This window comes from Sulfurimonas autotrophica DSM 16294, assembly GCF_000147355.1.
Lineage (GTDB): Bacteria > Campylobacterota > Campylobacteria > Campylobacterales > Sulfurimonadaceae > Sulfurimonas > Sulfurimonas autotrophica.
In genome coordinates this window covers 115344-346029 of the sequence record NC_014506.1, presented here as the reverse complement: position 1 = coordinate 346029, position 230686 = coordinate 115344, and the positions used below count along the sequence as shown (strand labels likewise).

Genomic DNA, 230686 nt, shown 5'->3' with positions numbered 1-230686 from the left:
ACAAAGCCTATAAACCCCCTAAAAAAAAGTAAAAAGGGCTTGCCTCCCGGATGCTGCATCGGTTTTTTTAAAACAGCGAGTCCGACTATAATTACACCGGCAATATTCCTAAAAAAAACAACTTCTAGCGAACTCATATTCTGGCTTGCGAGTTTGGCAAAAGCACCCATAATGGCAAATGTAAAGCTTGCAATAAGCATATATTGCACGCCCTTGTTTAAATTCTTAATTCTATTCATAAGTGAAATTATAACCACTTAAGCTCTTTTTGGGTAAATTAGCAAGAAAGGTCAAATAATGAATGAAGTTGAATTAGGTAAATTTCTCTTATCTCTCTCTTTAATCTTTGGTTTAACCTATATTTTGGGATCTTTTTTATCGCAATTAAAAATACCGACCATTCTTGCAGCACTTTTTATCGGTGTTTTTTTAAGCTATACCCCTTTTCTTTCATTTGTTGATGCCGGAACAAATTTTAAAAATACTTTTGAGTTTCTTTCCAATCTCGGCGTGTTATTTCTGCTCTTTTACATAGGTTTGCAAATTGACCTTTCTGAGATGAAAAAATCAAGTTCCGATATTGTATGGCTGACTGTTTTAAACACTATTTTACCCTTTATTTTCGGTACTGCTGCTATGCTTTTATTTGGTTATGGCTGGGCCATTGCTCTTGTTATAGGTATGACACGCATGCCGACTGCAGAAGCGGTCATTGTTCCTATTTTAGACGAATTTAAAATGATTAAGACAAGAATCGGTACGTTCATTATAGGTGCAGGTGTCCTTGATGACATCATCGAAGTTTTACTTGTAGGTATTGTCTCTATCTGGGTAAGCACTAAAACTGTCCAGCATCACGAAGGCATTACAGCTCTGGCATTGGGGATTGTTGTTTTTATGCTCGTAGCTTGGATTTTTTATATGTGGATGCATAAAGTTATGCAGTATTACAAACCAAAAAGCTTAAACACCTTGATGATTTTTTCCCTTGTTATTCTTTTTGGATTTGGAGGTTTTGCAGAGTATGTGGAACTTGGAATGGTTGTCGGTGCCATCGCAGCAGGTGTCATCATGCGGCCTATGTATGAAAGTGATGAAAAACAAGGAGAACAGCTCACTAAAATGACGCAAACATTGAGTTATGGTTTTTTTGGTATCTTATTTTTCTTTTGGATTGGCTTTAATGCAGACATCCAAGGCTTTATAAAAGAACCTCTCTTAGCCATCGTACTTTATTTAGTTGGAACACTCGGAAAACTTTTTGGTGTTTTGCTGATGGTACCTATGAAAAAAATTACCTTAAAAGAGGCTGTTATAGTTGGAGTCGGATTAGATGCCAGACTGACTACAGAAATTATTGTCGCCCAACTGCTTTTTAGTGCTTCCATTATAGACATCAAACTTTTTACGGCGCTTGTTGCCGCATCATCGTTCACCGCAATTACGGTTCCCTTACTTTTTTCACTCCTTATAAGACTTTGGCCAAAGGAAGCACGTCATGAAAGCTAATAAGAAATGGTATACAAAAAATATTCAAGATGTAATTGCACTCTTTCACACTAATATTAAGACAGGTTTAGAGAATGAAAAAGCCGAAGAGGCACTGAAAACATATGGCTACAATGAACTTAAACGCATAAATAAAACACCGTGGTATATAATATTTTTGCGTCAATTTACGGACGTTCTCATTCTTATACTGTTTGTTGCCGCTGGAATTTCAATAGCTATAGGTGAAATGGGTGACGCTATCACTATTTTAGTCATTATTGTGCTCAATGGCATTCTCGGTTTTGTTCAAGAGTATAAAGCCGAAAATGCCATTGAAGCGTTAAAGAAGATGCTCCATCCTACATGTAAAGTGTTAAGAGATGCAAAAGAGGAGATTATTGATGCAAAATTACTTGTTCCCGGTGATATAGTCCTCCTTGAAATAGGCGATAAAATTCCTGCTGATTTAAGACTCATAGAAAGTTTTAATTTAAAAGTAGATGAAGCTTCTTTGACCGGGGAATCTGAATCTGTGTCAAAGAACACACTCACTTTAGGCATAGATACCCCTCTTGCGGCAGAGTCAAATATGGCTTGGATGGGAACATCTGTTGTTAATGGCAGAGGCACAGGAATAGTCGTTGAAACGGGTATGAATACGCAATTTGGAAAAATTGCAGCAATGACACAAAACGTTGCAACAGAGCCAACTCCTTTACAGAAAAAACTGGCAACTTTGGGTAAAAAATTAGGAATATACTCTGTTGGAATTTCAGTACTTGTCTCTATAATCGGATGGCTGCTTGGAAAAGATTTACTTGAAATGTTTCTCACCGGTGTTGCTTTAGCTGTTGCCGTTGTACCAGAAGGTCTTCCGGCCGTTGTAACCATTACGCTAGCTCTGGGCATTAAAGCAATGGCAAAACAAAAAGCACTACTTAGGCGTTTGCAGGCTGCTGAAACGCTAGGGGCAGCCACAACCATTTGTACGGACAAAACAGGAACGCTTACGCAAAACCAAATGACTGTGAAAAAGATTTGGCTCGCTTCTTCTAAAGAAATTGATGTCACAGGAAGCGGGTATGATCCTGCCGGACATTTTGAATTTCATGGGAAAAAACTTGACTACAAGCATGATACAGATTTACTGATGCTTCTAAAGACCGCACTTATATGCAATCATGCAAAGGTACAAAAAAATGAATCTGATTGGGAAGCAATCGGAGAACCGACGGAAGCGGCATTAATCGTCGCCGCCTATAAAGCATGGCTTCATGATGATGACACACAAAAAACTATAAGTGAGTTTTCTTTTAATTCTATACGTAAACGCATGAGTGTTATAGTACACGATAAAGATTCTGTTGTTGCCTATGTTAAGGGAGCTCCGGAAGTTATTCTTGAGAGAAGCAGCAGTTATTTTAAAAACGGCCAAATCGTTCCTTTAGACAATCCGCACAAAAAAGAGATAAAAAATGCATATCAGACAATGGATAAGCATGGTCTGAGAACCCTCGCTATTGCTTTTAGAAAACTGCCCAGCGATACAACATTGTCCCAAGAGAGTGTTGAGAATGAACTTACACTATTAGGTATAGTCGGCATTATAGACCCGGCACATGAAGAAGTGCCTGATGCTATAGATATGGCATATACTGCTGGTATCAAAGTTATTATGATAACAGGAGACAACCCTGATACAGCACTAGCTATTGCTAATTCCATTGGTTTAAAAACCAAAAAAGCCATCACTTCCAGTAATTTATCAAAAATGAGCGATGAAAATCTACAAAAAGAGCTCAACGGAAGCGTCCTCTTTGCGAGAGCCAGACCCGAAGACAAACTTAGGATTGTAAAAATTCTCAAAAACTCTAATGAAATAGTTGCCATGACAGGAGACGGCGTCAATGATGCCCCTGCGCTTAAAGAAGCCGATATCGGCATAGCAATGGGAAAAAAAGGCACTGATGTTGCCAAAAGTGCCTCAGATATGGTGCTGAGTGATGATAATTTTGCATCTATTATTAATGCCGTGCGCCAAGGCAGACGTGAATATGACAATATCCAAAAATTTGTACTCTATCTTTTATCATCAAACAGTGGGGAAGTCATTGCAATTTTTATCAATATAGTAATAGGCGGACCGCTCATACTCATTCCTGTTCAAATTCTCTGGATGAATTTGGTAACTGACGGTATGACGGCTGTTGCACTTGGTGTTGAACCGGCTGAAAAAGGAATTATGAAACGACCTCCAAGAGCAGTAGAAGAGCCTATTTTAGACCGTTACGGCATTATAATGATTGCACTGCTTGGCAGTTATATAGGATTCGCTACCCTTTGGCTATTTCATTATTACATGGCAAAAGACCCGCAAGGAGGTGTTGTTCTTGCTCAGACTGTTGCTTTTACCGGGATTATAATCTTAGAAAAAATGAATGTGTTAAATTATCGCTCTACACGTGAACCAATGACAAAAATAGGTTTTTTTAGCAATAAATGGCTTCTGCTTGCGATTTTCTTTACAGTAAGTCTGCAGATATGCGCGGTCTATGTGCCGTTTTTACAAGACGCATTGCATACTACGGCTATGGGCTGGAAAGACTGGGGAATCATACTCCTTGTAGCAATGCCGATATTTATATTGACTGAAATATATAAATGGGTACGATTTAGATAACGAATATGATTTATAATGTCATTTACTTCTCCATAGTATAATCCTATTTATAATTATTATTAAGGATTTTTATGTCAAATATTATTTTATTTGCCTTTTTGGCAGCAGTTTTTTACTATATATTTAAAAGTTACGGTCGCTACACGGCGCAATATTCGCAAGAAGCATTTAAAGATTTCTCTGTTTCCTATGAATCTCTTAAAAACAGTGATTTAGGTCTTTTTGTAGCCCTTGTGGCCAAAGTAGCAAAAGCTGACGGACATGTAGATGCCCTTGAAGCACAGCTTGTGGGCATTATGTTTGATGACATAGCAAAGCTTTTTCCCGAGCCTCAAAAAACAAAAGATATTTTAAAACAGATTTTTAATGAAGAAAAAGATCGTCGTGATAATATAGAAGCTGTTGCTCACCAGCTAGGCGAGGCGCTCAGACGTAACAAAGCACAGCAAGAACAGTTTATGGGTTTTTTAATTCAATTGGCTTTTGCAGACGGTAAAGTAACGCAAAGCGAAGAGGATATTTTAGCCACTATTGCAGAGGCTCTAGAGTTTGACCCAAACAAATACCATGCTCTTTTTGACCAATTTGAAGCAATGATGAAAAACGTGCATCCTCAGGCAACACTCGATGATGCTTATAAAGTTTTAGGCGTAAGTAAAGATGACAACATGGACACTATCAAAAAAGCATATAGAAAACTCGTACGTCAATATCACCCTGATATTATAAAGTCACAAGGCAAAAGCGAAGAGTATATCAAAGAAGCAACTGCAAAAACACAAGAGATAAATCAAGCCTATGAGATGATAAAAAAAGCTAGAGGCTAACGTGTGAAATTTTCATTGTTATTCTTGTGGCTTTTTATGAGCCTCTCAAATGCATCGGATGCCAATTCTCTGCTTTTTCACGGCAACTGTACCACCTGTCATTTTGAAACAAAATCCGTTTCTGCTCCATCAATGATGGAGGTGCGCAAACGATATTTGAGTGCATTTCCTCAAAAAAAAGATTTTGTAAAACAGATGGCCCAATGGGTGCAACAACCGAATGAGACTACTTCAATTATGCAAGATGCCATAAACAAATATGAACTTATGCCAAATCTTGCTTTTGAAAAAGATGTTTTAGAAGATATAGCAAGTTATATATATGAAACAGATTTTAAATAAAATCTTTCTCCCAAAAAAATTCTATCCAGATATCCGCTTCATTTATCCAAAAATCCGGTTCGTAAATCGAAGTTTTTTTATAAAAAAGTGCCGATGATTTGAATTCAATAGCAGGGAAATCCTTTCTTAAATAATTCATAATAAAATTAAGTGTTTCACCGCTGTCTGCAATGTCATCAACAATGAGTACCCTTTTTGCATACTTTAAGCTGCATTCACCAAAGAGGGAGAGTTCTTCTCTTTTGCACTCTTTATCATAAAGTTCCGTTCTTATGCTTTGCACATCTCTAATGTCAAGCCCTTCTGCCATGCAATGTGCCAGTGTAAGCCCGCCTCTTGCAACAGCGACTATTGCCTCAGCTTCAAAAGTCTTAACCTCTGAAATAAGTTTACATGTATCATTTCTAAAATTTTCATAGGAATAGTAGCGTTTCAATATTTTCCTTAGTATAGGTAAAGATTTATGATAGTATACTATACGAAAGTTAAGCACAAGGTGATATGAATGCATAAAATAATTAAAAATACAGCTCTACTGATTATGGTTGCAGCAGCAATCACAGGATGCAGCAGTAAAAAAGCCGAACCAAAAAAACAAGAAGTTTACAAGCCTACCTTTACATGTAAACAAGAGGGCATAGCAGCTCCAAGATGGACATGTATTCCTGAAGTGCCGGGGTTTTATGCAGGTGTCGGTGTAGCTGAAAAAAGTGCGGCAGGAATTGCGCATATGCGTCGAGTGGCTTTAATGAACGGTCGTTCTGATTTAGCACAACAAATTGAGAGTAAAATCAAAGACAAGATGGAAGGTTTTACAAGAGCTACCGGAAACGGTTCAGCCGAAACAGTTGACAAGGTAACCACAGCCGTCACAAAACAGGTGGCAAAAGTAGATTTAAAAGATTCAAAAGCTGTTGATATGTGGAATGCTCCTTCAGGTGCAATTTATATGTTAGTCACTGTTCCCGAAGCAAATGTCAACAAAGAAGTAAAAAAAGTTTACAAGAAAACAGTAGATTCAAGTTTTAAAAATGATGATGCTCTTTGGCAGCAGTTTCAATCAAAACAGGCCTTGGAAAATTTAGATAAAGAATTTCCAACAGAATAGCAATCCTCTTAACTGCCCGTCAAACGGGTAGTTTATTCGACTTTTTCTAAAGAACAGCTACTTTATTTCTGCCACTCTCTTTTGCTTTGTAAAGAGCAGTATCTACTCTTTTATAAAGTGTTTCATACGTATCGGCTTTATGAAACTGCGCAACTCCAAAACTCATTGTAATTTGTAAATGCATATCTTGTTCATTTTGTACTTTTTTACGTAAATCTTCAGCTTTATAATAAGCCTGTTCCTGTGTTGTTTGCGGTAAAATAATCATAAATTCTTCACCACCAACTCGACATAAGATATCACTCTCGCGTAAATTTTCTAATATAAGTGCGCTATGGCTTTGTAGTACTTTGTCGCCAACATCATGCCCGTATGTATCATTTATTCTTTTAAAAAAATCTATGTCTAACATAATAAGAGAAAATACCATTTCATAACGTTCACATCGCGTAATTTCTTCAGATATTTTTCGTTCAAAATAGCGTCGGTTATATATTCCGGTCAAAGGATCGATAATACTTTGATATTCAAGTTCTAAACGATACTCCTCTTCTGTCGTTATATCCGCAAAAACAGTCACATATTCTCTTGGTTTAACTGAAACAAGTTTTCCCGTAATTTTAAAATAATAAATTTTACCTTCAATATTCATTTTCACAATATATGACTTATCTTTTTGCTTGATAACAAATTCAATCCAGTTAATACCATCCGTATTTGTTTGAAGATATCCATTTTCTTTTACAAAAAAATCACACACACAAGAATGTTTTCGCGTAAACTCCTCAAGCGAGGAATATTGTTTGAAATAATAATAAAACGACTGATTAACATCTATAATTTCTTCGCCATTCGTAATTACAAACATATTGTTTGAAGCATCGAGGATTTTTTTATAATAGCGTTTTTCACGTTGCACTTTAAAAAAGAAAAAAATGTGTATTAATCCAAATAAAAGCAATAAGACAATAATACCGATGCCTATTGATTGCCATGTAAAAGTTTTAATCTCTTTATCGGAAATCTCTGTAAGTGGCTTTAACATAAGAAAAGAACCAATTGTTTCATTTTTATAATTTTGAAGAGGATATTTTACCAGTAAATACCCTTTCTTAATATAATAATTATTGTTTTGTTTGAGAAAATGATCAATATAAATATTTTTAAAATTATTTAACAGTTTTTTAGATACATCCAGATTTGCAATATAAAATTCTCCAAGAAAATTTTTACTAAAGGGATATTCTAACTGTTTAGTGTAATATTTATTCAGTAGAACAATTGACTCTATCCCTGATTTTTTAAGTGCTCGACTAATAGAGTTAAAGTGAGTAATAACTTCAAGTTCCCCTAAAATTTTATTTTTTTCGATAATGGGAACTAGTGCTTTAATACTCAAATCATATTTGTCTGAACTTATACTCATAATAGGTGTTCTCTTTTTTGATACAAAAGAGATATCCTTGCGTTTGAGTTTTAAGTTGTCACCATAAAGAGAAGACCATGAACGAAATAATGAAATTCCGTTTACGTCAATAAGTTGCAACCAGACATTTTTAAAAACTGTATGTTCTTTGATATCTTCGCTAATAGCTTGAAAATGCTTCACATCAATGCTCTTCGTTTTGAGTATCTCTTTAATCTTATTATCGTGAGAAATAGCAATAGCAACCGCCATCATTCCCTTTTGTTTTGCATTGATAAGATCCTGAACTTTTTCACGCATATATCGTGATTCCTTAGTATACACACTTGTCTGCAAAAGTTCCTTTTGCTGCTGAATATACCACAAATACACAGATATTAAAACAAGAAACAATCCAGCTAGAGCAATAAAAACTTTATCACGAAAAATTTGCATTTTTAAGCACCTTTTTGTAAAAAGAAAATTTTAGCGTATAAAAACTTACAAAGTACTCGGTAACTTTGTGAACTTTAGCTATAATTTCAAAAATATTTTATAACTCTTCACAAGTTTACAAGGTTCACTCATGAAAAAAATCGCAATTATCGGCCGTCCAAATGTTGGAAAAAGCTCACTTTTTAATCGTTTGGTAAAAAAACGTGATGCCATTACATCTGATTTGGCAGGAACAACACGTGATGTAAAACGTAAAACGGCTCTCATAATTGACAAAGAGGCTGAACTTTTAGATACAGGCGGACTCGACAAAGGCTGTGAACTTTTTGATAAAATCAAAGAGATGTCACTTAAAGCCGCGTACAAAGCGGATATCATCCTTTTTATGGTAGACGGAAAAGGTCTTCCCGAAGAAGAAGATAAAAAACTTTTTTATGAACTTCAGGCTATGGGTAAAGATATTGCATTGGTTGTCAACAAAATTGATAATGACAAGATGAAAGAAAAACTTTGGGAATTTTATGAGTTCGGTACGGATGCAATTTTTGGTATTTCGGTAGCTCATAACAGAAACACTGTCGAACTGCTTGACTGGATTTATGACAAACTGCCTGAGAGTGACATTCTCAAAGAAGAAGACGAAAATAATGTGCAAATCGTTGAAGAAGAAAAAGAAGAACTCAGTGATGAAGAATTTTTCTCACAATACGCTGAAGATGAAGAGGATGACGGTTATATTTACTGGGATGAAGAAGAGATAGAAGATGACTCAATTTTTGCTCAAAATGACCGTATTAAAGAGTTTGATGAAAACGATATAAACCATATTAAAATTGCAATTATTGGACGTACAAATGTTGGAAAAAGTTCTCTTCTTAATGCCCTTCTTGGCGAGGAACGATCTGTTGTAAGTTCTGTTGCAGGAACAACGATTGATCCGATAGATGAGACTATTGTTTATAAAGACAAACAGCTTACTTTTGTCGACACCGCAGGGCTTCGTCGTCGAGGTAAAATAGTAGGCATTGAAAAGTTTGCTCTTATGCGCACAAAAGAGATGCTTGAAAATGCAAATATGGCACTTGTAGTGCTTGATGCAAGTGAGCCGTTTTTGGATTTGGATGAGAAAATAGCAGGACTGGTGGATCAAAACAGACTTGCATGTATAATAGTTCTCAATAAATGGGATATCGCAAAAAGAGAAGATCATGATAAAATCATTAAAGAGGTACGTGACAGGTTTAAATTTTTAGCCTATGCCCCTATTATTACTCTTTCTGCAAAGAGTCATCAACGCGTTGATAAACTCCATGACATGATTTTAGAAATAAATGAAAACTATTCACAAAGAATACCGACTTCACAGCTTAACGAAGTAGTGGAACGCGCACTTCGCCGTCACACACTGCCGAGTATGCACGGGCAGGTTATTCGTATATACTATGCAACACAGTATGAAACACGACCGCCGAAAATTGCCATTGTAATGAACAAACCAAAAGGGCTGCATTTTACTTACAGACGCTACCTCACAAATAAACTTCGTGAAGCTTTTAATTTTTCAGGAACACCATTGCTGTTTAAAGCAAAAAAACGTGGAGAAAAATAGATGAGTTATACACTTGCTTTGGTCTTTTTATTGGGCGGATTGGGCTTAACTGCCTTGGGAATATATTTTTATAGAAAATTAAAAGAAGCGGAAGCGGAAAAAAGACGATAAAGCATCGTCTTTTTTAAAAAGGTTTTAAAACCACCATTGCCACAATTACAAGCATTAAAAGTGTCGGAACTTCATTATATATTCTAAAAAACTTTCCGCTTTTTGTGCATCTGTCTTCTAAGAATTCTAGTCGGTATTTGTTAAGCGAATAAAAATAGGCTATCAGTAAAGCCACAAAAAGGAGCTTTACATGTAACCATGGAGAACTCATCCATCCGCCTAAATATATAAGCCCTGCACCACTCAGTATTGTTGCCCACATAGAGGGAACACCTATATACTTAAATAACTTCATCTCCTGAATTTTTGCTACTTTGACAAAACCTTCATTTTCAATATTTTCAGCATGATAAACAAAAAGTCTTGGGAGATAAAACAAAACTGCAAACCACGAGATAAAAGAAATTACATGAAACCACAATAACCATTCATACATTCTTTATCCTTAAAAGTTTTTTTCTACATAAATACATTCATAGTTTGAACCACCATGTTTTACATTATGAATTGTTCCAAAAATCCCTGAACGATGTTTTAGTAAAACACCAACATATGTTTCATTCAGTGCTTTATGCTTAATAAGTTTTCCAAGGTCAAAATCAAGACTAACATCCACATAATTTAAATAGTGTGAATTGTTATCATTATGAAGTTCTGCATCAATTTGTTCAATTTCTAAAATACGATTTGTATAAGAAACACCCTCACCCAAACCGAATCGAATCCTATTTTGCCAAAAATCAATATTGTAGTAAGCTTTTATGTAAATGTCTGCACCATATACATCATCTTGAATTGTTTCCTCATAATATGTCAATCCGCCTTTAAGATATAAATCTATTGGCCACTCAAATAGATCTTTTACTAAAAGATAACCTCCGTCTATATCATAAGCTTTTAAATCATCTCGATATTGTCCAAAACTTCCTGTTGCTATTTTAGCAGCAGAATATAATGTAGGTTTCCCTACAGCAACTCTCATTGAATAATTATTTTGGGCAGCAATCAGATTCAGCCCTACAAGTAATAATAGTAATAATTTCATATATTCCTTTACCTTATGCGTCTATTGGTTCTAACTCTTTGATGGAGGAACCTTTATGATCAGTCCCTTTATCATGAAGACGACGAAGGGCCTTGTTTGCACGATCAACCCCAATATCAATAGCTGCGTCCAAATCCTGGTGATGCTCACTTATTATAATTGGTGCGGTATGGGCAACATGAATTTCAAATTCAACCAATACGCCACCTTTTTCAGTAGAAAGCATACAATTTACTCTTGTAATATCCAAAGAAAACTTTTTAAATTTTTCAATGCCTTGTTCTATATGTGCCTTTTTCTCATCACGTAATGTTATATCTTTTGAACGAATTTGTACTATCATCAGAAATCCTTTAATTTAAAGCCATAAGGCTTAATTATATTTAACTATATAATAGCAAAATAAAGCTGAGATGGGTATAATACGCCTTAAAAAAATTAGGAATATTTATAATGAGAGTTTTAACCGGTATTCAGCCCTCAGGTGATTTACATATAGGAAACTATTTTGGCTCAATAAAACAGATGGTCGATGCGCAAAATAATAATGACACTTTTGCTTTTATAGCTAACTACCATGCACAGACAAGCGTTAAAGACGGCAAAAGGCTCGCTGAACTTACAATGCAGTCGGCAACAGATTTTTTAGCACTTGGTATTGATGCGCAAAAATCAATATTTTGGGTGCAGTCTGATGTCAAAGAGGTGCTAGAACTTTACTGGGTACTTTCATCTTTTACACCTATGGGGCTGCTTGAACGTGCTCACAGCTATAAGGACAAAACCGCAAAAGGAATAGCTGCAAACCATTCTCTTTTTTCTTATCCTGTATTAATGGCAGCCGATATTTTGCTCTATCAACCTGATATTGTTCCTGTTGGAAAAGACCAGATTCAACATGTTGAAATAGCAAGAGATATTGCGATAAAATTCAATAATGAATATGGAGATATTTTTAAACTGCCTGAGTATAAAATAGAAGCAAATGTCGCAACAGTTCCCGGAACTGACGGACAAAAAATGTCAAAAAGTTATAACAATACGGTCAATATATTCGGCGAAGAGAAAAAGCAGCTCAAAACGATTAAAAAAATAGTCACGGAACCCGTACCATTAGAAGAACCAAAGGAGTATGAAAACTGTAATGTTTACAATATGGCAAAACTTTTTTTAAATGAAAATGAGTGCAAAGAACTCCAAGAAAGATACAAAAGAGGCGGCGAAGGCCATGGGCACTTTAAACTTTACCTGCATGATATCATTTGGGAATATTTTAAGCCTTATAGACAAAGACGAGAATACTATGCAGCACATCAAGATGAAGTAAGAGATATTCTTAAACTCGGTGCAGCAAAAGCACAAGAAGTAGCACTGCCTATGATAGATAACATTCGAAGTTTGACAGGCATTAAATATTAGATTATTTTTAATTAATTAAGCTATAATATTATTTAATCACAATAACAGGAAGTAGCGATGCGTTTAATTTTACTCACTCTTTTTATACTTATAAACTTGGAGGCTAAATCTTTATTTAGCAATAATAATCAAGCAGACAATAGCATTTATGTCGGTGCCTTAAAAGATTTAATAATTGCAACACAAAAGACCAGAGGTTTAACGAACTCTTACCTTAATGGAAATACAGTAGCGATGCTTCTTGTTTATACAAGCAGAGATAATATGAAAAAAGCTATTGGTGTGATGGAGTCACTGCCATTGGCGGCTGATCCTGTTATAAACAAAAGAGCTACTTCTATATCCCAATCATTAATTAAACTCAACAATAAAGCTTTTTCACTAAAACCATCTGTTACATTCTCAAAATATACAGAGGAGATTGAACAAGCCTTGATGCTTGCACAAACCGTAAATAAAAGGACTTCTAAAGATTTAAATCCTTTTGGAAAAGAAGCCTCTGAAATAATGATGCAAACAATGCTGCCAATGAGTGAATATGTAGGTCAATTACGTGGTTTCGGTGCCGGATTAGCTGCTAAAGGTTCTGCAAACAAACAAGAGTTGGAAAAAATTTATGTTTTAGCTCAAAAAGTTAATAATTTAAATTCACAACTTGACAAACAAATGCAAGAACTGCAAAACAAATATCCTAACAAACTCCCATCAATTTTGACTACTTCGATATCCTCCCTCAATAATCAGGCGAAAGACTATTCCAAATATGCCTTAGACAGATTCAAAAACAACCCTAAATCAATAGATGCAGACGGATATTTCGATAGAGGGACGCAACTTATTTCTTCTATTATAAAAATATATGATGCAACAAATCAAGCCTTACTGGAAGATTCTAAAGGGTGGTTATAAAAACCACCTTTTTATCTTTGTTTATCAAGCCAGACCATAAGTCCTTTTTGGGCATGCAGTCTGTTTTGGGCTTCTGAAAATACGATATCTGCATTATCTTCGAGTAACTCTTCACTTACTTCCTGACCACGATATGCCGGCAGGCAGTGTAATAGTTTTGCATTTTTATCAGCCAGACACATCATCAGCCCATCAACCATAAACCCTTTAAAATCTTTAATACGCTGTTCTTTTTCATCTTCTTGACCCATAGAAGCCCATGTATCTGTTGTCACTATTGTAGCATCGCGCACTGCTTCTTTTGGGTCTGTCATCACTTTTATAACGGCACCGCTCTCTTTTGCCATGTCAAGTGCATCACGAAGCACAGCTTCATCGACTTCATAGCCTTTGGGTGTTGCAATACGAAGCTCAAAACCTAATTTTGCAGCAAGCATAAGCCAAGAATTTGTCATATTATTTCCATCACCAACATAAGCGACAACTGCATTCTCAGACATTCCGAATTCTATCATCGTCATATAATCAGCTAAAAGTTGTACCGGATGGTAAGAATCAGTAAGACCATTGATAACAGGTACTTTAGAGTAAGATGCAAACTCTTCTATCATTGAGTGCTCGAACGTTCGTATCATAACCATATCACACATACTAGAAATCACTCTTGCCGTATCTTTGACGGGTTCACCACGTCCTAAATGAATATCTCGATTTGAAAGGAAAAGCGCATGCCCTCCAAGTTGGAACATACCTGTTTCAAAACTGACACGCGTTCTTGTTGAACTTTTTTCAAATATCATAGCAAGCGTTTGCATTTGCAGTTCTTTCTTATAAATCCCGGCTTTTAAATCTTTTTTTATTTGTAGTCCGATATTTACAATTTCTAAAATCTCTTCTTTACTATAATCTTTGAGTGTTAAAAAATGTCTCACAATGTATCCCCACTATTTGTTTATCAGTTATTGTAATATACTTTTCTTTAAATTAGCGATTGTTGTTCAACATTTTGGCAACTTCTTTTGCATGATATGAAATGATTATGTCAGCACCCGCACGCTTAAATGCTATCATCGTCTCCATAACTACACGTTCATAATCAATTAAATCGTTCATCCCTGCAAATTTAAGCATAGCATACTCACCGCTCACGTTATACACAGCCATCGGCAGGCTTGTATTGTCTTTTATCTCTCGCACAATGTCCAAATAAGCAAGGGCCGGTTTTACCATTAAAATATCAGCGCCCTGCGCTTCATCACTAATGCTTTCTGCAATCGCTTCACGACGGTTTGCCGGGTCCATTTGATACGATGCACGGTCTCCAAAACTAGGCGTCGATTCAGCCACATCACGAAACGGACCGTAGTAACCGCTTGCAAATTTTGTAGAGTATGACATAATCGGCAGATCTTTATACCCTGCATTATCCAGTGATGTACGCACTGTTTGTATGATACCGTCCATCATCCCAGAAGGAGCTATCATATCAGCTCCTGCTTTTGCATGTACAATTGCCTGCTGTCCTGAAATCTCCAGGGTTGCATCATTATCAACCGTTTCATGCACTTCATCGATAATGCCACAATGTCCATGATCAGTATACTCGCAAAAACACAAGTCCGTCACAACAAACATATCCGGGTGTGCTTTTTTTATTTCACGTACTGCTGAAGCAATAATGCCGTGTTCACATAAAGCATCACTGCCTATAGAATCTTTTACATCAGGAATACCAAATAGAATAATAGAGTAAATACCCAGCTCTTTTAACTCTTGACACTCTTTTACAGCCACATCTATGCTCATCTGATATACACCGGGCATAGAAGCAACCTCTGTTTTAATATCTTCTCCACTGCGTACGAAAAGCGGGTAGATAAAATCATCTGTACTTACATGTGTTTCTCGCACAAGCGCACGAAGATGTTTATTTAAACGAGTTCTACGAAATCTTTGAAACATTTTTAAACCTTTTTTTTGCTATAATAATTCTTACTAAAATATTTTACCCTTTTAAAGATTAAATAATGAATATAAAAATTTCTGACATTGCAAATTTACCATCAAGATTTGGCGATTTTAAAGTACAAGCATTCAAACAAGGTCAAAAAGAGCATCTTGTCGTCTGTGCAAAAGAATTAGCCGAGGTACCAATAGTGCGCGTTCACTCCGAGTGTCTTACAGGTGATGCCATCGGCAGTTTAAAATGCGACTGCCGTGACCAGTTGGAGTATGGTCTAAAAATGGCAGATGAAACCGGCGGCATGGTAATCTATCTGAGACAAGAAGGGCGTGATATAGGGCTTTTAAACAAAATAAATGCCTATGCCCTGCAAGATAAAGGACTCAATACAATAGAGGCCAACCATCAGCTTGGTTTTGCTGCGGATGAGAGAACTTATGAAGCTGTTACCTTTATTCTCAATCATTACAATATTAAAAAAATAAAACTACTTACGAACAATCCGGACAAAATAAACTCCATCAGCGGTGTTGAAATAATTGAGCGAATTCCTATAATTATGCAAGCAAATAAACATAATGCCGGCTATCTTGATGTAAAACGTGATGAAATGGGACATCTCTTATAAAGATTAATGAAATTTTGATGCACTGAGGGCCTGAACTCTTCTTTGGCTTGCATCGAGTACTCTGAGTAAGTCTTTTGTAGCCTGTTCAAGATCCTTGTAGTATACTTTAGCCTTCTCAAGTTCTAAAGCATTAATTTTATGTATCCCAAAAATTTTAGAAAAAAGTCCCTCACCCTTTTCATGCACAAAAATAGTATGAATTTTAGCATATTGTATATGCCAAGCTTCATGTATCATATCTAGATTTTCATAAAATTGAACCCCTAAAATACTCTTCACTCTCTCTTTATCACCATAGAGCCACTGGCCAAATTCACACTTCATTTTAGAAACAGGTGTTAAATTATCAACATGTCTACCCTCAATCAAAGACTTTACTTTAGCCATTTGTTCTATATGTGCCTCTCGGGCATGTTCAATCGCATTTATTGTTTCTTGTTTGTTCATATCATTTAACCTTATAAAGTACTTTAGATTATTACATAAAATGCCTAAATTTGTACACTTTTTTAAGAAAAATCTTTATATACTTTCATCAAACTTACAGAAGGACTATACCTTGAAACACCCAGAACCAATTAATAATGAGATAAAATTAAATCCAAAAAAATATATAGTTTCAAAAACAGATCCCAAAGGGATTATTGAATACGGTAATGATTATTTTGTAGAAATCTCTGGGTACAGTGAAGCTGAACTCATTGGAAAGCCTCATAGCATTGTACGACATCCCGACATGCCAAAAGTTGTATTTAAAATGATGTGGGATAGAATCAATGAAGCGAAAAATATTATAGCCGTTGTTAAAAACCTTGCTAAAGACGGCAGCTACTATTGGGTCATCACTGAGTTTGAGCCAAAAATAGATCCTATCACAAATAAGATCATTTCACATACCGCTTTTAGAAAAGCTGCTCCGCAAAAAGCAGTAAATACGATGGCACCGATTTATGAAAAATTACTCATCATAGAAAAAGAAGGTGGTATGGAAGCAAGCGAAAAATATCTCCGAGGATTTTTTGAAGAAAAACGAATCAGTTATGATGATTTTATTGATGAACTTATAGGCAATAAAGGCTTATTCAAAATTTTCTTTACAGCTATGAAAAAAATCTTTTCATAAAAACTCTTTATTCAAATTTACATTCTATTAAATAATATTCAGATAAAATATCTTTTATAAAGGATATTTTATTGGATTTAAAAACAACACTCGCTAGTGATAAGATAGATTTACCAAATGATTTTTTTCAAAAAGTGCAAAAATATAAAGAGCATCTCTTTAAGTGGAATAAAATTCACAACCTCACAGGTGCTAAAAATGAGCAGACTTTAAATGAATTCATTTATGATGCCGTGTTTCCCGTCAGCTTTCTGCCAAAAGTAGACTCTCTTATGGATATTGGAACAGGGGCAGGCTTTCCGGGAATGATATTGGCATTTGCACTGCCTGATACAAAAATCACGCTGGTAGAACCTTTAACAAAACGGGCAAGTTTTTTACAGTTTATAAAAGCTGACTTGGGACTTGAAAATGTAAGCGTAGTGAAAAAAAGAGTTGAAGAGATGGAGCCGCAAATGTTTGACCTTATAACGTCACGCGCTGTCACTGACACAAAAATGCTTTTAAACTTAAGTAAAAACTTTCGAGATGAACATTCAAAACTACTATTTTACAAAGGTGAAAAAGTTTTTGATGAAGTTGCTGCAGATATGCATATGAAACATAAAATTATCGAAACAAAAAACAGACACTATTTACTTCTAGGAGAAGAATTATGATACTTAAAATACTTATAATCGGTGCAGTAATTACTGCCGTTTACTTTTTGTTTTTTAAAACAACCCCGGAGGCAAAAGTCTCAAAAAAAAGTGCGAAAAAAGAGTCTAAAAAACTCGATGCAGATGAAATGGTAGAGTGTGCAACCTGTGGTGTTTATGCGGAAGTTGAGGAGTGTATTCTCAGTAATGGAAAGTACTATTGTTCTCGTGAATGTCTTGCAAAGGCAAAATAATGCTCTTTTTCGGCCATAGATTTATTGAAAGTGAAAAATTTTATCATGTGTTTGATATAGACACTATTATTCAAACACCGCCCTCTTCAACCATTTACTTGGAGTTTGATGAAAAAAACCTTGATATCATCAACTACCTTAAAGACAACAAGATAGACTTTGCCCCGAAAGTAAAAAATATAACTGAGCTGATGTACGCGTCTGCTCTGGGAGCAAGCTATATACCGGTAGAACAAAAACTGGCGAAAACTGCCCAAAAAATTGCTGAAAGCTACCTTTTTGACGCAAAAATCTTAGTACATGTAGAAGATGAAGATGATATTGAAGAAATGGCACTTTTAGGCATTGACGGTGTTATTTTTGCAGAGGCTATAATTAAAATTCCTTAAACTTAAAAAAGAAGTCTTAAAAATGATTTTGATATAATCATTTAAGGAAAAAATAAATGAACCAGTATTTTAACAACAAAATCTTATATGCCATTCCCATTATATTCCTTATTGTTTTATTATTTAGAATTTCATACAGTTATCATGAGGCAAAGCGTCAAGTTTATGATTTTGCAAAAAAAGAAGCAAAGGTTTTAAATGCTCATGAGATGGCACACAGAGATTACTATCAAAATTTATTTACAAATAAAACTATACCTTTAAATGAAAAAACTCTTCCTGCCTTACCGGCCTACAGTTCTTATGCCATTTCTCAGATATTTTCAAAAAATAATATCCTGAATATACAAATACAAACTGTTTCAGACAGAGCACGAAATCCTCAAAATGCAGCTGACATAAGTGAACTCAAAGCCATAAAGTTTTTTAAAAAAAATCCAAAAGAAAAAGAGTACTTTAGCGATAAAAACAGTGAGTACTATTTATATGCTTCTGTCTTAAGAATTGAAAATAAATGTTTAACCTGTCACGCTTCAAAAAATAAAGCTCCTCTGTTTATTCAAAAAAGATATTCGAAAGCTTACGATTATAAACTTAATGAACTCAGAGGTATAATGAGCATAAAAATACCAAAAAATAAAATAAACAGTTATTTTATGTCTCACTTTTTTTATTCCATTATATATGATTTTCTTCTTTTTATTGTACTTTTTGTTATTCTCTACAACATTGTAAAAAAATCAAAAAAAATAAACAATTTTTTAGAGTATCAGATTCATCTGAAAACAGATGAGCTCAAACAAACATTAATAACCGACAATCTGACAAAACTGCCAAACAGGTTAAAACTCATTGATTATATAAAAAATTTATATAACGCTTCTTCTGTACACCTTGCTCTTATTAATATTGATGGATTTAAAGATATAAATGATTTTTACGGTCATAAAACCGGGGATAAACTGCTTAAACAAATTGCCTCAACAATTGTTAATCTGTGCAAAGATAAGAGCACTAGTGTCTATAAGTTGCCAAGTGATGAATATGCAATTTTTTCTGTTGCTGATGTTAAGGCAAGTGAGTTTATCAATAATATTCGCACATTAATTAATAAAATCCAAGAAACAAACTATTTGATCGATGGCAACTCTTTGTACATAACCGTTAGCTGTGGAGTGGCATCAAATGAGCATGGCTTAATCACAAAAGCAGATATGGCACTTCAAGTTGCCAAGGAGAATAAAAAAAGTTTAATATCATACAGTAGCTCCATTGACACGGCAGAACAGGTCAATAAAAATATCCAATGTGTGACTCTCTTAAAAAATGCAATACATAATGATCAGATTCAGCCCTATTTTCAACCAATATACAATGTTAAAACTAAAAAAATTGAAAAATACGAGGCATTAGTGCGTATTAAAACGCAAGATGGAAGGGTTATCGTTCCAAATTCTTTTTTAGATATTTCAATTAAATCAAAACTCTATCCAAATATTACAAAAGTGATGATAGAAAAATCTTTTGCATTTTTTCAAAATACAGATTATGAGTTTTCTATAAATTTATCTATAAATGATATTCTAAACAAAAGAACTATGGATTTTATCATGAAAAGTCTACATCATTACAATAATCCAAGTAAAGTTGTATTTGAAATACTTGAAAGTGATAAAATTGGCAATTATGACGACATAAAACTATTCATTCATAACGTTAAAGAACTTGGATGCAAAATTGCCTTAGATGATTTTGGAAGTGGTTATTCAAATTTTTCCCATGTTCTCGAACTGAATGTAGATTATCTTAAAATAGATGCTTCTCTTGTAAAAAATATCACCACAGATGAAAACTCAAGAAAAATAACACAGACAATCATAACGTTTGCCTCGAATATAGGTTTAAAAACAATTGCTGAATATGTTGAAAATGAAGAAGCACTAAATATTTTAGACGAAATGGGCATAGACTTTATTCAAGGCTACTTTATTGGAAAACCTGCTGCCAAGCTAGTGTAGTACTTCTCTTTTTATCTTCTCTTTTAGTGCTGTTAAAATTTCATAACTGATAGTATCTGCAAACTTCGCTATAACTCTGGCATCATCAAATATCAGCAATTTCTCTTTATTTGTAAGGAAGGAACTGTTATCCATAGAAATCCTACCGGCTATTTTAATGCCCTCAGGCGTAATATAATGATGAGAACAGCTTCTTAAAAAACCATCACCATAACCAAAATCATAGTTAGACACATTACATGTAACCGCTGTTTCAAATGCTGCGCCATAGCCTACGCATTCTCCTTTTTGGAGCCTTCTTGAAGAGAGTCGCTGTGCATAAACAGATAAAACAGGTTGCAGGTTCTTTACATGTAAAGAGCTTGGAAGTTCTAAACAACCATAAGCTGCGATGCCTACGCGTGCCATATCTTCATCAAAATCATTTGAGCGAAACAATGCAGCAGAGTTGAAAGAGTGAAACCGCAATGGAATAAAACTATATTTTTTTGCTAAAACTTGTGAGTCTTGTTTTACTCTTTTAAAGTTCTCATTTTGTAAATCAAAATATCTATTATCTTCATCCGCTGAAGAGTGATGTGTAAAAACAGCTTCGAGCTGTAAACCCTGCTGTGCACATAAAATAAAAGCCTCTTCAAGTTCATCCATCATAATACCGTTGCGGCACATGCCCGTATCAACTTTAAGTTCTACTTTTGTATTTTTTGCAAACTTTTGTATTTGGCGTATATCGTTAATGGTATATCTGATTTTTTGGCTTGCTTCTTTAGGAGTATCTGCCAAAACCAAAATATATTCAAATAAATTTTCTATCTCTTTTGCTTCTTCATTTGAACGTACGACAGCCTTTGTAATACCGTACTCTTTTGCCAGTGTCGCAATCTCAAAAAGTCCATGTCCATAGGCATTATCTTTTAAAACCAGCGCTATTTTATCTTTTGCTTTAGTTAATTTTGCAATAATGGTAAGGTTATTAAAAAAATGATTTTTATTTAATGTGATGTAAGCCATGGGAGAATTATACTACATGAAAGAGAAAAAAAGGCTAATCGCCGAATTTGAAGCACAAAGTTTTACACAGATAATCTTTCCCCATGCCGATACAGACTGGGCAGAGTATCTTGATAAAGCCCAAAAAACCTTTGTCAACATCATCAATACCATCAGAAAATATCAAAAATGTCTTGTCATAGCATATGATATAGATGAAGTAAAAGCACATTTTAAAGATGAGAATAATCTTGAATTTGTGCAATATATTACAGATGACACCTGGGCGAGAGATTGTTCTGCTCTTTCTTTAGAGCAAAATGATGGAACTGTTTTGCTGGATTTCATTTTTAACGGCTGGGGCAATAAATTTGATGCGAAAAAAGATAATGCAATGACCCACAATATTGCTCACAAATACCTTACATGTAAACTTAAAAATATCGACTTTATCCTTGAGGGCGGTGCAGTTGAGAGTAATGGCAGAGGCACAATTTTAACGACCTCAGTATGTATGCTGAATAAAAACCGTAATCCTCAGTTCAATGCAATACAAATCACACAAAAATTAAAAGCTTTTTTTCATGCCGAGCATATTTTATATTTAAACCACGGCTATCTGGCAGGTGACGACACCGACTCGCATATAGATACTCTCGCTAGATTTATAGATGAGAAAACTATTATGTATGTAAAATGTGATAACATAAATGATGAACATTATCATGAGCTAAAACTTATGGAAGAAGAGTTGCAAATGACAGCTAAAGAGCAGGATTTAGAGCTTATTTCTCTGCCGATGTGTGATGCACTATATTTTGAAGCAGAAAGACTGCCTGCAACCTATGCCAATTTTCTTTTTGTAAATGGAGCTGTTTTAGTGCCACTTTACGGTGTTTCTCAAGATAAGGAGGCTCTTCAAATTTTTAGAAATACTTTTAAGAACAGAGATGTCATAGGCATAGACTGTTCTGTACTTGTACGCCAGCACGGTTCACTGCACTGTGTGACTATGAATTTTCCTGCTAATGTTAATATTTAAGCAAGATTTTTAAATACTGAATTTTTTTCTGTAACCTTGAGTTCTTTTCGGAACCTAGGTTCCGAAGAGAAAGAACCCATACTGTAAAATTAAAAGTTATTTTCCATCCAACATAGCCATTCCGCTCATAATCAAATATGTTGCCAAAGCAAAGCCTAATGCTATTAAAATTGTCCGTTTTATCTTTTCTTTTGTACTCATAATGCAATTTTAGCAGAAAAATTAACACTTTTGTAACACTTCTTTTTGTATTATAGGTTAAATAATTTTAATTACAAAAAAGGGCAAAAAATGAAAAAAACTATTACACTCTCTTTACTCGTTTTCTCATCTTTATATGCATCAGAAATTGAGCTCGCACCAATCAATGTAGAATCTACAACTATAACAGAAGTAGCACAAAATGCACAAACTTCAGCAGATGTGGCAGCAGCACTGAGTACCTCTGTTCCAGGTATTGATATGTCACGCCGAAGCGGCATCGCCAATGATGTACTTATTCGCGGTCAAAAACGTGACAATATTTCAGTAGAAGTCGACGGTACAAAGGTATACGGAGCCTGTCCAAACAGAATGGACCCTCCTGTTTCACACATTTTAGCAAACCAGATTGATGCAATTGAGGTTATAGAAGGACCGTATGATGTAGAAAATTACGGTAACCTAAGCGGTGGACTCAAAATTTCTACGAAAAAACCTTCAAAAGATTTTCAAGGACAGGTAAATTTAGGTTTTGGTTCGTGGAATTATAAAAAATTCGGAGCAACTGCAAGCGGTGGCAATAATTTAATAAGAGTGTTAGTCACAGCTTCAACAGAGTCAAGCGACCAGTACCATGACGGAAACAGTGACACTTTGGCACAGCAGGTAAAAAAACAAGCGCCTACAGGCAATCAGTACCAAAGTCAGTATGAAGATATGCAGGCATATAAGAAAAACTCGATGATGGCAAAGGCCTTTGTCACAACTGCAAAAGATCAGGAACTACAATTAAGTGTCACGGCAAACCGCAGTGATAATATACTCTATCCAAACTCTCCAATGGATGCAATTTATGATGATTCAAATATTTACAGTGTTACTTATAATATTGATAATATTTCAGATACATATAAAAATATTAATCTGCAGTATTACTACTCTGATGTAGACCATCCAATGAGTACAGAATATAGAAAATCGGCGCTCACAGCTGCAAATAACAAAACAAACCATATGTGGACTACTATGCAGGGTGTAAAACTTAAAAATAGTTTTGACATCAACTCTTATAATCTGCTGTTTGGTTTGGACGGCAGCAGACGTACATGGAAAGGTCAGTATGTCAACAATGTTTCAGGAACAGTTTTAGGAGACAGCATCGACCATGCGCTTACAAAAAACAGTGCAGTTTTTGCAGCACTTGAAAAACAGTTTGACGCTTTACATGTAAAGATAGGAGCAAGATACGACCACTCAACAGTGAGAGATGACAACAGCGCACATCAGGCAAATACCTATAACGGACTGGGTACAAATATTTTCACAACTTATGCACTCAACAGCCAAAACAAACTCTTTTTAGGTCTCGGTCAGGCTTACCGTGTTCCAGATGGCAGAGAGTTGTACTTTTTAAAAGGGGGCCTACAAGGAACACCGACACTTAACCAAACAAAAAATCAAGAAGTAGATTTCGGGTATGAAACAGACAATGACTACTTTAAACTAAAAGTCAAAGGATTCTATTCCAAACTCAAAAATTATATTTACATCAACTCGACCAAGAGTACAAATATATTTGAAAATATAGATGCAAAAATTTATGGTGCAGAACTAAGCGGTTCTTATTATATCAATGATGATATTACACTTGATATCGGTGCTTCATATAAACGCGGGAAAAAAGACCATGCTCTTAACAGCCAGACAAATACAAATCTAGCTGACATCGCTCCCCTTCGTGCAAATGCAGCACTTAACTATGAATATGCCAACAACTCTATAGCAACTTTAGAAATGCAGGCTAGTAAACGATGGAATAATATAGATGATGACAACGGCGAACAAGTCCTTGCAGGCTGGGCGGTATTTAATGCAAAAATTAAACATGCCCTCAACAAAAAATTTGATTTTACACTCGGTGTTAACAATATGTTCAACACAACATATGCACAAAGCAATACCTACACAGATTTAACACTCGTCACCACAGGTAGTGGAGAAAAACTCCTTTTAAACGAGCCTGGTCGCTACATTTACACAAATTTAGATTTCAAATTTTAAAACCTAAAAGTCTTTAAGACTTTGGGTTACTTTTGAGCTAAAGCACTTCTTCATCAAAAAAAAGCTAAAATCACTTTATGATAAAAAGATACCCTACCAAAAAAATATTTGTCGGCGATGTAGCAGTCGGCGGTGATGCCCCTATTTCCGTGCAGTCTATGACTTACTCTGACACACATAATGTTGCAGCGACGGTTGAGCAGATAAACCGTCTTCATTTTGCAGGAGCTGACATTGTCCGTGTTGCTGTGCCTGATATGGAAGATGCACTTGCCCTTAAAGCAATAAAAGAGCAAATTTCACTGCCCCTTGTTGCAGATATTCACTTCAATTACAAACTTGCTCTTATAGCAGCCCAATCGGTTGACTGCATCCGTTTTAATCCTGGAAATATCGGCGATAAAAACAAAATAAAAGAGATTGTCAAAGCATGTCAAGAGAGAAACTTACCAATTCGCATCGGGGTAAATGCGGGTTCTCTGGAAAAAGAGTTTGATGATAAATATGGTCCGACAGCTGAAGCTATGGTTGCATCAGCTGATTATAATATTAAATTTTTGGAAGATTTAGGCTTTAGCGATATTAAAATTTCACTCAAAGCCAGTGATGTGCAAAGAACAGTAGAAGCCTACAGAATGCTGCGTCCAAAGAATATCTATCCATTTCATTTGGGCGTTACAGAAGCGGGAACGATTTTTCATGCAACGGTAAAAAGTGCTATAGGTCTTGGAACACTATTGCTTGAGGGCATCGGCGATACTATGCGCGTTTCCATCACCGGTGAACTCGAAGAAGAGATAAAAGTCGGGCGTGCCATCTTAAAAGACAGCGGTGTGGCAAAAGAAGGTCTTAATATTATTTCATGCCCGACCTGCGGAAGAATTGAGGCTGATTTAGTTACAGCAGTCGCAGAAATAGAAAAAAGAACAGCTCATATTAAAACACCGCTTGATGTCAGTGTCATGGGCTGTGTCGTCAATGCCATCGGTGAAGCAAAACATGCAGATGTCGCCATTGCTTACGGAAAAGGCAAAGGGCTTGTCATGGTAAAAGGCGAAGTTGTGGCAAACTTGGATGAAAAAGAACTTGTAGACAGGTTTGTACATGAAGTTGAAGATATGGCAGGCAAAGAGTAATGCAGGACAATCTTTACAATCTCGCTTTTGAGCGCAGTGTTTTAAGTTCCATCGTTTTTGAACCAAGTCAGTTTGATGAACTCAGTGTAGAGCTTTCAAAAGATGATTTTTATCTGCCTGCACATCAGGATATATTTCAGGCTATGCTCACACTCTTACAAAAAGACCAGCCCATAGATGAAGAATTTATAAAAAAAGAGCTCATTAAAGCAAAAAAGTTTGATGAACAGGTTTTACTTGAAATTCTCTCTGCTAATCCTATATCAAATACCAAAGCCTATGTTGATGAAATCAAAGACAAATCACTCAAACGCCATCTTTTAACACTCACGACAGAGATAAAACGCGTCACAGTCGAAGAAGAACTCCCCTCAGCTGAAGTTGTTGACATCGTAGAGAAAAAACTTTATGAGATCACACAGGACAACCAGACAAGCGACTTTAAAGACTCGCCGAAGATGACCTTCGACACGATGGAATACATCAAAGAGATGAAAGCACGAGGAAACTCCGTACTTGTCGGCGTAGATACAGGTTTTAAAGAACTCAATAAAATGACGACAGGTTTTGGAAAAGGAGACCTGGTTATCATCGCAGCTAGGCCAGCAATGGGGAAAACTTCTTTTGTGCTCAACACCGTCAATTCTTTGATACTTCAAGGCAAAGGCGTTGCTTTTTTCTCTCTTGAAATGCCGGCAGAACAGTTGATGCTGCGTCTGCTTTCTATTCAAACATCAATTCCTCTGCAAAAGCTCCGAGTTGGTGATATGAATGATGATCAGTGGTCGAACCTCAACGGGGCAATAGACAGAATGAACTCCGTAAAGCTTTTTGTGGATGATCAGGGAAGTATTAACATCAATCAACTGCGTTCAAAACTCAGAAAACTCAAGAATCAGCATCCTGAAATTGAGATAGCCGTCATTGACTACCTTCAAATCATGCAGGGTATCGGTAATCAAGACAGACACCTTCAGGTCTCAGAAATATCACGTGGGCTGAAAATGCTTGCCCGCGAGCTTGAAATGCCCATCGTCGCACTCTCTCAACTAAACCGCGGATTAGAGAGCCGTAATGATAAACGTCCTATGCTCAGCGATATTCGTGAATCCGGTTCAATCGAGCAGGATGCCGATATCATCCTTTTTGTTTATCGTGATGATGTTTACCTCTACAAGGAAGAAAAAGAGCGTGAAAAAGCTGCAAAAGCTGAGGGCAAAGAGTTTACCTCAACCTATATAGAAAAAGAGGAAGAAGATGCTGAAATCATCATAGGAAAGCAAAGAAATGGACCGACGGGACATGTGAAACTCGTTTTTCAGAAAAAGCTTACACGCTTTGTGGATGCACCAGGTTTTGCCCAAGGCGTTGAAACCGTATATGAAAATGTTGATACAAAATCTGCAAATATTGATATGCCGCAGGTAGAGATGCCTCCTATTTAAATGAAAATTTTGGAGAAAGTTTCCCTTTTTAGCTCAAAAAAAGATCTCTTTCTCTTTTTCATTTTTATTTTTACACTTCTTTCACTTTCCCTCTTCTTTGAATACTATAAATACAAAGAACTGACAAAATTTGATTCACAGCTTGTAGATGCAAAAGTTTTAAAAGAGTATGACAAAACAAAACTCACCAAAAAAGGAAAAATTAAAAGCTACAAAATTTTAAAACTGCGGAGTGATGATGGATTAGTTTTTTACACAATGGCAAGTAAAAAACTCAAAAATTTAAAAAACAAACATTTACATGTAGAGATCTGGGCAGGCAATATCAGCTTTAAAGAGTACATAAAAGGCTTTTTTGCTTTTAGTAAAATACTTAATATCTGTGATAAACCTACACTCAAACAAAAACTTGCCTCTTTTATAGATGCGCAACATGCAAACAGTGATATTGCCAAACTCTATAAAGCTTTGTTTCTTGCTCTGCCATTACCCACGTCAATGCAGACACAATTTTCCAACCTCGGTATTTCTCACCTTATAGCCATCAGCGGTTTTCATCTTGGTGTCCTTGCTGCCATTCTCTTTTTTATTATCAAATACCCTTATAAAATCTTGCAAAACAGATACTTTCCATACAGAAGCTATAAAAGAGATACTTTTATTATTATAAGCTTGGTGCTGCTTGGCTATCTGCTTTTTTTAGATTCGCCGCCTTCACTTTTGAGAGCCTTTGTTATGCTTATTGTCGGCTTTATATTGTATGACAGAGGGATACAAATCGTCTCTATGCAGACACTACTTATCACCGTGCTTTTAATTCTTGCACTCTTCCCAAAACTTGTTTTCAGCATAGGTTTCTGGCTCTCTGCCAGCGGTGTTTTTTACATTTTTTTGTTTCTTATTCACTTTAAAGAGTACAGTAAAATCAAACAATTTATTCTATTGCCTTTTTGGGTCTACCTTATGATGCTTCCATTTTCAATGGCTATATTTGGAAACTTCAGTCTTTATCATCCCCTCTCAATTCTTTGGACGACACTTTTTACACTCTTTTATCCCTTGGCTATAGCTTTACATGTAATTGGTATGGGAAATCTTTTAGATACACCGCTCCAGCATCTTCTACATGTAGATACTCATGCCATACAACACATACTCTCAAAAGGTTATCTTGTTATAGAGATTCTACTCTCACTCGCAGCTGTTTTTAGCAAAAAGGCTCTTTATCTTCTACTCGGATACACGCTGCTTCTTTTTATATATTTCGTCTATAATATGGCATAATTTCAAACCGTAGAGAAAAATAATCCACGAAACATAAATCCATAAAAACAGAAACATTAAAATTGCAAATGAGCCATACATTGTTGTATAAGACTTGTTTAAAAAGACATAGTAAATAAAAGCATTTTTACTCACACTGAAAATTATTGAGATAATAAAAGAGCTGATTGCCGAAGCTTTGGGATTTATTTTTGCATTGGCAGCAATTTGAAATATTAAAAAGAAAAGACCCCAAATAATAATATATGGTACTAAAGGCAAGATATTAAGCCCTGAAGTAAAAGAATTTGAAGCCATAAGTGCCGCGATGTAGCCTGTAATATAAAATGATACTCCAAGCGCAATAGGTGTGAGCGTTAACAGTGTCCAGTAGGTCGTTATACTCTCCCACAAGGTTCTTGATTTTGCATGAAAAATTCTGTTTGCAATATATTCAAAATTTTTGAAAAACAGAAGCGAAGAGACAAGAATTGCTATAAATCCAATAGCACCCATTTTAGAGGAGTTTTGTAAAAAACCGTTTATTTGAAACATCACCGTATCTGAATTTACCGGCATCAGATTTGAAAATATAAAGCCCTGAATCTTTTCATAATATTCTGTAAAGGTAGGCATAGAAGTTAAAATAGCCATAATGATAAGCAATAAAGGAATAATGGTAAAAATCGTGTAAAAGCTCAAACTTGCTGCAAAAAGCGTTAATTCTTTGTCAACAAAAGAGCTGACAAAAATTTTAATCTGTTTTATAACTGTTGTCAGCTTTTCATTCATAATTTACTAATCAAGACCCATTTTTGAAGGGTTTAAAATGTTGTTTGGATCGAAGGCCTTTTTAATAGATTTAAAAAGTTCCATCTCTGCATCGGTAAATGCCATTTTCATATACGGTGCTTTTGCAAGTCCTATGCCGTGTTCCCCTGAGAGTGTTCCGCCTAAATCAACAGTTGCCTGAAAAACCTCTTCTATAGCTTTATAGGCAATCTTTACCTGCTCAGGGTCACTTCCGTCAACCATAACGTTTGTATGAACATTTCCATCGCCGGTATGTCCAAAACATGGAATTTTCACATTATATTTCTTGGCAATTGCATAAAATTTCTCAAGAAGTTCCGGCAGTGCAGAACGCGGAACCGTTACATCTTCATTGAGCTTTTTACTTCCGTAAATACTCAGTGACGGTGAAGCATTACGACGGGCAAACCAAATATCAGCTGCTTCCTTTTCATCTTTTGCCACCTTAAAGTCACTGCAGCCGTTTTCACGAAATACTTTTTCGATTTGTGCAAGTTGAAAATCCAAGTCGTCTTCCATGTTCCCGTCAACATCCGTTACAAGCAGAGCACCCGCATCTACAGGCAGACCTTTATGAAAAGTCTCTTCCACCGCACGAATAGTCAAATTGTCTAAAAATTCCATTGCAACAGGAGTAACGCCGCTTGCCATAGTGTTATATACTGCTTCCATTGCATCATTAACAGTTGGAAATATTCCCATAGCCGTCTTCGTCATTTTCGGTTTTGGAATAAGCTTGAGCGTAATTTCAGTAAGCACTGCCAAAGTACCCTCACTCGCTATTAATATACCGCTAATGTTATACCCGGCTACATCTTTAATGGTTCTTTTACCAGCTTTTATAACATCGCCGCTTGGCAATACTGCACGCGTTGCCATCACATAATCTTTTGTGATGCCGTATTTTGCAGCGCGCATTCCACCGGCATTTTCACTCACATTTCCACCGATGGTAGAGTAATCCTGACTCGCAGGATCCGGCGGATAAAATAGGCCTACTTCTTCGACTTTTTTTTGCAAGTCCATATTAATAACACCCGGCTGTACAATGGCTACCATATTTTTCATATCTATCTCTAGAATTTTATTCATATGCTTTTCCATTGCCAGTACTATGCCGCCTTTACTTGGAAGGGCTCCGCCTGTAAAGCCCGAGCCTGCTCCACGCGGGACTATAACAATATGATGTTCATTACAATATTTGAGTATTTCACTCACATCTTCTTCATCTTTTGGAAAAACAACTGCATCCGGTTCAAAATGTTCTCGTGTTGCATCATATGAATAAGCAAGCAGGTGCGCTTTGTCACTGTAAATATTCTCTTCGCCGACAATATTTTTAAAATGTTGTATATGCTTTGCATCTATCATCTTATTTTCCTATTTCAAATTCAGCCAGCAAATAATGCAGTTTTGGATTACCGTTTTTTATAATCTCATAAAGCTGTTTGTTTGTTTTGTTATTTGCAACCATGAGTTCATAATAATGCGGTTCATAGCTATCGAGTCTGCTGCTGCCCGCACCCCACCATGCAGCATCTATGTTGTTAACACGTGTATAAAAAGGAAGCTTAACTTTTGCCTGTTTGAGTTTTGCATCACTAATACTTAAAATTTTAAAACTTTTTATATCAAGTGTATATACTTTTTGGTTTAAATATATGAACAACAAACCGACACTGCTTGCATCAGCCATTGCTGCAAAGTCCTCTTTTATCGGTGTCGGATGTCCACGGAATGAAAGTACCGTTGCAAATAAATCCGGATGAATCCATTGTGTTTTTACACTTTGTGCAATTTTATAATAAATCGTTTCATTGGGAGCAATAAGCAGCGAACGAGAGTAGCCAAATGCCAACTCGACCGTATCGCCAAGCTGTACTTTCCATTTTCCATGAGGCAGTGCATTGTTTTGCAGTGCGGTAAATTCACTCATTTTTATAGTCGCAATCTGTGTTTTGGCATCAAAACTCTGCACAACAGCATTTTTTAAAATAGCACTGTGTTGGGGACTAATATGATGCATTACAAAACCGCTGACGCCGACATCTATTTTATCAATCTTTATTTTTACAGTTTCATTCTCATTATCAACTGCAATAACAGGTGATTTTATAACAGCGCCAAAAACTTCCAACACAAGGATTGTGAGTAATAATAGGTATTTCATATCTCTTCTTTGTTTTTTTTATATGTGATTATATCAAACAAACCTCAGACTAAGCCAAAATTTGATAATCTTTGCAAATTATTTTTTACAGGCTTATGTTAATGATACGATTTTTCATACTTTTTTTATTCACAACATCCATTTTTGCATCCCATGTTGAGCGCTATCGCTGGAATAACGGAGAGACATATTTAGTTTTTTTACAAAATCATAATTTACCTGTAAGAGAACTTTATTACAATCTTGACAAAGACGATCAGCGACTCACAGAAGAGATGCGTTCAGGTATTCATTACCAAATTTTAAAAGACAAAAAAGAGGATATTGAACAAATTTTACTTCCTTTAAATGATGAGCTGCAAATCCATATATATATAAATAAAAAAAACTATAAATTTGAAGCCATACCAATCATCAGCACCACTAAAACAGAAGCATTTTACACTACTATTACAAGCTCTCCTAACTACAATATTTTAAAAGAGACAGGTTCAAAAAAACTTGCACAAATTTTCGTTTCAAGCTTCAAACACTCCCTTAATTTTAAAAACGATATTCGTAAAGGCGATGAACTTGTTATGATTTATGATCAAAAATATCGTCTTGGCGAACCTTTTTCTATGCCGACTTTAAAAGTTGCTATGATAGAAATGCACCATAAAAAACATTTTATTTATCTCAATGACGATGGACGCTACTATGATGAAAAAGCGCATGAAGTTGAAGGGTTTTTACTCGCTCGTCCTGTTAGAGGGGCCAGAATATCATCTTATTTTACAAAACGAAGATGGCATCCAGTACTGCACAAATGGAAAGCGCATCTGGGTGTTGATTATGCAGCAAGACGTGGAACACCAGTCATTGCTGCAGGCAGCGGAACCATAATATGGGCTTCAAGAATGGGAAGCTATGGCAACTTGATAAAAATACGCCATAATGACGGTTATGAAACACGCTATGCACACCTAAAGTCATTTCGCAAAGGCATTTACCGAGGTAAACATGTAAAAAAAGGGCAAACAATAGCCTATGTAGGCACAACAGGCCGTTCAACCGGCCCGCATCTACATTTTGAACTTAGAAAACGAGGACGTGCAATCAATCCACTCAGAGTTGTTCAGGTTACGACCAAAAAACTTAAGGGCAAAGAGAAAAAAGCATTTATAAAATTGAAGAAGAACTATGACCAAAGTATCAATCTTCATCTGAATAATAAAACAGCTTATAAAAAACGCCCTCCTTTTGAAGAGATGTCATATATACATCTTTTAGAAGAGAAAAATAATGGGTGAAATCACTTCCATTGAAGAATTAAAAAGCCCCAATTTTGTCAAACCTATAGAGATAAATTATACACAAAACGGTATGAAAAAAAAGTGGGAAGCCGTACTTTCACATGACAGTGTCGCCATCTTGCTTTATCACACGCAAAAAGATGCTTTTGTACTTGTCAAACAACTCCGTGTTACAGTGCTCAACAAGAACAAAAACAACGGCTACATGTATGAGCTATGCGCCGGTATTGTAGACAAAGAGTGTTCCATAGAACAAATTGCCAAAGAAGAGATTCTTGAAGAGTGCGGTTATGATGTTCCTGTGCAGAATTTAGAAAAAATCAGTGCTTTTTATACAAGTGTAGGTATATCGGGAACACATCAAACACTCTATTATGCACAAATTGACGAGAGCATGAAAATAGGTGAAGGCGGCGGACTTGAAGAAGAAGAAATTGAAGTGGTTTATGTTCCTTTGAGTGAAGCAAAAAAGTTTATGTTTGATGAGCGTTATCAAAAAACAACCGGTGTCTCTTTAGCTTTTTACTGGTTTTTTAATCATAAAAAGCATATTTGCATAGACTGAAAAATCATCCAAACTCTATAGGATCCATATCTACTTCTGCCAAATCAACTTTCGAAGCTTTAACAGCTTTTATGATGTCTGTACTTTTATCAGCTCTTAGTAATATCTCAAATCTGTATTTATTTGCCACTTTTTCTATGGAACATTTTTTTGCACCGACTATTTCTACACCTTTACATGTAAGGAGTTTATCATGCATTTTTCGCATCTCATCTTGTGCTTTTGCTCCCTTTTTATGGGCAAATAAAATACGGCAGAGTTTTTTATACGGCGGATACAGCTCTTGTCTGAAAAACTTCTCTTCTTCTAAAAAATCCTCATAGTTATCTATGTAGTTTTTAAAAAAATCTTCATTGAAAGTCTGCACAATAACTTTGGCATCTTTAGCTCGTCCGCTTCTACCTGCTACCTGAATCAAAGAAGAGAGTGCTTTTTCTCGTGCGCGATAATCGCTCATATTGAGCATATTATCCATACCAAGTACTACTGCCAAGGTTACACCATGATAATCATGCCCCTTGCTCAGCATCTGCGTTCCCACTAAAATGTCACTCTCTTTATCATTAAACCTCTTAAGTGCTTTTTTAAGTTTATTTGCAGTAGTTATGACGTCTCTGTCAAACTGTTCCACCCTTGCTTGGGGCAATACCTCTTGTAATATTTTTACAGCCTCAGCCGTGCCGAGTCTTGAACTTGTCAAATTTGGACTATGGCACTCCGGGCAAACCTGAGGAATTGCCTGTGTAAAATTACAGTAATGACATTTTAGTGCGCGTGAGTGTTGATGCACGCTCATACCAACACTACAAAACGCACACTTAATAGTATGTCCGCAATCCTGACACAACAAGTATTTAAAATTGGCACGTGTCGGTAAAAATACAATAGACTGCTCTTTTTTTTGCAGTACTTCTTGCAAATTCTCTGTAATCAAAGGAGACAAGCTCTCGGGACTTTTTTCATATATAAATGTTTTAAGAGAGCTGAAATGTCCGCCTTTGAGCCGTGTATGTTCAAATTTTGCATATGAGTTAAGTGATGGTGTAGCACTGCCGAGTACTACATGAACATCATAGAGTTTTCCCATATAAATGGCTAAATCTCTAGCATTGTAACGTGGACGTGAAGATGATTTATAGCTCTCATCATGCTCTTCATCGACGACAATAAGTCCTAAGTCTTTTATGGGTAAAAAAAGAGCCGAGCGTGCGCCCGCTATGATTTTTGCTTCGCCTGCGTATATTTTGGCAAGTGCTTTTTTCTTTGCCAGAGGGGTGAGTTTTGAGTGCCACATCACAAAATCATCGCCGAAATGCTCTTTGAGACGTTTGGACATCTGCGGAGTCAAAGATATCTCAGGCATTAAAAAGATGCTTGTCTTGCCCTCTTGTATTATCTGCTCAAAGTATTTCATGTAGACTTCTGTTTTGCCGCTGCCTGTATCGCCGAAGAGGAGCGCGACTTTGTGTTGTTGTAAAAATGTTAGAGCTTTTTCTTGTTTATCTGAAAGAACTATGTTGCTTTTGGGAAGTGAGGTTTTAACCTCGCCCTTTTTGCTTTCATGACGCACAGCCCAGGTTTCAACCTTACCTGTAAACGGCATCATAACAGAAAAGGCATCACCTAATGAACAAATGTAGTAAGAGGCGATAAACTTAGCCAATGCAATCTGCTTGAGTGAATAATAAAATTCACTTACTTCTAAAACCTCATTTGTTTGAAATGCCGGCTTATTACATGTAGCTATAACGACACCATCTAGTACTCGGTTTTTTACATGTACTTGTACTTTTGTGCCTATGTTTATATTTTGCAGAGAATGATAAGTAAAAGGCTCAAGAGGTGATCCTATGATAGATATATTATAGTAGTTCAATATTTATATTTAATTTATAAGTTGGTCACAAAGGGGATCTTGGTTTGCATTCAAATCAAATTTACCTGTTGCAGGATTATAGGTAAAATTACAATTCTTTCCCCCTACTTTATATACATAATGAATATAAGGTGCTGCAGCATCTGTTGTACTCCAATGTCCGTCTATCGTACCAGAAGTTACTCCATACATTAACAATTCTCTGCCTACTGTTCCGTTACCGTCAAAAAGAGTTGTGCTATTTTGGCTCAAGCCTGATATATAATTTTGATCTCCCTGAATAATATGTGCCTGCCTGTCTGTAATAATAGCAGAGCGTATGGAAGCAATATCGGCACGCCCTTTTGAAATTTGTGCATCTGTTCTTGTTGCAGCAAATTTGGGTATAGCAATAGCTGCTAAAATTCCTAAAACTACAATAACAAAAACCAATTCTATCATCGTAAAAGCGCTTTTTGATTTTTGCATAAAAATTCCTTTATTATTCTATTCATTATATAGTAACATGATTATGATTATTTACGATTGAAGTTGAAAAATATATGGAAATTATTGATATATATTCCCAAGCAGGAGCTTGAGAATAAGTTAAGTACTTTTAGTAAGTAACTTTGGCTCCGCCAAATTGATGAACAGCAATCAATCCTTTAGCAGTTGCTTTATTTTGAGCATCAGTACAATATGCTGTACCATTATCAGTACCACCCGAGGCAATAGTAACATTCCCATCAGTTGTTGTTCCAAGTGTAATTGTAAAACATTTTAATGCCCCACATGCAGCACTAGTATTATCTTCTGTGCCTGTAGCTGTAAAAGCACTTCCTGCATCTCCAATACATGTTGATAGATTTGTTAACTCACTTGATACTTTTGCATCATCCCGTGTAGCTGCAAGTTTTGGAATAGCAACTGCTGCTAAAATACCTAAAATAACGATAACGAAGATCAATTCGATCATTGTAAAACCAGCTCTTTTCATAAGAACTCCTTATTTATATAAAATTGGATTACACTAGTAATCTTATAAACTATTATGAGCCTACTTTCATTAAAGTTTGCTTAAATCACTAAATAAACTTATTTGGAATAAAAGTTGCTTTGAGTTGCTTACATGTAAACAAGGAGCATTTATGAGCATTGAAATATCTAAAACCCATGCACTTTTAGCCAAAGCGCTGGACTATCGTGCGGCACGTCAAGATATGATATCTTCAAATATCGCCAATGCGGACACACCTTATTATAAGCCTAGAGATATCAGTTTTGAAGATGCTTTGATTGCAAAGAAAAACGAACTTTATCAAGACAATGCGCATCAACTGAAGATGGCACAAACCAACTCAGGGCATTTACAACCTAAAGCACAAGCAAGCCAAATAAAACCTACACTTTACTTTAGAGACGGGCACATGGCACGTAATGACGGTAATTCTGTAGATATAGATGTGGAGACTACAGAAATGAGTAAGAACTCTATTATGTTTAATGCCATTGTCATGGCAAGTAAAAAAGATGCGGCAATCTTCAAGAGTGTTATAGATGCATCTGCAAAAGTAAACTAAGGACTAAAAAGTGAGTAATTTTTTAAACAGCTTTGACATTAGTGGGTACGGACTATCAGCACAAAGAGTACGTGTTAACACCATTTCAAGCAATATTGCAAATGCCCAAACAACCAGAACCGATGAGGGTGGACCGTACCGCCGTAGAGAAGTCGTCTTTAAAGCTATAAACTTTAATGATGTGTATAACAAAGCACTCGGTGAAAACACGCAAAGCGCAAAATATGAAGACCCTTTAAATGAAGGGGAATTTGGTAAAAAGGTAAATCCTGCTATAATGAGTGTAGTAGTTGACAAGGTTATAAGAGATGATTCAAAACCTCTTATGAAATTTGAACCCAACAACCCGGATGCGGATGCAAACGGATATGTGGCATATCCAAATATTAATCCTGTTGTAGAAATGTCCGATTTAGTAGAAGCGACACGTTCTTATCAGGCAAATGTTGCAGCATTTCAAAGCGCAAAAGATATGGCAAATTCTGCAATATCACTTTTACAATAAAGATGGAGTTATAGATTATGAGTAATATTAACAATATTTCCGGTGCATCCACAGCAGATCTTTTAAAACAAAAAAGTGCTGTAGAAAAAGGCGGAGGCGGTGAAGCTTTTGCCGAGCAGCTAAAATCAGCCATCAATGAAGTCAATGACATTCAGCAAGACAGTGAAAAAGCCATCGCAGATTTGGCAACAGGTCAGGTAAAAGACCTGCACCAGGCAGCACTTGCAATCGGCAAAGCAGAAACAAGTATGAAACTTATGCTTGAGATCAGAAACAAAGCGCTGAATGCTTATAAAGAGATTGGTAGAACGCAATTATAATCTACCTCTGCATATAATAATTTAATGGTAAACCGCAACAAAAGTAAAAAAATCCTCCTTCTCTATGTACTGATTTTTCTTGCTTTTGTGGTCTTTTTAAGTGTTATGCTTCTAACTGCCACAAAATCGCGCAATATGCCATCTTTATACACAGTAGAAAGTTCAAAAGCCCAGCGTGGCAGTATCATCAGTGCAGACGGTTTTCATATAGCTACAACCAAAAAACTCTATAAAGCAGTAGTCAACACCCGCTACATAGACCCTGATAAAAAAGAGTTGTTTATAAAACTTTTTAGTATCTACTCAGGGATGAGCCCTACGTCAATTAAAAAAAGGCTCGCTAAGCGCAGAGGTGTTGTTGTTCTGAGTTATGATGTCCCTCAAATCCAGGCACATTACTTAAAAACACTCGCTCGTGAGCTCAGACGTTTTAAAGTATTTTTGGAACTGAAAAACCCAAAAACAGGACTTCGTTCAGTCCATGGACTCAGCGTACTTGAGAGTGGTGAAAGCCGCGAGTACCCGTATGGAACACTGCTTACCCCAATCATAGGTTATCCGCATAAAATAGAAGAAGACGGCTACACATCCATCAGAGGTGTCAAAGGACTAGAAAAAAGATTTGATACAGAGCTCTCTCCTATTCAAGACGGATACAGCAGAGGAAAACGTGATGTCAACAGCTATATTATTTTAAATAAAGAGAGTTTTACCAAGCCAAAAATCAACGGTCTTGATATAAAACTCACCATTCCTGTTTCCTTTCAAATCAGAATAGAAAAAATGCTTGATGCGATGAAAAAAGAACTGCGTGCGAAAGAAGTGATGATAGCCATTATGGACTCTAAAAGAGGAGACGTTTATGCAATGGCAAGCTCAAACAGATACCTGCCAAAAGACATTAAACGCAGTGACTACTCTTCGCTCAACAGTTCAATGATAGAGTATAGTTTTGAGCCGGGGAGTGTTTTAAAACCCATAACTTTCGCATTGCTGTTAGAACATAAGCTTGTCAATCCTTATGATTTGGTGAACGGGCATAACGGGCGTTTTAAAATAGGAAGAAAAGTCATCACAGATGAACATAAATTTGACTGGCTCTCGGCTGAGAATGTTATAGTTTACTCTTCAAATGTCGGCATAGCACAACTTGCACAAAGACTCCCCGGGTATGATTTTCACAGAGGTCTCAAAAGTTTCGGTTTTTCCACTAAATCAACACCGGATTTAATTTATGAAAAGACAGGTTCCATTCCAAGTGCAAAACGGCTTGAAAATGAAATATACAAGGCAACCTGTGCTTACGGCTACGGAATTCGTGCAAATCTTATGCAGCTGCTTCGCGCTTACAGTGCTTTTAACAACAACGGTCGAATGGTAAAACCAAAACTAGTCAAGAGCTTTATAGATGAGCGCGGCAGCATAAAAGAACTCGGCTACGAAGAACCTGTTCAGGTCATAAAAAGTGCAACGGCTAAAAGAATGAATAAAATTCTACTTAAAACCGTCAATGAAGGAACTGGGAAAAAAGCCATTACAAAAGGGCTGCAAGTCGGAGGAAAAACAGGAACAGCTCATATAGTTGAAAAAGGACAGTATGTAAGTAAATACAACACCGCTTTTATGGGCTTTGCCAATGACAAAAAGCACAAATATACCATAGGTGTAATTGTAATACAGCCTAAGAAAAGCCAGTTTGCCGCCCAAACTGCCGTACCTGTCTTTAAAAAAGCTGTTGATATTATGATAGAAGAGGGATATTTAGAGCCAAATATTGTCAAGTAACCTTGTTTCGCCGACAATGACCTCGACGAGTATGATGCTGTTACCAATTTGCACTTCATCTATCACTTCAAAATCACGGCTTAGTACTTCTACATATTCTGTTTCCAATGGTGCTAAAATAGCATATATTTCCTCTTTGATTTTTTCTGTATTTAAAATATTTTTACTGATAAGTTTAGATGCTGCATATAAAGACTTTGGAATTTTCAATGCTTCTTTTCTTTGTTCTTTTGAAAGATAAACATTTCTACTGCTCAGTGCCAAACCGTCACTGTCGCGCACAATATCCACTGGTACAATTTCAACGCTCATAAAAAACTGTTTTACCATCAAACTTATAAGATTGAGCTGCTGTGCGTCTTTTTTTCCAAAGTAGGCCCTTGTAGGAGAGACAATATTGAGCAGTTTCATTACAACTCTCAAAACACCGCTGAAATGCCCCGGCCTTGTCGCTCCTTCAAGTACGTAGCCTCTTACATTGGGTGCGCAGATTTTTACTTCATCTTGACTGTATATTTCTTGTGCATTTGGAAAAAAGAGTATATCCACTCCTGCTAATTCGCATATTTTTTTATCGGCTTCATCTTTTGTTGGGTATTTGTCTAAATCTTCACCTGCCAAAAATTGCGTAGGATTGACAAAGATAGAAACCACCACCACTTCATTTTCTTCTTTGGCATGTTTTATAAGTGCAATGTGCCCTTCATGCAAAGCACCCATCGTAGGTACAAACCCCGCCGTTTTGTCAATATCTTTTAAATGTTGTTTTAACACCAAAGGATTTGATATAATCTTCATTTTAAGTCCCAATATAATATAATCGCAATTATAACAAATTTAACGCCGCTAAGTGATGGAACATGGATAATTACGAATACACAGAACTTTTAAAAAATATTGATATGAAAATGAAAAATATTACGGGTGTTGTCGAGCCGAAAAAAATTCAGACAAGACTCCAGGAGATTCAAGAACTGGAGAATGACCAGGATTTTTGGAACAACGCAGATTATGCAGCCAAAATACAAAAAGAAAAAACACAGCTGCAAAGAAAACTAGACAAATACAATACTGCAAAAAATGCTGTTGAAGATGCAAAAGAGCTTTATGATATGGCAAAAGAAGAAGATGACAGCGAATCCCTTGAGGCACTCTATGAAGATGCACCAAACCTGGAGAAACAAATTCGCGATATGGAAATCGAAGTCCTGCTAAGCGGTGAGACAGATGCTAATAATGCTATTTTATCCATTCATCCGGGTGCAGGGGGAACAGAGTCTCAAGACTGGGCGGAGATGCTGCTAAGAATGTATAAACGCTGGGCGGAAAGACGCGGTTTCAAAGTCGAAGTTTTAGATTATCAGGCGGGAGATGAAGCAGGCATTAAAGATGTTTCAGTACTTATAAAGGGTGAGAATGCCTATGGGTATCTCAAGGTTGAAAACGGCATTCACAGGCTTGTGAGAATCTCGCCCTTTGATTCCAATGCCAAACGTCATACCTCTTTTGCATCAGTTATGGTTTCTCCTGAAATTGATGATGATATTGACATTACTATAGAAGACAAAGACATACGCATAGACACCTACCGCTCAAGCGGTGCAGGCGGACAACATGTAAACAAAACTGAATCTGCAATTCGTTTGACGCACATAGAGACGGGCGTTGTCGTACAGTGCCAAAATGACAGAAGTCAGCACAAAAACAAAGCAACCGCTATGAAAATGCTCAAATCACGTTTGTATGAGCTAGAACTTGAAGAGCAAAAAGCCAAAGAAGCAGGTATCGCAAAAAGTGAAATAGGCTGGGGGCATCAAATACGCTCTTATGTTATGCAGCCCTATCAGCAGGTCAAAGATACAAGAAGTAATGAAGCTTACTCCAATGTTTCGGGCATCTTAGATGGAGATATTGACAATATGATAGAGGGTGTTTTAATAGCAATGAACCGCTCTTAACTCTCCTCTTTTTTTAAAAAGCTGAAGATTAAAAATAAAATTCCTAAAAGCATTGCAAAAATAGTGATATATTTCGCTCGTTGCTGCTGTGCGTTTGTTAACGACTTTGAGAAATGTGACATATCCGGTTTGGCTTTTTTTGCACTTTTAGAATGTCCTGCAACACTTGCTTCCATTCTTGCAACATTGGCTGCTGCTATTTCATTTTCACTCATACCCATTTTAGGTGCAGCCCAAAAATGCACAGCAAATCCGACGAGAAGCATTATTATCCCCAGTGACCTTAATATAATAATCTTATGTTTTAAAAAAAATTCCATCTTCTCTCTTTTCTTTTGCTATTTGTAAAGCAAATTATGTCAAAATCACGATATGAATCTACTTAAAGAATTTTTACTTGATGATAAATGCTCTTATCTTGAAGATAAAGAACAAACTACACACTATAAAGTAATTGACAATTGTAGTGCCAAGTCTTGTGAAAATCTTATCCAAAGAGGCTACAGACGTTTTGGCAAGATGTATTTCAGACCTATCTGTGCTACATGTAACGAATGTCAAAGTATTAAAATTGATGTAGAAAATTTTATATTTAGCAAATCTGCAAAAAGAGTAATGAACAAAGCAAAAAATATTCGTACCTTTATACGTACGCCGAGTGTTACACAAGAACATATTGATTTATTTGAGAAGTATCATCTATATATGCATGAAAAAAAGGATTGGAACTACTCAAAAACAACTCTGCAACACTACTATAACTCTTTTGTGACAGGACATGGTGATTTTGGCTATGAAGTACTTTATTATGATGAAGATAGATTAATTGCGGTAGATTTAATAGATATTTTAGAGAATGGAGTCTCTTCTATCTACTTTTATTATGACCATGATTATGCCAAGTATTCTTTAGGGAAATTATCTCTGTATCATCAGATAAAATTTGCAAAAAGTGCAAATAAAAAATGGATCTATTTGGGCTATTATGTAGAGGGCTGTCCTTCTCTCTCATATAAATCAGAGTACACTCCTTATGTCACCCTTCAAGGCAGACCAAATGAGCACGAAAAGTTTATATGGTCTTAGAGAGTTCTTTTTTCTGCTCTTGCCTAATCTCTAATTTTTTCTTTTGTACTTCTTGATTGAGTTGTTGTTCAAGTTTTTCCTGTTCAAGTTTATCATTTTTTCTGATTCTTCTAATTTTCTCTAATTCTCGTAATTTTTTACTGTTTAGCAAACTCTTTTTATACTCTTTTTTTGCTCTGAGTTTTTTGTCATTATCTAAATATTTCTGTATCAGTCCTGTTGCACTCACTTCATCGGAATGCGCAAAATAATAATCAATTATTTTATTTTTACTCTTTTTCTCATCAATAAGACCGGTATTGATTAACCGTGTAAAGAGCTTTGAATTTTCATTTTCAATTGCCAAATCCAAATTCCTTTTTGCAGATCTTACAAAAAAGTCATTTGTTTGCGAGAGTTTTCTCAACTTATTCAAATATTGCATTTTATTAGTATTTACACCCTCATCAAGTGCAAAACCCTCTTTTTTAAGCTTTTTGACATCAGCGACATACTCTTTAATCTTCTTTTTATAGACCTCATAGTCATCTATATTTTCTAGTTTTTGAATTTTATCCACATTGTTATATATAATATCGCCAAGGGTAGAGAAAGCTTTTGGATTTTGTGCATAAAGAGCAATATTTAGTAATAAAAACAGAAATATTTTGTACATTATTATAGCCTGATAAAAATTTTTATTATTATAACAGAATTTTGATTTTTAAAAGAAGAAAATGCACTCTTTCAAATGAGAGTGCATGGAGAGTAAAAGTTTATAACAAGGTTATTAACCGTTACGTTTTTTCTGAATTTCTTCAGCTACATTTCTTGGAACTTCTTCGTAATGATCAAATTCCATAGCGTAGGTAGCACGCCCTTGAGTTGCAGAACGAAGGTCAGTTGAATAACCGAACATTTCAGCAAGAGGAACGAAAGCATCAACAATTTTGTTTCCTGCTCTGTCACCCATATTGTTCACTTGTCCACGACGACGGTTAAGGTCACCGATAACATCACCCATATAATCTTCAGGAACTTCAACTTCAACTTTCATCATCGGCTCAAGTATTGCAGCGTCTGCTTTACGACAAGCTTCTTTGAATCCCATAGAAGCAGCAAGTTTAAATGCCATTTCGTTTGAATCCACATCATGGTAAGAACCGTCATAAAGTGTAACATCAACATCTTCCATTGGATATCCTGCAAGAACACCATTAGACATAGCCTCTTCACAACCTTTTTCAACAGCTGGAATATATTCTCTTGGAACAGATCCACCTTTGATTTCATTATGAAATACGAAACCTGTATCAGGCTCACCCGGTTTAACTTTCAAGAATACATGTCCAAATTGTCCACGTCCACCAGATTGTTTTGCGTATTTATATTCTTGATTTACTTCTTTTTTGATTGATTCACGGTAAGAAACCTGTGGAGCACCAACTTCTGCTTCAACTTTGAACTCACGCTTCATTCTATCAACAAGAATCTCAAGGTGTAACTCACCCATACCAGAAATAATAGTCTGACCTGTTTCATCATCAGTATGTACTCTAAATGATGGATCTTCTGCTGCTAGTTTTCCTAAAGCAATACCCATTTTTTCTTGGTCAGCTTTTGTTTTTGGCTCAACCGCAACAGAAATAACCGGCTCAGGGAAGTCCATTCTTTCTAATACAACTTTCTCAGCAGGATCACATAATGTATCACCTGTAGTCGTTGATTTAAGACCAACAACCGCACCAATTTCACCAGCGTAAATTTCTTTGATCTCTTCACGTTTGATAGCATGCATTTTTAAAATACGGCCGACACGCTCTTTTTTATCTTTTGTAGAGTTATGTACATAAGAACCTGATTCTAAAGAACCGCGGTATACACGAATAAAAGTAAGAACACCCACAAACGGGTCAGTCATAATTTTAAATGCCAATGATGCAAAAGGTCCGTTGTCAGTTGATTCAACAACAACTTCAACTTCTTCATCATCCATCATTGTTCCAGTAATCGGCGGTGCTTCTACAGGTGAAGGCAAATAATCAACAACAGCGTCAAGTAAAGTCTGAACACCTTTGTTTTTAAATGCAGTACCCGGAGTCATTGGAACAATAGCCATACCGATAGTTGCAGATTTTATAGCAGCTTTAATCTCTTCTTGTGAAATCTCTTCACCATCTAAGAATTTTTCCGCAAATTCATCATTTCCTTCAACTTCAGCTAAAGTCTCAAGCATTTTTTCTCTGTACTCATCAGAAATTTCTTGTAGTTCAGGACGAATCTCTTGCACATGGTAGTTAGAACCCATTGCAGCATCTTCATCCCATACAATTTCTTTCATCTGTACTAAGTCAACTACACCTTCGAATTTGTCTTCAGCACCGATAGGTAACTGAAAAGGCATTGGATTACCTTTAAGACGATCACGAATTTGACGCTCAACTTCATAGAAATCTGCACCAGTTCTATCCATTTTGTTAACAAAAACAATAGATGGAACTTTATAACGATTACGTTGTCTCCAAACAGTTTCTGATTGTGGTTGAACCCCACCAACAGCACAGAATACTGAAACAGCACCATCAAGTACACGCATAGAACGTTCAACTTCAATAGTAAAGTCAACGTGGCCCGGAGTATCGATGATATTTATCTGTTTTCCTTGCCATTCACAAGTTGTTGCAGCAGAAGTAATTGTAATACCACGTTCTTGCTCTTGTTCCATCCAGTCCATAGTAGCAGCACCATCATGAACCTCACCAATTTTATGCTCAACACCAGTATAGAAAAGAATTCTTTCTGTTGTTGTTGTTTTACCCGCATCAATGTGAGCAGCAATACCGATGTTTCTTACATCTTCTAATTTATGACTTCTTGGCATATGTTATCCTATTACCATCTATAATGAGCAAATGCTTTATTAGCTTCTGCCATTTTATAAGTATCTTCTTTTTTCTTAAATGCTGAACCTTTATCTGATGCAGCATCCATAAATTCATTTGCCAATCTCTCAGCCATAGTTCTTTCATTACGTTTACGAGCTGCATCAACCAACCATCTAATAGCAAGAGATTGTTGACGCACAGGGCGTACTTCTACTGGAACTTGATAAGTAGCACCACCAACACGGCGACTTTTAACCTCTATTATAGGTTTGATATTCTCAATAGCTTCATTAAATGTATCTATTCCTGATTTTTCTCCACGAGAACCAATGATATCCATTGCACTGTAGATGATTTTTTCAGCTGTAGATTTCTTACCATCTAACATGATTTTGTTTATAAATTTCGTTAAAATTTTGCTTCCATAAACTGGGTCTGGCATAATTTCACGAACGGGAGCTTTTCTTCTTCTCATTTGTAATTTTCCTTACTTCAATTTGTATTCTTCAAATTTACTCAAAATTAACCACTAAAGGTCAATCCTGTAGCTATTGAATATATAATAGGCTATATCGCTTAACTATTTCAAAACGAAACTAGTTTCGTGGGCTTTCTGCCGAAGAAAACCAAGCGTTAGCGTAGTAAAACGGGCTTTTGCTCGTTTTGCGTACTAATAAATGTTTTGGATCCTAAAAATAGGAACTATTTTTTAGGTTTCTTTGTTCCGTATTTTGATCTTGCAACAGTTCTGTTTGCAACACCAGCAGTATCAAGTGCACCACGAACAATGTGATACTTCACACCAGGTAAATCTTTAATACGACCGCCACGTACAAGTACGATTGAGTGTTCTTGAAGGTTGTGACCTTCACCACCGATATATGAAATAACTTCAAAACCTGAAGTTAATCTAACTTTAGCAACTTTTCTTAAAGCCGAGTTAGGTTTTTTAGGTGTAGTTGTGTAAACACGTGTACATACACCACGACGCTGTGGACATGAGTCAAGAGCCGGTGATTTTGATTTTTTAATCACACGTTTACGCTCTTTACGAATCAATTGATTGATTGTAGGCATACAATTCCTTTTTACTTAAATTTTTCCAGTAGAATAAAACTCACTAAAAATTTTAGAGAGTTATAGACACGAAATAATACAGAATTTGTAATTAAAGTTAGCTTATTTTAAGAATGAATTAATTTTTATAAATTAGAGTGAGAAAAAATGTTGGGGGAAAGTGAAGAGATGTTACTCTTCTTCACTTACAAATTCTAGTTCTTGATCTTTATAGATACCAGTTCCAACAGGAATAGTACGACCGATAATAACATTTTCTTTTAAGTTTTCAAGATTATCAACTTTTGCTGAAACTGCAGCTTCTGTTAATACTTTTGTCGTATCTTGGAATGATGCAGCTGAGATAATAGAGTCAGCTGAAACTGCCGCACATGTAATACCGACCAAGAATGGTTCAGCAATTGCAGGACGACCGCCAAGACGAATGATTTTTTCATTTTCTTGCGCAAATTTTACTTTAGAAACCAAATCACCTTCAATAAACTTAGTATCACCGGATTTTACAATTTTTACTTGACGTAACATCTGTGTAAAGATTACCTCAATATGTTTATCGGCAATATTAACCCCTTGAGAGCGATATACTTGCTGTACTTCAGAAACAAGATAATTATAAAGTGCTTTGACACCCATAATACGTAAAAGCTCATGTGAAGATAAGATACCGGTCGTGAGTCTCTCCCCTGCGTGAACAAAATCGCCAGGATTTACAACAGGCTCATGTGATTTATCTACAAAGTACTCTTTTACTATACCATTATCTGCGTTACTTACAATAATTCTTACTTTACCGCGTAAAGGCTTACCGAAACTCACTACACCGTCAATCTCAGAAATCAGTGCAGTAGCTTTAGGACGACGACCTTCAAAAAGCTCAGATACACGTGGAAGACCCCCTGTAATATCTGATGATTTCTGTAATGCTTTTGGTGTTTTTGCCAAGATGTCAGCAATTTTTACTTCAGCACCGTCTGCAACAAATACAGATGATTTCGGCTCAACCGCATAGCGTAAAAGCTCACCGTCTTCTGTTGCAAGTACGATTGCAGGCTTATACTCTGAAGATATGTGGTCATTAATCATAAGACGTGTTTTACCTGTCAACTCATCAAGCTGTTCACTTGCAGTTGTACCGACAATAATGTCTTCATATTTTACAACACCGTTTGCCTCAGAGATAATTGGATTAGAATATGGATCCCATTCAGCTATTACAACTGATTCATCTGATGAAGGTTTTGCAATAACTATATCTCTGTCAACGCTTTCATTATCATCTGTAACAATAACTGAACCACGCGCGATATAGTGACGAACACCCTCACGATTGTTTGCATCAATTACAGCTGCAAAAAGGCCTTTTTCTACAACTTCATACCCTGATTTTAATCCTTCAAATCTCTCTAGGTAATCACCTTTGAGCAAGAAGTACTTCACAGTACCTTCTTCTTTTGCAAGAATTTTTTTCGTAACCGGTGCACCGTCATCAACTAATAGTTCTGATGCATATGGAATACGACTCGGTACGTTCCATCCGTCTTTGATTGTTTCAACAATAGAATCTAATGATTCTACATGCTCACCGTTTTTATGCGGGAAGTAGTATTTTCCTTCAATCTGTCCGCTTACACCTGCAAGCTCATTCGGTTTTGCTATTTCCATTTTACGTAATGAATAGCGTACTGTTTCTTCATCAGATTTCACGCTTATAATCACTTCATCATGAATCGTTTGAATCTCAATAGTTCCGGCAAACGGTGCTTTTATCTTCGGCTCAACTAATAATACACCCGCATTACGACGGTTTGCAACAATGTTTTTACCTTCTTTGTTTTTATAAGTTTTCAAATTATAATAACGGATAAAACCTTCTTTTTCTGCAATTACCTGACGCTCTTGTGCAGTAGATGATGCCGTTCCACCGACGTGGAATGTTCTAAGAGTTAGCTGTGTACCAGGCTCACCGATTGACTGAGCCGCAACAATTCCGACTGCTTCACCAGGACGAACAATATGACCGGTTGCAAGGTTCACACCATAACATAAGGCACATACACCCTCTTGGCTTTTACATGTAGTCGGTGTTCTGATTACTGCTGTTTTAATACCTGATTCAGCAATTACTTTTGCAGAAACTTCATCTAAAAGTGTTCCTTCCGCATAAAGAATTTCATTTGAAATCGGGTCAATAACATCATCAGCAAGAACACGTCCGTTGAGTCTGTCTTCCAATGATTCGATCAATGTATTTTGATCCTGAATATCAGAAATTTCAATACCTTCGTGCGTATGGCAATCATGCTCAACAATTTTTACATTTTGTGCAACATCAACAAGTTTACGAGTCAAATAACCCGCATTTGCTGTTTTAAGTGCTGTATCGGCAAGACCTTTACGCGCACCGTGTGTTGAAATGAAGTACTCGATTACGTTCAGACCCTCTTTAAAGTTAGAGATAATCGGTGTTTCAATAATATCACCAGAAGGTTTTGCCATAAGACCACGCATACCTGCAAGCTGGCGAATTTGTGCTGCAGAACCACGAGCCCCGGAATCAGCCATCATATGAATAGAGTTAAATCCGTCTTTATCAGTCTGAACAAGCTGCATCATCTCTGCTGCAAGTGTATTATTTGTATCTGTCCAAACATCAATAATTTTATTGTATCTTTCTTGCTCAGTTAAAAGTCCGGCTTCAAATTGTTTTTGAATTTCAATAACTCTTGCTTTACTCTCAGCAATTTTTGCAGGTTTCATATCCGGCACACGAATATCATCAGCTGAAATTGAAACACCGGCTTCTGTCGCATGTTTGAAACCTAAATCTTTGAGACGGTCTAGGAAAGATGCTGTAACACCGATACCACCATGTTTTTGCACGTAATCAACAATTTCATTAATCACTTTTTTCTTCATAACTTTGTTCCAAAGCTCAGCCGGAACAAAATCTGGCAGGATTGCTTTAATAAGTAAACGTCCCGCAGTTGTATGAATAATACGTCCATCAACACGTGTTCTTACTTTTGCATGTAAATCAAGTGCATTATGCTCTAATGCAATTCTGATCTCATCTACATTTGCGAAAAGTTTATTAGAACCTTTAACACCGGTTTTCTCTAATGATATATAATAGATACCAAGTACCATATCCTGAGAAGGTGTCGCAATAGCTTTACCAGATGCTGGAAGTAAGATATTCATAGATGCGAGCATCAATACCTTTGCTTCAGCAATTGCTGCTGATGAAAGCGGCACGTGAACAGCCATTTGATCCCCATCGAAATCGGCATTAAATGCCGCACAAACTAACGGGTGAAGCTGAATAGCCTTACCGTCAATAAGTTTAGGGTGAAACGCTTGAATAGAAAGTTTGTGAAGTGTCGGTGCACGGTTAAGCATAATTGGATACCCGTCAACGATCTCAGCAAGACATTCCCATACTTCATTTGTTTTGTCTTCTATCATTTTTTTGGCAGCTTTAACAGTTGTTGCATACCCTTTATCTTCAAGTTTTGCAATCAAATGCGGCTTAAAGAGCTCTAGAGCCATTTTTTTAGGTAATCCACACTCATCCATTCTTAAAGATGGTCCAACAACAATTACAGAACGCCCAGAGAAGTCAACACGCTTACCAAGTAAGTTTTGACGGAAACGTCCCTGCTTCCCTTTGATAATTTCACTTAAAGATTTAAGTGGACGTTTATTTGCACCTTTAACTGCGTTTGCACGACGACCATTATCAAAAAGTGCATCAACAGACTCTTGCAACATACGCTTTTCATTTCTTACAATAATCTCAGGTGCTTCAAGCTCAACAAGACGCTTGAGACGTTGATTACGGTTAATTACACGACGATATAAATCATTTACATCAGATACAGCAAATTTACCGCCGTCAAGGCTTACAAGTGGACGTAAATCCGGTGGAAGTACTGGTAAAACAGTCAACATCATCCAAGCAGGATTGTTTCCTGAATTTAAAAATGACTCAATAACTTTTAAACGCTTATTGATTGTTTTCTTTTTCGCTTCAGATTTCGTTTCACCGATAGCTTCTTTTAAGTTCGTAAACAGATCAACCAAATCAATAGAATCAAGTAAATCACGGATTACTTCACCACCCATACGAGCTTTAAAGCCTAATTCACCAAATCTCTGAACAAGTGTACGGTACTGCTCTTCATTTAAAACATCATATTTAAGTACAGGAGTTTTTGCTTCAGCATCATAATATGCCTCACCGCCGCTCTCTACAATATATGCTTCATAATAAAGTACACGTTCTAAATCTTTCATTTTGATACCAAGGAGTGTACCGATTCTTGAAGGAAGTGAACTTACATACCAAATATGTGCTACTGGTGTTACAAGTTCAATATGCCCCATACGAGTACGGCGAACTTTTGTAGATGTTACTTCAACACCACATTTTTCACATACAACACCCTTATAACGCATCTTTTTATATTTACCGCAAAGACACTCGTAATCTCTTACAGGTCCGAATATTTTTGCACAAAACAGTCCATCACGCTCCGGCTTCAAAGTACGATAATTGATAGTTTCAGGTTTTTTAACTTCACCGTGACTCCAAGACATAACCTTTTCAGGTGATGCCAAACGGAATTGTAGTTGTTTAATATCTTTTGGTCTACACTCTTCTGTTACTTCTACTGGTACTAATTTACTCATCGTCTTCTACCTCGTCCATAATCTCTACATCAAGAGCCAATGCTTGAAGCTCTTTTGTTAATACAAATAGTGTTTCAGGAATACCAGATTCTGGTACTAACTCACCTTTTGTAAGTGCTTTATACGCACGTACACGACCATCAACATCATCTGATTTGATAGTCAACATCTCTTTTAGAACTGCTGATGCTCCATATGCTTCAAGAGCCCAGACTTCCATCTCACCAAATCTTTGTCCACCAAAGAGTGCTTTACCGCCGACCGGTTGTTGTGTAACAAGTGAATATGGTCCTGTTGAACGTGCGTGAATTTTTTCATCAACCAAGTGGTGCAGTTTCAAGATATACATGTAACCGACATTTACACGCTCTTTCATCTTCTCACCCGTTTTTCCATCATATAAAACGCGTTTACCGTCACTGTCCATTTTTGCCAGTTCATAAAGTTTTTCAAACTCTTTTGCATCTGTACCTTCAAAAATAGGTGTTGCGAATTTCACACCTTTTGACCAGTCTCTTGCATATTTTAAGAAAGTCTCATCATCCATTTCACCGATTACTTTGCTTGCATGCATCATTCCTGCTACATCTGCTATTTCAATCATTTTTGCACGAAGATCATCTATAAAATCTTTTTGTTTTGCTTCAAACTGCTCTTGAATCTGGTTTCCAAGCTCACGTCCTGCCATACCAAGGTGCATCTCCAAAATCTGACCGATATTCATACGAGAAGGTACACCAAGCGGATTCAGACACACATCAACACTACGTCCGTCTTCCATATACGGCATATCAACTTCCGGAACAATATTTGAAACGATACCTTTATTTCCGTGACGACCTGCCATTTTATCACCGACTTTGAGGTGACGTTTTGTAGCGATGTAAATTTTTACATACTTCACTACACCGTTTGGTAAGATGTCATCTTTTTCTAAAATCGTTAATTTTTCTTCATGCTCATCTCTAAAAATTCTTTTTTGCTTTTGGAAATGATTTTTCGTTTTGTTGTACTCATCCTGTATCTCTTGTGAAAAAGATTTAACAATCGCATTCATAGCAAAACGATTCACTTCTTTTAAATCATCTCCATTAATTGTGTCTCCTGCTTTATACTCAGTATCACCTATTTTAATGTCACTTTGCAATGGTTCACGAGTTAAAAGTTTTGTAACACGAAGCATCTCTTCTTTATCAATCATGATAAGTCTGTCATAATGCTCACGCTCTAAATAATCTCTCTCTTCTTTTTCAAGTTCCAATGCACGAGGATCTTTGTCATAGCCTTTTTTCGTAAATACTTTAATATCTACAACAACACCCTCCATCGACGGTGGGCAGTAGAGTGATTTATTGACAACATGTCCGGCTTTTTCACCAAAAATTGCACGTAAAAGACGCTCTTCAGGAGTTGGCTTCACTTCACCTTTTGGAGAAACTTTCCCTACTAAAATCATACCTCCACTCACAGTTGTACCGATTTTAACAATACCGCTTTCATCTAAATGAGCCAATTCATCATCACGCACATTTGGAATGTCACGAGTAATCTCTTCGACACCGTGTTTAAGTTCACGTGCTTCGACTTCTTTTTCATAAATATGTACTGAAGTAAATGCATCTTGGCGAATTAAACGCTCTGAGATAACAATCGCATCCTCAAAGTTGTATCCATTCCATGGCATAAAGGCAACCATAGCATTTACACCGAGTGCAAGTTCCCCCTGATCCATATTCGGACCATCAGCAATTATTTGACCTTTTTCTACCATTTCTCCGATTTTTACAATCGGTTTTTGTGTAAATGATGTATTTTGGTTGGTACGAAGATTTTTTTGTAATGGATAGTAATCGATAAAAATTTCTCCATCTTCTTCACCCATTACATAGATGTGTTTTCCGTCAACTTTTTCTATTTTACCTGCACGTTTTGCTTTTACACACTCCCATGCATCACGGGCAACAAGTTTTTCAATACCTGTTCCAACCATTGGAGCATTTGCACGTAAAAGAGGGACAGCCTGACGCTGCATATTTGATCCCATAAGTGCACGGTTGGCATCATCATGTTCCAAGAATGGAATAAGAGAAGCTGCCACACCGATAACCATTTGAGAAGAAAGGTCAGCATATTCACACTCTTTTGGATCTCTTAAAAGAATTTCACCATCTTGTCTTACAGCAATCAAGTCTTCAATAAACTGACCATTTTCATCAAGTTTATTTGAAGCAGCAGCAATCATTTTGCCCTCTTCCTGCGTTGCAGTCAGGTAAACAATTTCATGTGTAACTTTTCCATCTTTCATAACTTTGTATGGTGCTTCAATGAAACCATGCTCATTTACTTTTGCATACATTGCAAGTGTATTGATAAGACCGATATTTTGACCCTCTGGAGTCTCAACCGGGCATATTCTACCATAGTGAGTAGGGTGAACATCCCGCACTTCAAAGCCGGCTCTCTCTTTAACAAGACCACCTTCACCGAGTGCTGAAAGACGACGTTTGTGGGTTACCTCAGAGAGCGGATTCGTTTGATCCATAAACTGAGAAAGCTGTCCACCGGAAAAGAATTCCATAATTGTAGACGTAATCATTTTTGAGTTAATCAAATCATGCGGCATAAGCTCATTCATCGGTCCACTCATAGTAGAGAGTTTGTCACGAATCGCTTTTTGCATTTTTACAAGACCATTGTGTAACTCGTTTCCTAAAAGCTCACCGATAGAACGAATACGACGGTTACCTAAGTGATCTCTGTCATCTAAGTGCCCCTGACCGTTTTTAACTTTTATAACATATTTCACAGATTCAATAATATCTTCATGTGTTAAAACTGTTACATATTCCGGAATATTCATTCCTAACTTATGATTCATTTTCATACGACCAACCTGAGTCAAATCATATCTTTCAGGATCAAAGAAAAGTTGATTTACAAATATTTTTGCAGCCTCTTTTGTAACAGGCTCACCCGGACGCATAACTTTATATATACGAATCGCAGCTAAGTCGTTTTCATCTTCAATTTCTTCTGTTTGCTTTAAAAGTTTGAGTGAATCTGCATCAGCATTGAATGCATTGATTATAGAACTGTCAACACCTTCTGCTATATCATTTGCGATTTTAAACTCAGTGACACCAATTTCAGCCATTTTCTTTAATTTAGTCTCATCGATATGAGTCATTGTATCAAAAAGAACTTCACCGGTTTCAGGGTCAATAATCGATTCAGCAAGATATCTTTCTAAAAGTATTTCTAGTGGATATTGAACTTCTTTTACACCGTCATCTAAAAGCTTTTGTGCTTTTTTAGATGAGAGTCTTTTTCCTGAAGATACTAGTACTTTGTCATTCATATCAATCAAATCATAAGAGATACGTGACGCATAATCTTTAGGGTTGAAATCTATAGAGAACATATTATCATGTATTTTTATTGTCTGAATTGGGTAAAACAGTTTTAAAATATCTTGTTTAGAATAGCCTAAAGCACGGAACATTATTGTTACAGGCACTTTACGGCGTTTGTTAATTCTCATGTAAAGAATATCTTTAGGATCATATTCAAAATACAACCATGAACCGCGGTCTGGAATGATTTGACCAGTATAGATCAGTTTATTTCCTGCTGTAGAAGATTCTTCTTCTTTGAAAATAACACCCGGTGAGCGGTGAAGTTGATTTACAACAACACGTTCAACACCATTGATTATAAATGATGTTCTTTCTGTCATTAATGGAATATCACGAACAAATATACTTTGTTCCTTAATATCTGCTACACCAAGCTTTTCTTTTGTATTTTCATCTCTTTCCCATAAGATAAGACGAGTTTTCATTCTAAGACTTACTGCATATGTAAGCCCTCTCTCCATACACTCACGAACTGTATATTTTGGATTTGTTACTTCTGACTCAATATACTCAACAGTTAACCTGTTTTGTGCATCATGAATAGGAAATACTGATTGAAATACTTTTTCAATACCGCTTTGGCTTCTGTTTTTTGCATGTAACATCAAAAATGTGTCATATGAACTTTGTTGCAGTTGGAGTAAATTTGGTACTTCAATTTCTTGAGGAGTTTTAGAGAAGTCTACACGAAGACGGTTTCCGGAATATAAAGTGTTTAACATAGGCTACCTCGATAAGTTGTTAATTAGGGCTAAATTTAAGTATTTAGCGGATCATATCTAGACGTCTCTAGATAGATAGGGTCACTCTTACAATAAGAGATTTTTTATAGTGCTTATAAACGACATAAGGGCACTTTAGCCAAGAGAGTCTTTTCTCTTCGCTAAAGCGCCCAAAAAAAGGAGGGACAAAGCCCCCACAATTTGTTAAGTTATATTTACTTAACTTCTACTGCAGCACCAGCTTCTTCTAAAGCAGCTTTTGCTTCTTCAGCAGTTTCTTTATCTACACCCTCTTTGATTGTAGATGGTAAGCTTTCACATGCTTCTTTTGCTTCTTTTAGTCCAAGACCAGTTAAAGCACGAACAGCTTTAATAACACCGATTTTTTTCGCACCAACGTCAGTTAAGATAACATTGAATTCAGTTTGCTCAGCAGCAGCACCGCCAGCTTCACCAGCAACACCGGCAACAGCAACAGGTTGTGCAGAAACACCAAATTTTTCTTCAAATTCTTTTACAAGCTCAGAAAGCTCAAGAACAGATAAACCAGAAATAAATTCTAATACGTCTTCTTTAGTAACAGCCATAATATAGCTCCTTGTTTTTTATTAATTTTTTGTTTAGTGAAATGAATCACTATGAAATAGGGCTATTAAGCCTCTTCTTCTTTTTTTCTACGTAAAGCATCGATTCCAACTGCAAGGTTTGTAATTGGAGCCATCCAAGTAGCAGCAAGCATACCAAGAAGCTCATCACGACCAGGAAGTTTGGCGAATGCTTCAATTTTAGCTACGTTTGCAGGTTCTTTATCTAAATAACCGGCTTTAATCACGAACTTGTCATGATCTTTAGCGAAATCAGCGGCAATTTTTGCAGCATTGATGACATCATCAGACCAAATAAAAATATTTGTATCTTTGATTTCAACACCGCTCATTTCAGCATTATTCAGTGCAATTGTTGCTAAAGTATTTTTAACAACCTGAACACTTGTGTCTTTTGCACGAGCAGCTTTACGTAACTCTTCTAGTTGACTTACTGTCAAACCTTTGTAGTCACAAATAACAACTGCTGTAGTATTAGCAAATGAAGTAGTTAATTGTTCAATTACTTCAGCTTTTTTTGACTTAAGCATATATAGTTCTCCTTTCCAGACATAACTTCAAGAGGGGCGAAAGGTAACGATTAAGCTAACTGCCGACACGGCAGATACCCCCAACTATCTTTAGTCCAAGTAATTCAGATTTCCAAAACGAAAATCTTTATTGTAATATATCCATTATATCACAATAAAAATTTTCACACTCCCACAAAGGAGAGATGAAAATTATTTAATATCAGCTAATTCTATAACATCAAGTTTAACAGCAGGACTCATTGTTAAGCTCAATGCAGCATTTTTAATGTAGCGTCCCTTTGCAGATGCAGGTTTTTGCTTATTAATTGCCACAAGAAAAGTAGTTAGGTTTTCTTCAATTTGTTTCGCATCAAAACTTGCTTTACCGATACCAGCGTGGATATTACCTTTTTTATCAACCCTAAAGTTAACCTGACCGCCTTTAACATTGTTAACAGCAGTAGCAACATCTGGTGTAACTGTACCAGTTTTAGGGTTAGGCATTAAACCTTTTGGTCCTAAAATACGACCTATTTGACCAACAAGGCCCATACAATCAGGTGCTGCAACAACTACATCAAAGTTAAAGATACCTTCTTTAATTTGTGCAACTAAATCATCAGTTCCAACAATATCTGCACCGGCAGCTTTTGCTTCATCAGCTTTTGCACCTTTAGCAAATACAGCAACACGAACTGTTTTACCTGTTCCGTGAGGAAGAACGATAGCACCGCGAACCATTTGGTCAGCATGACGTGGGTCAACATTCAAGTTCATTGCAATTTCAACTGTTTCGTCAAATTTTGCACTTTTTAAATCTTTTACAGTTGCAGACGCTTCTTCTACACCGTATGATTTTGTATTATCAATTTTTTCTAATAATTGTTTATATCTTTTGCTCATTACAAATCTCCATATTAATTCTGCCACATAATTTTAAATCATTGTGGTCGATGATTGTTTTTGAAATTAGTCTTTAATTTCTATACCGATTGAACGTGCAGAACCGGCTAATGTATTAGCAGCCATATCTTTGTCATCTGTATTTAAATCTTCAATTTTTGCTTCAACAACTTCCATAAGCTGTGCACGAGTCAATGAACCTACTTTGTTTTTAAGTGGGTTATCACTTCCTTTTTTAAGGCCAGCTGCTTTCATCAATAATTCAGATGCAGGTGGTTGTTTTGTAACAAAAGAGAAACTTCTGTCATTATAAACAGTAATAACAACAGGAACTTTGAATCCCATTTTATCTTTTGTTTTTTCATTAAACGCTTTACAGAATTCCATGATGTTAACACCACGTTGTCCTAGTGCTGGTCCTACTGGTGGTGCCGGGTTAGCTTTACCAGCTTCAATTTGTAGCTTGATATAATCCATGACTTTTTTTGCCATAATCTTTCCTTTTTATGAATTTAAATTATTTTTTCGACTTGAGTGTAAGAGATATCTACAGGTGTAGCTCTTCCAAAAATCGAAACATTAAGTTTTAGAGTACCATGTTCTAAATCATACTCGTCAACAGTTGCTGTAAAGTTAGCAAAAGGTCCATCAATAATACGAACAGTTTCACCATTATCAAAAAATACTTTTGGTTTTGGTGCTGCACGGTTATTTACACGATCTAAGATAACATTAATGTCATGTTCACTTAGAGGTGTAGGAACATTACCCTCACCGATAAAACCTGAAACTTTCGGTATAGATTGAATCATATGCTGTATTTCTGTATTTAAATCTATACGAGCAAATACATATCCAGAATATAAAGATCTTTCACTTACTTTTTTCTTTCCATCTTTTACTTCTATAACATCCTCAGTCGGGACAATTACATCTGTAATATAATCTTGTAAACCATGTTCTTCTATCATATTAAAGATTGCATCTCTAACCGTTCTGTCGCTACCATAGGTCTGTATAGAGTACCATTGATGTGCCATAACTAACTCCTTAACCTAAAATTACAGACATAATAGATGACATAAGTAAATCAACCAATGCAAGAAATGCAGCCACTGCTGAGACAACGATTACAACGGCGATATATGCTTGTTTTACCTGACCTTTGGTAGGAAAGATAACTTTACTTAACTCTAATCTTGCATTACTGATAACTTTACTTAAATTCATCTATTTCTTTCCATATATTGAAATGTCATTTATTATAAATAAAGCAGATCTGCTCTACTAATAATAAATGTGTGGCAGGCGTAGAGAGGCTCGAACTCCCAACACCCGGATTTGGAATCCGGTGCTCTACCATTGGAGCTATACGCCTAAAAAAAGAGCGAAGCTTACAGCTTCATCTCTTTGTGATTTGTGTGCTCTTTACACCATTTACAGTATTTTCTTACTGAAAATTTCTCAGTGTGAGTCTTTTTGTTTTTTGTTGTGTGATAATTACGTCTTGTACATTTCTCACAACCTAAGTGAATTGCTTCTCTCATGTTAAATTACCTTTTATAGGATTTTGCATATTCGCATGAGCGAATTATGCAAGAATCTCTGCAACAACACCAGCACCAACTGTTCTACCACCTTCACGGATAGCGAACTTAGTACCTTGTTCCATTGCAATTGGGTGAATTAACTCAGCAGTAATACTTACGTTATCACCTGGCATAACCATTTCAGTACCTTCTGGTAAAGTGATTGCTCCAGTAACGTCTGTTGTACGTACATAGAATTGTGGACGATAACCATTGAAGAATGGAGTATGACGACCACCCTCATCTTTACTTAGAACATAAATTTCTGCAGTAAACTTAGTATGAGGTGTAATTGTACCTGGCTTACAAAGTACTTGACCACGTTCAACTTCATCTTTCGCAATACCACGAACTAGGATACCACAGTTATCACCAGCTTCACCCTGCTCCATTTCTTTACGGAACATTTCAACACCAGTAACAGTAGTTTTTTGTGTATCTTTGATACCAACGATTTCTACTTCTTCACCGACTTTAACTACACCACGCTCGATACGTCCAGTAACAACTGTACCACGACCAGAGATTGAGAAAACATCTTCAACAGGCATTAAGAAATCTTTGTCAGTTTCACGTACTGGTTCAGGAATGTACTCATCAACAGTATCCATAAGTGCAACAATTTTTTCAGACCATTCACCAAGAGTACCAGTTTTTGCTTCTTCAAGAGCTTTAAGAGCAGAACCTGCAGTAATTGGTGTATCATCACCTGGGAATTCATACATATCTAAAAGTTCACGAATTTCCATTTCAACTAGTTCTAATAACTCTTCATCATCAACCATATCTTCTTTATTCATGAAAACAACGATATATGGTACACCAACTTGTTTTGAAAGAAGGATATGCTCACGAGTTTGTGGCATTGGGCCATCCGCTGCAGAAACAACAAGAATAGCACCATCCATTTGTGCAGCACCGGTAATCATGTTTTTAACATAATCCGCGTGACCTGGACAATCAACGTGTGCATAGTGACGTGTATCAGTTTCGTACTCTACGTGTGAAGTAGCGATAGTAATACCACGCTCTCTTTCTTCAGGTGCGTTATCGATTGCATCATAATCCATAAATTTTGCACCATTTTTAACTGCAAGCACTGCAGTAATAGCTGCTGTTAATGTTGTTTTACCGTGATCAACGTGACCAATAGTACCAATATTAACATGGGGTTTGTTACGTTCAAACTTTTCTTTTGCCATAGTTTTCTCCTACTTTAATTGTGAATTGAAATGGAATTATACCCAAAAATCATTCAATTATTGCTTAATTAAAACATAATCTTTGCTTTTATGGAGCTCACGAGCGGATTTGAACCGCCGACCTCTTCCTTACCAAGGAAGTGCTCTACCCCTGAGCCACGAGAGCAAACGAGATTATACTAAGCAATAATTGAATAATTCTTTTTTATTTTAATATTAGTTTTTTTGTGATTAGATTACTCTATAAATTTATTTTTACAAAAATATATAGATTATATGAAGTAAGATAGAAATTATACTTCAGCTTCCAGAATCACTAGTGGAGCGGGTGAAGGGATTCGAACCCTCGACAGCCTGCTTGGAAGGCAGGAACTCTAGCCACTGAGTTACACCCGCATGTGAATGGTGGTGGGAAGAGGAGTCGAACCTCTGAACCCATAGGGAGCAGATTTACAGTCTGCCGTCGTTGGCCACTTGACTATCCCACCACGTTTACATTTTAAAATGTTTTTCTGGTCTAACACTGTTTCTAATATTCAAAATTCAATGGTGCCGACACGAGGATTTGAACCCCGGGCCTGCTGATTACAAATCAGCTGCTCTAGCCAACTGAGCTATGTCGGCATCGAATTTGAGCCAGAATTATAGTGCAAAATAAAATCAATGTCAAGGGTTTTTGCTAAAAAGTTATAAAATCACCGTCTTTTAGTATAATCGGCTTGAAATTTCCCCTGAATGCTTCTATTTCTGTGGAAATTTCTTCCAAACATGATGGTTTTATATGATTAATGTAAAGAGTAATATCATCTCTTTTTAATTTTTTTAATGCTTGAAAAAGCAGTTTTGGTGTTAAATGTTTGCTTACTTCTGCCAATGTTTGCATATTTGATGAAAAAGAGCACTCCACTACTAATGATTTTATCTGCATATCATTATTTACAGTATTGATTATATTCTCCAATGAAAATGTATCTGCAGTAATGAGGACACCTGCATTATTTACTTTATATATGTATCCGCAACTTGGTACGGTGTGGTCGGTACGAACAGGTGTCAAAGTAGTCTGTTTATCTAGATGATATTCTTCATTTAAATATAATTCACTATATTTTACAGCTATTACATCAGAGTTTTCTAAAGGGATTTTAGAAAAATCCGGCCATATAATGTCATTTAAAAAGTGTTCTTTGAGTGCTTGAATTGTTTGCGGCAGTCCTATAATATTTAATGTTTTACTTCTTTTGCAAAAATAGTTATCTATAATATAAGCAATATCTGAGATATGATCAAGATGCGAATGTGTCAAATAGATGTTCTCTATATGTAAAGAGTCTTCTGCTAAAGCATCTAAAAGGTTCCCCGCATCTATAACCGTGTGACGGTTCAACATAAATGAGGTCGTGCCGAAACCCTTCGCTTTCGTTCCGTATGCTCCCAATATTTTGATACTGTTTTTATACATTCTATACACTTTTTGCTGTTTTGAAACTATTATAGCATTTATGTAGATATAATTGCATTAATAGTTTTTACAAAGGTATATGAATAATGTTAAAAATATTATTTTCCCCATCAGAAGGAAAAAAGAGCGGTAGCGATGAAAAGCCTAAAGAGCTTTTTGGTGCGCTAGATGCCAGAAAAGAAATTTTAGACACTTACAATAATATTGTTCTTAGCGGTGATGAAGAAAAAATAAAACAGTTATTTGGTTTTAAAAAATTCAGTGAATGTCAGCCATACATCAATGATCTATACAATTCACCTTTAATGGCTGCCATACAACGATACCAGGGTGTAGCCTATGATTATTTACAATATGCCTCGCTCACTCCGAATGCACAAACATTTTTAAAAAGCAATACCTTGATATTTTCAAATCTTTATGGTCCTATACTTGGCGGCGATATCATTGCTAATTATAAAGTAAAGCAAGGCAACAGCGTTGGAGATATTTCGCCAGACAAGTTTTATAAAGAACGCTTTTCCTATCAACTTGATTTATATCTTACAGGACATGATGTTTTAGATTTGCGGGCAGGTTACTATGACAAATTTTACAAACTCTCAAAACCTTACACTACTTTGAAGTTTTTAAAAAACGGTAAAACAGTTTCACACTGGGCCAAAGCATACCGAGGCATAGTTTTGCGTGAAATTGCTAAAGCCGGTGTAAACACTTTAGAAGATTATATGAAACTAGAGATAGAAAATTTGCAGATTCATGAGATAATAGAACAAAAACTAAAAAGAGAAATAGTTTACAATATAGTAGAATAGGAGACAAACATATGAAAGACTCACAAGAGTACAAAGATAAAAAAGCATTTTTTGAAAAAATCATCACTCTCTATGGCAGAAATGTTATCGTGGAAATTTTACAGGATAAATCCATTGAAATCCACAAACTGCATCTTGCTGATTCAAACAAACCGGACGGGGCTGTCAAAAAGATTCTTCTGCTTGCAAAAGAGAGAGATATTGAAATTGTGAAGCATGATAAAGCCGCTCTTTCACGCATAAGCAAAAATGCAAAACAGGATCAAGGTGTTGCGATTGATATTATTTCAAAAACATATTTACATGTAAACATGCTAAAAGAACTTACAAAGTACAGACTTATAGCACTTGACGGTATACAAAATCCTCAAAACTTAGGAATGATTATTCGCTCATGCGCGGCCGGAAACATTGACGGCATTATACTGCCAAAGAAAAACTCGGCAAAAATCTCTCCGCTTGTTGTAAAAGCAAGTGCCGGCACACTTTTCAAACTGCCTATATATTTTTGCAATACTCTCCAAGAGGTATTAACCGAGCAACAAGAAGCAAAAATCTACACACTCTCTTCATATGCCAAAACCACTATTTATGACATTCAAGAGAGTGAAAAAACAATATATGTTTTAGGAAATGAAAACGAGGGAGTGAGTCATGAAGTCGCGAAACTATGTAATAATTCTGTCTCAATTCCTATGAACAGAGGTGTAGAATCTTTAAACGTCGCTGTGACGGCTTCACTCATTGCATTTATGACATCATAATTTCATAAGGACGTTTAATCTCTCGAACGACCTCATCGACACTCATATGACGGGATTTCCTTAAAAATTCTTTGCCGTCTAAAAAAACTAAAATGGTAGGAATGGCAAAAACACTAAAATGTGCAGCAATCTCCTGCTCAATTGAAGTGTCAATGCTTATCACTGTAAACTCTTTAAAATTTTTATCTATTGCCTCTAGTAATTTTGGTTTAAGTGCATGGCATACATTACATGTAGGTGCTGAAAAGTATAACATCACTGCCAAATTTTCTTTTATTGTCTGCTCTATATTTTTTATTGTATTCATAATAAAATTATACTGTATAATTCTCTTATGAGTTCAATTATTTTTTCAATTCTCAGTATTTATGTTTTTATTCTTATGGGGTATATATCCAAAATGAGTTTTAAAGACAAAATTGATGAGCGGACTATTACCCTCTTGAATGTCTACTTTTTACAAGTTTTTTTAACCTTTTGGGGGCTTTTACTGCATCCTGTAAATATTACACTGCTCTATGCACCCGGTATATACCTCTTTATAGTTATTTTTGTACTACTTATTTCAGCACTTTTTGCTTCAAAACTTTTTTCACAAAAAAAAGAGTATTCCATTGCTATGGTGGCATCCATTATAGGAAACACGGGTAATCTGGGCATTCCTCTAAATATAGCAATTTTTGGTGAAGCTTCTATACCTTATACAACTGTTGTCAACCTTGTAAACGTATTTGTTGTCTATACTGTAGGTGTCTACTTTTATTCCCGTGGTAATTTTAATGCAAAAACATCACTAAAAAATATTATCAAACTGCCTATACTCTGGGCTGCTGTTATTGCTATTGTTTTAAGCGTCAATCACTATACACCTTCGGATGCAGTGATGAATATGCTGATGATGGGCGCTTATGCCTCTATGACTATGCAGCTTTTCCTGTTTGGTATCTACCTGTATGATATTAAAATACGAGAGATTAATAAAAAACTTATTACCTGGGTCATGTCGCTAAAGTTTATCTTCCTGCCGCTTATCGCTTTTATTATTTTATTTAATATCAACTTAGAGCCGATGATAAAAGGTATAATATTTATAGAACTTTTAATGCCTCTTGCCGTTGCCAATGTCAACCTTGCCTCATTGTATGATTGTGAACCAAAACTTGTAACAGCACTGGTTTTCATCTCCTCTGTTCTTTTTTTAGGTGTTATTTTTTTCGCAGTAAAAATACTCTCGTATCTAGCTTAAGAAGAACAGCTCAGTTTTATATTTTTTGCACTTTGGGTGTCGGTTTTGCAAGATACTCCAGCTCTTTGTATTCATCAAAAGGGGCAAGTGCCACACTCAGCAAATCTTTTACCATTGAGAAGTCGTATTTGCCTGCTTTTTCAATAGCCTCTTGGATGAAAAACCTGATATGCTTCTCATTGTTTCTAAAGCAGAATCCTCATCAAATCTCAATCTCGCACCGCTTTTAGAGGCACTGCCTCAAACCTATGAGGGCATTGCAAACAGGCTCAGTCCCTCTATGCATGGGTGGCCGATTATTACAGAAGTAGAAAAAGCGATATCACTGATACAGCTTCCCAAACCCAAAACAAATAAATGCAAAGTCGCAAGAGAGCCCAGCCAAGAGTCAAAAGAGGTTGTACTCAAGCGAAGAAGCATACATGTAATGGATAAAGAAAAATCTATGATTACAAAAGAGCAGTTTCATACGCTCTTAAAATCAATCGACTGTTCATTAGACGGCAAAGAAAACGCCATACATCTTGCGATATTTCTCCACCGTGAGAAGAGTATACTCAGGGGCTCTACTTAGTTGACAGCAGAATTCAAACAACATCACCGTATGAAAACAGGACATAGCCATTCATAAGTATTTGTGATATAATTATCATATGAATAAAATATTAGATTTTTTAACATTGGAAAGAGGAGATGATTTTTGCAATAGAAGATATATTGTCATAAAATTTGCACTCCTCTCCAGTATCGTTTTGTTTTCTCTTTTTATTTTTATTAATCTCTTTATGCATCAATATAAGGCATCTGTAATAGATTTCATATCTGCTTTTGTTGCCATCTTCGCATATATTTATATGCAAAATTCAAAAAATATCATTTTAACTATTCGTATTGCTACATTCAACATTGTTATCTTTTTTCTTATTTTTGCTTACATCTCTCAAGCTGAACATTTTTCTTTAATATGGACTATTTTTGTCCCTATTTTTGCCATCATTACTAACGGAAAGAGAGTAGGTTTATATTTTTCACTCCTTTTTTATGCAATACTTTTCGTGCTTTCATATCATTATATTAATGTATGGGATTCCGGCCAGTGGCTTTTTACTGATTGGATGCGATTAGTCCTTGCTTCAACTGTTTTAACGCTCTGTATGTATATCTATGAGGCACTTTTAGACAAAGCACAACAAGATTTACAACGTGCTAGAGCGAAAGAACTTCAAAGAACTAAAGAACTGCACCTCCAATCAATTACCGACCAGCTTACAGGTTTGTACAACAGAAGATATTATGACAACATGATAGTAAAACTCGCTGCTTTGGCTAAAAGACAAAATCTTTGCATCACATTTTTCATTTTAGATATTGACTATTTTAAATTATATAATGACAATTATGGACATATTCAGGGTGATGAAGCTCTTATTGAAGTAGCGCAGGTACTAAAAAAGCATATACAAAGAGGAGATGATTTCGTTTTTAGGCTCGGTGGGGAAGAGTTCGCAGGAATAATTCTCTCAAAAGAGAAACAAAAGGCACAACAATGGGCATCTCAACTTACAAAAATTATAGAAGATTTAAAAATAGAGCATAGAACATCAAAAATATCTGAGTTTTTAACAGTGAGTATAGGTATTGCCACGCTCTCACATCCGCAAGAGAACAATATAGGTTTACTTTATAAAGACGCCGACAAAGCTCTGTATACTGCCAAATATAATGGCAGAAACCAAAGCCAAATCAGTCAAGAATCAAACTAATTACTTTATTTTTGAAAGTACTGCATCTACAGTAAACCCGAATTTCTCAAACAGATCTTTTGCCGGTGCAGATGCACCAAATGTATCCATACCGATGACTTCATCAGCAAAACGGTACCACTCCAATCCACGAGCCGCTTCAATAGCCACTTTTTTCGTATCTGGAATTATGATTTCATCTATGTATGCTTTATCTTGCTCTATAAATAAATCATAACAAGGCACAGAAACAACATTTGCCGGTACACCTTTTTCATTGAGTGCTTCTTTTGTTTTTAGCGCCAATTCAACTTCACTTCCTGAAGCCATAAGCGTAATTACGGCATTTTCATCACTTGCTAAAAGATATCCACCACGGTTGATTTCACCTTTTACAGGAGCAGGTACAACTGCAAGACTTTGACGAGAACATACAAAAGCAGACGGCGAGTTCTCCATTGCAAGTGCTGTTTTCCAAGCCTCTATATTTTCCGCTCCATCAGCCGGACGCCATACATAAAAGTTAGGTAATGCACGAAACTGTGATAATTGTTCAATCGGCTCATGCGTAGGACCATCTTCACCTACACCGATACTGTCATGCGTCCATATAAAGAACTGTTGAATACCAGAGAGTGCCGCAATCCTCGCTGCAGGTTTCATATAATCTGAAAAAACAAAGAATGTAGAAGTAAACGGCATCAAAGGACCATAAAGTGCCATTGCATTTGCAATAGCCGCCATAGCATGCTCACGAATACCAAAATAGATATTTTTACCCTTAGGATAAACACCCATATCATTCAGATATGTTTTATTAGACGGGCTTAAATCTGCCGAGCCTCCTATAAATCCTGGAATAGCTTTGGCGATAGCATTCAGTATTTTTCCGTTTGTATTTCTTGTTGCGTCCGCTTTTTCAAAAGCCGGCCACTGTATTCTTGAATAATCATGGTTTAAAAGAGCTTTTAGTGCTTCATTTTGTTCCATTAAAGGAGCAGTTTTAAGTGAATGAATCCATTCGCGCTCTACTAAATCACCCTCTTCTATAGCACATCTAAAACGTATCATGACATCTTGGGGAACAAAGAACTTTTTCTCAGGATCAAAACCTGCACCTCTTTTTCCATCGGCAATAACATCTTCTCCAAGTGGAGCACCATGTGCATGGTGAGAACCTTCAAGAGGACCTGCACCCTTTGCAATGATAGTATTTGCTATAATTAAAACTGGTCTGTCAGCTTTTTTCGCCTGCGTTATAGTCGCATCAATTTCAATATAATCATGTCCGTTACACTCTAACACTTCCCAGCCCTGAGCTTCAAAACGTGCACGAATATCTTCAGAAATACTCAAGTCCGTATTTCCTTCAATAGTAATACGGTTTGAATCATAAATCAAAATGAGATTGTCAAGTTTATTGTGCCCTGCAAGTGAACAGGCCTCATAACTTATACCCTCTTCCAAGTCACCGTCACCACAAAGACAATACACATGATGATCAACGAGTTTTGCAGTTTCAGAGTTTACCTGTGCACCTACAAATTTTGAGGCCATTGAAAAACCAACAGCATTGGCAACACCTTGGCCCAAAGGACCTGTTGTAATTTCTACACCTTCAGTGTGACCGTATTCCGGATGTCCCGGTGTTTTTGAATCAAGTTGACGGAACTGCTTCAAGTCTTCCATCTCCAAGCCATATCCCCAAAGGTAATAGAGTGAATATATAAGACCCGTTGCATGCCCGCCTGAAAATACAAGTCTGTCACGATTAAGCCACTGAGGGTTTTTTGGATTATGATTGAGATGTTCACTTAAAACCACTGCAACATCTGCAAGCCCCATCGGTGCACCCGGATGGCCTGAATTAGCCTTTTGCACCATATCTGCTGCTAAAAATCTTATTGTGTTTGCCATTTTTTGACGCATTTTATTAGTATCCATATTATTGTTCCTTGTGTCTATTTATATACTTCGTTAATAAAGGTGACAACTCACGCTGTAAGCTCTCATCAAAATTACACATTTCATTATTTAGCTCATCTGCTAAAATATTTGCCTCATTTGTTGCTTCTTCAAGCCCCAAAATAGTAACAAAACTGTTTTTATCTTCATCATTATTTGTCAGTTTTCCTGCCTCCTGGGAGCTTTGGGTTACATCTAAAATATCGTCTTGAATCTGAAACAACAATCCTAGCTTAATTCCAAAATCATAGAGTTTATCTGCTGCATCATCCCGTCCAACAATCAAAGCTCCCATTTTTAAAGAAGCTGCAATGAGTTTTGCCGTTTTGTTTGTATGGAGTGTTTTAATATCTTCAACGGCTAAGGGCTTATTTTCAAAATAACAGTCAATCGCCTGCCCCAAAACCATACCGTTGAGTCCACCGTTACTTGCAAGTTCACGAATGAGTTTTACTCTTGTCTCATCTGAAAAAGGAGCATTTGCCAATACTTCAAAAGAGTAGGTATTGAGTGCATCTCCGACTAAAATCGCAGTTACTTCATCGAAGCTTACATGTAAAGTAGGTTTACCACGACGCAGGGGTGAATCATCCATAGCAGGCAGGTCATCGTGGATAAGAGAATAAGTATGCAAGAACTCTACTGCCAAGGCTGCATGTCTTGCAGATTCCAGCATTAAAGGGTTATAAGCTTTAACAACACCAAGTAAAAGCGCAGGACGAAATCTTTTGCCGCCGGCTTCAAGCATATTTTGCAATGCACTCTCGTAAGTAGGGTGAATGCTTTTTGATGTTGGTAAGTTGTCTAATAAAAATTGCTCGAAGTTTTGCATTTGAAATTGTATTGTTTTTCTACTTAATATTTACAAAAAACTGAAACTTATTACGCTCAAATAAAAGTGAGGAATAATCTTTAAAATTTTCTATATAGCGGCGCAGTTCATTCTGGTTTTGGACAGCAACTCCGTTTACCTGAATCAGCTTGTCTCCAATTTTAAGCCCGTAACTTTGAAACTTTTTATTCAAAGAGCTTACATGTAAGCCCTCATCAAAATAAATGCCTTTTTGTTCTAAAAATGTATCGCTCAAAAAACCGCCGCCATATCTTTGTCTGCTTTGGACTTTAAAGGTTAGAAACTTTGCACCGCGTTTTACTTTTACTGTATGTTTTGAGCCTAGGGGACTAAAAAGAATTTTTCTCATTAATGATGCGGCATTTTTAATTTTTTTATTATCATACATTACTATACAATCTTGCACTTTAAAAGGGTTGTTTGTTATAAATGGGTCACTTGCATTTACCAACACCAATCTATTTTCATCATGCACACGTATTCCAATATCAGAATAAAGGGCTGTTTTTGTTTTGAGAAAATATTGCAGATACTCTTTTTCAATAACTCCTTTGTAGCTTACTATGGCCTCTAAAGAGCAGCAACTACTGCTAATAATAGCCGGTGCAGGAAGTTTTTGATTATATTTTCCAAAAAAATTGAGTCCTATTTGATGCTGTACTATTCTGCTTTCTTTGGCCGTCTTATCATTAAGTATAGCTGTTCCAAGCTGTAGGCGCATATTAATATCATAGGGATAGGCAAAAGGTTTTTGATCTTCTATAAGATAAAGAGATAAGAATGGGTCATATTTTAAAATTTTAGATTTTGGCTTCTTATGTGAATAAACAATGCGCTGATCATATTTTATAGGAATATAAAGAGAATTTTGTTGCATAATTTTTGCATCTTTTGCTTTTTGAACACAGGAAGTATAGCCGCCTTTGCAGGCATAAAGATTTAGAAAAAGAAGATGAAACGCTATAAATAGGCGTAACACCTATTTTAGTCCACCAAGCATGCTCATTGCACTGCTTTGTTGATTTTGTTGTACCATTTTATTTGCATCATTGATGGCACCGATAAGCAATATCTGTAGGGCTTCTTTATCTTCTAAAAGTTCATCATCAATACTTAAATCAATAACTTCACCGTTACCGTTAAGTGTAAGCTCAATCAATCCGCCGCCGCTTTTTACGCTAAAAGTTTTAGAGGCAAGTTCTTCTTGAAGTTTTGCAGCATTTTCCTGCATCCCTTCAAGCATTTTTCCCATATCGCCCAAATTACTAAACATTATTCCATCTCACAATTAAATCTCTTCGTGGATTGCGTCTATATTGTTTTCATCATTTAAAAGAACAACACGGGGCTTATAATTTTCAAGCTCCCTTTCATCATATGTTGCATACGCAACGACTATGATTTTATCGCCTTTGTGCACTTTTCTTGCAGCTGCACCATTCAAGCAGATATCACGTTTTCCGCGCTCGCCTAAAATGATATAGGTAGAAAATCGCTCACCATTATTAATGTTAAGTATTTCTACTTTCTGTCCAACTCTCATCTTTGAAGCTTCTAACAACTCTTCATCTATAGTAATTGAGCCGACATAGTTTAAATTGGCATCAGTTACTGTAGCACGATGGATTTTGCTGTACAACATTTCTATCGTCATTATTTTATCTACCCATTTGCTTTTGCATATCAGCCGGTGAAATTGGTTCATCCCACATTTCAGCATCAATAACATATTCTTCAACTACATTACCGCCGATAATATGCTCAGAAATAATTTTATCGATTTTTTCTTTTGTAAGGCCTGCATACATTGTATGTCCCGGTTCAACAAGCATTACAGGCCCTGCAGAACAACGATTCATGCAAGATGTACGAATCGGCTGTACTGTTCCCATAATTCCTTCTTGCATCAATTTTTGAGCAAGATATTGAAATAAGTCCTGCGTTGCAGGTGTAACACATGAAGGTTTTGGCATACCTGGAGGAGCAGACTGCTCACACTTGAAGATATAAAATGCCGGTTGAGGGATTCCCATAGAAATTGTCCTTAATTTTTTCGCAATTATAACAAAAATATACTCTTATTTTCTAATAAGGCGAAAGAAGTTTGGTTTTTTAAGCTGATTTGTAAGTTTTTAACTCAAATTTAATAACTCTTTAACTACCTCTCTGTCATCAAAAGCAAACTTCTCATCATAAATAACCTGATATGCTTCATCACCTTTTCCAAGTATTACAACAACCTCTTCATCTTCTTGCATATCAAGTGCCATTTGTATTGCTTTTTTTCTATTGAGCTCAACTATGATATTTGTTTTATCTTGAATACCTTCTAAAATATCATCTATGATAATCTCGGGATCTTCATGACGCGGATTATCACTTGTAACAATCACTTTTTTAGCAAGACTTGCAGCTACCCTGCCCATAATAGGACGCTTTAGTCTGTCTCTGTCTCCGCCTGCACCAAAGACAACAATGAGCTCTTTTTCTTTTAGGGCATTGAGTACCTGTTGCATACCGTCTGGCGTATGCGCAAAGTCCACTATAACATTCGGTGCCGCACAGACCTGTTCCATTCTTCCGCTGACTCCTGCAAAATTATCGACAACGTCTGCTATTTCTTCTAAGGTTTTATCTGTTATAAGGTGCGTTGCTGCTATTGCTGCCATGAGATTATAGAGGTTGAAAAAACCATGAAGAGATGCGGTAAAAGGAACAATTTCTTGAAAATGCTGGATAATACCGCTTGAACCTTCATTGAGTGAGTATGCCATCAGTCTGTATGTAGCAGGATTCTCAATACCATATGTGTAGGCATTTTTAAAATTAAATGCGGCCTTTGGTTCATCTTTATTGATGAGTTTTTTGCTTTCATCTTGAAAGAAACCATTTTTTACTGCTATATATTCTTCTATAGTTTTATGATAATCCAAATGGTCTTGCGTAATATTTGTCAAAATTTTTAATTCAAACTTCAGACCTTCAATTCTTCGTTGCACCAAGGCATGTGAACTTACTTCCATGATAAAATATTCACATCCCGCACATACTGCCTGATAAATATGTTTATAGGTATTAAGCACAGAAGGCGTCGTCAGAGTTTTACCCTCACACACTTCATCATTCATAAAAAGGCCACGCGTCCCCTGCAGAGCAGCTTTATAGCCTAAATCAAGTAAAAATGAATAGATTGCACTTGCTGTAGTAGTTTTACCGTTTGTACCAGTAATACCAATAATCTTAATTTTATTGACACCAAAAAGTTCTGCGATGTCTTCTATTTTAATAATAGAGTGCGCATTATGTTGTTTTGCATCTTCCAAATAGGCTCTGTTTTGATGTGTCAATACAAAAGCTGTTTCTTCATCACACTCCCCAGAGTTTTCTGTTACGTATTTATAAGCCTGGTCTGGTAATTCAATTTTCAATACTTTTTCCCTGTGCCAGTTTTTTCAGTAATTTTCTCAAAAGTTTATCATCGGGGTATACACTTAATGCATTTTCTAAATATGTTAATGCCATTTGTGCGAAATCATGTTCTATTAATTTGTCTAAAAAATCTAAAAAATCTTCTTTACTTGTTATAATAACTCTGGTAGAGAACATAATATTTTCAAAAGTTTCTACAAAATCCCCACCCTCTTGCAAAATTTTCTGAAAATCACTGTAAAGAATTCCTTCTTCAAATTCTAATCTGTTACGCAAAGGTTCAGCGAAAACTTCACTTAATTTTTCTAAAGAACCATCCATACCTTCAAGTATTTCACTCATAATAGAGTCAGCCTCTTCTTTATCTTCTTCTCTGAGTATTTCATAATAATCAAATAGTGCTTCGGCACCTTCTTCTCCGCTCATAGCCATTTCAGAAAGTATAACACCGTTGAAAGCCTCTTTTGAGTTAGGATAATTTTGCAAAACCTGTGCAAATTTTTCTAAAGCACTTTTGTATTCTTCTTTTGAAAAGCTCTCTTTTGCCTGTGATAATATTTTATATTTACTTATTGTACCCATATCACCTCTATAAATTGTCTATGTCGTTTTCCATGCCGGCAGGAACATTTACAACAGTGATTTCAGGATGAATATCCATTCTCAACTGTCTTTCAACTCCATACTTTAATGTACTGCCGCTACTTGCACACCCTATACATGCACCTTTTAATTGTACATACACATTGCCATTCTTCACTGTAATAAAATCTATATCTCCACCATCAAGTGCTAAAGAAGGACGTACCTTGTCTATTACATGTTTAACCGGCTCTAATAACTCTTCGTCTGAAAATGGAATCATTTCTATCCTTTTTTGTTTATAACACTTTTATTATCATAAAATATGACAAAATCGCTTAACAAGTCATAAAATTATTATGCTAACTTAAAACTAAATTTTAATCAAGACAGATGTTTTCACGCATAGCCATAATTTCTTGTACATATGATGGTTTTCTCATTCCCACGAGAATGTAATCAATTGCATCTTGCTTGCATAAAAATTCCAAAGCACACTCTTGCACTTTTTTATGACACCCTTTAAATTCTTCTTTGAGTTCAGCTCTGACACGTTTTGAACACTCATAGGCAACCATGATTCTATATTCTTGTAAAAACAGATCAACAAATCGCAACAGCTCATCCAAAGTATCCGGTTGGATATTTTGCAAAGCCTGTTTGATATGAGGAATAATTTGTGAATGTAAAAAGGTATCATATTCACCTACCCAGCCAAATTTATGTTTGTTCGTATCCATTTGTTCAATCAAATTATACAACGATTTGAGTAAATCATTATCACAAGCCTGCAGTAATTCATTAAGGTAATAATAGTACTCTTTACTCTCCGAATATTCTGCCAGTCTATACATTAAATTCTCTTTTTGTGCATTTAACGGACGGTTAGCAAGTACCCGAAGTCCCTGTTTTTTTGCCCAAGCAGCACACTTTAAACCCTCTTTCTCTACTATATTTACTGGCAGCTGCACAGTTGAGAAGCTGTGTTTTTTATTGCCTGCCTCTTGTGCAGCATTTTGTGCAAGTGTGAGTAAATCTTCATACGGTAAAAATTTCGGATCGTTTTTTGCCTTTGCAAAACTGTTTGAACTGATACCGTAAGAGTTTATGCGACCCTCTTTCACTTCCTCTTCCAAGCCTATAAACGCTTCATACAATCTTTGATACATACTATCTAGTATTTCATCTCTTTTTTTACCTTTATTCAAAGCATCCAATATAAAATACTCAGGATTATGAATTAAATAACAATCAATTTTGCTCATTTGTAGTCTCTCTAAAGAGGCATCGAGCTGTTTTTTCATAAATGAATTTGCTATAGAGTGGTAACAGCTTTGATTAAATTCCACAACATCTTCAAAAGTTTCTTCTTTGTGTGCAAGCATATTTGAGCCTTGAATATATCCGTATTTGCTTACAATTTTAATCTTATCTCTTATGGCATCAGGAAAATTACGCAATACTTTGCCTATAGCCCTCTCAGCACCGCCGTCTGTATAGTTTGTAGAGGTGTCAATTAAATCTATGCCTGCATCAACAGCTTCTTTTAATGCTTCAATATGGAGGGGATTTTCATCTGTAATTCTGTAAGTTCCGAATGCGAAAGTACTCATAATGCTATCCTGTAATGTAAAGTATTTTAGAATTGGGAATTTCTTAATCTCTCAAAAAACTTCGTTTTTTGTAGCTTTAGGGGGTTGTAGGGACTTTGGTCCCTGCACCAATAATGGATTACTCCATTATTGGTATAAATAATAATTTATACTAATTCGATAAATGCCATCGGTGTAGCATCACCACGACGAATACGAGTTCTAGTAATTCTAGTATATCCACCAGCACGATCAACGTACTTAGGTGCTAACTCATTTACTAAAGTTTTAGTTGCTTCTTTACTTTGAAGCGCAGCAAATACTGCTCTGTGCGCATTTGAGTCATTTTTACCAGCAGTTGTGATAAGTTTCTCAATATAAGAGCGAAGCTCTTTTGCTTTTACAGCAGTTGTTTCAATTTTACCATGTTCTATTAACGAAATACTAAGGTTCTTTAAAAGAGCAGCACGGTGTGCACTTGTACGACCTAGTTTACGATATCCATGACGGTGTCTCATATCTAATTCCTCTTATTACGCCTGTACGGCTTCTATTTTCTTTTTCAGTGCAGTGACTACATCATCAGCTAAATCAGCACCAACTTCAAAACCAAATTCTTGAATTTTTTCTACGATTTCATCATAAGATTTTTTTCCAAGATTTTTAACATTTTTCAAATCATTTGTACTCATAAGTACAATTTCACCGATGAGTTTAATGCTTGAGCGATCAAGACAGTTAAAACTACGTGCACTTAATCCTAAACTATCAATATTAGTTGTTAGTTTTTTCAAATCAGGTGATTCTTCAACTCTCTCAATTGTAGCAGGAGCTTTAATACTGATTTCTGAATTAAATACAGCTAACTGTGCATACATTACTTCTAAAGAGTTTCTAAATGCATCAATAGGAGAAATCTGTCCATCAGTTTTGATATTCATAATAACTCTTTCAAAGTTAGGGTTATCTTCTACCAATACATTGTCAATTTTATACGTTGCGCTTCTTACCGGAGTAAAATAAGCATCTAACGCAATATAATCATCATCAGCAACTTCTACAGCCGTATCTTCACTCGCTACATAGCCAATCCCTTGAGCAATCTTAAGTGTGAAGTTAAGTGTTGAATCTTCATTTAAAGTTGCAAGCGGAGCATCAGGTGTTACCACCTCTACTTCATCATTGCTAAGATCTGCACCTTTAATAGTACACGGTCCCGCAAAGCTGTAATTAATCTCTGCCTGTGTTGCATCATTGTTTAATTTAAAGCGAATCTCTTTAAGATTTAAGATAAAATCTGAAATATCTTCAAGCATACCACGAACTGAGTCAAACTCATGTTTAGCACCCTCGATTTTAATAGCAATTGGCGCATAACCAACCGAGCTGCTTAATAGAAAACGGCGAAGTGGATGAGCCAACGATATAGCATACCCTACTTCAAAAGGGTATGCCATGATATTTGCTTCATTATCACTTATTTGTTCTACCTCAAACTCTTGTGGAGCAAGTGGAGTAGTTTTAATCTTTTTCATATCTTTTACGCCTTTTATATTAAATTATTATTTCGAGTAAAGCTCAACGATTAAACGTTCTTCAACTGGAATAACAACTTCTTCACGCTCTGGAAGACGAGTAAAGATACCATACACTTTTTCAGCATCGATGTCTACCCATGGAGCAAGACCAGTTTGGTTTGTAAGCTCGATAGCACGAACAACTTGATTGTTAGCTTTACTAGCTTCTTTCACTTCTATTTTTTGACCCGGTTTAACACGGTAAGAAGGAATATCAAGTTTTTTACCATCAACTAAGATGTGACCATGTGTTACTAGTTGACGAGCAAATCTACGAGTAGATGCAAATCCCATTCTATAAACAACATTGTCTAATCTTTGCTCAATTAATGTAATAAGGTTTGTACCTGTATTTCCATCACGACGTTTTGCTTCAACGAATAAAGCACGGAATTGCTTTTCAGAAATACCATACATGAATTTCGCTTTTTGCTTTTCATTAAGTTGTAAACCATACTCAGAAACTTTTTTACGACGTTGGCCATGTTGACCTGGACCGTAAGGACGCTTTTCTAAAGCAGATTTTCCTGCTAAACGACGCTCACCTTTTAAGTTTAGGCTTACTCCGAATCTTCTTTCGATCTTTTCTACTGGACCTCTATATCTTGCCATCAGTAATCTCCTTAAACTCTACGACGCTTAGGCGCGCGACAACCGTTGTGTGGTAATGGTGTAACATCTTTCATAAATGTAACACGGATTCCTTCGATAGCACCGACAGCTTTCACTGCAGTTTCACGACCAGAACCAGGACCTTGAACTTTAATACCAAGTTCTTTAATACCATGTACTTGAGCTTTTGCAACTGCATCTTCAACAGCCGCTTGTGCAGCAAATGGAGTTGATTTTTTAGAACCTTTAAAACCAAGGCTTCCAGCAGAACTCCAAGCAATCATATTACCCATTTCATCTGTAATAGTTACAAGAGTATTATTAAATGATGCCGCAATATGAACAATACCACGTGATATATTCTTTTTTACTACTTTTTTTCTAACAGCTTTTCTTTTTGCCATACTATAATTCCTTACGCTGCGCCGACAGTTTTACGTTTACCCTTACGAGTACGCGCATTTGTCTTAGTTTTTTGACCACGACATGGAAGACCACGACGGTGACGTAGACCACGGTATGAACCTAAATCCATAAGTGCCTTAATATCCATTGCAACTTTTTTACGTAAATCACCCTCAACCATATGGTTTTCACGGATTTCTTTCGTAATCGCTGCTACATCTTCTTCGTTTAATTCGAAAACTCTTTTGTTATAGTCTATCCCTGTTGCGTCTAATATTTGACGAGCAGTATGAAGACCAATACCATAGATGTATGTTAATCCATACTCTATACGTTTTTTCTTAGGTAAATCTACACCAGAAATACGAGCCATGGTTATCCTTGTCTCTGTTTATGTTTAGGGTTCTTGCAGATTACTCTTACAATACCTCTTCTTTTGATAACTTTGCAGTCATCACACATCTTTTTCACTGAAGCTCTTACTTTCATCGTAAGTCCTTATTAGTCGTTGTCTTTACTGTTTTCAGGCAAAGAATTCTATTTATTCGCTTGCCAATACTTTTATCTTCTATACATTATATATTAAAGATAGAAATACTCTTCTCTTTTGTTAAAACAGTAAAGCGGATGGGAATTATACACAAATTAATGTAAAAGTATTATTAAATCTCATTTATTTAACAATTCTAACTTCTTGTGTTTCAATTCTAGATATTGCATTGAATAATCCTGTAAACACAACAAAGAAAACCATCGGATTCATAGTATGGAATGTATTATGCGTGCAGGAAAAAAGTATAAATGATATAACAAACATTAAATTTAAAATATAATACTGCTTTGTTTTAAATTTTAAACTCAATAATGAATAAAATATTGCCAATAAAATTATTAAACCTAATATACCAAGCTGTGCTGCCGTATTGATAAAAACATTATGAAAATCTCCAAATATATGCATATCTCTTGTTTTATAATGATTTTTAGCACTATAAATATTGGCATCTTTCATAACATTCCCAATACCGGTTCCTTTTATAAAATTATCTAAAAAGGTTTCTGTTCCTATTTTTATCATAACAATTCTCATACCACCCTGATCAGTATAATCTTTTTTATCGATAGCCTTATGCAAACCACTTTGTAATTGATGAATTCTAGAATTAAAATTGCTGCTAAAATTATATGCAAGTAATAGAATTGTAATGATTATAACCGTAGATAATATAATAGCCTTTATTTTGCTTTTCATAAACATGAAAAAGAGCGTAAAAAGTAAAATAACGAAGAGAAGCTGTCCTGTTCTGCCGCCATTTATAAATAAATTTATAGTCAATGTAATAAAAAATAAAATATTAAATATCTTGTACCTTAATTCTTTTGCCATAAAAAAATTTATTAATAATATAGTGCTTGTAAATGCCAAAATCACACTATAGGTGATGTGATGCATAAACGGTGTAGGAAATTCCGGGGTGGCATGCTTATATGTAAATAATTTAAAATATATACCATAAGACATTATCTCACTAATAAATACACTTGCTACAAATGCTGAAAGAACATAATTAATGTATTTTTTCTCTAATGCGGTATATATGATGGGAATCATTAAAAAATGATGATATTTTCCAATGTAATTAAGTGCGAATATTGTATCTGAAGCCCATAGAATCGAGATAACATTATAAAGAATGAAAAGCGAGATAAATATTATAAATTTACTTGATTTTAAAAGTTTAATTTTATGATTCCAATTATCTTGATATATCCATAGTAATATCATTAACACTTCTATAATATTAACAGCTGCTTTTGAGATAGGAAAACTAAAAGCATATGCAATTATAAGATAATTAATGTAAGTATTTATATCCTTTTTAAACAAATTTTTCATTTTGCTCCAATTTTTGAAAACACTACTTTAACCGTTTTAATAAGAATAACGAAGTCAGCCCATAAAGACCAGTTTTTAATATACCATACTTCCAGCTCATTTCTTTGTTTAAAAGTCAAATTATTTCTACCGCTTACTTGCCATAATCCTGTGATGCCGGGTTTGACTTTAAGTATAAAGTTTTTATCTTCTCCAAGTTTATCAGATTCATTTAGCATATAAGGACGAGGACCGACTAGGCTCATCTCACCTTTTAGTACATTGATAATCTGCGGTAATTCATCCATTGAAGTTGTTCTTAAAAGTCTGCCGATTTTTGTTACACGAGGATCATTTTTGTACTTATGATACTCTTCATAGTATTTAACTTCATCGGGGTTACTTTTTAAATAATTTTTTAGGATATCGTCCGCATTTTTATACATAGTTCTATATTTATAACATACAAAATTATTATCATCTTTGCCTAATCTATCTTGCTTAAAAAATACAGCCCCTTTGGAATCTAAGATAATAGCTAAACTAATTACAGCGTGAATAAGCAAAAAGAACGGCATTATCATCAAAGTAACAAACAGGTCAAACAGGTTTTTTATCCATATATTTATTTTTAAAAGAAGTTTATTTTCTACCTGTATCGTACTGTACCTTATATTTGAGTACTCCATAATATTTGAATTGGCAAAGTTTATATTTGTCACATAAGGTACAATATAAACCGCGGTGTTAGCCTCTAAATATTTTGTGATTTTATGATTCACTTCTTCTACACTCATTCCCTGCGAGGATATAATAACCGTATCATACTCTTTATCATCACTTTCCATACCAATATACCAATTATCACGCAGCTCTTTTTTTAAGACTTCTACCTGATTGTTATCTCCCATTACCAACACTTTTTTCTTAAAAAATGGAAATTTGTATATGATTCTTTTTTCAAATCTTTTAGCTATCGGCATGAGAAAAACTGCAAACAAAAAATAGATACTAATAAAAAGCCGTGAATAGCCAAATGATGTTTTTGTAAGTGTCAGTAGTGCTAACACGATAAAATATGCCAAAATCAAAGATTTTAGAATTTTTTTCGTCTCTTGCCAAAAATCATATTGCAGAGTATATATCTTTTCATAATACATCAGTGCAACTATAATAAATACAACAAATGCGAATTCATTCAAAGTGTATGGACTAAATTCAGCTATTCCTGAAGTCTTAATACTAGTCCTTAAAAAAATAGCTAAATAAAATATACCGATCAATAATAAAATATCAAGAAGAAGAATAAATATATTTAATAAATGTTTTTTCATAAATAAAATTATATCTACTTTATTCTTGAAGAGTATTTTATATCTAAAAATAATCTTTCATATGAATCAATAATTTTATCCCATTGGTAAAGTTTTTCTATTTTTATTAAATTATTTTCTACTTTGTGAAGATATTTCTCTTTAACTATACTATTAATAATTATTGCAACATCTTTTTTATTTTGAAAATAAAAAGCATCTTCATCTAAAATAGATTCATTAAATTCATTTTTATTTGCACATATTAATGCACTTGAACCCATAGCTTCTAAAAGTGATGGATTGGTACCGCCTACGGTATGCCCATGAAAGTAAAGATTTGAGTAATATCTTAAATTATTTAAAATATTTATATCATAAATCGCACCGGTAAAAATTATATTTAAATATTTACTAAATTTATTTGTTATATATTCACCATATGAAGTATTAATATTTCCAATAACTAAAAACTTCATATTTTTTTGAGATAAACACACTCCTTCCAAAATCATTTCTATACTATTCTCCGGTTCTATTCTTGCAATCAACATATTGTAATTAAACTGTGTTAAATTGAACTTTTTTATTACTTTGTCATCAGGATTCTTAAATACATCCGATCCATACGGTATATAAGTAGATTCAATATTATATTTTTTCTTTAGATAATTTTGAATACCAACGGAGTCGCTTACAAGATAATCACTTCTTTTCACTGCAAGAGATTCCGCCCACTTTAAAAACATTTGAACTTTCTTGGAATATTTTGTACGCTTCCATTCTAAACCGTCCATATTTGTCACAATAATAGAATCTTTTGGATGCAGCTTAAAAAATACCGAACTACTGGTATATCCCAACTGTAAGATAACATCATATTTTTCTTTTCTTGTATCTATAATTGATAAAAAATCATATATTAATTGACCTATTGTTCCAATTTTATCCTCCGGATCATATATATGTTTTATTCTTACACCATTGTAATAATCTTCTTTATAACTATGATTGTGTGAATTGTAAACAGTGACTTCATGCTTTCTTTTTACTAAAGCAACCGCTAAATGCTCGGCAAACTGTTCAAATCCTCCGTAATTATTTGGTATGCCTCTTGTTCCCAGAATTGCTATTTTCACTATTTAAGCCTCTTGATATTCAATATTACTTTGTGAAAGATAACTCTGCTTAAACTAATTTCAAAATCAAAATAACTATATTTCTTTTTAAAATTAGAAAAATGGATGAACAAGTCAATAATTTTTTGAATAAAATATTTAATTCCTTTATTTGATGAACCTAAAACATTATGTTCATGCTGCCTATAAATAGTCAAAGGTTCTTCAATATATGCATATTTTCCATATTTTACAATATTGGCTGCTATCCAATGATCATGATAAATATAGTTTAGAGGCATTGGAGACATCTTATGCAGTGCGTATTCATTTATCATGATTGTTGATCCTGTTACGACATTTAATGACAATATATCATATAAATTTTTCATAATATCTATATCTAGTTTTTCACTTTTCCACATAGAAGTAGAAATGATTTCCAAATTATTGTTAGCCACAATCAGATTTGAAAACACCATTAAAGGAAAGTTTGAATATTTTTTCTCTAGTTCAAGCATTTTATTTAAGGTATATTCAACTTTATTATCGAGCCATACATCATCCTGATCACAAAACATAAAATATTTGTACTTGTTTAATTTTTTTGCATATTCCAATAGAATACTAAAATTACTTTGTGCTCTTGTTGAAAGTAAATCATCTTCTAAAAAATAAATATTATCATAATTGTCTACATAGTCTTTTATAATTTTTATGGAATTGTCAGTTGAACCATCATCTCTGATAATAATATCAACTTTCACGCTTTGATTTGTTAAGCTCTCTATCTGCTGAGTGAGATATTTTTCGCCATTATATACTGCTAGTAAAATTACTATATTATTAAGTGTTTTTTTCATTGATAATTATCAACCTTATTGGCAAATACATTTTACTTCTTTGTTCTATGCAAATGCTTTTGAATTAAAGAAACATCATAATCAGATATTTTTTTAATAACATCCTCAAAATCCAGTATATTAATTTTTAAAGGATTATCTCTCAATAATTCCACTTTTAAAAAAGGCATTTTTGATACCAACAAAAGTTCTTTCCAATACTGATGTGTTATATTTACAGATAACGAATTTTGAAATACACTTCTGCCCTCAAAGAGAGAAATTATCTTTTTAAAAATTTTATAAAAAGTAACTCTTCTTAATTTTACAGTATATTTTTCCATAAATACCGGTTTATACTCAGCATATGAAGCTAATTTAAATCCTAATGACAAAAGTTTTGCACTAAAACCAACTTCATAAGTTTCTATAATCTTTCGCTTATTATCAAGAACTTTTACATTTTTCCAGAAGTCTGAAAAATATGAAGACAAAAGAACTGTTTTTTTACACACCAAGAAATAACTTTGTAAATGCAAAGATATTTCTTGTCCTGATGTCATACCCCAGACATCACACTGTTTATTTTTCATTGCATTAAAAACATTCTCTAGCGGATAAAAAGGTCCATATACACTATCATTGCATATTATGATTTCATCATATTTTATATAATCAAAGCTTTCTAGCCCAATTTTATAGCTCATAAAATCATATCCTATATTATCTCTAATTATTACTTTAGCACATATTCGGCTTAATAATTCTATATCTTTTTGGGTTAAATCAGCAGTTGAGACAAAAACGATATAATTAGAAATTTTACTCAATTCTTTTAAATATACATATACATATTGATCAACAACATTATCTATATCGTAATGGGCAAAAACAACTGCTCTGTTCATCTAATTCCTAATCATTTATATATTTATTAACCCTGTATTTCTATCAGCTTTTACATAATCTTTACATTTATCTACAACTTCTTGAGATAATTCAAGATTTAAAAAATCTGCTAAAGTTTGAATTAAATTTTCTTTATCCCTTAATGATCTCTCATAACTTATTAAAAGTAACGGATAATTCTTTTGTTGAATAAATTTCGTTACATTCACAAGTTCTTTAAATCTATGATTTACAACAAACTCTAATGTACTAATTATATCTTTATGAATACCGTCATTAATCTCTTTTTGTGTAATTGCCAGTGGATCTCTGTATATTATAATGCAGTACGGTTCTCTTAAAAATGAATCTATTTTATCAAAATACATCATTCCTTGAGGGTCTTTCCATCCCCAAACTTTATACTGTTCATTTTTTTTATTTATTAAATTTATTAATTTTTTCTTGACTTTCTCATGTCCCTCGCTGTGAATATTATATATATCTTCAATTGGATTGGAAGCGTGCAAAAAATCTTTATCTTCATTTGTGTCCGGATCTAAATCATCCCCCATATTGACACCCATAATTCTAAGTAGCCCTGAAACCATAGATGTTCCGCCTCGTGCTGATCCAAGAGCACAAATCGTTTTTCTCTCACTCTTTTTTGTTGCTCGGTTGATTATATTGTAACCGCTTATTTTATTTGTTTTTTTTTCAACCTTTTTTAAATGAGATGATATTAGATTAAAATCATATATATAGTCATCTTTCTTAGCCAATATCTTAATATAATCCAAATTGTTCATTTTAATGGGATTATCTCTTAGTAATTCAACTTTTATAAAAGGGAATTTGAATTTTTCAATAAGTTCTTTCCATCCAATATGAGTTACATTTATTGTATAATTAGCAATACTTGCTTTTAATCCGGCCGGTAGTGAAAGATTTTGCTTTAATAAGGTTGTACATACATCTTGTACCGCTATATAACTGCCAAGCTTAAAGTGTTTAGCGAGTAATTTACTCAGTCCAATTTCATATGCTTCTATTAATTGCGCTTTATCTTCAATAACTTTCATCTCTTTAAAAAAATCAATAAAAATATTTGACTTTATGGCCTGTTGATTAAAAACCAAAAAATAACTCTGCAAATGGTAGCTGCTATAAAAATTATCCGTTAATCCCCAAATATCATAATTTTTCTTTTGCATAGAATTAAATATTGTTTTTAAATTATATAAAGGACCGTAAACGCTGTCATTAGCTAAAATCAATGTTTTGCAATTAATACTATTTTCTATAATATAGTCTAAACCGATTTTCCATGAAGCAAAATCATAACCAATGTTTTCTCTAACTATATTAATAGAAACATATTGATTTAATTTCTCTAATTCATTCATTTTCATATCTTCACATACTGTAACAAATATAATATCAATATCTATTTTCTTTAATTCCTTAATATAGTTCACAACATAGTCGTCAATAATGTTATCTTTATCATAGTGCGCAAAAATACAAACAGAATCATTTTTAAGAGCATTGTTGACTTTAACGTATTTATATTTTGGGATAGAGACAGCATCGGAAGATTTATTACTATAATTTGACTTAGAAGTTTTTCTTCCTTCGTTCTTTCCATGTAATATATAATGCGCTAAAGGATTCACTCCTTTTTCTTTAACATCATTATATGTACTTAAATAAAAACTAGTGTCAAACTTGTCACTGGGATTTCGCCCTTCATCAGCTCCATATTTTATATAATGCCATATAGGGTCTATATCCATTGCTCTAATATCCGTATAGGTAAACAGGTAATATTTTATATCAAACAGGTCACTCTTTTTTATGGCTTTATACCATTTGATTTGTTTTAGTTTTTTTATCATTTTGTAAACCTTTTGATTCTTCTTAGTATCTTTGTGAACTTCCAGCTTCTACTGGTATAAATTAAAACTAATTCATCTTTTAAAGATTCTATTTCTTTATTCTTACTTTTGATCATTTTGTCTTTTTGAGTTAAATCCTCTTTGACTTGTATCAGCTCTTTGTCTTTTTGTGTTAAACTCTCTTTGGCCTGTGTCAGCTCTTTGTCTTTTTGGGTTAAACTCTCTTTGGCCTGTGTCAGCTCTTTGTCTTTTTGGGCTAAATTCTCTTTGACTTCTGTCAGCTCTTTATCTTTTTGAGCTATTGTTTCTTGGCTTTGTGTGAGGGTCTCTTTGGTCTGGGCAAGCTCTTTATCTTTTTGAGCTATTGTTTCTTGGCTTTGTGTGAGGGTCTCTTTGGTCTGGGCAAGCTCTTTATCTTTTTGAGCTATTGTTTCTTGGCTTTGTGTGAGGGTCTCTTTGGTTTTTTGCAGTTCCTCCAAAAAATTTATAATCTCCCTATTATAAAAAAGTTTTTGATAACTAAAAAACTCATTTCTCAGTTCATCAAACTTTTTTAAAACGCTTTTATTGTTAAAACAATCTTTTAAAGCAAGAACTTTTTGCACCATTGTAGGAATTTTACTAGATAAGTTATCTATAGAAATGTTATGGTGTTTTAAACCAGCTTCTAAAAACTTCTCTATTTCTTGTCTATTCTTTAAATATTTTTCATCCAAATCAATATTTAATGATTTAGCAATCATTTTGACAGTATCAGTAGTTTCATTTATGAGATTATCAAAATCCACAAAAACTCTTTCATATCCTCTACTCTGTTTCTCAGCAAGTAAGAAATAATACCCCCAAAGCAGCATTCCTTTTTCCATACTTATTCCATCTCTTGTATGTAAAGAGTTCGCCACTTCTACAGGGTTTCGGTATGGTAAGATCACTTTAATATCTATATGTAATTCTTCAAGTGCTTTTTTATAAACAGGAAACAAAAATGCAAGTCTAGGATCTTTTATGGCAAAAATATTACTATATTCAAACTCTTTTTTGATGATCTTTTTTAGCTCATCAATATTTTTAATATTTTCAAGTTTCTCTTCATTGTAAAAAATATCATCCCACGAACTATTACATTCAAAAAGTAGTTTTTCATTAACTTTAAAAAGTTCATTATTTTCAAAGTAACCTTTTTCATTCGCATGGTTTGCGGCCATAAGCTCACTGCCTAGATATATATCACACATATTAAGGACACCTGTCAAAGCACTTGTTCCGCTTCTATGCATTCCTAATACCAATATAGCTGTTTGTCGCATTTAATTGTTCCCTTCTTTCCATATACTTAAATTACGTTCAAGAATACTTTCTAATATATTTATTTCTTTTTTATAAATTTGATTTAATACCTTTCTCGTTTCAGTTTTCATCTTATTATATTTATTTTGAAATACAACTTGATTCTCTATTTGCAAATTTTTTGTACTTACATCTATTTCTAAAAAATCCAATATCTCATATATATACTTTTTTTGTTCTTGAACAAACTCTTCATATATAATGAACTTAAATTGTTCCTTATTGAAATATTTAAAATAATTTAATATTTGATTGGAATAAAACCCTCTTTTTAGATATGTAAAATTTACATAGTCTGAATATTCTTTCAATCTATAATTTTCATATATTAATGCCTGCTCAAAACTCAAACTTTCATGCCCTTGTGTTAAAAAGGACATATTATATTGAGAATAAGCTCTATCGACAGGATTCCTAAGAAGAACAATAAATTTAATCTTTTTATTGCCCAAAGATTCTCTAATCCTCTCTGGAGCTTCATCAAAAAAAATATAAGCAGGCGTAATCTCTCCTCTTATCTGATCTTTTTTAGCATCTTTAAAGTATTCTAAATAATAATTCATCCCTCTATTATAATTTTTAATATCATCAAAAAAATGCAATTCTTTTCTCTCAGGTAAAAAAATATCATCTATCTTTTTTAAATGTTCATAGAGCAATGTTGTACCCGATTTTTGTGCACCAATACATAAAAAATCAATCACTTCTAATCACCTCACAATTATCAATACAATTTACAGAAGATGTACATATCATTTTTTCTATATGCATAACTTTAAATGCATAAGTATCTACAATACGATGTATATGTTTTTTAAACGAACTACATCCTGCATTTAAAAAATATTCTCCTTCGTTAAATAAACATTTAAAAGAAAATTTTATCATATAGTTACCTTCAGGAACAATATCTATCCCTTGGTGCTCTCTCATAGAATACGAACCACCAGCTATGGCTACCCCCAGTGTATTTTTTATTAAAAAACCAAATCTTACATCTTCTGTCTTATTTTTTACATTAACTACATAAGAATAGATGTAGTTATATCCATGTATCAAAACATTAACCTCTCTTCCATCAAGAGTAGTGACTTTTATATCGCTTATTTTTGCACCTTTTTCTTCATAGTAGATTGTTGATTTTGGTTTAAGTGATGGGTCATAAAATTCTTCAATCGCATGTTTTGCTTTTTTTTGAACTTCTTTCTTTTTAGATTTATCTTTTTTTTCTGATTTTTTTTCTAACTCTTGCAACTCTGCTTCAATAATAGCTTTATCAATCATATTTTTATTTGCATTTTTCATATAAAGTCCAGTAACAAGTTTAGGTTTGCCCTCTATGATTTTCTCACCATTGCTCAGCCAGATAGCACGACTACAAAGACTCACTATACTTCCTTCACTATGACTTACAAAGAGTATGGTAGTCCCTGCTTCTCTTATCTGCTCCATTTTTGCAAAACATTTTCTTTGAAAGGCCGCATCACCCACAGCTAAGGCTTCATCAACTATGAGTAAGTCTGGTTCTATGTTTATGGCTACTGCAAACCCTAGTCTTGCTTTCATTCCACTGCTGTATGTTTTTATGGGCTGGTGGATAAACTCACCAAGTTCTGCAAACTCTAGTATCTCTTTTATTTTTTTATCCGTATCTTTCTTAGACATACCATTGATAGAAGTATTTAAGTATATATTTTCAAGTCCACTCATTTCAGGGTTAAATCCAGCACCAAGCTCAAGTATAGCAGATATCTTTCCATGCACATTTACTCTTCCAGCTGATGGCGTTAAAACACCTGTTATTATTTTAAGAAGAGTGGATTTTCCACTACCGTTTCTACCTATAATACCTACAGTTTCACCTTTTTTTATCTCAAAACTTACATCTTTAAGAGCATGAAAATTCTTATGATGTGCCTTCCCCAATGGATTAAGCGCTTCCTTAAGTCTGTCTATAGGCTCTTTATAGAGTTTGTATATTTTTGTAAGGTTTTGTACTTTTATGGCTATATTTTTATTCATTACAGTACATCTCCAAAATGAGGTCTGAGTCTTTTAAAAACTATGGCACCAAGTATAAAAAATACAGTTGTTATGCCTAAGTAGTACAGTGTTACTTTTGGCATCTCCCAAAACCAAACATGGTTTATGAAAGTATCTCTATACCCTTGTACTATATAATACGCAGGGTTGAGTTTTAGTATCCATTGGTGATTTGGGGAAATCATACTTATATTCCAAAATATCGGCGTCGCCCAAAATCCTATCTGCAATAGCACACCGATAATGTTTCCTATATCTTTTACAAATACTCTTATAGCAGAAGTCATCCAAGATATACCAAGCAGTAGCAATACAGTACATAAGATAAAGTAAGGTAATTGCACCCAGTAAACAGATGGAGAAAATCCATACAATAAAAACATCATGATCAAAAATAAAACAAGGCCTATGTGGATAATCAATGCTGAACCTATTTGAATGAGAGGTAATATGCTCACTCTAAAAGCCACTTTTTTTACTAAAAAAGAGTTGTTCGTTATAGCACTCGTTCCTGCAGTTAAAGCATTTGAGATAAAAAACCAAGGTATCATTCCAGATGCTAACCATAAAAAGTATGGAGTGTCTCCGTGCGAAGCTGTTCTAAAACCATAAGTAAATACAAACCATATAACTAACATAAAAGTCAATGGTTGTATAAATGCCCATACTAAGCCCAAGTATGTACCTAGATAGTTCTTTTTAAAATCATTGATGATGAGCGCTCTTAGCAGCCCTCTGTTTGCAAGAATATGTTTTAGAAACCTATAGAACTCTTTGAAAAAATTTTCTTTTAACTTTAACATTCTTGAGTTTCAACTGATATCAATACTTCCACTCCACCTATTGCAATCATTTTAATTAATCCTTATCTCTAAAAATTTGCTATTATCTTCATAGTATATTTTATGGACAACTTAATCTTAAATCCTATTGAGAGTATAAAACTCTTATATTAAAAATTAAAATGTTCTTTAGAACATTCTAATTTCAAAAATGCATCAACATATGGTACAGCGACTTTATATCCAACCATAAATTTAGTTTTTTCACCATAACTTCCAAAAGAAAATGCATAGGCTGTTATATGTTCACTACCATTTTTTATTCTACATCCTCTGTAGTTTTCAACCTGGATTGCTAAACAAGTATAGGGAGTAGTCACTTTATCTGATTTAAACTTTTTGTCAATAAGAGAAATTTCTTTATTATTTTTATATGCAAAACATTTTTTTGATTTACCATTATACTTAATCATATAATTATCATTTGCCATAAGTATAGAAAAAGAGATCGAACATACAAACAAGAAAAAAATTCTTTCCATGAACTTACCTTTCATTATAATATGTCTCTCCTTCCCCTTTGAAAGGAAGAAGAAATTATAAATTCACAATTCTAATACTGTAATGTAGAAGCATCTATATTACTATGAATTGGAAGATCTTTAAATGCATTTTTATTATCATTTCTAAATGAAGCAAAACCTATTATTTTTGAAGGAGTAGTAGGGAAAACTACTTTGATCATATAAGACCCTTCAGCTACACCAGCTGTAGTAATAAGATCAGAAACATTATATTTCACAGTTTTTTTAGTTTCAAGTTTTGCTAAACCATCATTAACTGAATCAACTTGCGTTTCTGTTCCATCTGCAGCTACAAGCGTAAAGTAAGCATCAACAGTAGTTGAACTAGTGTTTGTAAAACTCAATACTGTCTCAATGTTCGATGCTGTTGACGCTGTAGCATTTGGAACATAACCATTGTAACCATACACTGACCATTCACCTAAGTTTTTATCTGATGCTGACACATATGATTTTGAGTATGCAGCTGTACCTAGTTTTACTGCACTAACTGCAACTTTAAAGCCGGTAGCATCAATTTTAGTACCGCTTGTTGTAGTTGTATTACCATCAAAATCTATTGGATAATCAGTACTAGCAGCAAGTAAACCTGTTGCATTTACATCATATACAAATGAACCGTTTGGCGTTTTTACTACATTATTAAATTTCAAACTACCGATTGATGATACATTATAATCAGTTGTCAGTTTGATATTTGCATCAAGCGTAGCACCACCAAAATCAACTGTTGTACGTGTAAAAGTTATAGTAGCATTATCATCATTAGTTGCAGGTGAGTTTGTAAATAGAGCAAATGACTTTGCAGCATCTATTTGATTATCAAAACTTGTTCCAACTGCTGCACTCCACTCTGTTTTTCCAGTTGCTATAGTTACGCTTCCACTACTAGGATCTACAGTAACGTCATTAACGTTAACTAATGAGAACTTAACACTCGCTACATCAGCACCTTTTAAAATACTGACATTTAAATCACCACTTGTAGTATTAGTATCTTTATCTACTAGAGTTAAGTGAGCACCATCAGCTATAGTATTATTCACATCAAACAATAACTTGGTACCTGTTGGTGTTCCACCACATGTTGGATTTGCTTTTGTAACATACTTTGTTCCATCATACATTACCAATTCACTTGTATTTGCATCACAATTTTGAGAATACGCATTCGTATATTCTACAACTAGTGTACCATCACTAATAGCAGCATTTAATGCAGGTGTATACGTAGCATTTATATCAATTGCAGCTGTAATATTATTATCAGCTATTTTATCTAAGGAAAAAGTCCCCGAATTCGTTCCAGTTACTGTTCCAGCATAAACTGTCCCGTATAAAGCAGCTACTGCTAAAGCAGATAAGCCTATTTTTTTTATAGTCATTATGACTCCTTTTGAGTTAAATTTCGCGCGAAATGACTTCTCCAAGCCAATTCTCATTATTATTCTAGCAAACTTAAACTTAAATTTTTTATAATCCATCTATATTAATATAATTTAATATCTTTTTAAATTTATACGTCTCGCTGTTTATCTCCTGCGGAGTTTTGATAATTACCGGTCGGATGAGTATAATCAGTTCGGATTTGGTTGTTTTTATGCTGTTAGATGCGAACATATTGCCGATCCATGGAATATCTTTTAGCAAAGGCACTCCCCCTTTTGATTTGCTTTTGTTTTGAGAGATCAAACCGCCGAGTAAAATGGAGTCGCCACTTTGAACAACCGCCGTCGTCTGCAGTGAACGGTTAATAATAAGCGGCGAGTTTATGGTTGACGTGTCATTGAGTTGTGCATCCGAAAGCGTAATGGAGATGTTCATTGTAAGCACGCCATTTGAGTTTATAGTCGGTGTAATGTTTAAAATAATACCTGTATTTTTATAAGAGATGTTTTGATTTATGCTCGGCTGAGAAGATGAGCCTAAATCCGCTGCAGAGACTTGACTTGTTATGATAGGAACTTGTGTTCCGACATTTATATTTCCTGTTTTATTATTAAGTATAAGTAATTTTGGTTTTGAGATGATATCGAGCAGTTTTTTTTCAGCATAGGCATTAATGGTCGATTCTAAATGATTTCCTTTAAAAACAACACCGAGACCGCTTCCTCCACCTGTAATATTTAAGATGTTTTTTACTAGTCCTGCATTTTGATTGGTTATGGCATACTCAAAACCAAGAGAAAAAGTATCCGTCATGTCAACATCTGCAACCGTAACTTCAACTAATGTCTGCAAAGGCAGTTTATCTAACTCTTCTATAAATGGGAGAAGCACTCTGTAATGTTTTGGCGTAAGTTTGAGCATCAGCATATTTGTATCGAGATCTGCTGTTACAGTCGGAGTGTATCCTGTACTTTGTAGCAAAAAGCTTGATTGCCCTTTTCCTTGCTTCACTTCTGTTTTTTGCTTTGCTATGTCAGACTTTTTCTTTATGGTTGTCTTTGTTGTTTGTTTTGAGAGTCCAAGCACCTCTTTTAGTGCAGATGCAAGTTCATCTGCTTTTCTGTTTTTTACATGGTAAATGTAGAGTCTTGGTTCCTCTTTTACATCTGTTGGTACATCAAGTTTCTTTTTCCAGTAAAGCAGCATCTTTAACCACTCTTTTTTAGGTGTTATGATATAGAGCATATTCAGATCTTTAATAGGCATCATAACTATGCCGCCTTTTGAAGGAGAATCTACTACATTTATGCCATTGAGAGCAAAAATCTTTTGCATTTGTGACACGAATTTTTCTACTTCTATATCTTGAAAGTTTATAAGATAAGGTGTCTTACCTTTCAAATATGGTCTGTCCAAAAGATCTATGAGTTTTAAGGCTTTACGAATAACAAAAGCTTTTCCTTTCATCGTTTGTATACCATTTATGTAATAATAAAACTTTACATCATTCCCACTTATACCGATTTGTCTAAAAATTTTTATTATATTATTTGGATCTATATAATTATAAGGAACAAAAAGAAGCACTTCTTTGTCTGCATCAAGGTCAGCCGGTAACGAACGACCATATCCAATATATACATCACTACTTAACTCGTTTGCGTTACTTTTGCCAGATTTATGAATGAAAAGCAGATTGTTTTCATCGTTAATTTTTACACCGTTGAGTAGAAGTATCTTTTTGACCACCTTGTAAAACTGTGATACTTTTTGGGTTGTCTGCATATTAAGCGTAATGGGGGTTTTCATCTTTTTTACACTCTCATCTACAGTGTAATTAAGTTTCAACACAGAACCAAAAACCAAGTCTACAAACTCATTGAGAGGAATGGACTCTACTGAGACTTTCACTCTATCACCATGAATGGCTATCTCTTTTTTTGCCTTTCCTTTAAGAGAGAGTTGTTTTTTGTAGCCTTTGTCAAAAAGTGGTACCTTCTCTACTACCGGCTCTTCTTTTGTTTTTTGGGCAACAATTTTTCCTGCTTCATCTTTAAGAGCATATTTTTTTTGCAGTGTCAGTTCGCCTTTTTTATCAAGCTTGTAATGTACATCTTGAAGGTTTTGCAAATCTTCTTGCTTTGGTTTGGGTTTTGCACTCACACAGCCGCTTAAAATGAATGCGATGATGACTAGACTAAATATCTGTTTCATTACTGTCCTTTGGTTTGTATTTTGTAACATTAACATCAAAAAGTTGGAATTGCCACTCTCTTGATGAGTTTTTGTCTGCTAAAAAGAGACTGTTATGTTTTATCTCTTTTATGTAAAGTGTTTTGTCAAGCATTTGATGCAGCTTGAAATCCTGCAAGCCTTTTTTAAATGTTTTTGAGTAAAAACTAATGTAAGGCACTCCTGCTTTATAGTAAAACCCTAAAAATCTGTAACAGTTTTTATCTATGCAGATCTTACTTTTTTCTTGTGTTACCACAAGTTCTGTGCTGTTTTCATCTTTGACATTTTCAGTTGTGTTGGTATCACTCTTTTTCTCTTCATTTTTTATGCCCCAGAGGTAACCAAAACTGCTGTTCGTATCAAACTGTTCTTGATACATTTTTACAATATTTGTGTTGAAAGGTTTTACGCTCTTGCCTACTGTAGTTCTTTTAGAGTTTCCATACTGGTTGAAGGCAAGCAGTACTACCACCAAACAGACAAAACCGTACAAAAGGTAAGTAATTTTATTTTTCATGATGTACCCTGTAGCTAATGAGCTGCATATGTATCTGCAGCATCGGTTTGTTACGCATTCTGTATATGGTAAAGTTTTTAATATTATATATCTTCGTGTTTTTTCGTAATTTATTTATAAAATGAAACATCTTTTTAGGTGTACACTCTAAAGTAGTGTCTATCTTTAAAACATCATACCATTTTGTGCTCAGCGGCACCTGTGCCCATTTGAGGCGCTTCACCGTACATACATCCTTGGCTGCGTTAGTGATGGACTCTTGAAAATCACCCATAGCTTGTGAATAGTTAAACTTTTTTCCATCATAAAAAAGAGTGTCAAATGGAAGTTGAAACTGTTTGATATCCGGTTTTTGTCTGTTAAGCCTTTTTTCTTTATCTATTTTGTATGTAAGCAGTTCTATCTGTTTATGCAGTTTATCTCGCTGAGGCATCAGATAATTAATATAATTTACAAACACTACAAATGAAAATAGCAAAAACAGAAGTTTGTAGTTATTCATGGGTTGCCTTTATCTTCATGGTATATGTATGTATCTTATACCCATCTCTTTGTTTAAATGTATTTTCTATGACTACATCTTTTAAATATGCTATGGCATTAAAACGTTTGAGGTATTTTATAGCATTATCATTTGTCTTTATTTTTATCTTTACAATACCATTGGTCACTGCAAAGAAGCTAACTGTAGCTTTATCTTCGGATTTAATGATTTTATAGAGATCATAGGTTACTTTAAAAGGCTCTACGGGAACAAACTCTGTTTTGACAAACTGTTCTAATTTGTCAACTTCTTGATTGTGCTTTCGTATGGCATTTTTAACATCTGAGTTTTTTGTTTTAAGTGTTTGATACTCTTGCGTAAGAATATCTGCTTTTTTTTGCATAAAGTAACCCTGTGTATAACTCATAAACATATAGATAAAAAGAAGAGACACCAGTGGATAAGTCAGTTTCTGAACAAAAAACTTTTTTAGATTTTCTTTATCCATTTTAAACTGCATAAAAGCAAGTAGTTCTTGCAATGTAAGTCTTTGTAATTCACTTTGCAGTGCTTTGTCGTGCTCTTTTTCATCCAGCATAACTACATTTGTAAGACTATATTCATCTTTTATAATACTAATATTCATAGAGTCTACAGCGTCGTAAGAGACAAAAGCAGCTTGAAGCCTTTTCTCTTTAATCACATAAATCTGCTTTGGAACTGTTTTGAAAATAAAAATGCCATCTTGCTTATTTCGTAATGCTTTGTAAATTAAAAAAGATTCGGGAATAAGTATTTTCTCGTTGAGTTGTTGTTTTTTTAAGAACCAAAGATAAATGACATTCTCTTCTTTATAGCTTAAAATAGCAGGATTCACGATGGGCGAGAGTTTTTCATAGTTCAGCTGAATTAATTCAGGGGAGAGTCTTACCTTTTTTGTAAGAGTAGAGACTTGAAAAAAGCTCTCTTGCATAGGAATGACTTTTAAAATATCGTACTTCAGTAGCAGCTGTATAATTGATTTATGCATTCACTCTCTTTATAATTTAAAAATCTAAGCATTATAGCAAATATTGCTAAATAATTAATAAATTCTATAGAAATCCGTCGTAATGTCTCTATACTGGTTTTTACTAAAATCCATGAATGTCTCAAGATACACAATCGCATCACCAACCTTTGCTTCTATTTTGATTTTTATATGAAAAGAGAGTGAAAAGCCCATCTGTTCATCATAGTAATGAATGTTTTTTCGTATTATATTTATAAATTTCTTATAATCATCATATTTGTACTTTTCTATCTGCTGTGCTGTAGGCATATCTATATGCAATAGTTTTGACAAATAGTCGGCATCAACAAGCGCCATATTGGTCATTGCACCATTTTGTGAAAAGTAGATATATTTTTTGAGGTTATCAAATTCTTTTTCACTTAAAGTATCAACCCCTCTGATAAGTCTCAATTCATCAACACTCTGTAATGCAGGATAATTTCTAGGTAGATAGTGAGAAGTTTTTTGTTTTTGGTAATATGCATCTTCTGCACCGTTTAGACTAGTTTCTCTATCTTTATCTGTCCAGTCTTTTATAGAGTCTTGGATAGTATAGTAAAGTTCTTGATTATCTGCGCTTGCTAAAGCTGCTATCATCTGCGCATTAGGGTATGAAATATTTAGCATAGAAGATGCATCCTGCATAGAAAATGTTAAATTTTTAGTAGCATTATATTCTCTACCATCCAACATTATTTGTTTTGGAAGTTTATATGACAAACTCTGAACATCGTTTATGAGTTTCATACTATCAAAATCAGCAGTAAGGACATAATATTTTAAAACATCAAGATAACTTTGTGCCATAAGCCGTGCTGCTAGTTTATTTTGAACACCTTTTGTAAGCGTCAGGCTGTCTTTTGAAAGACTTAAAATCAACACAATACCTAAAAGCAGTGCAGCAACAATCCACATAACGATAGAGAGCGCAAACCCTTCTCTACTCTTCATATATGGCATTGTAGGTCCTTGCTGCTGTTTGATTATCATCCTCTTCTATTTTAGAATAGACGCTTATGTCTTTTTCATCTTTTTTAATTTTTAGATAAATCTCTTTTGGTATTTCCTTTGCTATTTGGCGTACCAAAGCTCCTTGGTTGTTGATATAATAAAATTCGCATTTGTCCAAGTCATTATAAATTTTTAGTTTATGCGTATTTTTTAGACTAAAAGAGGGTTGCAGGTAATCCATGTTACCATAAAGGAGTTCTTCTTTATAGATCAGGGAATGATTGAGACAAGAGAGTTCAACAAGGGAAACTTTGTCAGTATATACAGGGTTGTTTGTCATAAAAAGCGCATGTGTTTCATCTGCACTAAAAAAATAATCTAATTTCCTTATAGGCTGATGTAGCATGTCATATTCTTGTACTACATAATACTTAATTGACTCAAGTGCAGATTTGATTTGATTGTATTTTAAAACATCATTGATGGCCTCTGTTTTTGTTTTATGAATTGTTAAAAGCTGCATCCTAAATGAAAAAATAGCCACTCCAATGAGAAGTGTTATCAGGACAATGGCAACAAGCATCTCTACTAAAGTAAAAGCTTTTTTCAAAACACTTTCTTTGTTGTTAGTTTTTGGTAGCTGTACTCTTTTTTAAAGTTATTTTTTTTTAGTGTGATGACAACTTTGGAAAGTATTGCCACAACATTATCAATGTTACCTTCCGGATCACCTAGGTCCATTGCTTTTACATACTTTCTTTTCTCAATTTCCTGGCGACACTCTGCCTTGTACTCAAAATCGTTAAGCGTTCCGCTCATCACTCTTTTTTTTTGGCAGATATCCGCATCGATATAATCTTTGATATTTATAATTGCTCTGTAAACATCTTCATACCGAACTTGCTGAGTTTGTACTAAATTAAGATGTTTAATGGTTGTTACGGAAGTCGCAACTACCATAAAAAGAATAAGAAGTGATACCAGAACCTCAATGGTTATCATGGCCGTTCTCAAGCATAACTCCTTTTTTTAAGATCAAATAGTTTTTTTTATCTATAGTGACATTTATATCTTTTGCCTGTAAAAAAGCTTTTGCTTTATCTTTTGAGAGTTTCTGCTTCGTCTTTATCTTAGTGAGTGAATGCCCATAGCTTGAAAGCATTTTAGCTCCCTGTGGAATGACAACTGCCATCACTAGAGTCAAAATAACCAAAACGACCAGTAATTCTATAAGAGTAAAAGCCTCTCTCACACTAACCAACCATGTCTGTCATACTCATAACCGCCATCATAATAGCAACAACAATAATGGCTATAAACACTCCAAGTCCTACAATGACCGCCGGCTCTAAAATGGATAAAATCTTTTTTACATTTGCACTAAAAGCATCACTGTGTCTTATAGATAGTGATTTAAAGACCTCAGCAAGTGACGCACTGCTCTCACCAACATATAACAGTGCAATGTCACTTGTGGGAATAATACTGCTCATGGCAAATACATCACTAAGTTTTTGTCCTCTTTTTATCTCAAAAAGTGCTGTTTTGAGCAGATTTTTTAGCTCAGGAAGCAAAGAAACAGATTGCAGCTGTTTTAAAGCTTTGTCTATCTCCAGTCCTCCTACAAGCATAGTACTTAAAGCACTGTAAACGATAGTCAGCTGTAAATCAATGATAATACTTGAGAGTTTTGGAACTTTATAAAAGAAACTCATCCATGAAATTGTCACTTTTTTAAAAAAAACAATAAGTCCGGCGATTACAATACCAATAACTGCAAATGCTTCGCCCATATGTGCATTTAAAAATTTACCTGTAGAGAGAACCGCATAAGAGATACCCGGAAGTTGTGCGAATTCATCGGCTGAAAAAATAGTTGAGAATCTGGGGATTATAAGGAAAAAAATTAAAAAAGAGACAACAATACTCATACCGATTAAAAAAAATGGATATGCAAGTGCCTGCTTGACATCTGATCGAATTTTTTTTTGAAAAGTCAGATATTCAAAAAGTTGATAAAGCCCTGTTGTAACTGAACCGACTTCCTCTGCTGTGGAGATAAAACTAATAGCAAGCGAATCAATAGTGATATTTTCATTTTTAAGTGCTTTTTTCAAAGCAGTTGAGAGTTGTTCACCTGCTTTTAACTCTTCTAAAATAGTTTTTAGAATTCTTTTATAAGCTGCTTTTTTTGTTGTTTGAGAAAGTACTTTAACAGCTTTGTCTATAGGCATTCCTGATTTTGTAAGATAATAAAGTTCTTCAATAAATGCTAAAAAGTCATCTTGAGTAAATTTAGAATTATCGACTTTTTCTTTTGTCTCTTTGACACTGGTAAGTAAGAGCTTCTTTTTTTGAAGCATCAACTCAAAGTCCTCTTTTGTGCCCGCAAAAGAACCCTGAATCACTTCTCCGCTTCCTATAACTGCTTCATACTCAAAAATTGATTTCATATAGATTGTCCATTATACTAATCTTGCAACTTCATCAAGCGAAATAGCACCCTCTAAAAACTTAATGATAGCATCATCCTGTAGTGTTCTATAGCCTAGCTTTTGAATATCTTTAAAGTCTTTGTTTTTATCTAGTTCTTTGATAACGGCATCATCAAATGGAATTATTTCCATAATTGGCATTCTTCCTTTGTAGCCTGTATAGTTGCACTCTTTACAACCGACTGCCCTGCATGGATGATATGCAGACTCTATATATTGTTCAAGTTTTTCAATATTGTAAGCATTTTTTTGCGCCTGTGTTATTTCTATCGGTTCTTTACAATGTTTACAGAGTCGTCTTGCAAGTCTCTGTGCCATTAAGCCTACAATCGAAGATTTAAGTAAAAAATACTCCATTCCCATATCTAAAAGTCTTGAAATCGCACCTATGGCTGAGTTGGTGTGTAAAGTTGAAAGCACTAAGTGACCTGTTAATGCTGACTGTATAGCTATTTTTGCTGTTTCTGTATCACGAATTTCACCTATGAGAATCACATCCGGATCTTGGCGTAAAATAGAACGCAGAGCATTTGCAAAAGTGTAGTCTATATTTGCTTTTACCTGAATTTGGCTAATTCCATCGAGTTGGTACTCTACAGGGTCTTCAACGGTTATGATCTTTATAGCATCACTATTAATGTAATCTAGTGCAGCATAAAGAGTAGAGGTCTTACCGCTTCCTGTCGGACCTGTTGTCAATAAAATTCCATTAGGTTTTTTCAACATCTCTTTTAAAAGTTTGAGGTTATCTTGATGAAACCCCATGTTATCAATATTTAAATCAATAGCATCATTGCCTAAAAATCTCAATACAAAACTTTCACCAAATGCGGTAGGTACAGACGATGAACGAATATCTATCTCTTGCGAAGATATTTTAATACTGATACGACCATCCTGAGGGAGTCTGTTTTCTGAAATATTCATCTTTGAAATAAGCTTCAATCGTGCGGTAACTGCTTGTTTAAGTTTGTTTGAAATAGTATCAACTGTTTGTAAAACACCATCAATACGAAAACGAACTTTAATTCCATGTTTGTATGATTCAAAATGAATATCAGAGACATAAGCATTGACAGCTTTTGAAAAGATATTGTTTACTAATTTGATTACAGGTGCCTCAGAAGCAAGTTCTTTAAGTTTATCTACTTCATCTTCAAAGATGTCTTCATCATCTTCTTCATCGCTTCTTTCGTAAAGCTCTTTAACTTGACGCAATTCTTCTTCTGTTGCAAGATAAACGGTAAGCTGTTTTTTTACAGCTGATTCAATGGTTGCCAGTACAGAACTCTGAAGCGGGTCATGAGTAATGACACAAAGGCTTGATTCATCTTCTTTTATAGGAAAGATATTGTTTATAACAAAATATTCACTGACAATACCGTCTATACTTATGATTTTTTTTTCATCATGGAAATTTTTATAGAGTTCAAAACCATACTGTTTAGCCAATACTTCAACATAAACTATGTCCGAAATAGATCCTAAGTTTAAAAGGATGTTTCCAATCTGTCCACCATACTCTTTACGAATACTATAGGCTTGTTCAATATCCTCTTTTGTGCATCTGTTTTGCGCTAATAAGATATCTTCAAATTTTTGCATCTATTCCCACACTGAGACATCTTTAGCGTCATCGTTTCCACCTTCTTTGCCATCAGAACCTAAATGATACAAGTCATAAGGCTCTGAATTTTTTCCCGGACTTTTATAATGATACGGATATCCCCATGGGTCTTCTTTTACAGCTTTTGGAAGGTAAGGCCCATCCCAGTTCTTTAAAGATGAGTCTTTTGCCCATAAAATTTTAAGTCCTTCCTGTGTTGTCGGATAACGTCCAACATCAAGTCGAAAACCATCAAGAGCTTGTGAGAGCATCTGCATCTGTGTATTTGCTGTTTTTACTTTCGCAGTATCTAGCTTACCAAAAAACTTTGGTGCAACTAACGATGAAAGTAGTGCAATAATAACAATAACTACTAAGAGTTCTACAAGTGTAAAAGCTTTTCTAAATTGATTTTTTTTTCTCATTTTATAATTTTTCTCCAAAATTTTAGTGAAATTTTACCATAAAAATTATGTTATTTAACAATGAAAGATGGGTTAAGTAAATTTTCTTTATTATACACTATTGGCTGCATATTTTCAAACTGAAAAGTCATTTTTCCGGCTTCTCTTACAATAGCATCTGCCGCTGCCGTATCCCACTCCATTGTTGGACCAAGGCGGGGATATATATCTGCTTCGCCAGTTGCTACCATACAAAGTTTTAAAGAACTGCCTTTACTTACTTGCTCTATTTCTTTTGTTTTTAAGTTGTCAATAAATTCTTGTGTCTCTTTTGAGAGATGTGATTTTGAGGCAACAACATGGAGTTTTTTTTCTGGATGTTGATTGGTTTTTAGTGGCAGTTTTTTCCCATTTTTATAGGCGCCTTCGCCTTTTTTGGCTTTATACATCTCATCTATAGCAGGAGCATAAACTACTCCTAGAACAGGAATATCTTTATAGATTAAGGCAATATTTACAGTAAACTCGCCATTTTTCTTTATAAACTCTTTTGTACCGTCTATGGGGTCTACGCACCAGTAGTATTGCCACTCTTTTCTTATCTCATACTCTGTCTGTTTATTCTCTTCCGACATTATCGGTATATTTGGGTAAAGTTTTTGTAAAGAAGAACATATAATTTCATTTGCTTTTGTGTCAGCCTCTGTTAACGGTGATTTATCATCTTTATACTCTATGGTAAAATCTTTTTCATATATTTTCATAATTGCATCACCTGCTTCTTTAGCAATTAAGACAATCTTTTCTAAGTCAATATCTTTTAACACTCCAAATATCCTCTTTCTTGTAAATATTCTATAATTATTTGAACTGATTCTTCAACAAGTATTTTATCTGTTTTTATATGTATCTCTGCTTTTTTTGGTGCTTCATAAGGTGAAGATATGCCCGTAAAGTTTGGAATTTCACCTTTTTGAGCCTTTTTATACAAACCTTTAGGATCTCTGCTTTGACACACTTCAAGCGGAGTATCTATAAACACTTCTATAAATTCACTTTTCTTTACTAGCTTTCTTACTTTCTCTCTTTCTTGCTTAAAAGGTGAAATAAAAGCGCTAAGTACAATCATTCCTGCATCTACAAAGAGTTTGCTTACTTCGCCGATTCTTCTTATATTTTCAACTCTCTCTTCCTCTGAAAAACCAAGTCCCGCATTAAGTCCTAATCTTATATTATCACCGTCTAAGAGATAGGTATGTTTACCCATTTCATTTAATTTTACTTCCACTGCATTGGCTATCGTAGATTTACCGCTGCCGCTGAGTCCTGTAAACCAAAGTATACAAGACTTTTGTTCTTTTATCTTTGCTCTTTGCTTTTTTGAGACATGATGTTCATGCCACACTATATTTTCATTTGACATAGTTCTTCTTTATATATTTTACTATTGTTTGTGATGCTTCATCAACACTTATTGTATTGGTATCTATCACTATTTCTGCATACTGCGGTTCTTCATAAACATCATTAACGCCTGAAAAGTTTTGAAGTTCCCCTTTCATTGCTTTTTCATATACACCTTTGTAGTCTCTTTGCTTACAACTTTCTATATCTGCTTTTACATATACTACTACATTATTTTTCACCATCTTTCTTATAGCTTTTCTGCTCTCTGTATAAGGACTGACAAACGAAGCTACTGTTGAGATGGAGTTGTTTTGCAGGGTTTTTATAAGGTGTCCCACTCTTTTCATATGTCTGTTCCTGTCTTCTCTGCTAAAGCCGATATCTGGAACAACATCTCTTATATCTTTTGAGTCTAATCTCTCTATTGGGATATGAAGTTTTTCCAACTCTTTATATACTCTATCTGCAATAGTTGTTTTTCCTGAGAGCGGCAAACCTGTAAACCAAAGGTTGAAAGGTTCTATCTTTTTCTTACCCCAGCGAATTTTCATCCAAACTCTCTCATGCGCCCAGTAAAGCCCAACTTTTAAAACTGTTTCCACTACGCCTGCGGCAATCGCTAAATCTAACCTTCCAAAAAAAACATACACTATTATAATTGTTGTAGAAGTTGCCACTATTCTCCAGCTTATTCCTTTTACGATTGAGCGTCTGTTTGTCTCTTTATACATTAGATTGTTTTACAATTCCACTCTGGGAAATTTTCTCTTATGTATCTGTTAAGTTCTTTTTCTGCTTTGGTATATTCTCTATGAGCTTTTACATCGCTGTCTTCTTCTCTTTTAGCCACATCGACTATCATACCCGCACCTACCGTATTGTTTGTAACTCTGTCTACTACTATAAAACTTCCCGTCTCATGATTCTCTTTATACTTATCTGCTGCTATCGGTCGAGTAAGAACCATTTTACACGATGCTATGTCATTAAGTTCAAGTTTTTTGACTTGGGTTCGCTCATAAGTATTTACATCTACTTTATAATTTATATGCTCAAAAACTCCCGGCATTGCCGAAGTGGCTCTTTTTATATCATAAGTTTTTCCTACCTGCATAGAAGATTCATCCATCCATACAAGCATGACTTTAAGAGAGTTTGAGACTCTCGGCATATTTTTAGTGTGAACTATCATATCTCCGCGACTTATGTCAATTTCATCTTCTGTAGTGATAGTTACCGCCATTGGAGCATAGGCTTCATTACATATAGCACTTCTGTTAGCTTCTGTAATATCTCCGGCATTGATAATATTTTTTACTTTTGTAGTTTTTCCGGATGGTAGTACTGTTATCTCATCACCCGCTTTTACATTTCCGCTTGCTATTGTTCCGCAAAAACCTCTAAAGTTTAAGTTTGGACGATTTACATATTGAACAGGAAGTCTAAAATTTTCTTCTTTAATCTCTTTAGATATATCCATAGTATCAAGTAGATTTAGGAGAGGTTTTCCGTCGTACCATGGAGTTTTTTCACTTTTATCGACAACATTATCACCATCCAATGCACTCAAAGGAATATAGTATGTGTTTTTTATGCCAAGCTCATTAGCTAAGTCAGAATATGCTTGTTTAATCTCATTAAATACATCTTCACTAAAATCGACTAAATCCATCTTGTTTATAGCCACTATTACATGCTCAATTCCTAATAGATTCACTATAAAGCTATGACGTCTAGTTTGAGTGAGTATACCTTTACGTGCATCTATAAGTATAATCGCTACATCAGCCGTAGAGGCTCCTGTAACCATATTACGAGTATACTGTTCATGTCCTGGAGTGTCTGCAATAATGAACTTTCTTTTCTCTGTTGCAAAAAATCTGTATGCTACATCAATAGTAATGCCCTGCTCTCTTTCACTCTGTAATCCGTCAACAAGCAGAGCCATATCTAACTTCTCTCCAGTTGTACCGTACTTCTCACTCTCACTCTGCGCAGCACTAAGCTGATCGTCAAATATCATTTTAGAGTCATAAAGCATACGCCCGATTAATGTGCTTTTACCGTCATCTACGGATCCGCAGGTTAAAAAGCGGAGCATATCTTTGTTTTCATGCTCTTTGAGATAGCTTTCTATATCGAGAGCTATTTTTTCATTTTTAGAACTCATTAAAAATATCCCTCTACTTTTTTACGCTCCATAGCGCCTTCGCTGTCTTTATCTATAAGTCTTCCTTCTCTCTCACTAGAAGTTGAAAGCAGCATCTCTTTTATAATTTCAGGAAGTGTCGAGGCTGTAGAGTTGATGGCACCCGTCAGAGGATAACATCCAAGCGTACGAAAGCGAACCATTTCCATTTTTGCGCGCTCTCGCAGCTCTTTTGGCATACGCTCATCATCTACGAGAATCTTTGTGCCTTCATACTCTACCACCGGTCGTTTCTTTGCAAAGTAGAGTGAAGGAATAGGGATACCCTCTAAGTAGATATACTGCCATATATCAAGTTCTGTCCAATTACTGATGGGAAAAACTCTTACACTCTCGCCTTTGGCAATAGCCGTGTTATAAATATTCCAAAGTTCGGGTCTTTGGTTTTTCGGGTCCCAGCGGTGCTGCTTGTCACGAAAGGAGAATATTCTCTCTTTGGCACGGGACTTTTCTTCATCGCGTCTTGCTCCGCCTATGACCGCATCATAACCGCCTTTGTCAAGTGCCTGTTTAAGAGCCTCTGTTTTCATAATGTCGGTGTGTACTTTACTCCCGTGTTCAAATGGAGATATATTCATTGCTATACCTTCTGGATTAGAATGTACCACAAGATCAAAGCCTAATTCTTTTGCTCGATTGTCACGGAATTCTATCATCTCATGAAATTTCCACAAAGTATCTACATGTAAGAATTTAAAAGGCGGTTTAGCAGGAGCAAAGGCTTTCATAGCCAAATGAAGCATAACAGAGGAGTCCTTTCCCACACTGTACATCATCACGGGATTAGAAAACTCTGCCGCAACTTCACGGAGAATATGAATGGATTCTGCTTCTAGTTGTTTTAGGTGGGTTAGTTTTTCTTTAGTTATCATTATATTTTCCCAAATACCAATTAACAGTTTTAACTATACCTGTGTCAAAATTTTCATCAGCTTTCCAGCCAAGTTCATTTTCTAGTTTTGTGGCATCTATGGCATAGCGTCTGTCATGCCCTGCTCTATCTTCCACAAATGTTATTAACTCTTTATAACTCTCTTTGTCTATTTTTTCTTTTGGTGGAACTTTTTCATCTAATATACTTGTTATCGAATTTACTATCTGAAGATTTGTTCTCTCATTTTTTCCGCCAATGTTATAAACATTAGCTTCTTTACCTGAATGGTACACTAAATCTATACCTTTACAGTGATCAAGTACATAAAGCCAATCTCTAATGTTCTTGCCATCTCCATATATTGGAATATTCTCACCGGCTAATGCTTTTCTTATGATAGTAGGAATGAGTTTTTCATCATGTTGTTTGGGTCCATAGTTGTTTGAACAGTTTGTTATAACCGTATTGAGTCCATAAGTCTCTTGATAACTTCTTACTATCATATCACTTGATGCTTTAGATGCAGAATATGGAGAGTTTGGAGCATATGGCGTTTCTTCCGTAAAGAGATCTGTCTCATTTAATGTTCCATACACTTCATCGGTTGAAATATGATGAAATCTTGGTTTAGCCGAAGCTGAAGCATCGGTTGTGAATCTTTCTTTGTATTTAAATGGAGCATCCATCCAATATTTATATGCTACATCTAAAAGCGTAAAAGTTCCATTAACATTTGTTTCAATAAAAATACCAGGGTTTTTAATAGAATTATCAACATGGCTTTCTGCTGCAAAGTGAATCACACCTCTAATGTCATACTCATTAAATATAAACTCTACAAGTTCACGATTACAAATATCACCTTTGATGAATTTATATCTAGGGTTGTTCTGTGCTTCTTTAAGGTTACCCAAGTTTCCCGCATATGTGAGTAAGTCTAAATTGACTATATTGTAATCATTATACTTATCTAAGAAGTATGGCACAAAGTTACTTCCGATAAATCCGGCACACCCTGTTACTAAAATTGTCTTATTACTGTTATCAAACATCTGTTATTTTCTTTCTCCCATAATTTTCAAACATGTATCTAAGCTATCTTTCCAATATGGAATTATAACATTAAATGTTTGTTTGATTTTAGCTTTATTCAACAAAGAGTAATACGGTCTTGCAGCCGGAGTAGGATACTCTTTCGTTTCAATTGGATTGATTTTACAATCTAGTTTTGCCATACGTATTATCTCTTTGGCAAAGTCATACCAGCTAAGCACCCCTTCATTAGAATAATGATAAATTTCTAATTTTGAATTTTGAATTTTTGGTATTATATCTAAAATAGTTTTTGCTAAATCTCTAGCATAAGTAGGCGTTCCAACCTGGTCAAAAATAACACCAACACCATCTCTTTCTTTGCCAAGTCTTAACATTGTTTTTACAAAATTATTTCCAAATGATGAGTAAACCCATGATGTCCTTATAATTATAGAATTTTTAGGCTTGATTTCCTGTAGCACTTTTTCACCATCAAGTTTAGTTTTTCCATAAACTCCGTTTGGATTTGTTTCATCTATTTCCGTATAAGGTTTGTAGTTTTTACCATCAAATACATAATCCGTCGAGATATGGATAAGCTTGATATCCTTCTCTTTTGAAATTTGTGCTAAATTTTTTACAGCCAAGTGATTTATTTTATCTGCATTTGTTACATCATCTTCTGCTTTATCAACTGCAGTATAGGCTGCTGTATTAATAATGGTATTTATATGATTGTCTTCTATAAATTTTTTAACAGCTTTGTTATCTGTGATGTCGAGAGTTTCTCTATCTGTAAAAAAGAAATTATATGCGTTATACTTACAAGAGAGCTCTTTTAGTTCAGAGCCAACTTGTCCATTTGCACCTGTTATTAAAATACTAATCATTATAATAATTAACCTTGTAATCAAATATATCATTTGTCTCGGTAAGTTTAGGTTGTACTTTATCTTTTGCAGAAAGTTTTAGTTCACTATATGGGATTGTCCAGTCAATATTAAGAGCTTCATCACTAAAAAGAATTCCTCTATCGTTCTCAGGACTATAATAGTTGTCAACTTTGTAAGCAAAAATAGTATCATCTTCAAGAACAACAAACCCATGAGCAAATCCACGAGGTACAAGAAGTTGATGTTTATTTTCAGCATTTAACTCTACTGCAACATGTTTCCCAAACGTTAAACTCTCTTTTCTAATATCTACTGCAACATCAAGAACTCTACCTTGAATTACGCGAACAAGTTTTGTTTGCGCAGCAGGATGAAGTTGATAATGTAAGCCTCTTAGAACGCCACGAGATGATTTAGATTCATTATCTTGACAAAAATTTATTTTATATCCTAAAAACTCTTCAAGCTTATCAGCTCTAAAGGTTTCTACAAAATAACCCCTCTCATCTCCATGAACTACAGGTTCTATTAAAACCACATCAGGTATTTCAGTTCTTACAAATTTCATCTTTATACAATTCCTTCTCTAACTCTGCTTAGTAAATATTGCCCATATTCATTTTTCTTTAATGGCTGGGCAAGTTCTATCAATTTTTCATTACTGATATACCCCATTTCATATGCTATTTCTTCGATACATGCCACTTTTAAACCTTGTCGCTTTTCTATAGTCTGTATAAACAGACTAGCCTCCAATAAACTCTCATGCGTTCCCGTATCAAGCCATGCATAACCTCTGCCCATCAGCTTAACTCTTAATCTTTTTTCCCTTAAATAATCTTCATTTAGAGTTGTTATTTCTAATTCTCCTCTATCGCTTGGTTTTACATCTTTTGCTTTTTTGACTACATCATTAGGATAAAAGTATAGTCCAACTACAGCATAATTACTTTTAGGATTAGCTGGTTTTTCTTCTATAGAAATCACTTCCCCTTTCTCATTAAACTCTGCTACACCATATCTCTCTGGGTCATTTACATAATAGCCATAAACGGTCGCTTGATTTTTGTCTTTTGCATTTATCACACTTTTTGCAAGCAGATTTGTTAAGCCATGTCCATAAAAAATATTATCTCCTAAAACAAGACATACATCAGAATTACCAATAAATTCTTTCCCAAGTATAAAAGCTTGTGCAAGACCATCAGGAGAAGGTTGCACTTTATAGCTAAACTTCATCCCAATATCTGAACCATGACCTAAAAGTTCTTCAAATCTCGGCAAATCATTTGGAGTTGATATAATCAATACTTCAGTTATGCCGGCAAGCATCAAAACAGACAAAGGATAATAAATCATCGGTTTATCATAAATTGGAACTAGTTGCTTAGAAACACCTTTTGTAATAGGATAGAGTCTTGTACCGCTTCCTCCTGCTAATATAATGCCTTTCATTCTTATAACTCTCCTATACTTTATTTTTATAAAATTATATTTATTTCTTAAATATTTTAATTACATTGTATTTTACACTAATCTATTAAAATTTAACATAAAATTTAGGCCCAAAAATGCTAAACAAAACAATCAATATTTATCATTTAAAATGACACAAAAGTGACGAAAATTATTACCATTTCTTAATTAATGATGCTATAAACTGCTGACATCACTTAAGGAGAGCAGACATGGTAGAATATATTTTAAAACGAGACGGTTCTTACAAACAGTTTTTCTCTTATAAAATAGAAGATGCCATTAAAAAAGCTTTTTTAAGTGAGCATGTAGATTTTGACGAAACAGTGTATATAAAAGTTATACAAAGACTCGATGCCAAACGAGTTGTTGCCGTAGAAGACATACAGGACATTATAGAGCAGGAACTTTTTAAAGCAAAATATTTTGATGTAATGCGTTCTTTTATGCTCTATCGTCATTTACATAAACTTCAAAGAGATAACCTTCTCGAAGACGACACGACATATATTAATTCTACGCAAACTATAGAAGAGTATATCAGTGGGAGTGACTGGCGAATAAAAGCAAACTCCAATACGGGTTATTCAAATGCGGGGCTTGTAAACAATACGGCAGGCAAAGTTATAGCAAACTACTGGCTTGACAAAATTTACTCAAAAGAAGAAGGGTATGCGCATAGAAATGGGGACTATCACATACATGATTTGGACTGTTTGACCGGTTATTGTGCCGGTTGGAGTCTAAGAGTTCTTCTGGATGAAGGGTTTAACGGAGTAAGAGGGAGAGTGGAAAGCAATGCACCAAAGCATTTCAGAGAAGCTCTTGGACAAATGGCAAATTTTTTGGGTATTTTGCAAAGTGAATGGGCCGGAGCACAAGCCTTTTCATCCTTTGACACATACCTGGCACCTTATCTTTTTAAAGATCAACTTTCATATAAGGAGGTAAAAAAAAGTATTCGTAGTTTCATATACAATTTAAATGTTCCTGCACGATGGGGACAATCGCCTTTTACAAATATCACTATAGATTGGAACGTTCCGGATGATTTGAAGGATCAGATTCCAACAAGTAAGCAGCGCCATCTCTTTGAAAATATTGATGATGCCAATCTAAGATTCAAAGCACAAGAGAGAGGTGTCACCTCTCTGACTGATATGACATATAAAGATTTTCAAGAAGAGATGCATATGATAAACAAAGCTTACTATGAGGTTATGACAGAGGGTGACAAAACCGGTCAGCCTTTTACATTTCCTATACCTACCGTCAATATTACTGAAGATTTTGACTGGTACGGCGAAAATACAGATTTGCTGTTTGAAAACACGGCAAAAATTGGCTCTTCCTACTTTCAAAATTTCATAGGGAGCCAATACAAAAGAGATAAAAACGGAGAACTTATTGCAAACGATGAAGCATATAAGCCCGGACATGTCAGAAGTATGTGTTGCAGACTACAGCTTGATTTAAGGGAACTTCTTAAACGAGGCGGTGGCCTGTTCGGCAGTGCTGAAATGACAGGAAGCATAGGTGTTGTCACAATCAATATGGCAAGGCTTGGCTTTTTACACAAAGGAAATATGGCATCTCTCTTAGAGCGGCTTGATGAATTGATGGAGTATGCGAAATCTACTTTGGAGAAAAAACGCGTTTTTATTCAGGAGATGTATGACAGAGGGCTTTTCCCTTATACAAAAAGATATTTACCCGGATTTAAAAACCATTTTTCTACTATCGGCGTTAATGGAATCAATGAAATGATACTGAATTTTTCGGGAGGTGCCTATGATATCAGTTCAACACAGGGAATTGACTTTGCAACCGAAATTCTTAATCATATAAGAGAGAGAATGGTTGTATTTCAAGAAGAAACAGGGAACCTTTACAATCTCGAAGCCACACCGGCAGAGGGAACAACGTACAGATTTGCAAAAGAAGACAAGAAAAGATACAGTGATAAAATCATACAAGCAGGTATGGATGAAAACATCTACTATACAAACTCTTCGCAGATTCCGGTCGGGCTAACGGATGACCCTTTTGAAGCTTTGACCCTGCAGGATGATTTGCAGACAAAATACACAGGGGGAACGGTACTGCATCTTTATATGCAGGAGAGGCTTAGTTCTACTGAAGCCTGCCGTAAGTTAGTGAAAAATGTCATTACAAACTTCAGGCTGCCATATATTACGGTAACGCCATTGTTTTCAGTTTGTCCAAAACACGGATATATCTCAGGAGAGCATGAGTATTGTCCAAAATGCGATGAAGAACTGATTAATGAATATGAAAACCAAAAAAAGGAAGCGTCATGAGTAAAAATGAAATTTTAGAATTAGTCAAAGAAAATAGACAAAAATGTATAGTATACACACGAGTAATGGGCTATCACAGACCTGTTGAGAGTTTTAACATAGGAAAAACAGGTGAACACAGACAGCGCAAACAGTTTAAAGAGTGAGAAGTGCATATATGATATAACCAAATTTACCCATTTGGATTATCCTGATCAGCTTGCCTGTATTTTCTGGTTTAGCGGATGCAATATGCGTTGTGACTTTTGTTACAACAAAGACATAGTCTTTGCCAAAAAGGGTAGCTATACACTTGAAGATGCGCTTGCATTTTTACGTACAAGAGAGCATCTTTTAGATGCAGTTGTCCTCTCAGGCGGAGAGGCTTCTTCTTATGATTTGACAGCTTTCTGCAGACAAATCAAAAAACTCGGATTTTTAATCAAGCTTGATACAAACGGTACAAACTACTTACATGTAAAGCAGCTCATTGATTTAGAGTTGCTGGACTATGTCGCCCTTGATTACAAAGCACCCCAATATAAATTCACTCAAATAACCCACTCAAACAAATATGAAGAATTTAATAAAACACTTGATCTGCTTATCAACAGTAATATAGACTTTGAAGTAAGAACTACACTGCATGCAGATCTGTTAAACAGTGATGACATTAATCTTATAATAGAAGATTTGAAATTAAAAGGATACAATAAAACCTATTATATTCAAGAATTTTTAGACACACAAAGTAATATAGGAGGGCTTGAAAAACCTTCCAAATCTTTTGAAAAATCCCAATTGTCAAATAATTTACCTATTATTTGGAGATAAATCACTATTTTCTTGATATATATCAATTTTTTATTTAAAAAAACAAGATACTATTCTTCAAAATTTAAATCAGACAAAAATTGTCCTATTTAAAAAACCGAGTATTATTTTACTCTTAACAAGGAAATATCATGATTAAAATCATTCTAGCATTTACATTGGCAATAGTTGCACTTCAAGCGCAAGAAACAGTTCACTACGATAAAAAAGAAGTTAAAAAAGCGGCAATATCAAAGCCAAACCATCCAGGTGAGAATCTGTATATTAACAGATAAGTCAAAATACGGCTGCCCTTTAGCTCAGTGCTATTTGGTAGCCTTCTCCTTTGATATTTATAAGAAGCTCTTTTGAAGTTTTTTCTCTGAGTCGTCTTATAAATGTTCGCAATCTCGCATCACTCACCATTTCATTCCAGACTAATTTTTTTATTTTTTGATACGCAACAATATTCTCTTCGAGTAAAACTTCTAAAAACGCAATCTCTTTTTTTGAAAGCGCTATGTATCTGTTATTTCTATAAAGGCTCTTTGTAGTTTTATTAAAAACAAAGCCCTCTGCCAATGGTATTGATTTTTCTCCTATTACCTCTTCAAGTGAAAGAATATATGTCAAAACCTCATCCGGATCAAAAGGCTTTATAAAGTATTTAACTACACCTATATCTATGGCACTTAAAAGCTTTTCAACATCGCTAAAGGCACTCAGTATAATTATTTTACTCTCTGGATTTATTTTTTTTATCTCTTTAGCCATTTCCAAGCCGGTTTTGTTGGGCATCATAATATCAGTAATGACAATATCAGGTAAAACTTTTTTATAAATTTCTAAACCTTCATTTCCGTCTTTTGCCAACAAAAAACTGTGAAAACTGTCTCCGATGGCATTTTTAAGCAGCGAAGAGAGTTTTTCTTCATCTTCAACAAGTAAAATTTTCAAACTTTTTAAAAACTTATTACGCATTTGCTTTGTCTCTGTCTTGAAGTGGTATTTTTATACTGAATGTTGTAAAACCTTTTTTTGATTTTACATCTATTGAACCGTTTAAGCCCTGCTCACAAATCATTTTTGACATAAACAATCCAAGCCCTGTTCCCGAAGAGGAGTGTTTTGTTGTAAAATAAGGTTCAAAGATTTTATATATCTCTTTTTCTTTTATACCGCCCGCATTATCCTCAAACTCTATAATCGCAAACTCTTTTTCTTTTTTTACTCTTATATTTATCTCTTTAAGCAATACTCCTGATTGCAAAAAAGCATCTTTTGAATTTTGTATGAGATTTATCATAACCTGTGTCAATTCATTTGAGATACCAAGTACTTCCACATCTTCAAAATCAGTGCGTATAGTAATCATCTCTTTTGTAATGATTTTTTCTAAAATACTCAGCGACTCATTAATACTCTGAGCAATCTTAAAATAGTGTTTATGTTTTGTCGGCTTAAAAAAGTTGGTAAAATCATCTATGGTGGTAGACATGTTCTGTATAATTAATTTACTTTCATCATACAGACTTTGCACCTCTTTTTCATTATTTTGCAAAGCGGCTTTTTTCAAACTAAAAAGTGTAAGACTGAGTTCCGTCAAAGGTTGTCTCCATTGGTGTGCTATATTGGCAAGCATTTCACCCAGACTTGCAAGACGGGACTGCCAAAACATCACTTTTTGTTTCTGCTCATTTTTGGCTATTTCTTCATAGACTCTGAGTTCAAGTGTCTCATTGAGCTCTTTGAGCTCCTTTGTCTTCTCTTGTACTCTTTTTTCAAGATTTTCATTTAATTCTTCAAGCTCTTTTTCTTTTTGCTCGAGACTCTGTTTATAAAAAACCTCTTTTGTCACGTCGTAGCGAATGGCAATGAACTCTTCAATATTATTTTTTTCATCAAGTATAGGAATGACGGTGGTATTGACATAAAAAGTCGATCCGTTTTTTGCTCTGTTTTTGACCGTAGCTTTATAGGTTTTTTTTGCCTTTATCGTCTCCCATAGTGCTTTAAACTGTGAAGCCGGCACATCAGGATGTCTTACAATATTGTGGTTTTTACCGATAAGCTCCTCTTTTGAGTAGCCGGAAATTTTGCAAAACTCATCATTTACAAATGTAATGATGCCGTTTACATCGGTTTTTGAGATAATATTGCTTTTTTCAATTGCTTCTTTATACTGCTCTAACATAACTAGATTTTAACCAAACTAATCCCAAAGTACACTTACACCATACTCTTCATTTAAAACCACTGTTTTGGTATAGTAAAATTTTTTGCCGTATTTTTTACTCAGAAGTTCCACTTCAAGCTCACCCTCGCTTAAAAGTTCTCTTACCTCTTTATAATTCAGCCATTTTCCGTATTTTGCCAAAGAGTTCTGCCAGATTCTAAAACTGCATGTAGACTCCTGTGTCACTTCAAACATCTCACCGTCTTCTGTTGTCCATTGTGCATTTGTACAGGCATAAAGCTTAACTTTTTTACCGCTTACTTCTTTGTCACGTACCTCAATCTCGCCATCATCACAATATGGACATTTTCCTAAAGTCATTATAAACTCCCAACTTTTTGTGCTATCATTATATAGACTTTAAAATATTGCCTCTATATTTATGGCAATTTGACATATTCTAAGGATAAAAAATGCAAAATCAGTTTATACAAGCAATGGATTTTAGACATGCGTGTAAGATATTTGATAAAAACAAAAAAATATCAGATGAAAATATGCACTTTATACTTGAGTGCGCAAGGAAATCTCCTTCATCCTTTGGTATGGAAGCCTGGAAATTTTTAGTCATAACAAATGAAGCGTTAAAAGCCAAACTCAGACCTGCCTGTTGGAATCAAGTTCAAATTACATCATGTTCCCATCTTGTCATAGTTCTAGCCGGCATAGAAAGTGTTAAGGTGGAATCAGGAAAAGTCAAAAAAAGATTTGCCCGCCGCGAAATGCCAAAAGAGGCCTTAGATATGTATATGGACTTATATGCAAAGCATTTAGCTACAACATTAAGCAGTAATGAAAATATTTATTGCTGGAGTGCAAAGCAGACTTACATTGCTGCTGCGAATATGATGACTGGAGCTGCATTTATTGGCATAGATTCCTGTCCTATAGAAGGATTTGAGAAAGAGAAAGTTGAAGAAATTTTAGCACTTGATACGAAAAAATTTCAAGTTGCTATGCTACTGCCTTTTGGTTATAGACTCAATCCACAGCCCGAACAAATCAGACTCTCCTTTGATGAAGTAGTAGAATTTATACTCTAAGAGTAGCTCTTAAGCGTTTAGGATAAATAAACAGTTCCAGTGCTTCAGATATAGATTTACATACAATATCTGAAGCAAACAGACTTTTTGTACTGCACCCTTCATCTCCCATTACGCAGATTCCAATTGCCGCTTTTTGCAGCATTTTCATATCATTGTTCCCATTCCCTATTGCAGCGCACTCACTTGCATCTAATCCACTTATATATGCCTCTTTTTCCAGAGTATGATTTTCGCTCTGTAAAACCTTTACATGTAAATCAAAATCTTTCAACTCATTTTTCACACTGCCGAATGTATCTGCAGTGATTACATGTAAAGTATATTTTTGTGCCAAAAGCGGCAGTAAACTTCTTAACTCTTCTTTTAAAACACCATCTTTAGCTATTGTGCCATTATAATCCAAAACAATATATTTGATATTTGTGTGCATATTTTCCCCGTTAATCTCTCTTTTAGTCAAAGAAGACTAGTATATGAAACTTTATTTAGGACATTATACATTATGAAAGATATAAAACTCACACAATACAGTCACGGTGCAGGCTGCGGCTGTAAAATTTCTCCAAAATTACTCGACAGTATCTTAAAAAGCTCACGCGAAACGATTCAATACCCTGAACTTTTAGTCGGTAACAGTTCAAAAGATGATGCTGCAGCATTTGATTTGGGCAATGGTACTTCTGTTTTAAGCACAACTGATTTTTTTATGCCTATAGTTGACGATCCCTTTACATTCGGGCGCATTGCAGCCACCAATGCCATCAGTGATATTTATGCGATGGGCGGTAAACCACTTATGGCAATTTCTATTTTTGGCTGGCCCATCAACAAGCTTGATGCTAATGTAGCACGTGAAGTGATTGACGGGGGGCGTTCTGTCTGCGAAGAAGCGGGTATTCCACTAGCCGGCGGACACAGCATAGACTCCCCTGAGCCGATTTTCGGACTTGCAGTTACAGGCATTGCAAACAATGAGCACATAAAAAGAAACAATACTGCCGAGGCTGATTGCGAACTCTTTTTAACAAAACCACTGGGTATCGGCATCCTTACTACAGCACAAAAACAAGGTAAAATCTCGGAAGGTGACATTGATATTGCCATAGAAGCAATGTGTACACTCAATAAAATCGGAGCAGAAATTTCTCAGCTTGAAGGAGTAACGGCACTCACTGATGTTACAGGCTTCGGTCTGCTTGGACATTTAAGTGAAATATGTGAGGGAAGCGGTATCAGCGCAGTTGTTGAATTTGAGAAAGTGCCGACACTCAAAAATGTCAAAAAGTATTTAGAAATGGGCTGTGTACCAGGCGGAACACGAAGAAATTTTGAGAGTTACGGAGAGAAAATCTCACCCATGACAACCGAGCAGCAAGATATTTTATGTGATGCGCAAACTTCTGGAGGACTGCTGTGTGCTGTACGCAAAGATGCACTTGATGATTTTTTATCTATTACAAAAAATGCAGGACTCACTTTAGAGTCCATAGGAAAAACAACAGCACCTTCAAAATATTTAGTCGAGGTACTTTAGTTGCATCTGCCTTTAAGTGATGATTTTTTATCAATTGTCTTAAATGAAACACCCCTGCTTGATGTTCGCGCACCTATTGAATTTAACAAAGGCAAATTTATCAATGCTGTAAATATTCCGATACTCGATGATGAAGAGCGCAGACTTGTAGGAACAAAATATAAAGAAGCGGGTAACGCCGCGGCTATAGAGTTAGCTGAGTCACTCATAAAAAATGAAGGCAAAGAAAAAAGAGTTGCCCTTTGGCAAGAGTATTTAAAAGAAAATCCCGATGCAAAACTCTACTGTTTTCGAGGAGGCCAGCGTTCTGGTATCTCACAGGAGTGGCTCAAAGAAGCGAACATAGATATTACAAGACTCAAAGGCGGATACAAGGCTTTTCGTAATTTTCTCATACAACAGACTGAAGAGATAAGCGCTGTAACACCGACACTTATTCTGGGTGGCCCAACAGGCTCGGGTAAAACTATTCTTTTAAACAAATTACAAAATGCCATAGATCTTGAAGGTATTGCAAACCATCGCGGCTCTTCGTTTGGCAGTTTTACCAATGCCCAGCCTTCACAGATTGATTTTGAAAATAACCTTGCATACAAACTTATACAGTTTCATCATAAAGATTTTAACAAACTTGTTTTGGAGCATGAAAGTCATAATATCGGCAGAACTTTTATTCCAAAGCCTGTATATGACAACTTTATGCAGGGTGAGCTTGTTTTACTTCAAACTCCACTTGATGTTCGTGCACGAATAACCTATGAAGAGTATGTTGTCTCAGCCCTAAGAGAATATGAAATGTTGTATAATGATGCAGGCCTACAGAAGTGGGCAGAAAACGTGAAAGCGGGACTCAAAAGAATTCAAAAACGTCTTGGAAACCAACTCTATACACAACTTACTTATCTCTTTGACGAGGCTTATTTCATACATACGCAATCAGAGGCTAAAGCATTATATATAGAGTGGATTACCCTGCTTTTGGAGCGCTATTATGACCCGATGTATGACTACCAAATTCAAAAGAGCCCTATACCTATCGTATTTCAAGGAGATGAGCAGTCCGTACTTGACTTTATAAAAAAACAAGAAACAAAAATATGATACAATTTCTTTATGCAAAATAATTCAAAACATTTAGAACTTTTAGACAATACAAACAAAACATTTGAAGAAGAGTTTTACAAATATGCCAAGCCTTTTGAGTATGAAAAAGGATCGTCTCCGTTTTATCCAGACGATCTGCTCAAATATTTTTATGTTGTAATGGATGGCAGAGTCAAAACCTATCAAATAAACTTTCAGACAAATAAAGAACAGACACTCTTCATTTATAAACGTGGAGATATGTTTGATGTCATTTCACTGCTTGACGGCAAACCGCATGAAGTAATTTATGAGGTTATAGAAGATGCCAATATTTTACGTCTTCCTATTGAAAGAGTCCGCTATTGGCTGGAAAATGATTTAACTTTTAACAAAAAGTTCTTTCCATACCTCGCTGCACATATGCGCTATACGGAAGAACTGGCAACAGAGCTTGCACTTCATGATACAAAAGAGCGTTTTTTAAATCTTTTAGTACAAAATTTGAACCCTAACAACAGGTTTCGTTATCAGCTCCTGCAAAATCTTTCCAACAGCGAAATAGCCAAACTGCTCGGAACCGTCCGTCATGTTATTGAGCGAAGTATCAAGCAGCTCAAAGCAGATGATATTATAGAAACCGGCCGACGCAACATCAAAGTAAAAAATCTGCAAAAACTTTTGGATAAAACTTCTCAAATGCTACTTAAGTAGCAAAACACTTTTTTAAAATTTATTATCATTTCTTAAATAAAAATTTTAAGGAGTGAGGTATGTTAGTAACAAGACATAGAAATCCGACAAATACAAATAATACTAAAAGATTTGATTTAATTAATGAATTTTTCAATGCACTTGAGACGCAAAACAGCGAGGAGCCAAGAGAGGTTTTTGACTTTATTCCCGCTGTAAATACCCGAGAAAGCGATGACGCTTATTATATTGAGCTTGATTTGCCTGGTATAAAAAAAGAAGATGTTGAGATTAGTATAGATAAAAACATCTTAACCATCAAAGGCAAGCGTGAAGTTAAACGTGAAGAAAAAAAAGATGACTACTATAGAGTAGAGAGTGCCTACGGTACTTTTGCAAGAAGTTTCACGCTTCCTGAGAAAGTTGATACTGAAAATATCCGTGCATCAAGTGAAGACGGCGTGGTCGAAATTACCATACCAAAATTAAAAGTTGAAAAAGATACAACGAAAAAAATTGAAATCGAGTAAGGAGGCTTATTATGGACATCATAAAAACATCAAAAGATTTAGTGGAAAAAGCAGAAGAGGAAGTTGAAAAAGGTTTGGAAGTCGTCAAAGATACATTTCACAATGTAGCATCACATCTTCCGCTTGCCAACCTTGCAAAACATCATAATGACACCTTTACAATCGAGGTTGATTTACCGGGCGTTAAAAAAGAAGATATAGAATTAAAAGTCGAAGATGATTATCTGACTGCTACAGCAGTGAGAAAATTTAAAAATGAGGTCAATGAGGATGATTACTATCTTTGTGAATCAGATTTCGGCGTAATCTCAAGAAGTTTTATCCTGCCTGAAAATATCGACAGAGATAAGATTCAAGCCAAATTTGAAGACGGAAGATTGTACCTGACTCTTGAAAAACTAGAATCTAAAAAGACAAAAAATATCAGCATCAATTAAAAGGTGCTGATAAAACAAAGGAGTTCCCCCATGAAAAAGATACTGAGCAGTGTATTGCTTTCATCTTTGCTTGCAGGGTCGGCATTTGCGGTATCTGTCAATGAAATGAATCCATACGATGCAGATTTTGCAAAAATGAATCAATATTTTAGTTCTCTTTTAGAGTCACATTTAAGTGCTTCAGCTCTTAATAATTTCAGTTATCCAAGAACAGATATTCAAGATTTAAAAGACACAATAATTTTAAAATTTGATTTAGCGGGTGTAGAGAAAAAAAATATTAAACTTTCTATTGATGACAATAAAATTTTGACCCTTGAGGGTGAAAAAAAAGAATCTAAAGAACAAAAATCAAAAGAGTTTGTCAAAAAAGAGATATTTTACGGTAGTTTTAAAAAGGCAATACAACTGCCTGAGAATATAGATGAGAATAAACTGCAGACAAAATTTGAAAACGGTATTTTAACAGTAACTATTCCTAAAACGGAAATTAAAAAACAAAAAGCAAAACTTATCCCTATAAAATAATGAGATAATTTTGCTAAAATTCGCTTTATGAATTCATATGCAGAAAAATTTAACAAAGCGACACAAAACACTTTTTTTCAAAACCTTCCTCTACATGAACAAGAGTTTATAAAAGAGAAAGCTTTTGAGTACAAATTTTCCTATCAGGAAATTAAACAGATAATCAATTTCGCGCGAGACTTGGGAATGTGGGATGAAAAAAGAATTACAGCCATTTTTCCCGAGCATCCTCAAAGAAAAGTTGTTTTTTCAAGACTTACCAAAGCTTACGAAGCCATCCGAAATGCTCCGAATTCTTATGAAAATTTTACATTAAAAAATATCCCTCAAGAACAGAAATATACATTTAAAACAGCACCAAAAGAAGGTTTTGGACTGGGTCTTTGTCCTGTGGCAAGTGAGAAAACACGCTGCTGTAATCTACTGACACTTGATGCAGTTGAGAGTTGCGGATTTGACTGTTCTTACTGCTCTATTCAAAGCTTTTACAACCAAAATACCATTACTTTTGACAGTAATTTTGCAGACAAACTACTTAACCTGCAGCTTGAGGTGAACAAAACCTACCATATCGGAACAGGACAGGCATCTGATTCTTTGATGTTTGGAAACCGCGAAGGTATTTTAGATGCACTTTTTGAATTTGCAAGAAAAAATCCCAATGTCATTTTAGAATTTAAAACAAAGTCTGATAATATCAAATATCTTTTAGAAAATGAGGTGCCTAAAAATATTCTCTGTACTTGGAGTTTAAATACCCAGACTATTATTGACAATGAAGAGCATTTGACAGCTTCGCTTAGCAAACGCATCAATGCAGCCAGAAAAATGGCAGACAAAGGCGTAAAAGTCGGCTTTCATTTTCATCCTATTATTGAATATAAGGGTTATCTTGATGAATATCAAAAAGTTTATGAAGAACTTATACTACAATTCGACCCTCAAGAAGTCGCACTTGTAAGTTTTGGAACCCTGACTTTTATAAAGCCAGTCATTAAGCAGTTGCGTGAACGTGAATTTAGAACTAAAATCACACAAATACCGCATGAAGACGCAAGCGGAAAAACATCGTATCCTGATGCTACAAAAATAGAAATGTTTAAACATGCCTATGAAAGTTTTAAACCATGGAGAGAGACAAAAGAGAAGGTCTTTTTTTATCTTTGTATGGAAGAACACCTTATGTGGGCAAAAACATTCGGGTACCAATATGCTACTAACAACGACTTTGAACATGCCATGCTCGGAGCATACTGCGAAAAACTGGGTCAAGATTTTTTACTCTAAGGATTATTTATGCAAACAAAAGAAAACTATTTTTTATCACAACCGCATCAGCCCTTTTTTCTTCTGGGAATCATAAATGCCATAGTAATGATGCTTATTTTTGCACTGGGTTATAAGGGCGTTTTATCCTTACATGGTGACTCACTGACATTTCACAGCTACTCTTTAATATTTTTAGTCTTTACAAACTTTTTTACTGGTTTTATATTTACAACTTTTCCGCGTTTTAACCAGACACAGGTTATAGAAAAAAAATACTATACCAACATTTTTTATGCAAATACTCTGGCATCACTGCTTTTTCTTGTGGGTGCTTTTAGCTCTGAATTACTCACACTAGGAGCAATGCTCTTGAGTCTGATTGCACAGATTTTTATTGTTTTAAAGCTGAAAAACATCTATGAAACAGGTATGGCACCGGATAAATCAGACTCTTTTTGGATTTTGAATGCAAACTACTTCGGGCTTTTTGGAAATGCTCTTTTCATTCTCTCTTTTTTTGTGCCTGCAATTTTACCAATCGCTATTACGATTTCGTTTTACATGTACCTGATTTTTTTTGCCTTTAGTGTGGGACAGAGAATGATTCCTTTTTTCTCTCACTCATTTGCACAAAAAAATGAAAGCTTTATCAAAATAATTTTTATTTTGTTTGTCTTAAAAAGTATCTTTGCTTCTGCAGATATAAAAAGTGTACAGATTCTTGTAGATTTACTGCTTGCTGGGTATATGTTTCTTGAATTTAAACGCTGGGATTTACATCCTTTTCAGTCTCCTCCTATTCTTTGGATACTGCATCTTGCACTTTTTTGGCTGCCTGTATCGTTTTTTCTCTCAGCACTTAGTTTAGGTGCGGAAATATTTTTAGATACATCATTTTATTTTTTAAATATTCATCTGCTTGCAATAGGATTTTTAACAACCCTGCTTATAGGTTTTGGAACACGTGTAACACTTGGCCATTCGGGACAACCGCCACAAGCCGACACATTAGCTACGAAAATATTTTTATCCATTCAAATGGTGGTCCTTTTACGCGCGCTTTTTAGTATAAATGTAGCGTTTGGATGGGGACTTAACTTTTTGTTTGACATCTCATTTACAGCCTGGCTGTTACTCTTTTTGGTTTGGGGAGGCAGGTATTTTAAAGTATTGGTTTTTGGAAGTAAATTATAAGCCGCGACAGGCGAAGCTAAAGCATCGCTTCCAAAAATAAAATCAAAATTAGTTTTGAATTATAGTGGTATAATGTCGTTAAATTAATACAACGGAATTACCTAATGGAAAAAACAATAAGCCCTTACTTAGAACTAGGAAAAATGAATACCCTGCGTGTCGACAGAGACACAACACCCGGTCTCTATCTTATGGCCCAAGATGGCAATGATGTCCTTCTCCCCGGTCAGTATGTTACTGATGATATGATAGAAAATTCTCTTGTGGATGTTTTTTTATACACAGATTCAGAAGACAGGCTTGTAGCCAATACAAACAAACCGCTTGCTATGCTCGATGAATTTGCTCTTTTAGAGGTTGTGGATGTTGCCCCTTTTGGCGCCTTTATGAACTGGGGACTGCCAAAGGATCTGCTTGTGCCTAAAATGTTTCAAAAAACACCTTTTGAAATCGGCGAAAAAAGATTTATAAAAATCATATATGACGAACGAACACACCGCCTTGTCGGTACGGAAAAACTCGGTGACTTTTTTGATAGAAAGCCAAAAGGTTTGACTGCAAACAAAGAGGCAGAAATTTTAGTAATTTCTAAAACACCGCTTGGGTTTAAATGCATTGTAAATGGCAAATATGAAGGGCTGATTTATCATAATGAGATATTTGAGGATATAAAGTTGGGTGATAAAAAAACTGCCTATGTTAAAACAGTGCGAAAAGATGGCAATATTGACCTCACACTCAGACGCCCCGGCAGTAAAAAAGATGGTTCATCTGCCCAAAAAGTTCTAGAACTTCTACAACAAAGCAAAGGTATAATGCCTTATAACTATAAAAGTGATGCCGAGCTGATTAAAAGTGTATTTGGACTCAGTAAAAAAGAGTTTAAGCGTTCTTTGACACAACTGCAGGATGATGGGAAAATAGAGGTCAAAGATACCGGCATTTACCTTAAGGCATAAACAATGGCAAAAAAGAAAAAAATCTGTGATTTAAGTAAAGAAAATATAGAATATATACAGGACAACATAAACTACAAAATCCTGCGTTTTAACCCAGAATATATGACAGTACATGTAATAAAATTTGAGGGAAATGAAAAACAAGAGATTGTCGATATGCCTTTTGCGCATCTGCCAAAAGCAATAAAAAAGATTATAAAGCCCAATTAATCACTGGGCTTTATGGACGCATATCCATAATGAATCATGTTAAAGATATACAAGGAGAATCGTAAGAAAGATTATATACTTTAATTGTTACAATAGTGTTAACACAATAGATTTTTTGCAAAAAGTCTAATATTATAGGAGCTAAAATGAAAAAATGCAATTCCCTGCAAGAAGTAAGAAATGAAATCGACAAAATTGACACACAGCTTGTAGAACTTATCTCAGAACGCAGTCATTTAATTCGTCAGGCAGCCGGTTTTAAAGAGAGTGTTGAAGAAGTTAAGGCTCAGGATAGAATTGATGATATTATGCAAAGGGTCAGAAAAAAAGCGATTGAATTAAATGTAAATCCAAATATGATTTCTGAACTTTTTAAAATTATGATAGATGAAATGGTAGAAACGGAAATAAGTGAGTTAAGAAACGCTGGAAATTTCTAAATTTAAAAGAGGCAAAACCTCTTTTAATTATTTGTATCTATAAGTGATACGCCCTTTATCTAAAGAGTATGGTGTCAATTCAAGTTTTACTTTGTCACCTGGAAGTATTTTTATATAGTGCATACGCATTTTACCTGCGATATGACATAAAATAATATGTCCATTTTCTAATTCAACACGAAAAGTTGCATTAGGCAAAGCCTCAATAATCTTGCCATCAACTTCAATAACGTCTGCTTTAGCCATTTTTTAAGTCCTTTTTCTCTTAAGCAAGAGATAATATTTCAGCTTTACCATTGATAACTGCAACAGTATGCTCATAGTGTGAACCGCGTAAACCATCGGCACTAACAACATCCCAACCATTTTCTAAAATTATTGGTTTAGAATCTTTTTGACAAATCATAGGTTCCAAACAAAAAACCATTCCATTTTTTATCTTTGGGCCAGACTTCGGTGAGCCTCCTTCAAGATAATTTGGAATTTCAGGTTCTTCATGAGGTTTCTTTCCTATACCGTGACCACAAAAGTTTTTAAGTGGAACAAAACCACGATCACGAATGAAGTTTTCCATCAAAAATGAAAGTTCTTTAAAACGCATACCTTCTTTGATATTTTCAATGGCATGCATCAAAGTATCTTTTGAACACGCTATTAAATCTTCATCAGCTTTTGTAATTTCACCTACACCCACACTGATTGCAGCATCACCAAACCAACCGTCAAGTTCTGTACCGATATCATAACCGATAACATCACCCTCTTGTAATTTATAGTCAGATGGTATACCATGAATAATCACTTCATTAGGTGATGTACACACAGCATTAGGAAAGCCATATAAACCTTTAAAGGAAGGACGTGCCCCATGACTTCTGATGTAATCTTCAGCCATAGCATCCATCTCTTTGAGACTCATACCTACTTTTGTATTTTCACGTAGCAGATCTAAAGCACCACCAACAATTTTGTTGGCAGCTCTCAGTTTTTCTATCTCCGCTGGTTTTCTAAGTGCAATTGCCATAATTAAAGACCGACTGCACTTAGTGTTTCATATTTGCTCATATATATTTGAGCTTCAATTTTTCTCATCGTATCAAGTGCAACCTGAACAACGATTAAAACTGCTGTACCACCAAAGAAGAATGGAACACCCATACCTTTTATAATCATAAAAGGTAAAGTTGCAACCAATCCAAGATAAAGTGCACCGGTAAATGTTAATCTACTTGCTGTTTCATTTAAGAAATTTTTAGTAGCTTCACCAGTACGAATACCTGGAATAAATCCGCCTTGACGTTTTAGGTTATCTGCAATATCTTTTGCATTGAATGTAATTGATGCATAAAAGAATGCGAAGAATACAACAAATACAAAAGTCAAAAAGTTAAAAAAGTAACTATTTGGATTCAAATAATCTGCAATTGCCTGAATAGCCGGATTTGTACTGCTTGAGAGTACAGTCATCGGAAACATTAAAATTGCAGACGCAAAGATAACCGGAATAACACCGGCCAAGTTCACTTTAATAGGAATATAATTCATTACACGTTTGTTTTGGTTTTGCATCATCGTCTTTTTAGCATATGTAATAGGCACACGACGCTCACCCAGCTCAACATAAATGATTATTCCTACCGTTGTAAGTACTAGCAGTAATATAGCAATAACTGTTATGAAACTCATTGCACCGGTGTTTACCATTTCAATTGTTTGGCCAATTGCTCTTGGAATTGCTGAAACAATACCTGCAAAGATAATAAGAGAAATACCGTTACCGATGCCGCTTTGTGTTATTTGCTCACCAATCCACATTAATAACATTGTTCCTGCAAGCATTGAAACAGCAGAAAGCATGATAAATGTAGTATGATCAGCAAGAATTGCAGAGTTACCCGTAGGTCCAGTTAAGCTTTGCAGTCCCACACTTACACCAACAGCCTGAATAAGCGTTATCACAATAGTTGCATAACGAATAATCTGCATATATTTCACCATACCATCGCGCTCTTTTTTCATTTGACCAAGTGTCGGAAATGTTGCAGCTAAAAGCTCCATAATAATTGAGGCGGTGATATAAGGCATAATACCCAAAGAGATTATAGATAATCGTTGCACAGCGTTTCCACTGAACATATTAAATAATCCTAATGCGTCTGATTGGTGTGAGTCGAAGAAAGAAGCAATAACAGCTGTATCTACGCCGGGAACCGGCACATAAGCCAGTAGGCGGTAGATAAATAAAAAACCGATAGTAATAAGTATCTTATTTACTAGATTTTTATTCACAACTAGTTACCTGTTGTTGTAACGTTTTCGTCTTTAATTTTCGATGCTAAATCTTTTGCAGAAGCACCTACTAGTTTAATTTTAGTCACTGAAGAAGCAACTTTATGAACTGAACGGATTGTCTCCATTGTAATTTCACCAAGCTCTGCAACAGCTTTGATTTTTTCAACGTTAATTACATATGGTTTTATCACTGTAGAGTGAAAACCGATTTTTGGTAAACGTTTTGCAAGTGGTTGTTGACCACCCTCAAAGTTTCTTTTTCTTTTGTAACCTGAACGAGATTTCTGACCTTTTTGACCACGAGCGGCAGTCTTACCAGTACCAGAACCTTGACCGCGTCCAACACGCTTACGATTAGCTGTTGAACCCTCTGCAGGTGTTAAGTTTTCAATACCCATTTTCTATCCTTTTATACGAGATAGTGCTTCGATTGTAGCACGTACTAGTGTGTTTGGATTGTTTGAACCGATTGATTTTGTAAGTATATCTTGTACACCTGCAAGTTCAAGAACTGGACGAGCAGCTCCACCGGCGATAACACCAGTACCTTCTGATGCTGGCTTTAGTAATACACGAGAAGCATTATATTTATGCTCAATATCGTGTGCTATTGTAGAACCTTTTATTTTAACAGTTGTTAAATTTTTAAAAGCATTATCTACGGCTTTACGTATAGCGTCAGGAACTTCTTTTGCTTTACCAACACCGTAACCTACAGTACCGTTTTTGTTACCAACAACGATAAGTGCAGTAAAACGAAAACGTCTACCACCCTTAACAACTTTAGTTACACGACCAATATTTACAATTGATTCTTCAAATTCATCTCTATTGATTTCTGTCATAGCCATGCGCTCCTAGAACTTAATTTCGTTTGCACGAACTGCGTCACCAAATGCAGCAATTACGCCGTGATATTGGTAACCATTACGGTCAAATACAATCTCAGAGATGTTTGCTTCTTTTAGTTTAGCAGCAAATGCTTCACCAAGTGCAGCAGCACCTTCTTTGTTCGCTTTGTGACCAGTAGCCTTTGAGTGTAGTGAACAAATTGTTGTTGCAGTTGCATCATCAATTGCCTGTACACTTAGGTAACGGTTTGATTTAAATACAGAAACACGAGGAAGTGTAGCACTACCGTGAATTTTTGCACGAATACGACGCTTACGCTTTAAACGGTTAGCTATTTTATTCTTTAATACTTTAGCATTCATTTATCTTCCTCCCTTATTTCTTAGCAGTTTTACCGGCTTTACGCACGATATGCTCATCTATGTATTTAACACCTTTACCTTTGTAAGGCTCTGGTGGACGAAATGATCTAATCTCAGCAGCAGCTTGACCTAACATTTGTTTGTCATGGCTTTTAAGAGTAATAACATTCTTTTCAACGCTTGCTTCTAAACCTTCAGGTAACTCATAATTAATATCATGAGAGAAACCAAGTTGTAGATTTAAAACTTTTCCTTTAACAGCAGCTCTATAACCAACACCATTAATTTCTAATTGCTTAGAATAACCAGTAGTTAAACCAGTAACGATATTTTGAGCCAATGCTCTAAAAGTTCCCCAGAAAGCTCTATGCTCACGAGAATCTGAAAGATTTTTAAAAGTTAAAGTGTTTCCTTCTACTTCGAAAGTAACATAACCCTTAGTATCTAAATCAACACTATTTTTGCCTTTAGCAAAAGTTATAACATTTCCATTTGTAGTAACACTAATGTCACTAGCAAATTCTACAGGATTTTTTCCAATTCTTGACATGTTATCTCCCTACCAAACCGTACACATAACTTCACCACCAATACCAAGCTCATAAGCTTTGTCATTTGGTAGAACGCCGTGTGATGTACTAACAATAATAGTTCCGTAACCATTTTTGAAACGTTTTATATCTTCTTTACCTTGATAAACACGTCTACCAGGCTTAGAAATTCTTTTCATCTCATTGATTACAGTTTTACCATCTTCACCGTACTTAAGTACAACTTTGACAGTTTTCTTTACGCCGTCTTCGATTACATTACAAGATTCAATGTAACCTTTATCTACTAAGATATTTGCTACAGCTTCAACACTCTTAGAGTGCACTAAAGTTGTAACCGGTAATCTTCTCATACCAGCATTACGAATACGTGTTAACGCATCTGATACTAAATCATTAATTGCCATTTATATTTTCCTTAATATTTGCAAATCTTTCGACTGCTACTGTTAGGAGTTTCAAACTGGTTTCTACCAGCTTGACTTTCTAACACCTGGTATTAAACCTTCGTTTGCCATTTTTCTAAAACAGATACGACAAATTCCAAAATCTCTCAATACAGAGTGTGGACGACCACAAATCTGACAACGTGTATATGCACGTACTTTGAATTTTGGAGTTCTCGCAGCTTTAGCTATCATAGACTTTTTAGCCATTAGTTGCTCCCTTTAGTAAAAGGCATTCCCATTTTCTCTAATAGAGTAAATGCTGCCTTGTCTGAATCAGCAGTTGTAACAACTGTGATATTCATACCGTGAATCTGCATGATTGAATCATAACTAATCTCAGGGAAAATAAGTTGTTCTTGAAGACCGAAGTTATAGTTACCACGACCGTCAAAACCATTTCTTGGAACACCACGGAAATCTTTCACACGTGGAAGTGCGATAGCTACTAGGCGATCGAAGAAGTTATACATATTTTCACCACGAAGTGTGACACGAATACCTACCGGCATACCTTCACGTACTTTAAAACCTGCAACAGATTTCTTAGCAATTACAGTAGAAGCTTTTTGACCAGCTATTGTAGTGATTGTATCTTCAATATTTTGAATTAGTTTGTTATCTTTCATAGCAAAACCAGCACCAACAGAGATAACAATTTTATCGAATGCAGGAATCTGCATTACATTTTTGATATCTAAAGCTGCTTGGATCTCTGGCTTAAGAGCTAAATATTTTTCTTTTAAACGAGCCATCTAATTATGCCTCCACTTTACGTACGTTTGAAACATCGATTGGCATCTCTTTATTGATATGCCCACCTTTAGCGTTCTCTTCAGTTGGTTTCACAGCTTTTTTAGCTATTTTACAACCCTCAACGATTACTTTGTTTTTCTTAGGAAACACTGCAACTACTGCTGCTTTTGTACCTTTGTCATCTCCAGCGATAATTTCTACCATATCGCCTTTTTTGAAATTAAACTTTGCCATTAAACAACCTCCGGTGCAAGAGATACAATTTTCATGAATCCTGCGTAACGTACTTCACGACCGATTGGTCCGAAAATACGAGTACCAATAGGCTCTCTCTTGTCATCAAGTATAACTGCTGCATTGTCATCAAAACGAATTAATGAACCGTTTTCACGCTGAACTTCTTTATGAGTTCTAACAACAACAGCTTTTACAACTTTACCTTTTTTAACTTTAGCAGTTGGAATCGCTTTTTTTACAGAAGCAACGATAACGTCACCTACTGATGCATAACGACGCTTAGAACCGCCAAGTACCTTAATACACATAATCTCTTTAGCACCTGTATTATCAGCTACATTTAAACGAGTAAAACCTTGAATCATTACTACGCTCCTTTTACAACTGATTTAAGTCTAAAAGATTTAGTCTTAGAAAGTGGACGACACTCGATTGCAATAATCTCGTCTCCAACTTTTACTTCATTACGTTCATCATGTACCAGGTACTTTTTGAAACGCTTTACAACTTTATGATAACGAGGATGCATTACACGACGTTCAACAACTATAGTTACTGTTTTATCGCCTGCAATTTTAATTACGTTACCTTGAATTTCACGCTTATTAGCCATCGCTCGCCCCTACTTTGCTACTGCAGCAAGTGCAGTATTCATTCTAGCAATATCTTTTTTAGCAACACGAAGTTCGCTAGTATTTTGTAATTGCATCATTTTTTGTTTAATTTTTAAAGTAAACAGTTCAGTCTTTTTCTCTTTAAGCATTGCTTGAAGCTCTGCTGAACTTTTTTCTGCTAAATCAGAATATTTCATTGTTCATCTCCGCAGTAACAATTTTACATTTGAATGGTAGTTTATGCATAGCAAGAGTTAATGCTTCACGAGCAATCTCTTCTGGTACACCACCCATTTCAAAGATTATACGACCTGGTTTAATATTCATAACCCATTGGTCAACAGCACCCTTACCTTTACCCATACGAGTTTCAAGAGGTTTTGCAGTTAACGGCTTGGCAGGGAATACACGAATCCAAATCTTACCTTGTCTTTTAATGTGACGAGTTGCAGAAATACGAGCCGACTCAATCTGACGTGAGTTGATACGGCCAGCTTCTACCGCTTTAAATGCGATGTCACCAAAAGATAATTTATAGCCAGAACGAGCGTAACCACGGTTACGTCCTTTCATTACTTTACGATATTTTGTTCTTTTTGGCATTAACATGATTATTCAGCCTTTTCACTATTTTCGCGTCTAACTGGTTTTCTACCACGACGCTCTTTTTTCTCTTCTTTAGCTTCTGCAGGAATACCTTTAGTAAGTACTTCCCCTTTGAAAATCCATACTTTAACACCTATGATTCCATAAGTAGTATGAGCTTCAGCGAAACCGTAATCAATTTTTGCACGAAGAGTATGAAGAGGAACACGTCCCTCTAAGTACCATTCAGTACGTGCCATTTCAGCACCGCCCAAACGACCTGCAACTGCAACTTTGATACCTTTAGCACCAGAACGCTGTGCACCTTGCATAACTTTTTTCATAGCTCTACGGAATGCAACACGACGTTCTAACTGAGTAGCAACATTTTCAGCAACTAATTGTGCTGAAGTTTGTGCTTTTTTCTCTTCTTTGATATTAATAGATACAGTTTTACCAACAAGTTTTTGAACAGCAGTTTTTAACTTCTCTATATCTGCACCTTTCTTCCCGATAATAATACCAGGACGTGCTGCAACGATAGTTACACGAAGTCTTTTTACTGTTCTTTCAATGATGATGTTAGAAACACCAGCATAGTAAAGCTCTTTTTTCAAAAATGTTCTTATCTTGTGATCTTCACCTAAAGCTGCCGGAGCAGTTTTAAAATTAGGAAACCAACGAGATTCCCAGTTGCGGTTGATACCAAGACGTAAACCAATAGGATTAACTTTTTGACCCATACTATTTACCCTCTACTTCTACTAAGATATGTGCTGTTGGTTTTCTAATACCAGACGCCATACCACGAGCACGTGGGCGGAAACGTTTAAGTACTGGACCATTGTCAACACGACATGATGTAATTACACAATCTTCAGCTTCACTACCACTGTTAGCAACTGCAGATGCAATTACTTTAGAGATAATTTTTGCCGCCTTATTTGGAGTGAATTCTAAAGCTGCCATAGCTTCTTCAGCATTCATACCCTGCACTTCACGCGCAATAAGACGAGATTTGATAGGTGATACACGGATAAATTTTAATAATGCTCTAGCCATGACTACCCCTTCTTCTGAACAGAGCCCTTGTGGCCCTTGAATGTACGAGTTGGTGCAAATTCACCAAGTTTATAACCAATGTGGTTCTCTGTAACATATACAGGAACAAATTGGCGACCATTATGAACATTTATTGTCAAACCAACCATATCAGGAAGAACCATAGATCTTCTTGACCAAGTTTTAATAGGTTTTTTCTTCGCTTCGGCTTTCATAGCCTCCACTTTTTTCATTAAATGATCATCTACGAATGGACCTTTTTTTACTGAACGAGCCATTATTAACCTACCCTTTTAGCATTTGGTTTACGGCGAGTAATAATTAATTTATCACTAGCTTTCTTACGACGAGTTTTAGCACCCTTAGTTGGTTTACCCCAAGGAGTAACTGGATGACGACCTGAGTTCGTTTTACCTTCACCACCACCATGCGGGTGATCAATCGGGTTCATTGCAGAACCACGAGTCTGTGGACGAATACCAAGGTGACGTTGACGACCAGCTTTTGCAATAACAATGTTTGCAAATTCTTCATTACCAACACTTCCAACAGTAGCTAAACACTCACCAAGTACTAAACGCATTTCTGATGAAGGCATACGTAAAGATACATACTTTCCATCACGACCCATAATCTGAGCAGAAGTTCCAGCTGAACGAACCATTTGTCCGCCTTTGCCAACTTTTAACTCAACATTATGTACAAGTGTACCAACAGGAATGTTTTGAAGTTTCATCGTATTACCCGGTTTAACATCTAAACCAGATTCTGCAGACTCAACTGTATCTCCAACATTTAAACCTTTTGGTTGTAGAATATATCTTTTTTCACCATCAGCATAAGTAATTAATGCGATACGACAGTTACGGTATGGATCATACTCAATTGCAGATACAGTACCAGATACACCAAATTTATTTCTTTTAAAATCAACAATACGGTAAAGCTTTTTCGCACCAGCTTGACGGTGACGAGATGTAATACGACCATTATTGTTACGACCAGCAGTTGTTGGAAGTTTTACTAATAATGAACGAACACTAGCTTTAGCAGTAATATCTGAACTGTCTACATTCGTATAAAAACGACGAGACGGAGTTATCGGTCTATAAGTTTTAATTGCCATCTTATACCGCCAAACTTTCTATTTGTGCACCCTCAGGTAAAGTAACATAAAACTTTTTGAAATCATTCTGTTTACCTTGTACACCACGGAAACGTTTTACTTTTCCGCTTTGATTTAAAGAGTTAATCTTTGTTGGAATAATTCCGAAATACTCTCTAAACACCTCTTTAAGACCTGTTTTACTCATACGTGGTGAAGTTTGAACAACTATAACACCATCTTCTTGTAAACCTAAAGTCTTTTCTGTATATAAAATAGATTTAATATCTGTAATATCAGCCATTACTTAGCCTCACTTGTTAAAGTTTCCCATACAGCTTTTTCTATCACGATTGAGCGATAGTTAGCAGCTAAGTATGCGTTTAACTCATTAGATTCAACAACATAAGTTTGATGTAAGTTCTCAAACGCTAAAAATGTTGGCTCGTCCAATAAAGATTTAACAAAAAGTGTATCTCTTTGACCTAAAGCTTTGAACATTGCTGCAGCGTCTTTAGTTTTACCAGACTCAACAGAGATGCTGTCTACTATAAAAAGAGTACCATTTTGTGCATGCTCATTTAAAGCAAAGTTTAAAGCAAGTTTTTTCTGCTTTTTATTTACTTTTAAATCGTAGTTATGGTTATTTTTTGAACCAAAAGCTTTACCACCACCTACGAATATAGGAGAACGACGAGAACCTGCACGAGCACGTCCGCCACCTTTTTGAGCCCATGGTTTTTTACCACCACCACGTACTTCACTTCTACCTTTAGTTGTCGCTGTATTAGCACGTTGTGCAGCTTGAGCAGACTTTACATAAAGGTAAAGGTTATGAGGGTTAATTCCAGAGAATGCCTCTGGTAATGCTAACTCAGATGCTTTTTCCATTTTTTCATTTAAAACGATTGCGCTCATTATTTAGCTACCTTTACACGACCTAGAGCACCGTTAGCACCTGAAACTGAACCTAAAACCGCAATGATTTTGTTTTCAGCATCGAAAGAAACGATCTCATTTTTTACACTGTTTTGTGTATTTCCGTATTGTCCAGGCATTTTCTTACCTTTCATTACACGACCTGGCCATTCAGCATTACCGATAGAACCTGTTCTACGACCAAATCTATGGCCGTGAGATGCAGGACCACCACCGAAATTCCAACGCTTCATCGCACCTGAAAAACCACGACCTTTTGTGTTGAAAGTAGTTTTCACTGCACTAGCATCTGCTAATGGAGCTAAATCTAAATCACCAGCTTCGGCGTTTGCTACTTCTAAAGTAACGAAACGGTTAAATTCAGTTGGAAGGTTGTATTTCTTCTGTTGACCTTCAATTGCTTTATTCATTTTTTTACCGCTATTGTAAGCTACAATCGCAGTACCTTCATTTACTTCACATACTTTCGCGTCTAAAACTCTTAATAGAGTAACTGGCTTAGACGGAACTGTGATAGTACGGCTCATACCGATTTTTTCAACAATATATTCCACGATTACTCCTATTTGTCCATAGAGCGAACTTCAACGTCCACTTCCGGTGCAAGATCTAGTTTCATTAATGAATCTACTGTTTCCGGTGTTGCAGAAACGATGTCGATCATTCTTGCGTGCATACGAATTTCAAACTGCTCACGAGCTTTTTTGTTAACGTGAACTGATTTCAATACTGTATATTTACGAATTTTTGTTGGTAAAGGTATTGGACCACGAATTACGGCACCTGTACGCTTTACAGCCTCAACGATTGACGCTACTGATCTATCTAATACACGATGATCGTAAGCTTTCAATTTTAAACGAATTTTTTCCATGTTTTTCCTTCTAAAGAACTCGTTGGATCCTAGCCCAACTATTTTAAGGGAACGGAATTATACTCAAAGCAGTACAAATATTCAAGGATTTAGGCGTTAAAAATCGATTTTATCTATAATTTATTTCCTTTTAATAAGGAAGTGATACAATTAGATAGTTTGAAAATTGGAAAATTTATGGAAATATTACTTGAGGAATTTTACAAAACTGATTTACATGTAGAAAAATATATACAAAGAAAAGTTTTTATAGATGACAAATCATACCAAATCAACGGTATAAGCAAAAGTGGAAAAAGCCGCTTGGTAAAAAACTATCTTTTGTCTTTAAAAAAAAGTTCTTATCTCTATATAAACTGCAGAGACATACGCATAGATACAGATAAACTCAACACTTCACTTGCATCTTTTTGCAATCTGAATAAAATTGACACGCTTGTTTTGGACAATTACAACCCTGAGATTAAATTTGTCAATGTCTCTCAGTTGATTATAACAAGTGAAATTCCTTATGATATTGATGTTTTAGAGCATTTAACACTGTATCCGCTTGACTATGAAGAGTTTTTGGCGTACGAACATAAATATGACTCAAGCGCACTAAACCATTTCTTTCAGCTTGGTGGGTTCGCTTCTATGCATACGGTACCGCCGGACGAGAGGATAGTCTATCTGCAAAATGTTTTAAAATTTGCTCTGAGCGAAATTGAATTTGACATTCTGTGTTTATGCGCAAAATTTATGTCGCAAAAACTCTCAGCCTTTACTTTATACGAAAGACTCAAACTCACACGAAAAATCTCCAAAGACAAACTTTATGCATCATTTGCTCTTCTGGCAGAAAAAAAATATATTCATCTGCTTCCAAAATACAATCACGCGCGTGCAACTAAAAAAGTTTATTTGTGTGATACCTCCTTAAAAAGTGCGCTGAGTATTGAGAAAAACTTTGCAAAACTCTTTGAAAACATGGTCTATCTTGAACTTTTAAAATCATCTACCGAGTGCTATTATGAAGAAGGAGTCGATTTTTATCTACCTGAAAGTGATGAAATTATACTCTGCAAACCTTTTGTTGATGAGCGGCGATTATTTAAAAAACTTGAAAGCATTGAAGCCTTTTTGTTTACTTACGGCATTACGAAAATTACAGTTATTACAATGAATAAAGAGGGAAATATTTCTCATCCGCTCTCAAGTGTGGATATAATTCCTTTTGACATTTGGGCTTTAGGAGATTAATATGGGCGTTTTATGCGGCATAGATGAAGCGGGGCGTGGACCTTTGGCAGGTGATTTGGTGATGGCGGGATGTATCTTACATGTAAGCGTAGATGGACTCAATGACTCCAAAAAATTAACAGCCAAAAAACGTGAAGCTTTATACGAGTTAATCGTCGAAAACGCAAGCTATCATATTGTAAAGTTTTCTGCACACGATATAGACAATAACGGTATATCTGCCTGCTTAAAAAAAGGACTCATTGATATTTTAAATAACTTAAAAGCGGATAAGTACCTTTTTGACGGCAACCAGACCTACGGAGTAAAAAATCTTGCAACAATGGTACAGGCTGATAGAAAAATTGCCGAGGTGAGTGCGGCATCAATACTTGCAAAAGTCACACATGACGTAGACATTCTTGAGGCTGCAAAAAAATACCCCGAGTATCAATTTGAAAAACATAAAGGTTATGGAACAAAATTACATGTAGCAATGATTAAAAAATATGGCTACTGCGAAATACATAGAAAAACTTATAAAATTAAAGCGCTAGAACGCGCGCTTTAGTAACTATTAAACTTCCCAAAGAAAGACAAGAGAGTGTCGAAAAATATTTTTTGCATAACAAAATAGACTGGGTCGTTCAGATACAATCAGAGATATAAATAGACTCTACCCAAAGGAAGATATTCGTGCGTAAAACTCTCTTTTTGGAATTTTGAATGCACAGTAACACCCGCCTTAGATACTTTTAACCCTCTTTTATTGTAAGTATCATATCTCAACTTTCGCACATAAAACAAAGTTGTTTTTAGATGTAAGCACTGAGTGTATTGATGAAAATTATATTTTCTTATTCAGATTTCTTCATTAAATAATACAAAATCAACTCGCAGTTTTTAAAGTATTCATTTAACACTTTTGTAACAATATTCTTATACTATTTTAAAAATTCTTTAAAAATGGGGACTAAAAATGAAAAAAAGTATATTGGGCCTTTCTTTGATAGTATCTGCTTTGCTAGCAGATTCAGTTGTGGAAATTGCACCCATCAGTGTTACGGCAACTGGTATTGATGAAAATGTTATTGAACAACCCTTGAGTATTGCCACAAAAGATGAGAAAGAGATTAAATTAGACCAGGTGATTTTTCAAAAAGATCTGCTTAACTCTTTAAGCGGTGTAAGAATTGAACAAACGGGTTCAGTTATAGGGCATATGACATCTATCCGTATGCCTATGGGCACAGAACCTTATTATCTTTTTATGCAAGATGGTATTCCTGTGCAATCAAGTGGATTTTTCAACCATAATGGTTTAGCCTATACAACTTTTCAATCTGCCTCTTCTGTCGAGGTTCTAAAGGGAGCAGGAACTGCTCTTTATGGTTCTGATGCTGTAGCAGCAGTTATCAATGTCGAATCTACAAAGACTCCTTCAAAAACTAAAGAAGTTTCTGTTAAAGGTATGGCTGGCAGTTATGGATATGGTTCTGGTTCAGTAGAGATAAGTAATACTATAGATAAAGACAATGCTTATCGTGCAAATGCTTCTTATATGCACAGCAACGGTTGGAGAGACCATACAAAATCTAACCGTGCAGAAGCAAATATCCGTTATGACCATACCATAAACGATGACAACGAGGTAAAAATTCTCTTTAACTTTTCAAAAACTGAAGCTGAGCAAGCAGATAGCTTTAATGATTATACAAATATTGAAAATAGTTCAACATCAGCTAGCGATGATTCAAACTATTTTACAGCCCTAGAAAAAACTGATGTAAAACGAAAGTTTGATTATGCAAAAATAAGTGCAGAGTTTAATAACTACTCATATAATGCTTTAGAAATAACTATGACACCGTATGTTAGATACAATAGAAATAGATATGTAGCAACATGGGAAAAAAATCTTCCAAGTAATGATAATGAACTTTATACTCTAGGTTTTTTACAGAGGAACACTTATGAGCAAAAGTGGGGAAAAGTAGTTTTTGGATTTGATAGTGAATATACAAAATCATCACTCAAATATAATCAAGATTTTGATGTAACAACTTCAGGATGGGGTGCAAAAACATATATGGCAGGTGCACTTTATGACTATGGTGTAAATTATTTAGCTATTGCACCTTATGTTCATATCGATTATATGATAACAAAACAACTTAAGTTAAGTCCAGGATTGAGATATGATTACAATAGCTATGATTATACTAATAATCTAGCTCCAAACTCAACGGACAGCTCAAACACATACTATCGTCCTGCAAGTCGAAAAGATTCATATAATCATCTGAGTCCAAAACTTGCACTCTCTTATATGCCACAACAAGACTTAAATTTGTATGTTCGTTATGCTAACGGGTTTAGAATTCCACAAGCTACACGATTGTATTCAGTAAAAGTCGGATATGAAAACATTAATCTTGATGCAGAAAAATCAAATACTTATGAGATAGGTTTGAAAAAAAATTTTTCCAAAAAATCTTTTCTTGAATTAGCCGCATATTATATGACAATAGATGATACTATCGTGAGAGATGCTACTACTGGTGGATACAGAAATGGTGGAGCAAGTATACATAAAGGTATAGAAGCATCATTAAAATCTGAAATAACAAAAGAGTTCGAAAGCAGTGTGAGCTACTCATACTCCAAACACAATTATGATAACGATCCAAGTCTCGGCAATAATGAAATATCTGGTGCCCCAAATACACTTGCAAATGCAAGACTTTTTTATATTCCAGCATATCTAAAAGGGCTAAAAGTTATGGCTGAATGGCAATATGTAGGTTCTTACTGGATGGATGATGCTCATACAGTTGACAAATACAATGGTTATAGTATTGGTAATTTAAAAGCTGATTATGTATACTCTAAAAAATTAAGAATTTTCACAAAAATAACAAATATTACAGATAAAAAGTATGCTACAAATGCTCGTTATGCTTACGGTAAAGAGGATTATACTCCTGCTGATCCTAGAAGTTTTTATGCGGGTTTAGAGTATAAATGGTAAAAATATATAAACTCCATAAAATATCAGGAATAAGTGCTGGAATTATTCTCCTTATCCTTTCTGTCAGCGGTTTTTTTCTTGATCATGATAAATGGAGTTTTCTTTACACTACTACTTTTAGTAGTGTGCCATCACAAATAAAAAGTTCTGAAAAAAGACTTTTTAATGCCTATTATAAAGATAAAGAAAATGCACAACATATTTTAGTTGGTGGATACCGTGGTCTATTTGAAAGTTTTAATGGTGGAAAAAAATTTTCAAATATATCAAACTTACAAATTTTATCAATCATTCCTGATAAAAGCATACTCTATCTTGCTACATCTGATGGAATTTATAGTTACAATTTTAAGCACTTGAAAAGAGTAGCACTTCAAGGAGAATATATTACTGCACTAAGTGTTTCTAAAAAGCAGTTAGTAGCCGTACTTGATAAAGAAAAACTTGTCACAATTGATAAAAATAATTTGCAAATTTCAAATGAGACAATTGTTAAAATTACAAAAGAAGCATTAAAAGAAGATATAAAGCTTTCTCGTTTAGTGCGAGACCTGCACTATGGACGAGGACTTTTTGATGGAGGTATTTCACTACTTATTAACGACTATGGGGCACTTGTTCTTGCATTTTTGTCATTAAGTGGATATATGATTTGGTTTTTAATCAAACGAAAAAAGTACCCTCAAATATCAAGAAAGCTCATTAAAACACATGCAAATATTTTCGCAATTATTGCGATTATTCCACTTTTCATTCTATCTGTTACGGGAATATTTTTGGACCATTCCTCAGGGTTAGCAAAATTTATGAATTCAGTAAAAATTCCTCACTCCACACTCCCACCAATATATAATTCGCTTCGTAGTGATATATGGTCTGTTGATTTTGATGGAAAAACTTATAGAATAGGCAATCGTTATGGTATTTATAAAAGTACAAATCTTAAGAATTGGAGACTTGAGAACAGAGGGCTTGCCTATAAGATGATACGAAGAGATGGAATATTGTATGTAAGTGGTATGGGAGCTCCTAATAGAATATATAAAGATAATAAATTTTATCTTCTACCAGATACTCCGCATATGTTTCGTGATATTTTAGTTAAAGATAAGGAAGTAAGATATTTTTCAAGTATGCAAAAAGGATTTTATCTACCTCAATTTCATGACATAACACTTTACACACTTTTGCTCACACTACACGATGGCACATTCTTTAGTTCTTGGTGGGGATGGATCAATGACTTTGCAGCAATAGCTCTTATTTTATTAGGTATCACTGGAACTATGAGATGGAGTATTAAAAAAAGAAAAAATCTCAACAAAGTCCATAAATAATTGCTTTTCAGTATAATTTTGTTCCTGTAACATCATTATTAAAAGAATCCAATACTCTCAATGCTATTTACAACAGCTTAAAAAATATCCGTCATAAGCAGCGTGGTATAACATGGTAAAATATCGTACAGATACTTTGACAAAATTATAAAGTATTCTGTTCTTGGAAAAGTCAAACTGGTGTTTCTTCATACAGGTATGAGAACCTATATATTCCACTCCGCCCGTTACAAGTACCATTGATTAGCCTGCCGCATTCATAGCAAGTTGTGCCATTTTTTGCATGTAATCTGCAACATTCTCTTTCGCTTCAAGTGTTTTTTTCAGTTCATTTATAAAGTACTCTTTCGTTCGCTCATCGGCAATATTAAAAGTATAAAGAACCCATTCTATGTTCAGGGCAATTTTTTCACCGTTTTTTTCCACTGTAAAAGTTCTGTATAAATTCACATCCGTATCGGCAATTAAATCCAAAATTTCTTTATAAAATTCATTGACATTCGGGTTTATCAGTGAGCGTAATTCCTCTTTGGTAATCTCTACATCCACATCATCAAAATCTTCTCTGCCAAGAATCAAAGCATCGCCTAAAATAAGTTGTTCTCCTATAAAAAAAGGCATTTTTTTCTCACTCAGAGCATTTGCATCTGTATATATAATATGCTCTTTTAGACTTGAGAGTTCATCAATCAATATGGAGCTGAAAAAAGTGTACACGGTATTTGCCGCCATTGTAATATCAAGCTCTTTTACTTCTTGTGTTTTATGATTTATATTGAGCGCTTGCATTAAAAAGACTCCAAAAGTATTACATTTACATAGGTGCCCGCTTCTAAAAACTTGTCATCTTCACCCGCAATCATTAAAGCAGAATTATCAAGCATATTTGTAAGTATCGCTGAACTCCCGACTTTTTTACCGGTAAAATTCACAAAATATTCGCCGTCTTCTACAACAATATTACATGCCGTAAACTCGGTAAACCTGCTTCGTTTTGTAAAATCTTCCTGCAGTTTTGCCGCAACTGTTTTAAAGGGCGCTTTTTTACCAAGCATCTTTGCAATAAGCGGCAGCGCATATAAAATAGCTGTCACCGTAGAAGAGTATGCAAAGCCTGGCAGTGCCAAAATAAACTTATTAGCGCGTTGTGCAACAAGGATATGACGTCCCGGCTTAATACCGACACCTTTGTATACCACTTCCGCACCCAAACGAGGAATAATATCTTTTACAAAATCATAATCCCCGACACTTACACCACCGGTGCTCACCAAAATATCTGCAGACTCTAAAGCATTTTCAAAAGTTCTCATAATCGCATCTCTGTCATCAGGAGCAGTTCCAAGCTGTATAACCTCTGCTCCGGCTTGTTCAAAAAGCGCTGCAAGTGTGTAGTTGTTTGAACTTCTTATTTGTGCAAGATTATCAGAATTCTCACCCAAATCAAGTATCTCGCTTCCTGTTGCAATAACAGCGACACGAGGACGAAGTGCCACTTTTACCATTACTTGGTTCAGTCCTGCCATCACACCAATTTCGGCAAAACCAATCTTCGTACCTTTTTTAATGAGAACATCACCTGCTGCGTAACCTTCACCGACAGGGCGTACCGCATTAGCTCGTTCAACCGGCTCATTAATAGTAATCTTCCCATTGTTATATGTGACATTTTCTATTTGAATTAAAGTATCACTTCCGGCAGGCATCATCGAACCTGTAAAAGTCTTAATAGATTCACCCTCAGACAATACACGTGTTTCATCATGCCCTGCAGGATTATCCCCAAGGACAATAAGTTCGCCTTTTTGCAAATCTTCATGACGCACTGCATAACCATCCATTGAGGCTGTAGGAAATTGAGGGTCATTAAACTCAGCCACAATATCCTGTGCTAAAACTCGGCCAAGAGCATCACTTAAAGGTACTCTTTCATAACGATGGTTATTTACTTGTAAAAGTTCCAGCATATTTTGACTTGTCTCAAAAGAGATAAAATCAGTTCCTGTTATACTCATTGTTTCACTCCTAATATTCCACTGCCTTTTATGGCTGTGGAACGGTCTTTTGCATAGACTCTCTCACCATTCTTTAAATCATATTTCCATATTGGAGCCGATGCTTTGAAATCTTCTACAAATTCATCTATAAATTCCAGTGCAACCCGTCTTTTTGGAGAAAATACCGCTGCAATGTAAGATGATTCATGCAGTAGGACATCACCGCGTGAGTGTGCCATTTTTATCACGGCACCTTTTTCTTTTGCTTTTTGCTGCCATGATGTGAACCATGACTCTAAAATCGGCTCATATATGTCAAAACTAAGCCCGTCAATCCCGTCTTCACTGCGCACAGTTCCTACAAAAGGAATGTATGCACCGTAATTACTTGTTGCTTCTGCTTCATACCACTCTTTTAAAATTTCAGGCACATCAAGCGCCCCGTCATATAAGCTCAACAAAGCTCAACCTCCGCAAACTGGAGGAAGCAAAGATATTTTGTCTCCGTTTTTCAGTTCACATTCCAAAGAAGTTACAAGATTATCATTGACGGCCACCGCACAGTTCTCAAGCCAATCTTTAACCTCTTCATCTTTTTGCAAAATAGCTGCTAATTCATTGAGATTCACTATCTCCAGTTCCAGTGCGTCTTTTTGTATCGGTCCTAAAAATTCTACTCTTACCAAAACAACATCCTCATTTTTATTCATACAATTATATCTAAGATAAGTTAAGTGCTGTATAATTGCGTATGATTTTTGGAAAAATAGAATATCTCAACCTCCTGCCTTTTCATGTGTTTATAAAACGTTTTACACGAAGTACACAGCAAAAGCTACTTATGGAATACAAAAAAAATGTTCCTGCAAAAATAAACGATGCCTTTTTAAACAGGCGTGTTGATGCCGCATTTATCTCAAGTATTGCGGCAAAAAAAAGCTACCATGTAAACCTCGGTATCATTGCAAAAAAAGAGGTGAAAAGCGTTATTGTTATTCCAGGAAATGCAGACAAAAAAGATGTGGAATCTGCCTCATCCAATATCTTAGCAAATCTTTTACATGTAAAGGGTGAAGTTCTTATAGGAGACAAGGCACTGCGCTATGCTCTTGCAAATAATGACTACATAGATCTGGCAAAACTATGGAATGAAAAGTATAATTTACCTTTTGTTTTTGCCCTGCTGTGCTACCACAAAGACAAAAAATTATACAAAAAAGTAGAAAAAGAGTTTTTAAAAAAAGAGGTGAAAATCCCGCAATACCTCCTACAAAAAGCATCAAAAAAGACAGATATTTCGCCACACGATCTAGCTGAATATCTCAAACTAATATCCTATGGGCTTGATTACAAGGCGAAAAAAGGTGTAAAAAAGTTTTATACAGAGGCAAAAAGAGTGTAGACTCTTTTCACTCTCATTTCTTTAGATTTTACCGTCTAAATGGTCTGCTAGTCTTTGGAGTTTAATTTTATAGGCATCCATATCAAAGTCTTTGACACGTGCCACACCGTCTTCTATAGCTGCCTGTGCAACCGCTGAGGCAACATAAACTAATACGCGTCTGTCAAATGGAGAAGGGATAATATACTCATGCCCAAATTCCATATCTTCACGATGGTGTGCTTTTTTTACATTTTGGGGAACAGGCTCTTTTGCCAGTGCCGCCAAAGCACGGGATGCCGCAAGCTTCATATTTTCCGTAATCTTTGTAGCTCGTACATCTAATGCACCACGAAAAATTTGTGGAAAACCAAGTACGTTGTTTACTTGGTTTGCATAATCACTTCTCCCTGTTCCGATGATAATATCAGGACGTGCCTCTTTTGCAACAGGCGGTGTAATTTCAGGATTTGGATTTGCACAGGCAAAAATAATCGGATTTGTATCTGACATTGATTGTACCATTTCCGGTGTAATTAAATCAGCTTGAGAAAGCCCCAGAACCATATCTGCATTTTTCATAGCATCTTCGAGTGTTCTATCGTCCGTATCCAGGGCAAAAAGCTTTTTATATTTATTTAAATCATCTCTACCGCTATGAATAACACCTTTAGAATCAAGCATTGTAATATTTTTGACACCGAGTTCTTTATACATATTGCCACAGGCAATTCCAGCGGCACCGGCACCAATAACAACAACTTTTAAATCCTCAGCTTTTTTACCGCTCATCTCTATAACATTCATAAGTCCTGCTGTTGTAATAACCGCAGTTCCATGCTGGTCATCATGAAAAACGGGAACATTACAAATCTCTTTGAGACGTTCTTCTATCTCAAAACATCGAGGCGCTGAAATATCTTCAAGATTTATGCCTCCAAAACTGTCAGCCATTGCTGCTACAATCTTGATAATTTCATCGGTATCTTTCGTGTTGAGTTCAATATCTACCGCATCAACATTCGCAAATGACTTAAATAAAACCCCCTTGCCTTCCATAACCGGTTTTCCCGCCAAAGGGCCGATATCTCCAAGACCTAAAACAGCCGTGCCGTCACTTACGACTGCGACTAAGTTCCCTTTGTTTGTATATTCATACGCAAGTTCGGCATCTTTTTGTATCTCTAAACACGGATATGCAACACCTGGACTGTAGGCCATTGACAACTCTTCTTGTGTCGTACAAGGTTTTGTTAACAATGTTGCAGTTTTTCCGTTTGTATCAAATTCGCTCTTGGCTCTATGATACTCTAATGACTCTTTTTGAAATGATAATTTATCTGACATAATTGCATATCCTTATTATTTATATAATAAAATTATATAACTTTAGAATTAAAATATATTTAAGAACTTATATTTTATTTAAAAAGAGGACGCTGTTGCCTTTTGAATTATAATATATTCCCATAGAATTTTTGCGTGAAACAAAAACGCCACGACCGTTAAATTGTTTTGAATTTCTAAAGATGGTAGTCAATAAATTTGTATCAAATCCATGCCCCTCATCTATGATTTGTGTCACCCTGTATTGGGAAGATAAATTTTTAATTTTATATATTTTGACGGTTATTTTTTTCGCGCACTCTTTTTCAAGCGAAACAAGTGTTTGAAAATATACATCATCTTGTAGCAACTGATGTTTCGTTTCTGAATCAAGATCTAAGTTTCCATGCTCATATGCATTCATAAAAAGTTCATTAAAAGCAAGGGTGCTGCAATGGTTTTGGCAAATATTTTCATACCAACTATTTGCTTCTTCAATGGCATCAAGAGTTGTTTCAAATATTTTTTCGCTAATAAGTGTCATAGTATTTAATTCTAACCTATTAATGAATATGAAAGTTAAATCATCTTCTTGTGTTGCAATTTTCTCTAATATATGTTCTTTCATCTCTTCTCTGGTAAAAGACTCAGTAAAATCATTTTCAATAAAATTGTTATACACCAAGCCGTCAATAGTACTGTTTTCCACTATACCATCACTGTAAAAAAGAAATTTATGTATATTTTCGACTGAGCACTTGTCAATATTATATGTTTTACTCCATTTACTCATAGGAGGATTGTTGGATTTAATTTTTATAACTTGATGCTTATTGTCTTCAAGTAAAAATGGGGGCATCGAAAATTTTGCATAATCTAATTGTGAAAAATAAGTGTCAAATAAAATATAATCAATAGACAAAGCCTCTTCATCCAGTAAAATAGGTCTCATAAAATCCATTGACTCTTTAACAAGTATATCAAGACTGAAACTGTCATGCTCTATCATCTTATCTATAATATGATTGATAAAAATAGTCACGGACATCGCTGTTAAAGAAGCTGAAAGTCCTTTGCCCATACCGTCAACAAGCAGATAAAAAGTTCTATGCCCGTCAATAACTCTTGCCGTATATGCATCCCCGCTAAGCGTATCTAAAGGCTGATAAAAAAAATCTACAAGAGAAATATCCTTAGAGTCTATCATTTTATAATAAAAATCATTTCTAAGAATATTAAGCTCTTTTTGAAAAGCCAAATCTTCCTGATATGCAGAATAATCCTCTTTTTCCTGTGGAGTCCTGAATTTTTGAGAATTTTGCACCCTAAAAAGTCCTGCTATATTTTAAACTTATTGAGTTCAGCCTGTAAAACATCTGATTCTTCAGATAAGGAGATAACAACCATATCGACAGAAGTTCTCAGCTCATTATTTTTCATTGAAATTTCTATAATTTCATTCATAATGCTCACCAAATCTTTTGTTTTCGTTGCGATATATACACTCTGATGCATTACTTGCGTTGATCTGTCTTTTGTTTCTAGCAACTTATCTTTTGTTTCACTTGATGAAGTGATAAGTACTTGCGCTGATTCGGAAATATTTTTCATACTTTTTGATGTGACATCCGTCTCTTCAGCAATTTCAACAACATTTTGAGTAATTAGGTTAACATTTGCACTAATTTCACTTAAAGATTTTTGTGTTCTTTCGGCAAGTTTTCTTACCTCATCCGCAACAACGGCAAAACCGCGACCATGTTCACCCGCACGTGCCGCCTCGATAGCCGCATTTAATGCAAGCAAATTTGTTTGGTCTGCAATATCTGAAATGATTTCTAGTACATCTTTAATATTTTTAGCCTGTTCTGTCAATGATGCAACTTTTTCAACAAGTTCTTGCTGCTGCTGAGAGCCGTCTTCAATCGAGTTGACAACGGCACCAAGTTTAATAATAAAACCGTCGAGTACATTAAAAGTGGTATCTAAGTCTTCTGTAACATTAACCGTCGCTTCCTCTACAGAATTTGATCGCGTTCCAACATCTGCAACTAACTCGTTTACTGAAGAAATTCTACCCTCTTCCACTTCACTGTTTTCTTTTAAAGCCTGCACAACACTGCTTAATTTTTCCGATTCTTCCTGTGTTCGCATGGATACATCTCTTACGTTGTATACAGTCTCTTTAAATGCGCTAATCATTCCTTGTAAAGCTCTGGATATTTGAGAAATTTCATCATCTCCTTCAACAACTATATTGCATGTAAGGTCAAGTTCACTTGAAACACACTCTATTTTTTCCAGAGAACTTCTCACGCTTTTGTTCACGCCTCTGCTTATCAGCATGATAATTATAAAGATAATAATCGCAAAGGCAATATAACTCACCAGTGTAATTGCCGTTGAAGTTTTATAATCTGATTCTATTTTTGCCAGAATCGCATCATTGTTTTTAGCAAGGGCATCATCCACTTTTTTAAGTAGATTTATCTTTTTCGTAATTGTTTTAAACCAAACAACACTGTCAACTCCGAAGCCACCCTCATTTGCTTTTGTCTGCGCTATGTGGCGCATTTTATTGACTTCATCTATGACTGGAGCATTCATTGTTGTTTTGTACAGCTGTTTTGCTTTATCTGTCGCCATACTTAAAAAAGCATCGATATAAGCATTTTGTTCTGCCGTAAGCGTAATAAATTTTGCATACATTCCCGGAGCAAATTTATCGGCCGCAAATGTGGCACTCATTACCGCACGCTCTATTCCGGCTCTCTCTTTTGATTTTAAAAAGTTTGTATATGCATCCAGTGCTTTTACCAGTTCGGGCGTATTTGCCAGTTTTGCACTTAATGCGACGATATACAAAATCTTTTTATTCATATTCGTATAATAAGAAACTTCTTCTTTAACGCCTATTCCAAAACTGTCAACGCTGTTTCTAATCTCGTTGATTCTACCCATATCTTGTTTAAGTCCATGAATTTCATCACGAAGTTCTTGTGAAAAACCTTCTAAATCCAACGTCTGTAGATATTTTTCAAACTGCTGGTTTCGCTCATCCGTCAGTTTTCTCTGCTTTGGCAGTATATCTGCAAATTTTTTCCCTTTAGAACCTAAATATCCGGCACTTGCCCCTCTCTCTTTTTGTGTTTCATGAATTAAAAGACTTAATTTCTGCGACATCACATTAAGCTCTTTTGACTCCTGAACGACTGTATCTTCTTTCACTGCCGAATTTATCGTCAACGCGATAATCACCAAAGCAAAAGAGACGACTATTGCCGTGATCAGATTCAGTTTAGCTTTGATTGTCATTTTTATACCTTTTTCACTTTAAATAAAGAGACCAGACTTAAGTCTTCAAAAAGTTCCATTAACTGCTCATCTCCGACATTTATCTGTAAGTCAACATTATCTTTTAATATAAGTTTATTAAAGTAACCGATGACAGAAGAGGTTATAGAAATTGAGTCTTTAATATTGAAAATAACATGCTTGTTCGTTTTAATGAGATCATCCATTATCTCTTTTATTTGTTGGTAATCACCTATCGATTTAATATTTCCGTTTAAAGTAATTGTATTTGAAGATACCGAAATGTCCATGTAATATTCCTTATTTATTTAGTTTAAGTATATCATTATTTATATTAATATTTATATTAATGTTTAATAATTTTTATCCACTCTATCATTTTTTTCTCATACCCGACATCTTTTAAATCCACAAAATGCATCGGCTTGGACAAATACTCTTGTGCAACATAGCCGCCATAATCATGAGGGTAAAGGTAATTTTCATTACTATTTGTTATATTTTTTGGGATTTCTGCTATGTTACCATTTTTCACACTTGTCAGAGCCTTACTTATAGCTAAATATGCCGAGTTTGATTTTGGAGAGGCACAAAGATAAATCACAGCCTGTGCCAAAATGATTCTTGCCTCAGGATAACCTATTTTACTTACACTTGTCAGGCATGAAGTTGTCAGTGTCAAAGCTTGAGGATTTGCATTACCTATATCCTCGCTTGCCAGAATTACGAGACGTCGGGCAATGAAATCCGCACTCTCTCCACCATCAATCAAACGTGCCAAATAATAAATCGCCGCATCTGCATCTGAACCGCGAATGGACTTAATAAGTGCCGAGGCCAAATCATAATGCACTCCGGCTTCACTGCTTCCTGCCTGGAGTGCATTTGGACGAAGTGATTTTAATGTATCTAATGTTATCTTGCTTTGAATATTTGAGGCAAATTCCAATAGTTTCAGCATCGCTCTTGCATCGCCCCCGCTTGAAGCAATCAAATATTCCTGTGCGTCCCTCTCAAGCATAATTTCGCCACGCTGCAAAGCCTTTTGTAGAAGTTTTTCTAAGCTTGCATGTAAGATACTTTTGAGTTCAAAAAGCATAGAGCGCGAGCGGATGGCAGACGTGAGCGAATAAAACGGGTTTTCTGTTGAGGCGCCTATAATCAGCACGGAGTTATTTTCCATCACAGGTAGCAGCACTTCTTGTTGATTTTTTGAGAGTCTATGCACTTCATCTATAAATATCAGAGGTTTTTGCAGGGCATTTTTATACTGCTCAAATATTTTACGCAGCTGCTCAATCTTAAGAGAAGTGGCATTAAACTCATAAAAAGGCAGCTGCATCGTTTTTGCTATAACTCTCGCTAGCGAAGTCTTTCCCACGCCGGCAGGTCCATAAAAAAAACTGTGTCCAAGTGCTTCTTTCTCACATAAAATACGCAAAGGAGCATCTTCTGCACTCAGATGTTCCTGACCTATAATCTCATCAAAGCTTGAAGGACGGAGCAGCTGTGTGAAATCCATCTACTGCTCTTTGTCTTCTTTTCTTTTATTGTCTCTGGCTCTTTTTTTCTCTTCTTTTAAAAATTTATAGAGTGCCGAGTATTCGCTTCTGCTTAAATATCTTGTTTTACCCGTAGGCAGATTATTTAACTCTATTTCTGCAAAACTGACACGTTTTAAATCTGCCACTTCTGCGCCAAAGTGTGCAAAAAAGCGACGAAGTTCACGGTTTTTTCCCTCTTTGAGAGCTACTTTAAGTATAGAATAGTTAGGCTGATTTTTTTGAATTTTATACCCGATAAAAGGCTTAATATCCATAGAAGTGATTTTAGAGTGTGAATGTGCTCCTGCACTTGCATCGTCCAAGTAAATTCCGTTGAGCATTGCATCTTCCATATCCGGTGTCACTTCACCCTTAATTTTGAGCTTGTAAATTCTCTCCAAATCCGACTCCATAAGCGAAGTAGCTACATGCGAAGCATCTGTTAAAAGGAGCAGCCCCTCACTTGCAAAATCAAGACGCCCGACAGGAATAAAGTGGCGAAACTCTTTACTCAAAGAATCATATATGGTCTTTCTCCCTTTTGGGTCATTTTTCGTTACAAGTTCGCCTTTTGGTTTGTTATATACGATTACCGTGTATTTTTCCTGAGGAGAGACCTGTTTGCCGCTGATATAGACAATGTCTACACCCTCTTGCACCTGTGTTGCGGGGTTAGTTTCTATTTCGCTGTTTACACGAACATAACCGTCTTGAACAGCTTTATCAGCCTCTCGTCTTGAATAGGTTGAATAGTGCGCAATATATTTGTTTAGTCTCATCATAATTTTATGCAATTCCTTTTTCTATGAGCGTGTGAATATGCAGTACACCCTCTATTTTTTTCTCTTTATTTGTTATAACTAAAAGCTGAATTTTTTTCTCTTCTATAAGCACAAGCGCATCACTTGCAAGCATCTCTTCATCATCAATGCTCATAGGATTTTTTGTTGCGTATTTCATCACATTATCATCCAAAGAAAAGTCCTGACGCATAAGTGCCCGGCGGACATCTCCATCACTCATCAGTCCGACGAGTTTATCCTCATCGTCTGCTATAAGTGCCGTACCGACTCTGCCTTCACTGATTTTCAGAATGGCATCTTTGACTTTTGCATCTTCTTTTATAATAGGCAGATCATCCGTTTTCATAAGGTTTTTGACCTTTACAAAAAGCTTTTTACCCAAAGCACCGCCGGGATGAAAAGAGGCAAAATCACTCTTTTTAAAATCCCTTGCCCTCATCAAACACACAGCCAGTGCATCACCCAGAGCAAGCGTCAAAGTAGTCGAACTTGTCGGTGCAATATTTAAAGGACAGGCCTCTTTTTCAACGATAACATCTATGACAACATCACTGTATTGTCCAAGTGTGGAGTTTTTATCTCGTGTCATCCCTATGAGAGGTATGCCAAAACGCTTGATATGTGGTAAGATTGAGCTTAATTCTTCACTCTCGCCCGAATAACTGATGGCAATTACTACATCATCTTTGCCAATCATTCCCAAATCCCCATGAAGCGCCTCTGTCGGATGCAGAAAAAAGCTCGGTGTTCCGGTCGATGCAAAAGTAGCAGCCATTTTAGCCCCTATCAGCCCGCTTTTACCGACACCGCTGATAACCAATTTACCTTTACATGTAAGGATAATCTCTACTGCTTTATCAAACTCGTCACCAATATTTTTTGCAGCATTTATTAAGGTCTCTGCTTCAATATTTAATGTCTCTTGTGCAATTATTTTATAATTCATAGCCTAATTATACCTTTTTTTTATCCTCAAGAAGATATAATGCTAGAAATATGACTTTTCAAGGAAAAACTATGAGAAATGTAATAGGTAAATATTTAGATACTATTGATGCTTTAAAATTAGAAGATAGAATGCTCACTCATAACACATTGATTTTAGGTGAAGAGGGCTCAGGAAAGACAAACTTAGCATGTAGAATAAGAAACTTTGTGATTGACAGTAATGTACCCACACTCTATATGGATTTTGCAAATTCCCATGAAGACGAAGTAGAACTCCGCTACAAAGATGAACACTTCAACTATATCCGCTTTGATGAAAGTGAAGCTTTTGATAAAGCCTTTGCAAAACTCGTTGCAGATAAAAAACATATTTATATGGCAGTTGACCCTAAGTTTTTTTCCAACAAAAGAGAAAAAAAGAGTAAACTCTCAAAAGTTATTTCACAGCAGGCACTCTTAGATGATTATTACTATTTTTTCCATGATATAGAAAATTTAAACGGTTTTTACACAAAATTTGAAGACTTTTTGCTCTATATGTTAAGTTTTGCAAATCTTCAAAAACACGGGTTGACATTTTTGGCTCAACCGCATCAGACCTTTGAAAATCCGCATCTTAAACTGCTTTTTTCTTTCCTTTATGTAGGTAAATGCTCTAATGCAAACTATTTTAACACAGCTATTTTAAAAACACTCAAAAAAAATAAATTTTATTATCAGTGCAGAACAGCTTACCCTACACTTTTATTTAATGATATTAAAAGCAGTATGGTCAAGATTGACGAGTATGTGCCGGAACTCTAAGTATGCAAAAGTTATTTGAAGAAGTAGGCTCACTTGATGCAAGATGCTATGAAGAGTTTTTTTTAAGTGAAGATATTTTAATGGAACATGCTGCACAGGGCATGGCATCATATATAAAAAACAACTTCTCAAATAATGAAAAAATAATCATTGCAGTAGGAAGTGGCAATAACGGAGCTGACGGCATTGCCCTTGCCCGCTTGCTACATGGTGACTATAATGTTTCACTTTTTTTTGTAAAAGAACCAAAATCACATATGGCTCTGTTGCAAGAAAAAAGAGCACAAGCTATAAATGTTCCTATAATACCCAAACTGCAAGAGTGCAATATTTTCGTTGATGCCATTGTCGGTACCGGCTTTGACGGTGAGTTTAATGAAAAAATCACAACCGTTTTAGAAAAGATGAACACCTTAGAAGCATTCAAAATTGCCTGTGATGTTCCAAGCGGTCTGAAAAAAAGCGGAGAATGCGCACAGACAACATTTCATGCAGACACTACCCTGACTATGGGTGCTTTAAAAAAATCTCTATTTTTAGATGAAGCTAAAGATTACATAGGAAAAATCGAAGTTTTAGATTTAGGAATTTCGAGAAAATTGTATGAAACTCAGACGAATTGGCATCTTTTAGATTTAGATGACTTGCAACTTCCACTAAGAGCACAACAAAATTCATATAAAGGCAGTTTTGGACATCTGGCTGTACTTTGCGGCGAAAAACCCGGAGCATGCGTAATGAGTGCACTTGCGGGACTGAGATTTGGCGCAGGACTCGTTACTTTGGTCGGGTATGAAAACCACCAAATGCTCAATATTCCCCACTCTTTAATGTATGCACATGCTCTGCCAAGTAATACAACGGCAATTGCCTGCGGAATGGGTTTAGGAGTAGAGTTCAGTGATAATGAGCTTAGGAACTTTTTAGACAATGATTTAGCATTGATTATAGATGCGGATCTTTTTTCTATGGAAGTTATTTTAGAACTATTAGAGCGTAAAAATATTGTACTCACACCGCATCCAAAAGAATTCGTTTCGTTGTTAAAAATCACAGAACTTGCCGACATCAGCGTAGAAGAGTTACAAAAAAAACGTTTTTTCTATGTCGAACTTTTTTGCAAAGCCTACCCAAATACAACGCTTCTTTTAAAAGGTGCAAATGTCATTATAGGCTCAGATAATGATTTTTTCATCAATCCTCACGGGAGCAGTAAACTTGCCAAGGGCGGCAGCGGTGATGTGTTAAGCGGACTTATCGGCAGTCTGCTCGCGCAAGGGAAAAGCCCTTTAGATGCAACAATACACGGCTCGCTCGCACATACAAAACTGGCACAAAACTACACCGGTGCTGATTTTTCTCTTACACCGGAAGATTTAATACAGGGAATTGGGAATTTATAAGATTCCTTATGCTATAAATCTAACAATTACTTAAGGACTAAACAAAAATGGATAACAAATTAAAAATCGGAAAATATGAACTAGGTTCAAGACTTATTGTCGGAAGCGGTAAATATGACTCTTTTGAAACAACAAAAGAAGCAACACTTGCAAGCGGGAGTGAACTTATAACCGTTGCAGTAAGACGTTTGAATATTACAGACCCGAGCAAAGAGAATCTGCGTGATACTTTTGCAGGAACAAATGTAAAATTTTTGCCAAATTCTGCAGGATGTGTTACCGCTGAAGAGGCTATAACAACATTTCGTCTAACACGCGAAGCAACAGGTATTGACTTAATCAAACTCGAAGTAATCGGCGATACACAAAAAACACTTTACCCTGATGTGCTTGAGACTATAAAAGCGTGTGAAGTCCTTGCCAAAGAAGGCTTTACAATTATGGCATATACCTCAGATGACCCAATTATGGCAAAACGCCTTGAAGATGCCGGAGCAGATGCTGTTATGCCTCTTGCTGCACCTATCGGCAGCGGCTTGGGTATTCAAAACCCTTACAATGTTGTATTCATTCGTGATGCTATTAATGTTCCTGTCATTGTTGATGCGGGAATAGGCTGTGCGAGTGATGCTGCGTATGCTATGGAGCTTGGTGCGGACGGCATTTTAACAAATACGGCAATTGCACAGGCACAAAACCCTATGGTTATGGCTGAAGCTATGAAACATGCCGTACAAGCAGGTCGCATGAGCTACCTCGCAGGAAGAATCCCTAAACGCCCTTATGCAACTGCATCATCTCCTGTTGATGGAATGATACAGTTTTAGCAGACTAATTACTTTTTGCTAATGCAGCAAAATCTATAGTTTCTTGCTTAGATTCTTGCTGCTTTTTATCTTCTTCATAGGAACCTGTGCTAAAAATATATTCATGCTTGCCTTTATTTAAAATACAGCCTTTTGTACCTGGCATACAATTTACATGTAACAATTTACAATGTCCCTGAAAATCATGCTGACATGTCCATCCCATAGCAATATCCTTATTGAAATTTATCGGATAAATGGCTCATCAACAAAAGTTGCCCCATTCCCTCGAAAAACTTCTCTATTCCCATCTCTTTTGCATCGACGGCTTTTTGCAAAGCACTCAAAAATACGAGCCTTGATTCCTCTGAAGCCTGCATATAAGTATCTATAATATATTCAAAACTCAAAGAGTGTACTTTACCATTAACATCAAAATCTATACTCGAAACTGGATTAATACTCTCGTTTTGTAAAGTTTTCATACACTTTTCTCTTACTGCATCCATTAGAGGACTCCCATCAGTGAGAGCATTACAACAAACATCGCTACTGGCGTGATATAACGAAGTGAAAAATACCAAAGCGAAAAAGCCCATTTAAGCTGCGGTTTCATGGTAGCTTCCACTTCTGAACGGGGAATCACGAAACCGACAAAAACAGCCATCAAAAGCCCACCAAGAGGCAGCATAATTGCAGCTGTGACATAATCTACCCAGTCAAAAAAGTTTTTACTTCCCCAGGTTAAATACTCTTTGGCACCATCTATATTTGAAAGAATTGCAAAAATACCCAAAAACCAGAAGAACGTTCCCATAGAAATAGTGGCTTTTAAACGGCTCCAGCCGAATCTGTCTATAAAATACTGCACCATCGGTTCCACAAGCGATACAGAAGATGTCAACCCGGCAAAAGCCAGCGCTATAAAAAATAAAACGGCAAAAATATTTCCAACAATGCCCATCTCATAAAATGCAGCAGGGAGAGAGATGAAAACAAGTCCAGGACCTTTTGCAGGACCTGAACCATACTGATACAAAAATGTAAAAAGCATAAGTCCCGCAACTATTGCGATCGTTGTATCCAAAAACACAACCCAAAAAGCACTCTTTACTATATTTGCCTTTTTTTCCAGTGATGCCGCATAGGTCATGATAGCGCCCATACCAAGGCTGAGTGTAAAAAAGGCATGCCCGACTGCTGTTACAAAAGCATCTCCATTAATTTTAGACCAGTCAGGAGAAAACATAAAGGTCACAGCTTTAGAAAAACCCTCCAATGTAACAGCATATGCAAACATCAAAGCTAAGATCAGCATCAATGCCGGCATTAAAAACATATTTAATTTTTCAATACCACCCTTTAAACCTTTATGCAACACATATGTAATAATGACAAATGAAGCAGTATGATAAAAAAGCTGTGTCCAAAAATCTGAATGCAGCATAGTTGTAAAAGTGTTTTCTGCTTCTGTAACAGTCGATGGAAGATAAGTAAGTGACGTTACTATATAATTAAATATCCATCCGATCACTACTGAATAAAATATCATTATAAAAAGACCGGCCAGCCCTTGAAAACCTGCCAGTTTCCATAAATTTTTATGTTTTGGCGCTAATTCTTCAAAAGAAGTAACCGTATCCCGACGTCCAAGATAGCCTATAAGCATTTCAGCTATCATTATAGAAAAGCCAATGAGCAACACGGTAATGAGATACACAAGCACAAATGCACCGCCCCCATACTCACCTGTAATATAAGGAAATTTCCATATATTTCCAAGTCCTACAGCACTGCCTGCTGCCGCCATTATAAAACCAATCCGACTAAATCTAGCTATTTTCATACGTAACTTTCTGTGTTTAATTATGCTAATTATACTTAAAAAATTGGAATTTAGAAAAGAATTTGGAAATACTATTGACATTTTGAATCAAATTAACTATAATTTCGCCTCATTAATCAGCATTAAGTGCTTGTTTAATGTGTAGGTCGGGGTGTAGCTCAGTATGGTTAGAGTACCTGGTTTGGGACCAGGGGGCCGAAGGTTCGAGTCCTTTCACCCCGACCACTTTTAAAATTTTAATTTTATATTTTTACTAAAACATGGTGGGATTAGCTCAGCTGGTTAGAGCACTGGTTTGTGGTGCCGGGGGTCGCGGGTTCGAATCCCGTATCCCACCCCATTTAAAATATATAAAACAACCAATAATATAACAAATATAGTAGCGTCCGTGGCTCAACTGGATAGAGTTTCGGATTTCGGCTCCGAGGGTTATAGGTTCGAATCCTATCGGGCGTACCATATTTTTCTGACGCGCTCTTAGCTCAGCTGGATAGAGCAATGCCCTTCTAAGGCATAGGCCAAAGGTTCGAATCCTTTAGGGCGTACCACTACATTTCTTATGTTATTTTGTCAGAAGTGACGTTAAAAACTTATCCACGCGGATGTGGTGAAATTGGTAGACACGCCAGACTTAGGATCTGGTGCCGCAAGGCGTGGAGGTTCAAGTCCTCTCATCCGCACCATTTAAAGCTACAACGAGCTTTAAGCGACTTTTAGAAAAGTCAAAAACTTCATGAAATAAATTCCTTGGGTACGGTCTAGGGTACGGTTCCAGCGGAACTTAAAATTAAATTCTTTTTAAGACTAATATATAAATTTAAGCAAAATAATCACAAAAATACAATTATTCATACACCATATATTCTGATATATCTCCATATAACTAAAATAATGACACTCTGCACTCAGGCAAAAAAACTCTAAAACTATTATAATTTCTGCACATTTAAATTATTGTGTGCAGGGAGCCAAAACTTGCTAATGCGAGACTTTTCTGAGTCTTTGCACAGAGTAATTCGATTATTTTACACAGAGAGGCAAAATCTGTAACTTTGCAAAGAGTTGAAAGACTCTTTGTGTAAAATAATCTAAAAAGTTTTGGTTTTTGCCTCTCTTAACTTTTTTACTCTCAATTCAAAAGCCAAGATGATGTGAGAGACTTTCAACAACAAAACCAACTTAACAAAACACTTAACCGCTTTAACAAGATAAGACTTTATCATAACTATGGATATATGAATATCCTACCTGTTAAATACCTCAAAAAGAATCCTCATAAATATAAACAAGTCCAACTAAATACCGATACACACTTCAATGCAATCATCATGGATATCGATGATGAAGATCTATTAACAGAATGGAATGCTGTTGGACTCCCAACCCCATCAATACAAACACTCAATAAAGATAATGACAAAGCTCACCTGGTATGGCTACTTAATATTCCTGTATCCAAAAGAAATCGAAAAGCTGTTAAGTATTACAAAACCATAGTTGATAGTATAAAGCTACTCATAGGTGCAGATAAAGCATATCAAAACCATCAAACAAAAAACTTTCTCAACAATGAACTATATAGAATTACATATAATGATCTTGGGTATGACCTAGAAGACTTTAAAAACTTCATCATTAAAGAAGAGAAGTACAAAGTTTCTCAGCATACAGATTTAGCTGAGTATGAGAGTACTGGAAGCAGACATATAGATCTGTTTAATCAGCTACGACTATATGGATATAAAGTAGCAAAGCATAGCAATCTATTAGAAAAGCTACAGAAACGAGCAGAACTTCTAAACGAACAGTTTGATGAGCCTATAAAACAAAAAGCAATCATAAAGTCAGTTCTAGCATTTTGCGAAGAGAATAAGAATAATTTTAAAGCAGCTCATAAGTATAGAACAGGAGCTATGAAGTTTAAAAAGATAACCAATATGTCTCCAATAAATTATATAAAAGAAGTCTCAAGACGACAAAGTAAATCTGCAACACGGACAAAAGATATTAAGCGCATTAAGACAGCAGCCAAGATTAAAGTAGCTTTCGAATTACTATTGCGACATAAAACTAAATTAACCTACTCAAACATCGCTAAACAAGCAAAAGTTTCCCCTAGAACAGTAAAAAGATACTCAAAAATAATCAAGATTTTAGTTCAAAAAGTTGATGGTGTCATTAGCTCTATAAGGGTAATAGTACTTGAGGCTGAGGAACGAAGTATTTATCCTCTAAAGTACTGGAATGCGGTTTTATTTAGATACCCAGAGGTTCCTACATAATAATTTAAAGAAAGAATTTTAAACTCCTTTTTTTAGTTTTTGTTGTAGTATTTTATGTACTGATGATATGAATACTTCTTTGTTTTGAAAAATAAAATTAATTTCCTCCTTCATAAGATATAATTCAGAATATTCATTAAATTCTTTTCTGTTGCGTGCAAACGAAAGAACATTGGCTTTTTCATCATGAAACCAGTCTGACATAAAACGTATAAAGAAATGTTCTTGATCTTTTTTAATATTAAATTTATAAAGATCAGCACTATCTTTAATATCATATTTTTCAAGAAGGAAGTATAGATATGCTAGAGCCTTGGTGTTAAAGGTCGAATTTAGTAGGCGATTGATGTGGACTGCTTGAGTAAAGTCTCTATTCGGTTGGTTTATTTTATTTTTTAACTCTTCAAAATTCATGTTCTTAATTAATTCAAACTTTTTGATTTGGTTGTTTTTTACGAACTCCTCTAACTCCTGTTTGCTGAAATATTGTTCAAGTAAAACCATTATAGGTAGTTGTTCTCTTTTTTTTTTAAAATATGTTGGTCTTGAAAAACCAAATAACTTCATGATAATTTCTTCTAATTTCATTTTAATCCTTTAAAAGTACAATATATAAGATAATAGTATTATAAATTATACTAAATCCTTGACTTTATTATCTATACAATATATAATACTAACATACAATATATGATACTAAGTAGTATAACACAAGAGGATAAAATATGCAAAATGCAATTATAGTTGATAGTAATATACTTAATGAGATTTTATTGGTTCAACGAAAAATAGAAAAAAAATTAAATGAGAATACTCTAAATGAGAATACTCCGAACGATGAACTGGTTACAGTAAAACAAGCTCACATAATTACAAAAATCAGCGAACAGAAAATTAGACAGATGATGATAGATGGTGAACTGGAGACTAACGATAAATACGGCACTGCAAAAAGAATATACAGACGTAGTCTGTGATTAAAAATGCACAAAAAAATAATAACCATAATTATATCATTTGCTCTTGTGCTAAATGCCAAGGAGAGTTGCAGGATAGTATCATCGCAACCATTTGGTTACACCGGTGATGTAAGCGGTAAAAGAGTCTACACAAAAGAAGAGTTTACTTTTGAGTGTACAGATACTACAACAAAAATAGGTAGTTGTAAGACTTGGAAAGAGGAATATCAAGATTATAATGTGAGTGGTTTAAAACATGACATCTATTATGAGTCAGAAAATTTTCAAGGAACTATTGGCGAAGTACTTGGTGTTGCTCAAGCTTACGATAAGATAAACGGTCTATGGAGTGGATGGCATGGTCTCTGCATGGATGGCTCCGATGATGGCAATTGGGATTGGATGAGTGATCCTTATGTCCTTGCTGGATTTGCTTTATCTGCGGTTAGTGGTGGAGCCGGTGGAGGACTTGCTACCACTGGAACACAAGCTGCCAGTGAGACTGCAAAACAAATCGCCAGATATGCAGTATGTGCGGCAAGGGCAGGCTTAGACACCGGAAAAATGATGGAAGAGTATCAAGATGATGGAGAACCATGTGATCCAGTAGATGAGATTTGTGAGGGCAATGATGTTGCAGATGATGATACAAATATTTTTACAATCCCTGAGGACGAATATAATGAGATGGTTAATAATAATCCCGATATTGTCGACAACATGGTCATTATCGATGGTGTAGGAACTGGAGTACTTACTCTTAAAGTTATCGCCGGTGATGTCAATAAAATAGGATTAAGTTCTGCTGAAGCACAAAAAGCCGCCAAAGATGCCAAAGAGAAAGCTTTGAAAATAAAAGCAGCAATGACAACATTACAGTTGGCGGCTTGTGTCAATGGCATGGATTCAGGAAGTGGTAGCAGCTCTTCATCGGATGATGCAAGTTCACTATTATCTGCTAAAAACCTAGCTTTAATGGCTTTGGGTGCAATTAATCCCCTTGTAGGCTTAGCTGCACAGGTACTCTCAAAAATGTATGATAGTTTTTCATCAAGTATTGACACTTGTAATAATTTGGATGATGCAAAAGAAAAAGGATCAAGGCACGAGGCAACATATCATGCTAAGAAATATGACATGTGCCATTTGATAGAAGTTATTGAAGAAGGGGATAAGACCTGGAATACATATCAGAGGCGATTTAGATATTGTTGCTATGACGATAAAACTACACGTATTATAGTAGAGCAATCTAAGGCTCAATTTGCGAAAGATTGGGAGCATTGTACGGATATTACCTTAAAAGAGCTAGAGGTTATCAGTTTTAGTGCATGTGATCCGGATGAGTTAGATTCGAGTGTTAATGGGGTTAATCTTCCTGCTGATGCTACACTGTCTGAGAGAATGGGTGCATATCAGTTTACGCATAAGTGTATTGATACAAGAGAATACATAGATGTTCTTTTAGAAAAATTTGGTGGAGAAGATATGCTAATTGACTCTTCAGATGCGGAGAGAATTTTAGAGGAAATGAGATGAAAAAGTTTTTAAAAATATACATAGTTTATGTAGTGCTACTGTTGTCAATATTATATATATTACCACCAAATATTGGTACACAATTTAAAAAATTTGAACAGTGGTTATTAATCATATTGCAAAAGCCTGAGACACTACAGTATACGGTTAATTTTAGTATTTTAATTATAGCTATCGCGATTATTACTAATCTTTATATAAAAATAAAAGAGCATAAAAATGAAAAATAAACTATTTATTTTAATGCTACTTCTATGCGGTGTTAATCTTAATGCCGCAGAAATTACATGGGTTAATGCATTCCCAATATATGTATATGGTGATGTTACCGCTATAGCTAAAATTTACGAGTTTATTAACACCATAGTAAACTCTCCAACACCACAAATAATCATCAGTATCGGTGTTACAATGGCAATAGTTATCTCAGGTTGGAAAGTAAAAGATGGAGATTACAATGAGATAATCAAAGCTCTATTTGCTCCTATCACTCTTTATGCTCTTTTCTTCGTTCCTACAGTTAATGTACATATTACAGATCTACGTGTAGATAAAGGCTTAATCAACTACTCCGTACCAGACGGTGGATATCGTAAAGTCGATAATGTTCCTTATATGATTGCTTTTATTCCTGCTAGTTCTTCTATGTTGGTTTCTCTCTTTATTGATTTAACTGACAATAGTTGGGATGCAACAAGCACTGGTAGTAAGTTTTCAACTTTAGGTTTTCAAGAGATGTCACATATCTCTCAGGAAGCATTAATACTAGGAACATTCAATAACCTTGATGTCAATTCAAGTAGTGATGTTTATAACATGCAACAGTATGTACATCAATGTTTAGTAATTGAAGCACTCAAAGTACCATCTAATCATCAAAAATTAATAAAACCGAGTAAGACATTTCCAGAGATGTATGATCCGGCTAATTTTGATGGGAATATTGGTAATGTGCGAGTAACTTTTACAGATGCAACGGGTGTTACAGAGGTAAGTGATACATGTGCAAATCTCTATACTACCTATGTAAGTGGTGTAGCATCAACACTAGAGAGTGATTTTGGAGATGTTCTGCAAGGGAATTTTCCAAATGTAGATACATCTAGTGCAACTTTTAATGAAGCATGGAGAGAGAACGCAGGAGTACAGCAAACTGTAGTTGGTAATATTCGCAAGGCTATGATAACAGGTGCTGCTACAAGAGCATTAGCAAAAGATTTAAGTACAGATGGTATCGGTGTTGATGGTGTTGCTATGGCGACAGAAATAGCCATTGAGAAAACAATCGCAAATTTAAGAACTGAAGGATTAGCTAAGTATGAGTGGATGGCTCGTATGTTACCTAATGCTGTTTTTATTATTATGATGTTGATGTTGGGAATTTTTCCTTTAATGATTATAGTTATGACATTTATGGGCTTTAATGCTTTTAAAGGTGTTGCTAACTTTTTCATGGGCTATATCGCTATGAACTTCAATCTAGTATCACTTGCCCTGGTAAGTAATATTATCTCTTACTACACTGCTCAAAACGCTCAACAAGCAATAGTAAGTTATGCCGGTATGCCGTTTGGTTCTACTCAGATAAGTGAGTTTATGTATCAACAAGCAGATATGGCAGGTCTAGCCGGTATCATTGGTGTTATATCTGTACCTTTTGTGACAGCAGCTATTTTCTATGGAGAAACAAAAGGTTTAGCCGCAGGTATTAGTGGAGTAACTGGTGCGTTTAGAGGTAATGTAGCAGCAGATGCTAAAGACACACTTGTAGATAGAGATGCACAACAAGAAATCGATAAGCAAATGCTTGATGATGCTAAAAATGAAAGAGATGCTTCTTCATGGTTGACTAATGAGGGCTTTACTAAACCATCAAACATGAGTGCAGTTGAAGCTAAAAACCAAATGATGAAGAATCTATCTTCTATCGGAAATGCAAATGCAGCTTCGGAGATATTTCACTCTGGTAATGCTCAAAACTTCATACATGGTTCAGCAGTACAATCATCACAAGGCTTTAATAAAACAGCCGGACTTGGTGGAAGTGGTGTAAGTATGGAAACCGCAGGCTCAGTATCGTTTGAAGATGGCGAGGTTATGGGTTCTATGATTCAAAAGACATCAGACTTAAGAAGTGAATCTGAAAGTTACGATACTAGCAAAGTTGGTGAAGGTCAAGCAATAGGAATGTTCGGTAAAGATATGGGTTCAGCTGCTCTATCTGATTTAGACTCTAGTGCTAGTGCTACAGTAGCTAATGCTACAAACGCAGTAGCTAATCAAGTTGGAGCAGGTCGTGGACTTCTTGAAACTGGTGCGTTTAATAGTGATGGTACACTTGCCGGTAATGCTGCAACAGAAGCACTTATAAAAGGTGCTGCTTTGACTTCTGCTCAAAAGGCTAATAATCAGATAGGAGCCGGTGAAGTAGGTAATATGGATGATTATTTATCTACAGCACTTCAAGATGGACACATAGCTGCTAAAACTGTTTCTAAAGTTGCGGATAGAAGAGATGATCTTAGTGATATGGACAATAAGAACACTCAATGGAACGAAGACAGTATTGCTAGTGGTAATGCAATAGCATCTGTACATAAAGAGACACAAGCCCAAGGTGCTCATAATGCACTTGATATTGAAAAAGGTACTCTTAATGATGCATTTAAGAAAGCTTCAAGTGGCTCAGAAGAAGCCGGAAGAAAATCTGAAAACTCTCTTTTGGGTGTTGGTGAAGAATGGGATAAAAGAACTGCTACTGGTGATGATATTAAAACCATGTCAAAATTGCAAGACAATGCGGCAGTACAAGAGTTTGGTGGTATTGATTCAACACATGCTGAAATAATGAAACATGGTAGTTTGGATGGTGCAATCAAAGATATGGTAACAGCTGCTCAAGAAAAAGGTATAAGCTCTGCAACTCATGCCGATAACCTAAGAGATGATTATGGTAGTAATCTTGATAGTAAAAAAATGATGCAGATGTCCTCTAAAGATAGAAGTGATTTATTTGATGCTGCATTGAATGAAAAAGATCCCCAAAAGAAACAAGCAATGTTGGATATGTTAGATGAAGCAAACCAAACAGGTGGAGTGAGTAGAAGCTTAAGTGATGTAACAGATAGTATAGACCAATCTAAGCTAGATGCTCAACTAGGTCAAGCAATAGGAATAGACCAAAATAAAATTGCCGGAGTAAATTATTCTCAAAATGCAATGTATGGAGAAATGAGTAGCCAACAAAGTACACAATCTAAGCTAGGTGCACAAGGCGGAGTAGAGGGTGCTGTTAAAGTAGATGCAACAGAATCATCTGTAAAAGCAAAAACTCAAGAGGAAGTACTCGATAGCCAACTAAAACAAGCCGGTGCTAAAGATGGGCTAGATTCTAGTATTAAAGATCTTGCTAGTGCTACTGATAAACTTGCAAAAACTGCTGGTACTTTAGCCGGTGGTAAGACTGCTGCTGATATAGCTACTACAGGAAAGTTTGATAGTCCAGAACAATTTGCTGAGAGTCAAGCAAAAACGGCAAGTCAACAGGCTAGCAAAGATAAAGCGAAGATGCTACTCGATGAAGATCAAGAAGCTAATAATGGATTAGTTAAAAAAGCACTAATGATGTCAAGAAAAGGATATGAAGGTGAACAAGCTGATGAGAAAGAAGCACAAGCCCTGGATCAAATGGAGCGAGCAGGATTAGTTAAAACAATGGAGGATGGCTCAATTAAAGTAGCTACAGGAACAAAATTCTCTGATGCAATGGCAGTTCTAAACTCTGGAGACATGGGAAGAGATAAGCAAGTGCAAATAGCCGGAACAAGTATGAATATAGATAGAGATATGGATGGAAACACTAGAATTACCGGAACATCTTTAGATAGTACAGAACGAGGTTCTAAACTTGATTACTCCGTAAGTGGTTTCGCTGGTGCAGTTGGTGTAGGGTTAGCAATGGGAGCAGCAGGATTAGCAACAGCTAATCAGTATTCTAAACATATAGCATCAGAGAAAATACCTATGAAAATGGAAGATATGCATGGAGCAAAACCTGATGGCAATGGTGGATTTATTGATTCAAATGGGAAAGGTTTTGGTGTTAATGAAAATGGTGAGGTTACTAGAAATGGCAAAGTTGCTATGAAAGACAACCCTAATTATAAAAAAGGATTTATTAAAGCTGGATGGGATAATGCAAAAAATAGTCTAAATGAAAAAGGTAAAAATCTAAGAAGTGGTTTTACCTCTGAGTCCCTGGATGAAACCATATCCACCGAAAAGAACCAGACCTCCAACGAAAATGCCAATAGCAGTAGCAACAGCAATCAAAATGATGTGAGTCATAAAAAGTCTCCTGATATAAATTCTAATACTATTATACCGAAATCTGAACAAGGTATCAAGCCATCAATTTCAGAACAAATAGGTGCACAATTTAAAAAAGAACAGATTTTAAATCAAGATACAAAATATAACTCTGATATGGATAAGTTAAAAGCTACTCATGCTCAACAAAATGCACTTAATCCAGATAATCCAAATGTAGCAAGTCGTCAAGCTATGGAGATTAATGCAATGCAAGATGCACATATGAAGAGGATAGAAGCAAATACTAAACCTAACTTACAGGTACCTAGCGAGAAAGGTTTCTTCGAGAAAAGAATGAGTGCTTTAAGTAATGTTTGGGATGGCGGTGGTTCGTGGAAAACAAAAATTGCAATGAGTGCTGGTGCTATGGCACTAGGAAGTGTAAGTGCGACAGCATCAGACATAATGGATGCAGTTGATCCTATAGCACATGCATCTGGTACAAGCTTAGGAGATTCATCTTATGGTGGGGATGAGCTAAAACAGATGCAAGCACAATTCAAATCTAATAGTAATGGATTTACTACTCCATCATGGGTTAAAGGTGTTCAGCCTGTATCTACAGTTCCACAACATGTTCAAACCGCATTCTCAACTCCAAGTGGATTTAACACGCAACAAGCGATTAGTACATCAACTGGCTTCAGTACTAATGCAGCAGGACAAGAGATATACGGAGCGAATAAAAACGATACTCTCTTTAGAAATGACACAAGTGCAGAATCTCTAAGAATTCAAGAAGATATAGCTCTAGGTACAGAATTTAACCAAGAGACCTCTGAGGGTATTCAAGCGGCGGTTGAGAGACTTATGGATGCTGATAGAAATGAAAAATAAGGAGTAAAGTTATGGAAACATAAGAGAGTAGAGAAGTCCTCCGATCAAAGCCGACTTCCCTACATAATCGAATTATAGCTAGGAAGTTTAAACAACACCCTAAAGTTAAAGGTTGAAAAATGAGTTTAAACGATAAAAATCAAGAGTATGAATTAGTAGGTGCGATATTTACACCAGGTATCAGAAATATATTCAAACTAAAAAAAGGAAAATAGATATGAAAATTGTAGTAGCAACGATGGAATACAATCTACCTAATGGGTACGATATAGATGTTAAGTTAGAGGAAATAGAGTTTGACGGCAAGCTAGAAAATTTAGCCAAAATACTAGATGTGACAAAGTACAAAGAAGCTGAAAAGTATGAAGATGGTAGTGGCGGTGGTTGTTCATCAACAAGTATAAATATTTCTAAAAACTACACAACTGTAAGTATATGCGATGCACATATATGCCCAACTGCATTTATAGTTGATGGCGTTGAATTTTTTGGGGACAGAAAAGTGGCATTCATTGGAATTGAAAATCTGATAGGTATTGCTCCAGTATACACACTTGCTGAAATAAAAAATAAAATAGAATATCCAGACTACACAAAAGAAGTATAAAATGAAAATAAAAATCTATAAGGACCTAAGTGCAGAGGTACTACCAACACCGGGAAATTCTAAGCACTCGACACTGTTTGTATTTGAAACTCTAAAAAATGGAGATAGCAAGATAACAGATGGAACTCAGATATATAACTTTGTTGAGTTGCTGAGTGCATTTGTTTCTAATCAACTACATATAGACAAAGAGTATCAGCTTGACTATAAAGATGCAAGAGGGTCTAAAGGTGGTTATGCAGCTAAAATCGTTTCACAACAAGATCAACATTTCCTTAGAGTGATAGTTGATGATAAAAAATACTTTTTTGAAAAGTACGAGTGCCGAATTATCACTAAAATTCTTAACAAAATTCTCTCTAAATGTACATTCAACGAGCTTACTGGTTATGAGAGGTAGTGTAAACAATCAAGTTAATCAGCTATGGAGTAAAATAGATGGGCTATACACTTCAAAAGGAGAGACTAGAGCAAATAGTGACTATCGTGGACATAATGGGCATAAAGTAAGTGAGAATGTTCACGGTTATTCATGGAAAGATGAAACTAAACGCATCGCAAAAGAACTGCTAACATATTCTAAAAAGAATTTTAAGATCAAGGATATGCAAGCAATAACTGGGGAAGTGGTATTAGCATATGTAAATGATAAAATAGAAGATGGACTTGTCAGGAATAGTATAAGTTCCTACATTAGTAATATAGCCAAAATTAAAGTAGGTCTATCAAAAATACCGAATAAACTAAAATCACATAATAATCAATTTACACATGAAGATTTAAAGCAAGCTCGAAAAAACATAAATCAGTTTGCTGTGAGATCAAAGCATATAAATCGTGCATATATTAACCCTGCATCTTTCAAAAGTGATATGTCAATAAAATCTAGAATAGGTTATCAACTGCAATTAAAACATGGCTTAAGGGTTAGCGAGGCTACTCTAATTAGACCTAGTCAACTACTTAACAACAATACAATCAGAATACAAGGTAAGGGAGGTTATGAAAGAGATGTAAAATTGTCATCTGTTTTATTTAATCAAATAACACAAGAGATAAAAGCACATGGATCATACTATCAAGGCTACAATACTTATTTAAAAGACTTAAAAAACAGTGTAGCAAAAGCCGGAGAAAAATGGACTGGAACACATGGGCTAAGATACAATTATGCACAATCACAAATGTCGAGATATCAAGAAAAAATGAGCTATAAAGAAGCACTTGCAAGAGTAAGTTTTGAGCTTGGTCACCATCGCATTGAAATCACAAAACACTATCTAAAGTAATAAAAATAGCATGAAAATTAAGAAAGCAATTGAGGTCTTATATAATCGAATTTCTGATAAAACTGAGCTAGAAGCTCAAGAAGAAATTATGATTATTTTGAACAGTTTTGAGCTTCAAATTAAGTATGGTTGCGACAACAAACTCACTGCTTTTTCTAATTCTATTTATACTCCAACTCTCAAGCAAAATGAGCAAAAAGAAGCTGCTCTAAAAGAGCAAAGAAAAAAGCTAAAATTTAAAAAATACAGGACTGCTTTAGCACAAGAAGAGCTAATAAAAACTATGCGTAATAATGGTAGTAGCTATTCAAAAATTGCTTTGTATCTTAATCAATATATTGTGCATAAACGCAACTACTTCAATCGCAAATATATCGAAAGATTTTGCAAAACTAAGAACATAGATTAACTTCGTAACACTCTTCCAACAATTTCAATATTCACTAAAATCAATTATTACATGACGGGTACTTATTCCGCTTGAGGGTAATTATGCTAAAAATGCTTGGGACATTATAGTGGGACATTTTAGAGAGGTTAAGAGTAATCAAAGACTAATCAAACACCCTAATTGTAGGAACAAGGCTCGCCGTCAAGTTTGAATGCGGAGCGAGAAACTTGACGGCGAGTGAGCCGTTGGATTATAATATGAGTTCAACATTCGTTTTTAGATTTTTGTAGTAACTGGCTTTGCACTCCGAACGTGCTTTCATTTTTTTATTAAAGTGATATTTTCAAAATCTATGCAGTTGATATTTAGTTAAAAACTCTTTGTGTCTATTTAGTTAGGCATTAGATTTTACGGATGGGAAGTCTTGTAAATATGTTTAATACCTCTGATAAAGAGAGGTTGTCTTTATTGCTTTTGAGCATTTTATATTGACTAGTTTTTGTCGTTTTATTAGTTGGTCCGTTGGTGTGACTTGTCCTTTATTGAGGCATAATAATTTGATATTTAATCTCTGCTTTTATTGTGATTTAGTTCACTGATTGTAGTTAGCTTTTTAGCTTATGATAGTGATGGATTATTTTGTAGTTTTTTTCCATTAAAGGAAATTTATTTTGTGTGATTTTTTAGGTGTTTGTTGCCTTTAAAATAGGGTTCGTTTTACCTGCGAAAAATGAGGATAATAGAAAAGGTACTTAGGTAATTGTACTAGACAAAAATGTGTTCATCCATTTGCAAGATGAAAAGATGATTTTTTAAGATTGTATGCGGTTTCGTTGTGAGCACGAGATTAATTAGGATATTAAAAATGACTTAGCCCTAGTCAAATTATAGGCTTAAAATATAAGATTCAGAGAGATTGCTTAACTCTGCGAATAAACTTAGAAATTGTTCTTAGTCATCACTGTTCAGTGACTTAAAATAACTGAATAATTTGGTACTTAACAAATGTTATAAATGAGGAGTTTTATAAATGTCTATACAAAATGGTGGTTAAATAATACTTTTTTAAAATATTGCAGATAATTGTAATAAAATAGCTTGATACTGTATCGTTTCAGTAAAAAATAACACCAAAATTCAAGATATTACGAAAAATTGAAGATAATTAGTCAAAAAGTATTATTTAACCACCAAAATTATATAAATGGGCTCCATTAGAGCTTATTACTTGTAATACATATATTTAAAAAAAGGAACTAAACAATGCAGGCAACTAGAGAACACTACTCAGATATTGTGAATTGTTTTTTTGATATATTGGATATAATAAAATTCATAGGTTTCACTTCAAAGGATTCTCAATGCTAGAAATGATAGTAGCTGTAATTTTTGCAGTAGTTGCATACTATGTTGCAGAAAAAGATAATAAAGAAAGTGATCTTTATCAAATATTACACCAACAGAAGTAATTGAGAGTGTAAATCTAACTGCATAAATCTTAAAAAACACAACTAATAACGAAGGAAAAATATGTCAAACAGCGATAACTTAGAATATGCAGGCTTTTGGATACGAGTAGGAGCATCGCTGCTTGATACAGTTATGATCTTATTGATAACCGTACCGGTCATGTTAATGATTTATGGAGATGCTATTTGGGAGAATGAATCTATGTTCATGGGTCCGGCAGACTTTTTGGTAAATTATATATTTCCGGCGATAGTTGTTATTGTGTTTTGGCTTTATAAATCTGCAACACCAGGTAAGATGATTTTAGGTTTAACAGTAGTTGATGCAACAACTGGGAATCCTTTGTCAGTAGGACAAGCTATTGGAAGATATTTAGGTTACTTTGTGTCAATGTTTCCTCTGATGCTTGGGATATTTTGGGTAGGATGGGATAAGAAAAAGCAAGGATGGCATGATAAACTGGCTAATACTGTAGTTATTAGGCAATTAGATAGAGTTGAAGCTGTGGATTTTTCAGAGTGAGTAATTATTTAACAGAAAAATCATTAGGAAAATATTTAAAGCAGATATTTCCAAAACATGAATTTATTAGAGATAGAGTTGTTCCAAATTCTGATATTCAAAAAAGACCAGATTACAGAAATGATGATCTTATGTTGATAATAGAATTTGATGGGTATGGTCATTATAGTAATCCAGATAATATTTTAACAGATGGTTTTAAAGATGATATATATAAAGACATGGGATATGATATTGTTAGAATTCCATATTTTATTCAAATGTCAAAAGATATTGTAGAATTATTGTTTGACAGAGATGTTGATATTGAACAAGTATATCCACATGGATTTATTGATATTAAAGCTATGTTGCCAGCATATTTTTGTGAGTTAGGTATTATACGATTTAAAAAAGATTTAGATAAGTTTAAAATAGTTAAAGATGAGATTATCTTATCTTTAGGTCAAAAATATGATGAGTATGGAAATATAAATTATGTACTACCTCCATCTTTATATAATCTACTAATAGAAGGGATAGGATGAGTAAAAATATTATAATGATTGATACTTGTGTATGGATTGATTTAGCAAAAAATCCAGCACTTAAGCCATTGACACTAGCAATAAAACAACTTATTGATTCAAATGAATTAAAAATTATCACAACAAAAATAATAAAAGAGGAATTTCTTAACAATAAAGATAAACTAGTTGAAATCGGAAGAAAAAAGATTTCTCAAAATATAAAAAACTTGAAAAGCCTAATTCATGAACATTCAACAGTCAGTAATAAAGAGGATGCACTAAAAGGTTTGGATGATATTAATCATAAACTTCCAACTATGGTCGATTCAATTTCTGAACATACTAATCTAATATGGGAAGTTCTTGAATCTTCTGAAGAACTAGAGCTAACAGATGAAATAAAACTTATTTCTGCTCAAAAAGCCTATAAAAAAGAAGCTCCATTTCATAATGGTAAAAACAATATGGCTGATTCTATGCTTATTGAGCTATTCTTCAGTCATTTAAATGAAACTGATTCCTTTTATTTTATTTCTCATAATAAAAATGAATTTAGTTCAAAAGCAGATACTAGAAAAGCTCATGAAGGGTTTAATGAGTATTTTTTCAAAGAAAATGTTCATTATTCTTTAGACTTATACAATACAATTAATGAAATATTTCCAGGCACATTAGAAGAAATAGAGATTGAAGAATCTTGGTTTGACGAAGGAAGAGGTTTTTTTGACATAATAGAGTATACGAATGAGTTCTGTGACAGAATATGGTACAACAGACATCTTAATTTACGATATAAAATCGAAAGTGGAATGCATGAGGTAGTTGATGAAAAAGGCTATGATAGTTACAATCCAAATCAAACAGTTAAATATATATGGGAAGGTGCTTTAGAATCAGCTGCAAGAATGGAAGCACTTTATGGGGATAAACTTGAACCGATGGATGATTTTGAATGGGGTATGCTCAATGGCAAGCTTTCAGCTTTAAGATGGGTTCTTGGAGATGAATGGGATATGTTAGACACATAGAAAGAATAAAATATGAGGCAGTAAATGAGAATACTCGATAAGAAAAGGTTTAATGCTTTAGTTAATCATTCTAAATCTCCATTTTTAGAAGGTTTTGGAGAAGAGTTTGGATGGTACAGTAATGAAGATGAATCATTATTAGGGGTCTTTGTTCTTGATCTTATAGATCATGATTATTCTTGTGCAATTTTAGGAAAAGATGAAGTTGGAAAATATAGAGCTATAGAAATAACTGTGTCCAATACAACACTTGAAGAACTCTTTGTATGGATGATAGAAATTTTCACAACATATTCCGATAGTGGGCAAAAAATATTTCCTCAAGGAGATAACGAAAATATATTAGATTTTTTTAAACTTATAGTTTCAGAAGAAAAACAACATCCTTTCTTTAAAAAATTGAATGAAGATATTGGACAGTCTGCTGCAAAAGAAATTATTCAAAAGTTAATGCTTCACTTTATTGATATTGATGGAAACTACATTGAACAATTTCAATCTAATGGTTTTGATGCACGATTATGGGAATTATATTTAAATACATATTTTTATGAAGAAAACCTTTACATGAATCGTGATTACCATGCACCAGATTTTTTAGTTGAAAAATTTGGCTATAAAGTGGCTATTGAAGCTGTAATAGTTGGTCGTAAAGAAGATACACCAATAGAAAATTTTGAAGAGAGACTAAGAGAATCTTCATTTGAAGAAGATATGGAAAGGTTAAAAGATGAAATACCCATTAAATTTGGTAGTCCATTGTTTTCTAAATTAAAAAAAGAATACTGGAAATTATCCCATGTAGCCAATAACCCGCTAGTCTTTGCTATCGCAGATTTTCATGATAATATGGCAATGACATGGACTGGTAGCGCACTACATAGATATTTATATGCTGTTCATCACGAGCATACCTATAATGATGATGGAGAACTTATAATTACTCCTTTAAAAATTGAAACTCATAAATTTGGTGATAAAGAAATACCATCAGGATTTTTCTTTCAAGAAGATGCAGAGAATATTAGTGCTATATTATTTAGTGCATCTGGGACATTATCCAAATTTAATAGAATGGGGCATCAAGCTGGACTTGGAGATAAAAAAGTTAAATTGATAAGATCTGGGTTTTATCATAAGCATGATGAAAATGCATCTATGCCAGACTTTATTTCTTATGAGGTTGGAATTGATAGTAATGAAAGTTGGGCAGAAGGAATTTCAATGTTTCATAATCCTAATGCAAAATTTCCTGTACCCGAAGGTTTATTTCCATCCATTGCACATCATCACTTTAAAGATGGACAGATTGTTAGCATTCTTCCTGATATACATCCCTATTCAACAACTACAATGATTGTTTCAACTGATAACAAATAATTTACTATAAACCACCGTATAAACTAAATATATATTTTAGTTAAATAAACAGTTTAGAATATAGTTATATTGTCTTATAGATTGTATAATAGGTCTAAAATAAAATAGAGGTATTTTTGATGATTTTAGGCTATATTCGAGTTTCAACTGATAAACAAGATAACCAAAAACAAAAACACTTAATTTTAGAATATGCTCATTCTAATAGTTTAAAAATTAATGATTTTATAGAAGTTGAAATAAGTTCAAGAAAAAGTGAGAAGTTAAGAAAAATCACTGAACTCAAAGATAGACTTCAAAAAGATGATACTTTGATTGTTGCAGAGCTTAGTAGACTTGGTAGAAATATGATGGATGTAATGAATCTTATTCAAGAGTTAAGTGATAAAGGTATAAAGCTTATTTTCATTCGTCAACCAGAACTATCAACATTTAACTCTGCACATAATAAACTGCTTCTTGCAATCTACTCATATTTTGCAGAGAGTGAACGTGAATTTATATCTATGAGAACTAAACAAGGTCTTGCTGCTGCTAAAGCATCTGGCAAAAAACTTGGTCGTAAGCCTGGACAAAAAGTTAAGAGTAAGTATGATCCATATCTTGAGAAGATTAAAGAGATGCTTTTAAAAGATGTATCAATTACTTCTATTCATAAAATTATTGAGTTTGGCACTTATGTTGGCTTGAGGAGCTATATTCTGAATAATAGTGAGTTAAATAAAATTCTTACTCAAAATAAAGATAAAACTGTGAGTTTGCTTGCGATTAATTATTTGGACAACTAGGAAATGAATCACATTTAAATCTTGTCTTAAAAATTCTACTCATACTTCATGTGGACTTAATATTTTTCCGTAGAGACATTTATAGGGAAACGGGAAACAGCTGTTTCCTATAATATTGTGTTTCCTTAACAAAATAAGTTTCTCAATAATTTTGAGATAACTATATCAATAAATTTATTTGAGGTTTACACAGTTTATTTTATACTCTTGTAAAATTCGACGATCTTTTTGGTAGTTATATACTATTAATCATCATCGTAGTCATCGTCATCATAGTTGTCATACTCATCATCGTAGTCCGTACAACCACAGTCATCAAAAGCATTCACAATTACATCATCGTCTTTTCCATCATCATGCATATATGTAGTTTGTAAACAGTGCTCACATTGGTAATGATAATAAGCCATTCCTTTTCCTTTTTATAATTTATGTATTTGTAAATTAATTATCATATATAGTAAAGAGCAATAAGGTGCTTCTTTACTATTTTAAATAGATAATCTATTTATTTTGATGGACAGTTTCCTCTACCGCCACCAGATGGGTTACCCGTAGTACTTGGTCCATTTGGAGGAGTACATCCGCTTGACTTTGCCATAACAGATCCTTTAAATATTTATTTCGGCTAATTAAAACCGATAGCAGCAGTTTATAAAAAATAGCATATAGAAGCTATATACTAAGTCGTACAATTTATTTATAAAAATAGAATTCATTGCTGTGGTGTGCCGAATATAAAGAGTGTTTTTCATTTATTTTTTTAAGTTTATTATATAGTTTCTTATTTCCTATATTAAGCATGTAATCTTGTGCTACAAATAAAAATTGCGGATTGTACTCTTCAGGTTTCATCTTTTTTATTGATCGTTTATATTGTTCAATAAGTGTAATAATTTTTATTTCATCCTGCTGATTTATGAGGTGATATCCATGATAAGATAAGTTAATTAGGTTACTTCTAAAATCATTTATATCTGAAATTTTTTCCAACTCGAATAGCCACTCTTCAACATCATCTTTATTTAACATCCTTGGATAGTATGAAAATGTAAGAAGATTTAAAACTTTACTATACGCAATTTGTTTATTTAATAAATCGTGTGCAACCAAAGAATATCTCACATGAATTGTTAATGCCACTGCTAAATTTGGTTCTACTATCTCATTAGTTAAATAGTTGTTCCCTTGAAAATAGTCTCCAATATTATGCAAGACTTCATTATTGGTTATAGAGTATATGTATTTTAGTATTTTGTCTTCATCTACTATTTCATTAAGATGCTTAATTGCCTGATACACTTGTTGGTTCTGGGTCTTTTTAAGATTACTATATAGTCTTTTGGACTCAAAATTCATAATAGCTTGTTTCTTATTTTTCTTATTATGACTAAATAGTATAAGTATTTCATCTATATTATAGTTATGCGTTGTTAGTCTCATCTCATTGTATATAGAAGCGATAATTTGATCTAATGCTTCTTTTGTATGTTCTTCTATTTTGTGTATGTTATAAATATATGATTCAAATAGTCCTAATGTTTTTGAGGTGCCATTTAGTCTTAAATCAAGTTCTGTGTTGTAAATAGATGAAAATAACCCAACTAACTGTATCGTCTTATTTTCATCTATTGTTGTAGATTCTTCGTCTATATTAAAATAGTCACACAAAGCTCTATAGCATGCTTGTGATACACGCGATACAGTTAGCAAGTACTCTATCTGTTCTGGTGTAGGTTTAGCCCATCGTTGCTCTATATATAAAACAAATCTTTCTTTTTCTTCATTTGATAGATTGTCAGAATATAACCTATCTAAAAGATTATTCAGATTAGGTATTTCTAGTTTAAGTTCATCTACTGATAGTGATTTTGATTTAATAAACTCTATTGCAGAATTAAATTGAGCCTCTATAGAGTTCGCATGATTATTGTTAAAAACACCTTCATATATAAATTTATATGATGCTAATTCTTTAATGTTTTTGACCTGAGGTAAGACAAGATTATCATGCCAGTCTTTTAAAGTGCTATCAGAAATATTGAGGTATGCATTTTCATTAAAATCATATTTCTTCATACAGTAAAAATCTTGATTAGAACCACCATGTAAGTCTATTAGCCATTTCATAATTTTATTTACTGGAAAGCATATTTTTGAACTATTAGAATCGAATGAGGGGAAGTACCAGAAGTCTCCTCCTGGGAGACCTTTATCTATTCTATCATCATAAAAAGAAGTATTTTGACTTAAGCGTATCGCAAAAAATGGAATGATAAAATGTTTTAACAACAACCAATCAATCTCTTTTTCTTTTTTTGCATCATAAGCACTATATATTTCTTTGGTGATGTAAGCATAATGCTTCATAAACTCTTCAATTATCTCCTTTACAGAAGAATTTATATCGAGTGAATCTATTTCTTTATAGATATTATTAACAATATGTTCTATAGTCTCTTTTGTTAACTGATGTTTATAAAGTCTTGATTTTTCAGTACTTTGTTTTATGCCTAAGCGAGTGAGATCTAAATCAAAATATTGTGCAACTTTTATTAGTATTTGTTCAGTATTTAACATGTGTTTTTTCTATCAATAACAACTCTCTAAGTAATACTGCATTTAACTAGCCTTTAATCCCTTAGCAATCAACTCATAAACGATATCCGCAAACCCAGCTCGTATCCTATCTTTACCAAGTACCTGAGTAGCCAAATCTTGATGTACTTCTAAACTATCAATTACCGCACTATTAATAGCATCTGCAAATCCACCCATCATCGCTTGCTCTTTGGTATTATTAGTCACTTGCTCTACTACCTTATCATTCTCCAGTACCTTGTCTTTAATGGTATTGGCATAATTAATCATATCTTCATCTGTAAGGTTTCCTTCAAATAGCGCATTCATATGACCGAGTACTGCTGAAAGTAGCTCTTTTTCTGGATCTTTTGCTACTGCTGAACCTACTTCACCTATCGCACCAAGTTCCACTTCATCACCAACCAAATCAATATTTTGATTTTTTTGTTTATGTAGCTTGTAATGTGAGAGTTGTACTTCTGATATATCTATAGGGTCTTTAGGATCATAAGTCTTTAGATTTGGGATGAGTGCTTTCACAAATGCACTAAGCTTGAGTAAATCTTCATCTGCATAATCTACTATCTGAGATAAGAACTCATACATTCGTAAAAATGAAATAAGGTCTTTTTTAAAGATATCGAGTGCGTTTTTATCTTCATTAGCAACCTTTAAGTCTAACTCATAATTATGAATCCCTGCATCATCTTTATTCTTTTTAGCTTCTGCTAGATTAACTTTAACGCTATTGATATTCTCCAGTGCTAATTTGTATCTATTTTTATATCTATCTACAGCGGGTTTAACTGCACTGCTCATTGCAGCTTGTGTGCCTTTAGGGTTAAAGAAAGCCTTTGCATAGTTCTCCACATCCATAGTTGTAAAGATATCGCTCTCATCTAGTTTGTGTTGCATGTCGTAGACAATATTAGGGTCTGTCACATCTTCTATCTCTGTAGTGTTATAGTATGGTTCAAATGCTTCTTTTATATCTTCTGCTTCATTATAGAAGTCGAGGATAAAAGTTTGTTCTTTACCTGCATAAGTTCTATTTAGTCTTGAGAGCGTCTGTACACAATCAACACCACCTAGTTTTTTATCTACATACATTGCACACAATTTAGGTTGGTCAAAACCAGTTTGAAATTTATTAGCCACAAGCATTACCTGGTAATCATTACTGTCAAATGCTTTTCGCATCTCTCTACCTTTGAGATTAGGATTCATGCTAGTTTCAGTGTACTCTTTTGTAGTTCCCTCTATATCATCCTCTATCTTGCCTGAGAAAGCAACCATAGCCTGCATCTTCTCTATGTCATGCTCTTGTATATATTTATCAAATGCTAGTTTATACCTAACTGCTGCATTTCGACTTGAAGTTACTACCATTGCTTTAGCCTGCCCGTCTAGTAGTGGTGCTACTGTAGTTTTGAAGTGCTCACAAATAATCTCTATCTTTTGAGCAATATTGTGAGGATGGATGTTTAACCATTTAGCAACTTTTACTTTAGCTCTCTTGCTTTCTACTTCTTGATCATGCTTCATATTGGCATGCTCAAGTTTATAAAAAAGCTTGTAAGTAGTATAGCCTTGAAGTACATCTAAAATAAATCCCTCTTGGATTGCTTGCTTCATTGTATATAAGTGAAAAGCTTGAGGTTTATTTGTCTCGGATGGTGCTTCATCTGGTTTAGGCAGTACACCAAACATCTCTAATGTTTTTGTTTTTGGTGTTGCAGTAAACGCATAGAAGCTTAGGTTAGTACTCGCACTTCGTGATTCTATAGAAGCTGTGATGATATCCTCTGCACTCAGTTCTACACCTTCTTCTATTTGCTCTGCTGTAAGAACTTCTCGTAGTTGTTTAGCGGTTGAACCAGTTTGAGATGAGTGAGCTTCATCAGCGATAATGGCATAACTATTATTTTTAAGTGATGTTCTCTTCTGAATCGCTTTTAGTACAAATGGAAAAGTTTGTATTGTAGTGATTATAATTTTAGCACCGCGTTCAAGTGCGTCAGCAAGTTGAGCTGATTTAGATTCATTAGAACCATCACGACTTATTCCAACGACAACACCATCTTTATGCTCAAAGCTCGATATTGTCTCTTGTAGTTGATTGTCTAGTACTGTTCTATCTGTAATAACGATAACAGAACTAAAGACCGACTCTTCTTGGTCATTATGCAAAGATGAGAGTTGATGAGATAGCCATGCTATAGAGTTTGACTTACCTGAGCCAGCTGAGTGCTGTATTAGGTAGTGATTACCTGCACCTTTTTCTCTTGTATCTGCTAGTAATTTTCTTACGACATCTAGTTGGTGATATCTTGGAAAGATGAGCGTTTCGCTCTTACTTTTTTTACCCTGATGATCCTCTTTTGTTTTTACTTCTAGGTGTATATAACGAGCAATGATATTAAGTATAGAATCTCTTTGAAGCACCTCTTCCCATAAATAGCTTGTAGCATACCCATTAGGATTAGGTGGATTACCTGCACTACCATCTAGTTGACCTTTATTAAACGGTAAAAAGAAAGTTTTATCTCCTGCTAGCTTTGTAGTCATATAGACTTCATCGTTACTTACTGCAAAGTGAACTAAAGCTCTTCGCTTGAACTCTAGGAGTGCTTCACCTTTTGCTGGTCTTTCATATTTGTACTGGTTAACTGCATCTTGAACATTTTGTGTGAAGTCTGTTTTTAGCTCACATGTAACGATGGGAATACCATTGAGAAATAACACTAAATCTATTCGCTCATTTCCACTTTTTGTAGTTACTTCTTGAACAACTCGTAATATATTGGCATCGTACTTAGCTTGAGTATCAGGGTTATGCAGTTCTGGTTTGAATTGACATAATTTGAACTTGGAACCGATGTACTTGAGGTCATTTCTTAGGTAATGAAGCGAACCATGCTTGTCCATCTCTTTTGCTACATGTTTACATAGCACTTCATCAGTTTTTGAGCCTTCTCTCTTTTGCATCTTTTCGTAAGCTTGAGGTTGAGTAGATTTGATATAATTTATGAGGTCACTAGGGTAGAGTGCTAATTCTCTGTCGTAGTGTGTTGCATCACCCTCTACATACTTGTTAGCTTTTAGGTGTTCTACTATCTCTATTTGAAACTGTCTTTCTTTATGTTTGCTCATACTGTAAATACCATCCTAGTTAATATTGTTTCCGTTTGTTACACATATACAACTTAAAGTTAAACATTAAGTTAAACCTTTAGTTTACTTTGTTACAATTGCACTATGTGCTTGCACTGGTTTCCTTCGCCAAAGGCTTTGGAAAATGGCAAACCTCAGTCGCCGAGAGAACTGGGGACTTTTTCCTGCTTTAATAATGCTGACCTCTCAACCATCCTTTTATAAGAATTTTTATCATGTGGAATACCTGTTACAAAATATAATTTATTTTCTTTCTGATCCAGCACAACTATGTATCGTTCGTCAATAACAGCATAAATTCTTACAGTAACTTTTTTCCCTTTTTTTGTTTTCATTTCTGAACGATACTCTAGCTTATAATCAATATTACCTGTATCTTTCATAATAACTTTTTTAATCCACAATAAATACCTAGCTCTTTTTTTACTGAATGGTATATCATGATATCCATTACTAGTTTTATAATTGCTACTTTCAGAAAAAGCATGTTCAAACTGACTGTAAGGAAAAATCACTCTTTTTCCATTAAAGTCATATATCTCTTGATTTACATATTCATCAATATAAACTTTTTTATACATCTCTTTTAATTCATCATCATTATCTGCTTTAAATCTAAGCAAGGGCCATACTTTTTCAGACATTATTGATAAGACTCCCATTTAAAGATATTGAACTTTTTTTCATTTTTTGCAGTAAATGTTTTGAGGTTTCCCATCTTAAAGTTTTTATTATTAAGAGCATTTAGTTTCTCAGCTAATGTTTGACAAAATTCAATTTTTATATCACTACTATTTCTATCGTTATACTGATAACCTACTGCACCCATAAATAAATCAGCTAACTCTATAAGAGGTTGGTTTGTCGAAGTTACTGGTTCTAAACATGATATCTTTGCTTTACCTTGAAGCTTTTTTTGAAGAAAATATTTTAAATTTCTAAATCTATGTTGATCTCGATTCTGCTGCCAATCCAAATATAAATAATATTCTTTATCATGTTCTAATGTATCTTTTAACATGAGATAGTAGAACTTATAAAAACCTAACTCTTTATCTCCATCGTTGTAGAGGTCATGATCTAATTTCTCTTTATCAACAACTATACATCTAAATGATAAATCATTATTTATAAATAGCTCTAGTAGTTCAAAGTAAAATTCTTTTTTATTAGGAGATAATCTTTTCCACCCAAATTCACCTTGTGCATTGTGCTTTTTTTTCATACTGTGTATTTGATGCACTATCTCTCTTTTTAGCTCTCTTTCACACTTTATAGCACCTATTACCATGTATCTGTCACCACCTGAGGTATGACGACTCTCATCACAATAAATATTTATTTTAAGTTTATTACTCATGCTATCTCCCTCACATCTATCTTACCAGTAACAATTGCACTAATAAGAGCTGTTCTTCTTTCTTTTAGTAGCTCTATTGCTTTGGTTGCTTTTGTAGTAAGTTTAGTAAACTTTGTTAAGCTATCATCAATATACTTAGCTATCTTCTTTTGTTCTTCTTGAGGTGGAAAAGGAGCTTGAAACTCTTTAAATGCATCACTAGGTAAACGCCATCTTCCAAATTGTGATGAGCCTTGTCCTAGAGGATAAAAGATTTTATTGATATATCCCATTTGAAGTAAAAATAAATAGTAATTTGCATCTGCATTTTTTTCAATAATTGAAAACACTCGATAATCAGGACTTGTTACTCCATCATATTTTGATAAATCCACAAAGCCAGTTAATAAGTCCATGTGATTCATTGCATAATCGCCTTTATATACATGTTGATACTTTGAATAGTCCGATGATAATTGACCTTTACCACTTTCAATATCTTTGACTTTAATTCCCTTTTGAGTTATTGACAAAATATCATATCCAAGCTTTCCAGAAATTCGTTTTCTGATTTCAAAGAGATACTTGAACTTCTTAACCTCCCAATGTTCAGGAATCTCCCCCAACCATTCAACTCCACTATCTTTCATAGGTACTGAACTGTCTAGTCCACGAGTCACAGCAGTGGATATGACAGCTTGGCGTTTCTCTTTTAGGAGTGCTATAAGTTTTGTCTGCTTTTCGATGAGGGTGTCTATCTTTGCTGTGGCATTGTCGAGGTAGTTGGCTATTGTTTGTTGCTCTTGGAAAGGGGGAATTGGCATTAAAACATCATTTAAGCTATCCATTGAAATTTTCATTCTAATAGTGTTTAATTTTCCAGTTTTTTCAGATTGCTTGACAAGTATCCCATTACCTAAACCAATTAAACTTTTTTGAAAACTTTCAGACTGAAAAATAGCATTGAAATAAGAAATATCATCTGTTGATTTTCTTGGATAGAGCATATAATACACAGGACTAACGGCTCCAAAATATTTTGAAAGCCCAACTGAACCTGCCACAACATTCATACTATTTAGGACTATATCATTAGGGTATGCCAACTTATAGGCTGTTAAATCATCTTTAGCTTTATTGCCACTATTACCTTTTTCAGAATAAGGAATCACACCTCTATACATACACAAAGATAAAATATCCTTTGTTTTAACAGGACTGTTTTTTTCTCTCCGTTCTTGTAAAATAGTCTTTAACCTTCTAACATCCCATCCGATAGGAACTTCCCCCAACCATGCAATCCCACTATCCTTATAACTAGGATACGGTTTATACTTAGATTTCACGAAGCATCTCCATTATCTCAGCATTAAGTGTCTCAAGCTCTGCATCTATCTCTTCTAGTGGTCGTGGCGGTGCGTACTCGTAAAAGTGTCGGTTAAACGGTATCTCATAGCCGACTATACCTACTTCCCCATCTTTAGCATCTCTTTTTTTCTCATCTATCCATGCTAGTGGTACATGTGGTGTTACTTCTCTTGCAAAATATTCATTTATATCTTCACTTAGAGGAATGTTCTCATAGTCTCGTAGGTCTGCATTTGCTTCTAGCTTACCTTTGGAGTCTTTGCACAGTTCTGCTTCATCATCATGCATCGAGATATGCTTCTGGACAAGCTTAAATTGGGTAGCACTAAGTTTGCTTGTCATCTTCTTACTTAACTCATTTTTGAACTCTGTTCGACTCATAATCTTATCTGACTCTATAGCTCCAAGAGCAGTAAGTATCTCCGCTCCAAGCTCTTTCATCTTCACAAATACTTTGTCATTTTGGAGTGACTCTAGTTTGTCTGCATCATGTGGGAAGTAGCTTAGTTGTAGAGATCTCTCAACGGTGATGCGTCTATAACCAAAGTCGGTAATGTTAAATATTTTAGAGATTTTAGCAGCTGCATTTTCCCCATAGATTCGCACTATGTCACTTATCTGTGTTTCATCTAGGAACTTACGCTTAGAACCTAAAGATTTTCGCATAGCATTACCCATGCTTGAAGCATTGATAAGTTGTACTTCCCCTTGTCTATGCTCAGGTTTATTATTAGAAAGTATCCAGATATAAGTAGCGATACCTGTATTGAAAAACATATCGTTAGGCATAGCAACTATTGCTTCAAGATAATCGTTCTCTAAAATATATCTTCTTATCTCACTCTCGCCACTTCCAGCACCACCAGTAAAAAGAGGTGAACCGTTAAGGATGATACCTATACGACTCCCTCCCTCTCTTTTTGGTCTCATCTTTGAAACTAAGTGTAGTAAGAATAGAAGTGAACCATCACTTACACGAGGAAGCCCTGGACCAAACCTACCGTTATATCCTTGCTCTGCATTTTCAGCTTTTACAACTTTTTCAACTTTTTTCCACTCAACACCAAAGGGAGGATTAGAGAGCATATAATCAAACTTGTTTTCCCCTAGCTGATCATCGCTCAGTGTATTGCCATGTTTGATGTTCTCTACTTGTACACCTTTGATCATCATATCTGCTTTACAGATAGCATAGGACTCACCATTTAACTCTTGACCAAAGGTTACGAGTGTTGCATCAGGGTTGAGTTCATGCACATACTCACTACCACTAGAGAGAAATCCACCAGTACCAGCTGTCGGATCATAAAGACTTCTTACAATTCCTTTTTTTGTGAGGACATCATCATCTGTAGAAAAGAGTAGTGAAGTTGTGAGCCTAACTATATCTCTTGGTGTGAAGTGCTCTCCTGCTGTCTCATTTGACTGCTCTGCAAACTTTCTGATTAACTCTTCAAATACGATCCCCATTGCATGGTTTGAAATAGTATCTGGATGCAGATCAACTGTAGCAAATTTCTCTATGATAAGATACAAAAGATTCGCTTCGTTGAGCTTGTCTATCTGAGCAGTAAATTCATACTTTTCAAATATTTCTCTAGCATTTGGACTAAAGTCGTTGATGTAACTCTCAAGGTTTTGAGAAATATTGCTAGGATCTGACATTAACTTAGTAAGTGTATATTTGGAAGTGTTGTAGAAACTATGTCCTGACTTACGAGTAAGAAACTGCTCCATAGGGATACCAAGGTTTTTTCTAGCTTCATTCTCTGTTAAAACATCATCTCTAGTAGGCTCAAGAACACACTCTAATCTTCTAAGTAGTGTAAATGGCAAAATAATCTTACCGTAATCTGATTGTTTGTAGTCACCACGAAGAAGGTCTGCTGTTGACCAGATTAGAGCTGAAATCGATTGTTCTGCCATTGATAATGTCCTATATTTTAATTATAGTCATTATATCTTTTTTATATAATATTTGGATAAGAACGAGTATTGATTTATTGTTGATCTTCATCTTTATACTTTTTGCCAAGACCAAGAACAACTGCAAAAATTACCACTCCTAAAGCAAGACTACCCATAAAAGTTACTATACCATCTTCCATATTACCTCCTCATCTAAATTTCTCACACTTATCAGCATCTACCATAAACGATTCTTTAATAAAGTAATTTTTATCTAAGCTCCATCCATCGTTAAGTGATACTCTGTAGGTGTCAGCTGATGTGTATAAGCCTCCACCACTTACACATTTAAGAGTAGCATTTTGATTTTTAAAATCATTGATATTTTGCAGAGCAGTTGTGTACTCATTATTAGCCATAAACAGGAATGCACTTATACTTGTTAATAGAAAAATATAGGATCCTACTGGTGTTCTTTTTTCCATATGACCCATTATAATCATGATAATAGCAATAAAAACAAATATACCCAGTCCTCCATAATTAAGATACTCTAACATTATTCAATCCTTTTTTCGCTTCCTTTAATTAAATGCACATTTTAGAACCAATGTCCAAACTTCTCTTCAAAGTAGTCCATCAGATATTTATACTTTTTACTAAATAAAACTATAAATGCAAATCCAATCAATAAAATGAAAAATACCAAGGTGTTAATACATCCATCTGCATCAGGTATATATTCTATACTGTTACAAAAATAATCAAATGACATTTATGCTGTTTCCAGTTGAAGGACTTCATCATATAGTGCAACTCCGTAATCAGACAAATTAATCTTAAAATAGCTCTCAATTATTGCTCCAAGCTCTGCATTAACGGTTGTTAATATCCCTTGAGATGATATATTTACTTCTTCATCTTGATAACTATAGCTAAGCAGGGAGTTGTTGTCAGTATCAAGTGCTATAGCTATGTTATATGCTTTATATATTAAGTATGTATTGATATTTTTCATATTTATTAAAATAGCTCCTAAACTATAAGACTACCAAAATATTCTATATGTAGTCTTTGTAAAAGTATACAACTAATATCTTAACTCTTCTTTAGACTACCATGTTATAATTTGTATAGTCAAAGGGTAAAAGAATGAATTTAGAAGTTAAATTAAAAGCACTGTTCCCAAATACAGAGATAGTAAAGTTAGAAGATATAACTACTAAAATAGCTGGTATATCAAAAGTAAGAGTTGGTAAGGATCGTACATATACAGATTATGATGAGATATCTCTTAATAATATTAATAAATATGGAGTGGTATATATACCAAAGAATCCAAAAGAAGTAGGACCGGCTAATTATGCTGCAATGAGATCACAAATTTTACAACCTGGTGATATAGTCATGACACAAAGAGGCAAAGTCGGTAAGGTTGGACTAATAGGCAATAATTATAAGAGAGTCATAGTTGGTAACAACTCTATGATTAGAATACAATTTCCTCACAACAGATGTAATGAAACACCGCTATTTGTGCAAGCATATTTGCAACTACCTTATATTCGAGAGTACTTAGATAATCATATCACATGTGGCTCAAAAGATAGAAAAATCTTAAGTGCAGCATCTTTATCTAAATTACCTATTCCAATGTTTAAGGAAGGAGATGGTCAATTTACAGAGTTCTTACATACTCGCAAGGAGTTGTCAATAGAAGCGGCAAGAGTTGAGAAAGAGCTCCAAGAGCTTATAGAACTATATACTAAGATAAAAGATGATTGTGTAGTACTAGGGATTAATAAGTGTGATGAACTCCAAGCGATGAATATAAAAGATAAAGGTGTTTTGTCAAAACTATCAAGGTTAAGAGAAGATCTACGAAAGATTAAGGCTAAACACTCTTGATATATTAATTCGATTTCTTTGGTAAAAAGTCTACAACTTCCATTTCAAAATAAGCGGCAATTTTACAAAGATGAAGTAAATTATACGAAACATCGTGCTTTCTAGTTTCAATTTTGGCAATATAGTTTGGAGAAGAAAAGTCCAATATCTCTGCTAGTTTTAACTGGCTTATGTCTCTTTTTTTACGCTCGATTTTAACATTCTCTACAATTTTATCAAGAAATAAATCAGGGTTAGATTCAAGCAATTATAAACACCTATAAGTTTTCGATATGTTAACTTTATAGACTACTCCAACACAAACACTTATAAGTGTTTATTAAAGTTCTATCCTGTATTATTCATCAAGTTATAATAATACTCAAAAGGAAAAAAATGTTAAAAAAAATAATAAGCACAGGAGTTGTTGCAGCAAGTATATTGCTATCAGGTTGTGGAGTAACTACTAGTTATATGACAGATTTGCATGTGCCAGATAAGAATAAGCCCGTTGTTGTTATCTTAGTTGATCAGGACTCAACTTCATTAGGTGGTGTTATGGTTGGTAGTGTTGTTAGAACAAACTATATGTATTCATTTGCAGTAGCAGCTCAAACAACTACTGATGCAGGATATAAATATTTTACAATTATAGAGCCGGTACAACTTACTAAACAGTTCACAAATAGAAAAGTAACAAATATTCAAGAAGCATATGATGCTTGTGATGATGGAGAAGGTAGTTTTATTGCTGGATTTAACCCAAAATATAATTTTACGCTAGGTCATGGCAAGTATAATTGTGATGTTATGACAAATCAATATACAGATGCAACTTTAACAGGTGGTAGTGTCGTGCATAAAAGTGTTAGATATGTAATAGAGATGCATAACGAGCCTAGAGCTAATAGTAATGCTACATTTAATGCTCAAGAGGTGCTTGACTCAAAACTAGTTAGCTCTTTAAATAGAGAGTACTTTGTTAAAAGTACACGGTAATAAATCACATATTATTTCTTAAATGCTAGAGCTACTCACCTCTAGCAAGGAATATAATTCTCTTCCATCTTATTGACTATATACAATCTATAAATTGACTTAAAAGAATAAAAATACTGTTCTTTATTTACTAATATTATGATAATATTATACTTATAATAAATAAGTTAATTACTAGTATAATACTTATTTAAAAGGAGTTTTATTATGATAGTTTTATTTGGACATCAAAAGGGAGGAGTGGGTAAAAGTACAGTCTCGATTAATGTAGCTTACCAACTTCAAAAGAAGTACAAAGATTTAGTTTTACTCGACCTTGACTCTCAAAACTCTGCAATACTTTTTAATCAACTGCGCATAAGTGAAAACTTACCAACCATTAAATGTGTCAAAGAGAGCGACATAGATTTTAGTAATTTCATTAATGAGTACTCCGGCAATAAAGAAAATCTGCTCATCATAGATAGTGGTGGATATGATAGTGATGTTAACAGAGCAGCACTTATAAAAGCAGATATCATCATTACTCCAGTAGGTATCTCTCAAATAGAGATCTTCGGTTTACAGAAGTTCAGAAAAATATTAAAAGAAGCAAGTGAAGCTCTTGATGTGAAAATTAAAACAAATGTGCTTCTAAACAATGTAGATAGTCGATCTAAAAATAAATTGAGAGACCTACGTGAGTACATTAAAGAGAATAATAAATATTTTAATTTACTAGATAGTGTAATCCATACAAGGGCAGATTACAAAAATAGTTATGGGGATGGATTAACAGTTAAAGAACTCAATAAAAAAGGTACTGCTGCTCAAGAGATTAAGCAATTAACTAAAGAGATATTAAAACTAGTAAATAATTAGTTTTTATTAAGTATAATACTAGTAATAAATAAGGATTATATAAATGGCAAAGATTAAAGATTTAGATGATCTTGATACGTCGGAGAAGACAAATAAGTTTATAGCTGCCGCTGATATGAGTAAAGGGAAAAAGAATAAAGGCGGTAGACCTAAAAAAGAAGCTAGTGAAAGAGCTAGTGAACAAATATTTATAAATGTCACATCTGGAGAGAAAGCTAAGATAGAAGCTTATGCTAAAGAACTTGGGATTAGTGTTAGCGCTTTGTGTAAGATTAGTTTGGCTAAGTTTATATAAAATGAAGTTTTACAAGAATGGTTATAAAAACAATACTAAACAAAATAGTTGGTGTGAATATATAAACTTAAAAGAACTATTTTATATACAAGACAAATACAATCAGACCGTAACAATGTAATGAAATATACAAATTTTAAGAAGGAAGATATTTTTCTACAAGAGAATAATAGATACAATTCAACTATGAAAAGAGCTGATGCACCTACTATTACCTATTCACTTATAGAGTGGTTAGATAACAGGTATGACAATAAGACTATAACAACTGAAATATCAGTTAATACTACATTTGGCACAAAAATAGCAGATGTTGTTGTCTCAAATGGTCATAGTATCGCTTACGAAGTGAAAAGTGCTTTTGATACTACGAAAAGATTAAATGCACAAGTAAATGGATTTAGTGAAATGTTTGAGTATGTTTATTTAGTATACTGGGACGGTAAATATAATTTAAAAGGCTTAAATTTACCATCTAATATAGGTTTGATAAAAGCTTATTGGAAAGATGATAAAGTTTGTTTTGGTATTGTTCAAGATGCACGGATCAATAGACTAGCAACATCTTTTAATATTGCACCATTCTTATGGAAAAAAGAACTTAGGTACTTTTTAGGATTAAAACAGCAAAAGTTTAAAATGAGTGATGATAAAGATACATTAGTAGAGTTGTTTTCTAAGAATTATGGAAAAAGAGATAGTGTTAGAATTTTTAGGTATGTTTTAAAAAATAGATTTGAGTTAGGATTTAGTGTGTTTCAAAAGCTAAAAGACTTAAAAGCCTTTAGAAGTAATAAAAGTGATATTAATTACCCACTACAATACAGCTAAAGTAGTGGCATTATGTAACATTGATAAATATTTTGCACTAGCAAGTGTAAGGGAACTAGTACGAAGTATTGTATTACATGAATTACAATGAGTAGCATCTAAAAATCTTGAATTAACTAAACCTGTTTTAACATAATTATTTATAAGCATTTGAGCAGAAAGTGTCCATTTTGCGGTACCTCTTTCTGTAGGGTGTTTTACTTTTAATATAATAATATCCATAGCATCATCATTTGCTATCAGATACAGTGATGCATTAGGCTTCATACCTATTACAAACTCTGTTGCGGTATCTCTATCATATCCACAATAGTCAGCATACCAAAGAGAACTGTCAGAGTCTTGCAGTCTGTCATAGTACCCAGATAGAGAAGTATTCGGAAATATATTCAGATGATTAATAGTAATAGAGTGTTCTTTATAGTTTGTAGTTTCCTTTGCATAAATTATTTGAATATCTGTATCGAGATTAGAAACATATTCAATAATTTCTCTTTCTCTATTTGGCTTAATACCATTAAACTCTATTATTATGCATGAACAATGAAGAATTTTTGAGAACTTCATTAGATAAGATTGTATGTTGTTTTCAAAATTATTTGTTCCCATTACCCTTAGTGTGATTTTGTCAAAATTTTCAAGTAATGCATCTGCATACTTTCCAAATTCAAGAGTAGGAGACTCTTCTGTATCTATTCTACATACAGGCATAAATAATATTTTATTCTTCAACCTTATATATTGAGAAATAATTGACTCAGGTGTTGATCTAATTTCAATCTCATCCGGAATTTCGGGAGGATTAGTTTTGTTTGTTTTTCTTAAAAGCTTAATGTCCTCCCTTTCCTGATGATTAGCGACTGTGTGTAAATCACACAAGTCTAAGATATGAGGAAAATAAAAATTATCTTTTTCATATTTTACTATTTGCTTTTCTTTTCGTATGTCTATTAGTGGAAGTATTTGCTTATTAGCTTGAGGAATAATACAAGATAATAAGTCAATCGTTCTATTCGTATATTTTACAAGAGGTACGTATGTAGCTATAACATTAGATGTAGACGATGGTATACTATCTCCCATTTCTACTATTTGAACAACAACCGCATCATCAATCAGATCATCACATAATAATTGGTATTCCACACCATTTAATGACGATGATATATGTAACTTATAACTAGTCTCTTGTTCATCTTCAAAGCTATGTTCATTTTCAACAATGGATTCTTTAACTGTAGTTGCAGTAATATCAAATGCTGGTATCTTAGTGGAAAAAATCATTGTACTATCTTTAAGAACACTAATATCACTATCCCCAAATGAAAGAATATCTATCTTGTCGGAGTCTATTAATTCCATATTACCATCCTCTATTTTGTATATTAATATCGTCGAGAACTTTTCCACTATTTAAAAGTCCATAGTCTACAAGTGAAATTCGGATTACTGGTCGTGATACTTGAAATAAATCTTTTAGAAGTGAAGCATTGATAGCTTTTCCAGATGGAAGTTTATTTAAAATTTTATCAAGTATAAAGCGAGGGACAAGAAGTTCTCCAGCAAAATTATTTGCTTCTTGCTCTTTTTCAAAATCATCAGTTTGAGCAGATAGTCTTGCAGCGGATATTACAGGTTTATAACTAGTGTTATTTGCAATTATAGGTTCATCTACAACACTTTCATAGTCTGTAAATTCAAGGCTTAATCCTTTGGAAAAATGTAAAAAAACATGGCCGAGCTCATGTGCAATTGTAAACTTATCTCTAAAATGATTAGAAGGTTTATATGTAATAATAATTTGATCTTCATAGAAGTCACATTTACCAATGCCTTCACTAAGATGAAAATCTTTCTTGATTTTAATCCCTAAAAAATCAGCAATATGAAAAGGATCAACAGCTGAGCTATGTTTCTCCGAATAAATTGCTTTAATAACATCTTCGGCATTATCAAATGATGGCATTATTCGTGAGTATGCCTTTGCAATAGAGAGGGCATATAATTCTTCATCTTGAGCTAGCATATAAAGTAGCATTTCATCACTAGGGTGATCGACTAAAAGTTGTTTAGTGGTGGTAATCATTTTTTTTATATCATTAAGTTGTTCTTCTAACTTCATGTGTATGTTACCTCAATTAATGCTTTTGGATTGTTATCTCTATCAGATCCAAATTGTTTTTTCCAATATGCTTTTCTTTCTACCATTTTAACATAATAAGGATGTTCTTCAGGAAATACAAGCACATTGTATCCATCAATGTTATATTGTTTTTTTGGAAAATGATTAGATCTATTCATATCAAAATTAGCTAGTTCGCTTTTAAAATCTATATATTCAATAAAATTAACTAAATCAATATCTTCTGGATTTAATTTCGTTGTAGTGAAACTCCCTGCTAGCCATTGGATAAGAGGTTTCATAAGTAAATTTTTCAAACTATGCGAATAAATATTGTATTTTTTCCAGTTTAAAGGTCGTGTTTGAGAATCTTCAAAATTAGTAACAAAATACTCTTCACATTCACTCTTGAGTAAAGGAACGATTTTATATGGAGAAGGATTTCCAATGTGATCAAAAGTTATTTTACTCAATATTTTGTCCTTTGGATATTCAAGTTGCAGTTAAAATATTATAATATGTTAACAGTTGAACTTAACTTAAATATCAAAATTTAATTTTTCTAAGAGGAAGTGATAGTAGTGTAAACAAGTCCGATAAGTCGTACAAGTCCTAAATAGTTCTGTAGTCTGATTTAAACCATATATCAAGTGATACAACTTTTATATTAATAAAAATTATTAAGTCATTTAATCTTAAAAATAATCATTCAAAACATTATTAACAGTATTTAGATTAGTCTTAGCATATCTAGTAGTGACATGCACCGAGCTATGTCCCATTGTTTTACCAACAGCTTCCAAAGAAAAACCTTTATTGATCATTGTATTGCCTAGAAGATGGCGAGTGTCATGTATTCGCATTTTATCTATATCTAATCTGTCAATAACTATTTTCCAGTGTCGTCGAAATGTTTCTTGACTTAGAGGTTTATTTGGGTCTTTCTGAGCCACAAAAATTAAACCAGTTTTTTTTGGATGATAAGATAATAGGAAATCTTCTAATACTGGAGGAATAGGGAACTCGAGAGTTCGTCTATTCTTCGCATATATGGAATCAATAGTATATGTTTTTTTATGAAAGTGTATATTGCGCCAATCTAGTGTTAGAACTTCATTTAAACGTCTGCCGGAATATAAGAAAAGCATTACCCCTTTAAATTTTGCTAGTTCATAGTTGTTTATAGCTTCAAAAAGTTTTTTACGCTCATCATCACTGAGTTCAAAATCTATAGTATTGTCAAATTTTGGTATCTCAATATTAATAGCTGGATTTATTTTAGTTATGTTCGATTTAATAAAATAGTTATAAAGAGCTCTTATCTGTTGCTTTACACTTTGAGCAGTACGAGTAGCATAAGGTTTTTTAGTTTTAGGATTACTGCTTCTTAGAATTAAATTGACGATATCTTGTAAATCCCTAGTTGTTACTTTTTCAAAATTAATCTCACCAATTTGTTCTCTTATCCATTTGTCATAAAAAGTAGTATTTGTGACTTTAGTATCTGGACTCCATATAGAACTTTTATAAAAGACATACTCATCCCAGTACTCACTTAAAGTTTTGAAATCTTTTTTCTTAATTATTCCAGTTTCTTCTATTTCAACTTTTAGTTCAGCTCTAGTTGCTATTGCTTTTTTGATGGCTTGAAGTCCAGTTATATTATTATAAGATACGGTTTCTTTCTTTTGTTTATTTCTAAAGTAGAATTTGAGTACTATGCTGATAGATTCATAGTCTAATTTTTTAAGATCATCTTTATTAATCTCTTTTTTAGAGAAAATATTAGAATCATCTTTTAGATATAATCCTGTTGTATCTAGTCTAGATATATTAATTTTTTTTAAAGAATCGTTTAGTGCCATTTATATTCCTATTTTTAAGAAGGGTACGGTTTGGGTACGGTTTTAGATATAAAACCATATAACACTATAGCATAATGATATTAATAGAAGCCCAAGAAATAGGCTATGTACAACATGGTATTACTAGGTATAATATATAGATATCAGACTTAGGATCTGGTGCCGCAAGGTGTGAAGGTTCAAGTCCTTTCATCCGCACCATCCCTTAATGATGGGTATCATAGACTTTCTTAACAACTTATTTCCCTCTTAAATATTCAATCCATTACATGTAAAGATACTAGATAAAACTCACGCACTCATCGAATTTTTTCTCTTCTTCCCAACCTAGCATCTTTAACTCAGGAGACTTAAAAAATTCATCTACATAACCTACACACAAATAAGCAATAAGCTTTGTTTCTTTAGGTGCATTAATTGACTTTAGAACCTCTTGTTCATTCAAGATACTAACCCAGCCAAGCCCAATATTTAAAGCCCTTGCCATTAACCACATATTTTGAATAACACAAACAACGCTATACTCACCCATACTTTTCATACTGGTCATTCCTAAAATATCTTCAGCGCTCTCATCGTATAAAACAACAATATTAATAGGTGCTTCTTTAATACCTTCAAGTTTTAATTTTTGGTATAAATTTTTGTTTTTAAAAATCTCTTTTGCTTTTTCATTTTCATTTTGAAAGTTATTCAAAATTTCTTCTTTTATATTTTCATCTTTTATAACTATAAATTTCCAGGGTTGAGAATAGCCTACAGAGGGGGCAGTTAAGGCAGCTTCTAGTATAAGTTGAAGGTTTTTATCTTCTATCTCTGTATTTAAAAAATGATTTCCTCGCACATCGCGTCTGTTTTTCATAATATTTAAAAGAATCTTTGTATCGTTTGTATTAAATTCCATATGCAATTATATCTTAGTCTATTGTATTGAAACTCTTTAAAAAGAGTAATTCATAGCCAATCCCAGGTATTTGCCTTCAGTTTCTGATTCTTGTACTATAGGTGATAAGATGTATTCATCAGCTACCCAAGCTCCAAGAGCTGAACCAAGAAGATGCGCACCAAGGTCAAGAAGTTGTCCGCCGGCATTGCCATCTTCGATATACTGAATTGTTTGGTCGACTACGCCGTATACTGCACTAATCCCAAAGCCTATTATCTTACGGTTTTGTTTATATTCATCAAATTGATTTACTACTGCTGTTGCACCAGCACCCAATGCCGTCCCACCAAGAAAATGACTCCCCTCACTGCTTAGTGTGTCGTCCGTTGCATGTAACTGCATAGACATAATCACACCACAAATAAATAGTATACTTTTTTTCACTCTTACTTCCTTCTTTTTTTAATGATGTCATTATACTAAAAAGAATAAAAAAACCTTGTTAAGTGTATATTACTTCCAAGGAGTAAGTTTCCTTAGGCTTAATGATTTGAAAATCATCAAAAGCATTTGCACTCTCAATACATACAAACTTTTTATACCCTTGAGCATCCATCGCACTCATAGTTTTACATTTGTCAATCCATGGATTCCAGATAATGACGGAGGATGAATTTTCACTTTTAATACTTGTCTTTTTTTTCAAATCATGTAAAATTATTTCATTACTTACATTTTCGTACACCCTGTCAACTTCTTGATTTATTCTCAAATTTTCTTTTTGTACTTTTTTTTCATTATCCAGTATATCAAGATATGTTTTCCCTTTTAAGCCTTCAATAATGATATTGTGGATATCTGAGACTTGGAAATATGTATGAAAAGCCTGTGTCAGAAAAAATGCTTTTGTATCGGTATTGGTTGTTATCATCTCAATTTTCAGCCTATTTGTTATGGTAAATATTATTTGTAATTCAAATTTAAAATCCCATATTTTACGACTTTTTTCGCTCTCTTGCAGGCGTAGATAAACTTTTGTCTGTTCTAAACTTAACTCTTGAACTTTTTCAAGTTCAAACAAAAACACTCTTACAAATCCATGCTGAGGCAAAGTGTCATCAAGATTGCCAAATCTCGGCCAGCAAATCGGAATACCGCCCCGAATAGCACTGCCGTTTTCAAATTTGCTTGATGCACTCAGCCAAAGAAATTCTTCTTGCTCTTTTACTTTGTATGAGAATATATGCGCACCCTGCAGGGCTATTTTTGCATAGGCAGATTCATTTTTGACTTCTAAATATTCAAAGCCATTGTCGAACTGCTTAAGTGCATACATACTATGCTCTCCAACCCGTCATTTTATGCCATTTAAGTCCATAGAATAAGATCATTACATAACAAACAATACCGACCAGATATGACATCTGCATATCTGCCGTTATTTGTGCCACTTTTCCAAAGACAAGCGGTAAAACTGCCCCTCCGGCTATTGCCATAATGAGCAGTGCACTTCCTTTAGCCGTATGTTTGCCCAAATCTTGCAGTGCTAAAGGCCAGATAGTCGGCCAGACAAGTGCATTTGCAAGACCCAGCATTGCCACAAAGGCCACACTGTCAGGGAGCCCTGTGATGATGTGTGACTCGGTTGTAGAGCTAAAAGCCACCCCGAATAAGAAAAAAATGCCTAAAAGGGCAGAAGAAACAAGTGCTTTTTCCTGCGATAAAAACTTCGGTATAAAAAAGACGCCTACAAGATAGCCCGCAACCATAAAGCTCATAGTATAAGCAGTTAGTGCTGTTGCATTGGCAATGCCCAGACTTTGCCCGTAAAGCCCTATGGTATCACCTGCAATAACTTCTATACCTACATAAAAAAAGAGTGCCAAAGCACCTAAAACGACACGAGGAAAACCAAAAATATTTTCATCATCATAAGGATCATCTTCAAATTCCAATTCAGGCAAAGAGGAGAACCAGACAAACAGCGTTAAAACTAAAAGCATAATTGACATAATGATGTAGGGTTTTATAAGTTTGTATGCCAGTTCTTGCGTATTTGTGCTTACCAGCTGAGAGCTTGAGCCAATATCTGAGAGTATTAATGCCGTAAAAAGCAGCGGAGCCAAAACACCTGCACTTTTGTTTATAAGTCCCATTATACTTATGCGCATAGCTGCTGATTCTATAGGACCAAGTAAAACTATGTAGGGATTTGAAGCGGTTTGCAGTATTGTCAGTCCTGTTCCAAGTGTAAAAAGTGCCGCTAAAAAAACTAAAAATTCACCGCTAAGAGCTGCAGGAATAAAAAGCAAAGAGCCTAAACTCATCACAAAAAGTCCCAGTGCCATCCCTTTTTTGTACCCTGTTTTTTCTAAAATCACAGCCATCGGCAAAGCCATTACAGTATAAGCAATATAAAAAGCAAAGGTAACAAAAAGTGCTTCAAACTCATTTAAGTCACATATAACTTTTAAATAGGGAATCAGCGAGCCGTTGAGCCATGTCACAAAACCAAATATAAAAAATAACACACCTATAATAATCATAGCCAAAAAACTTGACTGCTTATGCATTTTTAACCTCCGCAAGATACTTCGCCACTCCGTCTTCATCATTCGTATGTTTTAACACTATATCCGCTCGACGCTTTACACCCTCTTGGGCGTTTGCGACTGCAACTGAAGTATTTGCAAGTTCAAACATACCGATGTCATTAAAATTATCGCCAAATACTGTTAGCTTCTTCAAATCAAAACCGGCTGCTTCGCTCACACTCTGTATGCCGTGAGATTTGTCGGCATCTTTATGTAGGATGGTCAAAAAATAGCAGCCGACATAAGCTTCAGGAGCTAAAATGAATTTTAAATTATCTTCGTATATTACTTTTAAATTTGATTCTAATTCTCTCAAAAGAGTCTCATCCCCCATATAAACAATTTTGAAATTATTTTGCATGGCTCTTAAATCTTTAAAAGACTGTGTATGATCGTCATTTACATAGCGTTTGATGATTTCACTTTGATAGTTGTTAAGTGCCGTAGAATAAGAAAATGCCTCATTAAGTTCATTATCAACCAAAGAAAGCACAAAAGGGTAAATACCAAGTTTTGCACCCTCATCTATAATCTCATCAGCAGTATCTTTAGCGATAAATTTTGTATCTATAATTTTTTTATCCATCGTAGCAATGAGCGCACCATCCAGCAGTATCATAGGTGCATTTACTGAAACACCTTCTAAAAATTGTACCGTTTTTTTATATGTTCTTGCCGTTGCAATAGATAAAATTGACTCAGAGGCATACGAGTTCCATATTTTTTTAGTATAATCACTCAAAGACAAATCAGTCCGTAAAAATGTGTGATCCAGGTCTGTTATGTAAATATTTTTCATACATGTAGTATATCAAAATTGTGGAGTAAAATTTGAAAACAGCTATAGTTACAGGCGCAAGCAGCGGCATAGGAAAAGCAATAACAAACAAATTGCTAACATTTGGGTTTGAAGTTATAGGTGTTAGCAGAAGCATAAAAGATGATGATTTTAACCATGCATATTTTCGCGCCGTTACATGTAATCTTGCAGAAGAAAAAGATACAATAAAGCTATGCGAAAAATTAAAAAAAGAAGATATATTTATACTTATAAACTGTGCCGGATTCGGTCGTTTTGAACCGCATGAAGAGTTACATGTAAACATCATCAGTAGTATGACCTTTGTAAATCTCACAGCACCAATGTTACTTACAAATGCACTTCTGCGTTCACTCAAAGAAAACGAAGGTTACCTCATCAACATTAACTCCATCGAAGCCCTGCGTGCGAGCAAATTTGCAGCTGTTTACTCTGCTACAAAAGCAGGTCTCAAAGCCTTTGGCGACGCACTCTTTGAAGAAACAAGAAAAAGTGCACTCAGCATCACAAACATCAATCCTGATATGACTGAAAGTCATTTTTATGATGAACTACGGTTTGAGACAAGTCAAAAAGAAGATGAGAAACTGTTCGCATCAGACATTGCCGATACTGTAGAGCATATACTAAACATGCGAAAAGGTGCAGTGGTAAGTGAGTACACCATAAGAAGTTTAAAATTCGGTATAAGTAAAAAAGTCTAAGAAGTGATGTCAAATTTGGCAGTCGCATCTGCTTGTGTAGAATTTAGAAAATCCTTATTTTTTTGAATTTGTTTCATCGACAATGCTGTTTCATTTTTCAATATTGTGAAAATATTAGCCGCCTCTTTTAGCAAACAAGAAGCCTCCAACATCTCCTGTTTTTTTTTAAACAAAGGGATATTGTCCAACAAATCATTTACTTGCTTTAAATCTTGCTGAACGAGAGCAATCTTAAGTTGCTTAATCCACATCCGTACTTTCTCTCCACGCTTCCAAAAGCCCTTTAAATACATTTGTGCATTCATCTATTTTGCTCACATCATTTTCCAGACTTGCAGCACCTAAAAGCTTAATTTCATACGAATAAAGCCCTTCTAGGTATTCTGATATTTGCCCCTCTTTCATATCTAAAATAGAAATGAGTTCGGAAATAATGGATATTGAACGGTTAACCCAATAAACTTTTTTCTCAGTATTTCCGTCATTAATCGCTTTTTTTGTCTGTGCGTTAAAACGCAATACACCCTCATACAACATCTCTATAAGTTTTTTTGGCGATTCTATTCCTACGTTGTTTTGTGCATAAGTATTATAAGCTGTCCCTGCATACATATTCAATCCTTTGTCAATTTCTTTATTTATGTGAAATATATCGACAAGGCATTTTTTTTCTTTAGCAATTTTTTAGTAAAATACTAAAATTAAATATATTTAAAAAATAGCCGATATAGAGCTAATAATTAGGTATACAAAAGGATTTATTATGGCTGGCATAAACTCACTTGGAATCGGTTCTCAGGTTTTAACCGCAGATGTTTTAGACAAACTACGTGCAGCAGATGAAGCTAGTATCATTAAACCCTTAGAAAACAAAATAACTCTTTCAAATCAAAAAGATGATGCATACAAACTTCTTGATTCACTTATGACAACATTCAAAAGTAGTGCTTCAACCCTTAGCAGTGAAAACACTTATCTTGGACGTGCTGTAAGTGGAAACACTGATGCAGTAACAATTACAGCAGAGAGCGGCTCAGATGTATCTAACTTTAACATCACCAATGTCTCTATAGCACAAAAAGATGTTTGGAATGCAGCTACAGTTACTGATAAAACAAAAGCAATTACAGACTTAGGGAGTGGTACATTCTCTCTTACAACGGATGGAAATACTTTTGATGTAGACTACACTTCAGCTGATACACTCGAGACTGTACGAGACAAAATCAACGAAGCAGCCGGAGATAAAGTAACAGCTTCTATACTCCAAACAGGTGAGAGTTCTTATGAATTGACTATCACTTCTGATACAACCAATCAAGCTATCACCTTTAGTGATACAAATGATGATAGTGATGCAAATGCCAAAAGTTTAAAAACTTCACTCAACCTCAACAATATCCAGCCAGCAAAAGAAGCAACATTTGACTATAATGGTATCACGATTACTAGATCTACAAATGAGATATCAGATCTTCTCAACGGTGTGAAAATAACACTTAACCAAGATCAAGCAGCGACAGATAATGCAAACATAAGTATCGCTCAAAACACAACAGCAATATCAAGTGAAATGTCACTTTTTGTTTCAAGTTATAATGCACTTATATCAAACCTGGACGATATGACTAAGTCTGATAGAGAAACCGGTGCTGTAGGTATTTTTAATGGAGAAAGCTTTGTCAAGTCTATCTCTAGAGAGATTTCTAGTGTCGTAACTGAAGTTGCAGGAAGTAATGGAAACTCTTTAATTGACTACGGTATTGATATAGATAGACATGGAGTTATGAGTTTAAACACGTCCACATTAAATGCAAAAATTGCTTCTGATCCATCCGGTATGGAGTTATTTTTCCGTGGTGATTCAACAACAGATGGAGTTTTCACAACACTCAATGATAAAATGAATGATTATCTCGGTTATAAAAAACTAATGAGTAACTTTTCAGATCAATTAAAAAGCGAAAAAGATAGTCTTGTAGAACAACATACTCGTCAAACTGACAGTCTAGATAACAGATATGAAATACTACAGAAAAAATTTATCGCCTATGATGCGATGATTAGCAGAATAAACTCTCAGTTTTCATCACTTCAGATGATGATTGATGCAGAAGCAAATAGTAAAAATAATTAATCTTTACAATGAGGAACTATTATTGCTAAATAAGAGACAAATTATTAATGGATAACTGAATGCTCAATGGAAAAAACATACTCATAACTGGTGGTACAGGCAGTTTTGGTAAACAGTTTGTACGAACTATACTCAATAGATATGAACCTAATAAAATTATTATTTATTCAAGGGATGAGCTTAAACAGTTTGAGATGGCACAAAAATACAATCATGACTGCATGCGCTATTTCATCGGAGATGTAAGAGATTTACCTCGTCTACAAAAAGCGATGAAAGATGTTCATTTTGTTGTTCATGCAGCAGCTCTCAAACATGTCCCTATTGCAGAATACAATCCAATGGAATGTATTAAAACAAATGTAATGGGTGCCCAAAATATTATTGATGCATGTATAGATAATGAAGTGCCTTACACTATAGCTCTTTCAACCGACAAAGCAGCAAGTCCTGCTAACCTCTATGGTGCAAGTAAACTTGTTTCAGACAAACTCTTTGTTGCAGCTAATAATTTACGTGGAAATCATGATATTAAATTTTCCGTTGTTCGCTACGGAAATGTTCTAGGTTCACGTGGATCTGTAATACCATTTTTTGAAAAGCTCATCAAAGAGGGAGCGACTTCACTGCCTATTACAGAACCCAATATGACGCGCTTTTGGATTACTCTGCAAGAAGGTGTTGATTTTGTTTTAAAAAACTTTGCAAGAATGCAGGGTGGTGAGATATTTATTCCTAAAATTCCCTCAATGAAGATGACAGATATGGCAAAAGCAATAGCCCCAAATCTTCCACAAAATATTATAGGTATTCGCCCAGGTGAAAAACTTCATGAAGTAATGTGTCCTCTTGATGATTCTCATCTTACTTTAGAATTTCATGATCATTTTGTCATTAAGCCAAGTATCACTTTCTCCGCACCAATAGACTATACAAAAAATACATTAGAAGAGTATGGAAAAAGTGTCAAACAAGGATTTGAATATAATTCAAAAGAAAATACCATATGGCTTTCTCATGAGGAATTGCTCCAAAAACTTCAGATAGCCAAAGAAGAAGAAAAGTAGATGCTCAGTTACTCTACACAACTTATTGATGATGCTGATATTACTGCAGTTGTTGATACTCTCAAAGGTGATTTACTTGCACAGGGTCCAAAAGTTGCTCAATTTGAAAATGATTTATGCCAATACGCTGGGGCAAAATATGCCGTAGCCTTTAACTCAGCGACCTCAGCGTTAAGTGCTACTTATAGTGTCTGTGGAATAAAAGAGGGGGATGAAATCATTACAACTCCTATCAGCTTTGTAGCCACTTCAAATATGTTTGTTACCTTGGGTGCTACTCCCATCTGGTGTGATATAAAACTTGATGGCAATATTGATGAAAAACAAATTGAAAAACTTATTACACCAAGAACAAAAGCCATTGTCGTAGTTGACTTTGCGGGTAAACCTGTAGAAATACAACAGATAAAAGAGATTGCCAAAAAATATAATCTACTACTCATCGATGATGCTTCCCATGCTCTTGGCTCCTCTATAGATGGTAAAAAGATAGGCTCTTTTACAGATATGAATATCTTTAGTTTCCATGCTATTAAGCCTATAACTACAAGTGAAGGAGGTGCAGTACTTACTGACAATGAAGAATATGCTACAGCTTTAAAACTCTACCGTTCTCATGGAATGGTAAAAAAAGAGTTTTGGAATTCAGATATGGTAAGCATGGGCTACAATTTTCGTATGACAGAAGTAGCTGCAGCGCTTGGCAGTTCTCAACTTAACAAGCTTGATGCATTTATACGCAAAAGAAATGCAATAGCTAACTACTTTGATGAACGATTTAAAAGTGAAAAGTTGTTTATCACGCAAAAGATTCCAAAGAATTCTATAAGTTCAAGACACCTCTACCCTATTATCTTAAACCCTGAACTTCAATGTCCAAAAGAGGATATATTTCAAGAGCTTCAAAAAAGAGGTTTAGGTGTACAAGTCCATTACAAACCTATCTATCAAAATAGTTTTTACAAAGAAAAATTTGGTGAGACTTCTCTCCTCGTTGCCAATGATTTTTACCGCTCGGAAATCTCTATACCCTGTAATCAAACAATGAGTATGGATGATGCAAAGTATGTGGCTGACACCTTTTTAGATGTCATTCATAAGTATGCACATAGAGGATGTAGTTTTTAAGCATGATTAGAAATATACAAGAAGAAAGATTAAAGCGTTTAATTGTTCGCAAGCATTTTAATAAAAAGTACAATGATGAACTGATAGATTTTTTACAAAATAATGTTGAGAACAAAAGAAAGATAGTGAAAACTATTGATTATATCAATCAAATTACATTTACCCACCCTGGTTTAAACTCTTTAGAATATATTGTACATCCGCTAAGAGTCGCGGTTATTTTATATCAAATTGACAATAACATTGATGTCGATATATTAATTACAGCACTACTACATAATATATTTGAAGTTTCCAAAATCACAGAGAAAGATTTTTTATTCCATTATGAAATCGATTTAATGAATGCTCTTAAAATACTTGCAATAGACAGATCCAATGAAAGATAAAACAAAAAGTATTCTCTTTCGAGCTGATTCCTCTTCAAAAATTGGCACCGGCCATATTATGCGAGACTTAGTTCTTGCTACTCAGTATAAAGATTCAAATATAATCTTTGCAACTCAAAATTTGTCTGGAAATATAAATCATAAAATCTTTGAAGCTGGATATAAACTAGAGATATTACAATCAAATCAATTGAAAGAGTTGAATCAGCTGATACAGAAATATAATGCAGATATGCTTGTGATTGATCATTATGAAATAGACTATAAGTTCGAGAAAAAATTAAAGGAGAATAATCCACAGTTAATTCTTCTTAGCTTTGATGATACTTATGAAAAACACTATTGCGATATACTTTTAAATCACAATATCAGTGCTGATAAAAAGAGATATAAAGATTTAGTGCCTAAAAATTGCGAACTTCGATGTGGTAGCCAATATACACTTTTAAGAGATGAGTTTTACAAGCAGAAGAAAAAAAGAAAACAACGATTTAAAACTAAAAATTCAAAATTCAAAATTTTCTTAGCAATGGGTGGTGCTGATCATTCAAATATTACTAGAAAGATTTTAAATGTATTGGAAAGTTTTGATAATATAAAGACACATGTAGTTACAACAAGTGCAAACAAAAATTTGCATGAGTTAAGACAATATATTGAAAATAAAAAGTGGGTAAAATTATATATTGACTCAGATAAAATAGCAAAACTTATGAAAAAATCTGACTTTGCAATTATATCACCAAGTGTTACTGCAAATGAAGCATCTTTTATGAACCTTCCTTTTATAGCTGTCAAAACAGCAGACAATCAAAATGACATGTATCAATATTTAAAAAGAAAAAAATATTTAGTACTGGAACAATTTAATATAAAGAACTTAAACACAACTATTAAGAATATAATTCAAAAACTGGATAAACATAATGAATAACATAGTTATAGCAACAATTAAAGAATGGAATATTCAAAACTATTTTACTCTAAAAGAAAAATATTCAGCATTATATAAGTTTCATTTAATATCAAATAAAGATGAACTAACTATTGATTATCTTTTGGAATTAAGGCCAAAATATATCTTTTTCCCTCATTGGTCCTGGATAATTCCAAAAGAAGTATATTTGAATTTTGAATGTATAATATTTCATATGACTGATTTACCATTTGGAAGGGGAGGAAGTCCTCTTCAAAACTTAATTGTAAGAGAAATATACGACACTAAGATTTCTGCTTTAAAAGTAGAGAGTGGTTTGGACACAGGAGATATTTATCTAAAAGAGGACTTTAATATTTCTCTTGGAAGTGCTGAAGAAAATTTTATCAAATTATCAAATATTGTTTTTTCAAAAATGATACCAAAATTTTTAAATAGCTCCTTACTACCACTTGCACAAAATGGTAAATCAATTATATTTCAAAGAAGAAAACCTCATGAAAGCAACATGAACAGTATAAATGAAATTTCAATTACCAAGTTGTATGATTTTATAAGAATGTTAGATGCAGAAGATTATCCAAAAGCATATATTGATTTAGATAATTTAAAGATTGAGTTTAGTGAAGTACATATGAAAAATAAAAAACTAGTTGGAAGATTTGAGGTAATAGAAAATGTCTAAAAAAATATTAATAGTTGCAGCTCACCCAGATGATGAAGTTCTTGGCTGCTTTGGTACAGTTTCTAGACTTATAAAAGATGGCTATCAAGCCTATACTTTAATACTAGGCGAAGGAAAGACAAGCCGTGATGCACAAAGAGTTGTAAAAAACAAAAGAAATGAAATAGCCCTCTTAAACACTGAGATACAAAAAGCAAATAATATTATAGGAATTAAAAAGGTTTTTATAGAATCATTTCCAGACAATAGATTTGATAGTGTTGATTTGCTTGATATTGTAAAAGTAATATCCCAAGTAAAAGAAGAGGTAAAACCAAATATTATATTTACACATTATGAGCATGATTTGAATATTGATCATCAATTAACGTATAAAGCAGTTATCACAGCTACAAGACCTATGAAAGATGAATGTGTTAAAGAGATATATAGTTTTGAGATACTTTCATCTACTGAGTGGAACTATCCATTATCTTTCTCGCCTGATACTTTTTTTGACATATCTGAAACTATTGACATGAAAATTCAAGCTATGCAAGAGTATAAATCGGAACTTTGTGACTATCCACATCCACGAAGTTTAGAGGGCATAGAGCTAAATGCAAAATATCAAGGTATGAGAGTTGGTAAAAAATATGTTGAGGCTTTTAAGAGTGTAAGGGTTATTAAATGAAGATAAATGGTGCTACTTTAATAAATTTTATTGAATTAAATGAAGATACTCAACTCAAAATCTTAACATGGAGAAATCATCCTACTATAAAAAAATGGATGTACACAGATGATAATATATTACTTGATAATCATTTAAATTTTATAAGCAGTTTAAAAAGTACTAAAGATAAACAATATTTTGTAGTAGATAAGGACGAACAACAAATAGGTGTAATTTATTTTACAAATATAGATACAAATAAAAAAGAGTGTGAATTTGGACTGTATGCAAATCCTTTTGAAAAAATAGCAGGAGTGGGGAGCATACTTGAAAAACTTTGCATAGAGTATGCTTTTGATATTCTAAAACTTAAAAAGCTTAAACTTGAAGTTTTTAGTAACAATAAAAAAGCATTAAATTTATATAAAAAGTTTAATTTTAAAGAAATTGGCAAGAAAATAGTCAATAACAAAGATGTAATTTGCATGGAGTTAAAAAATGAAAATAGGTAATTTTAATTTACAAAAAGATGGTGTTTACATCATAGCTGAACTAAGTGCAAATCATGGTGGAAAAATAGAGATAGCGAAAAAGACTATAAAGGCGGCAAAAGAGATAGGTGCTAACTGTATTAAATTACAAACATATACAGCTGATACAATGACACTTGATTGTAAAAAAGATGATTTTATTGTCAAAGGTGGAACTCTTTGGGATGGAAAAAGTTTGTACGAGCTATACCAAGAAGCTTATACACCGTGGGAATGGCATGAAGAACTTTTTAACTATGCAAGAGAAATAGGCATAGATATATTTTCATCACCATTTGATAAAACTGCTGTTGATTTTTTAGAACAGTTTAATCCTTCTGCATATAAAATCGCTTCATTTGAGATTACTGATTATGAATTAATACGTTATACAGCTTCCAAAATGAAACCTATGATAATAAGTACAGGTATCGCCACTATCGATGAGATACAAGATGCAGTTGAGATTTGTCATAGTGTTGATAATAATGAGATAGTTCTTTTAAAATGTACAAGTGCTTATCCAGCTGCTTTAGAAGATGCAAATTTATTGACAATCAAAAATCTTGCTGAGACATTTGACGTTGTAAGTGGATTTTCAGACCATACTATGGGGGCTACTGCCCCCATAGTTGCTGTAACACTTGGGGCTAAGGTGATAGAAAAACATTTTATCTTAGATAAATCTATCGGTGGTGCAGATGCAGATTTTTCTATGGATAAAGAAGAATTTAAAGCTATGATACAGGCAGTTAGGGATACTGAAAAACTTCTTGGTAAAGTTGACTATATCATGACAGAACAAAAGAAAAAAAATAGACAATTTAGTCGAAGTCTTTATGTATCTAAGGATATTAAAAAAGGTGAAATATTTACAACTGAAAATATAAAAAGTGTAAGACCGGGCTATGGATTACATCCTAAATATTTAAATAAATTTTTAGGTAAATGTGCAGATAAAGATTATGAGTACGGCACACCTCTGAGTATAGATACAATATGAAATATATAACATTTAAAAATGATAAAATCTCAAAATTATCGCTAGGGACTGTCCAATTTGGACTAGACTATGGCATAGCTAATACAAGCGGAAAACCATCACAAAAAGATGTGACTGAAATTATCAATTATGTTACAAATAATGGGATCAATTGCTTTGACACTGCTCAAGGATATGGTGATGCAGAAAAAGTTTTAGGGAATTCTTTGCCGAATAACAAAAACTTATTTATAGTATCAAAAGTTGAGTCAAGTTTATTTCGAACTAATATACAAGCAAATATTTCAACATCATTAAAAAATTTAAATATAGATTCACTCTATGCCCTACTTCTTCATGATAGTAAAATTTTACATGACTGGAAAGAAAATGACTCTCTAATTGTAGATAATCTCATAAAAAATTCTAAAATAAAGCACTTTGGTATTTCAATTTATACATCAGAAGATTTTAATTTAGCAATTGAAAATGATAAAATAAATTTCATTCAAATACCATTTAATATCTTTGATCAAAGGGCCATAAAAGAAGATTGGTTTCATAGAGCTAAGGAAAAAAACAAACTGATATCTATCAGAAGTATTTATCTGCAAGGTTTATTACTGATGGAGAAAGATAAAATACCTCCCCAACTACAATCCGTAAAAAAACATCTTGATACTTTAAATGCATTTGCTAAAGAGTTACATATAACAAAAAATGAACTAGCACTAAGTTTTGTTGATACTGTTGCTCAAAATTCACTCATACTCTTTGGATGTGATAATATAAATCAAGCCAAGGAAAATATTCAAAATTATAAAAATATTAAGAAATTAGATCATGACATGATTACTAAAATTATTGCTAATTTTGAAAATATAGAAGAAGAGATATATAATCCAATAAGGTGGTCAAAATGGCAAAACAAATAGTAGCACTGCTACAAGCAAGAACAGATTCAACAAGATTACCTGGTAAAGTATTGAAAAAACTTTTGGATACTCCTATGATAATCCATGAACTTCATAGAATATCTAAATCAAAATATATAACAGAGCTTATACTTGCCACTAGTGATGAAGCAAGTGATGATGATTTATCTCAGGTAATAATTCATCATGGTTTTAATATTTACAGAGGTAGTAAAAATAATGTATTAAAGAGATTCATTGATGCCTTAAAGAAATTAAATTTAAATGATGATGATATTGTCGTAAGACTCACTGGTGATTGTCCAGTTCATGACTCAAAGATCATAGATGAAACTATATCTGCATTTTTAGAGACAGATTGTGACTATTTAACAAATTCTGTAAAACCAATTTATCCAGATGGATTAGATGTAGAAGTTTTTACATATGCTTCACTAAAAATGGCAAATAAATTAACAAAAAAGCCGTCTCAAGTTGAACATGCAACGCCATTTATTAGAGATAGTGGACTATTTAAAACAGTAAATTTACTCAAGAAAGAAGTTTATCCACAATGGAGGTTAACAGTTGATGAACCAGAAGATTTCATAGTGATAGAAAAAATATATAATCATTTTGGTAATAATAATTTTAGTTTGACTGATATTATCTCATATCTTGAGAAAAATCCAGATATTATTAATATAAATAGTCATATTAACCGTAATGAAGGTTATTTAAAATCAGTAGAAGAAGATTTACGTCAAAAGGACACTTAATGGGAAAATCACAAGATTTATACAAAAAAGCAAAAAAGCTAATTCCTGGAGGAACTCAACTATTATCTAAAAGGCCTGAGATGTTCTTACCTGATTTATGGCCTGCGTACTATTCTAAGGCTAAAGGATGTCAAGTATGGGATTTAGATGGCAATAAATACACAGATATGAGCTACATGGGTATTGGAAGTTGTATTCTTGGGTACGCAAATGAAATTGTAAATGATTCCGTAAAAAATGCTGTAGACAATGGAAATATGACTACACTCAATGCACCTGAAGAGGTTGAATTAGCTGAGCTTTTGTGTAAAATTCATCCTTGGGCAGATGAGGTACGCTATACAAGGACAGGTGGTGAGTCCATGGCAGTTGCTGTTCGCATTGCTCGTGCAAAAACTCAAAAAGATATTGTTTTATTTTGTGGATACCACGGTTGGCACGATTGGTATCTTGCTGCAAATCTTGCTGATACTGAAGCATTGGATGGGCATCTGCTGCCTGGACTATCCCCTCGTGGTGTTCCACGTGGATTAAAAGGAACATCTTTCCCTTTTAAATATAATGATATTGAAAGCTTTACAAAACTTTATAATGAGCACAAAGGGAATATAGCGGCGATAGTTATGGAACCGTTAAGAAATACATATCCGGAACAAGATTTCATAAATATAATTCATGAAAAGACTCAATGCGATAATATTGTTTTAGTTGTTGATGAGATAACTGCCGGATGGCGATTAAATCACGGAGGAGCGCATCTTATACTAGGTATAAAACCGGATATAGCAGTATTTGGTAAAGCAATAAGCAATGGTTACCCTATGGGTGCTATTATCGGGAAAAAAGATGTTATGGACGCTGCGCAAGATACATTTATAAGCAGTACTTACTGGACAGACAGGATTGGTTTAGTTTCTTCTATCGCCACTATTAACACTTTAAAAAAAGATAATGTCTCTCAACATTTAAAACAGATAGGGAAGACTATACAGGATGGTTGGACCGATATTGCCCTATCTCATGATATAGAAATAGAGGTAGGAGGTATTTATCCACTTGGACACTTTAGCTTTAAACATAAAGAGGCATTAAAATTAAAAACACTCTTTACAAAACTTATGATGGAAAAAGGTTTTTTAGCTACTACTGCTTTTTATGCATCTTATGCACAAAAAGACAAAGACATTAACGCATATCTACACGCAGTTGATGAAGTATTTTCTTTATTATCTAAATATATCAAAGAAAATACAATTAAAGAACATTTAAATACTCCTGTATGCCATAGTGGATTTTCAAGATTAACATAGTAGGTATGAATATTGCTGTCAATTAAGATACTTACTTTTAAAAAGGTTTTCATTAATGAACTCAATACAAGATCAAGCTATTCGCTTATTTGAAAGCAATCTAAGATATCTTCAAGAAAATCACCAGGAACTTTATTTAAAAATAAAAATCTTTAATCAAGCGATTAATGACAATTCTTATAAAGAACGATATGCTCTTGAATTCAAAGATAATTATTTTGATATATTTGAACTCTCATCAAATAGGTACCTTTACAATACAAATATCTTTGAACATGCCAAAAATCTTGCAAATAATGTTAACTTTAAAAAATCCGATCATGTCATAGAAGGTTATTATAACACAAGGGAGCTTTCTGAAAAAGATATAGAAATATTTGATACTTCCAAAAATCTGAGAAGTTCTCTTTGGGCTACTGCAAAAATCATTCAGTACAACAAAAACATTACTTCCAAAAATGATGAGATGGAAAAAATTTTTAAATTTGTATTTTGTGGTGTAGGCTTGGGAGTACACATCACAGAAATTCAAAATAAAATAAACGCTAAAATGCTATTTATTAAGGAAAACAACCTTGAAATTTTTCGTTTATCACTATTTGTAACTGATTACACAAGTCTTGCTTCTACGGCTCGCTTATTTTTTTCCATCATGGAAGATAGTCACGAGATGAGTTCATTTACTCAATTTTTTATGCAAATTTATATGTACAATCATTATATAAAATACTCCGTTTTATTTGAAGAAAACATCCAGGACATCAAGGATATCCAATCTAACATAGTGAAATCTATGCATCATATTCGTCCATATGTCAAAAGTTTACGGGAATTTCTAAAAGCACCTGAATACCTTGTAGAAAAACACCCTTTTATTAATTTCGACATATCAAGTCACTATGATAATCCATTCAAACACAAGCCTGTCCTGCTTATTGCTTCTGGTCCATCTCTAGATAGAAATGCCTTATGGCTGCAAAAAAATAAAGATAAATTTTTTATCATTTCTGTTCTCTCTTCCATTAAGACTTTACATAAATTAGGAGTAGCACCAAATATGGTTGCCCATATGGATTCAGAACCAGATGATGTGACATTTTTTTACGGTATTGATGTAAAAACTTTTTTTAAAAATACTATCTTTTTATTGTCTTCTGTTGTAGCTAGAAGTGTTGTTGACAAAATCCCTGTCAATCAACTCTATTTTTTTGAAACTGCATCACACTATAAACTTAATTCAAGAATCCCTACTTGTCCAAGTATCGGAGAAGCAACATACTTTCTAACTCTTATATTTGGTAATCAACAACTCTATCTTTTAGGTTTAGATTTAGCACTAGATGCTCAAACGAAGAGTAACCATACAGTTGGACATAAAGAAGCACGTACAGTAGAAGAAACAACAAAAGAAAATGAACAGTTTACTTCTCTACACGGAACTCTATTATATACAAAAGGAAATTTTTTAGATGAAGTACCTACCACACCATTATATGAAATGTCTATTGAAGCTTTAAAAATAATATCTAATCAATACTTATATGATAAATGCAAAGTATACAATCTTAGTAATGGTGCTTATCTTCAAGGAACCATTCCCCTTTATGCCAGTAATATAGAAACAAAAAAATACGAAACGATTGTAGCAAAGATTGAATTCCAAATGATGCAAGAATTTCTAAATAATATTTCCAATATTTCATTTAATAAAAAAGAACTCAACAACTTTACCGCACAAATTAAAGAAGCTAAACGACTTATAAAAGTTATCAAAAAATATCAAGATTCTATTTTGAACACAACAGAAGAACAGTTCATTTTCAGATTTCATGAGCTTTACAAAGAACTAGTTAATACAAATGAGAATGGAGTATATGATATCAATAATATCCTATTTTTATATTTACAGAGTATATCAAGCTATATATTTGATATATTTAACACAAAAAATTTAAAGAATAAAAAAATACATCAAAGAGAAATACAACAAATCTTTACACAGCAACTGCTTAAAATTTTGAATCTATATATATCAGTAATGAAAGTTTATGAAGAGTGGTCTGAAAAATAAAGCACCACTCCAAAAAAAGAGTGGTACAAAATAAAACAGCAACTGAATGCTGCTTTAACGATTATTACTATTGTAATAATCTCATAACATTTTCTAAAGAAACGTGAAAGAGCTACGCTCTTAACGCATCTACTGAAGTAGACGCATCACGTTTTGTTGAACAGCGTTTGCTTGACTCATAGCATATGAACCAGACTGTGCAAGAATGTTTAGTTTTGCAAAGTTTGCAGACTCTGCAGCAAAGTCAACATCACGGATTTGAGATTCTGCAGCAGTTACATTTACTTGAGTAACAGAAATGTTACGTATAGTAGACTCTAACTGATTTTGAACAGAACCAAGGTCTGAACGAGTTCCATCAAGTTGTTTTAGAGCTGAATCTGTGATTAAGATACCTACTTCAGCAGAATTACGACTTGTAACATCTATGCTTTCCAAAGAAGCGCCTTGCGCAATAACATTTTTTGTTCCAGATGTAAAACCAAATGAATCAGGATCATTCCCACCCACTTTTACTGCACTATCACTATAGATTTCTACTGAACCCATTTTAGACTGATTTGTTACACCTTTTGTAAGACCATAAGTTGAATTAGCTGTAGTTCCTGCTATGTTAAGGTCATCACCATTGTTGACACTTAATTCCATTTTACCATCTTTAGCAATATATGACTGACTCATACCATCAATGTCTTTAATCGCTGACTGAAGATCTGAACGAGCAGAACCAGCAGTAGAACCATCACCATAAGTTCCAGCTAAATCAACACCATTGATAACTAATTGTCCGGCTTCAATAACTACTGCTGCAGTTGCTGTAGAATTGATTGTAGCTGTAATAGCACCAGAGCCATTTGTTTCATTATCAGCTGTTAATCCTGTATATGTTGTTGATGCTTCGTTTGTTCCATCAGTTGTTGTCACACCAGCACCATCAGCATTCGCTTCCGCAACTGTAATAGTTTGTGCACCTTGTAATACTGATTGTTCAATTGATAAAGTCCCTGAATCAGCTGTGTCAGTTGCAACAGCTCCAAAGTCACTACTTGCATTTATTAAAGTAGTTATTGCCGCTGCAATGGCAGTAGCTGTATCTCCAGAAGATGCTGCATATGTAACAGAAAAACCATTAGCGTTTGTTACACTAACATCTCCACCACCTGTTGATGCAGTAAATGTAACAGTATCAACATCATTATCACGAGTAGCGATTGAAATATTACTACCATCATTTGATTCTAGTACTAGTTTATTTTCTGTATTTAAAGAAGCTGTAACACCTGTTTGATCTGAAATATCATTAATTGCACGAACCAATGCACCATTTGAATCATTAGCTACAACAGTTGTATCAGCGATAGCAACTCCATTAATTTTTAAGAAATTTGTCGAATCAATAGTACCAGCTGAAACTGCTGCTGCTGCAGTAAGACTATTGTGACCCTCAGCAACCAAATCAGTAGCATTTGTAATTGCCGCTGCTACGCTTGCTGCATCTGTAAGTTTCGTAGGTGAAAGTGAGTTGATTGTAGATGAAATATCAGTATCATTTATTTTCAACTCCCCAGCTTTTAAAGCCTGCCCAGATGCACCTTCAGCTAAGTTTGTAGAATCTAAAGCCGCTCTAGTTTCAGAACCTGTTGTACTTTTAATGTCACCAACACTGTCAGTCTGTACATTTCCTACCGAAAGGTTTACAGTTTCACCAGCATATGCACCAATGTGAAAAGATTTGTTTGAGAAAGTACCATCAAGAAGTTTTTGACCATTAAACTGAGTAGTGTTAGCAATGCTATTTGCTTCTTCTAGTAAACGATCAATATCTTTTTGGATTGCTCCACGAGAATCAGTATTTTGACCGTCAGAAGCAGCTTGAATAGCTTTTGTTCTAACAGAATTAATAATTTTTACATACTCATCAAGAGCACCATCTGCTGTTTGCGTAATAGCAACACCGTCGTTTGCATTGTTAATAGCCTGACCAAGACCTTGTGCCTGTGAACGTAAGCTATCTGCAATAGTCATACCAGAAGCATCATCTGCAGCAGTGTTAATACGAAGACCAGAACTCAATCTGTTTAAACTTTTGTCTAAACCTAAGTTTGTGTTCACAGAGTTTCTGTGTGCGTTCATTGCCGCAATGTTTGTGTTAATTCTAAAACCCATAATAAATCCTTTTCTATGGAAGAGCCTTTCGCTCTTTGTTTTTTGTTTTATCTTTAGGCTTCCTTGCCCGAGACTCAAACTAAATCGACAGCCAAAAAAATAACTTTAGAAAAAAAATGTAAAATTTATAAAATTTTTTATATTTGACATATAATAGTCAAAATAGCTATAATAGACAAAAAGGACATCTTATGCATAAAATATCTGCTTCAGAACTAAAACAAAACTCTATGAGACTCCAAGAAGCACTGCGTGATGATTTGCTTATAACCAAAAGAGACAAACCTTTTGTTGTTGTAATGGACTATGAAAAATACAAAAAGATACAAAACACGCAAGATGAATGGAGTTTTTGGAGTGACAATGAAATTGACAATTTTGGAAAGATTGCCATCGGTCTGAGTAAAAATAATTTTGATGATGAAGATGAGGACTACTCACAATGGTAGGAGATATCTACTACATAAACATGCCCTACTCTGACTTTACTAAAAGTAAAGGACGTCCCGTTTTGGTTTTTCAAAGCATATCAAAAGATGATTTTCTCATTTTGCCGCTTACAAGTAACCTCTCACGAGAAGGCATTAAAATAACAACTGAGGATATTGCAGACGGCTCGCTTAAAAAAGATTCTGTCATCATAGTTCCTAAATTAACAGCAGTAGACAGCTCCTTAATAAAAGGCTCAAAGTTTATAGCATCACTCAAAGAAAAGAGCTTCTTACATGTAAAGAAAACCCTTTGTGAAAAACTAGAATGTTAAAAATTGATAAATAATTTTATTTTAAGTAAAATAGTATTACTTTTTCAAGTAAAGGACTTTTTATGAAAACTATTACACTCAAGACAGAAGATACTTTTTTTGAACATGTGACGGAACTGGCAAAGAGTCTGCATCTTAGTAAAAGTGAGCTCATCCGAAAAGCTATTAGAGAGTATGAAAAACATATCAAAAAAGAAGCCTTACGTAAACAGATAGAACAAGCATCTTTTAATGTCAGGGTATCTAATAGTGAAGTGACACTCGATATGGATAATACAATTACAGACGGATTGGAACATGTTTAAACGGGGGAATATATATCTGGCAAAACTTTATCCTTCAAAAGGTCATAAAGTTTGTAAGACACGACCTGTTTTGGTACTCCAAACAAACTTACTTAATGATATTGGGCATACTACATGTATTATTTTACCGCTTACGACATCTTTGGTTGAAAACTCTTTTCCTTTACGTTTGAGGGTACAACTAAGAGACAAACTCTTAAAAACTTCAGAAATTTTATGTGACCAGATTAGGACCATTGACAACACTAGACTCCAATCAGAAGTCATAACTTCACTATCCCAACAGGAACTTTTAGAGATTGAACAAAGAGTGCAAATTATTTTAGATTTTGCATAAAATTCACAATTTAATCTTTTTTAGATACACTTCCAAAATCAAAAACCAAATCACTATACTATATATAGGAAAACTATTTGAACTTAATAATCGTCGAATCACCCGCAAAAGCAAAGACTATCAAGAACTTTTTAGGCAAGGACTATGATGTTATTGCCTCCAAAGGACACATTAGAGATCTGCCAAAATCGCGTTTTGGAATTACACTTGATGAAGAAACACATGAACTTGTTCCTAAGTATTCAGTTGCAAAAGAGAATGCTCCCACTGTTAAAGAGATAAAAGAAAAAGCCAAAAAAGCCGACACTATCTACATCGCGACCGATGAGGACCGCGAGGGTGAAGCTATAGGCTGGCACATCGCCCATGCTATCAAAAAAGACCCGCTTGAGTTGCCTCGTATTGTTTTTCATGAGATTACAAAAACGGCCATCAAACATGCTTTAGAGTCTGCGCGTAAAATAGATATGGACATGGTAAATGCCCAACAGGCACGTCGTCTGCTTGACCGTATAGTAGGGTATAAGCTCTCTCCGCTTTTAGCATCAAAGATTCAAAAAGGGCTTTCAGGCGGTCGTGTTCAATCTTCAACACTCAAACTTGTAGTTGACCGTGAACGTGAAATAAAAGCCTTTGTTCCTCAAGAATACTGGAGCATTGACACCGTTTTTAAAACAAATATTGATGCAAACTTAATAAAACACAAAGATAAAAAGCTCTCAAAACTCTCTATTGAGAACAAAGAGCAGGCAGAGACAATTACTCAAAGTGTAAAAAATGATAATTTTACAATTGCTAAAATCGAAACAAAACAGAGAAAATCATCAACACCGCCGCCGTTTATGACATCAACACTGCAGCAGACTGCATCAAGTAAGCTTGGATTTACACCGAAAAAGACGATGATGATAGCCCAAACTCTCTATGAAGGTGTAAAAACTCCTGATGGAACTTCAGGTGTCATTACCTATATGAGAACGGATTCACTGAACCTCGCACAAGAAGCCGTGGGCGCTGTCCGCGGCATCATAGAAAACCGTTACGGCAAAAAGTACCTGCCGAAAGAGCCGAAAATTTATACAAAAAAAGCTAAAGGTGCACAAGAAGCACACGAGGCTATTCGTCCTACCATGCTGCAGTTCACACCTGAAGTAGCACAAAGCTTTTTAAAAGCGGATGAGATTAAACTCTACCGTCTAATATATGAGCGTTTCATGGCCTGCCAAATGGAAGATGCGATTTTCGAGCAGCAAAGCATCATCTTTAAGGGCAATGAAAATGAATTCCGTGCAAGCGGGCGCAAGCTGATATTTGACGGTTTTTATGCGGTAACGGGTACAGAAGACAAAGATAAACTTTTACCTACACTCAAAGAGGGTGAAAAAGCCGAAATACAAAGCGTAAAACCTGAGCAGCACTTTACAGAGCCGCCGTCTCGTTATTCTGAAGCGAGTTTGATTAAAAAGCTTGAAGCTGAGGGTGTTGGGCGCCCTTCAACTTATGCGCCGACGATTGCCACACTTTCAAACCGTACTTATGTAACGATAGAAAAAAAACAGATCATACCTACTGAGATTGCTTTTACCGTTACAGAAATATTAGAGAAAAACTTTCCAAACATCGTTGACATTAATTTTACGGCTGAGATGGAAGAAGAACTTGATGAGATTGCAGAAGGTAAAGTAGACTGGCAAAAACTTCTGTTGGAGTTTTATGAAAAGTTTATGAAACAGATAGAAGAGGGTAAAGAAAACATCGTCTCTTTAAAGCTTGCAAAACCGCTTGGACGCACTTGTCCTAAATGTGGAGAGCATGAGTTACTGCTTAGAAGCGGACGTTTTGGAAACTTTATCGCATGTAGCGGTTTTCCTAAATGTAAATACACAGAACAGTGTGACGAAGAAGGCAATGCAGTTGAGAAAAAAGAGACAACTGCCGATGAAAAATGTGACAAATGCGGCGCAGATATGATAGTGAAAAATGGCCGTAACGGTGAATTTTTGGCATGTTCAAATTACCCAGAGTGTAAAAACACAAAGAGCATCAATGTCGAAGAAAAAGTAAGTGAAACACCGTGTCCTGACTGTGGCGGAAAAATCAGCCTGAAAAACTCTCGCAGAGGTCCTTTTTGGGGATGTGAAAATTACCCTGATTGTAAATTCATCTCGAAGTTTGAACCTACGACTATTAAATGTAAAGAAGAAGGATGCAGCGGAGTTTTAGCACCTCGAACGTACAGAAATAAAGAGGTTTATGAGTGTGTGAAGTGTAAGGCACGTACACCAAAAGAAGAGATAGATACAAAAAAATGAAGATAGGTATACTCTCAGATACCCATAAAAAGGTTAAAAAAGCCAAAGCGGCTCTTGATATGCTTTTACAAAACGGTGCTGAGTTTATTATACATGCCGGAGATATTGTTGAAAAAGAAATACTTGACCTGCTTAAAGAGTGCGAAAAAAAGTATATTGCCGTATATGGGAACAATGATGCCCATTTGGTTGAGTATCACAACAAATACCATTTAGTTCAAGAACCCTATTATTTTAAACTGGCAAATACAAAGTTTAAGCTTATGCACCTGCCATTTTATATGAGCAATGATGCCCAAGTCATTATTTTTGGACATACTCATAAGTTTGAAGTGGAGTTTATCAAGGGTGTTCTTTTTTTAAATCCCGGTGAAGTATGTGCAAGAAACAAGCCAACTTCTGAATGTGCTATGCTTGAAGTACTCGAAGATGAATTTATAGTAAACTACTATACACAAAACAAAAAAGAAGAAAGTTACAGTGTAAACAAAACTTTTTCATATAAAAGGCAAAAGCAGTGAGTGAAAAAATATTTTTATGTTCCATTTGTAACATAAACAGCGGTACATGTAAGGAAGACTGCAAGTTTTGTTCGCAGAGCGTACGCTACAAAGCAGATATAGAACGCTACAAACAAAAACCTATGGATATAATCTGTCAAGAAGCCGTGCAGGCAAGAGACAACGGTGCACTTGGATTTTGTCTCGTTACCGCCGACAAAGGTCTCACTGATAAAACATTGGCATTTGTCTGCAATGTTGCAAAAGAGGTGCAAAAAGTAGCGCCCCAGCTGCGTCTGATTGCATGTAATGGTACAGCAAGTGTTGAGCAGCTTCTTGTCTTAAAAGAAGCAGGCATCAAAGCCTACAATCATAACCTTGAAACCAGTGAAGCCTTTTATCCTCAGATTTGCACAACGCATCCTTGGAGTGAGCGATATGAAACCTGCCAAAACGTCAATGAAGCAGGTTTAGTGCTCATAAGCGGCGGAATTTTCGGGCTGGGCGAATCGCAAGAAGACAGAATCTCAATGCTAAGTTCTCTTAAATCACTTAATCCTACTTCTGTGCCTATTAACTTTTACCATCATAATGTAGCACTTGAACTCGAGCCAAATCCGTTAACGACAGATGAAGCGCTCGCACTTATAAGACTCACAAAAAAGACACTTTGTGATGCTGATAGAATTATGGTTGCAGGCGGTCGCGAGCTTATGTTTGGATCGCGTCAGGCGGAGATTTTTGAAAACGGTACAAACTCTATTGTTATAGGAAACTACTTGACAACAAAAGGTCGAGTAATGAGTCAGGATTTAGAGATGCTCAAAGCACTCGGTCTTGATGTAGCCAAACGCGTATAAATCATTTTACAAAAGGGGAATATTTTATGAGTGACAATACAGTATTAATCATTACAATATCACTCATTATTATATTTTCCCCTTTTATTGCCAGATTTTTACGCCTGCCTACTACGCCTATAGAGATTATACTAGGCTCTCTGCTGGGATATGTCGGTTTTTTACATGATGAGCATCTTTTTGATTTGGTGGCTGAATTTGGCTTTTTGTACCTTATGTTTATTGCCGGAACAGAAATCAACTTAAAAAATGTCCTCAAAACACCTAGCAGTATTATGAAAAAAGCTGTTGTATACCTTGTGCTGTTATATGCCTTTTCTATCGCCTTTTCTATGCAGTTTGATTTGGGAAAAATCTTTATGGTTTTATTACCGCTTATCTCTGTCGGACTGGTTGCATCTTTGTCAAAAGAGTATGGAAAAACTCCCTGGCTCACTCTTTCAATGACAGTCGGCGGGATAGGTGAAGTTGTGAGTATCGTGATTCTTACCATTACTTCTGCAGCCTTAAAATCCGGTTTTGGTTTAGGGCTTTTTCAAACGATTATGGCACTTTTGGCATTTTTACTCTTTATGTTCATCCTGTTTCGCTCAATGCAGCTTATATTTTGGTGGTTTCCTAAAGTTGCCATAGCGCTGATGCCGCACAATGACAACAAAGAGCAAGACATTCGTCTCTCAATGGGTATATTTTTTCTGCTCATAGGTGCCATGCTCTTTTTACATCTTGAACTTGCTTTTGGCGCATTTTTAGCAGGTATATTTATTCCGACTTTTTTTGAGCATAAACACCAGCTGCCTGAGAAACTTGCATCTTTTGGCTTTGGGTTTTTAATACCTATCTTTTTCATTCATATCGGAAGTTCTTTTAATCTTGATGCTCTTTTAATAAACGGGCTTATAAAAGAAGCGGTTATTATTACCGTAGTTATGATTTTGATGCGTCTTTTTGCTTCTTTGGTCTTTGTAAAAGAGCTGGGGTTTGTTGACACTATTTTATTCGGGCTTTCCCACTCTATGCCGTTGACACTTCTTATTGCGATGGCAACCCTTGCGTATACAGCCAACTCTATAGATAAGTTTCACTACTATGCCTTTATTTTGGCGGCTCTGTTTCAGGTGATAAGTGTTATGATTGTTATAAAATTAGTAAATATCTACAAATCTAGAAAGTCCTTAAATTCTCAAAAACTTTAGTTTTTGTAGCTTTAGGGGGTTGTAGGGACTTGAGTCCCTGCCACTATAATGGGCTTTGCTCATTATAGTGGGTCACATTAAAAAAGAGCAAAGGAGTATGTGATGAGTCGTTCTGTTTTACTGCAACTCTCTCGCGATTCCATACAAGAAGTACTTCAAGCACAAAACAGCATTGACAAAAAATCTCTTTTAGGCGAACACCCTTTGCTGCATCAAGTTGTAAAAACAACTACAAATCTTTACTTAAATGATGAACTTCGCGGTTCTTATGAAAGTGACAAAAATCTCTCTTTGGCTGATGCTGTAATAATCGGAGCAAAAAAAGCCGCCTTTGAAGACCCTGCTTTTGTGCCCCTCTCCACTTCAGAATATCTTCATTGCGAGATTGAACTCATCCTTGATACCCCAGAAGGTATTATAAGTGAAAAAGACCCTGCGATTTTATCCGAGACAAAGACCTAATCCTTACAGTTTTTACATCCGCCTTTTATATAACAGGCAATTTCATAGCCCTGGTTCAGTCCAAGCGCTATGCTTCCGCCGCTCTCTTGTGTTATATCTCCAGCTACAAAAAGACCTTTGATATTTGTCTCGTAATGCTCATCATATTTGGGTTTTCCATCCTCTTCTTCTATACCTGAGCTTGCTAAAAATGCACTTGGTGTTGTTCCGCCGATAGCATAAATCACTCTATCAAATGTTTCCGGTTCAATCTCAGTAAAAAGAACTTTCACTCTACCATTATCATCTTCAAGACCGTCAATATTTACACCTAAAATCGGTCGTACTTCATTATGAGCTATTGCATTGGCAATATTTCTTTGATTTAAAGGATTTGCACGGCGAAATGTTTCCCTTCTGTAGCAAATTGCGACTTCATTTCTGCCGACTAAATCCACAGCATATTCTACAGCACTGTCTCCACCGCCCACAATAAGGACCTTTTCACCATCCTGACATTCATCAAGGGTATAATTTACTTTTTTTCTGATACTTGGAGGGATTTTATAACTTGGCTTATTCGGTTTGCCCATACGTCCTATAGTAACAACAACTCTCTTTGCCATAATAGTGCTGCCAGCCATATGAATATTAAAATAATCATCCTCTTTTTCTATAGAAGTGACTTCAACCTGTATTTTTAACTCAATATTATGATTTTCTATCAGTTCATCAAAAAGGTCTAATGTTGACTCTTTTGTCCCGTCTACAAAAACTATACGACCGTTAAGTTCAACTTTTTGCCCTTTCCATTCAAGATCAACACGCTTATTGTCTTTATAATATTTACGTATCGTGGAATTATGATTCACATTTTTTTCCAAAACTACAATATCATCTATATCCTGCAGATAACTCTCAACTGCAGCAGCTAATCCCGCAGGTCCAGCACCTACAATAGCTAAATTATAAATTTTTTCCATAAGAACCACCTTTATATATTTACATGTAGTTTAGCACATTTATGCTAATTTATCAGGAAACTTTGTCATAAATTTTTGCAGTTTTGGAGCGATGACAACCTGGCAATAGCCTTGAGAAGAGTTAAGATTATAATAATTTTGATGATAATGCTCTGCCGGATAGACTTCAGGCAATGGACTTACTTCAGTCACTATTTTGTCCGAGAATTTCTGCTGATGTTTTGCTATGGAGTCTTCAATAACTTTCTTTTGTTCTTCATCGGCGTAATAAATTACAGAACGGTACTGCGTTCCTTTGTCTGCTCCCTGAGCATTGAGCGTTGTCGGATTATGAATTTCAAAAAATATATCTAAAATCTCACTCAGAGTGATAACATCAACATCATAAGTAATATCTACAATTTCGGCATGTCCTGTTGCTCCTGAGCAGACATTTTCATATGAAGGATTTGCTCTGGCACCACCGGCATATCCGCTCACAGCAGAAATTACGCCTTTGACATTTCTATATACCGCTTCTATACACCAAAAACACCCGCCGCCCAATACAATTCTCTCTTTTTTCATAACTTGTAATTCCTTATGCTCTCTTTTTTAGCTCATTATAGAGTTTTTGCATAAAAGGCTTTTGAACATATCCACTTAAATTTTCAAGCTCAGTTTTTTTACCGTTTTTAAAATCAAGATACATCGACGTAGAAGAGTCATATGGTACTTTGGCTGCTGTATCTAAAGACTTTTGCACCTCATCAAATATATCTATGTCCTGTGTTTCTTTTGCAAACTCTGCAATCTCCGTTAAAAGTTTTTTTGCCTCATCATAATGTTTTTCATATACAGCACCTATGCTTGTATTGTAGTAGGCTGTAAGTGTCGCAAAAGCTGCAATAAATATATACTTTTTATAAAGCGCCTCTTTGATATTTTGAGGTATTTTGTAGCGCAAAGATACTTTTTCAAACAGCTCTGCAACTGTCTGGGCAGCTTCACTTTGCGGACCAAACAGTGCGGCAAAAACTTTTCCCTTTTTACGAATAACTCCGGGAGACTCAATATGTGCAAGTATATAAATGCAGGCATCCAAAACTTTAGCGTCACAGAATTCTCGCAGCATATCACCATTGTTCACGCCGTTTGAAAAAGAGAGCAAAATTGAGTTTGCATCTATATGATTTTGCAATGCCTTGCATGCATCTGGTAAATCATAACTTTTCGTACAAAACATAACCACGTCAAAATAGCCCTCTGCTTCATCCAGGTTCTTTACATGTAAAGGCGTACTCCACTCTGTTTCATCTTCTATAATTCTGATACCTGTCTTTTTTATAGCTTTCAAGTGCGCCCCCCGTGCAAAACCCACTACATCCAAACCACTTTTTGTAAATGATGCCGCCAAATATCCGCCGACACCGCCTAAACCTACTATTGCAATTTTCATAGTACTTTCCTTTGAATTATTATATAATAGCATTGATAAAAAGGAGCCTTATGCCGCGAATTGACAGTGAAAAATTTTATCTGGCATCACTTAAAAAACATGGCGCAACTTCCCGTGGTCTTAATTGGTCATCAGATGTGCATCAGTCTATCCGCTTTGAAAAGATTGCAGCACTTTTAGGCGATGCGCTCAACGAGTCTGTCATAGGCGATGCAGGCTGCGGTTTTGGAGATTTTTATCATTATTTGCAGGCAAATAATTTACATGTAAAAAAATATCTAGGCATTGATTCTCTCAAAGAGATGTGTGAAATTGCCACACAAAAAACAGAGTGTGAAATTATACATGCAGATATAATAAAAGAAGCACTTCCTATGGCGGATTATTATATCTGCAGCGGTGCTTTAAATATTCTAACACCTTTTGAAACACAACTTTTTATACGCAGCTGTTATCAATCCTCTACACAAGGTTTTGTTTTTAATGCTTTGTACGGCGATAAAAAGAGCGACATATATAATTACATAAATATGGACACAATCCAATCGCTTGCAAAGAGCTTACATGTAAAGAGTGTCAGCTTTATAGAAGGATATATAGAACATGACATCACAGTAGGATTTTTCAAATAATGTGTGCAATTTTTGGTATCATCGGTGAATATAATGACAATCAGGCAAAAAGTGCCCTTTCGCTTTTGTCGCACCGCGGCCCGGATTACTGCGGTATAACCCAAAAGAAAAATCTTTTCTTTGCACATCAGCGCCTCTCAATTTTAGATACACACCACAGAAGTCATCAACCACTCAAACATAAAAATATTCTGCTTTCTTTTAACGGGGAAATATACAACTTTCAAGAGCTTAAATCTGAACTTTATTTTGACTTTCAAACACAAAGTGACAGTGAGGTCATCATTGCAGCATATCTCAAATGGGGTATTGACTTTGTAAAGCATCTCAGAGGAATGTTCGCCATTGCTTTAATGGATGGTGACACGCTCTACCTCTTTCGTGACAGACTCGGCAAAAAACCGCTTTTTTATCTTGAGGGTTCCTCTTTTGTATTTGCTTCTGAAATAAAAGCACTGAAGCCTTTTTTGTCTACATGTAAGCTGGATAATGACGCACTTCTATCCTATCTTTCTTTTTTAGCACCTACACCGCCGCATACTTTTTATGAGGGCATCAAAAAACTTGCCGCAGGAGAGTATCTGGCATACAAAGAGGGACAGGTTACATGTAAACGCTATTTTGATTTGCTTGATGCACCCTCTGTGCTTATCACTACAAAAGAAGAAGCCCTTAAAAAGATTGAAACCCTTTTAGAAGAGTCCATAGAACTGCGTCTGAGTGCGGATGTACCTGTGGCATCACTGCTCTCAGGCGGCATAGACAGTGCAACTATCAACTATTTTGCCAAGCTAAAAGCCATGCCTCTGCAAACCTATACACTCGGCTACAAAGAGTTTGCAAAGTATGATGAACGCGAAAATGCCAGACAGAGTGCCGAATTTTTAGGTTTGAGTAATACCCAGATAGAAATAGATGAAAATGATTTTATCCGTGCAAGTGATAAAGTGATGGACACGCTTGATGAACCGCTTAATGACCCTGCTGCCGTACCTTTGTATCTACTTTTTGAGCAGATAAAAAAAGACGGTTACAAAGTTGTCATGAGCGGAGAGGGTGCGGATGAACTTTTTTTAGGATACAGACAGTATTTTGAATATCTCGACATACAGGGTGCTGCAACTCTGGCACATAAAAACTGGCTCAAAAAATACTTTCGGGCAAATTTTTCGATGAACCGAGAGTGGGAATGGTATAAACGAATTTTTGATGACACCCTGCTTTTTCGCAGTTCCGGAGAGAAGTTTACAGATCTGCAGAAAAATCAGCTGATGCGGCGTAATGTCAAAGATAATGAAAGCCTGAAATATTTAAAAAGTTACAGGCAACGCTTTGAAGGTTCACAACATAAGGATGAAAGCATCTGGTACAGTTATATAGATTTAAATATATTTCAAGCAGAGCATTTTTTGACAAAACTTGACCGTGTCAGTATGGCGCACTCCATAGAATCACGCACTCCTTTTTTAGATCATAAACTTGCATCTGCTCTTTTTAGCATCGACCCAAAACTACGCTACGGAGATGGCATTACAAAATCACTTTTAAAAGAAGTTATGAGAAACAAACTTGATACAAAAATACTCACAAGAAAGAAAAAAGGTTTTTCAAATCCTTATATGGAGTACCTCATCAACTCTAAAAAAATCAACCTTATTCAAGAAGTCAATACACAAACAGGGATGTTTCACAAAAAGAAATTAGACGAATATATAAACACAGCATCAAGGGGAAGTTTTAAGCAGCATGTTTGGGGACTTTATGTACTATCATACTGGATAAAAAAGAATCTGCTTTAAGGCCATACTCAATGATTAGAAAAATAAAAAAATATGCCACAACCAACACACTCGTAGTCTTTGGCATCATTCTTGGGCTTGTATTTGGCATACTCTTCCCCGAACTTGCACTCAAACAAAAGATGATAGGTACAGCCTTTGTCTATTTTTTGAAAATGCTTGTTGTTCCTCTTGTATTTGCCAGTATTTTTGTTGCCATACTCGGGCTTGGGTCAATTGAGCATTTAAAAAGAATGGGGTTAAAAACCATTGGTTTGTATATCTTAACAACTGCTCTTGCCGTCGTTACAGCAATTATTGCGATGAATATTTTTCATATCGGCGAGCATGTCAGCAATGTGGGGCTTGAGTACACAAAAGCTGCAACATTGGCACCTTTTTCTTTTGAGAGTATGCTACTGAGTTTTATTCCTACAAATATTTTCAATGCCCTGAGCGAGGGGAAAATGATGCAGATTATTGTGTTTGCCATTCTTTTTGGTGTGGCATCACTCTATCTTATTCCCAAACAAAAAGAGGTGCTTGGCAGTTTTTTTACTGCCGTCAGTGAAGCGATGCTCAAAATGGCGGAGTGGGTTATTCTACTTACGCCTATCGGTGTTTTTTCTCTTATATCGTATGTTATTGCCGAGCAGGGTATTGATGTAGTATTTGGGCTTTACAAATATGTTCTACTCGTTGTCGGCGTTATACTCTTTCACGCTCTTATCACTCTGCCCGGTGTACTGAGATTTTTTACAAAAGTAAACCCGTACTCTTACCTTTCAGATGTTCGAGAGGCACCTATTATGGCTTTTTCCACCGCCTCTTCTGCAGCTACGCTTCCTGTAAGCATGCGCGTTGTTGAAGAGATAGGCGAAGTAGATAAAAAGACAGCCTCTTTTGTCCTTCCTTTAGGTGCAACAGTCTCTATGGACGGTACAGCAGCCTATTTGAGCATTGCCGTTTTATACATTGCCAATTTAGCCGGAGTAGCTTTAAGTCTGGGTGACCAACTTCTTTTGGGCATTACGGTTGTTGCTTTAAGCGTAGGTGTAGCCGCTCTGCCAAGTGCTTCACTTGTTATGATGGTGATTATATTAAACCAGTTGGGACTTCCTATTGAGTATATGGCTTTAATAGTAGCCGTTGACAGGATTCTTGACATGTGCAGAACTTCACTTAATGTCACCTCAGATTTGATTGTGACAAAAATTGTAGATGAATTTGAAAAACGACGATAAACATTATGAATATCTACTGCTCTTTGCTATGTTGCTTTGGGGCGGAGGATGGACTGCTTTAAAAATTCTTACACTTACAATGCCGATGGATGTCGTCATATTTTGGCGTTTTTTTCTTATGAGTCTCTCATTTTTACCAATTCTTTATTTTTTTAAAACACCTATAACGCTTACTCGAGGCTCACTTAAGTACATAGCCCTCAGTTCACTCTTAAACATTGCCTTTATGGTTTTTGCCTTTTTGGGTATAAAGTATGGTCTTGCAGGGGCCGGAAGTGTCATCATTACAACATTCAGTCCTATTATGACCTTTTTACTTGTTGCCATATTCTTTAAAAGCAGACTCTCAACAAGACAGTATCTTGGTCTTTTACTCGGACTAATCGGCGGTTATATTTTACTGCAGCTCAATAATTTCTCACTATTTTTAAACGGTTCAAATATTTACTTCCTACTCTGTGCTATTATCTGGGCAGGTGTTACTCTTCTCTCACAATACTCACAAAAGCATATTCATCCTGTGCATTACAGTTTTTTTATTTCAGTTATAGCCACTTTTTTTAGTTTTTTGTATGCCTATAATTCTGATCTTGGTGCTGTTTTTACTCAAGGTGCAAAATTTTGGATTGCCCTGATTTATCTCGCTGTTTTAGGCCAAACAGTTGCGACAACTATCTTCTTTATCGCCAGCGGAAAACTCGGCAGTCAAAAGACAAGCTCTTTTATGTTTTTAGTGCCGTTTTTTGCCCTGATTTGTGCCTGGCTGATTCTAGATGAACCCTTGCAGCCACATATAATTGTTGGTGGACTTATCAGCATGCTTGCGGTATACTTTATAAATAAAAAATAGACTTCTTGCAAAAGTCTAATCAAATTGACGATAAAAATAGCATGTTTAATCTATTTTTAACATCAATTAGGCTAATATTTCTTATAATTTGAACAAATAAAAGGTTGAAATATGAAAAAAGTACTTATTTTAGGCGCTGGTTTTGCCGGAGTTGATGCTGCATCATACTTAAGAAAAATGGATTATGATGTTACTCTGGTAAGCAACAGAGACTATTTTTATATCTATCCTACTTCTATATGGATACCGACACATGAGAATGAATTTAAAGATGTCTGCGTTGATTTAAAAGAGTTGCAGCGTGCTCATGGCTTTAAACTCATTATAGACGATGTTGCAGCAATTTCACAAGCAGAAAATTCTGTTACCCTTGCAGGTGGAGAGATCATAAATGATTATGATTACCTTATAATTGCGATGGGTGCTTCAAAAATGAAAGCACCAGGTATAGAAAACACCCTTTCAATCTGTGGGGCACCCGAACAATCTCTCAAAATTCGAGATGCGCTTGATGCGCTTGTAGAAAAAGGCAGCGGCAAAATCTGTATGGGATTTGGCGGCAATCCAAAAGATAGTTCTGCTGTACGTGGCGGGCCGGGATTTGAGCTGCTTTTTAATGTACATAATATGCTTAAAGATAAAGGTATCAGAGATAACTACGAACTTACTTTTTTTGCTCCAATGGCCGAACCAGGCAAGCGTATGGGACCACAGGCTCTTAAAATGATGGACACGATGTTTGGCAAACTAGGTATAAAACAGCATTTTGGCAAAAAAATAAAACAGTTTGAAAAAGACGGCATAGTCTTCGAAGATACAAGTAAACTCGAATCAGATTTCACCATGTTTATCCCGGCAGGTGATGGGCATGATGTGATTAAAAAGTCAGATTTGTCGACAAATGATGCCGGATTTATAAAAACAGATGATTATTCTTGTGTTTTAAATGACGACGGTTCCATGAGTAATATTTATGCTATTGGTGATGTTGCTGCACTTGAAGGATATGACTGGAGAGCAAAGCAGGGACATGTTGCCGAAGTTATGGCAAAAAACACAGCACATAATATTGAGCAGCGTGACAACGGAGGCAGTGATTTTAAAGGCTATCATGAGCACTTAAACATTCTATGTGTTATGGATACAGGTAATGGAGCAGCCTTTGTCTACAGAGATGAAAAACGTGCTTTTATGCTGCCTCTGCCTGTCATCGGGCATTGGCTTAAAAAAGGATGGGGTCTTTACTGTCGTAACTCTAAACTCGGTAAAATTCCTAGAATTCCTGGTATGTAAAAGAGAACCATTTCTATTCGCTCTCTTTTGCTTTGCGGCGTAATTTCATTTTTCTTTTTGCAAGTTCACGCATATCTTCTGTCGTATCACTCTCATCCATAATTTCAACACCCAAAATCGTCTCAACACAATCTTCAAGCGTTATAATTCCTTCAGTCTGGTCATAATTGTCAGTTACTAAAAACATATGATCTTTTTTTGATATCAGCAGGTCAAGCGCCTTGCTTACCGGTATATTTTCATTAATGGAAAACATCTCTTTTTTTATTGCAGAAAGAGGCACAGAATCATCTTCAAGGGCCTGTTTAAAAATTTTTTTTGTAAGCACTAAACCTGTTACATCTTCTAATGAGCCACGATAAATAGGTATACGGGAAAATTTAAAAATAGCCGGCTGTGATTTGATCACATCTTTTATTTTCATACTCTCATCCAACGCAAAAACAACACTTCTCGGCGTTAGAACCTCACTCGCTTTTATATTATCAAGATTTAAAATATTTTCAATAACATCAGATTCTTTTTCATCTATGATACCTTCATCTTCACTCATCAACATACTCTCTAGAAGTTCCTCTTTAGTTAGAGAATGTGCATCCGTTTTACCTTTAGATATTCTGTTTGTAACCGCTAAGGTGCTTAAAATGATTGGATACGTCAACCAAATGAAAGCTTGTATAAAATAAGCAGAAATAGGTGCAAGCTGTTTCCAGTAAATTGCACCTATTGTTTTTGGAATAATCTCCGATATAAATAAAATTGCAAATGTTAGCACTACAGATACATAAACAACAGCATCATTTCCAAATATTTTTGAAGCTTGTGCACCAACTGCAGCAGCTCCGAGTGTATTTGCTATTGTATTTAATATAAGTACGGCAGCTATTGATTTGTTGATATTTTCTTTGTGATGACGTATCAGTTTCCCAACAGAAGGCTTTTCTTTTTCAAGTACTGCAACGTAAGACATATTAATAGATAAGAGCACTGATTCTAAAACAGAGCACAAGAATGAAATTCCTACAGAAAGGACAAAAAAGAGTATTAATAATTCCAAGTTTTACAATTCCTTTAAAGTAATATATATTTTGCTAAAGCCAAAAAGCTAAAAAAGCCTACTATATCAGTTATAGTTGTTAAAATAACCGTACTTCCTATAGCCGGGTCTATACCTAAGGTTTTAAGCATTAACGGAATCATTGCTCCAAAAAAACCTGCCATCAAAAGGTTTATAATCATACTTAAGCCAATCA

255 protein-coding genes and 10 tRNA genes (2 of these 265 only partly in view) are annotated in these 230686 nt (G+C 34.8%); 108 read left to right on the top strand and 157 right to left on the bottom strand.

Annotated features, from left to right (window positions below; genetic code table 11):
- Positions 1-239: the 5' portion of a DMT family transporter gene (locus tag SAUT_RS01860; RefSeq protein ID WP_174250630.1), read on the bottom strand. 649 nt of this gene lie to the left of the window's left edge; only the first 239 of its 888 coding nucleotides appear in the window; it begins with the start codon at positions 237-239; its stop codon lies beyond the left edge, outside the window.
- A 58-nt stretch (positions 240-297) separates the two neighbouring features.
- On the opposite strand from SAUT_RS01860, the gene SAUT_RS11470 reads away from it, so the two are divergent.
- From SAUT_RS11470 to SAUT_RS01840, 4 genes are all read left to right on the top strand, one after another.
- Positions 298-1509 carry a cation:proton antiporter gene (locus SAUT_RS11470; RefSeq protein ID WP_013326173.1) on the top strand — a complete coding sequence of 404 codons (1212 nt, stop codon included), beginning with the start codon at positions 298-300 and terminating at the stop codon, positions 1507-1509.
- Positions 1499-4171, top strand: coding sequence for a cation-translocating P-type ATPase (locus SAUT_RS01850; protein WP_013326172.1), 2673 nt, complete (start codon positions 1499-1501; stop codon positions 4169-4171). Before SAUT_RS11470 ends, SAUT_RS01850 begins: the two co-directional genes overlap by 11 nt.
- Positions 4172-4242: 71 nt before the next feature.
- Positions 4243-4998, top strand: coding sequence for a TerB family tellurite resistance protein (locus SAUT_RS11535; RefSeq protein ID WP_013326171.1), 756 nt, complete (start codon positions 4243-4245; stop codon positions 4996-4998).
- A gap of 3 nt (positions 4999-5001) precedes the next feature.
- Positions 5002-5340 carry a c-type cytochrome gene (locus SAUT_RS01840; RefSeq protein WP_013326170.1) on the top strand — a complete coding sequence of 113 codons (339 nt, stop codon included), beginning with the start codon at positions 5002-5004 and terminating at the stop codon, positions 5338-5340.
- On the opposite strand, the gene SAUT_RS01835 is transcribed toward SAUT_RS01840, so the two are convergent.
- On the bottom strand, positions 5333-5776 hold the full coding sequence (locus SAUT_RS01835) for a phosphoribosyltransferase (protein ID WP_013326169.1): 444 nt from the start codon (positions 5774-5776) through the stop codon (positions 5333-5335). The genes SAUT_RS01840 and SAUT_RS01835 overlap by 8 nt on opposite strands.
- Before the next feature lie 69 nt (positions 5777-5845).
- Here SAUT_RS01835 and SAUT_RS01830 point away from each other — a divergent pair, with 69 nt between their 5' ends.
- Positions 5846-6448 carry an LPP20 family lipoprotein gene (locus tag SAUT_RS01830; RefSeq protein ID WP_013326168.1) on the top strand — a complete coding sequence of 201 codons (603 nt, stop codon included), beginning with the start codon at positions 5846-5848 and terminating at the stop codon, positions 6446-6448.
- A 46-nt stretch (positions 6449-6494) separates the two neighbouring features.
- Here the strand turns inward: SAUT_RS01830 and SAUT_RS01825 are convergent, their stop codons facing one another.
- Positions 6495-8309 carry a sensor domain-containing diguanylate cyclase gene (locus SAUT_RS01825; protein ID WP_013326167.1) on the bottom strand — a complete coding sequence of 605 codons (1815 nt, stop codon included), beginning with the start codon at positions 8307-8309 and terminating at the stop codon, positions 6495-6497.
- Between the two features lie 130 nt (positions 8310-8439).
- Here SAUT_RS01825 and der point away from each other — a divergent pair, with 130 nt between their 5' ends.
- Positions 8440-9918, top strand: coding sequence for a ribosome biogenesis GTPase Der (gene der, locus SAUT_RS01820; protein WP_013326166.1), 1479 nt, complete (start codon positions 8440-8442; stop codon positions 9916-9918).
- Between the two features lie 124 nt (positions 9919-10042).
- Here the strand turns inward: der and hemJ are convergent, their stop codons facing one another.
- The 3 genes from hemJ to hpf are packed head-to-tail and all read right to left on the bottom strand — an operon-like array spanning position 10043 to position 11417.
- Positions 10043-10465, bottom strand: coding sequence for a protoporphyrinogen oxidase HemJ (gene hemJ / locus SAUT_RS01815; RefSeq protein WP_013326164.1), 423 nt, complete (start codon positions 10463-10465; stop codon positions 10043-10045).
- 9 nt (positions 10466-10474) lie between these two features.
- The gene (locus SAUT_RS01810) at positions 10475-11074 is read right to left on the bottom strand and encodes a hypothetical protein (RefSeq protein WP_013326163.1); all 600 of its coding nucleotides are present in this window, start codon (positions 11072-11074) and stop codon (positions 10475-10477) included.
- Between the two features lie 13 nt (positions 11075-11087).
- Entirely contained in the window at positions 11088-11417 is a 330-nt protein-coding gene (gene hpf / locus SAUT_RS01805) for a ribosome hibernation-promoting factor, HPF/YfiA family (protein WP_013326162.1), read from the bottom strand.
- Positions 11418-11527: 110 nt separating this feature from the next.
- Here hpf and trpS point away from each other — a divergent pair, with 110 nt between their 5' ends.
- Positions 11528-12493, top strand: coding sequence for a tryptophan--tRNA ligase (gene trpS, locus SAUT_RS01800; protein WP_013326161.1), 966 nt, complete (start codon positions 11528-11530; stop codon positions 12491-12493).
- 57 nt (positions 12494-12550) lie between these two features.
- Positions 12551-13402 carry a nitrate- and nitrite sensing domain-containing protein gene (locus SAUT_RS01795; RefSeq protein ID WP_013326160.1) on the top strand — a complete coding sequence of 284 codons (852 nt, stop codon included), beginning with the start codon at positions 12551-12553 and terminating at the stop codon, positions 13400-13402.
- 11 nt (positions 13403-13413) lie between these two features.
- Here SAUT_RS01795 and argF read toward each other — a convergent pair whose 3' ends face one another.
- Positions 13414-14334, bottom strand: a complete 921-nt coding sequence (argF, locus tag SAUT_RS01790) for an ornithine carbamoyltransferase (RefSeq protein ID WP_013326159.1) — start codon at positions 14332-14334, stop codon at positions 13414-13416.
- A gap of 52 nt (positions 14335-14386) precedes the next feature.
- Positions 14387-15364, bottom strand: coding sequence for a porphobilinogen synthase (hemB, locus tag SAUT_RS01785; protein ID WP_013326158.1), 978 nt, complete (start codon positions 15362-15364; stop codon positions 14387-14389).
- A gap of 65 nt (positions 15365-15429) precedes the next feature.
- Here hemB and ribA point away from each other — a divergent pair, with 65 nt between their 5' ends.
- Entirely contained in the window at positions 15430-15993 is a 564-nt protein-coding gene (gene ribA, locus SAUT_RS01780) for a GTP cyclohydrolase II (RefSeq protein WP_013326157.1), read from the top strand.
- 3 nt (positions 15994-15996) lie between these two features.
- Here ribA and SAUT_RS01775 read toward each other — a convergent pair whose 3' ends face one another.
- Positions 15997-16440, bottom strand: coding sequence for a CZB domain-containing protein (locus SAUT_RS01775; protein ID WP_013326156.1), 444 nt, complete (start codon positions 16438-16440; stop codon positions 15997-15999).
- Positions 16441-16552: 112 nt separating this feature from the next.
- On the opposite strand from SAUT_RS01775, the gene SAUT_RS01770 reads away from it, so the two are divergent.
- The 5 genes from SAUT_RS01770 to SAUT_RS01750 all read left to right on the top strand — a co-directional run bounded on the left by SAUT_RS01770 (position 16553) and on the right by SAUT_RS01750 (position 20415).
- Positions 16553-17116, top strand: coding sequence for a PAS domain-containing protein (locus tag SAUT_RS01770; protein WP_013326155.1), 564 nt, complete (start codon positions 16553-16555; stop codon positions 17114-17116).
- A gap of 71 nt (positions 17117-17187) precedes the next feature.
- Positions 17188-17775 carry a 16S rRNA (guanine(527)-N(7))-methyltransferase RsmG gene (gene rsmG / locus SAUT_RS01765; RefSeq protein WP_013326154.1) on the top strand — a complete coding sequence of 196 codons (588 nt, stop codon included), beginning with the start codon at positions 17188-17190 and terminating at the stop codon, positions 17773-17775.
- The gene (locus SAUT_RS01760; RefSeq protein WP_013326153.1) at positions 17772-18008 is read left to right on the top strand and encodes a PP0621 family protein; all 237 of its coding nucleotides are present in this window, start codon (positions 17772-17774) and stop codon (positions 18006-18008) included. Before rsmG ends, SAUT_RS01760 begins: the two co-directional genes overlap by 4 nt.
- Positions 18008-18397 (top strand): hypothetical protein, encoded by a 390-nt coding sequence (locus tag SAUT_RS01755; protein ID WP_013326152.1) that lies wholly within the window; start codon positions 18008-18010, stop codon positions 18395-18397. Before SAUT_RS01760 ends, SAUT_RS01755 begins: the two co-directional genes overlap by 1 nt.
- Before the next feature lie 56 nt (positions 18398-18453).
- On the top strand, positions 18454-20415 hold the full coding sequence (locus SAUT_RS01750) for an EAL domain-containing protein (RefSeq protein ID WP_013326151.1): 1962 nt from the start codon (positions 18454-18456) through the stop codon (positions 20413-20415).
- Here SAUT_RS01750 and SAUT_RS01745 read toward each other — a convergent pair.
- Positions 20407-21426 carry an alanine racemase gene (locus tag SAUT_RS01745; protein ID WP_013326150.1) on the bottom strand — a complete coding sequence of 340 codons (1020 nt, stop codon included), beginning with the start codon at positions 21424-21426 and terminating at the stop codon, positions 20407-20409. The genes SAUT_RS01750 and SAUT_RS01745 overlap by 9 nt on opposite strands.
- A 16-nt stretch (positions 21427-21442) precedes the next feature.
- Here SAUT_RS01745 and SAUT_RS01740 point away from each other — a divergent pair, with 16 nt between their 5' ends.
- From SAUT_RS01740 to SAUT_RS01720, 5 genes are all read left to right on the top strand, one after another.
- Positions 21443-22447: an agmatine deiminase family protein gene (locus SAUT_RS01740; RefSeq protein WP_013326149.1), complete on the top strand. Its 1005-nt coding sequence runs from the start codon at positions 21443-21445 to the stop codon at positions 22445-22447.
- Positions 22448-22738: 291 nt separating this feature from the next.
- On the top strand, positions 22739-24709 hold the full coding sequence (locus SAUT_RS01735; protein ID WP_013326148.1) for a TonB-dependent receptor domain-containing protein: 1971 nt from the start codon (positions 22739-22741) through the stop codon (positions 24707-24709).
- 77 nt (positions 24710-24786) lie between these two features.
- Positions 24787-25845: a flavodoxin-dependent (E)-4-hydroxy-3-methylbut-2-enyl-diphosphate synthase gene (gene ispG / locus SAUT_RS01730; protein ID WP_013326147.1), complete on the top strand. Its 1059-nt coding sequence runs from the start codon at positions 24787-24789 to the stop codon at positions 25843-25845.
- Positions 25845-27290 carry a replicative DNA helicase gene (locus SAUT_RS01725; protein WP_013326146.1) on the top strand — a complete coding sequence of 482 codons (1446 nt, stop codon included), beginning with the start codon at positions 25845-25847 and terminating at the stop codon, positions 27288-27290. The genes ispG and SAUT_RS01725 overlap by 1 nt, the downstream gene beginning before the upstream one ends.
- Positions 27291-28574, top strand: coding sequence for a ComEC/Rec2 family competence protein (locus SAUT_RS01720; protein ID WP_013326145.1), 1284 nt, complete (start codon positions 27291-27293; stop codon positions 28572-28574).
- On the opposite strand, the gene SAUT_RS01715 is transcribed toward SAUT_RS01720, so the two are convergent.
- The 3 genes from SAUT_RS01715 to SAUT_RS01705 are packed head-to-tail and all read right to left on the bottom strand — an operon-like array spanning position 28521 to position 31536.
- Complete coding sequence (locus tag SAUT_RS01715; protein WP_013326144.1) at positions 28521-29345, bottom strand: YihY family inner membrane protein; 825 nt, start codon at positions 29343-29345, stop codon at positions 28521-28523. The two genes, SAUT_RS01720 and SAUT_RS01715, sit on opposite strands and share 54 nt — an antisense overlap.
- A gap of 6 nt (positions 29346-29351) precedes the next feature.
- On the bottom strand, positions 29352-30737 hold the full coding sequence (locus tag SAUT_RS01710) for an FAD-linked oxidase C-terminal domain-containing protein (RefSeq protein WP_013326143.1): 1386 nt from the start codon (positions 30735-30737) through the stop codon (positions 29352-29354).
- A gap of 1 nt (position 30738) precedes the next feature.
- Positions 30739-31536, bottom strand: coding sequence for a plasminogen-binding N-terminal domain-containing protein (locus tag SAUT_RS01705; RefSeq protein WP_013326142.1), 798 nt, complete (start codon positions 31534-31536; stop codon positions 30739-30741).
- A 101-nt stretch (positions 31537-31637) separates the two neighbouring features.
- On the opposite strand from SAUT_RS01705, the gene SAUT_RS01700 reads away from it, so the two are divergent.
- Both SAUT_RS01700 and SAUT_RS01695 read left to right on the top strand, forming a co-directional pair.
- The gene (locus SAUT_RS01700; protein ID WP_013326141.1) at positions 31638-32828 is read left to right on the top strand and encodes a peptidoglycan DD-metalloendopeptidase family protein; all 1191 of its coding nucleotides are present in this window, start codon (positions 31638-31640) and stop codon (positions 32826-32828) included.
- Positions 32821-33396 carry an NUDIX domain-containing protein gene (locus tag SAUT_RS01695; RefSeq protein WP_013326140.1) on the top strand — a complete coding sequence of 192 codons (576 nt, stop codon included), beginning with the start codon at positions 32821-32823 and terminating at the stop codon, positions 33394-33396. Before SAUT_RS01700 ends, SAUT_RS01695 begins: the two co-directional genes overlap by 8 nt.
- A gap of 4 nt (positions 33397-33400) precedes the next feature.
- Here the strand turns inward: SAUT_RS01695 and SAUT_RS01690 are convergent, their stop codons facing one another.
- From SAUT_RS01690 to SAUT_RS01680, 3 genes are all read right to left on the bottom strand, one after another.
- Positions 33401-35272, bottom strand: coding sequence for a primosomal protein N' (locus tag SAUT_RS01690; RefSeq protein ID WP_013326139.1), 1872 nt, complete (start codon positions 35270-35272; stop codon positions 33401-33403).
- Positions 35273-35281: 9 nt separating this feature from the next.
- On the bottom strand, positions 35282-35740 hold the full coding sequence (locus SAUT_RS01685; RefSeq protein WP_013326138.1) for a type II secretion system protein: 459 nt from the start codon (positions 35738-35740) through the stop codon (positions 35282-35284).
- A 130-nt stretch (positions 35741-35870) separates the two neighbouring features.
- Positions 35871-36251 carry a type II secretion system protein gene (locus tag SAUT_RS01680; protein ID WP_013326137.1) on the bottom strand — a complete coding sequence of 127 codons (381 nt, stop codon included), beginning with the start codon at positions 36249-36251 and terminating at the stop codon, positions 35871-35873.
- A 151-nt stretch (positions 36252-36402) separates the two neighbouring features.
- On the opposite strand from SAUT_RS01680, the gene flgB reads away from it, so the two are divergent.
- Genes flgB through SAUT_RS01660 form a run of 4 tightly spaced genes read left to right on the top strand, consistent with a single transcriptional unit; the run spans position 36403 to position 39444 of the window.
- On the top strand, positions 36403-36834 hold the full coding sequence (flgB, locus tag SAUT_RS01675) for a flagellar basal body rod protein FlgB (RefSeq protein WP_013326136.1): 432 nt from the start codon (positions 36403-36405) through the stop codon (positions 36832-36834).
- 10 nt (positions 36835-36844) lie between these two features.
- Entirely contained in the window at positions 36845-37339 is a 495-nt protein-coding gene (gene flgC / locus SAUT_RS01670; RefSeq protein WP_013326135.1) for a flagellar basal body rod protein FlgC, read from the top strand.
- A 17-nt stretch (positions 37340-37356) separates the two neighbouring features.
- Positions 37357-37659, top strand: coding sequence for a flagellar hook-basal body complex protein FliE (gene fliE, locus SAUT_RS01665; protein ID WP_013326134.1), 303 nt, complete (start codon positions 37357-37359; stop codon positions 37657-37659).
- Positions 37660-37683: 24 nt separating this feature from the next.
- Positions 37684-39444 carry a peptidoglycan D,D-transpeptidase FtsI family protein gene (locus SAUT_RS01660; RefSeq protein WP_013326133.1) on the top strand — a complete coding sequence of 587 codons (1761 nt, stop codon included), beginning with the start codon at positions 37684-37686 and terminating at the stop codon, positions 39442-39444.
- Here the strand turns inward: SAUT_RS01660 and panC are convergent.
- Positions 39421-40242, bottom strand: coding sequence for a pantoate--beta-alanine ligase (gene panC, locus SAUT_RS01655; RefSeq protein WP_013326132.1), 822 nt, complete (start codon positions 40240-40242; stop codon positions 39421-39423). The genes SAUT_RS01660 and panC overlap by 24 nt on opposite strands.
- Before the next feature lie 62 nt (positions 40243-40304).
- Here panC and prfB point away from each other — a divergent pair, with 62 nt between their 5' ends.
- Positions 40305-41402 carry a peptide chain release factor 2 gene (gene prfB, locus SAUT_RS01650; RefSeq protein ID WP_013326131.1) on the top strand — a complete coding sequence of 366 codons (1098 nt, stop codon included), beginning with the start codon at positions 40305-40307 and terminating at the stop codon, positions 41400-41402.
- On the opposite strand, the gene SAUT_RS01645 is transcribed toward prfB, so the two are convergent.
- Positions 41399-41722 carry a hypothetical protein gene (locus SAUT_RS01645; RefSeq protein ID WP_013326130.1) on the bottom strand — a complete coding sequence of 108 codons (324 nt, stop codon included), beginning with the start codon at positions 41720-41722 and terminating at the stop codon, positions 41399-41401. The genes prfB and SAUT_RS01645 overlap by 4 nt on opposite strands.
- Positions 41723-41774: 52 nt before the next feature.
- On the opposite strand from SAUT_RS01645, the gene SAUT_RS01640 reads away from it, so the two are divergent.
- A complete protein-coding gene (locus SAUT_RS01640; protein WP_013326129.1) occupies positions 41775-42488 on the top strand; it encodes an arginyltransferase in 714 nt (237 codons plus the stop codon).
- Here the strand turns inward: SAUT_RS01640 and SAUT_RS01635 are convergent.
- From SAUT_RS01635 to SAUT_RS01545, 20 genes are all read right to left on the bottom strand, one after another.
- Entirely contained in the window at positions 42475-43143 is a 669-nt protein-coding gene (locus tag SAUT_RS01635) for a hypothetical protein (RefSeq protein WP_013326128.1), read from the bottom strand. The two genes, SAUT_RS01640 and SAUT_RS01635, sit on opposite strands and share 14 nt — an antisense overlap.
- Before the next feature lie 114 nt (positions 43144-43257).
- Complete coding sequence (gene fusA / locus SAUT_RS01630) at positions 43258-45348, bottom strand: elongation factor G (protein ID WP_013326127.1); 2091 nt, start codon at positions 45346-45348, stop codon at positions 43258-43260.
- Positions 45349-45359: 11 nt separating this feature from the next.
- Entirely contained in the window at positions 45360-45827 is a 468-nt protein-coding gene (gene rpsG / locus SAUT_RS01625) for a 30S ribosomal protein S7 (protein ID WP_013326126.1), read from the bottom strand.
- 227 nt (positions 45828-46054) lie between these two features.
- The gene (rpsL, locus tag SAUT_RS01620) at positions 46055-46429 is read right to left on the bottom strand and encodes a 30S ribosomal protein S12 (RefSeq protein ID WP_013326125.1); all 375 of its coding nucleotides are present in this window, start codon (positions 46427-46429) and stop codon (positions 46055-46057) included.
- Positions 46430-46600: 171 nt separating this feature from the next.
- Complete coding sequence (rpoC, locus tag SAUT_RS01615; protein ID WP_013326124.1) at positions 46601-51121, bottom strand: DNA-directed RNA polymerase subunit beta'; 4521 nt, start codon at positions 51119-51121, stop codon at positions 46601-46603.
- Complete coding sequence (gene rpoB / locus SAUT_RS01610) at positions 51114-55259, bottom strand: DNA-directed RNA polymerase subunit beta (RefSeq protein ID WP_013326123.1); 4146 nt, start codon at positions 55257-55259, stop codon at positions 51114-51116. Before rpoB ends, rpoC begins: the two co-directional genes overlap by 8 nt.
- Positions 55260-55474: 215 nt before the next feature.
- A complete protein-coding gene (gene rplL, locus SAUT_RS01605; RefSeq protein ID WP_013326122.1) occupies positions 55475-55846 on the bottom strand; it encodes a 50S ribosomal protein L7/L12 in 372 nt (123 codons plus the stop codon).
- 65 nt (positions 55847-55911) lie between these two features.
- Positions 55912-56394 carry a 50S ribosomal protein L10 gene (gene rplJ / locus SAUT_RS01600; RefSeq protein WP_013326121.1) on the bottom strand — a complete coding sequence of 161 codons (483 nt, stop codon included), beginning with the start codon at positions 56392-56394 and terminating at the stop codon, positions 55912-55914.
- A 192-nt stretch (positions 56395-56586) separates the two neighbouring features.
- Positions 56587-57279, bottom strand: a complete 693-nt coding sequence (gene rplA / locus SAUT_RS01595; RefSeq protein WP_013326120.1) for a 50S ribosomal protein L1 — start codon at positions 57277-57279, stop codon at positions 56587-56589.
- A 66-nt stretch (positions 57280-57345) separates the two neighbouring features.
- Positions 57346-57771 (bottom strand): 50S ribosomal protein L11, encoded by a 426-nt coding sequence (gene rplK, locus SAUT_RS01590; RefSeq protein ID WP_013326119.1) that lies wholly within the window; start codon positions 57769-57771, stop codon positions 57346-57348.
- A gap of 20 nt (positions 57772-57791) precedes the next feature.
- A complete protein-coding gene (nusG, locus tag SAUT_RS01585) occupies positions 57792-58319 on the bottom strand; it encodes a transcription termination/antitermination protein NusG (protein ID WP_013326118.1) in 528 nt (175 codons plus the stop codon).
- A gap of 10 nt (positions 58320-58329) precedes the next feature.
- On the bottom strand, positions 58330-58509 hold the full coding sequence (gene secE / locus SAUT_RS01580) for a preprotein translocase subunit SecE (RefSeq protein WP_013326117.1): 180 nt from the start codon (positions 58507-58509) through the stop codon (positions 58330-58332).
- A 72-nt stretch (positions 58510-58581) separates the two neighbouring features.
- Positions 58582-58657: transfer RNA gene (locus SAUT_RS01575), tRNA-Trp, on the bottom strand.
- Between the two features lie 16 nt (positions 58658-58673).
- On the bottom strand, positions 58674-58826 hold the full coding sequence (gene rpmG / locus SAUT_RS11125) for a 50S ribosomal protein L33 (protein ID WP_083778292.1): 153 nt from the start codon (positions 58824-58826) through the stop codon (positions 58674-58676).
- Between the two features lie 44 nt (positions 58827-58870).
- Positions 58871-60070: an elongation factor Tu gene (tuf, locus tag SAUT_RS01570; protein ID WP_013326116.1), complete on the bottom strand. Its 1200-nt coding sequence runs from the start codon at positions 60068-60070 to the stop codon at positions 58871-58873.
- 91 nt (positions 60071-60161) lie between these two features.
- Positions 60162-60236: transfer RNA gene (locus tag SAUT_RS01565), tRNA-Thr, on the bottom strand.
- A 154-nt stretch (positions 60237-60390) separates the two neighbouring features.
- Positions 60391-60466: transfer RNA gene (locus SAUT_RS01560), tRNA-Gly, on the bottom strand.
- Positions 60467-60473: 7 nt separating this feature from the next.
- Positions 60474-60558 (bottom strand) — tRNA-Tyr (locus SAUT_RS01555).
- Positions 60559-60617: 59 nt separating this feature from the next.
- Positions 60618-60694 (bottom strand) — tRNA-Thr (locus tag SAUT_RS01550).
- A gap of 55 nt (positions 60695-60749) precedes the next feature.
- Positions 60750-61532, bottom strand: coding sequence for an MBL fold metallo-hydrolase (locus tag SAUT_RS01545; protein WP_013326115.1), 783 nt, complete (start codon positions 61530-61532; stop codon positions 60750-60752).
- A gap of 86 nt (positions 61533-61618) precedes the next feature.
- On the opposite strand from SAUT_RS01545, the gene SAUT_RS01540 reads away from it, so the two are divergent.
- Positions 61619-62347: a YaaA family protein gene (locus SAUT_RS01540; RefSeq protein WP_013326114.1), complete on the top strand. Its 729-nt coding sequence runs from the start codon at positions 61619-61621 to the stop codon at positions 62345-62347.
- Between the two features lie 11 nt (positions 62348-62358).
- Complete coding sequence (locus SAUT_RS01535; protein ID WP_013326113.1) at positions 62359-63111, top strand: TrmH family RNA methyltransferase; 753 nt, start codon at positions 62359-62361, stop codon at positions 63109-63111.
- Here the strand turns inward: SAUT_RS01535 and SAUT_RS01530 are convergent.
- Positions 63098-63418: a thioredoxin family protein gene (locus tag SAUT_RS01530; RefSeq protein WP_013326112.1), complete on the bottom strand. Its 321-nt coding sequence runs from the start codon at positions 63416-63418 to the stop codon at positions 63098-63100. The two genes, SAUT_RS01535 and SAUT_RS01530, sit on opposite strands and share 14 nt — an antisense overlap.
- A gap of 27 nt (positions 63419-63445) precedes the next feature.
- Here SAUT_RS01530 and SAUT_RS01525 point away from each other — a divergent pair, with 27 nt between their 5' ends.
- The 3 genes from SAUT_RS01525 to SAUT_RS11000 all read left to right on the top strand — a co-directional run bounded on the left by SAUT_RS01525 (position 63446) and on the right by SAUT_RS11000 (position 66120).
- On the top strand, positions 63446-64357 hold the full coding sequence (locus SAUT_RS01525) for an AEC family transporter (RefSeq protein WP_013326111.1): 912 nt from the start codon (positions 63446-63448) through the stop codon (positions 64355-64357).
- A 151-nt stretch (positions 64358-64508) separates the two neighbouring features.
- Complete coding sequence (locus SAUT_RS01520) at positions 64509-64931, top strand: hypothetical protein (RefSeq protein WP_013326110.1); 423 nt, start codon at positions 64509-64511, stop codon at positions 64929-64931.
- Positions 64932-65010: 79 nt separating this feature from the next.
- Positions 65011-66120, top strand: coding sequence for a GGDEF domain-containing protein (locus SAUT_RS11000; RefSeq protein WP_013326109.1), 1110 nt, complete (start codon positions 65011-65013; stop codon positions 66118-66120).
- Here the strand turns inward: SAUT_RS11000 and tkt are convergent, their stop codons facing one another.
- The 48 genes from tkt to rfbA form a co-directional block, all read right to left on the bottom strand.
- On the bottom strand, positions 66121-68043 hold the full coding sequence (gene tkt / locus SAUT_RS01510) for a transketolase (protein WP_013326108.1): 1923 nt from the start codon (positions 68041-68043) through the stop codon (positions 66121-66123).
- 1 nt (position 68044) lies between these two features.
- Positions 68045-68896 carry a polyprenyl synthetase family protein gene (locus tag SAUT_RS01505; protein WP_013326107.1) on the bottom strand — a complete coding sequence of 284 codons (852 nt, stop codon included), beginning with the start codon at positions 68894-68896 and terminating at the stop codon, positions 68045-68047.
- Between the two features lie 19 nt (positions 68897-68915).
- Complete coding sequence (locus SAUT_RS01500) at positions 68916-69896, bottom strand: DUF7488 domain-containing protein (RefSeq protein ID WP_013326106.1); 981 nt, start codon at positions 69894-69896, stop codon at positions 68916-68918.
- Positions 69897-70190 carry a YbaB/EbfC family nucleoid-associated protein gene (locus tag SAUT_RS01495; protein ID WP_013326105.1) on the bottom strand — a complete coding sequence of 98 codons (294 nt, stop codon included), beginning with the start codon at positions 70188-70190 and terminating at the stop codon, positions 69897-69899.
- Positions 70191-70205: 15 nt separating this feature from the next.
- Positions 70206-70571 carry an aspartate 1-decarboxylase gene (gene panD, locus SAUT_RS01490; RefSeq protein ID WP_013326104.1) on the bottom strand — a complete coding sequence of 122 codons (366 nt, stop codon included), beginning with the start codon at positions 70569-70571 and terminating at the stop codon, positions 70206-70208.
- A 4-nt stretch (positions 70572-70575) separates the two neighbouring features.
- Entirely contained in the window at positions 70576-70950 is a 375-nt protein-coding gene (locus SAUT_RS01485; RefSeq protein WP_013326103.1) for a (2Fe-2S) ferredoxin domain-containing protein, read from the bottom strand.
- A 99-nt stretch (positions 70951-71049) separates the two neighbouring features.
- The gene (locus SAUT_RS01480; protein ID WP_013326102.1) at positions 71050-72345 is read right to left on the bottom strand and encodes a UDP-N-acetylmuramoyl-L-alanyl-D-glutamate--2,6-diaminopimelate ligase; all 1296 of its coding nucleotides are present in this window, start codon (positions 72343-72345) and stop codon (positions 71050-71052) included.
- Entirely contained in the window at positions 72335-72928 is a 594-nt protein-coding gene (locus SAUT_RS01475) for a hypothetical protein (RefSeq protein ID WP_013326101.1), read from the bottom strand. Before SAUT_RS01475 ends, SAUT_RS01480 begins: the two co-directional genes overlap by 11 nt.
- Before the next feature lie 7 nt (positions 72929-72935).
- A complete protein-coding gene (locus SAUT_RS01470) occupies positions 72936-73211 on the bottom strand; it encodes a NifU family protein (RefSeq protein ID WP_013326100.1) in 276 nt (91 codons plus the stop codon).
- Positions 73212-73308: 97 nt separating this feature from the next.
- Positions 73309-74541, bottom strand: coding sequence for an aldo/keto reductase (locus SAUT_RS01465; protein WP_013326099.1), 1233 nt, complete (start codon positions 74539-74541; stop codon positions 73309-73311).
- Positions 74542-74687: 146 nt separating this feature from the next.
- Positions 74688-75038: a 50S ribosomal protein L17 gene (rplQ, locus tag SAUT_RS01460; RefSeq protein WP_013326098.1), complete on the bottom strand. Its 351-nt coding sequence runs from the start codon at positions 75036-75038 to the stop codon at positions 74688-74690.
- Between the two features lie 15 nt (positions 75039-75053).
- Positions 75054-76055, bottom strand: a complete 1002-nt coding sequence (locus SAUT_RS01455; RefSeq protein ID WP_013326097.1) for a DNA-directed RNA polymerase subunit alpha — start codon at positions 76053-76055, stop codon at positions 75054-75056.
- A 27-nt stretch (positions 76056-76082) separates the two neighbouring features.
- Positions 76083-76709, bottom strand: a complete 627-nt coding sequence (gene rpsD, locus SAUT_RS01450) for a 30S ribosomal protein S4 (protein ID WP_013326096.1) — start codon at positions 76707-76709, stop codon at positions 76083-76085.
- A gap of 11 nt (positions 76710-76720) precedes the next feature.
- Positions 76721-77113, bottom strand: a complete 393-nt coding sequence (gene rpsK, locus SAUT_RS01445) for a 30S ribosomal protein S11 (RefSeq protein WP_013326095.1) — start codon at positions 77111-77113, stop codon at positions 76721-76723.
- 11 nt (positions 77114-77124) lie between these two features.
- Complete coding sequence (gene rpsM / locus SAUT_RS01440) at positions 77125-77487, bottom strand: 30S ribosomal protein S13 (protein WP_013326094.1); 363 nt, start codon at positions 77485-77487, stop codon at positions 77125-77127.
- A 2-nt stretch (positions 77488-77489) separates the two neighbouring features.
- Positions 77490-77603 (bottom strand): 50S ribosomal protein L36, encoded by a 114-nt coding sequence (gene rpmJ / locus SAUT_RS01435; protein ID WP_041675103.1) that lies wholly within the window; start codon positions 77601-77603, stop codon positions 77490-77492.
- Between the two features lie 184 nt (positions 77604-77787).
- Positions 77788-79011, bottom strand: coding sequence for an O-antigen ligase family protein (locus tag SAUT_RS01430; protein WP_013326093.1), 1224 nt, complete (start codon positions 79009-79011; stop codon positions 77788-77790).
- Positions 79008-80192 (bottom strand): exopolysaccharide biosynthesis polyprenyl glycosylphosphotransferase, encoded by a 1185-nt coding sequence (locus SAUT_RS01425; protein ID WP_245534112.1) that lies wholly within the window; start codon positions 80190-80192, stop codon positions 79008-79010. The genes SAUT_RS01430 and SAUT_RS01425 overlap by 4 nt, the downstream gene beginning before the upstream one ends.
- Before the next feature lie 146 nt (positions 80193-80338).
- A complete protein-coding gene (locus SAUT_RS01420) occupies positions 80339-81442 on the bottom strand; it encodes a DUF1972 domain-containing protein (protein WP_013326091.1) in 1104 nt (367 codons plus the stop codon).
- Positions 81442-82284: a glycosyltransferase gene (locus tag SAUT_RS01415; protein WP_013326090.1), complete on the bottom strand. Its 843-nt coding sequence runs from the start codon at positions 82282-82284 to the stop codon at positions 81442-81444. Before SAUT_RS01415 ends, SAUT_RS01420 begins: the two co-directional genes overlap by 1 nt.
- 32 nt (positions 82285-82316) lie before the next feature.
- Positions 82317-83171: a putative glycosyltransferase, fusion protein gene (locus SAUT_RS10995; protein ID WP_013326089.1), complete on the bottom strand. Its 855-nt coding sequence runs from the start codon at positions 83169-83171 to the stop codon at positions 82317-82319.
- 15 nt (positions 83172-83186) lie between these two features.
- The gene (locus tag SAUT_RS10990; protein WP_013326088.1) at positions 83187-85049 is read right to left on the bottom strand and encodes a lipopolysaccharide biosynthesis protein; all 1863 of its coding nucleotides are present in this window, start codon (positions 85047-85049) and stop codon (positions 83187-83189) included.
- Positions 85046-86356, bottom strand: coding sequence for a sulfotransferase family protein (locus tag SAUT_RS01400; RefSeq protein WP_013326087.1), 1311 nt, complete (start codon positions 86354-86356; stop codon positions 85046-85048). Before SAUT_RS01400 ends, SAUT_RS10990 begins: the two co-directional genes overlap by 4 nt.
- Positions 86357-87100, bottom strand: coding sequence for a sulfotransferase domain-containing protein (locus SAUT_RS01395; protein WP_013326086.1), 744 nt, complete (start codon positions 87098-87100; stop codon positions 86357-86359).
- Positions 87093-88418 (bottom strand): ABC transporter ATP-binding protein, encoded by a 1326-nt coding sequence (locus SAUT_RS01390; RefSeq protein ID WP_013326085.1) that lies wholly within the window; start codon positions 88416-88418, stop codon positions 87093-87095. Before SAUT_RS01390 ends, SAUT_RS01395 begins: the two co-directional genes overlap by 8 nt.
- The gene (locus tag SAUT_RS01385) at positions 88418-89242 is read right to left on the bottom strand and encodes an ABC transporter permease (protein ID WP_013326084.1); all 825 of its coding nucleotides are present in this window, start codon (positions 89240-89242) and stop codon (positions 88418-88420) included. The genes SAUT_RS01390 and SAUT_RS01385 overlap by 1 nt, the downstream gene beginning before the upstream one ends.
- A gap of 149 nt (positions 89243-89391) precedes the next feature.
- Positions 89392-89763 (bottom strand): hypothetical protein, encoded by a 372-nt coding sequence (locus tag SAUT_RS01380; protein WP_041675101.1) that lies wholly within the window; start codon positions 89761-89763, stop codon positions 89392-89394.
- 71 nt (positions 89764-89834) lie between these two features.
- Positions 89835-91190 carry a hypothetical protein gene (locus tag SAUT_RS01375; RefSeq protein ID WP_013326082.1) on the bottom strand — a complete coding sequence of 452 codons (1356 nt, stop codon included), beginning with the start codon at positions 91188-91190 and terminating at the stop codon, positions 89835-89837.
- Positions 91191-91278: 88 nt separating this feature from the next.
- On the bottom strand, positions 91279-93408 hold the full coding sequence (locus SAUT_RS01370; protein ID WP_013326081.1) for a type II secretion system protein D: 2130 nt from the start codon (positions 93406-93408) through the stop codon (positions 91279-91281).
- Entirely contained in the window at positions 93392-93946 is a 555-nt protein-coding gene (locus SAUT_RS01365) for a hypothetical protein (RefSeq protein WP_013326080.1), read from the bottom strand. Before SAUT_RS01365 ends, SAUT_RS01370 begins: the two co-directional genes overlap by 17 nt.
- Positions 93936-94448, bottom strand: coding sequence for a hypothetical protein (locus SAUT_RS01360; RefSeq protein WP_013326079.1), 513 nt, complete (start codon positions 94446-94448; stop codon positions 93936-93938). The genes SAUT_RS01365 and SAUT_RS01360 overlap by 11 nt, the downstream gene beginning before the upstream one ends.
- Positions 94441-95460: a hypothetical protein gene (locus SAUT_RS01355; protein ID WP_013326078.1), complete on the bottom strand. Its 1020-nt coding sequence runs from the start codon at positions 95458-95460 to the stop codon at positions 94441-94443. The genes SAUT_RS01360 and SAUT_RS01355 overlap by 8 nt, the downstream gene beginning before the upstream one ends.
- Positions 95461-95514: 54 nt before the next feature.
- Positions 95515-96444 (bottom strand): type II secretion system protein GspK, encoded by a 930-nt coding sequence (locus SAUT_RS01350; RefSeq protein ID WP_013326077.1) that lies wholly within the window; start codon positions 96442-96444, stop codon positions 95515-95517.
- Positions 96425-97045 carry a type II secretion system protein gene (locus SAUT_RS01345; RefSeq protein ID WP_013326076.1) on the bottom strand — a complete coding sequence of 207 codons (621 nt, stop codon included), beginning with the start codon at positions 97043-97045 and terminating at the stop codon, positions 96425-96427. The genes SAUT_RS01350 and SAUT_RS01345 overlap by 20 nt, the downstream gene beginning before the upstream one ends.
- Entirely contained in the window at positions 97042-97437 is a 396-nt protein-coding gene (locus SAUT_RS01340; protein ID WP_013326075.1) for a hypothetical protein, read from the bottom strand. The genes SAUT_RS01345 and SAUT_RS01340 overlap by 4 nt, the downstream gene beginning before the upstream one ends.
- The gene (locus tag SAUT_RS01335) at positions 97424-97687 is read right to left on the bottom strand and encodes a prepilin-type N-terminal cleavage/methylation domain-containing protein (protein WP_041675099.1); all 264 of its coding nucleotides are present in this window, start codon (positions 97685-97687) and stop codon (positions 97424-97426) included. Before SAUT_RS01335 ends, SAUT_RS01340 begins: the two co-directional genes overlap by 14 nt.
- A 1-nt stretch (position 97688) precedes the next feature.
- On the bottom strand, positions 97689-98888 hold the full coding sequence (locus SAUT_RS01330) for a type II secretion system F family protein (protein ID WP_013326073.1): 1200 nt from the start codon (positions 98886-98888) through the stop codon (positions 97689-97691).
- Positions 98889-98900: 12 nt separating this feature from the next.
- Positions 98901-100535, bottom strand: a complete 1635-nt coding sequence (locus tag SAUT_RS01325) for a GspE/PulE family protein (protein WP_013326072.1) — start codon at positions 100533-100535, stop codon at positions 98901-98903.
- The gene (gene gspG, locus SAUT_RS01320) at positions 100536-100961 is read right to left on the bottom strand and encodes a type II secretion system major pseudopilin GspG (protein WP_013326071.1); all 426 of its coding nucleotides are present in this window, start codon (positions 100959-100961) and stop codon (positions 100536-100538) included.
- 50 nt (positions 100962-101011) lie between these two features.
- Positions 101012-101767, bottom strand: coding sequence for a 3'(2'),5'-bisphosphate nucleotidase CysQ (cysQ, locus tag SAUT_RS01315; RefSeq protein WP_013326070.1), 756 nt, complete (start codon positions 101765-101767; stop codon positions 101012-101014).
- Positions 101761-102363 (bottom strand): adenylyl-sulfate kinase, encoded by a 603-nt coding sequence (cysC, locus tag SAUT_RS01310; protein WP_013326069.1) that lies wholly within the window; start codon positions 102361-102363, stop codon positions 101761-101763. The genes cysQ and cysC (SAUT_RS01310) overlap by 7 nt, the downstream gene beginning before the upstream one ends.
- Positions 102353-103078 carry an adenylyl-sulfate kinase gene (cysC, locus tag SAUT_RS01305; protein ID WP_013326068.1) on the bottom strand — a complete coding sequence of 242 codons (726 nt, stop codon included), beginning with the start codon at positions 103076-103078 and terminating at the stop codon, positions 102353-102355. The genes cysC (SAUT_RS01310) and cysC (SAUT_RS01305) overlap by 11 nt, the downstream gene beginning before the upstream one ends.
- Complete coding sequence (cysN, locus tag SAUT_RS01300) at positions 103078-104517, bottom strand: sulfate adenylyltransferase subunit CysN (RefSeq protein WP_013326067.1); 1440 nt, start codon at positions 104515-104517, stop codon at positions 103078-103080. Before cysN ends, cysC (SAUT_RS01305) begins: the two co-directional genes overlap by 1 nt.
- Entirely contained in the window at positions 104517-105428 is a 912-nt protein-coding gene (gene cysD / locus SAUT_RS01295; protein ID WP_013326066.1) for a sulfate adenylyltransferase subunit CysD, read from the bottom strand. The genes cysN and cysD overlap by 1 nt, the downstream gene beginning before the upstream one ends.
- Entirely contained in the window at positions 105418-106482 is a 1065-nt protein-coding gene (gene rfbB, locus SAUT_RS01290) for a dTDP-glucose 4,6-dehydratase (protein ID WP_013326065.1), read from the bottom strand. The genes cysD and rfbB overlap by 11 nt, the downstream gene beginning before the upstream one ends.
- 3 nt (positions 106483-106485) lie before the next feature.
- Complete coding sequence (gene rfbD / locus SAUT_RS01285) at positions 106486-107355, bottom strand: dTDP-4-dehydrorhamnose reductase (RefSeq protein ID WP_013326064.1); 870 nt, start codon at positions 107353-107355, stop codon at positions 106486-106488.
- Positions 107348-107926 carry a dTDP-4-dehydrorhamnose 3,5-epimerase gene (gene rfbC, locus SAUT_RS01280; RefSeq protein ID WP_013326063.1) on the bottom strand — a complete coding sequence of 193 codons (579 nt, stop codon included), beginning with the start codon at positions 107924-107926 and terminating at the stop codon, positions 107348-107350. The genes rfbD and rfbC overlap by 8 nt, the downstream gene beginning before the upstream one ends.
- A gap of 2 nt (positions 107927-107928) precedes the next feature.
- Complete coding sequence (gene rfbA, locus SAUT_RS01275) at positions 107929-108813, bottom strand: glucose-1-phosphate thymidylyltransferase RfbA (protein ID WP_013326062.1); 885 nt, start codon at positions 108811-108813, stop codon at positions 107929-107931.
- Between the two features lie 233 nt (positions 108814-109046).
- Here rfbA and SAUT_RS01270 point away from each other — a divergent pair, with 233 nt between their 5' ends.
- The 4 genes from SAUT_RS01270 to SAUT_RS11330 all read left to right on the top strand — a co-directional run bounded on the left by SAUT_RS01270 (position 109047) and on the right by SAUT_RS11330 (position 112243).
- Positions 109047-111155 (top strand): ribonucleoside triphosphate reductase, encoded by a 2109-nt coding sequence (locus SAUT_RS01270; protein WP_013326061.1) that lies wholly within the window; start codon positions 109047-109049, stop codon positions 111153-111155.
- Complete coding sequence (nrdD, locus tag SAUT_RS11220; protein ID WP_013326060.1) at positions 111152-111301, top strand: anaerobic ribonucleoside-triphosphate reductase; 150 nt, start codon at positions 111152-111154, stop codon at positions 111299-111301. The genes SAUT_RS01270 and nrdD overlap by 4 nt, the downstream gene beginning before the upstream one ends.
- On the top strand, positions 111267-111968 hold the full coding sequence (locus SAUT_RS01260; protein WP_013326059.1) for an anaerobic ribonucleoside-triphosphate reductase activating protein: 702 nt from the start codon (positions 111267-111269) through the stop codon (positions 111966-111968). The genes nrdD and SAUT_RS01260 overlap by 35 nt, the downstream gene beginning before the upstream one ends.
- Before the next feature lie 131 nt (positions 111969-112099).
- Positions 112100-112243 carry a hypothetical protein gene (locus tag SAUT_RS11330; RefSeq protein WP_013326058.1) on the top strand — a complete coding sequence of 48 codons (144 nt, stop codon included), beginning with the start codon at positions 112100-112102 and terminating at the stop codon, positions 112241-112243.
- Between the two features lie 19 nt (positions 112244-112262).
- On the opposite strand, the gene SAUT_RS01255 is transcribed toward SAUT_RS11330, so the two are convergent.
- The 3 genes from SAUT_RS01255 to SAUT_RS01245 are packed head-to-tail and all read right to left on the bottom strand — an operon-like array spanning position 112263 to position 114504.
- Positions 112263-112928 (bottom strand): response regulator transcription factor, encoded by a 666-nt coding sequence (locus tag SAUT_RS01255; protein WP_013326057.1) that lies wholly within the window; start codon positions 112926-112928, stop codon positions 112263-112265.
- Complete coding sequence (locus tag SAUT_RS01250) at positions 112921-114141, bottom strand: PAS domain-containing sensor histidine kinase (RefSeq protein WP_013326056.1); 1221 nt, start codon at positions 114139-114141, stop codon at positions 112921-112923. The genes SAUT_RS01255 and SAUT_RS01250 overlap by 8 nt, the downstream gene beginning before the upstream one ends.
- 18 nt (positions 114142-114159) lie before the next feature.
- Positions 114160-114504, bottom strand: coding sequence for a hypothetical protein (locus SAUT_RS01245; RefSeq protein WP_013326055.1), 345 nt, complete (start codon positions 114502-114504; stop codon positions 114160-114162).
- 92 nt (positions 114505-114596) lie between these two features.
- Between SAUT_RS01245 and SAUT_RS01240 the strand changes: the two genes are divergently transcribed.
- Complete coding sequence (locus tag SAUT_RS01240) at positions 114597-115226, top strand: NAD(P)H-dependent oxidoreductase (RefSeq protein ID WP_013326054.1); 630 nt, start codon at positions 114597-114599, stop codon at positions 115224-115226.
- Here the strand turns inward: SAUT_RS01240 and SAUT_RS01235 are convergent.
- Entirely contained in the window at positions 115216-115659 is a 444-nt protein-coding gene (locus SAUT_RS01235; RefSeq protein WP_013326053.1) for an HAD family hydrolase, read from the bottom strand. The two genes, SAUT_RS01240 and SAUT_RS01235, sit on opposite strands and share 11 nt — an antisense overlap.
- 69 nt (positions 115660-115728) lie before the next feature.
- Between SAUT_RS01235 and selD the strand changes: the two genes are divergently transcribed.
- From selD to SAUT_RS01180, 11 genes are all read left to right on the top strand, one after another.
- Entirely contained in the window at positions 115729-116763 is a 1035-nt protein-coding gene (gene selD / locus SAUT_RS01230) for a selenide, water dikinase SelD (protein ID WP_281046552.1), read from the top strand.
- On the top strand, positions 116764-117864 hold the full coding sequence (mnmH, locus tag SAUT_RS01225) for a tRNA 2-selenouridine(34) synthase MnmH (RefSeq protein ID WP_013326051.1): 1101 nt from the start codon (positions 116764-116766) through the stop codon (positions 117862-117864).
- 12 nt (positions 117865-117876) lie between these two features.
- A complete protein-coding gene (locus SAUT_RS01220) occupies positions 117877-118560 on the top strand; it encodes a Crp/Fnr family transcriptional regulator (protein WP_013326050.1) in 684 nt (227 codons plus the stop codon).
- A 59-nt stretch (positions 118561-118619) separates the two neighbouring features.
- A complete protein-coding gene (locus SAUT_RS01215) occupies positions 118620-119069 on the top strand; it encodes an Hsp20/alpha crystallin family protein (protein WP_013326049.1) in 450 nt (149 codons plus the stop codon).
- Positions 119070-119080: 11 nt separating this feature from the next.
- Positions 119081-119506 carry an Hsp20/alpha crystallin family protein gene (locus SAUT_RS01210; RefSeq protein WP_013326048.1) on the top strand — a complete coding sequence of 142 codons (426 nt, stop codon included), beginning with the start codon at positions 119081-119083 and terminating at the stop codon, positions 119504-119506.
- A gap of 30 nt (positions 119507-119536) precedes the next feature.
- The gene (locus SAUT_RS01205) at positions 119537-120034 is read left to right on the top strand and encodes an Hsp20/alpha crystallin family protein (protein ID WP_013326047.1); all 498 of its coding nucleotides are present in this window, start codon (positions 119537-119539) and stop codon (positions 120032-120034) included.
- Between the two features lie 27 nt (positions 120035-120061).
- Positions 120062-121321 carry an SPL family radical SAM protein gene (locus SAUT_RS01200; protein ID WP_013326046.1) on the top strand — a complete coding sequence of 420 codons (1260 nt, stop codon included), beginning with the start codon at positions 120062-120064 and terminating at the stop codon, positions 121319-121321.
- Positions 121322-121330: 9 nt separating this feature from the next.
- Positions 121331-122497 carry an NnrS family protein gene (locus SAUT_RS01195; protein WP_013326045.1) on the top strand — a complete coding sequence of 389 codons (1167 nt, stop codon included), beginning with the start codon at positions 121331-121333 and terminating at the stop codon, positions 122495-122497.
- Between the two features lie 104 nt (positions 122498-122601).
- Entirely contained in the window at positions 122602-123456 is an 855-nt protein-coding gene (locus SAUT_RS01190; RefSeq protein WP_013326044.1) for a CvfB family protein, read from the top strand.
- Between the two features lie 3 nt (positions 123457-123459).
- A complete protein-coding gene (locus SAUT_RS01185; RefSeq protein WP_013326043.1) occupies positions 123460-123666 on the top strand; it encodes a hypothetical protein in 207 nt (68 codons plus the stop codon).
- 146 nt (positions 123667-123812) lie between these two features.
- Positions 123813-124106: a chorismate mutase gene (locus SAUT_RS01180; protein ID WP_013326042.1), complete on the top strand. Its 294-nt coding sequence runs from the start codon at positions 123813-123815 to the stop codon at positions 124104-124106.
- A 27-nt stretch (positions 124107-124133) separates the two neighbouring features.
- Here the strand turns inward: SAUT_RS01180 and infA are convergent, their stop codons facing one another.
- From infA to rpsJ, 23 genes are all read right to left on the bottom strand, one after another.
- Positions 124134-124352 carry a translation initiation factor IF-1 gene (infA, locus tag SAUT_RS01175; RefSeq protein WP_013326041.1) on the bottom strand — a complete coding sequence of 73 codons (219 nt, stop codon included), beginning with the start codon at positions 124350-124352 and terminating at the stop codon, positions 124134-124136.
- A gap of 19 nt (positions 124353-124371) precedes the next feature.
- Positions 124372-125130 carry a type I methionyl aminopeptidase gene (gene map / locus SAUT_RS01170; protein WP_013326040.1) on the bottom strand — a complete coding sequence of 253 codons (759 nt, stop codon included), beginning with the start codon at positions 125128-125130 and terminating at the stop codon, positions 124372-124374.
- A 2-nt stretch (positions 125131-125132) separates the two neighbouring features.
- Entirely contained in the window at positions 125133-126395 is a 1263-nt protein-coding gene (gene secY, locus SAUT_RS01165) for a preprotein translocase subunit SecY (RefSeq protein WP_013326039.1), read from the bottom strand.
- Positions 126396-126397: 2 nt separating this feature from the next.
- A complete protein-coding gene (gene rplO, locus SAUT_RS01160; protein ID WP_013326038.1) occupies positions 126398-126796 on the bottom strand; it encodes a 50S ribosomal protein L15 in 399 nt (132 codons plus the stop codon).
- Positions 126797-126799: 3 nt separating this feature from the next.
- Positions 126800-127243, bottom strand: coding sequence for a 30S ribosomal protein S5 (gene rpsE / locus SAUT_RS01155; RefSeq protein WP_013326037.1), 444 nt, complete (start codon positions 127241-127243; stop codon positions 126800-126802).
- A 12-nt stretch (positions 127244-127255) separates the two neighbouring features.
- Complete coding sequence (rplR, locus tag SAUT_RS01150; RefSeq protein WP_013326036.1) at positions 127256-127612, bottom strand: 50S ribosomal protein L18; 357 nt, start codon at positions 127610-127612, stop codon at positions 127256-127258.
- Positions 127613-127625: 13 nt separating this feature from the next.
- Entirely contained in the window at positions 127626-128162 is a 537-nt protein-coding gene (gene rplF / locus SAUT_RS01145; protein ID WP_013326035.1) for a 50S ribosomal protein L6, read from the bottom strand.
- Between the two features lie 9 nt (positions 128163-128171).
- Complete coding sequence (rpsH, locus tag SAUT_RS01140; protein WP_013326034.1) at positions 128172-128570, bottom strand: 30S ribosomal protein S8; 399 nt, start codon at positions 128568-128570, stop codon at positions 128172-128174.
- A 63-nt stretch (positions 128571-128633) separates the two neighbouring features.
- Complete coding sequence (locus tag SAUT_RS01135; protein ID WP_013326033.1) at positions 128634-128819, bottom strand: type Z 30S ribosomal protein S14; 186 nt, start codon at positions 128817-128819, stop codon at positions 128634-128636.
- Entirely contained in the window at positions 128819-129364 is a 546-nt protein-coding gene (gene rplE / locus SAUT_RS01130) for a 50S ribosomal protein L5 (RefSeq protein ID WP_013326032.1), read from the bottom strand. Before rplE ends, SAUT_RS01135 begins: the two co-directional genes overlap by 1 nt.
- A 4-nt stretch (positions 129365-129368) precedes the next feature.
- Positions 129369-129599, bottom strand: a complete 231-nt coding sequence (gene rplX / locus SAUT_RS01125; RefSeq protein ID WP_013326031.1) for a 50S ribosomal protein L24 — start codon at positions 129597-129599, stop codon at positions 129369-129371.
- Positions 129599-129967 carry a 50S ribosomal protein L14 gene (gene rplN / locus SAUT_RS01120; protein ID WP_013326030.1) on the bottom strand — a complete coding sequence of 123 codons (369 nt, stop codon included), beginning with the start codon at positions 129965-129967 and terminating at the stop codon, positions 129599-129601. Before rplN ends, rplX begins: the two co-directional genes overlap by 1 nt.
- A 2-nt stretch (positions 129968-129969) precedes the next feature.
- The gene (rpsQ, locus tag SAUT_RS01115) at positions 129970-130215 is read right to left on the bottom strand and encodes a 30S ribosomal protein S17 (RefSeq protein ID WP_013326029.1); all 246 of its coding nucleotides are present in this window, start codon (positions 130213-130215) and stop codon (positions 129970-129972) included.
- Positions 130216-130224: 9 nt separating this feature from the next.
- A complete protein-coding gene (rpmC, locus tag SAUT_RS01110) occupies positions 130225-130413 on the bottom strand; it encodes a 50S ribosomal protein L29 (protein ID WP_013326028.1) in 189 nt (62 codons plus the stop codon).
- Positions 130400-130825, bottom strand: a complete 426-nt coding sequence (gene rplP, locus SAUT_RS01105) for a 50S ribosomal protein L16 (RefSeq protein ID WP_013326027.1) — start codon at positions 130823-130825, stop codon at positions 130400-130402. The genes rpmC and rplP overlap by 14 nt, the downstream gene beginning before the upstream one ends.
- 2 nt (positions 130826-130827) lie before the next feature.
- Positions 130828-131544 (bottom strand): 30S ribosomal protein S3, encoded by a 717-nt coding sequence (gene rpsC, locus SAUT_RS01100; protein WP_013326026.1) that lies wholly within the window; start codon positions 131542-131544, stop codon positions 130828-130830.
- A gap of 1 nt (position 131545) precedes the next feature.
- Complete coding sequence (gene rplV, locus SAUT_RS01095) at positions 131546-131863, bottom strand: 50S ribosomal protein L22 (protein ID WP_013326025.1); 318 nt, start codon at positions 131861-131863, stop codon at positions 131546-131548.
- Between the two features lie 2 nt (positions 131864-131865).
- Positions 131866-132141, bottom strand: a complete 276-nt coding sequence (gene rpsS, locus SAUT_RS01090) for a 30S ribosomal protein S19 (RefSeq protein WP_013326024.1) — start codon at positions 132139-132141, stop codon at positions 131866-131868.
- 2 nt (positions 132142-132143) lie between these two features.
- Entirely contained in the window at positions 132144-132989 is an 846-nt protein-coding gene (gene rplB / locus SAUT_RS01085) for a 50S ribosomal protein L2 (RefSeq protein WP_013326023.1), read from the bottom strand.
- Position 132990: 1 nt separating this feature from the next.
- A complete protein-coding gene (locus SAUT_RS01080) occupies positions 132991-133272 on the bottom strand; it encodes a 50S ribosomal protein L23 (protein WP_013326022.1) in 282 nt (93 codons plus the stop codon).
- Positions 133272-133886, bottom strand: coding sequence for a 50S ribosomal protein L4 (rplD, locus tag SAUT_RS01075; RefSeq protein WP_013326021.1), 615 nt, complete (start codon positions 133884-133886; stop codon positions 133272-133274). Before rplD ends, SAUT_RS01080 begins: the two co-directional genes overlap by 1 nt.
- Complete coding sequence (gene rplC / locus SAUT_RS01070; protein WP_013326020.1) at positions 133886-134461, bottom strand: 50S ribosomal protein L3; 576 nt, start codon at positions 134459-134461, stop codon at positions 133886-133888. The genes rplD and rplC overlap by 1 nt, the downstream gene beginning before the upstream one ends.
- 8 nt (positions 134462-134469) lie before the next feature.
- Positions 134470-134781: a 30S ribosomal protein S10 gene (gene rpsJ, locus SAUT_RS01065; RefSeq protein WP_013326019.1), complete on the bottom strand. Its 312-nt coding sequence runs from the start codon at positions 134779-134781 to the stop codon at positions 134470-134472.
- Between the two features lie 177 nt (positions 134782-134958).
- Here rpsJ and SAUT_RS01060 point away from each other — a divergent pair, with 177 nt between their 5' ends.
- The 4 genes from SAUT_RS01060 (at position 134959) to SAUT_RS01045 (ending at position 140370) form a co-directional block, all read left to right on the top strand.
- Positions 134959-136023: an ATP-binding protein gene (locus SAUT_RS01060; protein WP_013326018.1), complete on the top strand. Its 1065-nt coding sequence runs from the start codon at positions 134959-134961 to the stop codon at positions 136021-136023.
- A 1-nt stretch (position 136024) separates the two neighbouring features.
- The gene (locus SAUT_RS01055; RefSeq protein WP_013326017.1) at positions 136025-136573 is read left to right on the top strand and encodes a ribonuclease HII; all 549 of its coding nucleotides are present in this window, start codon (positions 136025-136027) and stop codon (positions 136571-136573) included.
- 408 nt (positions 136574-136981) lie between these two features.
- Positions 136982-139033, top strand: a complete 2052-nt coding sequence (locus SAUT_RS01050; protein ID WP_013326016.1) for a TonB-dependent receptor — start codon at positions 136982-136984, stop codon at positions 139031-139033.
- Positions 139027-140370 carry a PepSY domain-containing protein gene (locus SAUT_RS01045; RefSeq protein ID WP_013326015.1) on the top strand — a complete coding sequence of 448 codons (1344 nt, stop codon included), beginning with the start codon at positions 139027-139029 and terminating at the stop codon, positions 140368-140370. The genes SAUT_RS01050 and SAUT_RS01045 overlap by 7 nt, the downstream gene beginning before the upstream one ends.
- 243 nt (positions 140371-140613) lie before the next feature.
- Here the strand turns inward: SAUT_RS01045 and SAUT_RS01040 are convergent, their stop codons facing one another.
- From SAUT_RS01040 to SAUT_RS01025, 4 genes are read right to left on the bottom strand one after another with little or no spacing between them, the layout of a single operon-like run.
- Positions 140614-141159: a hypothetical protein gene (locus SAUT_RS01040; protein WP_013326014.1), complete on the bottom strand. Its 546-nt coding sequence runs from the start codon at positions 141157-141159 to the stop codon at positions 140614-140616.
- On the bottom strand, positions 141159-142385 hold the full coding sequence (locus SAUT_RS01035; protein WP_013326013.1) for a molybdopterin molybdotransferase MoeA: 1227 nt from the start codon (positions 142383-142385) through the stop codon (positions 141159-141161). The genes SAUT_RS01040 and SAUT_RS01035 overlap by 1 nt, the downstream gene beginning before the upstream one ends.
- Positions 142382-142828, bottom strand: a complete 447-nt coding sequence (locus SAUT_RS01030; RefSeq protein ID WP_013326012.1) for a molybdopterin synthase catalytic subunit — start codon at positions 142826-142828, stop codon at positions 142382-142384. Before SAUT_RS01030 ends, SAUT_RS01035 begins: the two co-directional genes overlap by 4 nt.
- A gap of 3 nt (positions 142829-142831) precedes the next feature.
- The gene (locus SAUT_RS01025) at positions 142832-143053 is read right to left on the bottom strand and encodes a MoaD/ThiS family protein (RefSeq protein WP_013326011.1); all 222 of its coding nucleotides are present in this window, start codon (positions 143051-143053) and stop codon (positions 142832-142834) included.
- Between the two features lie 65 nt (positions 143054-143118).
- Here SAUT_RS01025 and SAUT_RS01020 point away from each other — a divergent pair, with 65 nt between their 5' ends.
- The gene (locus tag SAUT_RS01020) at positions 143119-143769 is read left to right on the top strand and encodes an MqnA/MqnD/SBP family protein (RefSeq protein ID WP_013326010.1); all 651 of its coding nucleotides are present in this window, start codon (positions 143119-143121) and stop codon (positions 143767-143769) included.
- Between the two features lie 21 nt (positions 143770-143790).
- Here SAUT_RS01020 and SAUT_RS01015 read toward each other — a convergent pair whose 3' ends face one another.
- From SAUT_RS01015 to SAUT_RS00985, 7 genes are all read right to left on the bottom strand, one after another.
- Positions 143791-145095, bottom strand: a complete 1305-nt coding sequence (locus tag SAUT_RS01015) for a malic enzyme-like NAD(P)-binding protein (RefSeq protein ID WP_013326009.1) — start codon at positions 145093-145095, stop codon at positions 143791-143793.
- Between the two features lie 67 nt (positions 145096-145162).
- Entirely contained in the window at positions 145163-146398 is a 1236-nt protein-coding gene (locus SAUT_RS01010) for a PP2C family protein-serine/threonine phosphatase (RefSeq protein WP_013326008.1), read from the bottom strand.
- 14 nt (positions 146399-146412) lie between these two features.
- Complete coding sequence (locus tag SAUT_RS01005; protein ID WP_013326007.1) at positions 146413-148389, bottom strand: methyl-accepting chemotaxis protein; 1977 nt, start codon at positions 148387-148389, stop codon at positions 146413-146415.
- Between the two features lie 2 nt (positions 148390-148391).
- Complete coding sequence (locus SAUT_RS01000; protein WP_013326006.1) at positions 148392-148679, bottom strand: hypothetical protein; 288 nt, start codon at positions 148677-148679, stop codon at positions 148392-148394.
- 56 nt (positions 148680-148735) lie between these two features.
- Positions 148736-149911, bottom strand: coding sequence for a replication-associated recombination protein A (locus tag SAUT_RS00995; RefSeq protein ID WP_013326005.1), 1176 nt, complete (start codon positions 149909-149911; stop codon positions 148736-148738).
- Complete coding sequence (locus tag SAUT_RS00990) at positions 149912-150715, bottom strand: pseudouridine synthase (protein ID WP_013326004.1); 804 nt, start codon at positions 150713-150715, stop codon at positions 149912-149914.
- Between the two features lie 4 nt (positions 150716-150719).
- Positions 150720-151682, bottom strand: a complete 963-nt coding sequence (locus tag SAUT_RS00985; RefSeq protein ID WP_013326003.1) for a KpsF/GutQ family sugar-phosphate isomerase — start codon at positions 151680-151682, stop codon at positions 150720-150722.
- Positions 151683-151753: 71 nt separating this feature from the next.
- Between SAUT_RS00985 and SAUT_RS00980 the strand changes: the two genes are divergently transcribed.
- From SAUT_RS00980 to SAUT_RS00970, 3 genes are read left to right on the top strand one after another with little or no spacing between them, the layout of a single operon-like run.
- Positions 151754-152488: a P-loop NTPase family protein gene (locus SAUT_RS00980; RefSeq protein ID WP_013326002.1), complete on the top strand. Its 735-nt coding sequence runs from the start codon at positions 151754-151756 to the stop codon at positions 152486-152488.
- Positions 152489-152490: 2 nt separating this feature from the next.
- Positions 152491-153891: an NAD(P)H-hydrate dehydratase gene (locus SAUT_RS00975; protein WP_013326001.1), complete on the top strand. Its 1401-nt coding sequence runs from the start codon at positions 152491-152493 to the stop codon at positions 153889-153891.
- A 47-nt stretch (positions 153892-153938) separates the two neighbouring features.
- Entirely contained in the window at positions 153939-154718 is a 780-nt protein-coding gene (locus SAUT_RS00970; protein ID WP_013326000.1) for a thiazole synthase, read from the top strand.
- A gap of 4 nt (positions 154719-154722) precedes the next feature.
- On the opposite strand, the gene SAUT_RS00965 is transcribed toward SAUT_RS00970, so the two are convergent.
- Genes SAUT_RS00965 through SAUT_RS00955 form a run of 3 tightly spaced genes read right to left on the bottom strand, consistent with a single transcriptional unit; the run spans position 154723 to position 156543 of the window.
- The gene (locus SAUT_RS00965; RefSeq protein WP_013325999.1) at positions 154723-154923 is read right to left on the bottom strand and encodes a hypothetical protein; all 201 of its coding nucleotides are present in this window, start codon (positions 154921-154923) and stop codon (positions 154723-154725) included.
- A gap of 10 nt (positions 154924-154933) precedes the next feature.
- The gene (locus SAUT_RS00960; protein WP_245534111.1) at positions 154934-155182 is read right to left on the bottom strand and encodes a hypothetical protein; all 249 of its coding nucleotides are present in this window, start codon (positions 155180-155182) and stop codon (positions 154934-154936) included.
- Positions 155183-155205: 23 nt separating this feature from the next.
- The gene (locus SAUT_RS00955) at positions 155206-156543 is read right to left on the bottom strand and encodes a sodium-dependent transporter (RefSeq protein WP_013325997.1); all 1338 of its coding nucleotides are present in this window, start codon (positions 156541-156543) and stop codon (positions 155206-155208) included.
- Positions 156544-156690: 147 nt separating this feature from the next.
- Between SAUT_RS00955 and SAUT_RS00950 the strand changes: the two genes are divergently transcribed.
- From SAUT_RS00950 to SAUT_RS00925, 6 genes are all read left to right on the top strand, one after another.
- Positions 156691-156768: transfer RNA gene (locus SAUT_RS00950), tRNA-Pro, on the top strand.
- Positions 156769-156806: 38 nt separating this feature from the next.
- A tRNA-His gene (locus tag SAUT_RS00945) sits at positions 156807-156883 on the top strand.
- 42 nt (positions 156884-156925) lie between these two features.
- Positions 156926-157002, top strand: a tRNA-Arg gene (locus SAUT_RS00940).
- 12 nt (positions 157003-157014) lie between these two features.
- Positions 157015-157091 (top strand) — tRNA-Arg (locus SAUT_RS00935).
- A 50-nt stretch (positions 157092-157141) separates the two neighbouring features.
- Positions 157142-157226, top strand: a tRNA-Leu gene (locus tag SAUT_RS00930).
- A gap of 468 nt (positions 157227-157694) precedes the next feature.
- Complete coding sequence (locus tag SAUT_RS00925; protein WP_013325996.1) at positions 157695-158825, top strand: replication initiation protein; 1131 nt, start codon at positions 157695-157697, stop codon at positions 158823-158825.
- A gap of 18 nt (positions 158826-158843) precedes the next feature.
- Here SAUT_RS00925 and SAUT_RS00920 read toward each other — a convergent pair whose 3' ends face one another.
- Positions 158844-159413, bottom strand: a complete 570-nt coding sequence (locus SAUT_RS00920; RefSeq protein WP_013325995.1) for a hypothetical protein — start codon at positions 159411-159413, stop codon at positions 158844-158846.
- Between the two features lie 137 nt (positions 159414-159550).
- On the opposite strand from SAUT_RS00920, the gene SAUT_RS00915 reads away from it, so the two are divergent.
- From SAUT_RS00915 to SAUT_RS00855, 13 genes are all read left to right on the top strand, one after another.
- A complete protein-coding gene (locus SAUT_RS00915; RefSeq protein ID WP_013325994.1) occupies positions 159551-159802 on the top strand; it encodes a hypothetical protein in 252 nt (83 codons plus the stop codon).
- A gap of 6 nt (positions 159803-159808) precedes the next feature.
- Positions 159809-161323, top strand: a complete 1515-nt coding sequence (locus SAUT_RS00910; RefSeq protein ID WP_013325993.1) for a hypothetical protein — start codon at positions 159809-159811, stop codon at positions 161321-161323.
- Positions 161320-161553 carry a hypothetical protein gene (locus SAUT_RS00905; RefSeq protein ID WP_013325992.1) on the top strand — a complete coding sequence of 78 codons (234 nt, stop codon included), beginning with the start codon at positions 161320-161322 and terminating at the stop codon, positions 161551-161553. Before SAUT_RS00910 ends, SAUT_RS00905 begins: the two co-directional genes overlap by 4 nt.
- Positions 161543-166531: a conjugal transfer protein TraG N-terminal domain-containing protein gene (locus SAUT_RS00900; RefSeq protein WP_013325991.1), complete on the top strand. Its 4989-nt coding sequence runs from the start codon at positions 161543-161545 to the stop codon at positions 166529-166531. Before SAUT_RS00905 ends, SAUT_RS00900 begins: the two co-directional genes overlap by 11 nt.
- Before the next feature lie 217 nt (positions 166532-166748).
- Positions 166749-167138: a hypothetical protein gene (locus SAUT_RS00895; protein WP_013325989.1), complete on the top strand. Its 390-nt coding sequence runs from the start codon at positions 166749-166751 to the stop codon at positions 167136-167138.
- A 1-nt stretch (position 167139) separates the two neighbouring features.
- A complete protein-coding gene (locus tag SAUT_RS11325) occupies positions 167140-167538 on the top strand; it encodes a hypothetical protein (protein WP_013325988.1) in 399 nt (132 codons plus the stop codon).
- Complete coding sequence (locus tag SAUT_RS00885) at positions 167528-168427, top strand: site-specific integrase (RefSeq protein ID WP_013325987.1); 900 nt, start codon at positions 167528-167530, stop codon at positions 168425-168427. Before SAUT_RS11325 ends, SAUT_RS00885 begins: the two co-directional genes overlap by 11 nt.
- Before the next feature lie 10 nt (positions 168428-168437).
- Positions 168438-168836 (top strand): hypothetical protein, encoded by a 399-nt coding sequence (locus tag SAUT_RS00880; protein WP_013325986.1) that lies wholly within the window; start codon positions 168438-168440, stop codon positions 168834-168836.
- A gap of 1512 nt (positions 168837-170348) precedes the next feature.
- Complete coding sequence (locus SAUT_RS00875) at positions 170349-170810, top strand: RDD family protein (RefSeq protein ID WP_013325984.1); 462 nt, start codon at positions 170349-170351, stop codon at positions 170808-170810.
- Complete coding sequence (locus SAUT_RS00870) at positions 170807-171337, top strand: RAP domain-containing protein (RefSeq protein ID WP_013325983.1); 531 nt, start codon at positions 170807-170809, stop codon at positions 171335-171337. The genes SAUT_RS00875 and SAUT_RS00870 overlap by 4 nt, the downstream gene beginning before the upstream one ends.
- A complete protein-coding gene (locus SAUT_RS00865) occupies positions 171334-172347 on the top strand; it encodes a PIN domain-containing protein (protein WP_013325982.1) in 1014 nt (337 codons plus the stop codon). Before SAUT_RS00870 ends, SAUT_RS00865 begins: the two co-directional genes overlap by 4 nt.
- A 24-nt stretch (positions 172348-172371) precedes the next feature.
- Positions 172372-173727 (top strand): hypothetical protein, encoded by a 1356-nt coding sequence (locus SAUT_RS00860; protein WP_013325981.1) that lies wholly within the window; start codon positions 172372-172374, stop codon positions 173725-173727.
- A gap of 119 nt (positions 173728-173846) precedes the next feature.
- Positions 173847-174515, top strand: a complete 669-nt coding sequence (locus SAUT_RS00855; protein ID WP_013325980.1) for a recombinase family protein — start codon at positions 173847-173849, stop codon at positions 174513-174515.
- 245 nt (positions 174516-174760) lie between these two features.
- Here the strand turns inward: SAUT_RS00855 and SAUT_RS11320 are convergent, their stop codons facing one another.
- The 10 genes from SAUT_RS11320 to SAUT_RS00815 form a co-directional block, all read right to left on the bottom strand.
- Entirely contained in the window at positions 174761-174925 is a 165-nt protein-coding gene (locus tag SAUT_RS11320) for a hypothetical protein (protein WP_013325979.1), read from the bottom strand.
- A 286-nt stretch (positions 174926-175211) separates the two neighbouring features.
- Positions 175212-177095 carry a hypothetical protein gene (locus tag SAUT_RS00850; RefSeq protein WP_013325977.1) on the bottom strand — a complete coding sequence of 628 codons (1884 nt, stop codon included), beginning with the start codon at positions 177093-177095 and terminating at the stop codon, positions 175212-175214.
- A 42-nt stretch (positions 177096-177137) separates the two neighbouring features.
- Complete coding sequence (locus tag SAUT_RS00845; RefSeq protein ID WP_013325976.1) at positions 177138-180251, bottom strand: type I restriction endonuclease subunit R; 3114 nt, start codon at positions 180249-180251, stop codon at positions 177138-177140.
- Between the two features lie 155 nt (positions 180252-180406).
- Complete coding sequence (locus tag SAUT_RS00840; RefSeq protein ID WP_013325975.1) at positions 180407-180916, bottom strand: hypothetical protein; 510 nt, start codon at positions 180914-180916, stop codon at positions 180407-180409.
- Entirely contained in the window at positions 180916-181632 is a 717-nt protein-coding gene (locus SAUT_RS00835; RefSeq protein WP_013325974.1) for a DUF3800 domain-containing protein, read from the bottom strand. The genes SAUT_RS00840 and SAUT_RS00835 overlap by 1 nt, the downstream gene beginning before the upstream one ends.
- On the bottom strand, positions 181629-182957 hold the full coding sequence (locus SAUT_RS00830; RefSeq protein ID WP_013325973.1) for a restriction endonuclease subunit S: 1329 nt from the start codon (positions 182955-182957) through the stop codon (positions 181629-181631). The genes SAUT_RS00835 and SAUT_RS00830 overlap by 4 nt, the downstream gene beginning before the upstream one ends.
- Complete coding sequence (locus tag SAUT_RS00825; RefSeq protein WP_013325972.1) at positions 182947-184905, bottom strand: type I restriction-modification system subunit M; 1959 nt, start codon at positions 184903-184905, stop codon at positions 182947-182949. The genes SAUT_RS00830 and SAUT_RS00825 overlap by 11 nt, the downstream gene beginning before the upstream one ends.
- A 191-nt stretch (positions 184906-185096) precedes the next feature.
- The gene (locus SAUT_RS00820; protein WP_013325970.1) at positions 185097-185447 is read right to left on the bottom strand and encodes a hypothetical protein; all 351 of its coding nucleotides are present in this window, start codon (positions 185445-185447) and stop codon (positions 185097-185099) included.
- A gap of 41 nt (positions 185448-185488) precedes the next feature.
- Complete coding sequence (locus tag SAUT_RS11315) at positions 185489-185662, bottom strand: hypothetical protein (RefSeq protein WP_013325969.1); 174 nt, start codon at positions 185660-185662, stop codon at positions 185489-185491.
- On the bottom strand, positions 185663-185905 hold the full coding sequence (locus SAUT_RS00815) for a hypothetical protein (protein ID WP_013325968.1): 243 nt from the start codon (positions 185903-185905) through the stop codon (positions 185663-185665). It lies immediately after the preceding gene.
- Between the two features lie 134 nt (positions 185906-186039).
- On the opposite strand from SAUT_RS00815, the gene SAUT_RS00810 reads away from it, so the two are divergent.
- Positions 186040-186795: a restriction endonuclease subunit S domain-containing protein gene (locus SAUT_RS00810; protein WP_013325967.1), complete on the top strand. Its 756-nt coding sequence runs from the start codon at positions 186040-186042 to the stop codon at positions 186793-186795.
- Between the two features lie 4 nt (positions 186796-186799).
- On the opposite strand, the gene SAUT_RS00805 is transcribed toward SAUT_RS00810, so the two are convergent.
- Positions 186800-187042 carry a helix-turn-helix domain-containing protein gene (locus SAUT_RS00805; RefSeq protein WP_013325966.1) on the bottom strand — a complete coding sequence of 81 codons (243 nt, stop codon included), beginning with the start codon at positions 187040-187042 and terminating at the stop codon, positions 186800-186802.
- A 128-nt stretch (positions 187043-187170) separates the two neighbouring features.
- Between SAUT_RS00805 and SAUT_RS00800 the strand changes: the two genes are divergently transcribed.
- The 4 genes from SAUT_RS00800 to SAUT_RS10985 all read left to right on the top strand — a co-directional run bounded on the left by SAUT_RS00800 (position 187171) and on the right by SAUT_RS10985 (position 189760).
- Complete coding sequence (locus SAUT_RS00800; protein ID WP_013325965.1) at positions 187171-187773, top strand: hypothetical protein; 603 nt, start codon at positions 187171-187173, stop codon at positions 187771-187773.
- A 207-nt stretch (positions 187774-187980) separates the two neighbouring features.
- Positions 187981-188634 (top strand): AAA family ATPase, encoded by a 654-nt coding sequence (locus SAUT_RS00795; RefSeq protein ID WP_013325964.1) that lies wholly within the window; start codon positions 187981-187983, stop codon positions 188632-188634.
- Positions 188635-188677: 43 nt separating this feature from the next.
- A complete protein-coding gene (locus SAUT_RS00790; protein ID WP_013325963.1) occupies positions 188678-188929 on the top strand; it encodes a hypothetical protein in 252 nt (83 codons plus the stop codon).
- A 186-nt stretch (positions 188930-189115) separates the two neighbouring features.
- Positions 189116-189760: a sce7726 family protein gene (locus tag SAUT_RS10985; RefSeq protein WP_169302246.1), complete on the top strand. Its 645-nt coding sequence runs from the start codon at positions 189116-189118 to the stop codon at positions 189758-189760.
- On the opposite strand, the gene SAUT_RS00780 is transcribed toward SAUT_RS10985, so the two are convergent.
- The 9 genes from SAUT_RS00780 to SAUT_RS00740 all read right to left on the bottom strand — a co-directional run bounded on the left by SAUT_RS00780 (position 189746) and on the right by SAUT_RS00740 (position 198026).
- Positions 189746-191122, bottom strand: coding sequence for a hypothetical protein (locus SAUT_RS00780; RefSeq protein WP_013325961.1), 1377 nt, complete (start codon positions 191120-191122; stop codon positions 189746-189748). The genes SAUT_RS10985 and SAUT_RS00780 overlap by 15 nt on opposite strands.
- A 1-nt stretch (position 191123) precedes the next feature.
- Entirely contained in the window at positions 191124-191882 is a 759-nt protein-coding gene (locus SAUT_RS00775) for an ImmA/IrrE family metallo-endopeptidase (RefSeq protein ID WP_013325960.1), read from the bottom strand.
- The gene (locus SAUT_RS10980; RefSeq protein ID WP_013325959.1) at positions 191879-192355 is read right to left on the bottom strand and encodes a DUF6932 family protein; all 477 of its coding nucleotides are present in this window, start codon (positions 192353-192355) and stop codon (positions 191879-191881) included. The genes SAUT_RS00775 and SAUT_RS10980 overlap by 4 nt, the downstream gene beginning before the upstream one ends.
- A gap of 222 nt (positions 192356-192577) precedes the next feature.
- Positions 192578-193747: a tyrosine-type recombinase/integrase gene (locus SAUT_RS00765; RefSeq protein ID WP_013325958.1), complete on the bottom strand. Its 1170-nt coding sequence runs from the start codon at positions 193745-193747 to the stop codon at positions 192578-192580.
- A gap of 280 nt (positions 193748-194027) precedes the next feature.
- Positions 194028-194651 carry a 5,6-dimethylbenzimidazole synthase gene (bluB, locus tag SAUT_RS00760; RefSeq protein ID WP_013325957.1) on the bottom strand — a complete coding sequence of 208 codons (624 nt, stop codon included), beginning with the start codon at positions 194649-194651 and terminating at the stop codon, positions 194028-194030.
- A gap of 36 nt (positions 194652-194687) precedes the next feature.
- On the bottom strand, positions 194688-195077 hold the full coding sequence (locus tag SAUT_RS00755) for a hypothetical protein (RefSeq protein ID WP_013325956.1): 390 nt from the start codon (positions 195075-195077) through the stop codon (positions 194688-194690).
- A 58-nt stretch (positions 195078-195135) separates the two neighbouring features.
- Positions 195136-195969 (bottom strand): D-hexose-6-phosphate mutarotase, encoded by an 834-nt coding sequence (locus tag SAUT_RS00750; protein ID WP_013325955.1) that lies wholly within the window; start codon positions 195967-195969, stop codon positions 195136-195138.
- A gap of 1 nt (position 195970) precedes the next feature.
- Entirely contained in the window at positions 195971-197206 is a 1236-nt protein-coding gene (locus SAUT_RS00745) for a sugar MFS transporter (protein WP_013325954.1), read from the bottom strand.
- Positions 197199-198026, bottom strand: coding sequence for an HAD-IIB family hydrolase (locus tag SAUT_RS00740; protein WP_013325953.1), 828 nt, complete (start codon positions 198024-198026; stop codon positions 197199-197201). Before SAUT_RS00740 ends, SAUT_RS00745 begins: the two co-directional genes overlap by 8 nt.
- A gap of 32 nt (positions 198027-198058) precedes the next feature.
- Here SAUT_RS00740 and SAUT_RS00735 point away from each other — a divergent pair, with 32 nt between their 5' ends.
- Positions 198059-198751, top strand: a complete 693-nt coding sequence (locus tag SAUT_RS00735; RefSeq protein WP_013325952.1) for an SDR family oxidoreductase — start codon at positions 198059-198061, stop codon at positions 198749-198751.
- On the opposite strand, the gene SAUT_RS00730 is transcribed toward SAUT_RS00735, so the two are convergent.
- Both SAUT_RS00730 and fliS read right to left on the bottom strand, forming a co-directional pair.
- Complete coding sequence (locus SAUT_RS00730) at positions 198748-199002, bottom strand: hypothetical protein (RefSeq protein ID WP_013325951.1); 255 nt, start codon at positions 199000-199002, stop codon at positions 198748-198750. The two genes, SAUT_RS00735 and SAUT_RS00730, sit on opposite strands and share 4 nt — an antisense overlap.
- Positions 198992-199363: a flagellar export chaperone FliS gene (fliS, locus tag SAUT_RS00725; RefSeq protein WP_013325950.1), complete on the bottom strand. Its 372-nt coding sequence runs from the start codon at positions 199361-199363 to the stop codon at positions 198992-198994. Before fliS ends, SAUT_RS00730 begins: the two co-directional genes overlap by 11 nt.
- A gap of 151 nt (positions 199364-199514) precedes the next feature.
- On the opposite strand from fliS, the gene fliD reads away from it, so the two are divergent.
- Genes fliD through SAUT_RS00660 form a run of 13 tightly spaced genes read left to right on the top strand, consistent with a single transcriptional unit; the run spans position 199515 to position 212335 of the window.
- Complete coding sequence (gene fliD, locus SAUT_RS00720; protein WP_013325949.1) at positions 199515-200888, top strand: flagellar filament capping protein FliD; 1374 nt, start codon at positions 199515-199517, stop codon at positions 200886-200888.
- A 59-nt stretch (positions 200889-200947) separates the two neighbouring features.
- Entirely contained in the window at positions 200948-201955 is a 1008-nt protein-coding gene (pseB, locus tag SAUT_RS00715) for a UDP-N-acetylglucosamine 4,6-dehydratase (inverting) (protein WP_013325948.1), read from the top strand.
- Positions 201956-203083, top strand: a complete 1128-nt coding sequence (gene pseC, locus SAUT_RS00710; protein WP_013325947.1) for a UDP-4-amino-4,6-dideoxy-N-acetyl-beta-L-altrosamine transaminase — start codon at positions 201956-201958, stop codon at positions 203081-203083.
- Between the two features lie 2 nt (positions 203084-203085).
- Positions 203086-203472, top strand: a complete 387-nt coding sequence (locus SAUT_RS00705) for a hypothetical protein (protein ID WP_013325946.1) — start codon at positions 203086-203088, stop codon at positions 203470-203472.
- Positions 203462-204406, top strand: a complete 945-nt coding sequence (gene pseG, locus SAUT_RS00700) for a UDP-2,4-diacetamido-2,4,6-trideoxy-beta-L-altropyranose hydrolase (protein WP_013325945.1) — start codon at positions 203462-203464, stop codon at positions 204404-204406. The genes SAUT_RS00705 and pseG overlap by 11 nt, the downstream gene beginning before the upstream one ends.
- Positions 204399-205094, top strand: coding sequence for a formyl transferase (locus SAUT_RS00695; protein WP_013325944.1), 696 nt, complete (start codon positions 204399-204401; stop codon positions 205092-205094). Before pseG ends, SAUT_RS00695 begins: the two co-directional genes overlap by 8 nt.
- Positions 205087-205767 (top strand): PIG-L deacetylase family protein, encoded by a 681-nt coding sequence (locus tag SAUT_RS00690; RefSeq protein WP_013325943.1) that lies wholly within the window; start codon positions 205087-205089, stop codon positions 205765-205767. The genes SAUT_RS00695 and SAUT_RS00690 overlap by 8 nt, the downstream gene beginning before the upstream one ends.
- Positions 205764-206261: a UDP-4-amino-4,6-dideoxy-N-acetyl-beta-L-altrosamine N-acetyltransferase gene (pseH, locus tag SAUT_RS00685; RefSeq protein WP_013325942.1), complete on the top strand. Its 498-nt coding sequence runs from the start codon at positions 205764-205766 to the stop codon at positions 206259-206261. The genes SAUT_RS00690 and pseH overlap by 4 nt, the downstream gene beginning before the upstream one ends.
- Entirely contained in the window at positions 206248-207282 is a 1035-nt protein-coding gene (gene pseI, locus SAUT_RS00680; protein ID WP_013325941.1) for a pseudaminic acid synthase, read from the top strand. Before pseH ends, pseI begins: the two co-directional genes overlap by 14 nt.
- The gene (locus SAUT_RS00675; RefSeq protein WP_013325940.1) at positions 207279-208196 is read left to right on the top strand and encodes an aldo/keto reductase; all 918 of its coding nucleotides are present in this window, start codon (positions 207279-207281) and stop codon (positions 208194-208196) included. Before pseI ends, SAUT_RS00675 begins: the two co-directional genes overlap by 4 nt.
- Complete coding sequence (locus SAUT_RS00670) at positions 208181-208954, top strand: cytidylyltransferase domain-containing protein (protein ID WP_013325939.1); 774 nt, start codon at positions 208181-208183, stop codon at positions 208952-208954. The genes SAUT_RS00675 and SAUT_RS00670 overlap by 16 nt, the downstream gene beginning before the upstream one ends.
- Positions 208954-210264, top strand: a complete 1311-nt coding sequence (locus tag SAUT_RS00665) for an aminotransferase class III-fold pyridoxal phosphate-dependent enzyme (RefSeq protein WP_013325938.1) — start codon at positions 208954-208956, stop codon at positions 210262-210264. Before SAUT_RS00670 ends, SAUT_RS00665 begins: the two co-directional genes overlap by 1 nt.
- Before the next feature lie 55 nt (positions 210265-210319).
- Entirely contained in the window at positions 210320-212335 is a 2016-nt protein-coding gene (locus SAUT_RS00660) for a motility associated factor glycosyltransferase family protein (RefSeq protein ID WP_013325937.1), read from the top strand.
- Between the two features lie 129 nt (positions 212336-212464).
- Here the strand turns inward: SAUT_RS00660 and SAUT_RS10975 are convergent, their stop codons facing one another.
- Complete coding sequence (locus SAUT_RS10975; RefSeq protein ID WP_013325936.1) at positions 212465-214501, bottom strand: flagellin N-terminal helical domain-containing protein; 2037 nt, start codon at positions 214499-214501, stop codon at positions 212465-212467.
- A gap of 191 nt (positions 214502-214692) precedes the next feature.
- Between SAUT_RS10975 and SAUT_RS00650 the strand changes: the two genes are divergently transcribed.
- From SAUT_RS00650 to SAUT_RS00610, 9 genes are all read left to right on the top strand, one after another.
- A complete protein-coding gene (locus tag SAUT_RS00650; protein WP_013325935.1) occupies positions 214693-214950 on the top strand; it encodes a type II toxin-antitoxin system Phd/YefM family antitoxin in 258 nt (85 codons plus the stop codon).
- Positions 214944-215264, top strand: coding sequence for a type II toxin-antitoxin system PemK/MazF family toxin (locus tag SAUT_RS00645; RefSeq protein ID WP_013325934.1), 321 nt, complete (start codon positions 214944-214946; stop codon positions 215262-215264). The genes SAUT_RS00650 and SAUT_RS00645 overlap by 7 nt, the downstream gene beginning before the upstream one ends.
- Positions 215265-215326: 62 nt before the next feature.
- A complete protein-coding gene (locus SAUT_RS00640) occupies positions 215327-215569 on the top strand; it encodes a ribbon-helix-helix protein, CopG family (RefSeq protein ID WP_013325933.1) in 243 nt (80 codons plus the stop codon).
- On the top strand, positions 215562-215906 hold the full coding sequence (locus SAUT_RS00635; protein WP_013325932.1) for a type II toxin-antitoxin system PemK/MazF family toxin: 345 nt from the start codon (positions 215562-215564) through the stop codon (positions 215904-215906). The genes SAUT_RS00640 and SAUT_RS00635 overlap by 8 nt, the downstream gene beginning before the upstream one ends.
- A 77-nt stretch (positions 215907-215983) precedes the next feature.
- Complete coding sequence (topA, locus tag SAUT_RS00630; RefSeq protein WP_013325931.1) at positions 215984-218218, top strand: type I DNA topoisomerase; 2235 nt, start codon at positions 215984-215986, stop codon at positions 218216-218218.
- The gene (locus SAUT_RS00625) at positions 218215-218739 is read left to right on the top strand and encodes a metallophosphoesterase family protein (protein ID WP_013325930.1); all 525 of its coding nucleotides are present in this window, start codon (positions 218215-218217) and stop codon (positions 218737-218739) included. Before topA ends, SAUT_RS00625 begins: the two co-directional genes overlap by 4 nt.
- Positions 218736-219578, top strand: a complete 843-nt coding sequence (locus tag SAUT_RS00620; RefSeq protein ID WP_013325929.1) for a biotin synthase — start codon at positions 218736-218738, stop codon at positions 219576-219578. Before SAUT_RS00625 ends, SAUT_RS00620 begins: the two co-directional genes overlap by 4 nt.
- A 26-nt stretch (positions 219579-219604) precedes the next feature.
- Positions 219605-220774, top strand: coding sequence for a cation:proton antiporter (locus SAUT_RS00615; RefSeq protein WP_013325928.1), 1170 nt, complete (start codon positions 219605-219607; stop codon positions 220772-220774).
- 102 nt (positions 220775-220876) lie between these two features.
- Positions 220877-221236, top strand: a complete 360-nt coding sequence (locus SAUT_RS00610; protein ID WP_013325927.1) for an AMMECR1 domain-containing protein — start codon at positions 220877-220879, stop codon at positions 221234-221236.
- Here the strand turns inward: SAUT_RS00610 and SAUT_RS00605 are convergent.
- The 3 genes from SAUT_RS00605 to SAUT_RS00595 are packed head-to-tail and all read right to left on the bottom strand — an operon-like array spanning position 221233 to position 223636.
- Positions 221233-222198, bottom strand: coding sequence for an NAD(P)-binding domain-containing protein (locus SAUT_RS00605; protein WP_013325926.1), 966 nt, complete (start codon positions 222196-222198; stop codon positions 221233-221235). The two genes, SAUT_RS00610 and SAUT_RS00605, sit on opposite strands and share 4 nt — an antisense overlap.
- A gap of 39 nt (positions 222199-222237) precedes the next feature.
- The gene (msrA, locus tag SAUT_RS00600) at positions 222238-222765 is read right to left on the bottom strand and encodes a peptide-methionine (S)-S-oxide reductase MsrA (protein ID WP_013325925.1); all 528 of its coding nucleotides are present in this window, start codon (positions 222763-222765) and stop codon (positions 222238-222240) included.
- Between the two features lie 13 nt (positions 222766-222778).
- Positions 222779-223636, bottom strand: coding sequence for a ketopantoate reductase family protein (locus SAUT_RS00595; RefSeq protein WP_013325924.1), 858 nt, complete (start codon positions 223634-223636; stop codon positions 222779-222781).
- Positions 223637-223686: 50 nt separating this feature from the next.
- Here SAUT_RS00595 and SAUT_RS00590 point away from each other — a divergent pair, with 50 nt between their 5' ends.
- From SAUT_RS00590 to SAUT_RS00570, 5 genes are all read left to right on the top strand, one after another.
- Entirely contained in the window at positions 223687-224268 is a 582-nt protein-coding gene (locus SAUT_RS00590; protein ID WP_013325923.1) for a class I SAM-dependent methyltransferase, read from the top strand.
- The gene (asnB, locus tag SAUT_RS00585; protein ID WP_013325922.1) at positions 224268-226067 is read left to right on the top strand and encodes an asparagine synthase (glutamine-hydrolyzing); all 1800 of its coding nucleotides are present in this window, start codon (positions 224268-224270) and stop codon (positions 226065-226067) included. Before SAUT_RS00590 ends, asnB begins: the two co-directional genes overlap by 1 nt.
- An 11-nt stretch (positions 226068-226078) precedes the next feature.
- Positions 226079-227290, top strand: coding sequence for a dicarboxylate/amino acid:cation symporter (locus SAUT_RS00580; RefSeq protein WP_013325921.1), 1212 nt, complete (start codon positions 226079-226081; stop codon positions 227288-227290).
- The gene (locus tag SAUT_RS00575) at positions 227268-228140 is read left to right on the top strand and encodes a DMT family transporter (protein ID WP_013325920.1); all 873 of its coding nucleotides are present in this window, start codon (positions 227268-227270) and stop codon (positions 228138-228140) included. Before SAUT_RS00580 ends, SAUT_RS00575 begins: the two co-directional genes overlap by 23 nt.
- A 111-nt stretch (positions 228141-228251) precedes the next feature.
- The gene (locus SAUT_RS00570) at positions 228252-229433 is read left to right on the top strand and encodes an NAD(P)/FAD-dependent oxidoreductase (protein WP_013325919.1); all 1182 of its coding nucleotides are present in this window, start codon (positions 228252-228254) and stop codon (positions 229431-229433) included.
- 13 nt (positions 229434-229446) lie between these two features.
- Here the strand turns inward: SAUT_RS00570 and SAUT_RS00565 are convergent, their stop codons facing one another.
- Together SAUT_RS00565 and mgtE are read right to left on the bottom strand one after the other, a co-directional pair.
- Positions 229447-230490 carry a CNNM domain-containing protein gene (locus SAUT_RS00565; RefSeq protein ID WP_013325918.1) on the bottom strand — a complete coding sequence of 348 codons (1044 nt, stop codon included), beginning with the start codon at positions 230488-230490 and terminating at the stop codon, positions 229447-229449.
- A 14-nt stretch (positions 230491-230504) separates the two neighbouring features.
- Positions 230505-230686 carry the 3' end of a magnesium transporter gene (mgtE, locus tag SAUT_RS00560; RefSeq protein ID WP_013325917.1) on the bottom strand. Its footprint extends 1147 nt past the window's final position, so only the last 182 of its 1329 coding nucleotides appear in the window; its start codon lies beyond the right edge, outside the window; the stop codon is at positions 230505-230507.

Coding starts and splice junctions, on each gene's coding strand:
- SAUT_RS01540 (WP_013326114.1), top strand. CDS start 61,619: ATGTTAAAAATATTATTTTCCCCATCAGAAGGAAAAAAGAGCGGTAGC.
- hemJ (WP_013326164.1), bottom strand. CDS start 10,465: ATGTATGAATGGTTATTGTGGTTTCATGTAATTTCTTTTATCTCGTGG.
- SAUT_RS10995 (WP_013326089.1), bottom strand. CDS start 83,171: ATGAACAGAGCAGTTGTTTTTGCCCATTACGATATAGATAATGTTGTT.
- SAUT_RS01205 (WP_013326047.1), top strand. CDS start 119,537: ATGAAAAAGATACTGAGCAGTGTATTGCTTTCATCTTTGCTTGCAGGG.
- SAUT_RS00675 (WP_013325940.1), top strand. CDS start 207,279: ATGAAATATATAACATTTAAAAATGATAAAATCTCAAAATTATCGCTA.
- rplB (WP_013326023.1), bottom strand. CDS start 132,989: ATGGCAATTAAAACTTATAGACCGATAACTCCGTCTCGTCGTTTTTAT.
- panC (WP_013326132.1), bottom strand. CDS start 40,242: ATGAAGATTATATCAAATCCTTTGGTGTTAAAACAACATTTAAAAGAT.
- SAUT_RS01250 (WP_013326056.1), bottom strand. CDS start 114,141: ATGTTAGAGCAGTATAAAGAAGCAATTGAAAAAAGCAATATTATCTCA.
- SAUT_RS01185 (WP_013326043.1), top strand. CDS start 123,460: ATGGCAAAAAAGAAAAAAATCTGTGATTTAAGTAAAGAAAATATAGAA.
- SAUT_RS01545 (WP_013326115.1), bottom strand. CDS start 61,532: ATGTATAAAAACAGTATCAAAATATTGGGAGCATACGGAACGAAAGCG.
- rpsS (WP_013326024.1), bottom strand. CDS start 132,141: ATGGCTCGTTCAGTAAAAAAAGGTCCATTCGTAGATGATCATTTAATG.
- SAUT_RS01220 (WP_013326050.1), top strand. CDS start 117,877: ATGCAAAATAATTCAAAACATTTAGAACTTTTAGACAATACAAACAAA.
- rplQ (WP_013326098.1), bottom strand. CDS start 75,038: ATGAGACACCGTCATGGATATCGTAAACTAGGTCGTACAAGTGCACAC.
- SAUT_RS11320 (WP_013325979.1), bottom strand. CDS start 174,925: ATGGCTTATTATCATTACCAATGTGAGCACTGTTTACAAACTACATAT.
- der (WP_013326166.1), top strand. CDS start 8,440: ATGAAAAAAATCGCAATTATCGGCCGTCCAAATGTTGGAAAAAGCTCA.
- rfbA (WP_013326062.1), bottom strand. CDS start 108,813: ATGAAAGGCATTATATTAGCAGGAGGAAGCGGTACAAGACTCTATCCT.
- SAUT_RS01640 (WP_013326129.1), top strand. CDS start 41,775: ATGAATCTACTTAAAGAATTTTTACTTGATGATAAATGCTCTTATCTT.
- SAUT_RS01710 (WP_013326143.1), bottom strand. CDS start 30,737: ATGATAGATGCAAAGCATATACAACATTTTAAAAATATTGTCGGCGAA.
- fliE (WP_013326134.1), top strand. CDS start 37,357: ATGAGTAATATTAACAATATTTCCGGTGCATCCACAGCAGATCTTTTA.
- SAUT_RS01825 (WP_013326167.1), bottom strand. CDS start 8,309: ATGCAAATTTTTCGTGATAAAGTTTTTATTGCTCTAGCTGGATTGTTT.
- SAUT_RS00750 (WP_013325955.1), bottom strand. CDS start 195,969: ATGTATGCACTTAAGCAGTTCGACAATGGCTTTGAATATTTAGAAGTC.
- pseC (WP_013325947.1), top strand. CDS start 201,956: ATGCTCAGTTACTCTACACAACTTATTGATGATGCTGATATTACTGCA.
- SAUT_RS01760 (WP_013326153.1), top strand. CDS start 17,772: ATGATACTTAAAATACTTATAATCGGTGCAGTAATTACTGCCGTTTAC.
- SAUT_RS00665 (WP_013325938.1), top strand. CDS start 208,954: ATGGGAAAATCACAAGATTTATACAAAAAAGCAAAAAAGCTAATTCCT.
- SAUT_RS00975 (WP_013326001.1), top strand. CDS start 152,491: ATGCAAAAGTTATTTGAAGAAGTAGGCTCACTTGATGCAAGATGCTAT.
- rpsG (WP_013326126.1), bottom strand. CDS start 45,827: ATGAGAAGAAGAAAAGCTCCCGTTCGTGAAATTATGCCAGACCCAGTT.
- pseI (WP_013325941.1), top strand. CDS start 206,248: ATGAAAATAGGTAATTTTAATTTACAAAAAGATGGTGTTTACATCATA.
- SAUT_RS11315 (WP_013325969.1), bottom strand. CDS start 185,662: ATGTCATTTGATTATTTTTGTAACAGTATAGAATATATACCTGATGCA.
- fusA (WP_013326127.1), bottom strand. CDS start 45,348: ATGCCAAGAAGTCATAAATTAGAAGATGTAAGAAACATCGGTATTGCT.
- SAUT_RS00955 (WP_013325997.1), bottom strand. CDS start 156,543: ATGAAAATAGCTAGATTTAGTCGGATTGGTTTTATAATGGCGGCAGCA.
- SAUT_RS01470 (WP_013326100.1), bottom strand. CDS start 73,211: ATGATTCCATTTTCAGACGAAGAGTTATTAGAGCCGGTTAAACATGTA.
- SAUT_RS01390 (WP_013326085.1), bottom strand. CDS start 88,418: ATGAATAAAAATATAGCCATAAAAGTACAAAACCTTACAAAAATATAC.
- SAUT_RS10990 (WP_013326088.1), bottom strand. CDS start 85,049: ATGATAAAAAAACTAAAACAAATCAAATGGTATAAAGCCATAAAAAAG.
- SAUT_RS00745 (WP_013325954.1), bottom strand. CDS start 197,206: ATGCATAAGCAGTCAAGTTTTTTGGCTATGATTATTATAGGTGTGTTA.
- SAUT_RS00835 (WP_013325974.1), bottom strand. CDS start 181,632: ATGAGTAATAAACTTAAAATAAATATTTATTGTGATGAGAGTCGTCAT.
- SAUT_RS01325 (WP_013326072.1), bottom strand. CDS start 100,535: ATGCAAAAATTTGAAGATATCTTATTAGCGCAAAACAGATGCACAAAA.
- rfbD (WP_013326064.1), bottom strand. CDS start 107,355: ATGATTAGTATTTTAATAACAGGTGCAAATGGACAAGTTGGCTCTGAA.
- SAUT_RS00810 (WP_013325967.1), top strand. CDS start 186,040: ATGAATTTAGAAGTTAAATTAAAAGCACTGTTCCCAAATACAGAGATA.
- SAUT_RS00865 (WP_013325982.1), top strand. CDS start 171,334: ATGAGTAAAAATATTATAATGATTGATACTTGTGTATGGATTGATTTA.
- rfbC (WP_013326063.1), bottom strand. CDS start 107,926: ATGAAATTTGTAAGAACTGAAATACCTGATGTGGTTTTAATAGAACCT.
- rpsJ (WP_013326019.1), bottom strand. CDS start 134,781: ATGGAAAAAATTCGTTTAAAATTGAAAGCTTACGATCATCGTGTATTA.
- asnB (WP_013325922.1), top strand. CDS start 224,268: ATGTGTGCAATTTTTGGTATCATCGGTGAATATAATGACAATCAGGCA.
- SAUT_RS01525 (WP_013326111.1), top strand. CDS start 63,446: ATGAGTTCAATTATTTTTTCAATTCTCAGTATTTATGTTTTTATTCTT.
- nusG (WP_013326118.1), bottom strand. CDS start 58,319: ATGGCACATCAATGGTACTCTATACAGACCTATGGTAGCGACAGAACG.
- SAUT_RS00885 (WP_013325987.1), top strand. CDS start 167,528: ATGAGAGGTAGTGTAAACAATCAAGTTAATCAGCTATGGAGTAAAATA.
- SAUT_RS01180 (WP_013326042.1), top strand. CDS start 123,813: ATGAAAAAATGCAATTCCCTGCAAGAAGTAAGAAATGAAATCGACAAA.
- rpoB (WP_013326123.1), bottom strand. CDS start 55,259: ATGTTAAACACTTTATATTCCGGAAACCGTCTTCGTGTAGACTTCTCT.
- SAUT_RS01645 (WP_013326130.1), bottom strand. CDS start 41,722: ATGGAATTTTTTTTAAAACATAAGATTATTATATTAAGGTCACTGGGG.
- SAUT_RS01495 (WP_013326105.1), bottom strand. CDS start 70,190: ATGTTTAGTAATTTGGGCGATATGGGAAAAATGCTTGAAGGGATGCAG.
- SAUT_RS01340 (WP_013326075.1), bottom strand. CDS start 97,437: ATGATAACCATTGAGGTTCTGGTATCACTTCTTATTCTTTTTATGGTA.
- SAUT_RS01465 (WP_013326099.1), bottom strand. CDS start 74,541: ATGAGTACTTTCGCATTCGGAACTTACAGAATTACAGATGAAAATCCC.
- rplE (WP_013326032.1), bottom strand. CDS start 129,364: ATGGCTCGTTTAAAAGAAAAATATTTAGCTCTTAAGCCAGAGATCCAA.
- rplO (WP_013326038.1), bottom strand. CDS start 126,796: ATGGGTATTGAAAACTTAACACCTGCAGAGGGTTCAACAGCTAATCGT.
- SAUT_RS00595 (WP_013325924.1), bottom strand. CDS start 223,636: ATGAAAATTGCAATAGTAGGTTTAGGCGGTGTCGGCGGATATTTGGCG.
- rpsD (WP_013326096.1), bottom strand. CDS start 76,709: ATGGCAAGATATAGAGGTCCAGTAGAAAAGATCGAAAGAAGATTCGGA.
- SAUT_RS01475 (WP_013326101.1), bottom strand. CDS start 72,928: ATGGGTACAATAAGTAAATATAAAATATTATCACAGGCAAAAGAGAGC.
- SAUT_RS00790 (WP_013325963.1), top strand. CDS start 188,678: ATGGCAAAGATTAAAGATTTAGATGATCTTGATACGTCGGAGAAGACA.
- map (WP_013326040.1), bottom strand. CDS start 125,130: ATGGCAATTGCACTTAGAAAACCAGCGGAGATAGAAAAACTGAGAGCT.
- SAUT_RS01215 (WP_013326049.1), top strand. CDS start 118,620: ATGTTAGTAACAAGACATAGAAATCCGACAAATACAAATAATACTAAA.
- SAUT_RS11535 (WP_013326171.1), top strand. CDS start 4,243: ATGTCAAATATTATTTTATTTGCCTTTTTGGCAGCAGTTTTTTACTAT.
- rplF (WP_013326035.1), bottom strand. CDS start 128,162: ATGTCAAGAATTGGAAAAAATCCTGTAGAATTTGCTAGTGACATTAGT.
- SAUT_RS01060 (WP_013326018.1), top strand. CDS start 134,959: ATGGAAATATTACTTGAGGAATTTTACAAAACTGATTTACATGTAGAA.
- SAUT_RS01210 (WP_013326048.1), top strand. CDS start 119,081: ATGGACATCATAAAAACATCAAAAGATTTAGTGGAAAAAGCAGAAGAG.
- SAUT_RS00860 (WP_013325981.1), top strand. CDS start 172,372: ATGAGAATACTCGATAAGAAAAGGTTTAATGCTTTAGTTAATCATTCT.
- bluB (WP_013325957.1), bottom strand. CDS start 194,651: ATGGAATTTAATACAAACGATACAAAGATTCTTTTAAATATTATGAAA.
- SAUT_RS00775 (WP_013325960.1), bottom strand. CDS start 191,882: ATGAAGTTAGAAGAACAACTTAATGATATAAAAAAAATGATTACCACC.
- SAUT_RS01375 (WP_013326082.1), bottom strand. CDS start 91,190: ATGACTATAAAAAAAATAGGCTTATCTGCTTTAGCAGTAGCTGCTTTA.
- SAUT_RS01505 (WP_013326107.1), bottom strand. CDS start 68,896: ATGCAAAACTTCGAGCAATTTTTATTAGACAACTTACCAACATCAAAA.
- SAUT_RS01715 (WP_013326144.1), bottom strand. CDS start 29,345: ATGAATGAAAAGCTGACAACAGTTATAAAACAGATTAAAATTTTTGTC.
- SAUT_RS01200 (WP_013326046.1), top strand. CDS start 120,062: ATGAATTCATATGCAGAAAAATTTAACAAAGCGACACAAAACACTTTT.
- SAUT_RS01380 (WP_041675101.1), bottom strand. CDS start 89,763: ATGGAAAGAATTTTTTTCTTGTTTGTATGTTCGATCTCTTTTTCTATA.
- SAUT_RS00780 (WP_013325961.1), bottom strand. CDS start 191,122: ATGGAATTAATAGACTCCGACAAGATAGATATTCTTTCATTTGGGGAT.
- SAUT_RS00990 (WP_013326004.1), bottom strand. CDS start 150,715: ATGATGAGACTAAACAAATATATTGCGCACTATTCAACCTATTCAAGA.
- cysD (WP_013326066.1), bottom strand. CDS start 105,428: ATGATAACTAAAGAAAAACTAACCCACCTAAAACAACTAGAAGCAGAA.
- cysN (WP_013326067.1), bottom strand. CDS start 104,517: ATGAGTTCTAAAAATGAAAAAATAGCTCTCGATATAGAAAGCTATCTC.
- SAUT_RS01705 (WP_013326142.1), bottom strand. CDS start 31,536: ATGAAATACCTATTATTACTCACAATCCTTGTGTTGGAAGTTTTTGGC.
- ispG (WP_013326147.1), top strand. CDS start 24,787: ATGATAAAAAGATACCCTACCAAAAAAATATTTGTCGGCGATGTAGCA.
- hpf (WP_013326162.1), bottom strand. CDS start 11,417: ATGATAGTACAAATTCGTTCAAAAGATATAACATTACGTGATGAGAAA.
- SAUT_RS01195 (WP_013326045.1), top strand. CDS start 121,331: ATGCAAACAAAAGAAAACTATTTTTTATCACAACCGCATCAGCCCTTT.
- rpsL (WP_013326125.1), bottom strand. CDS start 46,429: ATGCCTACAATCAATCAATTGATTCGTAAAGAGCGTAAACGTGTGATT.
- cysC (WP_013326069.1), bottom strand. CDS start 102,363: ATGTCAAATGAAAATATAGTGTGGCATGAACATCATGTCTCAAAAAAG.
- panD (WP_013326104.1), bottom strand. CDS start 70,571: ATGACGATAGAAATGTTGTACAGCAAAATCCATCGTGCTACAGTAACT.
- SAUT_RS00900 (WP_013325991.1), top strand. CDS start 161,543: ATGAAAAATAAACTATTTATTTTAATGCTACTTCTATGCGGTGTTAAT.
- SAUT_RS01685 (WP_013326138.1), bottom strand. CDS start 35,740: ATGCAAAAATCAAAAAGCGCTTTTACGATGATAGAATTGGTTTTTGTT.
- SAUT_RS01000 (WP_013326006.1), bottom strand. CDS start 148,679: ATGGACATTTCGGTATCTTCAAATACAATTACTTTAAACGGAAATATT.
- SAUT_RS01270 (WP_013326061.1), top strand. CDS start 109,047: ATGGTAGAATATATTTTAAAACGAGACGGTTCTTACAAACAGTTTTTC.
- secE (WP_013326117.1), bottom strand. CDS start 58,509: ATGAATTTAAGTAAAGTTATCAGTAATGCAAGATTAGAGTTAAGTAAA.
- SAUT_RS00985 (WP_013326003.1), bottom strand. CDS start 151,682: ATGAATTATAAAATAATTGCACAAGAGACATTAAATATTGAAGCAGAG.
- SAUT_RS01830 (WP_013326168.1), top strand. CDS start 5,846: ATGCATAAAATAATTAAAAATACAGCTCTACTGATTATGGTTGCAGCA.
- SAUT_RS00670 (WP_013325939.1), top strand. CDS start 208,181: ATGGCAAAACAAATAGTAGCACTGCTACAAGCAAGAACAGATTCAACA.
- SAUT_RS01485 (WP_013326103.1), bottom strand. CDS start 70,950: ATGGGAATCCCTCAACCGGCATTTTATATCTTCAAGTGTGAGCAGTCT.
- rpmJ (WP_041675103.1), bottom strand. CDS start 77,603: ATGAAAGTAAGAGCTTCAGTGAAAAAGATGTGTGATGACTGCAAAGTT.
- SAUT_RS01755 (WP_013326152.1), top strand. CDS start 18,008: ATGCTCTTTTTCGGCCATAGATTTATTGAAAGTGAAAAATTTTATCAT.
- SAUT_RS00910 (WP_013325993.1), top strand. CDS start 159,809: ATGCACAAAAAAATAATAACCATAATTATATCATTTGCTCTTGTGCTA.
- SAUT_RS01735 (WP_013326148.1), top strand. CDS start 22,739: ATGAAAAAAACTATTACACTCTCTTTACTCGTTTTCTCATCTTTATAT.
- SAUT_RS00690 (WP_013325943.1), top strand. CDS start 205,087: ATGTCTAAAAAAATATTAATAGTTGCAGCTCACCCAGATGATGAAGTT.
- SAUT_RS01850 (WP_013326172.1), top strand. CDS start 1,499: ATGAAAGCTAATAAGAAATGGTATACAAAAAATATTCAAGATGTAATT.
- SAUT_RS00965 (WP_013325999.1), bottom strand. CDS start 154,923: ATGGGATGGACATGTCAGCATGATTTTCAGGGACATTGTAAATTGTTA.
- SAUT_RS01635 (WP_013326128.1), bottom strand. CDS start 43,143: ATGTACAAAATATTTCTGTTTTTATTACTAAATATTGCTCTTTATGCA.
- SAUT_RS00730 (WP_013325951.1), bottom strand. CDS start 199,002: ATGTGGATTAAGCAACTTAAGATTGCTCTCGTTCAGCAAGATTTAAAG.
- SAUT_RS01370 (WP_013326081.1), bottom strand. CDS start 93,408: ATGAAACAGATATTTAGTCTAGTCATCATCGCATTCATTTTAAGCGGC.
- gspG (WP_013326071.1), bottom strand. CDS start 100,961: ATGAGAAAAAAAAATCAATTTAGAAAAGCTTTTACACTTGTAGAACTC.
- SAUT_RS01055 (WP_013326017.1), top strand. CDS start 136,025: ATGGGCGTTTTATGCGGCATAGATGAAGCGGGGCGTGGACCTTTGGCA.
- pseG (WP_013325945.1), top strand. CDS start 203,462: ATGAAAGATAAAACAAAAAGTATTCTCTTTCGAGCTGATTCCTCTTCA.
- rplJ (WP_013326121.1), bottom strand. CDS start 56,394: ATGCTTAAGTCAAAAAAAGCTGAAGTAATTGAACAATTAACTACTTCA.
- SAUT_RS00625 (WP_013325930.1), top strand. CDS start 218,215: ATGAAGATAGGTATACTCTCAGATACCCATAAAAAGGTTAAAAAAGCC.
- ribA (WP_013326157.1), top strand. CDS start 15,430: ATGAATATAAAAATTTCTGACATTGCAAATTTACCATCAAGATTTGGC.
- SAUT_RS01330 (WP_013326073.1), bottom strand. CDS start 98,888: ATGAAATCAATTTTTGAGTATGAAGCAGTTATAGGAAGCGGAGAAGTG.
- SAUT_RS01240 (WP_013326054.1), top strand. CDS start 114,597: ATGCAAAATCAGTTTATACAAGCAATGGATTTTAGACATGCGTGTAAG.
- SAUT_RS01680 (WP_013326137.1), bottom strand. CDS start 36,251: ATGAAAAGAGCTGGTTTTACAATGATCGAATTGATCTTCGTTATCGTT.
- SAUT_RS01005 (WP_013326007.1), bottom strand. CDS start 148,389: ATGACAATCAAAGCTAAACTGAATCTGATCACGGCAATAGTCGTCTCT.
- SAUT_RS11325 (WP_013325988.1), top strand. CDS start 167,140: ATGAAAATAAAAATCTATAAGGACCTAAGTGCAGAGGTACTACCAACA.
- SAUT_RS00845 (WP_013325976.1), bottom strand. CDS start 180,251: ATGAGCAAACATAAAGAAAGACAGTTTCAAATAGAGATAGTAGAACAC.
- rpoC (WP_013326124.1), bottom strand. CDS start 51,121: ATGAGTAAATTAGTACCAGTAGAAGTAACAGAAGAGTGTAGACCAAAA.
- trpS (WP_013326161.1), top strand. CDS start 11,528: ATGAGAGTTTTAACCGGTATTCAGCCCTCAGGTGATTTACATATAGGA.
- SAUT_RS00820 (WP_013325970.1), bottom strand. CDS start 185,447: ATGTTAGAGTATCTTAATTATGGAGGACTGGGTATATTTGTTTTTATT.
- SAUT_RS01385 (WP_013326084.1), bottom strand. CDS start 89,242: ATGTTAAAGTTAAAAGAAAATTTTTTCAAAGAGTTCTATAGGTTTCTA.
- SAUT_RS00800 (WP_013325965.1), top strand. CDS start 187,171: ATGTTAAAAAAAATAATAAGCACAGGAGTTGTTGCAGCAAGTATATTG.
- SAUT_RS01700 (WP_013326141.1), top strand. CDS start 31,638: ATGATACGATTTTTCATACTTTTTTTATTCACAACATCCATTTTTGCA.
- SAUT_RS01365 (WP_013326080.1), bottom strand. CDS start 93,946: ATGAAAAATAAAATTACTTACCTTTTGTACGGTTTTGTCTGTTTGGTG.
- SAUT_RS00880 (WP_013325986.1), top strand. CDS start 168,438: ATGAAAATTAAGAAAGCAATTGAGGTCTTATATAATCGAATTTCTGAT.
- SAUT_RS00590 (WP_013325923.1), top strand. CDS start 223,687: ATGCCGCGAATTGACAGTGAAAAATTTTATCTGGCATCACTTAAAAAA.
- SAUT_RS01355 (WP_013326078.1), bottom strand. CDS start 95,460: ATGCATAAATCAATTATACAGCTGCTACTGAAGTACGATATTTTAAAA.
- SAUT_RS00660 (WP_013325937.1), top strand. CDS start 210,320: ATGAACTCAATACAAGATCAAGCTATTCGCTTATTTGAAAGCAATCTA.
- rpsE (WP_013326037.1), bottom strand. CDS start 127,243: ATGACAGAAATCAATAGAGATGAATTTGAAGAATCAATTGTAAATATT.
- SAUT_RS10975 (WP_013325936.1), bottom strand. CDS start 214,501: ATGGGTTTTAGAATTAACACAAACATTGCGGCAATGAACGCACACAGA.
- rpsM (WP_013326094.1), bottom strand. CDS start 77,487: ATGGCTCGTATTTCTGGTGTAGATTTACCTAAGAAAAAACGTATAGAG.
- rplK (WP_013326119.1), bottom strand. CDS start 57,771: ATGGCAAAAAAAGTCATGGATTATATCAAGCTACAAATTGAAGCTGGT.
- SAUT_RS01415 (WP_013326090.1), bottom strand. CDS start 82,284: ATGAAAAAAACACTTAATAATATAGTAATTTTACTAGCAGTATATAAT.
- SAUT_RS01035 (WP_013326013.1), bottom strand. CDS start 142,385: ATGAGTATAACAGGAACTGATTTTATCTCTTTTGAGACAAGTCAAAAT.
- prfB (WP_013326131.1), top strand. CDS start 40,305: ATGGATAATTACGAATACACAGAACTTTTAAAAAATATTGATATGAAA.
- SAUT_RS00650 (WP_013325935.1), top strand. CDS start 214,693: ATGCATAAAATATCTGCTTCAGAACTAAAACAAAACTCTATGAGACTC.
- SAUT_RS00970 (WP_013326000.1), top strand. CDS start 153,939: ATGGATAACAAATTAAAAATCGGAAAATATGAACTAGGTTCAAGACTT.
- rplV (WP_013326025.1), bottom strand. CDS start 131,863: ATGGCTAGAGCATTATTAAAATTTATCCGTGTATCACCTATCAAATCT.
- infA (WP_013326041.1), bottom strand. CDS start 124,352: ATGGCTAAAGCAGACGTTATTGAAGTTGATGGCAAGATTATTGAGGCT.
- SAUT_RS01720 (WP_013326145.1), top strand. CDS start 27,291: ATGAAAATTTTGGAGAAAGTTTCCCTTTTTAGCTCAAAAAAAGATCTC.
- SAUT_RS01135 (WP_013326033.1), bottom strand. CDS start 128,819: ATGGCTAAAAAGTCTATGATAGCTAAAGCTGCGAGAACTCCAAAATTC.
- hemB (WP_013326158.1), bottom strand. CDS start 15,364: ATGTTTCAAAGATTTCGTAGAACTCGTTTAAATAAACATCTTCGTGCG.
- rplD (WP_013326021.1), bottom strand. CDS start 133,886: ATGAGCGCAATCGTTTTAAATGAAAAAATGGAAAAAGCATCTGAGTTA.
- SAUT_RS00695 (WP_013325944.1), top strand. CDS start 204,399: ATGAATAACATAGTTATAGCAACAATTAAAGAATGGAATATTCAAAAC.
- SAUT_RS01235 (WP_013326053.1), bottom strand. CDS start 115,659: ATGCACACAAATATCAAATATATTGTTTTGGATTATAATGGCACAATA.
- SAUT_RS01750 (WP_013326151.1), top strand. CDS start 18,454: ATGAACCAGTATTTTAACAACAAAATCTTATATGCCATTCCCATTATA.
- rpmC (WP_013326028.1), bottom strand. CDS start 130,413: ATGAAATATTCTGATTTAGCAGAAAAAAGTTCAGCAGAGCTTCAAGCA.
- pseH (WP_013325942.1), top strand. CDS start 205,764: ATGAAGATAAATGGTGCTACTTTAATAAATTTTATTGAATTAAATGAA.
- SAUT_RS01040 (WP_013326014.1), bottom strand. CDS start 141,159: ATGCAAGCGCTCAATATAAATCATAAAACACAAGAAGTAAAAGAGCTT.
- SAUT_RS00895 (WP_013325989.1), top strand. CDS start 166,749: ATGAAAATTGTAGTAGCAACGATGGAATACAATCTACCTAATGGGTAC.
- rfbB (WP_013326065.1), bottom strand. CDS start 106,482: ATGTTTGATAACAGTAATAAGACAATTTTAGTAACAGGGTGTGCCGGA.
- rplN (WP_013326030.1), bottom strand. CDS start 129,967: ATGATTCAAGGTTTTACTCGTTTAAATGTAGCTGATAATACAGGTGCT.
- SAUT_RS00765 (WP_013325958.1), bottom strand. CDS start 193,747: ATGGCACTAAACGATTCTTTAAAAAAAATTAATATATCTAGACTAGAT.
- SAUT_RS01660 (WP_013326133.1), top strand. CDS start 37,684: ATGGTAAACCGCAACAAAAGTAAAAAAATCCTCCTTCTCTATGTACTG.
- SAUT_RS01455 (WP_013326097.1), bottom strand. CDS start 76,055: ATGAAAAAGATTAAAACTACTCCACTTGCTCCACAAGAGTTTGAGGTA.
- cysC (WP_013326068.1), bottom strand. CDS start 103,078: ATGTATAAAGAGACAAACAGACGCTCAATCGTAAAAGGAATAAGCTGG.
- SAUT_RS00705 (WP_013325946.1), top strand. CDS start 203,086: ATGATTAGAAATATACAAGAAGAAAGATTAAAGCGTTTAATTGTTCGC.
- SAUT_RS00580 (WP_013325921.1), top strand. CDS start 226,079: ATGATTAGAAAAATAAAAAAATATGCCACAACCAACACACTCGTAGTC.
- SAUT_RS00740 (WP_013325953.1), bottom strand. CDS start 198,026: ATGAAAAATATTTACATAACAGACCTGGATCACACATTTTTACGGACT.
- SAUT_RS00875 (WP_013325984.1), top strand. CDS start 170,349: ATGTCAAACAGCGATAACTTAGAATATGCAGGCTTTTGGATACGAGTA.
- SAUT_RS00815 (WP_013325968.1), bottom strand. CDS start 185,905: ATGAAAAATATCAATACATACTTAATATATAAAGCATATAACATAGCT.
- SAUT_RS01795 (WP_013326160.1), top strand. CDS start 12,551: ATGCGTTTAATTTTACTCACTCTTTTTATACTTATAAACTTGGAGGCT.
- SAUT_RS01050 (WP_013326016.1), top strand. CDS start 136,982: ATGAAAAAAAGTATATTGGGCCTTTCTTTGATAGTATCTGCTTTGCTA.
- SAUT_RS11000 (WP_013326109.1), top strand. CDS start 65,011: ATGAATAAAATATTAGATTTTTTAACATTGGAAAGAGGAGATGATTTT.
- rplR (WP_013326036.1), bottom strand. CDS start 127,612: ATGAATGCTAAAGTATTAAAGAATAAAATAGCTAACCGTTTAAAGCGT.
- SAUT_RS01725 (WP_013326146.1), top strand. CDS start 25,845: ATGCAGGACAATCTTTACAATCTCGCTTTTGAGCGCAGTGTTTTAAGT.
- rplP (WP_013326027.1), bottom strand. CDS start 130,825: ATGTTAATGCCAAAAAGAACAAAATATCGTAAAGTAATGAAAGGACGT.
- rplX (WP_013326031.1), bottom strand. CDS start 129,599: ATGGCAAAGTTTAATTTCAAAAAAGGCGATATGGTAGAAATTATCGCT.
- SAUT_RS00610 (WP_013325927.1), top strand. CDS start 220,877: ATGAGTCGTTCTGTTTTACTGCAACTCTCTCGCGATTCCATACAAGAA.
- SAUT_RS01015 (WP_013326009.1), bottom strand. CDS start 145,095: ATGTCAGATAAATTATCATTTCAAAAAGAGTCATTAGAGTATCATAGA.
- SAUT_RS00570 (WP_013325919.1), top strand. CDS start 228,252: ATGAAAAAAGTACTTATTTTAGGCGCTGGTTTTGCCGGAGTTGATGCT.
- SAUT_RS01430 (WP_013326093.1), bottom strand. CDS start 79,011: ATGAAAAATTTGTTTAAAAAGGATATAAATACTTACATTAATTATCTT.
- rpsH (WP_013326034.1), bottom strand. CDS start 128,570: ATGGCAATTAATGATTTAGTATCAGATGCGTTAACACGTATTCGTAAT.
- rplA (WP_013326120.1), bottom strand. CDS start 57,279: ATGAGCAAAAGATATAAACAATTATTAGAAAAAATTGATAATACAAAA.
- flgB (WP_013326136.1), top strand. CDS start 36,403: ATGAGCATTGAAATATCTAAAACCCATGCACTTTTAGCCAAAGCGCTG.
- SAUT_RS00905 (WP_013325992.1), top strand. CDS start 161,320: ATGAAAAAGTTTTTAAAAATATACATAGTTTATGTAGTGCTACTGTTG.
- rpsQ (WP_013326029.1), bottom strand. CDS start 130,215: ATGGCTAATAAGCGTGAAATTCAAGGTAACGTAATTAAAATTGCAGGC.
- SAUT_RS00635 (WP_013325932.1), top strand. CDS start 215,562: ATGTTTAAACGGGGGAATATATATCTGGCAAAACTTTATCCTTCAAAA.
- tkt (WP_013326108.1), bottom strand. CDS start 68,043: ATGGATACTAATAAAATGCGTCAAAAAATGGCAAACACAATAAGATTT.
- SAUT_RS01255 (WP_013326057.1), bottom strand. CDS start 112,928: ATGCGTAATAAGTTTTTAAAAAGTTTGAAAATTTTACTTGTTGAAGAT.
- SAUT_RS01245 (WP_013326055.1), bottom strand. CDS start 114,504: ATGACTTTAGGAAAATGTCCATATTGTGATGATGGCGAGATTGAGGTA.
- SAUT_RS11470 (WP_013326173.1), top strand. CDS start 298: ATGAATGAAGTTGAATTAGGTAAATTTCTCTTATCTCTCTCTTTAATC.
- tuf (WP_013326116.1), bottom strand. CDS start 60,070: ATGGCAAAAGAAAAGTTTGAACGTAACAAACCCCATGTTAATATTGGT.
- SAUT_RS00605 (WP_013325926.1), bottom strand. CDS start 222,198: ATGGAAAAAATTTATAATTTAGCTATTGTAGGTGCTGGACCTGCGGGA.
- SAUT_RS01350 (WP_013326077.1), bottom strand. CDS start 96,444: ATGCCATATATGAAGAGTAGAGAAGGGTTTGCGCTCTCTATCGTTATG.
- SAUT_RS01045 (WP_013326015.1), top strand. CDS start 139,027: ATGGTAAAAATATATAAACTCCATAAAATATCAGGAATAAGTGCTGGA.
- SAUT_RS01400 (WP_013326087.1), bottom strand. CDS start 86,356: ATGCGACAAACAGCTATATTGGTATTAGGAATGCATAGAAGCGGAACA.
- SAUT_RS00995 (WP_013326005.1), bottom strand. CDS start 149,911: ATGGATTTCACACAGCTGCTCCGTCCTTCAAGCTTTGATGAGATTATA.
- pseB (WP_013325948.1), top strand. CDS start 200,948: ATGCTCAATGGAAAAAACATACTCATAACTGGTGGTACAGGCAGTTTT.
- SAUT_RS11330 (WP_013326058.1), top strand. CDS start 112,100: ATGATTAAAATCATTCTAGCATTTACATTGGCAATAGTTGCACTTCAA.
- rpmG (WP_083778292.1), bottom strand. CDS start 58,826: ATGAGAGAAGCAATTCACTTAGGTTGTGAGAAATGTACAAGACGTAAT.
- SAUT_RS00840 (WP_013325975.1), bottom strand. CDS start 180,916: ATGTCTGAAAAAGTATGGCCCTTGCTTAGATTTAAAGCAGATAATGAT.
- SAUT_RS01745 (WP_013326150.1), bottom strand. CDS start 21,426: ATGGCTTACATCACATTAAATAAAAATCATTTTTTTAATAACCTTACC.
- rpsC (WP_013326026.1), bottom strand. CDS start 131,544: ATGGGTCAAAAAGTTAATCCTATTGGTTTACGTCTTGGTATCAACCGC.
- SAUT_RS00640 (WP_013325933.1), top strand. CDS start 215,327: ATGAAAACTATTACACTCAAGACAGAAGATACTTTTTTTGAACATGTG.
- SAUT_RS00960 (WP_245534111.1), bottom strand. CDS start 155,182: ATGAAAACTTTACAAAACGAGAGTATTAATCCAGTTTCGAGTATAGAT.
- SAUT_RS01080 (WP_013326022.1), bottom strand. CDS start 133,272: ATGGCTGATATTACAGATATTAAATCTATTTTATATACAGAAAAGACT.
- SAUT_RS01810 (WP_013326163.1), bottom strand. CDS start 11,074: ATGAAATTATTACTATTATTACTTGTAGGGCTGAATCTGATTGCTGCC.
- SAUT_RS00575 (WP_013325920.1), top strand. CDS start 227,268: ATGAATTTGAAAAACGACGATAAACATTATGAATATCTACTGCTCTTT.
- SAUT_RS01190 (WP_013326044.1), top strand. CDS start 122,602: ATGGAAAAAACAATAAGCCCTTACTTAGAACTAGGAAAAATGAATACC.
- SAUT_RS00855 (WP_013325980.1), top strand. CDS start 173,847: ATGATTTTAGGCTATATTCGAGTTTCAACTGATAAACAAGATAACCAA.
- SAUT_RS01020 (WP_013326010.1), top strand. CDS start 143,119: ATGATTTTTGGAAAAATAGAATATCTCAACCTCCTGCCTTTTCATGTG.
- msrA (WP_013325925.1), bottom strand. CDS start 222,765: ATGAAAAAAGAGAGAATTGTATTGGGCGGCGGGTGTTTTTGGTGTATA.
- SAUT_RS00915 (WP_013325994.1), top strand. CDS start 159,551: ATGCAAAATGCAATTATAGTTGATAGTAATATACTTAATGAGATTTTA.
- SAUT_RS01360 (WP_013326079.1), bottom strand. CDS start 94,448: ATGAATAACTACAAACTTCTGTTTTTGCTATTTTCATTTGTAGTGTTT.
- SAUT_RS00795 (WP_013325964.1), top strand. CDS start 187,981: ATGATAGTTTTATTTGGACATCAAAAGGGAGGAGTGGGTAAAAGTACA.
- nrdD (WP_013326060.1), top strand. CDS start 111,152: ATGAGTAAAAATGAAATTTTAGAATTAGTCAAAGAAAATAGACAAAAA.
- rpsK (WP_013326095.1), bottom strand. CDS start 77,113: ATGGCAAAAAGAAAAGCTGTTAGAAAAAAAGTAGTAAAAAAGAATATA.
- fliD (WP_013325949.1), top strand. CDS start 199,515: ATGGCTGGCATAAACTCACTTGGAATCGGTTCTCAGGTTTTAACCGCA.
- SAUT_RS01530 (WP_013326112.1), bottom strand. CDS start 63,418: ATGAATACAATAAAAAATATAGAGCAGACAATAAAAGAAAATTTGGCA.
- SAUT_RS01535 (WP_013326113.1), top strand. CDS start 62,359: ATGAAAGACTCACAAGAGTACAAAGATAAAAAAGCATTTTTTGAAAAA.
- SAUT_RS10985 (WP_169302246.1), top strand. CDS start 189,116: ATGAAAAGAGCTGATGCACCTACTATTACCTATTCACTTATAGAGTGG.
- SAUT_RS01740 (WP_013326149.1), top strand. CDS start 21,443: ATGAAAGAGAAAAAAAGGCTAATCGCCGAATTTGAAGCACAAAGTTTT.
- SAUT_RS01695 (WP_013326140.1), top strand. CDS start 32,821: ATGGGTGAAATCACTTCCATTGAAGAATTAAAAAGCCCCAATTTTGTC.
- SAUT_RS00615 (WP_013325928.1), top strand. CDS start 219,605: ATGAGTGACAATACAGTATTAATCATTACAATATCACTCATTATTATA.
- fliS (WP_013325950.1), bottom strand. CDS start 199,363: ATGTATGCAGGGACAGCTTATAATACTTATGCACAAAACAACGTAGGA.
- SAUT_RS00920 (WP_013325995.1), bottom strand. CDS start 159,413: ATGAAATTAGAAGAAATTATCATGAAGTTATTTGGTTTTTCAAGACCA.
- SAUT_RS00850 (WP_013325977.1), bottom strand. CDS start 177,095: ATGTTAAATACTGAACAAATACTAATAAAAGTTGCACAATATTTTGAT.
- SAUT_RS00645 (WP_013325934.1), top strand. CDS start 214,944: ATGGTAGGAGATATCTACTACATAAACATGCCCTACTCTGACTTTACT.
- SAUT_RS00980 (WP_013326002.1), top strand. CDS start 151,754: ATGAGAAATGTAATAGGTAAATATTTAGATACTATTGATGCTTTAAAA.
- SAUT_RS01775 (WP_013326156.1), bottom strand. CDS start 16,440: ATGAACAAACAAGAAACAATAAATGCGATTGAACATGCCCGAGAGGCA.
- rplL (WP_013326122.1), bottom strand. CDS start 55,846: ATGGCTGTTACTAAAGAAGACGTATTAGAATTTATTTCTGGTTTATCT.
- SAUT_RS00825 (WP_013325972.1), bottom strand. CDS start 184,905: ATGGCAGAACAATCGATTTCAGCTCTAATCTGGTCAACAGCAGACCTT.